Origin of the sequence: Traorella massiliensis (genome assembly GCF_900104665.1) — a bacterium.
Lineage (GTDB): Bacteria > Bacillota_I > Bacilli_A > Erysipelotrichales > Erysipelotrichaceae > Traorella > Traorella massiliensis.
Window position 1 is genome coordinate 1 of sequence record NZ_LT629968.1, and the last position, 230,686, is coordinate 230,686.

Annotated in this window: 233 protein-coding genes, 4 tRNA genes and 1 pseudogene; 156 read left to right on the forward strand and 82 right to left on the reverse strand. The window is 34.2% G+C overall.

Annotated elements, in window-relative coordinates:
• The 16 genes from BQ5367_RS13795 to BQ5367_RS13800 all read left to right on the forward strand — a co-directional run.
• Positions 1-208 (forward strand): hypothetical protein (locus BQ5367_RS13795; RefSeq protein ID WP_235858734.1); only part of this gene is annotated, 208 nt, incomplete at its 5' end.
• The gene (locus BQ5367_RS04440; protein WP_143052346.1) at positions 141-362 is read left to right on the forward strand and encodes a hypothetical protein; all 222 of its coding nucleotides are present in this window, start codon (positions 141-143) and stop codon (positions 360-362) included. The genes BQ5367_RS13795 and BQ5367_RS04440, both read left to right, overlap by 68 nt.
• A 67-nt stretch (positions 363-429) precedes the next feature.
• Complete coding sequence (locus BQ5367_RS04445; protein ID WP_071441355.1) at positions 430-879, forward strand: DUF3284 domain-containing protein; 450 nt, start codon at positions 430-432, stop codon at positions 877-879.
• Positions 876-1,973 (forward strand): DUF871 domain-containing protein, encoded by a 1,098-nt coding sequence (locus BQ5367_RS04450; RefSeq protein ID WP_071441356.1) that lies wholly within the window; start codon positions 876-878, stop codon positions 1,971-1,973. Before BQ5367_RS04445 ends, BQ5367_RS04450 begins: the two co-directional genes overlap by 4 nt.
• Position 1,974: 1 nt before the next feature.
• The gene (locus BQ5367_RS04455; RefSeq protein ID WP_071441357.1) at positions 1,975-2,277 is read left to right on the forward strand and encodes a PTS sugar transporter subunit IIB; all 303 of its coding nucleotides are present in this window, start codon (positions 1,975-1,977) and stop codon (positions 2,275-2,277) included.
• Between the two features lies 1 nt (position 2,278).
• On the forward strand, positions 2,279-2,596 hold the full coding sequence (locus BQ5367_RS04460; RefSeq protein ID WP_071441358.1) for a PTS lactose/cellobiose transporter subunit IIA: 318 nt from the start codon (positions 2,279-2,281) through the stop codon (positions 2,594-2,596).
• 57 nt (positions 2,597-2,653) lie between these two features.
• Positions 2,654-3,214, forward strand: coding sequence for a TetR/AcrR family transcriptional regulator C-terminal domain-containing protein (locus BQ5367_RS04465; RefSeq protein WP_071441843.1), 561 nt, complete (start codon positions 2,654-2,656; stop codon positions 3,212-3,214).
• 137 nt (positions 3,215-3,351) lie between these two features.
• Complete coding sequence (locus tag BQ5367_RS04470) at positions 3,352-4,842, forward strand: Y-family DNA polymerase (protein ID WP_071441359.1); 1,491 nt, start codon at positions 3,352-3,354, stop codon at positions 4,840-4,842.
• An 8-nt stretch (positions 4,843-4,850) separates the two neighbouring features.
• On the forward strand, positions 4,851-5,270 hold the full coding sequence (locus BQ5367_RS04475) for a YolD-like family protein (protein ID WP_071441360.1): 420 nt from the start codon (positions 4,851-4,853) through the stop codon (positions 5,268-5,270).
• 218 nt (positions 5,271-5,488) lie between these two features.
• Complete coding sequence (locus BQ5367_RS04480; protein WP_071441361.1) at positions 5,489-5,698, forward strand: hypothetical protein; 210 nt, start codon at positions 5,489-5,491, stop codon at positions 5,696-5,698.
• 30 nt (positions 5,699-5,728) lie between these two features.
• On the forward strand, positions 5,729-5,950 hold the full coding sequence (locus BQ5367_RS04485) for a hypothetical protein (protein WP_071441362.1): 222 nt from the start codon (positions 5,729-5,731) through the stop codon (positions 5,948-5,950).
• Positions 5,951-6,067: 117 nt separating this feature from the next.
• Positions 6,068-6,751, forward strand: coding sequence for a LytR/AlgR family response regulator transcription factor (locus BQ5367_RS04490; protein WP_071441363.1), 684 nt, complete (start codon positions 6,068-6,070; stop codon positions 6,749-6,751).
• Positions 6,748-7,746, forward strand: coding sequence for a sensor histidine kinase (locus BQ5367_RS04495; RefSeq protein ID WP_235858735.1), 999 nt, complete (start codon positions 6,748-6,750; stop codon positions 7,744-7,746). The genes BQ5367_RS04490 and BQ5367_RS04495 overlap by 4 nt, the downstream gene beginning before the upstream one ends.
• A gap of 65 nt (positions 7,747-7,811) precedes the next feature.
• Positions 7,812-9,620, forward strand: coding sequence for an ABC transporter ATP-binding protein (locus BQ5367_RS04500; RefSeq protein ID WP_071441364.1), 1,809 nt, complete (start codon positions 7,812-7,814; stop codon positions 9,618-9,620).
• Positions 9,610-11,418 (forward strand): ABC transporter ATP-binding protein, encoded by a 1,809-nt coding sequence (locus BQ5367_RS04505; protein WP_071441365.1) that lies wholly within the window; start codon positions 9,610-9,612, stop codon positions 11,416-11,418. Before BQ5367_RS04500 ends, BQ5367_RS04505 begins: the two co-directional genes overlap by 11 nt.
• Positions 11,419-11,628: 210 nt before the next feature.
• A complete protein-coding gene (locus BQ5367_RS13800) occupies positions 11,629-12,096 on the forward strand; it encodes a hypothetical protein (RefSeq protein ID WP_071441366.1) in 468 nt (155 codons plus the stop codon).
• Positions 12,097-12,424: 328 nt separating this feature from the next.
• Here BQ5367_RS13800 and BQ5367_RS04515 read toward each other — a convergent pair.
• Positions 12,425-12,498: transfer RNA gene (locus tag BQ5367_RS04515), tRNA-Trp, on the reverse strand.
• A gap of 138 nt (positions 12,499-12,636) precedes the next feature.
• Between BQ5367_RS04515 and BQ5367_RS04520 the strand changes: the two genes are divergently transcribed.
• The gene (locus BQ5367_RS04520; protein ID WP_071441367.1) at positions 12,637-13,890 is read left to right on the forward strand and encodes a DDE-type integrase/transposase/recombinase; all 1,254 of its coding nucleotides are present in this window, start codon (positions 12,637-12,639) and stop codon (positions 13,888-13,890) included.
• Positions 13,891-13,987: 97 nt separating this feature from the next.
• On the opposite strand, the gene BQ5367_RS04525 is transcribed toward BQ5367_RS04520, so the two are convergent.
• Positions 13,988-15,442 carry a TrkH family potassium uptake protein gene (locus tag BQ5367_RS04525; RefSeq protein ID WP_071441368.1) on the reverse strand — a complete coding sequence of 485 codons (1,455 nt, stop codon included), beginning with the start codon at positions 15,440-15,442 and terminating at the stop codon, positions 13,988-13,990.
• A gap of 2 nt (positions 15,443-15,444) precedes the next feature.
• Positions 15,445-16,803: a Trk system potassium transporter TrkA gene (trkA, locus tag BQ5367_RS04530; protein WP_071441369.1), complete on the reverse strand. Its 1,359-nt coding sequence runs from the start codon at positions 16,801-16,803 to the stop codon at positions 15,445-15,447.
• Between the two features lie 141 nt (positions 16,804-16,944).
• Here trkA and BQ5367_RS04535 point away from each other — a divergent pair, with 141 nt between their 5' ends.
• From BQ5367_RS04535 to BQ5367_RS04545, 3 genes are all read left to right on the forward strand, one after another.
• Complete coding sequence (locus BQ5367_RS04535) at positions 16,945-17,355, forward strand: hypothetical protein (RefSeq protein WP_071441370.1); 411 nt, start codon at positions 16,945-16,947, stop codon at positions 17,353-17,355.
• Between the two features lie 90 nt (positions 17,356-17,445).
• A complete protein-coding gene (locus BQ5367_RS04540) occupies positions 17,446-17,988 on the forward strand; it encodes a hypothetical protein (RefSeq protein ID WP_071441371.1) in 543 nt (180 codons plus the stop codon).
• Positions 17,985-18,575, forward strand: a complete 591-nt coding sequence (locus BQ5367_RS04545) for a hypothetical protein (protein WP_071441372.1) — start codon at positions 17,985-17,987, stop codon at positions 18,573-18,575. Before BQ5367_RS04540 ends, BQ5367_RS04545 begins: the two co-directional genes overlap by 4 nt.
• Positions 18,576-18,594: 19 nt before the next feature.
• Here the strand turns inward: BQ5367_RS04545 and BQ5367_RS04550 are convergent, their stop codons facing one another.
• Positions 18,595-19,425: an undecaprenyl-diphosphate phosphatase gene (locus BQ5367_RS04550; RefSeq protein WP_071441373.1), complete on the reverse strand. Its 831-nt coding sequence runs from the start codon at positions 19,423-19,425 to the stop codon at positions 18,595-18,597.
• A 128-nt stretch (positions 19,426-19,553) separates the two neighbouring features.
• Here BQ5367_RS04550 and BQ5367_RS04555 point away from each other — a divergent pair, with 128 nt between their 5' ends.
• Positions 19,554-20,708, forward strand: a complete 1,155-nt coding sequence (locus BQ5367_RS04555; RefSeq protein ID WP_083383163.1) for a S1C family serine protease — start codon at positions 19,554-19,556, stop codon at positions 20,706-20,708.
• A gap of 27 nt (positions 20,709-20,735) precedes the next feature.
• Here the strand turns inward: BQ5367_RS04555 and BQ5367_RS04560 are convergent, their stop codons facing one another.
• The gene (locus BQ5367_RS04560) at positions 20,736-21,686 is read right to left on the reverse strand and encodes a tRNA modification radical SAM protein MnmL/YtqA (RefSeq protein WP_071441845.1); all 951 of its coding nucleotides are present in this window, start codon (positions 21,684-21,686) and stop codon (positions 20,736-20,738) included.
• 53 nt (positions 21,687-21,739) lie between these two features.
• Here BQ5367_RS04560 and BQ5367_RS04565 point away from each other — a divergent pair, with 53 nt between their 5' ends.
• From BQ5367_RS04565 to gltA, 3 genes are read left to right on the forward strand one after another with little or no spacing between them, the layout of a single operon-like run.
• Entirely contained in the window at positions 21,740-22,435 is a 696-nt protein-coding gene (locus BQ5367_RS04565; protein WP_071441374.1) for a M48 family metallopeptidase, read from the forward strand.
• Between the two features lie 40 nt (positions 22,436-22,475).
• Complete coding sequence (locus tag BQ5367_RS04570) at positions 22,476-23,315, forward strand: sulfide/dihydroorotate dehydrogenase-like FAD/NAD-binding protein (protein WP_071441375.1); 840 nt, start codon at positions 22,476-22,478, stop codon at positions 23,313-23,315.
• On the forward strand, positions 23,315-24,697 hold the full coding sequence (gene gltA, locus BQ5367_RS04575; protein ID WP_071441376.1) for an NADPH-dependent glutamate synthase: 1,383 nt from the start codon (positions 23,315-23,317) through the stop codon (positions 24,695-24,697). The genes BQ5367_RS04570 and gltA overlap by 1 nt, the downstream gene beginning before the upstream one ends.
• Before the next feature lie 28 nt (positions 24,698-24,725).
• Here the strand turns inward: gltA and BQ5367_RS04580 are convergent, their stop codons facing one another.
• Positions 24,726-29,342, reverse strand: a complete 4,617-nt coding sequence (locus BQ5367_RS04580) for a SpaA isopeptide-forming pilin-related protein (RefSeq protein ID WP_071441377.1) — start codon at positions 29,340-29,342, stop codon at positions 24,726-24,728.
• 127 nt (positions 29,343-29,469) lie between these two features.
• Between BQ5367_RS04580 and BQ5367_RS04585 the strand changes: the two genes are divergently transcribed.
• The 3 genes from BQ5367_RS04585 to BQ5367_RS04595 are packed head-to-tail and all read left to right on the forward strand — an operon-like array spanning position 29,470 to position 31,482.
• Entirely contained in the window at positions 29,470-30,054 is a 585-nt protein-coding gene (locus BQ5367_RS04585) for an ABC transporter transmembrane domain-containing protein (RefSeq protein WP_071441378.1), read from the forward strand.
• The gene (locus BQ5367_RS04590) at positions 30,051-31,115 is read left to right on the forward strand and encodes an ATP-binding cassette domain-containing protein (protein ID WP_071441379.1); all 1,065 of its coding nucleotides are present in this window, start codon (positions 30,051-30,053) and stop codon (positions 31,113-31,115) included. The genes BQ5367_RS04585 and BQ5367_RS04590 overlap by 4 nt, the downstream gene beginning before the upstream one ends.
• Before the next feature lie 37 nt (positions 31,116-31,152).
• The gene (locus BQ5367_RS04595) at positions 31,153-31,482 is read left to right on the forward strand and encodes a hypothetical protein (protein WP_071441380.1); all 330 of its coding nucleotides are present in this window, start codon (positions 31,153-31,155) and stop codon (positions 31,480-31,482) included.
• Positions 31,483-31,684: 202 nt separating this feature from the next.
• Here the strand turns inward: BQ5367_RS04595 and BQ5367_RS04600 are convergent, their stop codons facing one another.
• Positions 31,685-33,571: a BglG family transcription antiterminator gene (locus BQ5367_RS04600; RefSeq protein ID WP_071441381.1), complete on the reverse strand. Its 1,887-nt coding sequence runs from the start codon at positions 33,569-33,571 to the stop codon at positions 31,685-31,687.
• A gap of 132 nt (positions 33,572-33,703) precedes the next feature.
• Between BQ5367_RS04600 and BQ5367_RS04605 the strand changes: the two genes are divergently transcribed.
• The 3 genes from BQ5367_RS04605 to BQ5367_RS04615 are packed head-to-tail and all read left to right on the forward strand — an operon-like array spanning position 33,704 to position 35,727.
• On the forward strand, positions 33,704-34,030 hold the full coding sequence (locus BQ5367_RS04605; protein ID WP_071441382.1) for a PTS lactose/cellobiose transporter subunit IIA: 327 nt from the start codon (positions 33,704-33,706) through the stop codon (positions 34,028-34,030).
• Between the two features lie 11 nt (positions 34,031-34,041).
• Positions 34,042-35,355, forward strand: coding sequence for a PTS sugar transporter subunit IIC (locus BQ5367_RS04610; protein ID WP_071441383.1), 1,314 nt, complete (start codon positions 34,042-34,044; stop codon positions 35,353-35,355).
• A gap of 51 nt (positions 35,356-35,406) precedes the next feature.
• Positions 35,407-35,727: a PTS sugar transporter subunit IIB gene (locus BQ5367_RS04615; protein ID WP_071441384.1), complete on the forward strand. Its 321-nt coding sequence runs from the start codon at positions 35,407-35,409 to the stop codon at positions 35,725-35,727.
• A 154-nt stretch (positions 35,728-35,881) separates the two neighbouring features.
• Here BQ5367_RS04615 and BQ5367_RS04620 read toward each other — a convergent pair whose 3' ends face one another.
• A complete protein-coding gene (locus BQ5367_RS04620) occupies positions 35,882-37,333 on the reverse strand; it encodes a transposase (RefSeq protein ID WP_071441052.1) in 1,452 nt (483 codons plus the stop codon).
• 179 nt (positions 37,334-37,512) lie between these two features.
• Here BQ5367_RS04620 and BQ5367_RS04625 point away from each other — a divergent pair, with 179 nt between their 5' ends.
• Complete coding sequence (locus tag BQ5367_RS04625) at positions 37,513-38,919, forward strand: glycoside hydrolase family 1 protein (RefSeq protein ID WP_071441385.1); 1,407 nt, start codon at positions 37,513-37,515, stop codon at positions 38,917-38,919.
• A 142-nt stretch (positions 38,920-39,061) separates the two neighbouring features.
• Positions 39,062-40,483, forward strand: a complete 1,422-nt coding sequence (locus BQ5367_RS04630; RefSeq protein WP_071441847.1) for a pyridoxal phosphate-dependent decarboxylase family protein — start codon at positions 39,062-39,064, stop codon at positions 40,481-40,483.
• A 341-nt stretch (positions 40,484-40,824) separates the two neighbouring features.
• Here the strand turns inward: BQ5367_RS04630 and BQ5367_RS04635 are convergent.
• A tRNA-Glu gene (locus BQ5367_RS04635) sits at positions 40,825-40,900 on the reverse strand.
• Positions 40,901-40,905: 5 nt separating this feature from the next.
• Positions 40,906-40,981, reverse strand: a tRNA-Asn gene (locus BQ5367_RS04640).
• A 111-nt stretch (positions 40,982-41,092) separates the two neighbouring features.
• Between BQ5367_RS04640 and BQ5367_RS04645 the strand changes: the two genes are divergently transcribed.
• Genes BQ5367_RS04645 through cysK form a run of 3 tightly spaced genes read left to right on the forward strand, consistent with a single transcriptional unit; the run spans position 41,093 to position 45,489 of the window.
• Positions 41,093-42,805, forward strand: coding sequence for an ABC transporter ATP-binding protein (locus BQ5367_RS04645; protein ID WP_071441386.1), 1,713 nt, complete (start codon positions 41,093-41,095; stop codon positions 42,803-42,805).
• A complete protein-coding gene (locus tag BQ5367_RS04650; RefSeq protein WP_071441387.1) occupies positions 42,802-44,544 on the forward strand; it encodes an ABC transporter ATP-binding protein in 1,743 nt (580 codons plus the stop codon). The genes BQ5367_RS04645 and BQ5367_RS04650 overlap by 4 nt, the downstream gene beginning before the upstream one ends.
• A 45-nt stretch (positions 44,545-44,589) precedes the next feature.
• On the forward strand, positions 44,590-45,489 hold the full coding sequence (gene cysK, locus BQ5367_RS04655) for a cysteine synthase A (protein ID WP_071441388.1): 900 nt from the start codon (positions 44,590-44,592) through the stop codon (positions 45,487-45,489).
• A 23-nt stretch (positions 45,490-45,512) separates the two neighbouring features.
• Here cysK and BQ5367_RS04660 read toward each other — a convergent pair whose 3' ends face one another.
• Positions 45,513-45,716: a hypothetical protein gene (locus tag BQ5367_RS04660; protein WP_071441389.1), complete on the reverse strand. Its 204-nt coding sequence runs from the start codon at positions 45,714-45,716 to the stop codon at positions 45,513-45,515.
• Between the two features lie 323 nt (positions 45,717-46,039).
• On the opposite strand from BQ5367_RS04660, the gene BQ5367_RS04665 reads away from it, so the two are divergent.
• Genes BQ5367_RS04665 through BQ5367_RS04680 form a run of 4 tightly spaced genes read left to right on the forward strand, consistent with a single transcriptional unit; the run spans position 46,040 to position 50,026 of the window.
• Entirely contained in the window at positions 46,040-46,822 is a 783-nt protein-coding gene (locus tag BQ5367_RS04665; RefSeq protein ID WP_071441390.1) for a 5-deoxy-glucuronate isomerase, read from the forward strand.
• 8 nt (positions 46,823-46,830) lie between these two features.
• Positions 46,831-47,787: a bifunctional 4-hydroxy-2-oxoglutarate aldolase/2-dehydro-3-deoxy-phosphogluconate aldolase gene (locus BQ5367_RS04670; protein WP_071441391.1), complete on the forward strand. Its 957-nt coding sequence runs from the start codon at positions 46,831-46,833 to the stop codon at positions 47,785-47,787.
• Between the two features lie 8 nt (positions 47,788-47,795).
• The gene (locus BQ5367_RS04675; protein ID WP_071441392.1) at positions 47,796-48,818 is read left to right on the forward strand and encodes a sugar kinase; all 1,023 of its coding nucleotides are present in this window, start codon (positions 47,796-47,798) and stop codon (positions 48,816-48,818) included.
• Positions 48,819-48,853: 35 nt separating this feature from the next.
• Entirely contained in the window at positions 48,854-50,026 is a 1,173-nt protein-coding gene (locus tag BQ5367_RS04680; RefSeq protein ID WP_071441393.1) for an iron-containing alcohol dehydrogenase, read from the forward strand.
• A gap of 20 nt (positions 50,027-50,046) precedes the next feature.
• Here the strand turns inward: BQ5367_RS04680 and BQ5367_RS04685 are convergent, their stop codons facing one another.
• From BQ5367_RS04685 to BQ5367_RS04705, 5 genes are all read right to left on the reverse strand, one after another.
• Positions 50,047-50,655: a hypothetical protein gene (locus BQ5367_RS04685; RefSeq protein ID WP_071441394.1), complete on the reverse strand. Its 609-nt coding sequence runs from the start codon at positions 50,653-50,655 to the stop codon at positions 50,047-50,049.
• On the reverse strand, positions 50,656-52,128 hold the full coding sequence (locus BQ5367_RS04690) for a UxaA family hydrolase (RefSeq protein WP_071441848.1): 1,473 nt from the start codon (positions 52,126-52,128) through the stop codon (positions 50,656-50,658).
• Position 52,129: 1 nt separating this feature from the next.
• On the reverse strand, positions 52,130-53,566 hold the full coding sequence (locus tag BQ5367_RS04695) for a tagaturonate reductase (protein ID WP_071441395.1): 1,437 nt from the start codon (positions 53,564-53,566) through the stop codon (positions 52,130-52,132).
• 102 nt (positions 53,567-53,668) lie between these two features.
• Positions 53,669-54,877: a hypothetical protein gene (locus tag BQ5367_RS04700; protein WP_071441396.1), complete on the reverse strand. Its 1,209-nt coding sequence runs from the start codon at positions 54,875-54,877 to the stop codon at positions 53,669-53,671.
• A gap of 2 nt (positions 54,878-54,879) precedes the next feature.
• Positions 54,880-55,272, reverse strand: a complete 393-nt coding sequence (locus BQ5367_RS04705) for a helix-turn-helix domain-containing protein (RefSeq protein ID WP_071441397.1) — start codon at positions 55,270-55,272, stop codon at positions 54,880-54,882.
• Between the two features lie 205 nt (positions 55,273-55,477).
• Here BQ5367_RS04705 and BQ5367_RS04710 point away from each other — a divergent pair, with 205 nt between their 5' ends.
• Entirely contained in the window at positions 55,478-55,681 is a 204-nt protein-coding gene (locus tag BQ5367_RS04710) for a hypothetical protein (RefSeq protein WP_071441398.1), read from the forward strand.
• A gap of 161 nt (positions 55,682-55,842) precedes the next feature.
• On the opposite strand, the gene BQ5367_RS04715 is transcribed toward BQ5367_RS04710, so the two are convergent.
• A complete protein-coding gene (locus BQ5367_RS04715) occupies positions 55,843-57,105 on the reverse strand; it encodes a tetratricopeptide repeat protein (RefSeq protein ID WP_071441399.1) in 1,263 nt (420 codons plus the stop codon).
• 179 nt (positions 57,106-57,284) lie between these two features.
• Here BQ5367_RS04715 and BQ5367_RS04720 point away from each other — a divergent pair, with 179 nt between their 5' ends.
• The 8 genes from BQ5367_RS04720 to BQ5367_RS04750 all read left to right on the forward strand — a co-directional run bounded on the left by BQ5367_RS04720 (position 57,285) and on the right by BQ5367_RS04750 (position 62,513).
• Positions 57,285-58,526 carry a hypothetical protein gene (locus BQ5367_RS04720; protein WP_071441400.1) on the forward strand — a complete coding sequence of 414 codons (1,242 nt, stop codon included), beginning with the start codon at positions 57,285-57,287 and terminating at the stop codon, positions 58,524-58,526.
• Between the two features lie 88 nt (positions 58,527-58,614).
• Positions 58,615-58,740 carry a hypothetical protein gene (locus BQ5367_RS13905; RefSeq protein ID WP_268874436.1) on the forward strand — a complete coding sequence of 42 codons (126 nt, stop codon included), beginning with the start codon at positions 58,615-58,617 and terminating at the stop codon, positions 58,738-58,740.
• A 92-nt stretch (positions 58,741-58,832) separates the two neighbouring features.
• Positions 58,833-59,219: a hypothetical protein gene (locus BQ5367_RS04725; protein WP_071441401.1), complete on the forward strand. Its 387-nt coding sequence runs from the start codon at positions 58,833-58,835 to the stop codon at positions 59,217-59,219.
• 22 nt (positions 59,220-59,241) lie between these two features.
• On the forward strand, positions 59,242-59,643 hold the full coding sequence (locus tag BQ5367_RS04730; RefSeq protein ID WP_071441402.1) for a hypothetical protein: 402 nt from the start codon (positions 59,242-59,244) through the stop codon (positions 59,641-59,643).
• Positions 59,640-60,470, forward strand: coding sequence for a hypothetical protein (locus BQ5367_RS04735; protein ID WP_071441403.1), 831 nt, complete (start codon positions 59,640-59,642; stop codon positions 60,468-60,470). The genes BQ5367_RS04730 and BQ5367_RS04735 overlap by 4 nt, the downstream gene beginning before the upstream one ends.
• Before the next feature lie 74 nt (positions 60,471-60,544).
• On the forward strand, positions 60,545-61,183 hold the full coding sequence (locus tag BQ5367_RS04740; RefSeq protein WP_071441404.1) for a hypothetical protein: 639 nt from the start codon (positions 60,545-60,547) through the stop codon (positions 61,181-61,183).
• Entirely contained in the window at positions 61,167-61,865 is a 699-nt protein-coding gene (locus BQ5367_RS04745) for a hypothetical protein (protein ID WP_071441405.1), read from the forward strand. The genes BQ5367_RS04740 and BQ5367_RS04745 overlap by 17 nt, the downstream gene beginning before the upstream one ends.
• A gap of 9 nt (positions 61,866-61,874) precedes the next feature.
• Entirely contained in the window at positions 61,875-62,513 is a 639-nt protein-coding gene (locus BQ5367_RS04750; protein WP_071441406.1) for an ATP-binding cassette domain-containing protein, read from the forward strand.
• A 110-nt stretch (positions 62,514-62,623) separates the two neighbouring features.
• Here the strand turns inward: BQ5367_RS04750 and BQ5367_RS04755 are convergent, their stop codons facing one another.
• Together BQ5367_RS04755 and BQ5367_RS04760 are read right to left on the reverse strand one after the other, a co-directional pair.
• A complete protein-coding gene (locus tag BQ5367_RS04755; protein WP_071441407.1) occupies positions 62,624-63,775 on the reverse strand; it encodes an iron-containing alcohol dehydrogenase in 1,152 nt (383 codons plus the stop codon).
• A 2-nt stretch (positions 63,776-63,777) separates the two neighbouring features.
• Complete coding sequence (locus BQ5367_RS04760) at positions 63,778-64,833, reverse strand: transaldolase family protein (RefSeq protein ID WP_071441408.1); 1,056 nt, start codon at positions 64,831-64,833, stop codon at positions 63,778-63,780.
• A 78-nt stretch (positions 64,834-64,911) separates the two neighbouring features.
• On the opposite strand from BQ5367_RS04760, the gene BQ5367_RS04765 reads away from it, so the two are divergent.
• The 15 genes from BQ5367_RS04765 to BQ5367_RS04835 all read left to right on the forward strand — a co-directional run bounded on the left by BQ5367_RS04765 (position 64,912) and on the right by BQ5367_RS04835 (position 81,031).
• A complete protein-coding gene (locus BQ5367_RS04765; RefSeq protein WP_071441409.1) occupies positions 64,912-65,676 on the forward strand; it encodes a DeoR/GlpR family DNA-binding transcription regulator in 765 nt (254 codons plus the stop codon).
• 269 nt (positions 65,677-65,945) lie between these two features.
• On the forward strand, positions 65,946-67,916 hold the full coding sequence (locus BQ5367_RS04770) for a BglG family transcription antiterminator (protein WP_071441410.1): 1,971 nt from the start codon (positions 65,946-65,948) through the stop codon (positions 67,914-67,916).
• A 23-nt stretch (positions 67,917-67,939) separates the two neighbouring features.
• Positions 67,940-68,473 carry a PTS sugar transporter subunit IIA gene (locus tag BQ5367_RS04775; protein WP_083383165.1) on the forward strand — a complete coding sequence of 178 codons (534 nt, stop codon included), beginning with the start codon at positions 67,940-67,942 and terminating at the stop codon, positions 68,471-68,473.
• 157 nt (positions 68,474-68,630) lie between these two features.
• Positions 68,631-68,948, forward strand: coding sequence for a PTS fructose transporter subunit IIB (locus tag BQ5367_RS04780; RefSeq protein ID WP_071441411.1), 318 nt, complete (start codon positions 68,631-68,633; stop codon positions 68,946-68,948).
• A 23-nt stretch (positions 68,949-68,971) separates the two neighbouring features.
• A complete protein-coding gene (locus BQ5367_RS04785; protein WP_071441412.1) occupies positions 68,972-70,072 on the forward strand; it encodes a PTS fructose transporter subunit IIC in 1,101 nt (366 codons plus the stop codon).
• Positions 70,073-70,114: 42 nt separating this feature from the next.
• The gene (locus BQ5367_RS04790; protein ID WP_071441413.1) at positions 70,115-70,999 is read left to right on the forward strand and encodes a class II fructose-bisphosphate aldolase; all 885 of its coding nucleotides are present in this window, start codon (positions 70,115-70,117) and stop codon (positions 70,997-70,999) included.
• A gap of 63 nt (positions 71,000-71,062) precedes the next feature.
• Entirely contained in the window at positions 71,063-71,818 is a 756-nt protein-coding gene (locus BQ5367_RS04795) for an SDR family NAD(P)-dependent oxidoreductase (protein WP_071441414.1), read from the forward strand.
• Between the two features lie 30 nt (positions 71,819-71,848).
• Entirely contained in the window at positions 71,849-72,493 is a 645-nt protein-coding gene (locus BQ5367_RS04800; protein ID WP_071441415.1) for an RpiB/LacA/LacB family sugar-phosphate isomerase, read from the forward strand.
• Positions 72,494-72,536: 43 nt separating this feature from the next.
• A complete protein-coding gene (locus BQ5367_RS04805) occupies positions 72,537-73,607 on the forward strand; it encodes an iron-containing alcohol dehydrogenase family protein (RefSeq protein ID WP_071441416.1) in 1,071 nt (356 codons plus the stop codon).
• A 1-nt stretch (position 73,608) separates the two neighbouring features.
• Positions 73,609-74,268, forward strand: a complete 660-nt coding sequence (locus tag BQ5367_RS04810) for an aspartate/glutamate racemase family protein (RefSeq protein ID WP_071441417.1) — start codon at positions 73,609-73,611, stop codon at positions 74,266-74,268.
• Positions 74,258-75,568: a four-carbon acid sugar kinase family protein gene (locus BQ5367_RS04815; RefSeq protein ID WP_074021995.1), complete on the forward strand. Its 1,311-nt coding sequence runs from the start codon at positions 74,258-74,260 to the stop codon at positions 75,566-75,568. The genes BQ5367_RS04810 and BQ5367_RS04815 overlap by 11 nt, the downstream gene beginning before the upstream one ends.
• 316 nt (positions 75,569-75,884) lie before the next feature.
• The gene (locus BQ5367_RS04820) at positions 75,885-77,963 is read left to right on the forward strand and encodes a PTS sugar transporter subunit IIABC (RefSeq protein WP_071441419.1); all 2,079 of its coding nucleotides are present in this window, start codon (positions 75,885-75,887) and stop codon (positions 77,961-77,963) included.
• Positions 77,964-77,978: 15 nt separating this feature from the next.
• Positions 77,979-78,803 (forward strand): PRD domain-containing protein, encoded by an 825-nt coding sequence (locus BQ5367_RS04825; RefSeq protein WP_071441420.1) that lies wholly within the window; start codon positions 77,979-77,981, stop codon positions 78,801-78,803.
• 121 nt (positions 78,804-78,924) lie between these two features.
• Complete coding sequence (locus BQ5367_RS04830) at positions 78,925-79,371, forward strand: flavodoxin family protein (RefSeq protein ID WP_071441421.1); 447 nt, start codon at positions 78,925-78,927, stop codon at positions 79,369-79,371.
• A 217-nt stretch (positions 79,372-79,588) separates the two neighbouring features.
• Positions 79,589-81,031, forward strand: coding sequence for an IS200/IS605 family accessory protein TnpB-related protein (locus BQ5367_RS04835; protein WP_071440661.1), 1,443 nt, complete (start codon positions 79,589-79,591; stop codon positions 81,029-81,031).
• A 395-nt stretch (positions 81,032-81,426) separates the two neighbouring features.
• Here BQ5367_RS04835 and BQ5367_RS04840 read toward each other — a convergent pair whose 3' ends face one another.
• A complete protein-coding gene (locus BQ5367_RS04840) occupies positions 81,427-82,353 on the reverse strand; it encodes an alpha/beta hydrolase (RefSeq protein ID WP_071441422.1) in 927 nt (308 codons plus the stop codon).
• A 153-nt stretch (positions 82,354-82,506) separates the two neighbouring features.
• Here BQ5367_RS04840 and BQ5367_RS04845 point away from each other — a divergent pair, with 153 nt between their 5' ends.
• Together BQ5367_RS04845 and BQ5367_RS04850 are read left to right on the forward strand one after the other, a co-directional pair.
• A complete protein-coding gene (locus BQ5367_RS04845; RefSeq protein WP_071441423.1) occupies positions 82,507-83,340 on the forward strand; it encodes a tRNA 2-thiocytidine biosynthesis TtcA family protein in 834 nt (277 codons plus the stop codon).
• Positions 83,333-83,821, forward strand: a complete 489-nt coding sequence (locus BQ5367_RS04850; protein WP_071441424.1) for a DUF3783 domain-containing protein — start codon at positions 83,333-83,335, stop codon at positions 83,819-83,821. The genes BQ5367_RS04845 and BQ5367_RS04850 overlap by 8 nt, the downstream gene beginning before the upstream one ends.
• 903 nt (positions 83,822-84,724) lie before the next feature.
• Here BQ5367_RS04850 and BQ5367_RS04860 read toward each other — a convergent pair.
• Positions 84,725-85,555: a hypothetical protein gene (locus BQ5367_RS04860; RefSeq protein ID WP_071441426.1), complete on the reverse strand. Its 831-nt coding sequence runs from the start codon at positions 85,553-85,555 to the stop codon at positions 84,725-84,727.
• Positions 85,556-85,882: 327 nt separating this feature from the next.
• Between BQ5367_RS04860 and BQ5367_RS04865 the strand changes: the two genes are divergently transcribed.
• Together BQ5367_RS04865 and tnpA are read left to right on the forward strand one after the other, a co-directional pair.
• Positions 85,883-87,049 carry an IS110 family RNA-guided transposase gene (locus BQ5367_RS04865; protein WP_071441427.1) on the forward strand — a complete coding sequence of 389 codons (1,167 nt, stop codon included), beginning with the start codon at positions 85,883-85,885 and terminating at the stop codon, positions 87,047-87,049.
• Positions 87,050-87,725: 676 nt separating this feature from the next.
• On the forward strand, positions 87,726-88,187 hold the full coding sequence (gene tnpA / locus BQ5367_RS04870) for an IS200/IS605 family transposase (RefSeq protein ID WP_074021996.1): 462 nt from the start codon (positions 87,726-87,728) through the stop codon (positions 88,185-88,187).
• A gap of 262 nt (positions 88,188-88,449) precedes the next feature.
• Here tnpA and ytvI read toward each other — a convergent pair.
• Together ytvI and BQ5367_RS04880 are read right to left on the reverse strand one after the other, a co-directional pair.
• A pseudogene (gene ytvI, locus BQ5367_RS13805) lies at positions 88,450-89,538 on the reverse strand (sporulation integral membrane protein YtvI).
• Positions 89,539-89,606: 68 nt separating this feature from the next.
• Positions 89,607-90,992, reverse strand: a complete 1,386-nt coding sequence (locus BQ5367_RS04880; protein WP_161940469.1) for an MATE family efflux transporter — start codon at positions 90,990-90,992, stop codon at positions 89,607-89,609.
• 42 nt (positions 90,993-91,034) lie between these two features.
• On the opposite strand from BQ5367_RS04880, the gene BQ5367_RS04885 reads away from it, so the two are divergent.
• A complete protein-coding gene (locus tag BQ5367_RS04885; protein ID WP_071441429.1) occupies positions 91,035-91,688 on the forward strand; it encodes a tRNA1(Val) (adenine(37)-N6)-methyltransferase in 654 nt (217 codons plus the stop codon).
• Between the two features lie 27 nt (positions 91,689-91,715).
• On the opposite strand, the gene BQ5367_RS04890 is transcribed toward BQ5367_RS04885, so the two are convergent.
• Entirely contained in the window at positions 91,716-92,189 is a 474-nt protein-coding gene (locus BQ5367_RS04890; protein ID WP_071441430.1) for a hypothetical protein, read from the reverse strand.
• 92 nt (positions 92,190-92,281) lie between these two features.
• On the opposite strand from BQ5367_RS04890, the gene BQ5367_RS13040 reads away from it, so the two are divergent.
• Complete coding sequence (locus BQ5367_RS13040) at positions 92,282-92,458, forward strand: FeoB-associated Cys-rich membrane protein (protein ID WP_083383171.1); 177 nt, start codon at positions 92,282-92,284, stop codon at positions 92,456-92,458.
• A 1-nt stretch (position 92,459) separates the two neighbouring features.
• Here the strand turns inward: BQ5367_RS13040 and BQ5367_RS04895 are convergent, their stop codons facing one another.
• Positions 92,460-93,554, reverse strand: coding sequence for a toxic anion resistance protein (locus tag BQ5367_RS04895; protein ID WP_071441431.1), 1,095 nt, complete (start codon positions 93,552-93,554; stop codon positions 92,460-92,462).
• A 129-nt stretch (positions 93,555-93,683) separates the two neighbouring features.
• Between BQ5367_RS04895 and BQ5367_RS04900 the strand changes: the two genes are divergently transcribed.
• From BQ5367_RS04900 to BQ5367_RS04945, 10 genes are all read left to right on the forward strand, one after another.
• The gene (locus tag BQ5367_RS04900) at positions 93,684-94,025 is read left to right on the forward strand and encodes a NusG domain II-containing protein (RefSeq protein WP_071441432.1); all 342 of its coding nucleotides are present in this window, start codon (positions 93,684-93,686) and stop codon (positions 94,023-94,025) included.
• 94 nt (positions 94,026-94,119) lie between these two features.
• A complete protein-coding gene (locus tag BQ5367_RS04905; protein ID WP_071441433.1) occupies positions 94,120-95,604 on the forward strand; it encodes an IS1096 element passenger TnpR family protein in 1,485 nt (494 codons plus the stop codon).
• 11 nt (positions 95,605-95,615) lie between these two features.
• Positions 95,616-96,488 (forward strand): YitT family protein, encoded by an 873-nt coding sequence (locus tag BQ5367_RS04910; RefSeq protein ID WP_071441434.1) that lies wholly within the window; start codon positions 95,616-95,618, stop codon positions 96,486-96,488.
• A 2-nt stretch (positions 96,489-96,490) separates the two neighbouring features.
• Positions 96,491-97,663, forward strand: a complete 1,173-nt coding sequence (locus BQ5367_RS04915; RefSeq protein WP_071441435.1) for a MalY/PatB family protein — start codon at positions 96,491-96,493, stop codon at positions 97,661-97,663.
• 432 nt (positions 97,664-98,095) lie between these two features.
• Complete coding sequence (locus BQ5367_RS04920; protein ID WP_071440651.1) at positions 98,096-99,373, forward strand: helix-turn-helix domain-containing protein; 1,278 nt, start codon at positions 98,096-98,098, stop codon at positions 99,371-99,373.
• 575 nt (positions 99,374-99,948) lie between these two features.
• Positions 99,949-100,434 carry a hypothetical protein gene (locus tag BQ5367_RS04925; protein ID WP_071441436.1) on the forward strand — a complete coding sequence of 162 codons (486 nt, stop codon included), beginning with the start codon at positions 99,949-99,951 and terminating at the stop codon, positions 100,432-100,434.
• Positions 100,412-101,071 carry a hypothetical protein gene (locus BQ5367_RS04930; RefSeq protein WP_071441437.1) on the forward strand — a complete coding sequence of 220 codons (660 nt, stop codon included), beginning with the start codon at positions 100,412-100,414 and terminating at the stop codon, positions 101,069-101,071. Before BQ5367_RS04925 ends, BQ5367_RS04930 begins: the two co-directional genes overlap by 23 nt.
• A gap of 251 nt (positions 101,072-101,322) precedes the next feature.
• Positions 101,323-102,468, forward strand: coding sequence for an MFS transporter (locus BQ5367_RS04935; RefSeq protein ID WP_071441438.1), 1,146 nt, complete (start codon positions 101,323-101,325; stop codon positions 102,466-102,468).
• Positions 102,449-103,201 carry an HAD-IIA family hydrolase gene (locus BQ5367_RS04940; RefSeq protein ID WP_071441439.1) on the forward strand — a complete coding sequence of 251 codons (753 nt, stop codon included), beginning with the start codon at positions 102,449-102,451 and terminating at the stop codon, positions 103,199-103,201. Before BQ5367_RS04935 ends, BQ5367_RS04940 begins: the two co-directional genes overlap by 20 nt.
• Positions 103,202-103,229: 28 nt before the next feature.
• Positions 103,230-103,745, forward strand: coding sequence for a YqaA family protein (locus BQ5367_RS04945; protein ID WP_071441440.1), 516 nt, complete (start codon positions 103,230-103,232; stop codon positions 103,743-103,745).
• Here BQ5367_RS04945 and BQ5367_RS04950 read toward each other — a convergent pair.
• On the reverse strand, positions 103,686-104,303 hold the full coding sequence (locus BQ5367_RS04950) for a gamma-glutamyl-gamma-aminobutyrate hydrolase family protein (protein ID WP_071441441.1): 618 nt from the start codon (positions 104,301-104,303) through the stop codon (positions 103,686-103,688). The two genes, BQ5367_RS04945 and BQ5367_RS04950, sit on opposite strands and share 60 nt — an antisense overlap.
• 61 nt (positions 104,304-104,364) lie before the next feature.
• Here BQ5367_RS04950 and BQ5367_RS04955 point away from each other — a divergent pair, with 61 nt between their 5' ends.
• The 4 genes from BQ5367_RS04955 (at position 104,365) to BQ5367_RS04970 (ending at position 109,422) form a co-directional block, all read left to right on the forward strand.
• Entirely contained in the window at positions 104,365-104,880 is a 516-nt protein-coding gene (locus BQ5367_RS04955; protein ID WP_161940470.1) for a GNAT family N-acetyltransferase, read from the forward strand.
• The gene (locus BQ5367_RS04960; protein ID WP_071441443.1) at positions 104,873-105,775 is read left to right on the forward strand and encodes a CPBP family intramembrane glutamic endopeptidase; all 903 of its coding nucleotides are present in this window, start codon (positions 104,873-104,875) and stop codon (positions 105,773-105,775) included. Before BQ5367_RS04955 ends, BQ5367_RS04960 begins: the two co-directional genes overlap by 8 nt.
• Before the next feature lie 74 nt (positions 105,776-105,849).
• The gene (locus tag BQ5367_RS04965; protein ID WP_071441444.1) at positions 105,850-108,372 is read left to right on the forward strand and encodes a ribonucleoside-diphosphate reductase subunit alpha; all 2,523 of its coding nucleotides are present in this window, start codon (positions 105,850-105,852) and stop codon (positions 108,370-108,372) included.
• Positions 108,373-108,381: 9 nt separating this feature from the next.
• Positions 108,382-109,422, forward strand: a complete 1,041-nt coding sequence (locus BQ5367_RS04970) for a ribonucleotide-diphosphate reductase subunit beta (protein WP_202615268.1) — start codon at positions 108,382-108,384, stop codon at positions 109,420-109,422.
• A gap of 22 nt (positions 109,423-109,444) precedes the next feature.
• Here BQ5367_RS04970 and BQ5367_RS04975 read toward each other — a convergent pair whose 3' ends face one another.
• On the reverse strand, positions 109,445-109,840 hold the full coding sequence (locus BQ5367_RS04975; protein WP_071441446.1) for an HIT family protein: 396 nt from the start codon (positions 109,838-109,840) through the stop codon (positions 109,445-109,447).
• Positions 109,841-109,924: 84 nt separating this feature from the next.
• Between BQ5367_RS04975 and hflX the strand changes: the two genes are divergently transcribed.
• On the forward strand, positions 109,925-111,148 hold the full coding sequence (hflX, locus tag BQ5367_RS04980) for a GTPase HflX (RefSeq protein ID WP_071441447.1): 1,224 nt from the start codon (positions 109,925-109,927) through the stop codon (positions 111,146-111,148).
• Between the two features lie 311 nt (positions 111,149-111,459).
• Positions 111,460-114,099: a bifunctional acetaldehyde-CoA/alcohol dehydrogenase gene (adhE, locus tag BQ5367_RS04985; protein ID WP_071441448.1), complete on the forward strand. Its 2,640-nt coding sequence runs from the start codon at positions 111,460-111,462 to the stop codon at positions 114,097-114,099.
• An 829-nt stretch (positions 114,100-114,928) separates the two neighbouring features.
• Here the strand turns inward: adhE and BQ5367_RS04995 are convergent.
• Positions 114,929-115,846, reverse strand: coding sequence for a hypothetical protein (locus tag BQ5367_RS04995; RefSeq protein ID WP_071441450.1), 918 nt, complete (start codon positions 115,844-115,846; stop codon positions 114,929-114,931).
• A gap of 609 nt (positions 115,847-116,455) precedes the next feature.
• Between BQ5367_RS04995 and BQ5367_RS05000 the strand changes: the two genes are divergently transcribed.
• From BQ5367_RS05000 to BQ5367_RS05015, 4 genes are read left to right on the forward strand one after another with little or no spacing between them, the layout of a single operon-like run.
• Complete coding sequence (locus BQ5367_RS05000) at positions 116,456-116,773, forward strand: PadR family transcriptional regulator (protein WP_071441451.1); 318 nt, start codon at positions 116,456-116,458, stop codon at positions 116,771-116,773.
• An 11-nt stretch (positions 116,774-116,784) separates the two neighbouring features.
• Positions 116,785-117,153, forward strand: a complete 369-nt coding sequence (locus tag BQ5367_RS05005; RefSeq protein WP_071441452.1) for a DUF6120 family protein — start codon at positions 116,785-116,787, stop codon at positions 117,151-117,153.
• A 2-nt stretch (positions 117,154-117,155) separates the two neighbouring features.
• The gene (locus BQ5367_RS05010; RefSeq protein WP_071441453.1) at positions 117,156-117,542 is read left to right on the forward strand and encodes a DUF6120 family protein; all 387 of its coding nucleotides are present in this window, start codon (positions 117,156-117,158) and stop codon (positions 117,540-117,542) included.
• 23 nt (positions 117,543-117,565) lie between these two features.
• Entirely contained in the window at positions 117,566-118,027 is a 462-nt protein-coding gene (locus BQ5367_RS05015; protein ID WP_071441454.1) for a hypothetical protein, read from the forward strand.
• Positions 118,028-118,296: 269 nt separating this feature from the next.
• On the opposite strand, the gene BQ5367_RS05020 is transcribed toward BQ5367_RS05015, so the two are convergent.
• Positions 118,297-119,382: a hypothetical protein gene (locus BQ5367_RS05020; RefSeq protein WP_071441455.1), complete on the reverse strand. Its 1,086-nt coding sequence runs from the start codon at positions 119,380-119,382 to the stop codon at positions 118,297-118,299.
• A 146-nt stretch (positions 119,383-119,528) separates the two neighbouring features.
• Here BQ5367_RS05020 and BQ5367_RS05025 point away from each other — a divergent pair, with 146 nt between their 5' ends.
• Positions 119,529-120,302: an HAD family hydrolase gene (locus tag BQ5367_RS05025; protein ID WP_071441456.1), complete on the forward strand. Its 774-nt coding sequence runs from the start codon at positions 119,529-119,531 to the stop codon at positions 120,300-120,302.
• 36 nt (positions 120,303-120,338) lie between these two features.
• Here BQ5367_RS05025 and BQ5367_RS05030 read toward each other — a convergent pair whose 3' ends face one another.
• Entirely contained in the window at positions 120,339-122,429 is a 2,091-nt protein-coding gene (locus BQ5367_RS05030) for a glutamine synthetase III family protein (RefSeq protein ID WP_071441457.1), read from the reverse strand.
• A gap of 128 nt (positions 122,430-122,557) precedes the next feature.
• Positions 122,558-123,154 carry a LexA family protein gene (locus tag BQ5367_RS05035; RefSeq protein WP_071441458.1) on the reverse strand — a complete coding sequence of 199 codons (597 nt, stop codon included), beginning with the start codon at positions 123,152-123,154 and terminating at the stop codon, positions 122,558-122,560.
• A gap of 143 nt (positions 123,155-123,297) precedes the next feature.
• Between BQ5367_RS05035 and BQ5367_RS05040 the strand changes: the two genes are divergently transcribed.
• From BQ5367_RS05040 to BQ5367_RS05050, 3 genes are all read left to right on the forward strand, one after another.
• Positions 123,298-124,542: a Y-family DNA polymerase gene (locus BQ5367_RS05040; protein ID WP_071441459.1), complete on the forward strand. Its 1,245-nt coding sequence runs from the start codon at positions 123,298-123,300 to the stop codon at positions 124,540-124,542.
• Positions 124,542-124,781, forward strand: a complete 240-nt coding sequence (locus BQ5367_RS05045) for a hypothetical protein (protein ID WP_071441460.1) — start codon at positions 124,542-124,544, stop codon at positions 124,779-124,781. Before BQ5367_RS05040 ends, BQ5367_RS05045 begins: the two co-directional genes overlap by 1 nt.
• Positions 124,782-124,874: 93 nt before the next feature.
• Positions 124,875-125,390 (forward strand): ferritin, encoded by a 516-nt coding sequence (locus BQ5367_RS05050; protein ID WP_071441461.1) that lies wholly within the window; start codon positions 124,875-124,877, stop codon positions 125,388-125,390.
• 51 nt (positions 125,391-125,441) lie between these two features.
• On the opposite strand, the gene BQ5367_RS05055 is transcribed toward BQ5367_RS05050, so the two are convergent.
• The 4 genes from BQ5367_RS05055 to nrdD form a co-directional block, all read right to left on the reverse strand.
• A complete protein-coding gene (locus BQ5367_RS05055) occupies positions 125,442-127,130 on the reverse strand; it encodes an FAD-dependent oxidoreductase (RefSeq protein WP_071441462.1) in 1,689 nt (562 codons plus the stop codon).
• A 123-nt stretch (positions 127,131-127,253) separates the two neighbouring features.
• A complete protein-coding gene (locus BQ5367_RS05060; protein ID WP_161940471.1) occupies positions 127,254-127,964 on the reverse strand; it encodes an HAD family hydrolase in 711 nt (236 codons plus the stop codon).
• A gap of 95 nt (positions 127,965-128,059) precedes the next feature.
• A complete protein-coding gene (nrdG, locus tag BQ5367_RS05065) occupies positions 128,060-128,551 on the reverse strand; it encodes an anaerobic ribonucleoside-triphosphate reductase activating protein (protein WP_071441464.1) in 492 nt (163 codons plus the stop codon).
• 1 nt (position 128,552) lies between these two features.
• Entirely contained in the window at positions 128,553-130,706 is a 2,154-nt protein-coding gene (nrdD, locus tag BQ5367_RS05070; RefSeq protein WP_071441465.1) for an anaerobic ribonucleoside-triphosphate reductase, read from the reverse strand.
• 118 nt (positions 130,707-130,824) lie between these two features.
• Between nrdD and BQ5367_RS05075 the strand changes: the two genes are divergently transcribed.
• From BQ5367_RS05075 to BQ5367_RS05130, 12 genes are all read left to right on the forward strand, one after another.
• Positions 130,825-131,454, forward strand: a complete 630-nt coding sequence (locus BQ5367_RS05075) for a Crp/Fnr family transcriptional regulator (RefSeq protein ID WP_071441466.1) — start codon at positions 130,825-130,827, stop codon at positions 131,452-131,454.
• 154 nt (positions 131,455-131,608) lie between these two features.
• Positions 131,609-132,166 carry a hypothetical protein gene (locus tag BQ5367_RS05080; RefSeq protein ID WP_071441467.1) on the forward strand — a complete coding sequence of 186 codons (558 nt, stop codon included), beginning with the start codon at positions 131,609-131,611 and terminating at the stop codon, positions 132,164-132,166.
• 59 nt (positions 132,167-132,225) lie between these two features.
• On the forward strand, positions 132,226-132,525 hold the full coding sequence (locus tag BQ5367_RS05085) for a hypothetical protein (protein WP_143052348.1): 300 nt from the start codon (positions 132,226-132,228) through the stop codon (positions 132,523-132,525).
• A gap of 128 nt (positions 132,526-132,653) precedes the next feature.
• Positions 132,654-133,538, forward strand: a complete 885-nt coding sequence (locus BQ5367_RS05090; protein ID WP_071441469.1) for a MerR family transcriptional regulator — start codon at positions 132,654-132,656, stop codon at positions 133,536-133,538.
• Between the two features lie 61 nt (positions 133,539-133,599).
• Complete coding sequence (locus BQ5367_RS05095; RefSeq protein ID WP_071441470.1) at positions 133,600-134,625, forward strand: NAD(P)H-dependent amine dehydrogenase family protein; 1,026 nt, start codon at positions 133,600-133,602, stop codon at positions 134,623-134,625.
• A gap of 168 nt (positions 134,626-134,793) precedes the next feature.
• Entirely contained in the window at positions 134,794-135,471 is a 678-nt protein-coding gene (locus BQ5367_RS05100; RefSeq protein WP_235858737.1) for a response regulator transcription factor, read from the forward strand.
• Positions 135,468-136,451, forward strand: coding sequence for a sensor histidine kinase (locus BQ5367_RS05105; RefSeq protein WP_071441471.1), 984 nt, complete (start codon positions 135,468-135,470; stop codon positions 136,449-136,451). The genes BQ5367_RS05100 and BQ5367_RS05105 overlap by 4 nt, the downstream gene beginning before the upstream one ends.
• 98 nt (positions 136,452-136,549) lie before the next feature.
• Positions 136,550-137,305 (forward strand): ABC transporter ATP-binding protein, encoded by a 756-nt coding sequence (locus BQ5367_RS05110; protein ID WP_071441472.1) that lies wholly within the window; start codon positions 136,550-136,552, stop codon positions 137,303-137,305.
• On the forward strand, positions 137,302-139,185 hold the full coding sequence (locus BQ5367_RS05115; protein WP_071441473.1) for an FtsX-like permease family protein: 1,884 nt from the start codon (positions 137,302-137,304) through the stop codon (positions 139,183-139,185). The genes BQ5367_RS05110 and BQ5367_RS05115 overlap by 4 nt, the downstream gene beginning before the upstream one ends.
• A gap of 322 nt (positions 139,186-139,507) precedes the next feature.
• Positions 139,508-142,336: a cation-translocating P-type ATPase gene (locus tag BQ5367_RS05120; RefSeq protein WP_235858738.1), complete on the forward strand. Its 2,829-nt coding sequence runs from the start codon at positions 139,508-139,510 to the stop codon at positions 142,334-142,336.
• A complete protein-coding gene (locus BQ5367_RS05125; RefSeq protein WP_071441474.1) occupies positions 142,333-142,983 on the forward strand; it encodes a potassium channel family protein in 651 nt (216 codons plus the stop codon). Before BQ5367_RS05120 ends, BQ5367_RS05125 begins: the two co-directional genes overlap by 4 nt.
• 17 nt (positions 142,984-143,000) lie before the next feature.
• On the forward strand, positions 143,001-143,678 hold the full coding sequence (locus BQ5367_RS05130; protein ID WP_071441475.1) for a potassium channel family protein: 678 nt from the start codon (positions 143,001-143,003) through the stop codon (positions 143,676-143,678).
• A 51-nt stretch (positions 143,679-143,729) separates the two neighbouring features.
• Here BQ5367_RS05130 and BQ5367_RS05135 read toward each other — a convergent pair whose 3' ends face one another.
• From BQ5367_RS05135 to BQ5367_RS05225, 18 genes are all read right to left on the reverse strand, one after another.
• The gene (locus BQ5367_RS05135) at positions 143,730-144,122 is read right to left on the reverse strand and encodes a hypothetical protein (protein ID WP_071441476.1); all 393 of its coding nucleotides are present in this window, start codon (positions 144,120-144,122) and stop codon (positions 143,730-143,732) included.
• Between the two features lie 42 nt (positions 144,123-144,164).
• Entirely contained in the window at positions 144,165-144,992 is an 828-nt protein-coding gene (locus BQ5367_RS05140) for a hypothetical protein (protein ID WP_161940472.1), read from the reverse strand.
• A gap of 7 nt (positions 144,993-144,999) precedes the next feature.
• Complete coding sequence (locus BQ5367_RS05145) at positions 145,000-145,491, reverse strand: YcxB family protein (protein ID WP_071441478.1); 492 nt, start codon at positions 145,489-145,491, stop codon at positions 145,000-145,002.
• Between the two features lie 317 nt (positions 145,492-145,808).
• A complete protein-coding gene (locus BQ5367_RS05150; protein WP_071441479.1) occupies positions 145,809-146,348 on the reverse strand; it encodes a hypothetical protein in 540 nt (179 codons plus the stop codon).
• A 12-nt stretch (positions 146,349-146,360) separates the two neighbouring features.
• Entirely contained in the window at positions 146,361-146,645 is a 285-nt protein-coding gene (locus BQ5367_RS05155; protein ID WP_143052350.1) for a hypothetical protein, read from the reverse strand.
• Positions 146,646-146,685: 40 nt separating this feature from the next.
• Positions 146,686-147,141, reverse strand: a complete 456-nt coding sequence (locus BQ5367_RS05160; RefSeq protein ID WP_071441481.1) for a YcxB family protein — start codon at positions 147,139-147,141, stop codon at positions 146,686-146,688.
• 45 nt (positions 147,142-147,186) lie between these two features.
• Positions 147,187-148,155 (reverse strand): hypothetical protein, encoded by a 969-nt coding sequence (locus tag BQ5367_RS05165; protein ID WP_143052351.1) that lies wholly within the window; start codon positions 148,153-148,155, stop codon positions 147,187-147,189.
• Positions 148,156-148,442: 287 nt separating this feature from the next.
• Entirely contained in the window at positions 148,443-149,153 is a 711-nt protein-coding gene (locus tag BQ5367_RS05170; RefSeq protein WP_071441483.1) for a LytR/AlgR family response regulator transcription factor, read from the reverse strand.
• A 95-nt stretch (positions 149,154-149,248) separates the two neighbouring features.
• Positions 149,249-150,478 (reverse strand): hypothetical protein, encoded by a 1,230-nt coding sequence (locus tag BQ5367_RS05175; protein WP_071441484.1) that lies wholly within the window; start codon positions 150,476-150,478, stop codon positions 149,249-149,251.
• Positions 150,479-150,507: 29 nt separating this feature from the next.
• Positions 150,508-151,071, reverse strand: coding sequence for a hypothetical protein (locus BQ5367_RS05180; RefSeq protein ID WP_071441485.1), 564 nt, complete (start codon positions 151,069-151,071; stop codon positions 150,508-150,510).
• 106 nt (positions 151,072-151,177) lie between these two features.
• Positions 151,178-152,233 (reverse strand): hypothetical protein, encoded by a 1,056-nt coding sequence (locus BQ5367_RS05185; protein ID WP_071441486.1) that lies wholly within the window; start codon positions 152,231-152,233, stop codon positions 151,178-151,180.
• The gene (locus BQ5367_RS05190) at positions 152,230-152,913 is read right to left on the reverse strand and encodes an ABC transporter ATP-binding protein (protein ID WP_071441487.1); all 684 of its coding nucleotides are present in this window, start codon (positions 152,911-152,913) and stop codon (positions 152,230-152,232) included. Before BQ5367_RS05190 ends, BQ5367_RS05185 begins: the two co-directional genes overlap by 4 nt.
• Positions 152,913-154,289 (reverse strand): ABC transporter permease, encoded by a 1,377-nt coding sequence (locus tag BQ5367_RS05195; protein ID WP_071441488.1) that lies wholly within the window; start codon positions 154,287-154,289, stop codon positions 152,913-152,915. The genes BQ5367_RS05190 and BQ5367_RS05195 overlap by 1 nt, the downstream gene beginning before the upstream one ends.
• Before the next feature lies 1 nt (position 154,290).
• On the reverse strand, positions 154,291-155,769 hold the full coding sequence (locus tag BQ5367_RS05200; RefSeq protein ID WP_071441489.1) for an ABC transporter permease: 1,479 nt from the start codon (positions 155,767-155,769) through the stop codon (positions 154,291-154,293).
• 42 nt (positions 155,770-155,811) lie between these two features.
• Positions 155,812-156,243, reverse strand: coding sequence for a hypothetical protein (locus BQ5367_RS05205; protein ID WP_071441490.1), 432 nt, complete (start codon positions 156,241-156,243; stop codon positions 155,812-155,814).
• 431 nt (positions 156,244-156,674) lie between these two features.
• On the reverse strand, positions 156,675-157,169 hold the full coding sequence (gene dfrF / locus BQ5367_RS05210) for a trimethoprim-resistant dihydrofolate reductase DfrF (protein ID WP_002322211.1): 495 nt from the start codon (positions 157,167-157,169) through the stop codon (positions 156,675-156,677).
• Positions 157,170-157,476: 307 nt separating this feature from the next.
• A complete protein-coding gene (locus BQ5367_RS05215) occupies positions 157,477-157,956 on the reverse strand; it encodes an MGMT family protein (RefSeq protein ID WP_002322212.1) in 480 nt (159 codons plus the stop codon).
• A gap of 310 nt (positions 157,957-158,266) precedes the next feature.
• Positions 158,267-158,938, reverse strand: a complete 672-nt coding sequence (locus tag BQ5367_RS05225; RefSeq protein WP_002322214.1) for a helix-turn-helix domain-containing protein — start codon at positions 158,936-158,938, stop codon at positions 158,267-158,269.
• Positions 158,939-159,434: 496 nt separating this feature from the next.
• On the opposite strand from BQ5367_RS05225, the gene BQ5367_RS05230 reads away from it, so the two are divergent.
• From BQ5367_RS05230 to BQ5367_RS05250, 4 genes are all read left to right on the forward strand, one after another.
• Positions 159,435-160,496 (forward strand): replication initiation factor domain-containing protein, encoded by a 1,062-nt coding sequence (locus BQ5367_RS05230; protein ID WP_256756141.1) that lies wholly within the window; start codon positions 159,435-159,437, stop codon positions 160,494-160,496.
• A complete protein-coding gene (locus BQ5367_RS05235; protein WP_002610247.1) occupies positions 160,496-160,699 on the forward strand; it encodes an excisionase in 204 nt (67 codons plus the stop codon). The genes BQ5367_RS05230 and BQ5367_RS05235 overlap by 1 nt, the downstream gene beginning before the upstream one ends.
• A 78-nt stretch (positions 160,700-160,777) precedes the next feature.
• Positions 160,778-161,971 carry a site-specific integrase gene (locus tag BQ5367_RS05240; RefSeq protein ID WP_070421219.1) on the forward strand — a complete coding sequence of 398 codons (1,194 nt, stop codon included), beginning with the start codon at positions 160,778-160,780 and terminating at the stop codon, positions 161,969-161,971.
• Between the two features lie 1,030 nt (positions 161,972-163,001).
• On the forward strand, positions 163,002-163,601 hold the full coding sequence (locus tag BQ5367_RS05250; protein ID WP_071441492.1) for a hypothetical protein: 600 nt from the start codon (positions 163,002-163,004) through the stop codon (positions 163,599-163,601).
• Between the two features lie 398 nt (positions 163,602-163,999).
• Here the strand turns inward: BQ5367_RS05250 and BQ5367_RS05260 are convergent, their stop codons facing one another.
• The 4 genes from BQ5367_RS05260 to BQ5367_RS05275 all read right to left on the reverse strand — a co-directional run bounded on the left by BQ5367_RS05260 (position 164,000) and on the right by BQ5367_RS05275 (position 166,877).
• Positions 164,000-165,232, reverse strand: a complete 1,233-nt coding sequence (locus BQ5367_RS05260) for an ATP-binding protein (RefSeq protein WP_071441494.1) — start codon at positions 165,230-165,232, stop codon at positions 164,000-164,002.
• 14 nt (positions 165,233-165,246) lie between these two features.
• Entirely contained in the window at positions 165,247-165,948 is a 702-nt protein-coding gene (locus BQ5367_RS05265) for a LytR/AlgR family response regulator transcription factor (RefSeq protein WP_071441495.1), read from the reverse strand.
• A gap of 64 nt (positions 165,949-166,012) precedes the next feature.
• Complete coding sequence (locus BQ5367_RS05270; protein WP_071441496.1) at positions 166,013-166,579, reverse strand: accessory gene regulator B family protein; 567 nt, start codon at positions 166,577-166,579, stop codon at positions 166,013-166,015.
• Complete coding sequence (locus BQ5367_RS05275) at positions 166,566-166,877, reverse strand: helix-turn-helix domain-containing protein (RefSeq protein ID WP_071441497.1); 312 nt, start codon at positions 166,875-166,877, stop codon at positions 166,566-166,568. The genes BQ5367_RS05270 and BQ5367_RS05275 overlap by 14 nt, the downstream gene beginning before the upstream one ends.
• A 308-nt stretch (positions 166,878-167,185) precedes the next feature.
• Between BQ5367_RS05275 and BQ5367_RS05280 the strand changes: the two genes are divergently transcribed.
• Positions 167,186-168,370, forward strand: a complete 1,185-nt coding sequence (locus BQ5367_RS05280) for an IS110 family RNA-guided transposase (protein WP_071440703.1) — start codon at positions 167,186-167,188, stop codon at positions 168,368-168,370.
• Between the two features lie 163 nt (positions 168,371-168,533).
• Here the strand turns inward: BQ5367_RS05280 and BQ5367_RS05285 are convergent, their stop codons facing one another.
• Positions 168,534-168,830, reverse strand: coding sequence for a helix-turn-helix domain-containing protein (locus BQ5367_RS05285; protein WP_071441498.1), 297 nt, complete (start codon positions 168,828-168,830; stop codon positions 168,534-168,536).
• A gap of 228 nt (positions 168,831-169,058) precedes the next feature.
• Between BQ5367_RS05285 and BQ5367_RS13255 the strand changes: the two genes are divergently transcribed.
• The 6 genes from BQ5367_RS13255 to BQ5367_RS05310 all read left to right on the forward strand — a co-directional run bounded on the left by BQ5367_RS13255 (position 169,059) and on the right by BQ5367_RS05310 (position 172,916).
• Positions 169,059-169,208 (forward strand): AgrD family cyclic lactone autoinducer peptide, encoded by a 150-nt coding sequence (locus tag BQ5367_RS13255; RefSeq protein ID WP_161940473.1) that lies wholly within the window; start codon positions 169,059-169,061, stop codon positions 169,206-169,208.
• A 74-nt stretch (positions 169,209-169,282) separates the two neighbouring features.
• Complete coding sequence (locus BQ5367_RS05290; RefSeq protein WP_071441499.1) at positions 169,283-169,795, forward strand: hypothetical protein; 513 nt, start codon at positions 169,283-169,285, stop codon at positions 169,793-169,795.
• Positions 169,796-170,072: 277 nt separating this feature from the next.
• Positions 170,073-170,552, forward strand: a complete 480-nt coding sequence (locus BQ5367_RS05295; protein ID WP_071441500.1) for a helix-turn-helix transcriptional regulator — start codon at positions 170,073-170,075, stop codon at positions 170,550-170,552.
• Between the two features lie 301 nt (positions 170,553-170,853).
• A complete protein-coding gene (locus tag BQ5367_RS05300; protein WP_071441501.1) occupies positions 170,854-171,195 on the forward strand; it encodes a type II toxin-antitoxin system PemK/MazF family toxin in 342 nt (113 codons plus the stop codon).
• A gap of 96 nt (positions 171,196-171,291) precedes the next feature.
• Positions 171,292-171,528, forward strand: a complete 237-nt coding sequence (locus tag BQ5367_RS05305; protein ID WP_071441502.1) for a helix-turn-helix domain-containing protein — start codon at positions 171,292-171,294, stop codon at positions 171,526-171,528.
• A 74-nt stretch (positions 171,529-171,602) separates the two neighbouring features.
• Positions 171,603-172,916, forward strand: a complete 1,314-nt coding sequence (locus BQ5367_RS05310) for a site-specific integrase (protein WP_071441503.1) — start codon at positions 171,603-171,605, stop codon at positions 172,914-172,916.
• A gap of 165 nt (positions 172,917-173,081) precedes the next feature.
• Here BQ5367_RS05310 and BQ5367_RS05315 read toward each other — a convergent pair.
• Positions 173,082-173,165: transfer RNA gene (locus BQ5367_RS05315), tRNA-Leu, on the reverse strand.
• Between the two features lie 214 nt (positions 173,166-173,379).
• Here BQ5367_RS05315 and BQ5367_RS05320 point away from each other — a divergent pair.
• The gene (locus BQ5367_RS05320) at positions 173,380-174,657 is read left to right on the forward strand and encodes a helix-turn-helix domain-containing protein (RefSeq protein ID WP_071441504.1); all 1,278 of its coding nucleotides are present in this window, start codon (positions 173,380-173,382) and stop codon (positions 174,655-174,657) included.
• A 296-nt stretch (positions 174,658-174,953) separates the two neighbouring features.
• Here the strand turns inward: BQ5367_RS05320 and BQ5367_RS05325 are convergent, their stop codons facing one another.
• Positions 174,954-175,442 carry an inorganic diphosphatase gene (locus BQ5367_RS05325; RefSeq protein ID WP_071441505.1) on the reverse strand — a complete coding sequence of 163 codons (489 nt, stop codon included), beginning with the start codon at positions 175,440-175,442 and terminating at the stop codon, positions 174,954-174,956.
• Positions 175,443-175,565: 123 nt separating this feature from the next.
• Here BQ5367_RS05325 and BQ5367_RS05330 point away from each other — a divergent pair, with 123 nt between their 5' ends.
• From BQ5367_RS05330 to BQ5367_RS13475, 4 genes are all read left to right on the forward strand, one after another.
• Positions 175,566-175,919: a phage holin family protein gene (locus BQ5367_RS05330; RefSeq protein ID WP_071441506.1), complete on the forward strand. Its 354-nt coding sequence runs from the start codon at positions 175,566-175,568 to the stop codon at positions 175,917-175,919.
• Positions 175,920-176,046: 127 nt separating this feature from the next.
• A complete protein-coding gene (locus BQ5367_RS05335; RefSeq protein ID WP_071441507.1) occupies positions 176,047-176,865 on the forward strand; it encodes a transketolase in 819 nt (272 codons plus the stop codon).
• A gap of 1 nt (position 176,866) precedes the next feature.
• The gene (locus tag BQ5367_RS05340) at positions 176,867-177,814 is read left to right on the forward strand and encodes a transketolase family protein (RefSeq protein ID WP_071441508.1); all 948 of its coding nucleotides are present in this window, start codon (positions 176,867-176,869) and stop codon (positions 177,812-177,814) included.
• Positions 177,792-177,947, forward strand: a complete 156-nt coding sequence (locus BQ5367_RS13475; protein ID WP_154667079.1) for a hypothetical protein — start codon at positions 177,792-177,794, stop codon at positions 177,945-177,947. Before BQ5367_RS05340 ends, BQ5367_RS13475 begins: the two co-directional genes overlap by 23 nt.
• A gap of 16 nt (positions 177,948-177,963) precedes the next feature.
• On the opposite strand, the gene BQ5367_RS05345 is transcribed toward BQ5367_RS13475, so the two are convergent.
• Entirely contained in the window at positions 177,964-178,347 is a 384-nt protein-coding gene (locus BQ5367_RS05345; RefSeq protein ID WP_071441509.1) for a desulfoferrodoxin family protein, read from the reverse strand.
• 132 nt (positions 178,348-178,479) lie between these two features.
• Here BQ5367_RS05345 and BQ5367_RS05350 point away from each other — a divergent pair, with 132 nt between their 5' ends.
• The 3 genes from BQ5367_RS05350 to BQ5367_RS05360 all read left to right on the forward strand — a co-directional run bounded on the left by BQ5367_RS05350 (position 178,480) and on the right by BQ5367_RS05360 (position 181,808).
• Entirely contained in the window at positions 178,480-179,187 is a 708-nt protein-coding gene (locus BQ5367_RS05350) for an ABC transporter ATP-binding protein (RefSeq protein WP_071441510.1), read from the forward strand.
• Positions 179,180-180,739, forward strand: a complete 1,560-nt coding sequence (locus BQ5367_RS05355; protein WP_083383174.1) for a hypothetical protein — start codon at positions 179,180-179,182, stop codon at positions 180,737-180,739. Before BQ5367_RS05350 ends, BQ5367_RS05355 begins: the two co-directional genes overlap by 8 nt.
• 142 nt (positions 180,740-180,881) lie before the next feature.
• On the forward strand, positions 180,882-181,808 hold the full coding sequence (locus BQ5367_RS05360) for a 1-phosphofructokinase family hexose kinase (protein ID WP_071441512.1): 927 nt from the start codon (positions 180,882-180,884) through the stop codon (positions 181,806-181,808).
• A gap of 52 nt (positions 181,809-181,860) precedes the next feature.
• Here the strand turns inward: BQ5367_RS05360 and BQ5367_RS05365 are convergent, their stop codons facing one another.
• From BQ5367_RS05365 to BQ5367_RS05385, 5 genes are all read right to left on the reverse strand, one after another.
• Positions 181,861-182,412 carry a hypothetical protein gene (locus BQ5367_RS05365; RefSeq protein WP_071441513.1) on the reverse strand — a complete coding sequence of 184 codons (552 nt, stop codon included), beginning with the start codon at positions 182,410-182,412 and terminating at the stop codon, positions 181,861-181,863.
• A complete protein-coding gene (locus tag BQ5367_RS05370; protein ID WP_071441514.1) occupies positions 182,409-183,260 on the reverse strand; it encodes a hypothetical protein in 852 nt (283 codons plus the stop codon). Before BQ5367_RS05370 ends, BQ5367_RS05365 begins: the two co-directional genes overlap by 4 nt.
• 10 nt (positions 183,261-183,270) lie before the next feature.
• Complete coding sequence (locus BQ5367_RS05375; RefSeq protein ID WP_071441515.1) at positions 183,271-184,161, reverse strand: hypothetical protein; 891 nt, start codon at positions 184,159-184,161, stop codon at positions 183,271-183,273.
• A 63-nt stretch (positions 184,162-184,224) separates the two neighbouring features.
• Positions 184,225-184,938 carry an SDR family oxidoreductase gene (locus BQ5367_RS05380; RefSeq protein WP_071441516.1) on the reverse strand — a complete coding sequence of 238 codons (714 nt, stop codon included), beginning with the start codon at positions 184,936-184,938 and terminating at the stop codon, positions 184,225-184,227.
• Positions 184,907-185,686 carry a DUF975 family protein gene (locus BQ5367_RS05385; RefSeq protein ID WP_071441517.1) on the reverse strand — a complete coding sequence of 260 codons (780 nt, stop codon included), beginning with the start codon at positions 185,684-185,686 and terminating at the stop codon, positions 184,907-184,909. The genes BQ5367_RS05380 and BQ5367_RS05385 overlap by 32 nt, the downstream gene beginning before the upstream one ends.
• A gap of 231 nt (positions 185,687-185,917) precedes the next feature.
• On the opposite strand from BQ5367_RS05385, the gene nifJ reads away from it, so the two are divergent.
• The 6 genes from nifJ to BQ5367_RS05420 all read left to right on the forward strand — a co-directional run bounded on the left by nifJ (position 185,918) and on the right by BQ5367_RS05420 (position 193,251).
• Positions 185,918-189,427: a pyruvate:ferredoxin (flavodoxin) oxidoreductase gene (nifJ, locus tag BQ5367_RS05390; RefSeq protein ID WP_071441518.1), complete on the forward strand. Its 3,510-nt coding sequence runs from the start codon at positions 185,918-185,920 to the stop codon at positions 189,425-189,427.
• 72 nt (positions 189,428-189,499) lie between these two features.
• Positions 189,500-190,279: a hypothetical protein gene (locus BQ5367_RS05395; RefSeq protein ID WP_071441519.1), complete on the forward strand. Its 780-nt coding sequence runs from the start codon at positions 189,500-189,502 to the stop codon at positions 190,277-190,279.
• An 88-nt stretch (positions 190,280-190,367) separates the two neighbouring features.
• Positions 190,368-190,754 carry a Fur family transcriptional regulator gene (locus tag BQ5367_RS05400; RefSeq protein WP_071441520.1) on the forward strand — a complete coding sequence of 129 codons (387 nt, stop codon included), beginning with the start codon at positions 190,368-190,370 and terminating at the stop codon, positions 190,752-190,754.
• A gap of 366 nt (positions 190,755-191,120) precedes the next feature.
• Positions 191,121-191,396, forward strand: coding sequence for a hypothetical protein (locus BQ5367_RS13580; protein WP_071441522.1), 276 nt, complete (start codon positions 191,121-191,123; stop codon positions 191,394-191,396).
• Positions 191,381-192,109, forward strand: a complete 729-nt coding sequence (locus tag BQ5367_RS05415) for an LTA synthase family protein (protein ID WP_071441523.1) — start codon at positions 191,381-191,383, stop codon at positions 192,107-192,109. Before BQ5367_RS13580 ends, BQ5367_RS05415 begins: the two co-directional genes overlap by 16 nt.
• 50 nt (positions 192,110-192,159) lie before the next feature.
• A complete protein-coding gene (locus BQ5367_RS05420; RefSeq protein ID WP_071441524.1) occupies positions 192,160-193,251 on the forward strand; it encodes a hypothetical protein in 1,092 nt (363 codons plus the stop codon).
• A 54-nt stretch (positions 193,252-193,305) separates the two neighbouring features.
• Here the strand turns inward: BQ5367_RS05420 and BQ5367_RS05425 are convergent, their stop codons facing one another.
• From BQ5367_RS05425 to BQ5367_RS05440, 4 genes are all read right to left on the reverse strand, one after another.
• Positions 193,306-193,707, reverse strand: a complete 402-nt coding sequence (locus tag BQ5367_RS05425; RefSeq protein WP_071441525.1) for a GntR family transcriptional regulator — start codon at positions 193,705-193,707, stop codon at positions 193,306-193,308.
• Entirely contained in the window at positions 193,708-195,069 is a 1,362-nt protein-coding gene (locus BQ5367_RS05430; RefSeq protein WP_071441526.1) for a PH domain-containing protein, read from the reverse strand.
• A 290-nt stretch (positions 195,070-195,359) separates the two neighbouring features.
• Positions 195,360-196,238: a peptidylprolyl isomerase PrsA family protein gene (locus BQ5367_RS05435; RefSeq protein WP_071441527.1), complete on the reverse strand. Its 879-nt coding sequence runs from the start codon at positions 196,236-196,238 to the stop codon at positions 195,360-195,362.
• 11 nt (positions 196,239-196,249) lie between these two features.
• Complete coding sequence (locus BQ5367_RS05440) at positions 196,250-197,236, reverse strand: foldase protein PrsA (RefSeq protein ID WP_071441528.1); 987 nt, start codon at positions 197,234-197,236, stop codon at positions 196,250-196,252.
• Between the two features lie 265 nt (positions 197,237-197,501).
• Between BQ5367_RS05440 and sufC the strand changes: the two genes are divergently transcribed.
• The 8 genes from sufC (at position 197,502) to BQ5367_RS05480 (ending at position 203,706) form a co-directional block, all read left to right on the forward strand.
• A complete protein-coding gene (sufC, locus tag BQ5367_RS05445; RefSeq protein ID WP_071441529.1) occupies positions 197,502-198,332 on the forward strand; it encodes a Fe-S cluster assembly ATPase SufC in 831 nt (276 codons plus the stop codon).
• A 1-nt stretch (position 198,333) separates the two neighbouring features.
• Positions 198,334-199,113 (forward strand): SufD family Fe-S cluster assembly protein, encoded by a 780-nt coding sequence (locus BQ5367_RS05450; protein WP_071441530.1) that lies wholly within the window; start codon positions 198,334-198,336, stop codon positions 199,111-199,113.
• The gene (locus tag BQ5367_RS05455) at positions 199,110-200,336 is read left to right on the forward strand and encodes an aminotransferase class V-fold PLP-dependent enzyme (protein ID WP_071441531.1); all 1,227 of its coding nucleotides are present in this window, start codon (positions 199,110-199,112) and stop codon (positions 200,334-200,336) included. Before BQ5367_RS05450 ends, BQ5367_RS05455 begins: the two co-directional genes overlap by 4 nt.
• Before the next feature lie 12 nt (positions 200,337-200,348).
• The gene (gene sufU, locus BQ5367_RS05460) at positions 200,349-200,786 is read left to right on the forward strand and encodes a Fe-S cluster assembly sulfur transfer protein SufU (RefSeq protein ID WP_071441532.1); all 438 of its coding nucleotides are present in this window, start codon (positions 200,349-200,351) and stop codon (positions 200,784-200,786) included.
• A gap of 3 nt (positions 200,787-200,789) precedes the next feature.
• The gene (gene sufB / locus BQ5367_RS05465) at positions 200,790-202,184 is read left to right on the forward strand and encodes a Fe-S cluster assembly protein SufB (protein WP_071441533.1); all 1,395 of its coding nucleotides are present in this window, start codon (positions 200,790-200,792) and stop codon (positions 202,182-202,184) included.
• 99 nt (positions 202,185-202,283) lie between these two features.
• On the forward strand, positions 202,284-202,706 hold the full coding sequence (locus BQ5367_RS05470) for a GNAT family N-acetyltransferase (protein ID WP_071441534.1): 423 nt from the start codon (positions 202,284-202,286) through the stop codon (positions 202,704-202,706).
• A gap of 147 nt (positions 202,707-202,853) precedes the next feature.
• Positions 202,854-203,150 (forward strand): DUF1805 domain-containing protein, encoded by a 297-nt coding sequence (locus BQ5367_RS05475; RefSeq protein WP_071441535.1) that lies wholly within the window; start codon positions 202,854-202,856, stop codon positions 203,148-203,150.
• A complete protein-coding gene (locus BQ5367_RS05480) occupies positions 203,140-203,706 on the forward strand; it encodes a sporulation protein YunB (protein ID WP_071441536.1) in 567 nt (188 codons plus the stop codon). Before BQ5367_RS05475 ends, BQ5367_RS05480 begins: the two co-directional genes overlap by 11 nt.
• A gap of 67 nt (positions 203,707-203,773) precedes the next feature.
• On the opposite strand, the gene BQ5367_RS05485 is transcribed toward BQ5367_RS05480, so the two are convergent.
• The 3 genes from BQ5367_RS05485 to BQ5367_RS05495 form a co-directional block, all read right to left on the reverse strand.
• Positions 203,774-204,010 carry a NifU family protein gene (locus BQ5367_RS05485; protein WP_071441537.1) on the reverse strand — a complete coding sequence of 79 codons (237 nt, stop codon included), beginning with the start codon at positions 204,008-204,010 and terminating at the stop codon, positions 203,774-203,776.
• Between the two features lie 12 nt (positions 204,011-204,022).
• The gene (locus tag BQ5367_RS05490; RefSeq protein ID WP_071441538.1) at positions 204,023-204,487 is read right to left on the reverse strand and encodes a divergent PAP2 family protein; all 465 of its coding nucleotides are present in this window, start codon (positions 204,485-204,487) and stop codon (positions 204,023-204,025) included.
• 84 nt (positions 204,488-204,571) lie between these two features.
• On the reverse strand, positions 204,572-205,414 hold the full coding sequence (locus tag BQ5367_RS05495; protein ID WP_071441539.1) for a hypothetical protein: 843 nt from the start codon (positions 205,412-205,414) through the stop codon (positions 204,572-204,574).
• 62 nt (positions 205,415-205,476) lie between these two features.
• On the opposite strand from BQ5367_RS05495, the gene BQ5367_RS05500 reads away from it, so the two are divergent.
• From BQ5367_RS05500 to BQ5367_RS05515, 4 genes are read left to right on the forward strand one after another with little or no spacing between them, the layout of a single operon-like run.
• A complete protein-coding gene (locus BQ5367_RS05500; protein ID WP_071441540.1) occupies positions 205,477-206,703 on the forward strand; it encodes a hypothetical protein in 1,227 nt (408 codons plus the stop codon).
• The gene (locus BQ5367_RS05505; RefSeq protein ID WP_071441541.1) at positions 206,690-207,805 is read left to right on the forward strand and encodes an Mbeg1-like protein; all 1,116 of its coding nucleotides are present in this window, start codon (positions 206,690-206,692) and stop codon (positions 207,803-207,805) included. The genes BQ5367_RS05500 and BQ5367_RS05505 overlap by 14 nt, the downstream gene beginning before the upstream one ends.
• A complete protein-coding gene (locus tag BQ5367_RS05510; RefSeq protein ID WP_071441542.1) occupies positions 207,789-208,517 on the forward strand; it encodes a TIGR01906 family membrane protein in 729 nt (242 codons plus the stop codon). Before BQ5367_RS05505 ends, BQ5367_RS05510 begins: the two co-directional genes overlap by 17 nt.
• 35 nt (positions 208,518-208,552) lie before the next feature.
• A complete protein-coding gene (locus BQ5367_RS05515; protein ID WP_071441543.1) occupies positions 208,553-209,116 on the forward strand; it encodes a Maf family protein in 564 nt (187 codons plus the stop codon).
• Positions 209,117-209,237: 121 nt separating this feature from the next.
• Here BQ5367_RS05515 and BQ5367_RS05520 read toward each other — a convergent pair whose 3' ends face one another.
• Positions 209,238-210,689 (reverse strand): transposase, encoded by a 1,452-nt coding sequence (locus BQ5367_RS05520; protein WP_071441052.1) that lies wholly within the window; start codon positions 210,687-210,689, stop codon positions 209,238-209,240.
• Between the two features lie 257 nt (positions 210,690-210,946).
• On the opposite strand from BQ5367_RS05520, the gene BQ5367_RS05525 reads away from it, so the two are divergent.
• Both BQ5367_RS05525 and BQ5367_RS05530 read left to right on the forward strand, forming a co-directional pair.
• A complete protein-coding gene (locus tag BQ5367_RS05525; protein WP_071441544.1) occupies positions 210,947-211,384 on the forward strand; it encodes a DUF1307 domain-containing protein in 438 nt (145 codons plus the stop codon).
• A 44-nt stretch (positions 211,385-211,428) separates the two neighbouring features.
• Positions 211,429-212,607, forward strand: coding sequence for a M1 aminopeptidase family protein (locus BQ5367_RS05530; RefSeq protein WP_071441545.1), 1,179 nt, complete (start codon positions 211,429-211,431; stop codon positions 212,605-212,607).
• A gap of 4 nt (positions 212,608-212,611) precedes the next feature.
• Here the strand turns inward: BQ5367_RS05530 and BQ5367_RS05535 are convergent, their stop codons facing one another.
• Together BQ5367_RS05535 and BQ5367_RS05540 are read right to left on the reverse strand one after the other, a co-directional pair.
• Positions 212,612-213,595: an asparaginase gene (locus BQ5367_RS05535; protein ID WP_071441852.1), complete on the reverse strand. Its 984-nt coding sequence runs from the start codon at positions 213,593-213,595 to the stop codon at positions 212,612-212,614.
• A complete protein-coding gene (locus BQ5367_RS05540; protein ID WP_235858740.1) occupies positions 213,595-214,182 on the reverse strand; it encodes an NUDIX hydrolase in 588 nt (195 codons plus the stop codon). Before BQ5367_RS05540 ends, BQ5367_RS05535 begins: the two co-directional genes overlap by 1 nt.
• A gap of 249 nt (positions 214,183-214,431) precedes the next feature.
• Between BQ5367_RS05540 and glmS the strand changes: the two genes are divergently transcribed.
• The 6 genes from glmS to BQ5367_RS13480 all read left to right on the forward strand — a co-directional run bounded on the left by glmS (position 214,432) and on the right by BQ5367_RS13480 (position 219,170).
• Positions 214,432-216,237 (forward strand): glutamine--fructose-6-phosphate transaminase (isomerizing), encoded by a 1,806-nt coding sequence (glmS, locus tag BQ5367_RS05545; RefSeq protein WP_071441546.1) that lies wholly within the window; start codon positions 214,432-214,434, stop codon positions 216,235-216,237.
• Between the two features lie 827 nt (positions 216,238-217,064).
• Positions 217,065-217,601, forward strand: a complete 537-nt coding sequence (rbr, locus tag BQ5367_RS05550) for a rubrerythrin (RefSeq protein WP_071441547.1) — start codon at positions 217,065-217,067, stop codon at positions 217,599-217,601.
• A 61-nt stretch (positions 217,602-217,662) separates the two neighbouring features.
• A complete protein-coding gene (gene yaaA / locus BQ5367_RS05555; protein WP_071441548.1) occupies positions 217,663-218,403 on the forward strand; it encodes a peroxide stress protein YaaA in 741 nt (246 codons plus the stop codon).
• 109 nt (positions 218,404-218,512) lie between these two features.
• Positions 218,513-218,806 carry a DUF2089 family protein gene (locus BQ5367_RS05560; protein ID WP_071441549.1) on the forward strand — a complete coding sequence of 98 codons (294 nt, stop codon included), beginning with the start codon at positions 218,513-218,515 and terminating at the stop codon, positions 218,804-218,806.
• Between the two features lies 1 nt (position 218,807).
• On the forward strand, positions 218,808-218,936 hold the full coding sequence (locus tag BQ5367_RS13910; protein ID WP_268874437.1) for a hypothetical protein: 129 nt from the start codon (positions 218,808-218,810) through the stop codon (positions 218,934-218,936).
• A 57-nt stretch (positions 218,937-218,993) separates the two neighbouring features.
• A complete protein-coding gene (locus tag BQ5367_RS13480) occupies positions 218,994-219,170 on the forward strand; it encodes a hypothetical protein (protein WP_154667080.1) in 177 nt (58 codons plus the stop codon).
• Between the two features lie 82 nt (positions 219,171-219,252).
• On the opposite strand, the gene BQ5367_RS05565 is transcribed toward BQ5367_RS13480, so the two are convergent.
• Entirely contained in the window at positions 219,253-219,792 is a 540-nt protein-coding gene (locus BQ5367_RS05565; protein WP_071441550.1) for a hypothetical protein, read from the reverse strand.
• A complete protein-coding gene (nagA, locus tag BQ5367_RS05570) occupies positions 219,792-220,931 on the reverse strand; it encodes an N-acetylglucosamine-6-phosphate deacetylase (protein WP_071441551.1) in 1,140 nt (379 codons plus the stop codon). The genes BQ5367_RS05565 and nagA overlap by 1 nt, the downstream gene beginning before the upstream one ends.
• 153 nt (positions 220,932-221,084) lie before the next feature.
• Here nagA and BQ5367_RS05575 point away from each other — a divergent pair, with 153 nt between their 5' ends.
• The 6 genes from BQ5367_RS05575 (at position 221,085) to BQ5367_RS05600 (ending at position 226,735) form a co-directional block, all read left to right on the forward strand.
• Positions 221,085-222,254: an SIS domain-containing protein gene (locus tag BQ5367_RS05575; RefSeq protein ID WP_071441552.1), complete on the forward strand. Its 1,170-nt coding sequence runs from the start codon at positions 221,085-221,087 to the stop codon at positions 222,252-222,254.
• Positions 222,255-222,275: 21 nt separating this feature from the next.
• A complete protein-coding gene (gene agaF, locus BQ5367_RS05580; RefSeq protein WP_071441553.1) occupies positions 222,276-222,707 on the forward strand; it encodes a PTS galactosamine/N-acetylgalactosamine transporter subunit IIA in 432 nt (143 codons plus the stop codon).
• Between the two features lie 352 nt (positions 222,708-223,059).
• Positions 223,060-223,536, forward strand: a complete 477-nt coding sequence (gene agaV, locus BQ5367_RS05585) for a PTS N-acetylgalactosamine transporter subunit IIB (protein WP_071441554.1) — start codon at positions 223,060-223,062, stop codon at positions 223,534-223,536.
• Positions 223,537-223,568: 32 nt separating this feature from the next.
• Positions 223,569-224,360: a PTS mannose/fructose/sorbose/N-acetylgalactosamine transporter subunit IIC gene (locus tag BQ5367_RS05590; RefSeq protein ID WP_071441555.1), complete on the forward strand. Its 792-nt coding sequence runs from the start codon at positions 223,569-223,571 to the stop codon at positions 224,358-224,360.
• Positions 224,350-225,252 carry a PTS system mannose/fructose/sorbose family transporter subunit IID gene (locus BQ5367_RS05595; RefSeq protein ID WP_071441556.1) on the forward strand — a complete coding sequence of 301 codons (903 nt, stop codon included), beginning with the start codon at positions 224,350-224,352 and terminating at the stop codon, positions 225,250-225,252. The genes BQ5367_RS05590 and BQ5367_RS05595 overlap by 11 nt, the downstream gene beginning before the upstream one ends.
• A 157-nt stretch (positions 225,253-225,409) precedes the next feature.
• A complete protein-coding gene (locus BQ5367_RS05600) occupies positions 225,410-226,735 on the forward strand; it encodes a class II D-tagatose-bisphosphate aldolase, non-catalytic subunit (RefSeq protein ID WP_071441557.1) in 1,326 nt (441 codons plus the stop codon).
• A gap of 40 nt (positions 226,736-226,775) precedes the next feature.
• Here BQ5367_RS05600 and BQ5367_RS05605 read toward each other — a convergent pair whose 3' ends face one another.
• From BQ5367_RS05605 to BQ5367_RS05620, 4 genes are all read right to left on the reverse strand, one after another.
• Entirely contained in the window at positions 226,776-227,942 is a 1,167-nt protein-coding gene (locus BQ5367_RS05605) for an AraC family transcriptional regulator (protein WP_071441558.1), read from the reverse strand.
• 92 nt (positions 227,943-228,034) lie between these two features.
• Positions 228,035-228,805 carry a type III pantothenate kinase gene (locus BQ5367_RS05610; RefSeq protein WP_071441559.1) on the reverse strand — a complete coding sequence of 257 codons (771 nt, stop codon included), beginning with the start codon at positions 228,803-228,805 and terminating at the stop codon, positions 228,035-228,037.
• Entirely contained in the window at positions 228,789-229,982 is a 1,194-nt protein-coding gene (coaBC, locus tag BQ5367_RS05615; protein ID WP_071441560.1) for a bifunctional phosphopantothenoylcysteine decarboxylase/phosphopantothenate--cysteine ligase CoaBC, read from the reverse strand. Before coaBC ends, BQ5367_RS05610 begins: the two co-directional genes overlap by 17 nt.
• A complete protein-coding gene (locus tag BQ5367_RS05620) occupies positions 229,979-230,596 on the reverse strand; it encodes an ECF transporter S component (RefSeq protein ID WP_071441561.1) in 618 nt (205 codons plus the stop codon). The genes coaBC and BQ5367_RS05620 overlap by 4 nt, the downstream gene beginning before the upstream one ends.
• Positions 230,597-230,686 lie beyond the last annotated feature (90 nt).

Below are 230,686 nucleotides of genomic sequence, written 5' to 3' on the forward strand. Positions count from 1 at the left end.
TTCAGAGAGGAGCAAAAGAAGGAGATGTGAAGGTGTCGGTGGAACCACGCCGCTAGAAAGGCAGGTGGGTATGCAGATAGGGAGTTGCTTATTTGCATATGATTTTGGTTACAAAATCATTTTCTTGGAAAGGAAAAATGATGATTATAATACAGATGCCATTAAAAAGAGAAGAAATAATTTGCCTTTTAAATGGAATTACTTATGAAGGACATACTTTTTGTTATCTAAAACAAGAAAGGATGAAGCTTTATTTTGAAGTTAATGGAAATCAGCAACATGCAACAGAGATTGCAGATAAAGTAATTAAAAATAGTCAATGGGGTAAGGCTTTATTTTATCATATTGATTATGAAGAATGAATATAAGTATTTAATTACCCAGGAAATAATTACAATATAAGTAAGTCGTAATGACTATGGAGAAGATATGAAAGTAAATGTAGAAATGAATCTCTCTCAGAAGGATTTCTTTGATTATCTAACACAATCATTAATAATCGATATTTTCAAAAATACAGATAAGTTCAAAAATACAAATGAAATTAAAAAAGGGCTTCAGTATAAAAAGAAATTCAAACAGGCAGGTAATAAAGAATTAGAAGGCAATGTAGAAATTATCGAATATGTAAGTCCTGAAAGTTATATAAGTAAGATACAGCTAAACTCTAATATTAGTCATATTGGCTATGAAATAGAAAAGATAGATGATGACCATATCCGAGTTACGTATACTGAAACTTTTGATTCAACAAAAAAACTTCATGTATGGAATTATAAGATAATAAGTTTTATTCTTTTCTATTTCAATGCTAAAAAAATGAAAAAAATGTTAATAGCGATGGAACATCATATTCTAAATAAGGAAGAAAGCATATGAAAAGACTTGGTATTTCTTTATATCCAGAGATTTCTAATAACCTTCAAAAGGATAAAGAGTATCTTGATTTAGCAGCAAAATATGGTTTTACAAGACTTTTTGTATGTTTGTTAAGTACCTCAAAACGATCACGTTCTGAAGTAGTTTCGATGTTTTATGATTTGAATACTTATGCGAAAGAAAAAGGCTTTGAAATTATTTTTGATGTATCACCACAAAAGTTTAAAGAACTACAAATCAATTATCAGGATCTTACTTTTTTTAAAGAGCTGATGGCTGATGGTATTCGAATGGATGAAAGCTTTAGTGGAAGAGAAGAAGCTGAAATGACATATAATCCATTAAATTTGAAAATTGAATTAAATGCCTCTGTCTTTGATCATTTGATCAATCGTATTTTATGTTTTCAGCCAGATAGAGAAAAACTCATTACTTGTCATAATTATTATCCATTGAAATACACCGGTTTAGGAATAAAATCTTTTAAAGAGGCAACACAGGAAATGAAAACATTTCAGTTATCAACAGCAGTTTTTGTAACATCACAGAATATAGGATGTTTTGGTCCTTGTTTCAATGAAGGATTATGTACACTTGAAAAACATCGTGATTTACCATTAGAATTACAAGTCAGGCATTTAAAAGCAATGGATATCGTGGATGATATTATTATTGGCAATGCTTATGCTTCAGAGGATGAATTGAGAGCTATGAAAGAAGCGGCTGATCAGCCTTTGACATTAAATGTAGAGGCAGGCACAAGTACAGTTTTAGAGGAAATGATCCTTTATGATTTTAATCATACTGCAAGAGGCGATATCAGTGAATATATGATTCGCTCAACAATGCCTAGGGTAATCTATCGGGATGTTTCAATACCGCCTCATAATACTAAAAAACAAGTATATCGGGGAGATGTCATTATCATGAATGATAGGATTTCTCGTTATAAAGGTGAGGTCCATCTAGTTCTTCAGACGATGGAAAATGATGGCAGGATGAATGTAGTAGGATCAATTCCTAAAAAAGAATGGATCCTTTTAGATGAGATAAGATCATGGAGTCACTTTATGCTTAGAAAAGAGGGAAAATAAGATGCGTAAAATACTATTAGTGTGTTCAGCAGGTATGTCAACTAGTATGCTGGTGAAGAAAATATTGAGTGCAGCGGAAAAAGAACATTATGAAATTCAAGTAGAAGCCCGTTCTATTTCTGAAGCTAGAGGGATTGGCAGTTTATGGGATGTGATTTTATTAGGCCCACAGGTAAAATTTCAATTGAAAGAAATAAAAAATGCTTTTCCTGATAAACCGGTGGAAGCAATCGATATGAAAAGCTATGGAAGAATGGATGGAGAAGCGATCGTGAAACAGGTTCGTTTTCTTTTAAAAGATTAGTATGGAAAGAATGGAACATATTTGTTTTACACTTATTGCAAGTGCAGGCTGTGCACGTTCTCTATATATTGAAGCGATTCGTCAGGCAAAAGATCAGGAATTTGAGAAAGCATATTTATTAATGGATGAAGGTGAGAAATTGTTTGTTGAGGGACATGCTGCTCATGCTGGATTGATCCAGCAGGAAGCCAATGGTCAAAACAGTGTGTTATCTTTACTGCTGCTCCATGCTGAGGATCAGTTAATGAGTGCAGAAACATTTGGTATACTGGCATATGAACTTATCGAGATTCATAAAAAAATTGCTGAAAAGAGATAAGAGACATCTCTTTTTCTTTTGGTAAAGATATGGTAGAATACAATGGGAGCTGATGACATGTCACATACAAAAAAAGCTTTAGGGAACGCCCTTAAACAATTGACGCATGAAAAACCCTTTGATAGAATTTCAGTTTCTGATATTACCTCAAAATGTAATTTAAATCGTCAAACATTCTACTATCATTTTCAAGATAAATATGAATGCTTAGAATGGGTTTATCTGCATGATTGTCTGGATCCGTTAACGCATGGTATTGGTATTGATAACTGGGAAAAGAGAATTGAAAAAATGCTTATGATCATGTCAAATGATCAAGAGTTTTATATGCGTACGATCCATGCCACGCCTAAATCATTTATTGATCCTTGTTTTGCAATTTTTAAGAATCTTTTTCTTCATGCGATCCATGTTATCGATGAAAATGATTATGTAGATGATCAGGAAGAGGAATTTATCAGTGAATTTTTAGCTCAGGGCTGCGTAGGCTGTATTATTTCCTGGGTGGATAAAGGAATGAAGATGACACCTATTGATCTTTCTTCGAAGCTAAAAAAGATCGAGGCGGATATGGAACAGCTTAAAAAGCAGAAAAGAAAATTAAAAGCATTAAGATAAAGTTTGAATAAAATTCAAACTTTTTTTATGAAAAAAAATAATATAAATATATCATTTCATTATTTAAAATGATATAATATATATGTACCGGTATAAAAAATAATCAAATATTAAAAGATATGAAAGAAGGTCGTTTTATGAAGAAGCATGTTTATATTGCTATCGATTTAAAATCATTTTATGCTTCTGTAGAATGTGTTGAAAGAGGATTGGATCCTGTTTTGGTGAATCTTGTTGTAGCGGATGTTGAGCGTAGTGAAAAAACTATCTGTCTGGCAGTGTCGCCTGCCTTGAAGGCATATGGAATTTCGGGACGTTCACGCTTGTTTGAAGTCGTGCAAAAGATTAAAGAAGTGAATGAGAATAGAAAGCGTTTGGCTTGGAATCATACATTTTTAGGAGAATCTTTTTATGATGATGAACTAAAAAAAAATCCAAATCTGGCGCTTTCTTATATTACTGCAGTACCTAGGATGGCCTTATATATTCAATATAGCGCTAGAATCTATCAAATATATTTAAAGTATGTCGCAGAGGAAGATATTCATGTTTATTCAATAGATGAGGTTTTTATTGATGTGACAAATTACTTAAAAATGTATGGAATGAGTGGAAGAAAATTGAGTGCTTTGATCATTCAGGATATTTATAGGGAAACAGGGATTCCCGCTGCTGGAGGAGTTGGAAGCAATTTGTATTTATGTAAAGTGGCTATGGATATCGTTGCGAAACATATTGATCCTGATGAAAATGGAGTAAGAATTGCGGAATTAGACGAGATAAGTTATCGCAGGCTTTTGTGGGATCATCGTCCATTAACTGATTTTTGGCGTATAGGAAGAGGTTATACGAAAAAACTGGAGGAGAATGGATTGTTTACAATGGGAGATATTGCGAGATGTTCATTGGTCAATGAAGAACTTTTGTATCAATTATTTGGGATCAATGCAGAGCTTTTGATTGATCATGCATGGGGGAAAGAACCTTGTACGATGGAATACATAAAAGCTTATAAGCCACGCTCTAATAGCATGGGAACAGGACAGGTCTTGACAAGTCCATATTCTTTTGAAAAAGCAAGGATCATCATAAAAGAAATGTGTGATTCACTGGTTTTAGGTTTGGTAGATAAAGGATTAAATACTGATCAGGTATGTCTTAGCATTGGCTATGATATTGATAATTTAAAAAGTAAATATAAAGGTGAAGTTAAAAAAGATCATTATGGACGCTGGGTTCCTAAACCGGCACATAGCAGTATTCGTTTAAAAGAGTTTACTTCTTCCACCAAAATAATAAGAACAGCTGTTTTAGAACTTTATGATAAGATTACTGATAAAAATTTAAAAATACGACGATTAAATATCTCTTTCAATCATTTACAGACAAAAGAAGAGATAGGACATTTAAAAAAAACAGAACAATTAGATCTTTTTGTTGATTATGATGTATTAGAAAAAAAGAAAGAAGCCTATCAAAAACAACTTGATCGTGAAAAAAGAGTCCAAGAAACGATGCTCGCCATTAAGAAAAAATACGGGAAGAATGCCGTTTTAATGTTAACAAGTCTTGAAGAGGGAGCAACCGCTAAAGAGCGGAATCAGCAGATTGGCGGTCATAAAGCTTAGGAGGTCTTATGAATCTAAATTTATATAAACAGTGTTATGAGGATATTCTGTATTTTGATTATCAGGGTTCGGTAAAGCATGCTCATATGTCATTATATGATCGTGCTGCCCAGTTTTCACCTTTTGCAGCTTTAAACGGGCACGAAGCAGCTATTTTAGAAACTGCGAGGATGACAGAAGAAAAAATAATGCTTACAGAAGATAGAAAAGCATATATAAATGAAAAGCTTCATTTTTTAAAAGAACATATTCATATGAAACCATTCGTTGATATTACTTACTTTCAAAAAGATGAGCGAAAAGAGGGTGGCTCATATATAAGAAAAAATGTAAGGATCATAAAAATAGATCATGATTCTCATATATTGACTTTTGATGATAAAACAAAGCTTTTTTTTGAGGATATTATTGATATTGAGTTTCTCTAAGCTTTTAATTAAATAGAGGAATAAAAGAGGAATAGTATGGAATGCGATAAATTACAAAAATTACTTTTTCATTATGGTATTGAGTCATATAAACACATTGAAAAAAAATAGATTCGTCTCATGGTGAGGATGATATACGATATAATTATTGATAAAAATATGTTTTACGAATGAATTGTGCAAAGGTAATGGATCATCAGCGAATAGAAGAATTAAACATGTTAGTTCAAAGATATCGTGATTTTGGAATGAAAGCTCCTTGTTTTATATTGAATGATGAAGGAAATTATCTTATGAAATTTAGTGGATACCACTGTTATGTATCAGAGTACCTAGATTATAGAATAGCTGAAAATATTACGGACCCAGCACTAGTAAAACTGATGCAAGAACGTTTGGTTCTTGTTTCTCAGTTTGCGCAAAAATAGAAGAATGTCCTTTTGACAGAGATTATGTCGATGTACTCCTTATTTGATTTATCACCTTATGATCAAAGGGTAGGAATCGATGAAAAACAACAAAATCTGAATGATTTGATTCTTGTTTCAGATAAACATGGAGAATACGATCTCATTGAGATAGAAGATGTGTATGAAGCTTTGCTTGCATATGAGAGTAAAGGTGAATTTCAAGTATTGCGTTATTTGGAAGCAGATGAAAAAAAGGCAAAGCGAACTTGATGAGATGATGGCGTATTTTTTATAAAAAATCACATTTTGAATAACATAACGTCTTTGGTGAATAATAGGATTTAGAATTTCATTGTACTTTAAAATAAAATTCATTATAATATTTTTATGAAAATATGTATTTGTGATGATGATATCAGTCAATGTGAAAGCCTAAAAGCGATGATCTTAATTCATGATGAAAATCATAAAATCATATCTTTTCATAGTGCAGAGGAAATGTTGTTTGAATGTGAAGAACAGTTTCCTTTTGATTGTATCTTTTTAGATATTCAAATGAAAAAAATGAATGGGATCGAATGTGCTAGGAAAATTAGAAGCATTGATAAGAATGTCGTGATTGTATTTTTATCTGCTATTCGTGATTATGTTTTTGAGGGTTATGAAGTAAATGCTATGCGTTACTTGTTGAAGCCTTTAGATCAAAAGAAATGTCATGAGTTGTTAGATTTGATTGAATCATCGATTCAGAAAGAAAAGACGTATCTGTATGTCAATAAAATGAAAATTTGCTGCGATGATATTTTATATATTGAATCTTGTGGTCATTACTGCAGTATCTATGCTTCTGAAGTTATAGAAGTTAAAATGTCTTTAAATGAACTATATTCTAATCTTCCAAAGTCGTTTATTCAAACACATCGTTCTTATATTGTGAATTTAAACCATGTCGATGCAGTGATTGCAGATCATTGTCTTTTAGAAAATCAGGCTATGATTCCTATTAGTAGAAGTTCTCAAAAAAAAGTAAATGAAGCTTTTATGGAATATATTAAGGGAGGTCTTTTATGATCGGTCTCTTGATTTTGATTTTATATTCACTGCTTTCTCAATGGAAGACACAACATTTTAAAAGAATATTTTTTCTTTCTATTATAACGTTAGTCAGTGGATGGCTTGCTTATATTTATTTTAAGGAAGCATTACTTTTGATTTTATTTATAAATATTATCCTTCAGCTTTTTTATTATTCTTACTGTCAAAAAACATTCAAAGTACCTGTTATCATACAAGCAGCAGTTATGGCTATGATTATCTTTTTAGGATATCAAGTCAGTGCTTATGAATTTACTTCTTTACTTTTGACATTATTATTTATTTCTTTAAGAATTTATGACATGTCTTTGCATAGTACTTTTGAAAGTTATAGTACAAGTTATCAAAACAAGCTTTTAAAAAATCAGGTAGAAGAGGTCCAAAATATTTATATGACCATGAGAGGCTGGCGTCATGATTATCATAATCATCTTCAGTCTTTAAAAGCTAAACTGAATCAGAATCAGGTTGAAGAATCAATACGTTATCTCAATGATCTTGAAAAGGATCTGGATGATATTAAACAGATTGTGGAAAGTGGAAATATTGAAGTGGATGCTATTTTAAACTCAAAGCTTTCACTGGCAATGGCTCAAAATATTGAGGTTTCAGTGAAGGTATCGATTCCTCAAAATTTGTCAATAACAAGTATCGATTGTTGCGTATTATTAGGAAATTTAATAGATAATGCTATAGAGGCATGTGAAAAAGTCAATGATAGAAAATATATTCGTTTATATATTGGGTTATATAAGAAACAGCTTTATATTAGTATTACAAATGCGACTAATGAAGTTGTAAGAAAGTTTGATGAGGAATATATTACGACAAAAAGAGGGAATCATGGTCATGGTTTAAAAAGGATCAACAAAGTAGTTGAAAAATATCATGGTTATATTAATCGAAAAAATGAACCGGGAGTTTTTGTGACAGAAATTATGCTGCCAATGAACCAAACGTGTACGAAATAATACCATTCGTGCACTTTTTTATAAGTAATCATGATTTTTATTTATAATAAGTCTGGGGTGATAAAATGAAGAAATATTCGATATGGAGCAATTATAAATATCTTTATGCATATATGTGGAAGTACAGTCCTAGGCTTGTTGTTGATAATATCCTAGAAGTTATTACCAATGCTCTTCAACCTCTTATAGGAGTTATTTTTCCTTCGATGATCGTGGGTTTGCTTGAAAGAGGAAGTGATGTTCAGCGTTTGATTTTTACTTGTCTTTTTGCGTTTGCGTTAGCGGGTGTCTTAAGTGGTTTAGCGAATTATTTTAAAAATAGAAACTGGTTTTATTATATTTTTATTCGCTGTGAAATCTTTTGGCCTTTATTGATGAATAAATCAATGGATATGGATTATGCTTTATATGAAATGGAAGATGTACAGAATAGTATGAGTAAGGCCCAAAGTGCAATTAATTTCAATCAACGTGGAATTGAAGGCTTTTATCATCAAAATATTCTTTTATTAACGAGTATATTGGGCTTAGGACTCTATATTCTTATCATTTCAAACATTCATCTTTTATTAGTAGTATTTCTTGTAATTCTATCTTTGATTCAATATCTTTTCTATGTTATTGCGAAAAGATATGATGATGCACATCGTAATGAACAGGCAAAAAGAGAGCGTCATCAGCGTTATTTTTTCAATAGTAGCAGCGAAGTAAAAAATGGTAAAGATATTCGTATCTATCAGCTTCAAAACTGGCTGACTTCGATTTTTGAGCGTTATAATCGGGATTATCAGCATCAGGAAGCCAAAACAAAGAGTTTATATTATTTATATGATTTTGTAGGTTTAGTTCTACAACTAATAAGAGATGGCGTATGTTATGGATATTTAATATATTTATTAACACAGGGATTGAATATCAGTGAATTTGTCTTATATTTGGGAGTGGTCAGTGGTTTTGGCAGCTGGTTTAGTCAGATCAGTGAGAGTATTGCATCTCTTTCAAGATGCCTTATGGAAATAAGATATTATCGTGAATATTTGGATATGAAAAATATCTATTTACATGATAATGGAAAAGTTGTTTTACCAGATCAGAATCAAACTTTTGAAATTGAGTTTGATGATGTATGCTTTTCATATCCTGACAGTGATCGTTTGATATTGAATCACGTTTCATTCAAAATTGATTCTTCTGAAAAAATAGCTTTAGTAGGGGTGAATGGAGCAGGAAAAACAACACTTGTGAAAATGCTATGTGGTTTTTATAAACCGACATCCGGGCGTATTCTTATCAATGGCATTGATCTTAATGAGCTGGATATCAATCAATATTTTGATCAAGTTGCTGTATTATTTCAGGATTCTGTTTTATTTTCTTATACAATTGCTCAGAATGTTACAGGATTAAAAGATGATCAAATTGATCGAAATAAACTTATCGAAGTATTAAAGAAAAGTGGTTTATATGAGAAAGTTGCTTCTTTGTCTAAAAAAGAAAACACATATATTGGCAAGGATATAGAAAAAGAGGGGATTCAATTATCAGGGGGACAGATACAAAAATTATTTTTAGCACGTGCTCTTTATAAAAATGCCCATCTTTTGATTTTAGATGAACCAACAGCAGCCTTAGATGCGATTGCGGAAAGTGAAATGTATGATCAGTATGCTTCTTTAGTTAAGAATAAAACTTCACTGTTCATTTCTCATCGTTTATCATCGACACGTTTTTGTGATCGTATCTTCTTTTTAGAAAAAGGAAAGATAGCTGAATGTGGGACTCATGATGAATTGATGGAAAAGAATGGTTTATATGCCAATATGTTTTATATACAGAGTCAGTATTATAAGGAGATGAGCGAAGATGAAGCTTAAAGAAACATGGGATTATGTAAGAAAATTTTACCGTATGATCCGAAAAGATCATCCGACAGTTTTGTTTTATGTGATACTTGGGGGAATTTTAAAAGGATTTATTCCCTACATATCTTTATATTATTCCAGTAAAATTTTAGATGCCTTATTAGCGTCTGATGTAGAATTAGCAAAGATGCAGATCATGATCCTTCTTGCTTCAACCTTTCTTTTAAGCTGTATCGAAAGAGCTTGTTATCAAAGCATGAGCGTTATTGCTGAATCTAGTTATTATGCAGTATGGAAACAGACGGCACATAAGGCTTATGTTATGGAATATGAAGAATTTGAAAAAACGGAAACGATGGATAAGATACGAAGAGCTAAAAACGGTTCTAATGGCAGTGGTGGTGTTGAAAGTCAGATTTCGTCTTCTTATATCTTAGTTAGTAATTATACTTCGATTTTTTGTTCGCTCGTTTTTACGATACAGCTTTTGATTCAAAGTAGGAATTCTTCAAATTTTATTATTTATACTATAATTTTATTACTTGTTTTTATTGCTTTTATGACAATGGAAAATTATATGCAGAAAAGACTGGCGAAAATTGAAGTAACGATGCAGCGTGACAATGAGCATATGAATTCTTTATCTGCTTATATCATTTCAAGTGCTTTGGATGTTCAAAACGGTAAAGATATTCGTTTATATCGTATGAAGGATTTGATCAATTACTGGTACCATGTTTTTAATAAAAAAATTAATCAAGTGTTTAAAAAATATGCGGATACTGCGGGTACTTATTATGGAATCATTGCCTTTTTCATGCAGATATTTACTGCCTTTGTATATATTTATGTAGGGTTGAGTGTATTAGATGGAAATATCAGTATTGGTGATGTATTGCTTTATACGGGAAGTATTACCCGTTTAAGTACGACTTTTAATGAAGCGATCAGCGGGTATAATCAATTAGTTTATCGGTTTGAATATTTGGGTAATTTTGAAGAATTCATTAATTCTAAAAATATGCATTATGAAGGTACTCTACCAATTGAAAAAAGAGATGATTATCAGTATGAGTTTGAATTTAAGAATGTTTCTTTTAAATATCCAAATACTGATAACTATGTATTGAAGAACATAGATTTAAAACTGAAAGTGAATCAACGATTAGCGATCGTAGGACAGAATGGTGCTGGTAAGACAACTTTGATTAAATTATTATGCCGTTTATATGAACCTAGTGAGGGTGAAATCTTATTGAATGGTATCAATATAGAAAAATACGATTATAAGGAATATACAGATATTTTTTCAGTTGTATTCCAGGATTTTAAATTATTTCCATTACCTTTAGATGAAAATATAGCCGGTAGCAGTGATGTAGACGAAGATAAGTGTCTTGAGGCACTTGATAAAGTATCACTGAAGGAAAAGGTATTGAGTTGGCCAGAGAAGCAGCATACACGTCTTTACAAGGATCTGGGCGATGGTGTGAATATCAGTGGTGGTGAAGCTCAAAAGATTGCGATTGCCCGTGCTTTATATAAGGATGCTCCTTTTGTGATCATGGATGAACCGACAGCAGCCCTTGATCCGTTAGCTGAAGCTGAAATCTATGAGAATTTAAATCAGTTAGTTAATGATAAAACAGCCATCTTTATTTCTCATCGTATGAGTTCATGTAAATTCTGTGATGAAATCATCGTATTTGAAAATGGTGAGATCACTCAAAGAGGAACCCATGAATCATTGTTAGAAGAAGAGGGCTTGTATCAGCAGTTATGGAATGCTCAGGCTCAGTATTATGTATAAAAAGTTCACTTCATTATGAAGTGAGCTTTTTTTATATATTAGGAAATTTCATTTTTGATTAATAGAAAGATGATAAAAGAAAATAAAAAAAGTTAAGTGTGATTTATGTTATGATAATATATATCATTAATTTGAAATTATAGTATCATTATAGTTATTAATATGATATAATATCTGTACAAAACATCTCATTTCTGTCAAGGAGGCATCATGAAAGTCTTTTCTCTTTCCAACCGTTTCTATTACCGCGAATTCCCTGATCTGAAGAACACCGTTCTTCATGATCTTGATGTCTACAACCGTGTCCTTCATAAGGCCTATAAATGTCTTTACGATCGTGCCTATAAGGGAGCCGCATTTAAGGACAGCGAGCTTCACCAGCTCCTTAAAAAGCAGTTTCATCTCAATGACTATATCCCTCTGTCTGCTGTCCATGAAGCCAAGGGCCTGCTAAAGGCTAATGCTGCCTTGAATAAAAAACTGATCCAGAAAACAGATAAAAGAATGAATAGGATCAGAATGAAGATCAGAGAAAAGGAAACGGAACTGGAAAAGGTCATCTGTGAAAAGGAAAAGATGATCCGGAAAACGAAACTGCATGGAACTACAGAAAAGGACTATCTGTATGAAGCAACTGTGATCGATCCTAGCACTAAGGAGCAAAAGAAGGAGATGTGAAGGTGCCGGTGGAACCACGCCGCTAGAAAGGCAGGTGGGTATGCAGATAGGGAGTCGCTTATTTGCATATGATTTTGGTTACAAAATCATTTTCTTGTACATTAACAATTACTTCGATGCTCTTTGTAATTCAAATATGCTTATTTATTTAATATATCAACAAAAAGTATTATATTACAGATAAAGTCTCACATTAATTAAATGAAAATTGAAAAAATGCTTGGGTATCGTTATCTTATGATTTTTAAGATTCACTATTATCTATATTAATAAAAAAGGTTCATGAAGCTTTATTTTAAGAGCTTTAATGAACCTTGCTGTGTTTCTATGGCAGGGGTAGCAAGAATTGAACTCGCATCAGCGGTTTTGGAGACCGTTATACTACCATTGTACTATACCCCTAACTGCCATATAATATTATCATAATCACAAACTTTACGCAAGTATAAATTAAAAAGTGTCGCCATTAAGGGAAAATGTCACCATCTCATATATTAAAAACTTGACTTCCTGTATTGTAATATACAGGAGGTATTTTTTATGAAAGACAAGCTTCTTGCTTTAAAACTCTTACAGCAGAAAATGCATGATTCATCCTTGACCTATCCAATTATCTCTGAGAAAACCGGCTACTCCAAAAGACAGCTCATCCGTTTATCCGAATCTCTTTGCAGCAGTGCGGATATGGAGACTCTTTGCCGCCATGCCAATGCAGGAAAAGAGCCTGTCAATAAAGCTCTTCATGATGAAATCCAATTCCTTATTGACCTTAAAAAGCCATATCCTTCTATTACAATATCACAGTTTCGTGATATTTTCTTTGAAGATATATTAAATAATCCTGCTATGTCCGATATCATTCATCAGTATCACCTAAAGCCCCGCAGCTTTAGCTGGTTCAGAAATCTTTTTATCCAGCAGGGATGGAAATCTCCCGAAAGCAGAAAGCCTCTGAGAAGGGACGGCAGAGCCGTACATCCTTTGAGAGACCCTGCTCCGCAAAGAGGCATGCTCATCCAGATTGACGGTACGCCTTTCGACTGGATGGGAAACGGCGAAAACTGGACTTTACATCTGGCTGTGGACGATGCCACCACCGAACCTCTGGCAGGCTGTTTCATGCCCACCGAACGTCAGCTTGGCTACTGCTATGTCATGCATAATATTTTGACAAAATACGGAATTCCCATGTCGCTCTACTCTGACAAGCATACCATCTTCCGATCTTCCAAAGAAGGATGCCTTACCCAATTTGGACTGATGATGGATGATCTTGGAATAGAGATGATATTCGCCAGCACACCACAGGCAAAAGGACGCATCGAAAGATATAACGGCACCGTACAAAGAAGACTTCCAAATGATATCATACGGTTCGGCATCAAAGATTATGATACGCTCAACAGATGGTTTGACACATTCTATCTGCCATATATCCGTCAGAAGTTTGCCTTTCTTCCCAAAGATCCCCATGATGCCTTTGTACCTCTGGATGGACATGACATAGATTCCGTTTTCACTCTTCGCTATGAACGTATCATCAGGAACGATTCATTCAGTCTGAATGGTATCTATTACAGTCTGATCGATGAAAAGGGAGAGATCATCCATATTCTCAATGATACTCCCGTCAATATCCGTATCAATGTATTCAACAATCAAATGTATGTTTTACGCTATGGGAAAAAGTATCCTGTGAAGATAGTCAGGGATAGAAGAAAAAGGATATCGGATATCGCTGAAAATCAAAAAGATTTACATGAAATACTCAACCATCTACATTCTCATAAGTAGAACCCGCTTCTATCAATGCTTGTTTATCTTTTCACAATAGGTGACATTTTCCCTTAACATTAACAGTATAAATTAAAAAGAGAATCAGAATGATTCTCTATAAATGTGTATTTCTTCGATATGTTTGTGGAAGCATTGTGATCAGCAAAGGGAATATCTCCAATCTTCCTAAAAGCATACATAAGGAAAGAATAATTTTTGAAAGATTTGAAAAAGATGCAAAGTTACCTAAAGGACCGGCAATACCCAATCCTGGTCCAACATTTCCAAGGCAGGTAGCTACTGCTGAGAAGGTACTTTCAAAGTCAAATCCGTCAAGAGATACAATGATCAATCCAAGAAAGAAAATTGAAATATAAGCCATAAAAAAGACAAATATTTGACTGATAACCTCATCACTGACAGCCTTTCCTTCAAAAGTAACGACATTGACACTTCTATCATGAAGCGTTTTTTTGATCGTATTCTTAAACTTTTTGAACATGATGACCCAGCGACTGACTTTCACTCCGCCTCCTGTAGAACCGGCACAGGCACCAATAAACATCAGTACTAAAAGCAATGTTTTAGAAAACTGTGGCCATAAATTGAAATCATAGCTTGAGAAACCAGTAGTAGTAATGATACTAGATACCTGGAAAGAAGAATGTCGCAAAGCTGTTAAGATATTTCCATAGAAAGGCCATAAATTTAATGTAATCAAAATAATAAAGGTAAGTGTGATACCTACATATGCTTTTACCTCTTCGCTAGCAAAAAGGGCTTTTTTATCCCATATAAGAATGTAGAAATAGAAGTTAAAATTAACGCCAAAAAGGAACATAAAGATAGTAATGATAACCTCATAAACGACATTATTATATTGACCAATGCTCTGATTTAAGATCGCAAAGCCACCAGTTCCTGCTGTACCAAAAGCATTACACATCGCATCAAACAAAGGCATTCCTGCTAAACATAAAAGAGCAATTAATAAAATGGTTAAAAAAGTATAAATAATGTATAAAAGTGAAGCACTCTGACGTATTTTCGGAACAAGTTTGCCAACCATAGGACCAGGTGATTCAGCACGCATAATATGCATGTTATGATCATTTCCCTGCATTTTCACAATAGAAAGAATGAAAACAAGGACTCCCATCCCGCCAATCCAGTGTGAGAAGCAACGCCAGAATGTAGCACAACGAGCAATAGATTCCACATCAGCAATAACGCTTGAGCCAGTTGTGGTAAAACCAGAAACAATTTCAAAGAAGGCATCGATATAAGTAGGAGTTGCATTTGTCAATAAAAGTGGAATGGCACCTATTAAAGACATAAAAACCCATGCCAGTGAGACAATGACCAATCCTTCTTTCGCATAAATTGTTTTATTTTTAATTGGAACTTTTAAAGATAATAAATACAGGGCAAGACAAAAAATTGATGTATAGGCGAAATATACCGTACAAGATTCCTGATAAATCAGTCCTACAACAAAAGGAAAAAGCAAAAGAGCTGCTTCCACTCCCATTACAATACCTAAAACACGTAATATCATTCGTTTATTCATACTTATCCCTCAAGAATATCATTCAGATCGTTTAAACCTGAACGAGTTGTTACCAAAACAATATTGTCCTTAGGAAGAATAACTTCATTACCATCTGGTAAGAGAACATGACGATTTCTTACAATGCAGGCAATCAATACCTGTGATTTGATTTTCAAATCCTTCAATGGAACATTAGGTTTTTTAAATGTATCGGCAACTTTAAATTCTAATGCCTCAACTTCATCATTAATGATCTTTGTTAAAGTTTCAACATTACTTCCCATAGAATTATGCATAGCACGTACATAACGGGTAATCTGATTTGCTACTACTTTCTTTGGAGAAACAATAGTATCAAGTCCAACATCACTTAGGAGTTCTCCAAAATCAATACGATTTACTTTCGCAATCGTTTTCTTTACATTGGCACGATTTGCATATAAAGCCAAAAGAATATTTTCTTCATCCATACCTGTCAGTGTTATGAAGGCATCAGTTTCATTTAAACCTTCTTCTAATAAAATATCCGGTTCTGTCGCATCAGCATTAATAATTGTTGCTTTTGGAAGCTTATATGCCAATTCTTTAGCCTTTTCTTCATTCATTTCCACAATAGTAACATTATAGTTCATTTCAAGTAGCATCTTACTCAGATAATAAGCAATTCTGCCACCGCCAATGATCATGATATTTTTAATTTTTGGACGAGGGACGCCGATTGCTTTAAAGAACAATAAGATTTCAGTTGGCTTAGCTGTAATAGAAACTTTGTCACCTTCCTGGAATATAAAATTTCCATCAGGTATAATTGCCTGGCTATTACGTAAGACAGCACATACCAAGACTTTGACACCACTGATATTTTCTAATTTTTTTAAAGGTGTACCAATGAGAACTGAATCAGCTTTAACTTTAAACTCGACAAGATCCACAAGTCCTTTCGCAAAAGAATCATTTTTTATAGCACTTGGAAACCGCAAAGAACGAGCAATTTCAACAGCCGTTTGAAATTCTGGATTGACAGACATTGATAATCCTAAATCAGTCTGTATGTAATGAATGTCATTGGCATATTCAGGATTACGAACACGTGCAATCGTATGCTTAACTCCAAGTTTTTTCGCTAAAAGACAGCAAAGCAGATTCACTTCATCTGAACTGGTAACTGCAATTAATAAGTCTGCTTCTTTTACTCCTGCTTCAATCAAAACATCTCTTGAGGCAGCATTTCCTTGAATACACAGACAATCCATCGTATTTGTAGTATGGCTGACAACTCTTTCATTTTTATCGATAATAACGACATCATGTCCTTCTTTAGATAACTGGAGTGAAACGGTTTGACCAACTTTCCCATCCCCGCATACAACTATTTTCATAATTACCTCACTTATATATCCTAGATAAATCAGAACCATTATAGCACGTTAAAATAACTTGTAAATATGCATAAGTGACAGTTTTGACATTTTTGTTTGATTGAAGTGTGTTATAATGAAAAAACCAAAGGAGAGATTGTCATGAAGGATAAATTTAGGAAGTTTATGACGGGAAGGTACGGTGTAGACCAATTAAGTAATGGTCTAAATGTGCTGTTTTTTATTTTAGTGATTCTTGGTATTTTGACACGAAACAACATTATCCTATTCTTATCTTTAGTACCAATGATCTATAACTATTTCCGTATGTTCTCTAAAAATTTCAGTAAACGTTATAATGAAAATAGAATCTATACAAATATGATGTCACCTGTCTATAATTTTGTAGATAAAATTAAATATAAATTTCAGAAAAATAAAAAACGTGATAAAAAGAAATATAAATATTATCACTGTAAGAATTGCGGCCAGGAATTAAGAATTCCAAGAGGCAAGGGTAAAGTAACGATTACTTGTCCGATATGTAAGCATTCATTTGATGGAAGAAGCTAAGGCTTCTTTTTTCAATTAAAAAGAAAAGCATGATCATATTAAAATGGTTTTCTTATACGCTTATATAACGGAATATGTTAAAATAGAAACATGAAAATATGCTTATTTTTATATCTGTATATTCTTTATCCATTCTATACATTGTGGTTTGCTTCACATGCATCACTGATTCATGAGAATCTTTCCTATGTAGGAAATTTGAAGGGAATGCATACCTATTTTATTATTTGGGCAGTGATGTGTGAAATAGCTTTGGTAATTGGATTTTATAAATGTCTTCCTAAGTGCATTCATGCAAAGATGTTATTTCCTTTGATCGTGATTAGTGCCTTCTTGTTTTTGGGATCCTCAATATTGCCATATTTGCCGCAAAGCTATCCGCTATCGGCTCAATTTCATATTCTATTGTCGTTTATAGGCTTATTGATGATCTTGGCAGTAATTGCAATGATGGTATTTTCATTGCATTTATCTTATTCCATCTTTCCCTATGATTATATACTTATGTTAATCTATGGGATGGCTTTAGGAATATATGGAGCTCATTATATGAGCGTAAATTCGCTTGTGGAAGTATTTTTGGGAATTACACTTCCTATTTATTTATTTCATTTGGGAGGCAGGTTACAATGAAAAAGGGTTTTCTTTGTTTATTACTATTATGTTTAAGTGGATGTGTCAATGGGTATACACTGATACGTGAATCTGACAGTGATGCCGTTAAGATCATTATTCTGGCAGATGAAAATAAACGTGAACTGGTAAACTTACAAATTGAAAATACGGAAGTTGTTTTCTGTCAAAATGATTGTACACAAGAAATCGAGGAAGCTGAAAATGAATATGCAGATGGTCTTGTAGCTATTGGCAATACAGCTTTACAGGCAGTGGATGACTATGAAAATACTAATGAGATACCTGTTATTAAAGTCATGATGAATGATCCATTGGAGTCATTGAAAAAGCTATTTCCTCAATATCAGAATTGGGTAGCAGCTAGTGATAGTGAAAATGTTGAAGAAGCGGATGCTCTTTATTATGCAGAAGGAGCAGAAGTAACAACAGATAAACCATTTTATCAGGAAGATAATCCGCAAAGTATTTGTACGCTGATACCGGATAGGGAACAGCTTGTAAGTGAACTTGAAACAAAAATAAGCCTGCTTTTAGAAAACAGGCTTAGAGAATATAATATATATCTTGAATGGATTGTCAAATAAGAGGGCGTTTAAGCTTTTTTTACACGAAAAATGGAATGACTACAAAATAAATGAATACAATTGCTCCTAAAATAATACGATAGTAACCAAATACTTCAAAAGAATGTTTACGGATGTAAGAAAGTAACATTTTAATAGCAACGATACTAACAATAAAAGCTGTAATCATACCAGCCATTAAAACGGCAATATTTTGTATCGTTAATATACCGTCGTAACGTATCAGATCTAAAAGACTTGCACCGAGCATGACCGGAATTGCCAGGAAGAAAGAGAATTCACTGGCTGTTTTACGGTTGAGTCCTAAAAGGGTACTTCCCATAATTGTAGCTCCTGAACGGCTTGTTCCTGGAATCAGTGCTAACATCTGGAAGACACCAATCTGGGCAGCTTTGACAGAAGTGATCTCATTTAGACGGTTAACAGTAGGACGTCTTTTACGCCTTTCAATAACGATAAAGCCAACGCCATAAACAATTAATGTAATTGAAATAACGGGCGGGTTGAAAAACCATGCTTTAATCTGATCGTTAAACAGAACTCCAATAATCCCGGCTGGAACACAGGCAATTAGAATTTTGACCCACAAGTTAATCGTTTCCTTTTTTTCGCTGATAGATTTTCTTTTTGAAAAAGGATTTAAACGATTAAAGTACATAAGTACAACTGCCAGGATAGAGCCGAATTGTACGACAACTAGAAATAGTTCAACAAATGTTTCGCCGCCTGCGAGCTGTAGGAACTCATCTACGAGTATCATATGACCCGTACTGCTGATTGGAAGCCATTCAGTAATTCCTTGAATAATGCCCAGGATAATGGCTTTTAGTATTTCTATCAAAAAATCCATATAAAAATCTCCTTTATGATATTTCTATTGTAACACAAAAAAAACAATCTTCACAAATATTTCACAAAGTTATCATTTTTATGACACATCATAAGTGTATAGTATAATACTGCAAGGGAGGTATTAGTATGGATGATGAAAACATTGTAGAAACAGAAGTTCATGAAACCGAAATAAAAGAAGAAAAAAAAGAAAAAAAGAATAAATCGAAAGTAATTTGGATATTCATTTGTGCTTTAGTAGGCTTTGTAAGTGGTATTGGCGGTACTTTCCTTACGCTTCAGTTAAGCGGAGGTATCAGCAGCAACACAGATGTGATATACCAGTCTGTTGTTCAAACAAATGAAGATGGTGAAGCTGTTGATGAAATGTCAACTGTGGATGTTGTTGAGAATGTAAAAGATAGTATTGTTGAAATTACGACATCTAAAACAGAAACGACCGTATTCTTGCAGCAGTATGTAACAAGCGGTGCCGGCAGTGGAGTTGTTTTTAGCGATGCAGGCTTGATCGTTACAAATCATCATGTTATTGACGGTGCTGATGAGATTAAAGTCAGATTAACAAATGGTGATGAATATGATGCTGAATTAATTGCGAGCGATGCTCAGAGTGATCTGGCTGTGTTGAGAATCGATGCAGAGAATCTGACACCTGTGGTTTTAGGTGATTCGGATACGCTGAATGTTGGTGAAAGTGTTATTGCTATAGGTAATCCGCTAGGGTCATTAGGCGGCACAGTAACAGAAGGGATTCTTTCTGCTAAGGATCGTGAGATCACAATTGATGGGCAAAGCATGACGCTGCTTCAGACAAGCGCTGCTATCAATCCAGGTAATTCAGGTGGCGGTTTGTTTAATTCTAAAGGTGAATTAATTGGTGTCGTTAATGCGAAATCAAGTGGTAGTGATATTGAAGGATTAGGATTTGCTATTCCTATTAATATTGCGAAAAGTGTCGTAAATGATCTTGTGGAAAATGGCAAGGTTAGTGGAAGAATTACATTAGGAATTACTTATTATGAAATTAGTAGCATTACTCAAGCGATGGAACATGGTGTAAATGTATTAGGACTTTTAGTAAGTGAAGTTACACCAAACAGTAATGCTGCAGCTGCAGGTATTCAGGCAAATGATGTTATTGTTGAAGCAGATGGCGAACAAGTAACGACTAGCGATGATTTGCGAAGTGCTCTAAGCTCACATAAAATTGGAGATACGATGACTTTCACTGTTGTCCGTGATAAAGAATATGTTGAATTAAGCTGTACGCTGGCGGAATAGCGAAATTAAAAATCTGTGACTGATGATCTAGTCACAGATTTTTTTTGAATTATTCATTCCTTGATATATGTTATTGCGTGCCATATATTTATCAATTTCATTTAAGACACAAACTTTTTTTATGGTCCATAAGGGAGCAATTAATTCACTGGCAATGCCATCCCCTGTTAAACGTTCAATGATGATCTCTTTGGGAAGATAAGTTAACTGTTCACAAACGATTTCCACATATTCTTCTAAAGTTAAGATATGGAATGGCTTTTTCTCATATTCGTTAGCCATAACTGTATTTTTCAAAAGATGAAGCATATGGATCTTAACAGCGTGAATGGGTAGTGAAGCAATTGTCTGAATCGTTTCGATCATCATGTCTTTTGTTTCATAAGGAAGACCATTGATAATATGAACACAGATCTTACAGTTTGTTTTAGAAAGTTTATCAATGGCTTTTAAAAAACAGGCAAAGTCATGAGCACGATTGATTCTTTGGGCAGTTTCATCATGAATGGTCTGTAAACCGACTTCAACCCAAATATCTTTATAGGAAGTTAAAGAATCAAGGTAGGCAATATTTTCATCATTAAGACAGTCCGCCCTTGTTGCAATACAGACAGCGACAACATCTTCTCTTTGAACAAAAGGTTCAAAAAGTTCTTTCAGCTTTTCAAGAGGACCATAGGTGTTCGTATAGGCTTGAAAATAAGCCATTCCTTTCCCATGAGGCCATTTCTTTCGTAAAAGCTTTACTCCTTCCTCGTATTGGGTCATGATATCTTCATGATGGATAATACTATCGCCACTGCCTAATGCACTACAGAAAGTACAGCCACCCGTTGCTTTGCTGCCATCTCGATTCGGACAGGTAAAACCACCATCGAGTGGAACTTTAAAAACTTTTTCATGGTAAGTATTTTTTAGATAATAATTAAATGTATGGTATCTTTTGTTGTCATTTGAATAGATAAATGGATTTTTCATGATAATAGTATAACATATTTGCATCTGCTTCTTAAATTCATTATAATAAATTCATGTTAAGAAAAATCAAAGTGAACAATCTTGAAATTCCATATACACTGATTATCAAGAATGTGAAAAATATAAATTTGCATATTACCCGGAATGGCGAAATTGTCGTATCCTGCAATGCTTATGTACCACTTAAGAAGGTGGATGAGTTTGTGGGCATGAAATGTCAGTGGATTTTTGAAAAGATAGCGATGATCCAAAGACAACAGAAAATTCTTCAGGATGACCAGCGTTTTTTATTTCTAGGTAAAAGCTATCCAATCAAAACAGTTTTATCTAGAACTAGTGGCGTTCGGCTGAGTGAAGGAATTTGTATGATATATAAAAAAGAAAATGAAGATGAATTAAAGATATTGGCTAAATATGAAAAGGAAATGACGCAAAAAATATTGAGTCAGAAAATGAAGTCGGTATATGAAATAATGAATCTTGATTATGGTATCAGTGAGCCAACGCTTAAAATTCGTAAAATGACGAGTCGATGGGGAAGCTGTACACCTAAAAAGAATCAGATTACTTTGAATTCACAGCTGATTCATTATAATGAGCGTTTTATTGATTATGTTGTAATTCATGAATATGCTCATTTGATTCAGCCAAATCATTCAAAAGCATTTTATGCAATTATTGAGAAATATATGCCTGATTATAAAGAAGTAAGTAAAAATGGACCAAAATTATTCGATTTAAATGATTGATTTTATGGTATGATTATCAAGAAAAAAGGAGGAGAGCAACATGGTAAGAATCGTTGAAAAGAAGCGTCTAAATCCAACCGTGACGCAGATAGTCGTAGAGCATGAAAGAATTGCGAAAAAGGCGAAAGCAGGACAGTTTATTATTCTGCGTGTTGATGAAAAAGGAGAGCGGATTCCTTTGACAATTGCAGATACGGATCCAGAAAAACATACCGTTACGATTATTTTTCAAATCGTTGGTGCAACAACGAAAAAGCTAAATGAATTGAATGAGAATGATTATATTCATGATTTTGTGGGTCCTTTAGGAAAACCAAGTGAAATTGAAGGACTGAAAAAAGTATGCGTTATTGGTGGCGGTGTAGGCTGTGCTATTGCTTATCCAACTGCAAAGGCCCTTCATCAGCAGGGAAGTGATGTTACAACGATTGTTGGCTTTAGAAATAAGGATCTATTGATATTAGAGGATGAATTTAAGCAGGTAAGCGATCGTTTTTATATTATGAGCGATGATGGCAGCGTAGGTGAAAAAGGTGTCGTTACTAATGCTTTGGAACGACTTTTGGAAAAGGAAACTTTTGATTGTGTGATTGCTATCGGACCGCTTGTGATGATGAAATTTGTATCGTTGATGACAAAGAAATACAACGTTAAGACGGTCGTATCAATGAATCCGATCATGATCGATGGAACAGGCATGTGTGGCGGATGCCGGTTGAGCGTAGGCGGTAAGACGAAGTTTGCCTGTGTAGATGGACCGGATTTTGATGGTCATGAGGTAGATTTTGATGAAGCGATAAGCCGTAATACATCCTATCGGGAATTTGAAAAGCATGCCTATGAAAAGACATGTGCTCTTCTAAATAAGGAGGTGCAGTGATGCCGAACATGAGTTTGAAACGGGTTGAGATGCCTGTGCAGGATGGAAAAGTACGTAGTGGAAATATTGATGAAGTAGCTTTAGGATATACTGAAGAGATGGCCGTAGAAGAAGCAAACAGATGTTTGGACTGCAAGCATAAGCCTTGTATGCAGGGATGTCCTGTGTCGATTCATATTCCTGATTTTATCCGTGAGGTAAGGGAAAAGAATTTTGAAAAGGCTTATGGGATTCTTAAATCAACGAGTTCTTTACCAGCTGTCTGTGGTCGTGTGTGTCCTCAGGAAAATCAGTGTGAAAAATATTGTGTACGAGCTATTAAAGGTGAAAGTGTCGGTATCGGAAGATTAGAACGCTTTGTAGCGGATTGGGCTAGAGAGAATCTAAAGGAAGAAATGACAAAACCTGTTACAAATGGACATAAAGTAGCTATTGTAGGGGCAGGACCAAGTGGTCTGACTTGTGCAGGTGATCTGGCTAAGCTGGGATATGAGGTTACTGTGTTTGAAGCCTTACATGTAGCAGGAGGCGTTCTGGTTTATGGTATTCCGGAATTTAGATTACCAAAGGCGATTGTTCAGCATGAAATCGATGCTTTGGGAAAAATGGGTGTTCATATTGAATGTGATAGTGTCATTGGAAGAAGTGAAACTGTTGATGAATTATTTGATGAAGGCTTTGAAGCAGTCTTTATTGGCAGCGGAGCAGGACTTCCTAATTTCATGGGATTAGAGGGTGAAAACTTAAAAGGTGTTTTCTCAGCAAATGAATATCTGACACGCTTTAATCTAATGAAGGCCTATCAGGAAGATAGTGATACACCGATTTATAAAGCTCATAAATGTGTTGTTGTCGGCGGCGGCAATGTTGCGATGGATGCTGCCAGAAGTGCCAGACGTTTGGGAGCTGAGGTAACGATCGTTTATCGAAGAAGCATGGAAGAACTTCCGGCACGTCATGAAGAAGTAGAACATGCCATGGAAGAAGGAATTGAATTCAAACTATTAACAAACCCAGTGAAGGTTATTGGAGAAGAGGGCTGGATCAGTGGTGTTGAATGTGTGGAAATGGAATTGGGTGAAGAGGATGCTTCCGGAAGAAGAAGACCGATTGTGAAAGAGGGAAGCAATTTTATCATTGACTGTGATTGCATGATCATGGCCATCGGTACAAGTCCGAATCCATTGCTTCGCTCAACGACCAAAGGCTTAGAAACAAATCCTAAAGGATGCCTTTTGGTGGATGAACAGGGAATGACAACAAGAGAAGGTGTATTTGCCGGAGGAGATGCTGTCAGTGGTGCAGCAACGGTCATTCAGGCAATGGGAGCTGGAAAGAAGTGTGCGGCTTCTATTCATGAATATATTCAAAACAAGCTGTAAAAGGCTTGTTTTTTCAAAAGAGGATGCATCAATAAGCATCCTCATATTTTTTCTTTAAAAGAATGAACAGGAAACAGGAAATGATGCATAGAAGAACATAAGAGAATCGTGAAATATCTCCGGTTTCAGATGATTTTGATGGTATAGGCATATTGGCAAAAGAAATTGCATAAGAATCATCTTGTTTCAAAAGAGTATCATCAACAAAGACCCCTTCTTCACCAATTACTATTTTAACGATCTTATCACTAAGAAGATAACCTTCAGGTGCCTGGCTTTCTTTAAGATACCATGTTCCATAAGGAAGATTCATTTCTATACGTCCTTCCTCATCCGGCAATATATCCATAACTTTATTTTTACATTCTACATCATCATAAAGTGTAAATTTAATTGTATCAGACAAAATTTTCTGAAAAGTTTGTGCATGAATCTTAGTGATTTGAAAATGAAACTGTTTCAATTCATTGACAATGTGTTCTCCTTGATTGATGAGCACCTTGACTGTTTCTTCACTTGACGGATCAATAGAAAAATCATATTCTTTCTCATCTAAGATATATGCAGGATGTGTATTGATTTCTTTTAAGTAGTAATTTCCAAAAGGAAGACGTGGAATATGAAGAAATTGTCCTTTTTCATCGATACCTAACGTAGTAATTAATGTATCAGGTTCAATTACAGCATTGCCTTTGTGATCATAAATGTAGTCACGAGTATAAATTGCATATAAAACATCTTCATACGCTTTTTCATCTAAAGCATTATTTTCTTCTAGAAGCTTTGTAAATACAATGTCATAATCTGGAAGATCATTTTTTAAAACAGAGTGAATTTCATAAGGAATTGTTGTATGTGTCGTTTTGATTTCAAACTCATGCTTTTCAGTGTTACTTATATATCCTAAAGGTGATTTTGTTTCTATGTAGTAATATTTTCCTACAGGAAGTTCTTTTGAACAGACACTTTCCCAAGAACTTTTTAAGACCTGTATTGCTTCATCTTTTTCATAATAGACATGTCCACCTAAAATAATGTCTTCAGCTGCATAGATAGTTATCTGGGCATCTGAGAGAAACTCTTCATTAAATTGTGGCATTTGCCCAGTGCCGGCACTACTTTGCCATGGAAGAGTATGAGTAAAAACTTCACCAATCTTTGAAAATTTTAAATGACCTGTATCTAATGTGTTGAACGCTTCAAAAGAATTGCTGATAACAGCATGGATCTGTTCTTTAAAGTGGGTATCAATATTAAAAACTTCATCCGATAAAAGAAAACCATAAGGAGCTTCAATTTCCTTTACATAATAGTGAATTTCATCATCTAAGGAAATTGGAAGATCTGCGTTGAATGTAAGCCTGCCATTCTCATCTGTAACAGCTTTTTCGATCAATGTATCAGCCGGCAATAAAATAATGCCATCAAGAACCAGATCCGTTTTAGTGTATAAGCCATAGATGGCACCGGATAATAAATTTCCTTCGTCATCTTTCTTTGTTAGTTCGATTGATACTTTCTGACGGTCATTTTTAAAACTGATCTTTTCTGAAACGACTTCTACGCTCTGTTTTTCATATTCAAGTTTTACTCTTTGAATTTCAGTGTTCAGTACCATGCCATTCTGTACCTTGATTTCTTCAATTCTATATTCACCTAATGGAAGCTTGCTGGATGTTGCATAGCCGTTAGTTCCGGTCGTAATCGTTTCTGCGATTTCATCTTTTTCGTATAGAATGGTGCCATCATTGGATGGATCCATGATATTTGCATCTGCAATGATCTGGAATTCTGTATCGGACTGTCCTTTTGATTCATAATCAAAGGAATAGTTTCCATCATCGTTCTGATGGATGCCTGTGAAGACTTCGCCTTCTTTATATACCGTGATCTGTCCTTTAACAGAAATATCTTCCATTTCAACCGTGATCACAGGTGTCCGACCATCTTCACCAGCTTCATATACACCATCCTCTGAAACCGTAAATTTTACTGGCTCAGTGTTCAATACATAGCCATTTGGAGCCGTAATCTCTTCCAGCTGATAGTTACCGTACATGATAACATCATTTAAATAAACGATGCCCTGATCTGTCGTTGACCATGTGTCTACGGTGTGGGGAATAGGGAACCAGACAAACTGAGTCAAATATTCATTCGTATCAAGATTCTTAATTTTGAAAGTCGTATTTGGCAGTAAAACAGTCTTGCCGGTTTCAGCATCTTTCTTCACAAGTTTCAGCATACCTTCAAATGGCGCATCATTCATGATGATCCAAGGCTGAGGTTCATCGCTGTCTTCAGTGATCGTAACAATGAAATCATCAACTTTGTAATGCTCATCCGGTACTTTTGTTTCTTTTACGATGTAAACTCCATAAGGAAGTCTTTGTGATTCAAGGTATCCTTTGGAATCAGTCGTTGAAACATCATAGGCTGGTGCATGATCCCATCCCATTTCATCCACATCTGATTTCAATTTAGCTGTAAATTCTGCCCCTTCCAGTGCAGGGGTTTCGCCTGTAGAGCCATCAGTACCGATCTTGATCAGACTATATGCCTGTTCATTCGGTTTATCCTTGTGCGTTACAGAAACACTTACATTTGGAGTATTATGGTCTTTATATTCCAGATCAGCCGTTACATCTACAGTGTTGACTACGACAGTTCCATTAGACAAGACTTCATGAACATTATAAGATCCCAGATGCAGATCTGTCCAAGTAATTTGTCCATTGACATCAGTCTTTTTCGTTGTGTTAGGAATCAGGCTATCTTTCGCATACAATACACTGCCATCAGCTGGATCAAGAATATCCTCATGGGCATGAAGCTCATAAGTAACACCTTCCAGTGTAGCATCACCCGTCATTCCAGTTTCAGTTTCATCAAACTCTTTAGTCAAAGTAATACTTCCTTTAACAGGCCGATTGGAGATGGTTCCTTCTTCTACCTCTCCATTTTCATTGATGAAAAACTCTAAAACAGTATCGTCATTCAGTATGTATTTTTCAGGTGTACGTTTTTCTCTTACTGAATAATGTCCGTAAGGAAGATTTGAGAAAGTAACTGAACCATCAGTTCCAGTTGTAGCTGTCTGAATCACTTCATCATTCCAGTTCAATAGTTCAAATGTTGCGGGAGCATCTGTCACTGTCTTGCCGCTATCGGCATCTTTCTTAAAGACCTTGATGCTTCCTTTGATTACTTGATCGGTTACCGTCTGTCTGACAATCACATTTGCCTGATGACCGGTGGTAACCGTTACCTCATATCTTGCAGTATCCTTTTGATAGCCAGTCGGCTCTTTTGTTTCATAGAGCATATATTTTCCTGCATAAAGATTTTCCCATGGATTCATGGAGCCATTAGATACAGTGGTTCGTTGCCCTATTATCGTACCAGATTTTAGAACAACTTCACCAGTTGATGGATGAATGATATCCTCTGCAACTGCCAGTTCATAGATGGCTCCTTGCAAAGTTGCCTCACCTTGTGGCGCACTTCCCGTTTCAGCATCCTGTTTTATTGCGATAATACTTCCTTTACCAATCGTATTGGTTTGAGTATAAGTAACCGTTTCATTCGACTGTATCATAACTGATTTGATTGATGGATCTAATACTAAGCCTTCTGGTACAGAAATTTCTTGGATATATACTGTTTGAGGTAATAAATCTTGAATCGCTACAGAGCCATCATTACCTGTTGTATATGTACCAATTGGATTGCTCATATCAGCATTATAACTAATTCTAAAGCTAGTGTTTGATACATGATTACCTTCATTATCCTGCTTAACTATATTTAATGAACCATAATGTTTTACATTGATATGTAATGAGGCACTTGCATAATTAGTTAACTTCAATGTACTAACTGCTTGCGAATCTGTTCCTATATTTTTTACGGCAAATAAAACCCCCATACTTGATGACATGATATTCTGTTTCAGATGAATAGTAGCATTTTCATCAGCCTCAGAGCCTGCTGTTATAGTAAGCTGATCATTTGTTTTTGATAGGGTTAGACCTTTCGATGCTGATACTGTGTATTGATCCAATATATGATTGGTGTCAGTTAATGTAATACTCTCATTTTGGTTCAAAGAAATAGTTTGTCCATCAAAAGAAGGCTTTACTTCCATTTGATTGACTTTATCTAGGACATTCTTTTTCCAGGCCTCCATACTTTTTGGAGTTGGATATTTAGTTGGATGAAGATAATGACCTCCATCTTCTCTGCCACCTAATTCATCCCAAATTAGATTCTGTGTCAATACATAATTATCTTCGGTTGGATTAATGTCATAACCAAAATATTTAATATAAGTTAAACGTTTCTGCATTTCTAATGAAATAGGCTGATTGTTCACGATGATGTTTGAAAAAGAAATTTCGTTATTTGACCCAACATGGACAATATGCCCAGGCTCAATACAAAATGCTGTTTCACCATCAATCGTAATCAAAGCTGGCTTTCCAGTCTGATTTCCCCAGCTCGCATACCATCCGTCAAAAGGAAAGCTTATCTCAACATGATGCGAGGTAGCTTTTACAGCAATGCCATTTGAAAGAGTTCCAATAGCACATAATAAAGCTAATAAAACGTTAAAAATAGAAGAATTCTTTTTAGATACTTTCATACTTCTGCTCCTCCTACTATTCTTATATGCACCAAAACTCAAAAAAGGAAAAAATTTTCAAAAAATTATAGAATTTAATAAGTTGCTGTAAAAAATAAGACATTATATAATATTAAGGGGGGGATCAATGAGGCTGATATATCGATATTTTATAGACGCTATTCAATCTTATAAACGTTTATTTATAATTTCGCTTATAATTGTTTTTCTCATGACCATAATGAATATGGTGCTTCCTTATGGAATTCGCTTATATTTAGATGTTCTAATAGAGAATGGAAATTGGCAGTATTTTATAATGGGACTTATATTGTTTGAGGGATATTTGTTGATATGTACACTAGTTAAAATAATCTGGTATGCTTCTTTGGATAATTTTGGTGGTCAATATATTAAGGATCTAGAACTTGAAATGGAAACAGCCATTTCTCAAACATCATTAAAGAAAATTGATGAATTGAGTCTTAATAGAATCAAGCATATCATGTATGCCGATTTATTAGATGTTTTTAGAGTGATTGGACACCATATGCCATCTGTGTTTGGTTCGCTTTTGGTAATTGTAGCTATATTGATATTAGCTGTCGTATATGATCCACTCGTTACATTATTTCTCTTTTTTTCTTTGATCATAGGTCTTTGTATTTCTTTCTTTTCAAGAAAAACTATCGCAAAGATGGCGAGCAATACAAATAGTGCATTAAAAAAATGAACACAGATACGAATGAATTTATTGATTTAATGATGTTGCATCAAACAAATCATATTTTAGATTATTTTTTGAACAAAACTTCTTCTACTATCCATAGCTTTATTCAAACAGCTAAAAGAGAAGATAAGATTATATACTTTTTTACAGGTCTGGTGAATAATTATAATACATTATTTAGAATAGCTTTATCGGCTTTTTTATCATTACCTGTAATAAATGGTTCCATTGTAAATTTAGTATTTTTTACATTATTATCAAATATAGTCATGGAAGAGGGCCAAAAGCTAGAGCAACTTATCCAACAAATCATGAAATCATACATTAGTTTTGAAAATGTAGAGAAGCTCAAAAGTCTGCAGCCTCGTCAATTAGAAAATACAACGTTAAATGATATTGAAAGCATTAAATTTCATAATGTTTCGTTTTCGTATCAAGAAAATTCAAAGCATATTTTTGAAAATATAAACTGTGAATTTAAAAAGAATGACTGTATACGCCTTATAGGAGAAAATGGTAGTGGGAAATCAACGCTAGTGAAAATGATTTTAGGTTTATACTCACCTGATAGTGGGTCGGTTACAATCAACGATAGAAACATAGCTGATTATACTCAAGAAAGTCTGAATAGTGAAATTCTTTATTTAAGTCAGGAAGAGAAATTTCTCAATACTACAATTGAAGAATATTTAAGAATCATTTCGAATGATAATATTGATAATAATAAAATTGATAAATGTTCTCAGTTTGCACATTTTGACGTCAGAATGGATACTGTAATTGAAAATAATGGGCAGTCTTTATCAGCTGGGCAACAAAAGAAGCTATTGCTGATGAAACTTTTGCTCAGAATTGAAACATCTTCGGTTATTATTTTAGATGAGGTAGAGGCAGGACTGGATCAGCCAACAAAACAACGATATTATGATTTTATAAATCAAAGCTGTCGAGATTTAAATAAGATATTCATAGTTATCAGTCATGAAAAAAATGCTGATTTTATCTCTTTCAATAAAGAGGTCCAAATTATAAATGGTAAAATGTTTATCAGTAGTTTAAAGTAATAGAAATAGTTATTATAAAAAAGAAAGAAGGATTTTAATGGAAGTATTTCAAATAATCAAAAAAATGGAGTTTTATGAACATGAGTTTACTTTCAAAAATAATGTATATACGTTAGAAATTGAAGGTTCTTTATATAAATTATTATGGAATCTTGATTTAATCATGTATTTTTTCTTTGCGGCTGATCTGTTTCTTTCTATAGATAGTCTTTATCAAAGAACAGAATCTTTTTGGATGACTTTTTTGATATTGATAGCAGCCCTTGTTGTTTTTACTTATGTTATACGTTATATTTTTAGATTTGAGATACGAAAATATATCTGTCGTAAGAAAAAAGTTAAGATAAGTAAAAAAGAACACATATAAAAACATTACCGATAAATATGATTTCGGTAATGTTTTTTTAATAACATAAATGAATTATTAGGGAGAAATGTAACTTCTCATATCAGCAATTCTTTCCAAAACTATATATCAGTGGATATTCACGAGGCAAATAAATTCGTCCAAAATTAATACTGATTATATAATATATGAACTTCGCATGAAGAAATACTGTAAGAGTGATTTACAATTGTGAGATAAACTCACTTAAATCTTTAGAATGAATCAACTTAGGAATTTTTGAAGTGTCGGATAAAGAGCGTATGATAGAGTCATAAACTGTTTTAAAGATTTTCTTATCCTGTTTGGAAATGGTAATTAACAAGACGATATGAATAAGAGAATCATCCCATTGAATACCTTTTTCTGATATCAAAACCGTAAACATCGTTTTCGTATTAGAAAAATCCATCGAATGCGGAATAGCAAATGTATGAAAGAAACAGGTTGTTGATAGGCTTTCCCGGTAGAGTACTTTTTCAGTATATCCTTGTTTTTCTAAACCAAAACCAATAATTTTTTCACAAAGAAAGCGAATAGCACTTTCCTTAGTAGAATATGCATCTGTCTTAAAAAACAGATGTTCATGGAAATAAGAAGATAATACTTTATTTTTGTTTGCAATATCTTTTTCAATCAGTTTTTCATTGATTGCATGATAGATCTTCAACTCATCAGCAACCGTATATAACGGAGAAATGATGATGACTTTTTTGCCAATAATGTTGATTGGCTTGATTGAAATAATTAAATCTACATTGTAGTCAATATTAATATCATCTTCATCGGGAGTAACAACTGTCAGATCGATATAATCCTTATGGTACTTTAATATTTGAGCAGAAACAGTATCTATCAAATTCAGATAATCGCTGCAGATCAATAGAATTTTCACTTTTATCAGGTCAACTTCAGAGGCATTCATCAAAAGGCCGATATGAACAGCAATGAAGCCAATTTCCGAATCAGATATCTCTATATGGAACTCATCAGCTATCTTTTTTGAAATATGGATGGAAACTTCAAAAACAAATGGACAATTTTTCTTTAAGGTATCTAAGATATCATTTGAAATTAATTGATTATTTCTAATTCTTTTGATCATTCCATCAATATGCATGGCAAAGTTTTGCAGGGATTTGAAATAATCAATTGAAAACATATAATAGTTAAAGGTTTCTGAAAGAATCTGATCAATTCTACGAATAAAATCTGGAGCTAAAACAGGGTTTGTTTTCTCATTTGAATGTAAATATTCCTGATTTTTTATTTGTCCAGACAGTAGCAAGGCAATATAAATGATATCTTCTTCATGTGGTTGAATATTCCAGTGTAAGGAATAACTTTTACAAATATCTTTGGAAATCTGATATTCTACAGACTGCTGATCTACATAGTTTTTCGGCAGATCTTTAATATAGATGGCAGATTTCATTCTAAATAGTGCAATTGTAATATTCAGATATAAATTAAATGAGTAGTTTTTATCAACATAATAGCCATGTCTGTTGATTGACTCATTTACAATTGTTTGTATTCTGGTGAAATTCAGTTGATCGAAATATTTTGAAATATTGTTTATGGAATTGAAAGTAGAACTTGTTTCTTCTTTGATCAGCTCCATGATCAGCTTTCTTTTGTAATATTCACTACCTTCGATAGAGATGGATCCTCGTTCACGTTTCAGCTCAAGGTTATGATCCGCTAGTATTTTACTGATTTTTTTGATCTCTTTTTCAAGAGTGCTTACTGAAATATATAACTTGTCTGCAAGCTGATTGATATTGTATGTTTTATTTTTCTTGATCAGCCGCCGAAGAATGATATGTGTATTGTTGGTATTTTCGACAAATAGTGAAGGATCGATCTGTGATAACACAGTTGGATCGATCTTATAGCCATACGGTGTATTTATGATTAAATTTGTTTTTTTATTAATATATGCAATATCGTTCTGAATGGTCCTTTTTGAATAATTTAAAAGCTGCGATAGTCTTTCGCAGGTAATAGTATCATTCTGATTTGTAATCAAATGGATGATTTTCAGTTGCCTATCTGTAAATTGATTCATATTCTTCACCACTTATATTATAATCTATCCTTTTTTCATTTCAATTTTTTATTTACCAGGGGGTACGCAAAAACAAAAATGCACAACATGAGTGTTTGTTATAGAATGATGCCAAGGAGGAAAGCGATAGATATGGAAAAATCACAAGTACAGTTATTAGCGTTTCAATTGATTGCACATTCTGGAGATGCGCTAAATCACTTTAACCTTGCTTTAGACAATGCAGAGGAGGGAAAGTTTCAAGAAGCTCAAAAAGAGATTCATGAAGGAGATAAAGCGCTTGTGGCAGCACATAAAGCACAGACGGGCATGCTTACTTTCGAAGCGAGAAATGAAGTCATAGAATATAGTGTTATCATGATGCATGCCCAGGATCATCTTATGACAACGCTGAATTATGAACGGTTTGCAAAAAGGCTGATCAAGTTGTATGAAAAGATGCTTAACGAAAAAGAATAAAGGAGGAAAAAATGAATAAACTACAAAATTTACTAGAAAAGAAGCTTCTCCCATTAGCTGGTATGATGCAGAGCAATAAGATATTAAGCTCCATATCCAATGGTCTGATGGCTGGAGTTCCATTTATGATTATTGGATCGTTGACGCTGGTAATCAGTACACCACCGGTCGATTACACTACTTTAGATCCGGGAATTATCTATACGTTTATCAAGGGATGGACAGATTTAGCTAACTCGCTTGGTAATATTCTGACAATGGTCAGCTTTGCCAGCATGAATTGCTTTGCTCTGATTTCAAGTGCAGCTATTGGTTATTATTTGGGACAGAAGCTTGGTATCAAGGGATTGTCAGCAATGGTAAACGCATTGGTTGCATTTCTGGTTACTGCTACATTTACATATGACGGTGAATTAATTCAGGGCTTTACAAACTATGGAGGACAAGGTCTTCTGAGTTGTATCATCGTATCAGTATTATCTACTTTGGCATTGTCTTGGCTTATCAATCATAATGTCGGAAAGATCAAAATTGGTGGTGCAGGAGTGCCTCCCGCTATTACCCAAAACTTTGTTACATTAGTACCATGTGCCATTATTGTATTTTCTTGGGCAATCATAAATACGCTATGCATCCAGATTGCCGGGGTAGCATTTCCAAATGTCATTGATTTAGTCATGTCACCTTTAGTATCCATTCTGCTATCTCCTGCTGGAACGATTATTTATTGTCTTCTTTGCAGCTTAGGATGGTGGTTCGGTATTCATGACAACGCCTTCTCAGGTTTCTCACCATTCCTTTGGACAGCATTTTATGCCAATCAGGCAGCTTATGCAGCAGGAACGAACATTTATGAGCTGCCATACATCGTAAATTATGGTATGTATTATACATTTGTAAATATTGGTGGTTGTGGAGCAACCTTTGGTCTTGCGGTGTTATTATTTTTATTCTCTAAATCCAAACAGTGTAAGACAGTTGGTAAATTAGGAATCCTTCCAGCATTTTTCAATATCAATGAACCAATTATCTTTGGTGTTCCGCTGATGATGAATCCGGTATTTATCATTCCTATGGCGATTACAACAAGTGTTAACTTCATTATCACATATGTTGCAACTGCATTGAAGCTGGTGCCGCATGTCGTTTCCTTTGCCGGATGGAATTTGTGGACACCAATTGGTGGCTTTTTAGCAACATTGAGCTGGACAGGGTCGGTTTTGGCAATCGTTCTTATTATAGTAGATATGCTCATCTACTATCCATTCTTTAAAACTTATGATAATCAGAAGTTGAAAGAAGAAGCGAACGATCCAAATCAATAAGGTGTTTTGATGATTTTTCCATAAATATATTATTAATCGCGTATAAAATTTATGAAACTTAATTTATTATTGATCTGCAGTTTAGGAATGTCCAGTAGCATATTGGAGATGAAAATCCGTGAAGAGGCGGAAAAGCGAGGCTATGATTGTAAAGTTCATGCAATCTCTGTTCAAGAAACATCAGAATATGCAGGAGAGCAATATGATGCAGTACTTATTGCTCCACAAATTGTTTATTTGACAAAAGAAATCCAAAAAGATATTCACCAAGATACAGTCTTAGTGAATATGGCTGTTACTGACTATGGCATGATCAAGGCAGACAATATTTTGGATGCGACAATTCAGGCAATTGAAGAACATAAACGATAGAAAAACAAAGGTGTAGTTAGAGAGAAGGAGTAAGGACGAAAAGTAGTACTTAATCGAAAAGAAAAAGAAGAGATTTTAAATAAAAAAGTTAAATAAAAAAAATGAGCGCACTAAAAACAAGTGCACAAATGAAATAAAATAAATTTAGCGAAAATCAGGTTTCATTTTTAATCCAAGCATCAAGATGAATATTGATGGCGGCAAAGATTGAAAAGAAAGCTGCTTTGGAGTCTTCACGAATTCTCATCTGATGAAGATGATAGTCATTGAGAATTCTATTATTGATTCTCTCAGTACAAGTTCTATTTTTGTATAGTTCTTTCCATTTATCTGTTTTGTAAGGAACAGGGCCAAAAAGACGCATATCAAGCGAATCGTTAATGTAAACAGTTCTACCATATGGAGAAGGAGAACATGTATCTGCATGTGGACAAGAATCAATCAATCCCATTTTTAGAGGACAACGGAATTTTCTTCTTTGCCTTTGATAGTCGTAGCCACAGTGATACATTTCAACACCACAATCACAAATTGGTTTGCCGTTTTCACTAATAGAATCAAAGTGTTTATAAATATTTTTACCCAATTTACGTTGATTGAAATCAATGATTGGGATAATATTATGGTGACGCAGAAATTGGTAAACGGCAGAAGAATCGCTTGCGGAATCGAAACACATGAATTTTGGAGAGAGTTCAGGGTTAATATCAAGGAAACGAGCGGTAGAGGAAATGGAAGACAGAGCATCATGACGAGAAGCTTTCTCTAAATCGATAAAGACGGGAAGGTCAGTATGGATTAGAGGGTTATGATAAGAAATGTTATAGAGAGTATAACCGAAGTAATACATTCCAAGATCACTGTCCCAACCAAAATCTGCGTTTTTAGCGCTATAACGATGAGTGTTTAAAATATTGTCATCTTTAATGATTTGATGACCAAAAGGAGAAGCATGAATATGAAAAGCAGAACCATCACCAGAAAAGACAAGATTGTAGGAATCAATAAAGCCCATGTCATGAGAAGGAATGACAGCAATAGCGTTAAAAAGTAATTGAAGAGTATAAATCATACGATCACGGTCAAAAACAGAACCATCATGAGTGTAATTATCGAAAAGAGAATAAGTATCATCATTAGAGAAGTTCATTAATTTTTCACCTTTCTTAGGTTTAGAAGAATTAGATTTATTCGTAAAAAGGCCTTTAGGAAGAAGATCGTTATGGTGAGAAAAAGAATGAGTGATACGGTTAATGAAATCGTAATGAGAAGAATGGTTAGGAACATTCCAAGAACCGATAAGATATTGAAGAAGCCTATCGTGATGAACTTCATAACACCAATTTTTAAGAGAAGTAAAACCAAGATGAAGCATCAAAACGACAGAACGCAAATAGATAGCAGGATCGTTAGCGGGACGACCCAAAGGAGAATATAAAGGAAAGATGATATCGGCGACAAGGTCGACATCAAGTTTAGACAACTTATGAATAGCAGACTTAAAATTAGGAGAAGAAAGTCTGAAAAGATCAGAAGTTGAAAGAGAAGACTTTTCTGTCTTAAGAAATTCTTTGTAATCTTGAGACGAAGAGAAATAAATTAACATTGAAGATCACCACCTACTTACTACAGAAAGGCGAGCAAAGCGAGCCCGCAACGAGGGCGATTTGTCAAGCAAAAAGTGAAAAAAGTTGGGGGGATTTCAAAAAAACGGCAATTAAAAAAGAGCGTAAACAAGCCGTTAAAATGTTTTCGACCACGCTCTAAATAATAAAGGAGAAATACATGAAAAAATTTAAAGATGGTTTTTTATGGGGAGGTGCATGTGCCGCAAATCAGTGTGAAGGTGCATGGGATAAGGATGGAAAAGGCCTGTCAATCATTGATGTGTTGTCAATCGAAGAACACAATAGAGATCACGTCACCTTAGAACTAAGAGAAGGTGTAAATTACCCGTCACATAAAGGTAATCAATTTTATGAACGTTATAAAGAGGATATTGCCTTGTTGGCTGAAATGGGAGTTACATGTTTCCGATTATCTATCAGCTGGTCAAGAATTTTTCCCAATGGTGATGATGAACAGCCTAATGAGCTCGGTTTACAGTTTTACGAGAATGTTTTTAAAGAATGTCGTAAATATGGTATAGAGCCTTTGGTTACTTTGTCACATTGTGAGATGCCATTAAATCTAACGAAAAAATATAAAGGCTGGGCAAATAGAAAATGTATTGATTTCTTCGTACGATATGCTGTGACTTGCTTTGAAAGATATAAAGATTTGGTAAAATACTGGATTACTTTCAATGAAATTAACTTTATATTTAATACTGGATATTTGTATCAGAACGGTGGTGTAAATCTGGAGGATGGAGATAACAAAAAAGAATTGATTTATCAAGTTGCACATAATCAATTGCTCGCAAACGCCAGATGCGTCATTGAATCACAGCGGATCATTCCAGGTAGTTATTGTAATGCATCCCTTTCCGCAACTATATGCTATCCAAGAACTTGTGATCCGCTAGATTACTATGAAAGTATCGTCGATATGAATGAATATCAGTATGGATTCTTAGATGTGATGTGTGATGGCGAATATAATTATCAATGGTTAAACACGATTGAAAAAGAGCAATTACATATTGAAACAGAGCCGGAGGATTTTGTTATCTTAAGAAAGGGAATAGGTAATTATATACCTTTCTCTTACTACTTCTCGGGTATTTCGAGAGATAGATCAAACAGCAGTCGGGGAGATCGTACAAAAAATAACGATAATCCTTATTTAACCAAAAATGATTGGGGATTTATCATTGATCCAGATGGTTTAAGAAATACCTGTGAAGTGTTTTATAGCAGATACAGAAAACCACTCTTTATCGTTGAAAATGGAATGGCAAAGCAGGAAGAATTGATTGATGGTACTGTTCATGATGATTATAGAATCGAATATTTACGAAATCATATCCGATCTTTGCATGAGGCGGTGGATGACGGATGTGATGTTATGGGTTATACCACTTGGGCTCCAATTGATTTGATTTCACAAGGTGGTGGCATCATGAGCAAACGATATGGTTTTATCTATGTTGATCTTAATGACGATGGATCAGGTACAGGAAAAAGATATAAAAAGGACAGCTTTTATTGGTATAAAAAAGTAATCGAAACAAATGGGGAAGAGTTGTAGTTAAACTTATATATTAGTTATCGGCATTATGGTATTGTAGATAGTGGAGAAGTATAAGCTTAATGTACTTATATGGATTTGTATCATTTTCGATTCCATCAGGAAGGATAATTTGATTGAGCTTGAAGGAGGAGGCTTTGAAATGGAAGGCATAACAAAAGAAGAGCTGTATCGTTCTGTACAGACAATAGTAAAGACGTACATAGATTTTTACGATACTTTACGTGAAAAGAAGGCGGTGACTATTGCTAGTGATGACGTCATTCAAAAATTGAGAAATATCGGTTTTTCAAAAGAAGGGCGCGAGTTGGATCAAGTGATTCACGAGATGATTGAAACTATTTATGCGAATCAGGCAATTATGCAGCACCCGCGGTTTTTTGCCTTTGTACCAAGTCCGGCTTCTCCGTTATCATGGATTGGTGATGTCTTGACAGATTCTTACAATCCACATGCAGGGACATGGTTAGAAAGTTCTAGTGCAAGCTGCATTGAACAGGAAACAATCAAATGGTTATGTCAAAAAGCAGGATATCCGAAAACGGCAGGAGGATTATTTGTTTCGGGTGGCTCAATTGCAAATCTGACAGCTCTTGTTGTTGCACGTCATGCAAAACTTTCAGAAGATATGTACTTCAATGGGGTTGCATACCTTTCTCAGCAGACACATTTTTCCGCCGCTAAGGCACTGCGTATTATGGGACTGACTACAGAACAGATTCGCATCATTCCTTGTGACGATCAGTTACGAATGGACACTCGTAGTCTGGAAAAGGCAATCTTGCAGGATCTTGAAGCAGGAAAAAAACCATTTGTAGTAGTTGCAACGGCAGGAACGACGAATACAGGATGCATCGACCCGCTTCATCCGATTGCAGATATTTGTGATAGGTATGATTTATGGTTCCATGTTGATGGAGCCTATGGTGCCTCTGTCTTAGTTTCAAATGAGTATCATCATCTGTTAGATGGGATTTCTCGTGCAGATAGTATTACATGGGATGCACACAAATGGTTATTTCAAACGTACGCATGCAGTATGATCCTTTTTAAAAATTCACATGATCTTGCCAATTGTTTCAGCTCTAATCCTGAATATCTGAAGGATGCCGTGGCAGAAAATGATGAAGTGAATTATTGGGAGTGGGGAATTGAACTCACTCGGCCAGCTCGCAGTTTAAAGTTGTGGCTGACCTTACAAACGTTAGGAACGGATAAGCTTAGTGAAATGGTTACCCATGGTATCCAATATGCTCAGCGTTTAGAAGAAATAATTAAAGAGAAACCAAATTGGGAAATTGTAACTTCGGCACAACTGGCTATCATTAATTTTCGTTACGCACCTAAATCATTAAGTGAACATTCTTGTGATCAGATCAATGAGGCAATTTCACATAAAATGACAGAAAATGGGTTTGCTTGTGTATTGACTACCCAATTAAAGGGAAAAACGGTTTTAAGGATTTGTTCAATTCACCCAGAAACAACAGAAAAAGATTTAAAGGAAACGGTTGAACTTTTAAATAAGTATGCAATTGAAGCGAGTGAGGAAATACTGTCATAATCAAAAGAGTACTTCTATAAATAATTATAATCAGATAGTTGACTTTATTTATATGATTGGTATATTTGTTGTTAAAGCTTCTATACTTACGTAATACGTCATATTTTCAGATATGAAATACGTAAATATATCTGTCGTAAGAAAAAAATTAAAATAAGTAAAAAAGAACACATATAAAAACATTACCGATAAATATGATTTCGGTAATGTTTTTTTAATAACATAAATGAATTATTAGGGAGAAATGTAACTTCTCATATCAGCAGTTCTTCTCAAAATCTTCTCAACGGACCTCTTGAAAATGCAAAAAAAGCCCTAAATATAGGGCTTTCTGAGTAATTTGGTGACTCGTACGGGATTCGAACCCGTGAATGCATGCGTGAAAGGCATGTGAGTTAACCGTTTCTCCAACGAGCCATCAATGGCGCCTAAAACAGGACTCGAACCTGTGACCTGCCGGTTAACAGCCGGATGCTCTACCTACTGAGCTATTTAGGCAAGTGCTTAATTATAATAGCATGACACTTAAGATAATGCAAGTACTTTTTTTAAAAAATATTGAATTGATTGAAATGGGATATTATAATAACACTACTGGAAGGAAAAAATATGAAATTATTGCTGCGATATTTAAGAAACTATATAAAAGAAACGATACTTGGGCCCTTTTTTAAATTACTGGAAGCAGGTCTTGAGCTTTTTATACCTTTAATCATTGCGAAAATGATTGATGAAGGTATTGTTCAGCAAAATCAGACATTGATCTGGTTATGTGCATTCTGTCTTGCACTATTAGCTTTAATTGGCTGTATCAGTGCTATCAGCGCTCAATATTTTAGTGCTAAGGCTGCTGTTGGAATGAGCGAGGAAATGCGACGTGATTTATTTGCTCATATTGAAAGCTTTGGCTATACAGAAATTGATCAAGTAGGTACAAGTACTTTGATTACACGTTTGACCAATGATATCAACCAGGTACAAAACGGTGTTAATTTATTCTTACGTCTATTTTTACGTTCGCCGTTTATTGTATTTGGTTCTATGCTGATGGCTTTTACGATAAGTCCCCGATTAGCAATCATATTTGTATTGACAATTCTAATATTATTTCTAGTTGTGATTTTTATTATGGTTGTGAGTATTCCATTAGTAAAGAAAACAGCTGCTCTTATTGAAAAAATGACCCAGCTGGTTTCAGAGAATTTAAGTGGTGTTCGTGTTATTCGTGCTTTTCATATCGAAAAAGAACAGGCAATGGAATTTGAAACACAAAATAAGAATTATTTTGATGCGAGTATATTGGTAGGAAAAATCAATGCTTTTTTAAATCCAGGTACTACATTGATATTAAATTTAGCTATTTTGATATTGATATATAAAGGAAGCTTTCAGGTATTTGAAGGCGGAATTACACAAGGACAGCTTGTAGCTTTAGTTTCTTATATGTCGAGTATTTTGATTGAACTGATTAAATTAGTAAATCTTGTTTTAAATTTAACTAAAGCAATTGCCAGTGCTTCACGTATCGAATCAATATTTGAAATGCAGACAAGCTATTTAAATCATCCTCAAAAAATATCTTATATCGATGATTGTATTTATTACTTTGATCATGTTTCTTTCAGATATCAAAATGATCAAATGGATACGATAGAAAATGTATCTTTCCGTATTCCTAAGCATGTCCGTATAGGTATTATCGGGGGAACAGGAAGTGGGAAAAGCACACTGGTTCATCTCATGGGCCGCTTTTATGATGTGAGCGATGGCAGGATCTTATATAAGGGAGCAGATATTAAAGATGTTGATTTAGAAAAACTTCATCAGGAAGTTGTGCTGGTTCCCCAACAAGCTGTTTTGTTTAAGGGAACGATTGCGCAAAATTTAAAATGGGGAAAGAAGGATGCCAGTGAAGAAGAAATGATGGAAGCCTGTCGGAATGCTCAAATTGCAGATTTTGTAGAAGAAAAGGGATTGGATTATGAGATTGCTCAAAACGGATTGAATTTAAGCGGTGGTCAGCGTCAGCGTCTTACGATTGCCCGTGCGTTGATTGCTAAGGCAGAGGTATTGATTTTAGATGCGAGCAGCAGTGCTTTAGATTACGCAACAGAGGCAGCCTTAAGAAAGGCGATTGCTCAAAATTATGATTGCACATTAATTACGATTTCTCAGCGTATATCCTCATTAGCAGATTGCGACATGATCTTGGTAATGGATGAAGGAAGACTGGCTGGTATGGGAACGCATGATGAGTTGATGAAAAATTGTGCTATTTATCAAGAAATTAATGCCTCACAGATACGGGAGGTGAAAGCATGAATCGAAAAACTGTCATGAAAAGAGTACTTTTCTATATTCAACAGGATAAAAAATTAGTAGTTGCATCTTTTGTTTGTGCTTTTATCAGTGTTGTTACAACGTTATATTTACCAATTTGTATTGGTGAAGCGATAGATGATGCAATTGGAGTGGTAAATGTTGATTTTGATGCAGTTATTCAAGTCTTGATACGCATGGGAATCGTCCTTCTTGTAAATGTTTGTGTGACATGGCTGATGAATCGGATCAATAATAAATTGACATATCATGTTTCCTATAGAATTCGTAAGGATGCGGTTGAACATATCAGCAAATGTCCGATTTCTTATCTTGACAATCATGATCAAGGGGATCTTCTCAGTCGTATTTTAAATGATGTGGAAATTCTCTGTGATGGTCTTTTAATGGGTTTTACGCAGTTTTTCACAGGTATTTTAAGTATTTTTATTACTTTGTTCATCATGCTTCAGATTGATCTGCGAATGGGTATCTTAGTTTTATTGATTACTCCATTATCCCTTGTGATGGCGACTTTTATTTCCAAAAAGACACATCGGCTTTTTTTGATACAATCAAAAAACCGTGGGAAAATGAGTGCATTTATCAATGAAAGAATTTCTCATCATAAAGTAAGTATTGCTTATGAACACCAGCAGGAAAATATAGATGAGTTTCATGCGATGAGCGAAGAATTAAAAGAGAGCTCGATGAAAGCTATTTTCTATTCATCATTGACAAATCCATGTACTCGTTTTGTTAATTCAATCGTCTATGCTTCTGTTGCACTGATGGGATCGCTGATCGTTATTGGCGGTACTATGAGCGTAGGGCAGTTAACGATTTATCTAAATTATGCCAATCAGTATACAAAGCCGTTTAATGAAATTACAAGCGTTATCAGTGAGTTGCAGAATGCTTTGGCATGTGCACAGCGGGTATTTGAATTTATTGATTCTCCTGTGGAAAAATTAGATGGCCCAACAGCGAATGAACTTGAAAAGGTTAAGGGGAAGGTTGAGTTACGTCATGTGTCTTTTTCTTATAACAAATCAAAACCTTTAATTAGTGATTTTAATCTATGTGTACAACCTGGACAACGTATTGCAATCGTAGGGCCTACAGGGTGTGGGAAGACAACCTTGATCAATCTTTTGATGCGTTTCTATGAAATTGATCAGGGAGATATTTTGTTAGATGATGTGAACTATCGGGATATTACCGTAAAATCATTACGTAGTCATTTTGGCATGGTCTTACAGGATACATGGATCAAGAATGCAACGATTCGGGAGAATATTACTTTGCATAAAAATATTAGTGATGAAAAACTGATAGAAGCCAGTCGTAAGACCAAGGCCCATACATTTATTCAGCGTTTGCCTAAAGGATATGACACGATGTTGAAAGATGTTAGCTCAAGTCTTTCAATTGGACAAAAACAGTTATTATGTATTACTCGAGTCATGGTACAAGATCCTAAGATTCTCATACTGGATGAAGCTACTTCGAATATTGACACTTTAACCGAATTGCAGGTTCAAAATGCGTTTCAGGAATTGATGAAAGATAAAACAAGTTTTATTGTTGCTCATCGCTTGAGTACGATTCAAAATGCGGATCGTATCCTTGTCATGAAAGAAGGAAAAGTGATCGAACAGGGAACCCATGAAGGACTATTGAAGAAAAATGGCTTTTATGCGACATTGTATCAGTCGCAGTTTTCAAATCAAATGAGTTGACTTAGAAGAAAAAAATGCATATCCTAACATTAGGGAGGAAATAAGATGAACATAAAAAAAAGTATCCTTGAAACGATTGGGCATACTCCTTTGATAGCGTTAAATGAGCACCTGTTTGCCAAGGTAGAATCATTTAATCCTGGAGGCAGTGTAAAGGATCGTATTGCATATAAGATGATCCAGCAGGCTCTTGATGAAGGAAGAATTGATCAAAACACCGTAATTATTGAACCAACAAGTGGAAATACAGGCGTAGGGTTAGCAATGGTATGTGCAGCCTTGCATATGAAGTGTGTCATCGTTTTACCGGATTCCATGTCTTTAGAAAGAAGAAAGCTGATTCAGGCATATGGTGCTGAACTGGTATTAACGGAAGGTGCCTTGGGAATGAAGGGGGCCATTGCGGAAGCTATGCATCTTCATGATGAAATTAGTAATTCATTTATTCCTCAGCAGTTTGAAAATAGTGATAATCCTTTGGCACATTATGAATCAACAGCCATTGAAATATTTGAAGATACAGAAGGTCAGATCGATATATTTGTAGCCGGTATTGGTACAGGCGGCACGATTAGCGGGGTTGGACGATATTTGAAGGAACATAAAAAAGATGTTGAAATAGTAGGCGTAGAACCATCAGAAAGTGCTGTAATCACAACAGGTGAAGCCGGTAAGCATAAGATTCAAGGAATTGGGGCTGGCTTTATTCCAAAAAATCTAGATCAGAATGTGGTTGATCGAGTGGATACTATCAGTAGTGAAGAAGCTTATAGCGGTGCGAATGAGTTAGCGCAGGAATATGGTATTTTATGTGGTATTTCTGCTGGAGCAGCTTATTGTGAAGCTAAAAAACTTCAAGCAAAAGAAGAAAATAAAAATAAAAACATCGTCGTTTTGCTTCCAGATACGGGAGAGCGTTATTTATCGACAGATCTATATAAATAAAAAAACTACATTATGTAGTTTTTTTAATAGATTGGTATGCAGGCAAGTATAAGCGCAATGGCTAATATAATATATCCTGTATATAAAAGCTTTTTTTCATCGTGTGTATAAGCATTGTCAGGAGTTTTTAGTTGTCTTTTTGAAAAACGTACCCTGACGATGCATACGATAGCGATACCGGCAAAAGCGGCAATATAAGTAATGATTTCTTTGATTGAGATTGGCATAAATACTTCCTTTCATATTATGTAATAACATAAGTATTATAACTTGAATGGTTATGTTCAGCAAGTAAAAAAACGGCTGAATATGTGATGGGGAGGAAGAATCAGCCGTTTTTATAAAACGAGGTTTTTACACCTAATTGTTTCATGTTTATTATAGAGATAAGAAGATGATTTGAGAAAAAATTAAAAGAAAAATAATTGTGGTAAAAATTCAAATATTCAAAGGTGAATACACAAAAAATTACCACATTACATATCCTTATTTTATTAGTACAAAACTAAAAAAAAAGATATAATGAATATGAAAGGAAGGACAATGAATTATGATGAATTACATAAAAGATAAAACAACTGTTGAATTAACAAATCGTAGTGATCTGTATCCAGGTATGATGCTTTATTCTTATCTGGTAAGACAGAAAAAAGGCGAAACGAAAACGTATGATGATAGTGAGAAGGAAACACTGATCGTTTTGCAGGAAGGAAAGCTTACATTGAGCTATGAAGGAAAGAGTGCAACGATCGAACGTGTCAATGTATTTGATGATGCGCCAGTGGGACTTCATGTGTGCAAAGGTGTACATGTAGAGGTAAGTGCTGATACTGATAGTGAATATCTGTTGTTTATGACAGAAAATGAAAAAGAATTTGCGACTACTTTATTTACAAAAGAAAACGTGGTGGTTGTTGACCGTGGTGCTGGACAGTGGAATGAATGTGCTACTCGTAATGTAAGAACGATGGTAGACTATAAGATCAACCCACTGAGCAATATGGCTTTTGGGGAAACTGTCAACTATCCAGGTAAATGGTCTACTTTTATTCCTCATTTACATGATCAGCCAGAATTATATTATTATCGTTTTAACCGTCCTGAGGGATTTGGTGCAAGCTTCTATGGAGATAATGTTTATCAGGTAAAAGATTATAGCTATATCTGTGTAACTGAAAAATTGCCTCATCCACAGGTAACGGCACCGGGATATGCTATGTATTATTTCTGGATCATCCGTCACTTTGATGATAATCCTTGGACAGGTGCTGAAAATGTGAAGGAGCACGAATGGCTGTTAGATCCTAACTGCAAGATCTGGCCAGAAAAGTAGGAGGAAACATGAACGAGATATTAGATAAAATCAGTAGAATTGGGATCGTGCCGGTCATTAAAATTGATCGTGTTGAAGATGCTCTTCCATTAGGAAAAGCACTTTGTGAAGGCGGACTCCCAGTAGCTGAGGTAACATTCAGAACAGAGCATGCGAAAAAGGCAATGCAGATCATGAATAAAGAATTGCCACAGATGCTTCTTGGTGCTGGAACTGTGCTAACGAAAGAACAGGTAGATGATGCGTTAGAAGCAGGTGCAAAATTTATCGTTTCTCCGGGATTGAACCCTGAAATCGTTCGTTATTGTATTGAGAAAAAGGTGCCTGTCGTACCTGGATGTGCGAATGCGAGCGACATTGAAGCTGCTTTATCTTGTGGCTTGACGACTGTAAAATTCTTCCCTGCAGAACCGCTAGGGGGATTAAAAATGATCAAAGCATTGGCAGCACCATATGTCAACGTAAACTTTATGCCGACAGGCGGCATTAAGGAAAGCAACATCGTAGAATATTTAGATTATGATCGTATCGTTGCTTGTGGTGGTACCTGGATGGTGGATGCGAAGGCTATCAAAGAGGGTAATTTTGATCGTATCAAAGAATTAACACAGAATGCTGTTAAGACCATGTTAGGACTTGAATTGGCACATGTGGGTGTTAATGCTGATGAAACGAGTGCTGAAGATGTTGCAGGTGAATTTGCATCTTTGCTTCAGTGTGAAACAGAACCTCATTCTAAATCTTGCTTTGCAGGTAAAACCATTGAAGTGATGAAGAATAAGTTAGGTACACATGGTCATATTGCCTATAAGGTCAACAGTGTTGAAAGAGCTGTTCGTTATTATGAAAGCTTAGGTTATACATTTGATGAAAGCTCTAAGGCATATAATGATGATCATTCATTAAAAGCTATTTATTTTGAAAAAGAAATTGGTGGATTTAAGATTCATTTATTGAAGAAATAGGAGAGAATATGAAGATTATTACTTTAGGTGAAATTATGCTGCGTCTTTCTTCACCAGAGCGTACACGCTTTGTGCAGTGTGATTCTTTTGATGTTTGTTATGGTGGAGGAGAGGCCAATGTTGCTGTCTCATTAGCAAACTATGGTCATGATGCTTATTTTGTGACAAAGCTGCCAACTCATGAAATTGGGCAGTCGGCAGTAAATGCATTACGCAAATATGGTGTCCATACGGACTATATCGTTCGTGGTGGTGAAAGAGTAGGTATTTATTATTTAGAGAGTGGTGCTTCTATGCGCCCTAGCAAGGTTATTTATGACCGTGCAGATAGTGCCATTGCTAAGGCAGAGGTTGAAGAATTCGACTTTGATGCGATCATGGAAGGGGCTGACTGGTTCCATTTTTCAGGAATTACCCCGGCAATTAGTGCGAAGGCTGCAGAATTGACAAAAGAAGCTTGCAAGGCAGCGAAGCGTCATCATGTAAAGGTTTCTTGTGATTTGAATTATCGTAAAAAATTATGGACACCTGAACAGGCTCAAAAGATCATGAAAGATTTGATGCAATATGTTGATGTCTGCATTGGTAATGAAGAAGATGCAGAGCTGTGTTTAGGCTTTAAACCAGAAGGAACTGATGTTTCTAGCGGTAAATTAGATTTAGATGGATATAAGAAGATCTTTGCGCAGATGAAGGAAGAATTTGGTTTTGAAAAAGTTTGTACGACACTGCGTGAAAGTCATAGTGCTTCTCATAATGGCTGGAGTGCTTTGATCTATGATGGAAATGAATTCTATCAGTCAAAACACTATGATGTAAATCCTATTGTTGACCGTGTTGGTGGAGGAGATAGCTTCTCTGGTGGTCTGATTCATGGTTTGTTAACGATGAAAACACAGGGTGAAGCTTTAGAGTTTGCGGTAGCTGCAAGTGCTTTGAAACATACAATTCCAGGTGATTTCAACCTTGTAAGCGAAAGTGAAGTATTGACACTGGCAAATGGAGATGCCAGTGGAAGAGTACAAAGATAACAGCCTATAGGGCTGTTTTTCTAAAGGGAGGAACTATGGAAAATTTTGAATTAAAGTTGCCCACAGAAATATATTTTGGGAAAGGACAGATCGTTCATTTGCCGGAATTAGTGAAACGTTCAGGTAGAAGAGTCTTACTGACATATGGTGGCGGAAGCATCAAAAAAAGTGGTTTGTATGATCAGGTGACCACCTTATTTAAAGAAAATGATATTGAATGGGTAGAATTAAGCGGTATTGATCCGAATCCACGAAAAGAGAGTGTTGATGCAGGGGCTCAGCTTGTCCGTGAACATGATTTGGATTGTATCGTTGCTGTTGGCGGTGGCAGTGTTATTGATTGCTCTAAGGCCATCAGTGTTACTTGTAAGAGTGAATATGATTGCTGGACATTAGTTACCCATCCTGAATTGATTGGTGAAGCACTGCCAATTTATACAGTTCTTACAATGTCAGCAACAGGAAGTGAAATGAATTGGGGCGCAGTTATCACAAATTTAGATACAAATGAAAAACTGGGATTTAGAAATGATGTCATGCGTCCTAAGGCAAGCATCTGTGATCCAACTTATACTTATACAGTACCAGCTTATCAGACAGCTTGCGGCTGTGCTGACATTATGAGTCATGTTTTTGAATCTTATTTTGATCAGGTAAAAGATGCAGATATTCAGGATGGTCTTGCGGAAAGTATATTAAAAGCATGTGTTAAATATGTACCCATTGCGTTAAAAGAACCTGATAATTATTCTGCCAGAGCCAATATCATGTGGGCTTCTACTAATGGCTTAAATGGTCTGACAGGGGTTGGAAAAGTTAAGATCTGGGTTTGCCATCCAATGGAACATGTGCTTTCTGCCCACTATGATATTACTCACGGTGCAGGACTCGCAATCTTGACCCCTCGCTGGATGAAACATATTCTTAATGAGAAAACGGCCCCACAGTTAAAACGTTTTGCTTGTGAAATCTTCCATGTCAATTCTTCACTCTCTGATATTGAAGCCGCTAAAGAAGGAATTAAAAAACTTTACGATTTCTTTGTTTCTATCGGATTACCTATGACCTTAGAAAAGGTTGGTATTGATGATAAGAAATTAAAAGAAATGGCACATCAGGCATATAAAGACGACTTCCAAAAGACATGGGCGCCATTAACAGAACAAGATATCTATGAAATTTACTGTGATTGTTTGGTAGAAATGTAAATAAAAATGCATAGCTTGAGCTATGCATTTTTATTAGCGTTATTAAAAGTTTCAATTATTTTTTCATCCTCAACATAAGGAGTAGAAGCTTCTAAAAGATGACGGATCATCTCATTGTTATGACAAACGATAAAATCACATTTTACTTTAGAAATATCACTATCATTTCCTACCGCAACATACTGTGTTAAAGGAAGATCCGGATATTTTTTCTTTACCAGAATAGCATATTTATCACTTTCAATCTTAGGATTTGCAATTTTAACTGTCTGATTTTCACGACGAATAAACCAATGTTTATCATTTGTTTGACCGGAAACAGTTCCTTTAGGATCAAGACAGCTGATCAAGGCAATCCCTTTATTGTAAAGAAGAATGACAAAACGGCTTGTAATCTTGTGATCATTATTCTGCAATGTAGTAAAAGTCATTCGATGTGTACCTATTTTACTTTTTAGAAAGCTGCTTGTCGATGCGTCTTTACGAATCGTAACCCGATAAAAATATTCTAAAAAGCTTGGTATAAGATCAGGAAAAATACTATGCTTATAAGAAGGATAGAGACGATAAGCCTTAAATCCATAAACAACGAGCAAAGCAGTGATAATACTTAACAAAAAAACTTCCATTTATAAAGTCACCCCTTGTTTGAAAATCGCTATTTCACGACAGTTATGAATTTCATTCTGACACTTATCACCATTGATGATATCAATGATCTTGTCTACTAAATCATCGCTTACTTCATCCAATGTATGATTTTCTAAAAGAACACCGGCATTAAAATCGATCCACTGTGGTTTTTTATTAAATAATGCAGTATTCGTAGAAATCTTAACAGTAGGAACAAATCCCCCAAAAGGTGTGCCTCTTCCTGTAGTAAATAAAACTAACTGTGCACCTGAAGCAGCCATGGCAGTTACACTGACCATATCATTACCAGGTCCATATAAAAGGGATACTCCGGCTTTTTTACGTGCTTCACCATAATTCAATACATCAGCAATGGGACTGGTACCTGCTTTTTGAATGCACCCCAATGATTTCTCTTCAAGCGTCGTAATACCACCGGCTTTATTTCCAGGTGATGGATTTTCATAAACCACTTGATTATAACTCATGAAGTATTCTTTATAACCGTTGATCAAATGAACAATTTTCTCAAAAGTCTCTTCAGAATCAGCACGGTTCATCAAAATATGTTCCGCTCCAAACATTTCAGGTACTTCACTTAGAATAGAATTAGCCCCCAATGTTAACATCTTGTCTGAAAAACGTCCTACAAGCGGATTTGCTGTAATTCCTGAAAAACCATCGCTTCCACCACATTTCAGACCAAATGTAATATCCTTGAAATCAACCTTTTCACGCACATCATGACGCATCTCTTCATAGATTTCATCTAAGATGATATTTGCTTCCTTGACTTCATCTTCAACATCCTGACAATTCATATAACGGATACGTTTTGAATCAATATCCACAAGTGAATCATAGAAAGGCTTTAACTGATTGTTTTCACAGCCAAGACCTAAGACAAGGACACCACCGGCATTAGGGTGCATTACGATATTGCGTAAGATCTTGATCGTATTTTCCTGGTCATTTCCCATCTGAGAACATCCATAAGGATGATCAAAGGTATAAATTCCATCAATGTCACTTAAATCATGACGGCTTTTAAAATTCTCTAAAATATTTCTGGCAATCGAATTAACACAGCCCACGGTTACGATAACCCATAACTCATTACGGATCCCCACTTTACCATTGCTTCTGCGATATGCCATCAGTTCACGATTTGTCTTAACTGTATGTTTATCAAAGGTAACAGGTGTATAAACATATTCTTTAAGACCGGAAAGATTCGTTTTCATATTATGAGAATGAACCTTTTCTCCCTGATGAATCAGACGAGTTGCATGACCAATCGATTCACCATATTTAATGATATCTTCATTTTCCTGAATATCACGCATGGCAATCTTATGTCCGGCATCGATATCATCCAGAAGTTCAAAACCATTTACGACATCATGCTTCAACCCCTTTTCAAGGGCAATCAGCACATTGTCTTTATCATTGATATGTAATGTTTTCATATTATCCAAAATGCTTGACAAGGGCTTTTTTCATACCCAAAGCTAATATGTCATTCACACACTGGCTTACATAGTCAAGGCTTCCTTTCATCTGTGTAAAATCATATTCCCAATGATCCTTCATTGACATCACTTCCTGAACCAAAGCAGCAACATCATTTTGCTTCCATAAACGTGCCCACATTTCAATAAATGCCGGATCATCCATTACTAAAGATGTACCATCTTCTTTCTTCAAAGAATACATCACAAATAAAGAAGCAAGTGAGAATAAAGAATGCTTAGGTAATTCATTTGTTTTTTCATAATAACCAATAGCACTTGGCAATACACGTGTTTTATATTTGGTCATTGAATTCAAAGAAATAGTCAATAATTCATGATAGATCGTCGGATTCATGAAACGTTCCATCACATCGTTTGTAAATTGTTCCTTTTCACTCTGAGGAAGATCAATCGTTGGCCAGACTTCTTCTTTTAAGAAAGCAAATAGCCAATTTTTCAAATATTCATCATTCATCATTTCATTGACTGCACGGACACCATACTGATAAGCAATAGGAACCATACAAGTATGTGAACCATTCAGAATTTTAACTTTTCTTTCCTTATAAGGTTTCACATTATCCGTAACAAGGATATTTAAATCAGTTTTTTCAATTGGTAATACTGTTTTAATAGCAGGATCACCTTCAATGACCCATAAATGAAATATTTCCCCTTTTACGACATTGTTATCAATATAGCCATCCTCTTTCTGCAGACGCTCGATCTGATCTTTTGGATAACCTGGAACGATACGATCAACAAGCGTATTATAGAAAAGATTAGCCTCATTCAGCCATGTAATAAATTCTTCACTATAATGACGATCTAAAGAAAGCTTATTAAGATATTCTTTCAATGTTGAGCCATTGTGATCAATCAGTTCACATGGCAAGATATATAGACCGGCTTCCTTTGATCCCTGGAAGAAATCAAATCTCTTCTTTAAGAAAGTTAAAAGCTTGCCCGGATATGTTGGTGATGTTACCGTTTCATCTGTATCGCTTGGATCATAAGCTATACCAGCTTCTGTTGTATTTGAAAGAATGATCTTCAAATCTTCACTCTTAGCATAATCCAAATAACGCTCATATTCCTGATAAGGATTGATAAAGTCACTTAAAACATCAATGACTTGTTTATGATGGATTACTTCACCATTACTAACACCTTCTAAAAGCAGTGTATATAAACCATCCTGTTTTCTTAATTCTTCTACTCGGCCAAAATCTAATGGCTGTACCACACATACATCTCCATTAAATTCAGCTTTATCATTCATTTCCTGAATAAACCAGTCAATAAAGGCACGCAAAAAGTTACCTTCTCCAAATTGCAGCACTTTCACTGGCCGGCTTTTCTTTTCATGTATTTTTGTACTTAATATTTCCATAATTACCTCCATATCCATTATTTCAAATTCATTCTATCAAAAAAGCCTTACTCTTACACAAGAAGAACATCGTTTTAATGTGGTAATTTTTGGTTTATTATATCAAATCATAAAACGGTATAAACATTTATAATGACCGGTAACAGAAATAATATCTAACAATTCTTCTAATAAAATATCTTTATACAGCAATTGCTGACTTAAATGTTTTAAATCATTACAGATCATCTGTTCTCTTTGAACATAACTAGCTTTTTCTTTATATTTCATGGAATAATAAGCAAAGATTTTTTTTGTTGTTTCATCTTCAAATTGAGAAAAATCTGTTTTGAAAAGATATTTTTTTAATAAATCCTGACGATGGGTCCTTTCTAATACATGGAAAAACAGAAGCGAAGATTCTTTAATGAATATCATATTTAAAGAGATGACTGATAAAAAGTATTGGATACATTCTTCATATAAATTTAAATCATACGCCAAAACAGCACTTTGAATAAAAACATGTGCTTTTAGAGAATCACATAAATCATGATAAAGATAATTGAGACAGTTTTTCATCGTTCCATAAGCTGAAACTGCATCATTGCCTTTTTCTTCAAGCAAAGCCATAGCGCTAAGAAGCAGAATGTTTTCTAAAATTGTAAGAGAGTGATGCAGCTGAATGTCTTGCAACAGACAATAAGCATCAAGAAGTGAATGGGAAGATATGATTGATTCAAGATAATAACCGAAAAACAGTGGTTTATTCTGATATATAGACCACTGCTCATAAATATCTTTGAAAGCTTTTTTTCTAATGGCAGGATACATAAAAAGAAAAAATATAAGTTCTTTATCCTCTTTACAAAGCAAATGATTTAAAAAATAGAAAATATCCAGAACCTCTTTTGCAGGAAGTTTTTCATATAATGATAACTCTAAAACAGCCTTATAAAGTAATAATCTTTCATAGATATAAATCACATGGTCATAATGATCTATTTTTTCATTAACAGTCTTTAAAAGAAGTTCTAAATGATAATTAGAACCAAAAGGAAGTATTTTTAAAAGTCTCTTACCATAATGACAAAGCTCGCTTAAAAGCTTATCATTTAGCACATATGTCATATGAAGCTGATAACATAAGGAGCAATAAAATATTTCATTTTTAGAAACGATTCCTTTTTCAATTCTCACAAGCGTTTTAGGAGAACATGAGAAACAGGTATTCTGAGCCTGTTCTAATAAATCTTTGCGAGAAATATGATTCTTTTGCCGATAATAACCAATTAAAAAACCGATGGCCTGTTTTTCATGATGATAAGGCATGATTATTTATATTTATAAGAAACCATACGAATATTATCATAGATATAGTTTGCTAATTCAATTTTTTGAGATGCATTCATCTTTTTCACATTCACCCAAGGGGATATAAAATCAGAAATTGATTCAATGAATTTATCTGCTTCCGAATTACTTAATAAATGCTTATCAAAAGAATCTATGATACCCGCTTCCTGTAAGAATTGTCTTAAAGTCATACCAAGGCCGACAGCCAATATATTGAGCGTATCAATACTTACTGTTTTTGGTACTTTATTTTTGATCTTTCCGATATAATCGGCACTAATTTGATTATTACAACGCTCAGCCAAAGCCTGATTTGTAAGATTCTGTCTGCGGCATTCTCTCATTAAAAATTCACTTAATTGTTGAATCATACTATCACCTATTTTTATTATAAATTTTATTATGCCCTTTTATAGAATAACATATTCCTAAAAACAGTATCATAGTATTGGAAATCGTCAAAAAATGACCAAATTTGCCACTTTTCCAACACTTAAGCAACTTTTTTACGAAAAATGGAAAAATCGCTTTTTAAAAAATTATTTCGTGTAAAATATAAGGGAAGGAGGAAATGATATGAAAAAATTACTAATTGTTTTAGGAGCTTTATCATTATTGACATCTTTCAATACAAAGATTCAAGCTACAGAAGATCCGGATAAAGATGATATTGTCTGTTTCTATGTAGAAGATGAAGAGGGGAATTTGGAATATGTCTGTGAAGAAGAACCTATAGTGCAGCCATATGTCGTATGTTCACCTGAATGCTGGGGCGTATAGGTAAGAAGCGGTGCTAATAGGCACCGCTTTGTAAAAGGGGGTAAGGTGGATGAAATATCGCCACTATTTAATAAATGAAAAATATGAATTTAGTGCGCAGTGTTTTATATTTATGTATAAAAAATTAACTAATCCAGCGTTATCTCAATTTATATTAATAATTATGAATGAAAATGATTAAATTTATTTGATTGAAGAAAATGATAAAAACTTTTATAATCTCTGGTTATGGCAACATGGGCTAACATTTCTTCAGTTAAGATATTTTGATAAAGTTCGCTATATTTACATAACGGTATCAATTGATTTAAGATCAGATCTGTTAACAAACGATGTTTCTGAATGAGGGTTAAAGGCCATAAATGTTTAATTTGATAATATTTAAATATTTTAGATACCACCTCATTGTGAAATGAAAGTGTCTGAGAGTCTTTTAATAAATTTATTAAAAGTGAAATCTGATTTGTTTTTTCAAGAGCATCAAATAAAAGCAGATGATTATAATTTAGCTGTTTATATGAAGCATGATAGCATATTAAAGCATTTTGAATCGCCTGCTCATATTGTTTCATCGCATAACAAACAATCGTAGCACGCATATGAAGGCTTAATAGAAGCTGATCTGGATAATCAGGATTTGATTTAATCAAAGCGAGGATCTTACAAATCGTCTTGTATGCAGACTTTACATCATTCATATTTAACTGAATCATGGCCATGATACTATATATAGTAATTTTTTGATAATCACTTATCTGGTTCTTTATTTGGATATAAAAATTTTTAATTCTATGATAAGCATCAAAAGGTATAAAATTTTGACTTATATGAAGCAGGTGATTTTGAATAAACAAAGGATCTGTATAAAAAGGAAGACATTCTTGTTGGATCTGGCTACGGTCTAAATATGTAACTACATTACATATCTGATATAAAAAATAAAGAATTAGTTTCTTATCTTCATGATTGACCATCTCTTTTAAAGCCAAATATAAATCAATTGTTGAACGGGATGGCAGGTTTTCATTTAAATGATAATCTAGAATATCATGAAAGAGATTTAACATTTCTTCAAAATAAATGACATTATTCATAAGATAGAGACTTTGTTCGATATCATAAAGAAGTTCTGTCATTAATGATTTTGAGAAAACATGTAAAGAGGAGATTAATTGATCATGGTATTGCTGAAGCAGTTTCACATCATTTTCTTCAAGAGAAAAATGCATATTCAAACTGACAGCAAGATAATCATAATAATGATCGCTTACTACGGTTCCTTCTTCTATTTTTTTAAGTGTCTTTAAAGAACAGATCTTTTTACCATTAGAAATTTGAATGATCTCTAATTTATCAATATTCATTCTTTGCCTATAAAACCCTAAAAGCTTACCAATAACTTTCTTTTCATAATTTCCATTCATAATATCATTATAAAAAGAATTGATTTAAAAATATAAATATTATATTCATCGTTTTATGAATATCTTATTTAAGAGGGAAGATAGAGCATATCGTATAAGATGACTTTTATAGAAGGGGTAGAAGTTGTCTGAGAAAATTCATTATTGTATAATTATTGTATATGGGAAGTAGGGATAGAATGTTGTTAACTGAAACAGAAAAGAAAAGATTAGGGAAACTTTTTGATTATTATCGCATTAGTAGAGGAATCAACATTAAACAAATAGAGGGTGAAGGATTATCTGCTTATTCTACGTTTCATTATGCGACCAAAGGGAAAGTAATCAAAAACGATGAATTTTATCTCAATTATCTTGATTACTTTGGTTTAAGTTTTAAGTGCAAAGATAACTTTGAAGAATGGCTCAGTGATTATTTGATACGTTTAGTACATGTCTTTGAATATTATGAAGAAGATCGTTTTGATGAGTTGTATCATGAAATGATTCAAGAACTTACACCCTATAAAGATTCTGCTATCTATCATGAATATATATGCGTATTTGAATATCTGTTTGGTTATTATCGAGAGAATAAGTATATGCGTTTAGAGGAAGTGAATGATTGTCTAGTTATGATCAAAACAGATATCATAGAAGATGAATTAAAGATATTGCTTTTAGATTTAATGTTTCGTTCAAATAATGATTTTATAGGAAGTTATAAGCTGGCAGATAAGATTATTTTATATATTCAGAAATTTGAAAATCATCCGATGATGAAATATCAATTGGCTTTTTATAATAAATATGAATGCCACTTCCTAAAAGCATTAGAATTATTTAAAGAAAGTTTAAATATTTTTGAAGAGCAACAAAACAAATACTGGCAGATCAAATGTAGATTAAGCATCTATGGTATTTATCGAAATACTGATGATTCTTTAGCACAGAAAGAAGCTAAAAAGCTTTTAGAAATGAAAAGAACACAGGATATACCGAATGTTTTAAAGAAAAATATGAATTATAGTCTTGGTATGGATAATTACTTGAATAAAAGATATGATACTGCTTATCAATTATTTATGGAAAATATTAAAAACCATCAGTCTTTAAATGAATTGTTATTTGTATGTAGTATCTGTTCGCATAAACAAATGGATTATCCAAAAGAATTATGTGAGGAAAATATAAAAACAAGATATGATGTCGATTATTTAAGATATTTTTTAATGGTAAAAGAAGGGGCTAGCGATGATGAATTAGTGGAATATATCATGAAGCGTATAATTCCTGATCAGCTAAAATATCAGAAATATTATCACCCCTTTTGGTCGCTGATGGAATATGAGATGGAGAAGATTGCTTTAAGAAATACAAAGCATAAAAAAAGCTATTTGAATTTTCATCAAAAAATGAATGAATTTATAAGAAATGCCTAAAATTGGGCATTTTTACTTTTTTATTCTATTTCTTGCAATCGTTTACATCGTTATTTACAATATAAGTAGAAATAAGGGGGGATTTCAAATGATTCCAAAATTGATAATATTACTTTCACTTCTGTTTAGTGGAAGTGGCTGTAAAGCTGTCAGTCCCGACAAAACAGTTATTGAAATGGTTATTTGCCCGGGACCAGGGTGCGATCCAAGTTAGATGATTTTAAAAGAAGAGAGGAGTGAAAAGGGAAACTGAAAAAGAATAGAATATTTTATAGAAAGAGTCTTAAAGTGAAAAGAGGTGTCAATATGAAGAAAGTAAGGAAAGTTTTATTATCTATATTTTTATTAACTGGATTATTTGCTGTTATAGGGCAAAATGTAAATGCTAATTATGGAAGTTTTAAGAATGTAACTGTTTCAGAAACTCAGCTAACAACGCTTGCAAAAGAAATTAAAAAAACAGATACTGGGAAAACTACCATTACTGATTTTGAAGCAGAAGGTAGAGTCATTATTTGCTTTTATGTATATAATAGCAATACAAATAATTTAATCTATCAGTGGACACAATGGTCAGATGTTACTTCTAAATCAGTAACTGCTGGCGCAATAGATGGACAGTATTATACTTTAAAGGCGAAACTTTTAGATAGTGCTGGTTCAATTAGAGTTACTGGAAAATTCAAACCATAGAAAAAAACGAGGAGGTATAAGTGTGAAAAAGGTTAAAATTTTATTAACAGCCATATTGATTTCTGGTATATTTCTTACAAATGTAGAAGCTAATACTAGAAGTTGGACTGGTAAAACAATAACTTATTCAGGTACAACAGTTGTTACAGGTTTAACAAAACCATCCATATCTACAAGTAGTGGAACGATCACTTATTGTTTGGAAACTACAGCAGATTGGATAAATATTTACTTTGATTTTTACAATGAAGAAGGTAATCATGTAGGAAATCAAATATCTACTGCATATAAAGGTAAAGGAGCATATAGCAGTTATTCTTTTACACCATCGTTTATAATGACTACTGGAAGTTATACTGTAAAAGCAAAACGTCAAAATATATGGGATTCAGGTTTAATTTCTAATGGATCCATAAAACTATGAAAAAGATTTGGATTCGACATTTTCTGAAAACACTTGTATTGTTTCTTATTTTGTCTGCGATCATGTTTTACACACAGACTAAAGATTATTTGATTGCCAGATTTGGCGAGCCAACTCCTGAACAGCTGTATTTTGTGAACGAATTAAATAATACGAATGAAATATATTATGCAATGTGTACACCTTTAGAAACAACCTTTATGTGGGGGATGAGTTTATGGCAGATTCTGATTCCTCTTATATCAACGTATTCAGTATTTTCATTTCTTGTTTATAAAGATAAAGTGATGCATTTTACAGCAATAAGAAAAAATAAATATTCAAGAGAATTGATAAAAAATATAATATTGACCGCCTTGATTGGCGCTTTGGCTGTTTACATAGGATATGTCATCGTATTTGAATGGGCAGCTGCCTATTTTCCGTCAAGAAGTTTGCTTGGTGAAGAAATCATTGGCAGTTATACAATGTTTGCGGATATATTTGGCAGGGAAACACTGATTGAACACTATCATTTGTATTATTTGGCCGAAGGATTTGTGTCATATTTTTTGATTGCTTTGGAGTTTGGCTTGCTGACGATATATGTATCATTAAGAACAGATAAGAAGTATTTGGTCGTATTGATCCCGTTTATCTTTTATGTCATCAGTGCATTGATGGGATCAGGGGAGCTGGATTATTATTCAGTATTAGCTTATACAGCCCCGTCTACTTATCAGTATATAATGACAACGTATATGGTATGTTATCATGTAATAGTTTTGGGAGTATTAGGTGGAATATTATACAATTATATTAAAAAAAGTAAGGAAAGAATTGTATAAATAATCTGATTTATAAGCAATCCCATATAAAGTATTTGCTTTATATGGGATTTAACTAGAGGAGTGAGATCAAGATGATGAAAGAGAAAATTTCATTTTATTTTAACTATATTACCATTGGGCTCATGATTCTTTTTTCATTTTTTCTAGCTTTCGATATTACAAAAGTTTTGGGATATTTTAACGGAGAAATGCATTACAGCATAGGAAGTAATTTTCAGCCTCTTTTAATCATTTATGTGGGTGAGTTAATGTTATTATTTTTCAATCAGGAGCCTATGGAAATGATGGTAACAAGATATACTTTTTGGTTAGAATATATTATTGATCGAATTTGTCGTAATATGGTTCTGATCCTAGTGTATTTGATTTCTGTTTGTTTAATACTTTTTGTGACTGGTATGTGTAATATATTAGAAGTTATTCAAGTTTATTGCTATCAATGTTTCACTGCAATGTTATTTGTGATGATAATGATATTTTTTGAAAAGATTGGTAAAAAAGATTGGTCCTATATTTTCTTTCCAGTGGTATTATGTTCATCAATTATCACAAATAATGATTTTCTTCAATCAATAAATATATTATATGGTTTATATCCTAATGGACCTAATATGCAGATATCACATTTTATTATTTATCTGTTTCTATATGCAGTAATTTATTGGCTGATTACAAAAGGGAAAGAGATTGCTTATGATGAAAGTAATTAGATTTATTTTGATTCAGATTCTATATATTTCTATATTTTTGTTTATTTTGTTTGAGGCACAATCACAAAGTTTATATTTTAAAGGGAATGAATTTTCAGAAATATTAAAGTCTGCATCTTTTTATTTCACAAGAAGTCCTATGGCACAAATTCGTTTATTTATTTTCTATTCATTATTTTTTACAATCGTAAGTATTGGTATGCTTATGGAGTTGTCAGATGAAGCTGGATTAGATAACTTTATTATATATCGTTATCAAAGTAAGAAAAGATATATTGAATATAAATTTAAAAGGATAGCTAGAAAAAGTATTGAACAATTCATAATAATATTCATATCTGTTTTTCTAGCGAGTTTATTTTTTATGATTTTGACTGGAGATTATAAATTCTCAATTATAAGTTTTATCATGATTATTATATTTAGTATAAAATTTATGTTTGTATATAGTTTTATGTCAATTTTGGCTAAAATGCTTCTAATTCGTTTGAATGTTAATATAATTACAGTGGTTATTTTAACCCTTTATATCATTATAATGATGCTGGATATTAATTTTGGTGTTTTAGATTTGTTGTTCTTTTCAGATTCAATGATTGGTATGATACAAGGTATTATTAGTTTGATTGTTTGCAGCACGATTTATTATCAGGTCTTAAATTATAGAAAGGAAATAATATAGGTAAATATTATGGGTATTGAGTTAGTTGAAATTACAAAGGGATTCAAAAAAAGACCTCTATTTCATAGCTTTAGTTATGTGTTTGAAAAAGGGAAAACTTATGTTATCTTAGGAGATAACGGAGTAGGTAAGAGTGTTTTGTTAAGAATAATTTGTGGTTTTTCGGTGTGTGATTCTGGGAAAGTGGTGATTGATGGAAAACAGTTAGGAAAAGAATATGATTTTATTCAAAATGCAGGTGTTTGTATCAATAGTCCAGATTTTGTTCCATATTTAAGTGGAATTAAAAATTTAGAAATGGTTGCAGCTATAAAGAAGATATGTAATAAGGATGATCTATATAAATGGGCGGATATCTTTGAAATGAAAGATGAAATTGATCGTACTTATCGGAAATATTCGATGGGAACGAAACAAAAGCTACGTCTAATACAGGCGTTTATGGAAGACCCTGAGTATATAATTTTAGATGAACCATTTAATGGTTTGGATCAGAGTGTCAAGAAAAAATTAATTGTGCTTATTCAAGAGGAACAGAAAAAAGGGAAAACGATAATTCTTACCAGTCATTATTTAGAGGAAGTTTCGCAAATTAATTGTGAGATCTTAGAAATGACCAAAAATCATTTAGAGAAAAAGATTGTATAAAGTTTAACATTTTATTATGATTTATATCGTATTATTTATATAGATCGAAACTTATCGAATTTATCTGTTGTAAAAAAGCCTCCTGTTTGTAAGTAAACAGGAGGCCTCTATTATTTATAAATTTCTTTATATAAGCGAATCATATCGTTGACTTTAATTTCTTTTCTTGTGTTGCTTGGTGATCCGCTGGCATAGGCATCATTTGCCATCTTATCGATACATCCATCAAATGTTTCCTTATCAATGCCATATTCACTCATCGTAGGAATATTCATCTTGGCAAGGAAATCTGTTAGATAGCTGATAAAGTCATTGGCAGCTTTTTTATCTGAAGTGCTGGTTGATACACCTGTATAGCGAGCAATGTCAGCAAAACGTTCATAAGCACCATCAACTACATATTTCATGCAGCCTTCTAATAACATGGCGTTGCTTAATCCGTGAGGTACATGGAAAAGGGCACCAATTGGACGGCTCATGCCATGAACGATCGTTACAGATGAATTGTTGAAAGCAATACCTGCTTCCAGGGCAGCAAGTGACATCTGAATACGTGCTTCTTCGTTAGAAGGTTCGTTGTATGCAATCAGAAGGTTGTTGAAGATTCTTTTGATCGCACTCAGTGCAAATGTGTCGGAAAGTGGCTGTGCCTTTTTTGAAGTATAAGCTTCAACGGCGTGGCAGAGAGCATCGATACCTGTAAAACTTGTTACTGATTTTGGGGCGCTCATTGAGAATGCTGGATCGATGAGAGCAATATCTGGAATGAGACATGCACCTTTTAGAAGCATTTTTACTTCTGATGCAGTATCGGTAATGATCGTAAACATCGTTGCTTCACTACCTGTACCAGCTGTTGTTGGAATTGCAACCATCTTTGGCAGATCCATTTCAATATTTTTACCCATGTAAGAGGCAATTGGTTCTTTTGATTGATTCATCATAGCAATTGCTTTCATGGAATCGATTGGAGAACCACCGCCAATGGCAATGAGGAAATCACATTCATTTTCCTGATAGACTTTAACGCCCTCTGATATCATAATATCATTCGGTTCACCGCTAATACCGGCATAGATAACAAATTTTTGATCATTAGCACTTAAAATATCAATGACTTTCTGAGCATTTCCCAGTTTGATCATCGTTTCATCTGTTACGATCAGCGCTTTTGTACCGCATGATGCAATCGTGGCTTGGGCATCATTTAATGCGTTGGAACCGCTGATGATCTTAGATGGAGTTAAAAATGTATGGGCCATAATTATTTCACCATATAGCCACGAATTAATTTACAGAGGTCATCATAGCCTCCTAAGAATGAAGTGATCGTTGCTTTAAAGGCTCCATAATGTTCGAAGTCTTCTGGCTTTAATCCATCTTCATCATAAGCTTTACGGAATTCTTCAAGTTTCATCAGTTTAGAAAGATAATCTGGATTGACAGGCTGACTCATATAGTCTTTGATTTCATAATTTGATTCATTGTATTTTAGCTGCCATGCATAAGGTATTGTCAATACAATGTCACCGCCGACAAATGAAAGCCAGTGATAAGGATTTCTATAAGCTGCAACTAATAACTGTGTACGATAACCTCTTTCCTGATAGATCTGATAAGCGTGTTTTACAACCGCAACACCAGCCCATTCCAAAATTTCAGGTTCTACGAGCATACCTTTGGCTTTGATATCATTTTTCAGATAATCATCCACACGTCCAGCCATGATCGTACATACCGGGTGCATCGTATCAGTTGGCAGTCCTTCTGCTTCACGGCGTTTCAATCCTCTCTCTACTGCTTCCGCTACGGCAATGGCCTGAGAAACAGTGAAGGAAACAGTGGCATTGATGCTGACACCACGATAGGTCATCTCTTCATAAGCTTCAATACCTGCCTTTGATGCTGGCGCTTTTACCTGTGAATTTTCAACAGTAGCGGCCAGATCACAAGCATGTTCAACCATCTTGGCAGCATTATTATAGAATTTTGCGTTCGTTTGGAAAGAAATACGTCCTTTTTGTCCATTTGTTTCCTTAAATATAGGATATAGAAGCTTGCTTGCTTTGGCTCCCATTGATTTGATCACTTCCCAAGCTACTTCGTCTTCACTAAAAGTCGGGTTATCAGCAATGATTTTTTCAATTGTTGGTTCCCATTCTTTTAATTCTTTTTTTAATACGTTTAGTACGATCACTGGATTTGTCGTTGCGCCTACGGCACCATTTTCGATTGCATAGCTTAGTTCGTTGCAGCTGCATGAATCATTCCAAACTTGCGTTTGTGGAAATTTTGTGACAGTCTCTAATAATTTTTTCATTTGCCTTTTACCTCTTTCCTTATTCTTTATTGAAAAAATTAAAGTGAATCGCTATAATGTTGAGGGGATGGTGATGAGATGAAATATAATCGAATCAATGAAATAGAAGCTTATCTTCGTAAAGTAAAGTCATCAACAAATGAAGAACTGCTGGATATTTTTAAAGTTTCCATGCAGACGCTTCGCCGTGATTTAAAAGAGTTGGAAGATCGCAAGGTTGTCAGCAAGGTATATGGCGGTGTCGTTATCAATGAAGATGATTCCATGAAAGGGAAGACCCTTATTGATATAAAGCTACGTATGAGTTCTCATCTTGAAGAGAAAAAACGCATTGGCGAAGTAGCTGCAAAAGTTATCGAAGAAAACGATGTTGTTTTTATCGATTCAGGTACGACAGCTTGTCATATCATTCCTTATCTAGATAAGACAAAGAATATTACCGTGGTGACAAATAGTATCCTAGCAATGGAAGCTTTAAAAGATTGTGAGGATATGAAAGTGATTCTGCTCGGTGGTGAATACTGTCCTCGTATCCGTGGATTTAACTTTGATATAACCCATGCACATTACTATTATTCAAAGGCTTTTCTGGCAACGGTTGGGCTTTCACTGACAAGAGGATTGACGAATATGGATCCACAAGATGGAATTTTAAAACGTCAGGTGATAGAACGTTCGGATCAGGTCTATCTGATGTGTGACTCTAGTAAAGTTGGCTGTGTAGCTTTCAATCGCTTTGCAGAACTAGAAATGATTGACGCATTGGTTACGGACAAGCTTCCGGAAACTAAATACATGAACTATTTCAAAAAACATCAAATCAAAGTCATTACACCTCAATAATCTTTGATTACAAGTACATTTTAGGTCAAGTTACTCATAATGTCAACAAGATATTATCAAAAGTTACTCATAAAAAAGTAAAAAACCAAATAATTTTAATGAAGTGGAGTATTTCTCCACTTTTCTTGTAAGGTGAGAAAATTGAAAAAAATCAATATAATCGTTATAATAGGATCAATAAATAAAAAATTACCACATTTGTTTCCATGTTTCTTTTAGTGAAAAAAGGAAATCTTGTGATAAATTACACATGAAAGGAGTGAAAGAGCTTGAACGATAACAAATCGAATTACTACACTCAGCAAATATTGAAAGCCTTTTTAGAAAATGATATGGTGACAAACAATCAGTTGGCAAGTGAGATAGGTTTGTCAGAAAAAACGATTCGCACGAAGATCGATGCCATCAATACGATGCTGATGGAAAATGGTTTAGGCGAAATTTGCAAGAAGCCTCGAATCGGCATGTGGCTGAATGCTGATGAATATCAGCGCAGTAAGATTCTGATGAATATTACGAGTTCAAACAGAGATGTCATTCAGAATGATCAGACACGAATGATTGCGGCTTTGCGCAGAATTCTTAAAATGAATAGGACGACGAGTTTAACTACAAGACAGCTGGCAGATTCTCTCTATCTTAGTGTGCCGACCGCATTGAAAGTGATCAATGACTGTAAAGACTGGTTAAAGATTTTTTCTATTGATCTAAATATTATTCGTAATAAAGGCTTAGAACTTGAGTGCAGTGAGGTTAGCTATCGCCTGGCTTTAAAGAATTTTATTATGAAAATGGAGAATACTTCGGATATTGATGCCAGTATTCTGTATTTTATGCCGGGATTAAATTTGAATCTGATTCGAAAAAGTATCATTTCTACAGAAAAGGAATGGGGCTTTAATCTGGCAGATGAATCATTTAATGAAATTCTGATTTACTCTTGTATGAGCGTTTTTGAATGTATGCAGGATAAGCGCAAGTCACTGCAGATTTCAAAAAGCGAACTAAAAACGCTGTCACAGTACAGCGAATATCGTCTTGCGGAAATGGTATTCAAAAAGATTACTGAAACGATGGACCTGGAGATTCCGGTAGAAGATATTGCATTCTTATCTATTCAGATCTTATGTGCCAGGATGATCGATCAAGGTTATAACGGTACCGGTCTGCATTCGATTCTGGAAGAATATGACTCTAAGCTGGAAGCTTTTGTCAAAAAGGTCATTGATGTGGTCAGCAATGTTACAAATGTTGATCTAACCAATGATGAAGAACTTTATCGTGGCTTATTGCTGCATTTGCGGCCAATGATTTTCAGAATGAAGTATGAGCGTACCTATACGAATGAACTTACAGGTTACATTAAAAGTGAATTAAAACAGACACTGCGTATTTCCTGGCTGATTTCTGTACTTTTTGAAGAAGATTTTGGCTTAAAGATCACGGAAGACGAATTAAGTTATATTGCGCTTTATATTCAGTCAGCACTGGATCGTAATTCAGCGCCAATTACTGCAGTTCTCGTATCAAATGCGAGCATGGGTATAAACCAAATGATCTGTGATAAGCTAAAGCGTTCCTGTGATGAGCTGAAAACGATTCGTGTCAGCAGCATGCATGATTTTAATATCCGTGACTGTGAAGATGTGAATCTGATCATTACGACCAAACATTTATATCTGGAAGATCCTCGTATCGTGGAAATCAGTGATTGGCTCAATGATACAGGTGTTAACAAGGTGAAGGAAAAAATTCGTCAGATTAATTATCAAAGTAATGAAAAAAAGGTACATTTTGATGCTGCCTGTCACCAGCTTTTTGAACCGGATCTGATATTTGTTCACCAGAAAGTCAAGGATAAGGCAGAACTTTTGAATTTGATTGGCAAAAAACTAGTGAAAAAGGGATACGTTACAAATAAATATATTCAAACGGTTTTTGATCGTGAAAATATTACACCGACCTCAATTGGTAATGGAGTAGCCATTCCTCATGGAGACCAGAATGAGATCAATGAGGCAAAAGTAGCTATTGCAACATTGCAGGAACCTATTTTATGGGATAGTGAAAAGGTGGATGTGGTCTTCCTGTTAGTTGTGAAAATGTCAAATGAATTTGAGGCTAATCGAACGCAGATGTTTTATAAGCAATATATCAAGCTTGTAGATAGCGATGAGAAGGTCAACATTTTAAGAAGTATTGAATCAAATGTTGATTTCTATACATATTTGGTTCAATAAGCAAGCATTAGGAGGTAAAAAATATGGCACTTATAGATATTTTAGATGAGAAGATTATTGATCTTGAAGTTGAAGGAACAACAAAAGATGAGGTATTGAGAAATTTAAGTCAAAGACTATTAGAAAATGATTACATTACAAATGTGAATGATTTTGTATCAGACATTTACGTGCGTGAAGCAGAAGGGCCTACAGGTATGGGTAATCACATTTCAATTCCTCATGGAAAAAGTGATGCTGTGAAGAAGATCGGTATTGCCATTGGACGTACAAAAAATATGATCAAATGGGAAAGCAGCATGTCAAGTGATGGATTCCAGGATACAAATATCATTTTCTTGTTCTGCGTAAGTAATGATAATGATTTTGCAGCTAATCATATGATGCTGTTGGCTGAATTGGCTGGAAAACTTGGAAATGATGCTCGTGTTGCGAAATTACAGGACGTTACAACTAAGAAAGAGCTGATCGATGTGATCTTGAATGAGCCGGAAACTGGTAATTCAGGGGATAATCAGGAAGATGAAAATTTTGATGTTGATATCAATTTCTCTTAATAAAATATTCAAAAAATGCTCATAAACTAGACACAAAATAAAAATAAAGCAAAAATTACCACATTAAAATTACCACTTAACTTTTACTGAAAGGGTTTACGAGTGATAAATTATGAGTGTAGTTAAGCAAGTCATTTAGAAAGTTGAGGTGAAAATAATGAGAATCGTAGGTGTTACATGCTGTACTGCAGGTATTGCACACACTTACATCGTAGCTGAGAAGATCCAGGCTGCTGCAACTGAAGCAGGTCATCAGTGCAAGATCGAAACTCAGGGAACGATTGGTGCTCAAAGCCAGTTAACAGCTGAAGACATTGCTGCTGCTGATGTTGTTATTTTAGCTCATGACATCGCAGTAGGAGGAGTTGAAAGATTTGCTGGAAAACCAGTAGTCGACATTCCTATTACTGTTGCAATGAAAAATCCAAAGAGTTTGATTGCAACTATTGAAAAAAAGTTAGCTAATAAAAAATAAAAATTTTAAAGAGGGGTAAAATTATGTCAATAAGTACTGTTAAAAAACACGTTATGACCGGTATTTCCTACATGATCCCAATGGTAGTTGCCGGAGGTATTCTTGGCGCACTAGCTAAAGGTCTTGGTGGATGGCAGGTAGGAGATCTGGCACCTAATGCTGATGGAGCTGCAACAATTTTCTCTAACTTAAATATGTTAAATTGGGGACAGTTCTGGTGGTCAATTTCTAAATTATCTGATTATGCAATGAGCTTTGCTTGTGGTGTATTAGCTGCTGGTATCGCTTATTCAATGTCTGAACGTCCAGGTATCGTTCCAGGTTTCATCATTGGTTATACTGCTAACCAGGCTAAAGCTGGATTCTTAGGTGCTATGGTCATGGCATTCTTCATTGGATGGTTAGTAAATGTATTTAAGAAGATCAAACTTCCTAAAGCTATGATGGGCTTGATGCCAGTATTGATCATTCCAGTTTGTGTAACATTTATTTCAGGTGTTGTTTTCTTCGGTGTAGCAATGGCTCCAATGACTTGGATTATGAATTTATTGTTAGACTGGATTACTTCACTGAACAGTGGATCTCAGTTTATTGTTGGTGCTGTTATCGGTGCTTGCATGGGCTTCGATATGGGTGGTCCTATCAACAAGACTGCATCTATGGCTGCTAACGCATTGATGACTGATGGAATCTATGCACCAGAAACTGCAAAGATCATCGGTGGTATGACTCCACCTCTGGGAGTTGCTATCTCTACATTCTTACAACCAAAGAAATTTACTCAGGCTGAAAGAGACACAGGTATTTCTTGTATCTTTATGGGACTTTGCTTCATCACTGAAGGTGTTCTTCCATTCGCAGCTAATGACCCAGTTCGCTTCATTCCTTGCTCAATGATCGGTAGTGGTATTGCTGGCGGTTTAGCAATGATGTTAGCTATTGAGACACCTGCTGCTCATGGTGGTATCTTCGTTATGCCATTATCTTCTAATCCATTAATGTGGGTTGTATGCTTGCTGGTTGGTTCTGTTGTAACTGGTGTATTATATGCCATCGTTAAGAAACCATTGGCTGAAGAAGATGTAGTCGAAGAAGAAATCGTAGACTTAGACATTAACCTATAAAATATTTAAATTAAAAGGAAGGAAAAGAGGTAGAAATTAGTTATGTATGTATCAATGAAAGATATCTTAATGCATGCTCATAAACACAATTATGCAGTTATGGCAGTAAATAGTGTAAACATGGAAATGGCTCGTGCAGTCATTGAAGCTGCTGAAGAAGAACATTCACCTATTATTATCAATATTGGAGTTGGCCAAATGGCAAAGCTGGCTCATCCAACTGAAATGGTTCCTATGATTAAAGCAATGGCAGAACGTGCAAACGTTCCAGTAGCGTTGAATCTTGATCATGGACAGAAATTCAGTGATATGGTAGATGCAATTCATTGGGGATTCTCAAGTGTAATGATTGATGCCTCTTCCTATCCTTATGAAGAAAACGTTAAGAGAACTTCAACTATCGTATCTTTAGCTCATCCTAAAAACATCTGTGTTGAAGGTGAGTTAGGACACGTAGGACAGGCTGCTGATGGCGATAACTCTAGAGATGATCTATATACAAATGTTGAACAAGCTGTTCAGTTTGTAAAAGATACAGGTGTGGATGCTTTAGCAGTTGCTATCGGAACAGCTCATGGAAATTATCCGAAAGGTTATGTTCCAGTTCTTGATTTCGAAAGACTTGCTGAACTAAAGAAAGCTCTTGATATGCCGCTTGTATTACACGGTGGTTCAGGTTCAGGTGAAGAAAATATCCGTAAGGCTGTTGCTGGCGGTATTAACAAGATCAATGTTTGTACTGATGCTTTCCATGCTGCAGAAGATGCTATGAAGGCTGCTTGGGAAGAAAAACCAGGACTGAACTATCTTGAAATCATGATGGTTGCAGAAGCTGCTATTAAAAAGTTTGTTAAAGATTATATTCGTGTTATTGGTTCAAATGACCAGTACATCTATGGTGAAACAGTTACTGTAGGTAACGAATAGTTTTAATAAAGGTGGCTGTTATAGCCACCTTCATTTTTGAGAAAATAGGAAAGAGGTAGAAGGATGTTTGAATTAAATGGAAAGGTTGCATTAGTAACCGGAGCCAACAGAGGACTTGGTTTTGCTATGTGTATGGCATTAGCAGAAGCGGGTGCGGATATATTTAATGTTGGTAATGATAATGATGATGAAATTAAAGCAGCTGTTGAAAAAACAGGACGCCAATATCGTTATTATTTCGCTGATCTGTCAAAACCTTCAAAGGCTTTATCTGATAAAATTGTAGAAGAAGTGGTTAAGGAATATGGCCACTTGGATATTCTATTAAATAATGCTGGTGCAAATCGTCGTACACCATTCTTAGATTATCCGGAAGAAGATTGGGACTTTTTGATCAATCTAAATTTGAAGAATGTATTCCACATGTCACAAAGTGCTGCTAACCAAATGGTGAAGCAGCAGACAAAAGGCAAGATCATCAACATTGCCAGTATGCTTTCATTTACTGGTGGTATTTATGCACCGGCCTATGCTGCAAGTAAAAGCGGAGTCATGGGTTTAACAAAATCGATGGCCAATGAATTATCTAAACTTGGAATCAATTGTAATGCTATCGCACCGGGGTATATGGATACACCGATGACAAAACCAATGCAGGAAGATCCTGTACGTAATAAAGAAGTATTGGACCGTATCCCTATTGGATATTGGGGAAAACCAGAAGTTCTTAAAGGACCTGTTGTTTTCTTAGCTTCTAGTGCTTCTGATTATGTATGTGGAGCTACATTGCCTGTAGATGGCGGATGGCTGTCACGTTAATATAAATAAATGGGAAAAGGAGAAAAAAGTATGAAAATTGCGTTAATGAATGAATTTAGTCAGGCTTCTAAAAATGCTCTTGTTTTAGAACAGTTAAAAGATGTCGTAGAACCAATGGGACATACTGTATATAATACAGGAATGTGTAAGGATGGCGATGATCCTTATTTGACATATTTGAACTTAGGTGTTCAGGCTGCGTTATTATTAAACTCTAAGGCTGTTGACTTTGTAGTAACAGGATGTGGAACAGGTCAGGGTGCTTTGATGGCTTTAAATGCATTCCCTGGTGTTGTTTGTGGTTACTGCATTGAACCAAGTGATGCTTATTTGTTCTTACAGATCAACAATGGTAATGCTCTTTCTATTCCTTATGCAAAAGGATTTGGCTGGGGTGCTGAATTAAATATTCATACAATATTTGAAAAAGCCTTTGGTTCTCCAAAAGGAATGGGTTATCCAAATGAACCAGGTAGAAAAGAATCTCAGAATAGAAACGCAGCTAATCTGTTTAAGATGAAGGAAGCTATTGGCAAAGATTTAATCTCTGCATTAAAAGCTATCGATCAGGATATTGTAAAACAGGCATTATCTCCAAGATTTTTGGAATGCTTCAATGAAGGCTGCCAGGTTCCTGAATTAAAAGCTTACGTTGATGAATTACTAGCAAAATAGGAACCATGCTTTCGCATGGTTTCTTTTATAGAAAGGGAATTTTATGAATAGTGTTTTTTTACCACGATTTACGATGGGCATTGGTGCCTGCAAATCAATCAGTGAATTTTTAAAAGAAAATACAAAGGTTGCAGTACTATACGGCAATAAAGCTTATCAGGCTGCAAAACCATATTTAGATGAAGCTTTTTCAGAAGCAAAGCTAGATATCGTTGTTTTAAAAAACTATGGTCATGAAGCAACTTATGAAAATGTAGAAATGATTCAAAATTTTGAAGGCATGGATCAGGTAGAAGCTTTAATTGGTGTCGGTGGCGGAAAATGTCTGGATACGATCAAATATGTCGGTGATAAGATGAATTTACCGGTTTATACGATTCCAACCATTGCTTCAACATGTGCAGCAGTAACTAAGATCAGTATCATGTATAATGCTGATGGTTCATTCAAAGATATTCCAAAGTTAAAACAGCCTCCGGTTCATTGCTTTATTGAACCACGTATCATCTGTGATGCCCCAATCCAATATTTATGGGCAGGTATTGGTGATACGATGGCAAAGCATGTTGAGTCGGTATTTAGTGCTAGAAATGATGAATTGGATTATGCCAGTGAATTAGGTATTAAGATCGGTGAAAACTGCTACTATCCAATGCTACGTGATGGAGCACAGGCTTTAGAAGATGCAAAGAATCATGCTGTAACACCGGCTCTTGAAAGAGTTATTCAAAATATTTTAATTACAACAGGAAGTGTTTCTTTATCTGTTGATGCAGCTTATAACTCAGCACTTGCTCATGCACTTTTCTATGGATTAACAGTACGTAAGCATATCGAAAAGAATCATTTGCATGGTGAGGTCGTTTCTTATGGAACACTGGTTCAGTTAATGATGGATAAGCAGACAGACATGCTTGAAAAGACATATCAGTTTAATAAGCAGATTGGTTTGCCAACTTGTCTAAAAGATTTAGAATTAAATATTCATGATGATTTAGAAGATATATTGGAAAAGGCTGAAAGTAATTCAGAACTTGAACATGTGCCATATCCGGTAACAAAAGATTTGATTTATCAGGCAATGAAAGATTTAGAAGAATATGGAGGTAAATAAGATGAAAAAAATAGTAATGATTCACACAAGTCCTGTTTCTTTAAATGATTTAAAAGAATTAGTAAAAGAAAAAATGCCAGATGTTGAATTGGTGAATATCATCGATGATTCACTGTTGGAAGAAGTAAAGGGCAATGGTGGTTTAACACCAGCGATTATTTCACGTATGATGACTTATGTTCAGACAGCTGCTTCTTTAAAACCTGATTTGATTTTCAATCAATGTTCAAGTGTTGGAGAAGCCTTTGATATCGCAAAGAAATGTACAGATATCCCAACGCTTAAGATTGATGAAGCAATGGCAGAAAGGGCTGTTTCTTTAGGTAAGAAAATTGCTGTGATCGCAACGGTTGCATCTACGATGAAACCTAGCTGTAATTTAGTGAGAACGAAAGCTAAAGAAGCTGGAAAAGAAGTTGAAGTAAAAGAATATCTTGTTAATGGCGCTTTAGATATCTTGATGAAAGAGAAAAATGTTGAAAAGCATAATCAGCTTGTTTTAAATGAAATCAACAAGGCATGTGAAGAATGTGATGTTGTTGTCTTAGCTCAAGGTTCTATGACAGCGATCCTTCCTTATTTGAAAGAAACTTCTAAGCCAGTGCTTACAAGTCCTGAAATGGCGATTGATCGTGCTAAGGAGATGCTTTATGGAAAATAGAAAGATGATCGTACTTGATGATGATCCAACAGGTATTCAAAGTGTTCATGATGTATTGGTCATTACTCAGCCAACACTTGATAATCTAAAGGAAGCTATGACATCATCAGGATCTCTTTTCTATATTCTGACAAATTCTCGCTCTTTTAGTGAAGAAAAAACAGCGGAATACCATAGAGAATTAACGCAATTGATTGTTGAAGCTGCTAATCAAAGCAAGACAGACTTTATGATCTTATCAAGAGGTGATTCTACGCTTCGTGGTCACTATCCGTTAGAAACAGAAATTATTCGTCAGGTATTAGAAGAAAATGGACAACAAATTGACGGTGAAATCATCTGTCCTTATTTAGATGGTATTCGCAAAACAGAAAATGATATCCATTATGTGAAGACGGATGATGGCTGGCTGCCATGTGGTGAAAGTGAATTTGCAAAGGATAAATCTTTCGCATATCATGCTTCAGATTTGAAGGAATATGTGGAAGAAAAGACAAAAGGTGCTTATAAGGCAGCTGATTGTATCAGTATTTCATTAGAAGATTTAAATGATGAACATACAGTTATAGAAAAACTGAACAGTGTTTCAGATTTCAATAAAGTAATCATTAACTGTACATGTATGAATGATCTAAAAAAGTTTGTATGTGCTTTTGAGAAGTGTAGGAAACGCTATATGTTCCGTTGTGCTGCTAGTATTGTGAAAGAGCTGGCTCATATCGAAGATCGACCTTATCTAACCAAAGAAGATTGTGTTCAGGAAGGTACTGGAGGTCTGATCCTTGTGGGCAGTCATGTAAAGAAAACCGCTTCACAATTAGCTTATTTAAAAGAACATGCGAAAGATTTAGTATGGATCGAATTTAATCAGCATAAGGTATTAGACAATACCTTGCATGAAGAAAGCCTGCGTGTCAGTGGTGAACTTGAAAAAGTACTGAAAGAAGATAAGGTTGCGGTAGTTGCGACACGAAGAGAAAGGGTCGATTTCCCAGGTGATGATCCAGAAAAACAACTTGAAATGGCAACAGCGATTTCTAGTGAACTCATTGGTGTTCTTTCTCGTTTAACGATTCGTCCACGCTTTTTGATTACCAAAGGGGGTATTACTTCCAGTGATGCCTTAACAATAGGTTTAAAAGTATCAAAAGAATGGGTATTAGGCCAGATTCAGCAGAATGTTGGTGTAGTTCGCTGCTTAGAAGGCAGTAAATTTGAAAATTTGCCAGTTGTTGTTTTCCCAGGAAATGTTGGTGATGAAACAACGCTGTATAAGGTTGTTGAAACACTTCATAGTTAAAAATCATAAAGGCTCCAAAGACATTTTGTCTAAGGAGCTTTTTTTATATATTAGGAAATTTCATTTTTTGATTGATAGAAAGATGATGAAAGAAAATAAAAAAAGTTAAGTGTGATTTATGTTATGATAATATATATCATCAATGGTAACTATAATTTTTATATTTTTGTTGGCAGAAAGCGCTTTCTGGGTTAATATAATGGGCGTAGAGTGTTACTGGTGATGCAGGCATTAACTATGAAATTGTCTTATAAGGATAGTTTTCTTTAGTTAATGCCTTTTTATTTTCTAAAGAAAGCGGAAAGAGAGGAAAAATATGAAAGACAAGATTTTTGAAGTCCTGCAGCGTGTAGGACGTAGCTTTATGCTGCCGATAGCGATTCTTCCGGTAGCTGGATTATTTTTGGGAATTGGTGGATCATTTACGAATCCAACAATGGTGGAAGCCTATGGATTGACATCTATATTAGGTGAAGGAACTTTCATGTATGCGATTTTGACGGTTTTAAATAAGTGTGGCGATATTATCTTCGCCAATCTTCCAATTCTATTTGCGATGGGAGTAGCGATTGGAATGGCAAAGAAAGAGAAAGAAGTTGCGGCATTGGCAGGTGCTATTGCTTTCTTTGTCATGCATACAGCAATCAGTGCAATGCTAAGTGTCACAGGCATTGCAGAAAGTCTTCCAGCCGGTTCGATTACAAATGTCGTAGGTATTCAGTCATTACAGATGGGTGTCTTTGGCGGTATCATCGTTGGCCTTGGAGTTGCTTATTTACATAATAAATTTTATAAAATTGAATTGCCACAGGTTCTTTCCTTTTTTGGAGGAACACGTTTTGTACCAATTATTTGTTCGATTGCTTATCTTATTGTAGGTATCATCATGTTTTATATTTGGCCTTCAATTCAAAATGGTATCTATGCAGTAGGTGAGCTGGTACGTAATTCAGGCTATGGCGGTACATTCTTATACGGGCTTATGGAAAGAGCCTTGATACCGTTTGGTTTACACCATGTATTCTATATGCCATTCTGGCAGACTGCTGTAGGAGGCAGTGCTAATGTTTGTGGTACGATCGTAGAAGGTGCTCAGAATATTTTCTTTGCGGAATTGGGATGTCCAGCAACTACAGTTTTCAATACAGAAGCAACACGTTTTATGGCTGGAAAATTTCCACTGATGATCTTTGGTCTTCCAGGTGCTGCTTTAGCAATGTATCGTTGTGCAAAACCTGAGAAAAGGAAAATTGCAGGAGGTCTCTTGATTTCAGCTGCCTTAACATCTATGCTGACAGGCATTACTGAACCTCTTGAGTTTACTTTCTTATTCGTAGCGCCGCTTCTATATGTCATTCATAGTATCTTTGCTGGGTTGGCTTACATGCTGATGCACATTTTTAAAGTGGGTGTCGGAATGACTTTCTCTGGAGGACTGATCGATCTTTCACTTTTTGGTATCCTGCAGGGAAATGCGAAAACCAATTGGTATTGGATCGTCATCATTGGTATCATTTACTTTATTGTCTATTATTTCGTGTTTACTTTCTTTATAAAGAAAATGAATTTGAAAACACCGGGACGTGAAGATGATAGTGAAGAAACAAAGCTCTATACTCGTGCTGATGTGAATGCGAAAAAGCAAGGGAATAGTGATACATCAGTGAGTGCCTTGATTGTAAAAGGTCTTGGTGGTGCTGATAATATTTCAGATGTAGACTGCTGTGCAACTCGTCTAAGAATAACTGTTTTTGATTCTTCTAAAGTGAGTGAAGATATCTTAAAACAAAGCGGTGCTGCAGGTGTGATCTTTAAAGGAAAAGGTGTTCAGATTATTTATGGTCCAAAGGTAACGGTCATCAAATCAAATCTTGAAGATTATCTTCATAACCCAACAGCACATGAAAAGTTTGAGGTGATTGAAGAAACAAAGGTGAGTGATGTGAAAGATGTCTTTGTTTCTCCGCTTAGTGGTGAATTAAAGCTGATTACAGAAGCGCCTGATGAAACCTTTGCGACAAAAATGATGGGAGATGGTGTAGTGATTTTCCCAAATGATGGAAATGTTTATGCTCCTTGTGATGGTAAGATCAAGATGATTTTCCCAACGAAACATGCATTAGGCATTGAAAGCAAAGAAGGAGTAGAATTATTACTGCATATAGGAATTGATACTGTTCAGTTAAATGGAGAAGGCTTTGAATTACATTGTGAAGCTGAACAAGAAATCAAAAAGGGTGACAAACTGCTTTCTTTTGATTTAAAATATATACAGGAACATGCGAAAAGTAGCGCAACTGTTATTGTATTTACAAATCTCTCAGATCAGCAGCATCTTGAACTTTTAAAACTTGGAGATGTACAAGCAAAAGAAGAGATCATTCGCTTATCCTAGTTTAGGAGGAATAGAATGTTTGAAATTACTAAAATCTTAAATCATAATGCAATTCTTGTCATAAAAGATCAAAGGGAATATCTGATATTAGATAAAGGAATTGGTTTTGGAAAAAAAGTAAAAGATCAAATTAAAAATGCTTCCTTTGAAGCTGTATATCAGCTTCAAAGTGAAACTAAAAGAGGTAATAAAGAAATCATTGAAAAAATCGATCCTATCTTTTTAGAAATTGCCCATCAGATTCTTAAACATGCCAGTGAAAAGCTAGGAAATCTTGATCATAACATTCTATTGCCTTTAAGTGATCATATTGCTTTTGCCATTGAAAGAATAAAAAATGGACTTATAATTTCTAATCCATTTACCAATGAAATAAGGATGCTGAACCCAGATGAATATAAGATAGCCAGTATCGCTAAATCAATTATTCAAAATAGATTAGGTTATGAAATCAATGAAGATGAAATTGGCTATATTACTTTACATCTGCATAGTGCAGCGACCCATGAGAAAGTAGATGAAAGCATGAAAATTGCTATGATCGTACAAGAAAGTATTAAAACGATTGAAGAAAAGTTAAATACTTCAATTAATATTCATTCATTGGCATATAGTCGGTTATTAACACATATGAAATATATGCTGGCACGAATAAAAACGAATGAAAAATTAAATTTGGATATGGATGAATATGTGCGAACTCACTTTCCATTAGCTTATGAAGCAGCTGAAGCAATCATAATTCAAATTGGTAAAGAATTGCATCGTACGATACCTAGGATTGAGATTGGTTATCTAGGGTTGCATATCCAGCGTATTTGTGACATAACGAAAGAATAAGACGGGAAAACCTGTCTTTTCTTTTATAGTTAATACTTTAAGGTAAATAATGAAAAACCAAATGGAACTTCTTCTATGATCAAAAAGGATTATAATATGATTAAAAGAAAGAAGGAGTATCATGAAAATATTATTTATAAATGGAAGTCCAAATCAAAATGGCAATACTTCGCATTTAGCTCAAACATTATTGAAAGATCACGAATATGAAACACTGAATTTAGTGACATACAAAATTTATAGCTATGGGCATTCTTTTAATGATGACCAGCTTCAGGAAGTGTTATCTAAGATGGAAGAAGCAGATGTGATTGTTATTGGTTCACCATTATACTGGCACAATCTTTGTGGTTCTGTACGGAATTTGTTAGATCGTTTTTATGGGCTGGTAAGAGATGAGCTTCAAGGGAAAACATTATATTTTCTTTTTCAAGGGGCAGCACCTGAAAAATGGATGCTGGAGGCTGGCGAATATACGATAAAACGTTTTGCAGGGTTGTATGGTATGAAATATGCCGGTATGGCTACAAATCTAAAAGAGGCCAGTAAACTATCCTCTACATTATAAGATATGTACGAAAAACGGGTCTTGACTACCCGCTTTTTTCATATATTAGGAAATTTCATTTTTGATTGATAGAAAGATGATAAAAGAAAATAAAAAAAGTTAAGTGTGATTTATGTTATGATAATATATATCATTATTATAAAATTATAGTATCATTATAGTTATTAATATGATATAATATCTGTACAAAACATCTCATTTCTGTCAAGGAGGCATCATGAAAGTCTTTTCTCTTTCCAACCGTTTCTATTACCGCGAATTCCCTGATCTGAAGAACACCGTTCTTCATGATCTTGATGTCTACAACCGTGTCCTTCATAAGGCCTATAAATGTCTTTACGATCGTGCCTATAAGGGAGCCGCGTTTAAGGACAGCGAGCTTCATCAGCTTCTTAAAAAGCAGTTTCATCTTAATGACTATATCCCTCTGTCTGCTGTCCATGAAGCCAAGGCCCTGCTAAAGGCTAATGCTGCCTTGAATAAAAAACTGATCCGGAAAACAGATAAAAGAATGAATAGGATCAGAATGAAGATCAGAGAAAAGGAAACGGAACTGGAAAAGGTCATCTGTGAAAAGGAAAAGATGATCCGGAAAACGAAACTGCATGGAACTACAGAAAAGGACTATCTGTATGAAGCAACTGTGATCGATCCTAAAATAAAGAATCTGAAGAATCAGATCAAACTATTAAAGTACCGGTTAACAGGAGAAAAGCAGAAAAAGGAAAGATTCATGGAAAAGCCGAAAAGCGTATGCTTCGGAGGAAGAAAGAATCTGAAGCATGATATGGATACCTACCGCTATAACCGCAGAAAAAGGATGCTGATCTGCGGAAGAAGGCAGGGAAAGTACGGCAATAATCTTTTCAAATATCATATCGATGAAGGGATTCTTGTCTACCGGGGAATCAGACAGGAAATAAGGATGCCGGTTGTTTTTCATCAGCACAGGGAGCATATAGAAAGAGCAGTAAGAATGAAGCACAATACTCCCGGGAAGGCCATTGCGTATGAGCTGTATGATCATGGAGAATATTTTATCATCAAAGCAATTGCTGAATATCCTGGCGAGCCGGTATTACCATCCGGCAGAGGAAGTATCGGAATGGATATCAACAGGGATCATATAGCGCTGGCAGAAACCGACAGAAAAGGGAATCTGGTAAAGGCATGGAGGATTCCGTTGAAAGAAAGAGGAACAAGGAACCAGAGGGAATATGAAAGGTATGTGGCAGTGAAACGGATCGTAGAGGAATGTGCGGGCAAGAAAAAGAATCTGATCATGGAAGATTTAGAATTCGAGAGGAAGAAAGAAGAGAGCCTGTACAGGGACAGGAACTATAACCGGATGCTGGGAACATTTGCATATAAGAGGCTGGAGGAGAAGATCGAAAGGAAATGCATGGAAAAAGGAGTATATTTAAGGAAGGTGGATCCAAGGCACACAACGCAGATCGGGAAGCTGAAATATGCGAAGCGGCTAGGGCTAAGCATCCACCACAGTGCAGCGTATGTGATTGCAAGGAGGGGAGAAGGGTACCGGGAAAGGATACCGAACGAATATCATGAATACAGGGAATGGAAAGAAGTGATCAGGGATCTGGGGAAAGCGACATTGGAGGAATGTCAGAGAACTCCCTATTTATGCCTGTTCAGATAGAAAAGAAGCAGGACCCGGCAGTCATGCGATTCACTGGAAGATGGAAGCATGGCAAAGGGATGGAATCCTGCCAGAAAAAAATAATAAGCTGACACTGGAACATTTCGCCAATGCCTTACGCTTCAGAGAGGAGCAAAAGAAGGAGATGTGAAGGTGCCGGTGGAACCACGCCGCTAGAAAGGCAGGTGGGTATGCAGATAGGGAGTCGCTTATTTGCATATGATTTTGATTACAAAATCATTTTCTTGTTCTTTAACAATGTGTAAAATAATAATTCTTTTTTTCAGCAGGTATCTGTAAAGTATCCATTGTTATATAAAGATACATCTCCCACTATTTTATATACATTCATTCTTCATTTTCACCAATAAAGAATGTAAAAATTAATTTTCATTTCAAAATCTACATAAACCATTATAAATATATTGGCTGGCATAGTCACCATTGTGTGTGCCACCTTCTTGTACTTGGAAAAGAAGATTACCATTTTCACTATTGGCATCTATAAAATAACTATTCTCATGATTTAACATGTTTTCTATTTGGCTAGCAAATGAAGAATAGGCAAAATCATCACTCCCTGACATAGCATAAATAAAGAAATCGTTTGAATTATATCCAGACTGTTCTACAATTTGATTCATAAATGTTCCATCATTGGTTAGACTTCCACTCATCGGCATAAAATAGTAAAAATAGTCAAGACAGTATTGAAAAGTACGCCATGTCGCAACAGATTCCATGGAAAAGCCACTAAAACCTCGATGATTGCGTGATAAACGCAATTCTTCAGAACTGGTGTTTTTCGCATAAGTACGATACTTTCCTTCTACAGCAGGTATTAAATCATTGATCAGTTCATTATGATAATTCTCAGTGAGACGTAATGCCAGGGAATAATCACTGCTGTCTTCAGAAGAAGTATTATTATAAGTTGGGCAGACGATGATCATAGGCTGCATTTCATTATTAGCAATCGCATGATCAATAATATTTTTCAAGATGCTTGGCTGGGTATCAGTGCCTAACATTGTCGTTTCATTGCTCCAGCCGCCATGCATAAGATAAAAAACATTATATTGCTGATCTTGGGAATAACCATAAGGAAGATAGACATAAGCAGTTTTTATTAATTCCTGTGTTTTTTCATTATAATTCATCGATTCATAGGTCGTATAATTCAGACGTTCGATCGTACCTGCTTGCTGAGTAGGCTGGGTATATGCTGATGGAATTTGTTTAAGGGTAGAATCATTGTTTTGTGAGGCTTGACATCCTGATAATAAGGACAAAGACATCCATAAGGCTACTATTTTCTTCATACTTTCTTCACACTTTCCTCCTATTGATCTAATGTTATTTTAATCTCTAAGATAAATTTGTAGAAGTTTCCTTTTGTTGATGAGTTATAACTAGAAAGTATTTACTTATTTTTATAGTGGTAATTACTTGCAAAGTCTGATAAAATAACTTGCATGAGAGCATGGAACGAAGCAGAAAGAAGTATTGTTAAAACATATCGTAAGGAGTTATGGGCACGTTTTGTACGGGCTATTAGTGAATATGATATGATTCAGGAGAATGATGTTATTGCCTGTTGTATTAGCGGGGGTAAAGACAGCATGCTGATGGCCAAGCTGTTTCAGGAATTAAAACGTCACGGGAAAATTAAGTTTGATGTGAAATATATCGTGATGGATCCTGGATATAATGAAACAAATCGCAATAAAATCATTGAAAATGCAGAAAAACTAGATATACCTATAGAAATCTTCCCAGTAAAAATATTTAGTTATGTAACAACTTTAGAAAAAAATCCTTGTTTTATCTGTGCTAGGATGAGAAGAGGGCATCTTTACCGCATTGCTCAAGAAAATGGATGTAATAAAATTGCTCTTGGACATCATTTTGATGATGTGATAGAAACGATTTTAATGGGCATGTTTTATGCAGGACAGTATCAGACGATGATGCCGAAGCTGCATTCAGATAATTATGAAGGAATGGAACTTATACGTCCGCTTTATTTAATACGTGAAGCAGATGTATTACGATGGTGCAGGCATAATGACCTTTCATTTATCCGCTGTGCTTGTAAATTTACGGAAGATGATGAAGTAGAACATTTTTCTAAACGAAAGGAAATCAAAGATCTGATTGCTCAGTTACATCAAGTGAATCCTTATGTTGAAAAAAATATTTTTAAAAGTTCATCGAATGTAAATCTTGGGCAGATCATAGCTTATTTTGATAAAGAAAAGACTTATCATTTTTTAGATACGTATGATGAGGAGAAAAAACATGAGTAAATGTCTTATCGCAAATATTTCCAAGGAAATGATGAATGATTTAGAAATTGATTATTCTTACCTTTCAGATCAAGATTTACAGACAAAAATGAACGATTTGGTGATTCAAAGTAATCAAGAAGAAACAAAAATGTCTCTTTCACTTTCTTTTGTATATATGTATGATTATGAAGAAGAGAAGATGAGCAAGATTACAAAACAATTGAAATCTAAAGGTATAAATGCAATTTTTGTAGCATCTACTCCATATAATCTATCATGGTCATTAAAAGATCTACTTGATGAAGTTATGCAGGAGCATGAGCTGTTTCAAACAAAAGCTCGCTTAAAAGAAGTGATGATGCAGTTCTCTTTAGGTGAAAATAAAATGCAGGCAGAGATGGTTCTAATGGAAGCTTTTATAATTTTTCAAGGAAATGATGTAAAAGCAATGAATCAGATGATTGAAAAATTAGAAAGCTTACAAAAGGATTTGGGTTAAAAAATATCTAATATGATAAAGATGCAGAGATAAAAATAAGTAAAGAAAAAAATACTGCATTTCGCTACATAAAAAAACCTTAAGTATTGCCTTAAATCTTGGCATTTTCTTGAGGTTTCTTATTTTTTTGCTGTCAAAGATAGGATAATAGCAATTTTGTTTTATATTTTCAATAAAGCAAGTAATTGTAATATTATTCTATATAGTTTTTCCCATGATCATGAAGATAACAAAATATAGATAATTGATTCTATATTTCTTTGTAGCTAAAGCTATCATTAAGGTATCCTCTAATCCACATATATGATACTTTCTCTGTATGATAGGATATAGTGTGTGCGTAAATTATTCTGAATCTTTAAATAAATTCAGTCTTATCTTATCCTGTTTTTGATAAAAGCCCCAGCTAAACATATGTATTGTCCAGTATATTAGTAACATGTAATAAGATGTATAACCATAAAAGCTTTCTTGATCATTAGGAAGTATGCGTATTGTATTGATAATTATAGCGCTGAATAGAGCCATATTTAGTATAATTAAGCCGATAAGAATTTTTTTATACTTCCTTTTATAATATTTATATAAACTGAAAATAAGAATAAAGGAAAGAAGCAAAAAAATCAATTCTACAGCAATTAATTGATTTCTGTAGGAATATTCATGTTTTATGTCAAAAACAATATCAGTAAATGTTGAATATAATAAATAAGATGGAATCATATTTATGCCATAAATTAAATGTATGCGATATTTTTTTAAAAAATTTTTAATATTCATATTATTACCTGTATATATTATAAAGAACTCATTTAATAGCGATTCATTATAATATATTTCCTTTCTTTTTACCTATTTAAATTTACAATAAGAGAAAGGCAATACCTTTCTCTTATTTCCTGATTAGGATAAAAAATTAACAGCAGATTTAAATATAGAACCGTTTAATGAACCATTTCTTGCATAGAACTTATTATCTGTCCATTCAACGATACTCTTATAAGAACCTGATATTGTTATTTTTCCTTTTTTTCCTGCATCACACATATTAGATACTTGGCTCATAAAGTATAATTCACAAAAATCTTCATAAAGAGACAGGTATGTAAAAATACTGTTTAGAACTGTAGGAAGATATCCTAAAAGTTTTGATACAATTTGATCTAATGCATATCCTATGACCATGTCTTTAAGATTGATTAAATCATCTCTATATACCTTCAGGTCACTATTGTTTAAATAAAACACTACTTCTGCCATATTTGATCCGTCTGAAAATTGATATGTACTTGAAACAATTACTCCATTTGCCCAAGATGGCAAATTGCAATAACCATCATATCCACCAGTGCCAACTATATTTGGAAGCATTGCGTTTGGAGAAATAGTTGGATTCATATCTACTGGACCATTTATTTCAAAAGATGGTAATAATCCATTAGTAGCAAAATCATTAACTGTAATTTTATCGATATCTAATTCTAAATTTTCATTAAGTAATTTTTTGGTTACTTTCACACCCTCAAATACAGCTATTACTTCGTCATCTCCTAAGTTTAAAAGCTCTTCTTCAGTTTGTGGAGTATAGATAAAATAAGCAGTTTCACCGATTTTTTCTTTCCATTCTTCCAAATACTCTTCTGTTACAGGAACTTCTTCAGCTTTAATATGTGTAGGAAGCCCACATATTATAAAACTAAAACAGATTGCAGATAATAATAATTTTTTAAACATAATAACTGTTGCTTTCAACCCCTAAAATTAAGCATCTCCTGGTATATATAAATTAGCTCATTCAACTGAGTAATCTGCATATACCTTTTCCTTTCTACCTGATCTAGTATTCATCAGGATTTTGTTTATCTGTTAGAATTGAAATTGTGGATGTGTACTTGAGTGATCTCCTAGAGGCTTTGACTTCATAAGAAAGAATCTTGCCACTTCCTAATATTCAGAACTGCGATCAGTTGGATGAGCCTTTGAGTTCGTATTACCAGGATCAGTCGAATACTTTGCAAGTGGTTCATCCATTCACGCATATATAGAAAGGACGGTGCTTCTATGCGCTATTTTATCGGTATCGATATCAGTAAATTCAAACATACGGCTGCTGTAATTGATCAGGATGGTGTCGTTCATATCGAACCTTTTGACTTTGACAATGACATCATCGGGTTCAATTCTTTTTTTACTTCTGTTTCTTCCTTTATTCAGGATGATTTCATCATCGGCATGGAAGATACTGGGCACTATGCCGACAATCTTCAAAAGTTTCTCTTATCCAAGAATCTTAAGGTTGCCATGTTCAATCCATTGGCTACCAATCACATCCGTTTAGCCTTCAATCTGGCTAAGAATGATAGGCTGGATTCTCTTACAATTGCTTCGGCTTTAGCTATGCCTAGACTTTATAGAATCATCGAAGATGAGCATTTTACCTATCATGAGATCCGTGAACTGTCGCGTTATCATCAAAGCCTTTCGAAAACAATGAATCGCTATAAGAATCGTCTTCAGAAGTTTATTGATATCGCTTTCCCTGAATTCAATAAACTTTTTGATACAAAATACTCAAAAACTTATTTAAAGATTCTTAAAGATTTCCAAAGTGCTCAGAATATTGCCAATACAGATATACGGACACTTAGAAAAGCTCTTTTATCAAAAGGAAGATGCGTTTCCATTACGGCTGAGGAACTGAAATCTGCTGCCAGGGATTCTATTGGTCATTCCCATATAGCACTTGATCTGGAGATACAGCAGACAGTTGAAATGATCGAAAAGATTGATTCCAATCTGAATATAGTGGATAAAAAAATAGAAGAATTCAGTCTGCAGCTAAACTCTCCTATCCTTGCCATCCCTGGTATCTCACACATATCAGCGATGTCCATCCTGTCCGAACTTGGTGACTTCACCCAGTATGAAAGTGCTAAGAAGATCATCAAGCTGTCAGGAACCAATCCATATATCTATGAATCTGGTACCTATAGTATGCCACGAACAAGGCTAGAAAAAAAGGGATCAAAATACTTAAGATGCACTTTATACAACATCATCCAGACCGTCATCAACAACAATCCAGTATTCAAGGATTATTATGACAGAAAGATATCTCAGGGAAAATCGCATCGATGTGCACAGGGGCATTGCGTGAGAAAACTACTCAGAGTCATCTATCATATCCTGACAACTGGATGTGAATTTGATCCGTCTCTTTTACGATAACCCGTCTATACAATCAATCGTATAAAAAGGCTATTTTCCGATAGTTCTTTTTAGTGTACACATATTTACAATTTCAAAGATCAATACAACCTTTAAAGTCTAGTTTTATATTTCATACTTTTTCATCGCTTAGTACTTGACTTTAAATATAGTTGTCTTTCTTTAAAATAATTTTAGGTTACATAAGTGTATTGTTCAATAATTCAGATTTTATATATTTAATAATTATAATATATCCATTGGCCCTTCCTCTACTAGACTATCTTCCTTAAGATTTGTACTTCTATCGTACATTTGCTTTTAGTTTCCTCGTAATGGTGGTCGTCCTATACAGGAAACGACTTAAATAAATTTTAACACCTCTTTCATAAGAATCCTCCTTTTCATTACTATCTTCACTTATATAATAACTTAAATATACCTAAAATAAAGTCTTTCAATGATATTGTTTATATGATAAAATCGAGTTATAAGGTGACATTTTGATTCTATTGTATTTACTGTGGAAAAACATTATTATTTTTTAGAAAAAGAATGATTTAGTTCATTCTTTTTATTCTCTATAAAACCACTTGCTATGCAAGTGGAGACAAAGAAGCGATAGCGATAAACAAAACAAAAAGCTCCTTTGCTATAATGGAGTGGGTCTGACAGCCACGACATTAAGCAAAGGAGGATGTCCATGGACGAAAGTAGTTTATCACACACAAAATGGATTTGTAAATATCATATAATATTTATACCAAAATGCAGAAGGAAAGAAGTATATGGCAGATTGAGAAAAGACATAGGAGAAATATTACGACAGCTATGCCAGTATCAAAATGTTGAAATCATAGAAGCTCATGCAATGAAAGATCATATACATATGCTTGTAAGCATACCGCCAAAATTGGCTGTTTCCAAATTTGTGGGATATCTAAAAGGGAAAAGCACGCTCATGATATATGAAAGACATGCAAATTTGAAATATAAGCATGGGAACAGACATTTTTGGGCCAGAGGATATTATGTATCTACAGTAGGCTTGAATCAAAAAGCAGTAGAGGAATATATAAGAAATCAGGAAAAAGAAGATATGATGTATGATCAAATAAGCTTCAAAGAATTCGATGAACCATTTAAAAAAGTAAAATAGGGATTGCGACTGTCAGAACCTTTCATGCGTCTTAAGACGCCGCAAAGCAAGAGGCCCTTATAGGGCAACGAAAAGCCACCAGCTTTGCTGATGGTAATTTACTATGTACTTCATTTTTATAATTTATAAGATCCTGGTTCCAGTATTTAGATTCTGAAAAATTGAAAGTATACCTTTTAATTTGAGTAAAAAAGGTTAATATTTTTTTACGGAAAGATAAGGTAAAAAAATGAGCTATAAGCATCTTTTGCTTATAACTCGTTTATTCAATCGATTTTGTTTTTTCATTTTTATTTTTTTCAGTTTTAAATAAAATAAATGAAAGCAGAATAGGGAAACCAAATAATCCAATAATGCCAAACAGTTGTCCGCCTACAAGCATAGCCATTAAAGTAGCTACTGGATGAATACCTAATTCAGCACCTACGATTTTCGGTTCAACAATATTTCGGATTACTGTTATGATGACATAAACAAGAATAAGTTCAATCCCTAAGATAAAATTTCCTTGAATAAGACAAATCAGGCTCCAAGGTATCATGATACCACCAGTACCTAAAACCGGCAATATATCAAAGATACTAATAGCGAGTGCAATTAATACTGAATGATCAATCCCTATTAAACTTAAACCAATCGAAAGCTCTACAAATGTTAAGGTCATGATCTTAGCATAAGCTTTGATAATGACTCAAAGCTTATTTTTCAGGAAATACTGTGTATCAGATAGAAATGATCGAGCAGACTGATTCATATGTGAAAGTAAATATTGAATGATTTTGTCATAATCAATAATGAAGAAAAAAGATGAGATGATCGTCATGACAAAAGAGATAAAAAGTCCGGGAATTCCTTTTACGATATTCGCAACATAAGAAACAGCATAATTAGATATGCTTCCTAATAATTGTTTTGAACTATCTAGCATCATACTTGTAAATTCATCAAGAGCAGCTTTAAATTCAGGTTTCATATTTTCAGTTAAAGATAATATTTCACTGATCAGATTACTTACTGTTGGCTGAATAACTTCCTGATAAAATTTAGGTGCTTCATTTGTTATGCCCATGATCCATGAGTAACCATTGATACATAACAGAAAAAGCAATAAACTGATCAATACATAGAAAAGCAGCAAAAGAGTCATTGAAAGTATTTTTTTATTGATCTGAAATTTCCGATTTAGATAACGTACAGGACGCTGGATCAGATATGAAATAATAAAACCAATCATAAAGGGAATCAAAATCGGAGCTATGTATTTAAAGCCAATATATAATAATCCCAAAAGGATGCCGTAAAATACAAAATTAATAATAAAATCTTTCTTTTTAGACATATTCATTTTCATTTCCTCTTAATAATATTATTTTACACTAATCTTGTCATTATGAATAGTTTCTTTTTAAAATATATCTATTATTCGATATTCGTCAGATCTTTCGCCCATATACCACTGTGAATTCTTTTGATTCCCAAGATAAACCGTACAACTTGTTCACTTTGGGTAATCAGATATACAAGAGCTACATTTTCAATATGAAAAAGATATACGCTTGTAAAAGATAACGGGATAGCAATTAGATACATGATACCTGCATCTAGAAAAGAAATGATTCTGGAATCACCGCCACTGCGTAAAATAGAAAAAATCGTAAAATTGAATAAACGAAAAGCGATTTTTAAACAAAATACGAGAAGAATGGCTTTTGTAGAAGCATAAATGATTTCATCTTGAATGTTATAGAAGGACATGATGAATGGGGAACATATCGCTAATAAAGAAGCGAGCACAATCGCAAGCATTAAAGCTAATCCCATAAAATGACGACTTTTTTCGATTGCCTGTTCTCGGTTTCCTTTTCCAAGATCATAAGAAAGCATCAGTTGAACACTACCGCCAAAACCCCAGATGATGAAAGAAAAGAAGGCGGCAATTTGATCACCGATATAATAAGCTTCCAGACTTTCTCGGCTAAGACCGCCTAAAGCTTTAATGATCAATGAACTTCCAAATCCAAATAGAGCTTCATTGATGATCAATGGATAGACACGGCGGAGAACATGCCGAATAAAGTCAAAATGGAAAGAAAACATTTCATGAAAGCTGCCAAAAAAAGGCTGCTTTGTTTTGATTCCATAGATAAGATAAATTAGAATTGAAAAGAAATGTGAAAGCAGGGTAGCCAATGCAGCACCTGAAACATTCATTGATGGGATAGGGCCCCATCCGAAAATAAAAATATAGTTTAAAACAACATTGCAAAGCATGGAAAAAATACTGACATATAAAGTAAGCGCAGCCTTATCTACACAGCGATAATGATAACTGAAAGTAAAGGAAACAGCTTCAAGAAGAATCGTAAAGCGTGCAATATTTAAATACTCTATAGAATGGATGATGATTTCATTATCATTGATATAAAATCGAACGACAGCTTCCGGAAATAAAGAAATTAATGATATCCAAAATAAGGCATTGATAGATGTCAGGCACAGTGACAGACCAAATACTTTTTTTAAATAGAGATGGTCTTTTTTACCATAAAACTGAGAAGCAAAAATATTGGTCCCGCTTAAAATTCCCCATGTAATGGTAGAAGCAATGATAATGATTTGTGAAGCACTGCCGACAGCACTGATCATACCAATCCAGCTTACCATTAAAGAATCAATCATCTCCATAGCACTTCCTAATAACTGTTGAAGTGATAGAGGAATGGCCAATGAAGCTACCTGTTTATAAAAAAATTTATCACCAATATAACTTTTAAGATTCATGGTCAATATTATATCGAAAATCATCTTTATTTTCCATCTGAATTTTGATAATATGATGCTATGAATATGACCTATGATTATCTTCCAGGAACCGATATTTATCTGCATCAGCGTAAAGATATGTTTCGTATGAATACAGATACTGCTCTATTAGGATATTTTATGAAAGTAAAGGAAAATGAGTGTGTGATGGATATTGGAACAAATAATGGCGCTCTTTTGCTTTATGCTTCAATGTATACTCAAGGGAAATTAATTGGTGTAGATGTTCAAAAAGAAGCTTGTGAACTGGCACAAATGAATTTGAATGAACATCATATTCGTGATTTTGAAATTATTCATGCAGATATTAAAGATGTTATTCATGACCCTGTAGATGTGATCGTCTGTAATCCGCCTTATTTTAGAGTTACAAATGACAAGCAATTAAATGTGAGCGATTATAAAAGAATTGCCCGTCATGAATGTTATCTTACATTAGATATTTTATGTACGAGCGTAAATCGTTTATTAAAAGAAAAAGGGCGGTTCTATTTAGTTCATCGTGCCGATCGTTTGGTAGATATCTGTGTTGAAATGCGAAAAAATGAGCTGGAAATCAAAACTTTACAGTTTATTCGTGACTGTGAAAATGATAGGGCTCATGGAGTATTGATTGAAGCTGTTAAACAAGGAAATAGCCATTGTAAAGTGATGGAAGAAAAAATTGTTCAAAGATAATAAAAAAGCACGTTATGTGCTTTTTAACTAGCGTTTAAGGTTTAAAATAAATCTGGTAATTTGGGCAATGACAGGAACATTGATATCTCGATATTCATAAGCTCTGATAATGGAAAATATTTTGCTTACTCCTAGATAGATCTCAACGATTGCGAAGATAATTCCTAATATGATAAAAATGATTCCCCGTACTCCCATATAGAAAATGCCCAATATAAACATATTATCTAGCCAGGAAGTTAAAATAGCAGTAATGCCAAAGATAACTGTAATATAATAAATAATAGCAGCGATAACAAAAAAAGCGAGGGCATTTGCAGCATGAAAATTAACAAAATCGCTCTTCTTTTCTAAAATGAGTGCAAGCAAAGGAATCAGCCACGCAATACCGCTCAAAGAAGAAGAGATAATGCTGACTATCCATGGAAGAAGATAAACTAGAATTGCCACTACATTAGCATCTAAATCAAATAAAGATGATTTATGCGGATCATATTTCATAGAAAATGCCTCCTTGTATGTATAGTTTAATCGATATTCATAAGATTTGCAAGTGTCTTTGAATCGTGCTATGCTTTCTACAGAGGTGGATTATGGCAACTGTAATTGTATTAGTAATCTTGTTGATATGTGTATATTTCGCAATAAGGTCAATCAGAAAACAAAAGGGATGTGGCAGCGGCTGTAGCAGTTGTGCCCATGCTGAGGGATGTCCGGCCAAAGCTATCCAGCAATTAGTAGATGAAAGTAAAAGGCGTAAGATCCAGTGATCTACGCCTTTACTGTCTGTGTCAGTTTTTCTTTTAATTCGTTTTCGATTCTTCTTAACTCTGCTTCTGCCTGCTGACGTTTTTGTTGTCCCTCGCTTTGAATCTTTAAGACTTCATCCAATGTTTCAATCAAGTCTTTATTTGTAGACTGCAATGTTTCAATATCAACAATACCTCTTTCACTTTCTTTGGCCGTTTCGATCGTACCTTGTTTCAGCATTGCTGAATTACGTTTTAAAAGTTCATTTGTCATATCTGTAACCGTTCGTTGAGCTTCCATGGCCTGACGGGAATTTTCGATTCCTAATGCTAACACCATCTGACTTTTCCAAAGAGGGATCGTATTGATCAGTGAAGACTGAATTTTTTCAGCCATCAAAGTATCATTATTTTGTACTAAACGAATCTGTGGTGCCATTTGAATGCTGATCGTTCGTGTCAATTCTAAATCATGCAGCTTTTTTTCAAAACGATTACAGAATTCAGCATAGTCGTTGGCTGCCTGCGCATCCTGAGGTAAACGTGATTGACTGGCTTTTGCTACGAGTCTTGGCAATTCCTGCTGACGGGCAGTTTCCAGTTTACGTTTACCAGCTAAAATATATAGTGTCAGCTCTTTATAATTTTCAAGATTCATTTCATAGAGATGATCAAGCATTGTAATATCTTTCATCAATGCAATTTGATGTTTCTCTAAAACAGCTACCACTTTATCAATGTTTGTCTGTGTAGAAGCATAATTTGCTTTTAATTGTTCGATACGTGATTTATTGAATAATCCAAACAATCCTTTTTTTGCAGGCTTTTCGTTTGTTTTTAATTGAGCGACCAGCTCACTTAGAGAATCACCGATTTCACCTAAATCTTTAGTACGGACTTTTTCAAGAGTGCTTTCTGAAAATGAACTTATTTTTGATTGAGCACTGGCACCGTACTGAAGTACCATATTGGCATCACTGATATCGATCTTTTCAGAAAATTCTTGAACCAACTTTTCCTCTTCACTAGATAAAACAATTTCATCAGGCTGACTGACTGTTTCTTGAGTTTCTTCAATTTCTGGTTCTAATGTTAATACGGGTAATTTATCTTTCATAGCATATCTCCTAATTATCTTTATTTTATCACGTTATTTTTTGTGTGGATAGCTTTATTGAAAAAAAATAAGAGAAACATTTGTATAATTTATAAGAATCAACTATAATCTTATTGCTGGAGAAAAATGATGAATAAAAAAGATTTAAAACTGATTGTATGTTTATTTGTGGTGGCTGTTGCAGGTTTGATTGTTTATCAGCTGATCAGCAGTACCCACCATGGCAATATAGGAGTTGTAGAATATCAAGATGAAATTATCTTGGAGTTTGATTTAGATATTGATCGGACTTATGAGTTTTCAGGATCTTATGGTGTGATGCATTTGGAGGTCAAGGATTCTAAATTCCGGGTCGTTGATGTTGAATGTCCAAACCATAATTGTGAACAGATGGGATGGCATGATAGCGACTCGCTCTCTCCAATTGTATGTATGCCAAATGAAGTTATGATCTATACCCAAAGCAGATAATTCTGCTTCTTTTTATATTGATGAGATGAATTTGAAAAAAAGTAAGTATTTTAATAAAAATATAGTATAATGTATTCGAGATAAAGGAGGATTCATGAAAGCAATTCAACTAAAAATATCTTTAACAGGAATGAAAAAAACAGTAATGCGTCGTATATTAGTTTCTAAGAAAACAACTTTTGAAGAATTACATTCCATGATTCAGCTTCTTTTTAATTTGGATGGTGTAGAAGCCTATACATTTCATATTGAAGATAAATGGATACAAAAAAATGCTCATAACGATGTTGATAAAACATTGATTCGCATAAAAGAGAAGGATCGCTTTGATTACTATTATGATAAGATAGATCAGCTTCATTTCAAAATTACTGCTGAAAAGGACATGCAGGCAGATGTCGTCCCATTATGTTTAAAGGCAATTGGCAAAAATCTTTATGAAGGAGCAGGCAGTGAAATTGAAGAAGAGCTGCAAAGTGAGGCTGATTTAGAATGGATCAATAAAATGTTAGCTGCATTTCGTGAAGAACATAAAAACAGTTTTGTTACAGATATTCAAAAAGAAATCAGTAAACTGATAAAAATACGTTATTTTCAGGATTATATGCATAATCAAATCGTTAAGCTTCATCTGCCATGTAATAGAATCGTATATATGGGATGTGATGCAAGTGAAGATGTCGTATTGAATTTTCATATTAGTGCTGACAAGCTTGCTCAATATATGAGCATTAATCAGCAGGCACCCTCACAAAGCATCATTAAATATCATGATTGCATAGAGTTAGCCCTGCTGAAGCGAATGAGCGGTGATCAGCCGGATGACTTTGATTTGAATGTAGGCATTTATGGCGGATTTTTATGCTATGCTAACGTAAATAGTAATCAGGAAATACCTTACGAATATCGAACGATTTATCTGGAAGCGTTACGTCGTTATGTGAAAGTCATTACTTACTGTGCTGAAAATCAGATCAAATATCAAAGTGGCAGGATGATTGAATATAAATCGGATGAATGTATTCAGGTTTGTGAAGGTAAGATGAATATATTGCGTATTGATTATTTGAATGAACCAAAAATCAGTCAAATTAAAAAACAGTATACCAAAGGTCAGGGCGAGGCAATGATAGAAGTCATTACTTTACCTCAGAAAGATGAACTGCAGACATTATGCATTGTTGGTAATGCAGAAGACGGTTTTAGAGATACCAGGATCTACTGTACTTCTTTAAAAACAATGATATATGAAATATATCACTTATTGCTTGAAAGATGGCAAAAATATGGTATAGACCGGAAGCTTTTTCTGCGTGATCCTTTGCTTAAGAAAGAATTAGATGACTTTGCGGAAGCATTAGATATAGAATGTATCTTAAGTAATGATATGGAAGATTTAGATCAGGCTTATTATACAGAAAATGATGCTCTGTATAGAGATATAGATCCTCGTGAAGTTATTGAAATGTTATTAAAGGAACTTGGCTTTGATATCCACAGTTTAGATCAGGCAGATGTATCAAAAGAAAATATTTTAGAAAAGCTGAAGCGTGCTAAGGATCATAAGAAATATAGTTAGAGGGTGAAAAAATGAATTGGAAGCAGCTTAAGCCCTATGGAATAGTTATTTTAGGGTCAAGTTTGTTTGCTTTAGGGGTCAATTTATTAGTTGTTCCGCTAAATCTTTACAGCAGTGGTTTGTTAGGAGTATCGCAGGTATTGCGATCTATCGTTAATTTGATCATTCCTAGCCAGTCTCAGTATGACTGGTCGGGATATGTTTATTTTGCATTGAATATACCTTTATATATCATGGCTTATCGCAGTTTATCACATCGTTTCTTTTATCTTTCGATTCTTTCAACGATCGTTCAGTCTGTTGTATTGGTATTAGTTCCGATACCTCAGACACCGCTTTTAGAAGATGCATTGACAAGTGTTTTGGTAGGCGGGCTGATTGGCGGTATCGGTATTGGATTATGCTTACGAGAAGGAGGCAGCGGTGGCGGCTTTGATATTTTAGGTATGTATTATGCCTTAAAGACAAAAGGTGGTTCTGTTGGACGCCTTTCGCTGATCTTAAATGCAATCGTTTATCTGATATGTGCTGTTTTATTTGATGTTGAAACAGCGATTTATTCAATTCTTTATGTGGCTGTTTTTACATTGGCGCTTGATCGCTTTCATACACAAAATATTGCGACCCATGTCATGATTTTTTCACAGAACAAGGAAATCAAGAAAAAGATCATTTCTCAGCTTCGTAGAGGGGTAACTTATTGGCACGGATATGGAGCATATACAGATCATGATATGGATATCATTGTGACGATCATTTCAAAATATGAAATATCAGCTTTGAAAAAGCTTGTCTTAGATTTGGATGAACATGCTTTTATAGTTATTTCTGAAGGTCTGCATGTTATTGGAAATTATGAAAAACGTTTATTGAATGAGGAGTAGATATGTACGATTTTGAATCTAAATTAAACCGCAAGAAAACATATGCATCAAAATGGATGGTACGCAACACTAAAAATGAAGAATACTCTGAAGATATTATTCCTCTTAGTGTTGCTGATATGGAATTCAAAGTCATGGATGAAATTAAAGATGCATTGCATAAAGCAGTAGATGAAATGAATCCCTATGGCTATCAGGCTATGAGTGACTCATATCTGCAGAGCATCATTTCATGGATGCAGCGGCATCATCATGTCAAAGTAGATAAAGACTGGATCGTGCTTAGCCATGGAGTTGTAGAAGCACTTGTACGCAGTGTAAAAGCCTATACGAAAGAAAATGACGGAGTCATTATCTTTACTCCTGTTTATCCGCCTTTTTTTAAGGCAGCACGATCGAATAAAACAAGAATCGTAGAATGTCCTCTTATTTTAAAAGGTCAGCGTTATGAAATTGATTTTACGTTATTTGAAAAGCAAGCAAAACAAAGTGATAATAAAATACTTATCTTATGCTCTCCACATAATCCCATTGGAAAAGTATTTACCAGAGAGGAACTAGCAAGAATTGTTTCAATATGTAAAGAAAATGATTTGATTTTAGTAGTAGATGAAATTCATCATGACTGCATCATGGAAGGTTATGTACATACAAATATTTTAAGCTTTTTAAATGTTTATGATCAAATCATTTTATGTACAGCAGCTAGCAAATCATTCAATTTAGCAGGACTTCAGACAAGCAATATCATCATTCCTGATGAAAAACTTCGAACTTCTTATATTGGTGAAGATCATGTTTCAATCAACCCTCTTTCCATGGCAGCAACTGAATGTGCATATCGATGTGGAGACCAATGGATCAGAGAAATGATGCATGTCGTAGGTATCAATTATAAAACAGCAGCAGATTTCTTTGCTTCGTATTTTCCTAAAGCATGGCATAGTGAATTACAAGGAACTTATTTAATGTGGGTAGATATGAATGCTTATTTTGAAAATGAAGATGATATGTTTGCTTTTCTATATGATGAGGCCTGTTTTATCGTAAATAAAGGCAGTACTTTTGGAAAGAATGGCGAAGGCTTTATGCGTATTAATTTGGCTTTACCTACAGATCAATTAAAGATTGCTTTAAAACGTCTTTATGATGCCTATGAAAAAAGATCAAAATAAATATGTTTAATTACTAAAAAAATATCAGATATCATACAATCTATGCTTTCTGATATTGAAGAAATGTTAGGATAAATGCTGTAGAAATGATAAAAAGCATTAAGTAATGCTTGAATTGACTAGACAATAATAGACGATCCTATCTTGAACAAACATTTAATGATATGCACATGATGGATGTAAAGTTTGATGGATAAATATTTTTTAGAAAGTTAAATGCTCTCTCATAATCTAATTTTATCATATCAATATTAGTAATAATAGACTTTAGTTAAATAAAATTTAAGGTAGTAAAGTGAAAAGTTAAATTCTACTTTAATATAGGAAGAGATGAATTTAATCTTTCACAAAATTCATGTTGAATTTACTCTTTCAATATGTCATATTGAAAATGACCGGAAGCAGCCAGAATCACAAAGAAAGGAGGCCCTTATGGCTGCCACAAATAAAAATAAACATATGACCGAAAATGAAAGAAAAATTATTGAATCAAGTATTCGTAATGGTGCCACCCATACGGCCATTGCACAAGTCATCGGTAAAGACAAGTCTACCATAGGAAAGGAAATCAGGCTTCATCGGGTCCTGACTTATAAATGCAATCTTCCTCTGGAATGTGTGAACCGATCCAAATGCTCTCATAATCACAGCTGTAAATTGGAATGCCCTGATTATATCCGGTTTAAATGCTCACGAAGAGACAGAAGTCCCGGGGCCTGCAATGGCTGTTCAAAATTTCATTCCTGCAGATTCAATAAATATGTCTATCAGCCCGAAACAGCTCACAGAGAGTACAGGAATACGCTTGTCGATTCAAGAGTGGGCGTGAACCTGACAACAGAGGAGGCAAAAAAGATGGGCGGAATTGTCAAACCGCTTCTTGATCAGGGCCAGTCCCCTTATCAAATCATTCAGGCTCATCCGGAATTAGGAATTACTGAAAGAACCCTCTATACTTATATCGAAACAGGCGTATTCAGTATTGTCGGAATCAGTGTTATGGACCTAAGACGCCAGGTATCCAGAAAAAAATTCAAGTCTAAGAAAGCCGCTTTAAAAAAGCGTGAAGACAGAAGATTCCTGAAAGGGAGAACCTATAAGGATTACTGTAACTATCTCTCCGAGAATGAGGACGCCAGAATCGTACAGATGGATACGGTATACAACGATATATCAAATGGTCCATTTATTCAGACATTCAAATTTGTGAAATACGGCTTCCTGTTCGGCATCCTTCACGAAGAGAAAACAGAGGAAGCGATGGTTTCAGGCGTGAATGCTTTAGAAAATCTTTTAGGCAGCGAACTTTTCCATGAAGAAGTTGAAATTCTTCTGACAGACCGCGGAAGCGAAATGGCCGATGCAGAAGGAATTGAAAAAAAAGAAAACGGAGCAAGAAGAACCCGTGTCTATTACTGTGATCCGATGCAGTCCACACAAAAGGCAACCCTGGAAAACAATCATATTGAACTGCGCTACATTTTTCCAAAAGAAACAGATTTAAGAGCTCTGGGGCTAACATCTCAGAAAGCCTTGAATACTGCACTGTCGCATATTAACTCGATGTCAAAAGAAAAGCTCAACGGAAAGTCACCCATTGAGCTGATGGAATTTCTTCATCCTGAACTCATGAAGAAATTCAACGATTTTGGAATTACCAGAATCGAAAAAGATAACATTATTCTAAAGCCCTACTTATTGAAAAAATAATGAATTAAAAACCAGCTGCTTCACGGTCTTTCAAACAAAACATAGTAGAATTTAGTCTTTCCAGCCAAAAAAATTTCTAAATTCTCCTATCCTTTATTGCGGCCTTTTTATGTTATCGTCAATAATATTATATACCTGAAACAGTAATTCCTACAATAACAAAAAGCAAATAACTATCCGTCTGTCCTGATAACTATTTCATTTTAGAAATGATGAACGACTAATTTCCACATTTTTTTGTCGCTTTTTAAAGTAGAATTTAACTTTTCACTTCACGTAAAATTTAAGGTATTATTAAAGTGAAGATAAAAAGGGAGAGGGTCTTATGAAAAAGGTATTAAAATTTATCAAAATCGTTTCCTGTAGTGGATGACTACCATTATGAGGAAACTAAAAGCAGATGTACAGAAATAAGTACAAATTTAAAAGGAAGATCGTCTAGTAGAGGTAAAACCAATGGGTAATTAAAATAATTATATAAATATTCTAATAGATTACGATACAAATATGAAACCTAAAATTGTTTTAAAGAAAGGAGTGGCTTAATTTTAGGGGCTGGTTAGCAAAAAAATATTATGTTGAAAAAAATTTTTAAAATATTTTTAAGTATATCAATGGTTTTATTAATTGTTCCGATGAAGGTTTCTGCGGAAGAGTCCGAGAGAAGGGTACAGGTAGTTCCATGTAGTGGATCTGATGTAGACTTAACATATACTGGCAGTCATTTAGAAATCGTTAGATTATTTAGTATTGGATGCTTCCCTGGAAGTTCTTACACAGTTTCAGCGGAAATGATTCAAACTATAAGTACTAATGCAGGTGTTTCTATATTAGAGGGACTAATAGATTTAGGAGTTGAAACCTCAATTTCAACATCATCTAGTGTAGGACTTACTGTAACAAATACCAGTAATGTACATAGTCAAGCTGCATTATGGGTATCCTATGATGATTATAGTGCAGTAGAGTTAGATTACTTAGGAAATGGAACCTGTGCTGTTTACAGAAGTACTGTAGAAGTGCCAGATTATTATCTTTATGGATTTGAAAACAGTCATTAAGAAATGCAGTATTGTATTGATATGTTCCATTTTCCTTTGTTCCTGTATGACAAATACGGATATGAAAAGTCCTGATGATTTTATTGTTATTGATAATGGCGATGAAAATTATCAATTAATTATGTATAAGGAGTATAGCAGATCAGATGCCGCATTTACAGTTGAAAATGATAAAGTTATTTTCACTGATGCAGATGTCAGTATAAATAAAAATGACTGTTATAGTTATAAAGATATTGATCTCATAGATTTTTGGGAATATTATACATCTTCGAAAGAGCTTGATTTAGAGGATAATGATTTGCTTTTGATCGGTTATCAGTATCATACTTATAGTGAAAATCCATCTGGAACTTTGCCGGGTGCTGATCTTATTTATGTACTGGATAATGGTGATTCCTCATGGCTGGTTTATTCTTTTAGAGGGGTTTTGAAAAATAATGATGAATATTATTGTTTTGAACTTCTGGATGCTGTATATCCTTATGGTGTTTATGATTATGCTATCAATCAGGAATTTAATCCATTCCATCCAGCCTTTGCATCAAGAACCGGTTATGAATATCCTCAATGGTACTATGATAAATTTATCGAATGGTTTGAGTTAAATAATTTTGAGTATCAAAAAATTCAATAAGACATATAAAACTATGAAATAGATGTTTAAAATATGTTTTAAAAAAATAGATGAGTAAGGAAAAAAATGAAAAATTTTAGTTAATTTTTAACCATTCTGTAGATTTTATGGTATAATACTTGTGATAGAGTTATTAAATAAAGGTTGGTACTAAATTTCCCTTTTCATTCATTTCTCATACCAGCTGGTAGCTCTATCTTCCCTTATTCATAGAACTACATTGTAGTCATATACTAAAAGCAGGTGAAAACATGAAAAATGTTCGACTTGCTTTTTTTCTTTATTTTTCATATGTATCAGTAGGGTGTATTGTTTCTCAGTTAATTCCTTTGATCAATGATGTAGGATATTCTGCTTTTGAGAAAAGTTTGATTCTTGGGAGTGGAGCTTTATTTTCATTTTTAATGTCTTTGTGGCTAGGAAAAATGAGTGATACCCAAGGAAGAATCAAACCTTCTTTTTATATCAGTACGTTTCTTTATATCATTTTTATGCTTCTTTTTTATTTTCTGAATTCAATGTTTTTTAAAGCAGTGGCATTAGCAGGATTGATTGGTGTTTCACGAACATTGATGAGTAGCTGTGAAACGATTGTTTTATTGGCAAAGCCAGAAACATTTGGAAAATATCAGAGCATGGGAGCCTTAGGTCTTATCAGCGGATCTTTGCTCTCAGCACAGCTGATGCCGATAGGTAAGGGAAGTTTATGTCTTTTTTCAACATTGGCTAGCATTTGTTTGATTTATAAGTGGCCGGAAGAGCAAAAAGAGAAGAAAGAAATTAAGATGCAGGATTTTTTACTTTTATTGAAAAACAAAGAATATGTGGGTTATTTAATGATTTTTTTCTTTTTGATGCTGATGGGGTTTGCTGATCAGTATATTGTTGTTGATAAGATGGTGAAGCTGAAAGCTTCTGCAGGAATGATTTCTTTGAAATATGCTTTACAGGCTTTGATGGAAATACCGGTGTATTTAAGTATAAAAAAGATCTTTCAGAAATTTTCGGTTTCAACATTGTTAATTTTTTGTACATTGATGAGTGCCATAAAATTTACTCTTTATGGTTTTGTATCTGTCAGTTATATGATCGTTGCTGTATCCCTGCTTCAGATCTTTACGCATCCGATCATCGTAGTGCTTTCTAAAAAGCTGATTGCTAGCTGTACGCCCTCTCATCTGATTGCTTCTTCACAGATTATCGGGTTTGCGGTGTATTTTGGTATGAGCGGATTTATTGCTTCTCTATTGGGACAAGGACTTATAACGTGGTTTTCATTTGATATTGCCTTGTATATTTTCGCATCACTAGCGCTTTTTCCTTTTCTTATTTGGTATTTTATGAGAAAATATGGTAAAGTAGGTGCGGTGATGAAAAATGAAAACATATCTGATTGATTTAGATGGTACGATGTATCGTGGAAACAGCAATATTGCTGGTGCAAAAGAGTTTATCGATAACTGTTTAGAAAAAAAAGTTCCTTTCTTTTTTTTGACAAATAATGCTACACGAACACTACGTCAAAATGTGGAACATATGGAGAAGCTAGGTTTTAAAGGAATTGAGGAGAAACATTTTTTTACCAGTTCGATGGCGGCAGCACGAATCATGCGTAAAAAAGGTTATGATAAGGCACAGATGATTGGCATGGATGGTCTGGCAGAAGCTTTACAAAACAGTGGTTTTAAAATCAGTGAAGAACCACAATGTTTATTTGTAGGGCTTGATCGCCAAGGAAACTATGAAAAATATTCCCAGGCATTACAGTATTTATTAAAAGGAGCTATTTTAGTTGGTACGAATGATGATCGTCTTTTAGCTCATGGAGATACGTTTCATATTGGAAATGGTTCTATTGTAAGGATGTTTGAATATGCCAGTGGACAGACATCGATGAAAATTGGAAAACCACATAGTGCTTTTCTTCATGAAGCTTTAGATTATTATCATCTTTCTAAAGAAGAATGTATCATCATTGGTGATAATCTGGAAACAGATATTGCTTTGGGAGCGAATGAACAGGTGGAAACGATTTTAGTCCTAAGCGGTGTTCATCATGAAGAAGACATTGAACGTTTAAAGATCTATCCGGATCGTATCATTTCACGACTCGATGAATTAAATCAATAAAAGACACATAAAATGAAACAGGTGAGATATGAAATCGGGCTTGTTTCTTTTTATTTATTCAATTTTGAAAGCTTTTTTACCGCTGCCTTCATTAGAAGCACTCTTATTGCCTCTTTGTCTTTTATATCCGGATAAAGCTTTTTTTTATTCTATGCTTAGCGGACTAGGAACTTGTATTGGTGGACATATCGGTTATGAGATCAGTGATCATTATGGAAGGAAGGCTGCTTTAAAATTTGTTAGTGAGGAAATGATGGCATCTGCTGTTGAGAAATTTAAGAAAATGGGTTATTTATATATCATTATCGGTTCCCTTTCTCCTTTTCCTGATTTTATACTTTCTTATGCAGCAGGCATTTTGAAAATGAATCGCTGGATTTTTATGCTTTTAGATGGTGGCTGCCGGTGGATACGTTCTTTACTTCTCATTTATTTTTCGGCTGCTTTGAATGAATATTTTCAATTTGATCGTTATATAAGCATTTTATCGATTTTGATGCTTTGTTACTTTATGGGCCGCTACTTCTTGAAAAAAAGAAGTTAATAATGATGATTCTGTTTCTACTTCAGGATGCCACTGTACACCTAGTATTTGTTTATTTCGAATAGCTTCAATGATCTGATCATGATCAAAAGCTTGAACTTCAAAACCTGAAGCAAGCTTATCAATACACTGATGATGATCACTATAAACAAGTACTTCTCTTCCATCAGATAAGATGACAGGATGAGTGATATTCTGATGGTGAGAAATATGTTGATGGAGAGTCCCGCCAAAATACACATTGATGACTTGCATTCCTTTACAGATGCCAAGGAGTGGAAGCTGATGTTTTTGGGCATAGTTCACTACTGCAAATTCCATCTTTTCAAGTTTGAAATCATCGAGTTTTGTTTTAGGATGTTTTTCTTGATGATATCGCTGAGGATCGATGTCACCGCCTCCAGCAAGAATAAAACCATCGCATTCAGGAAATTGGCTTTCATCAAATAAAAATAAGGGTAAGATCGTGTAAGTTCTCATCTTATCGATCAAATAAGAGGAAAAGACATAGCGGTGCAATTCTTCGTTGAGACGGGGAAGGATACCAATTTTTATCATACTCTAGCTTATGCGCAATTTTTGTTTTGACAACAGCTTTCTATTGGTCTATCATAGAAATATGGAAACGAAAAGATTATTATTAAGAAAATTGAGTAAAAGTAATGCTTATGATGTTTATCAGAATATCTTTCATGATGAAAAGGTCTTCGAGACCTTTTTAGGGCGTTATGCGGCAACATTTGATGATTTTGATTTTGATGGGTTATTAACTTTTTTTGAGAAAAAGTTGTTTAGTTATGGAATCGAATTGAAAGGAAATCATGAATGTATCGGTATTATTTTTGAAAATCAGCGTCATGAGGATAATATTGAGATCGGATATGCATTATCTTCTAAATATTGGAATCTAGGGTATATGAGTGAAGCTTTAAAAGCTGTTTTATACGAGCTGATGGAAAGAAATGAGGGGAATGTTTTTTCAGCTGCTGCTTTTAAAGAAAATATTGGATCATGGCGAGTAATGGAAAAATGTGGCATGAAATATTCCCATACAATAAAAAATGAAATTGAATGGAAAGGCAAATCACATGATGTTGTATATTATGAAATGAAAAAGGAGATAAGCAATGTTTGAACTGTTTAAAAAAGAAAGTAAATATAAGGATGGGATTACAAAAATAAAAACACCTGCTACTTACTGTCTGATCGTAGCGGCTGTAATGTTAATTGGCAGTGTTGTACAGTCGATTCTTGTTCTTCCATTAGTAATTGGGGATCTTGATTCAGTGGAGGCGATTGATACAGTATTGGCTTCACAGACCATGACACTTTATAATCTGTATTTGACGATCGTTATTTCACTGATGATTCTTTATGTCGGTATTAAGATGCATGGACGTAGTTTTGAATCGATGGGTTTGAGTGCTCATCATGCTTTGAAGCATTATTTAATTGGATTAGCAGTAGGCTTTTTGACGCTTTCAGGAGCCATGCTGATTACGTATGTATTTGGTGGAGCACGTTTTGCAGGTATTGATTTAAGTAATATCGGTTTACTTCTTTTATATTTTGTTGGCTTTTTGTTTCAAGGATTTGAAGAAGAATTGCTGTGTCGTGGCTTTATGATGTTTGGGTTAAGTAAAAATCATTCAGTATTTTTTAGTATGATGTTTAACTCATTGCTTTTTGCGGCTCTTCATATAGGCAATCCAGGAGTTTCGCCATTAGCTCTTGCTAATTTGTTTCTGGCAGGTCTTTCTTTTAGCTGTATGGCTGTTTATTTTGATAATATATGGGCGGCTAGCGGTGCTCATTCAATGTGGAATTTTGCACAGGGAAATTTCTATGGTATTCTGGTTTCTGGCATGAGCATGGGACCCTCAGTATTTAAGTTTGAGCTAGTGGGAAATGCTTTGATCAGTGGTGGCAGTTTTGGACTTGAGGGTGGTATCGGTGTCTTTTTAGTTGAGATCATAACGATTCTGATCTTCTGTCTTTTATACAAATATAAAAAAGAAAAAGTAATGTAGGTGTCCGAAGGATTTCGGGCATTTTACTTTATACTAGGGCCAATTTCAATATAATAGGAGTACGAGGTGCTAGTATGAAAATTATAAAACGTGATCAGCGACTTGAAGAATTTGATGCATCAAAAATCAGAAATGCCGTTCAAAAAGCCTTTCATAGTACGCAAAACAATATATTAGAAGAACATATGGAAGAGATTTGTCATGCTGTAAGAAAAAGAGTTGAAGAGGAAGAAAAAGCTGGCAGATCATGCAGTGTTGAAGATATTCAAGATCAGGTAGAAGAAATACTGATGAAACTTCAATATTTTAAAGATGCGAAAAGTTATATTCTTTATCGCCAAAAACGTCAAAAGATTCGAGAAGAGAAGAAATTGATTCAAACTCTTATACAAGATAAACGATTATATGAGTTATTAGAAAAAATTGAAAAAGAATTTGAAGAGATATCCCTACAGCCATTGTTTTTAAAATATCAGTCATATTATGATGAAGGTATGGGAATCATCAAATGCCTGGATATTTTAATGCGTTCAAGTGTTGAGCTGATCAGTGTCGAACAGCCACAGTGGGAAATGATCGCTGCTCGTTTTTTAAATATGAAGCTTCATCTTTTAGTAGATGAACAGTGTAAGCTACATCATCTTGATAGCTTTTATGATAAGCTTTGTTATTTGGAAAAGGAAGGTTATTACGGAAGCTATATTTTAGAAAATTATTCAAAAGCGGATGTGGATGAACTACAAACCTGTCTGAAAGAAGAAAATGATGATTTATTTACCTATAGTGGCTTAGATCTGCTTTATAAACGTTATCTGATCAGTTCACATCAGCATGAACTTTTAGAAACGCCTCAGGAAATGTTTATGGGAATTGCGATGCATTTAGCCATTCCTGAAAAAAATAACCGTCTTTTTTGGGTAAAAAAGTTTTATGAATTATTAAGTAGTTTGAAGGTAACGGTTGCGACACCGACGATGGCTAATGCACGCAAGCCTTATCATCAGCTTTCAAGCTGTTTTATTGATACGGTGGATGATTCATTAGATGGTATTTATAAGAGCCTGGATAATTTTGCGAAGGTATCGAAGCATGGTGGCGGTATGGGACTTTATTTTGGAAAGGTGCGTGCTAATGGTTCAGATATTCGTGGTTTTAAAGGAGCAGCCGGAGGGGTGATTCGCTGGATCAAATTAGTGAATGATACAGCTACGGCTGTCGATCAGTTAGGTGTACGTTCAGGAGCGGTGGCCGTTTATTTGGATGCCTGGCATAAAGATTTACCGGAGTTTTTAGCTTTACGTACCAATAATGGTGATGATCGTCAAAAGGCGCATGATGTTTTTCCGGCTGTCTGCTATCCGGATCTATTTTGGAAAAGGGTCGAAGAGGATATCACACAGACATGGTATTTGATGGATCCTCATGAAATTGAAAAAGTTAAAGGATACTGTCTGGAAGATTTTTATGGAGCTGAATGGGAAAAACGTTATGAAAGCTGTGTTTCTGACAGCCGTATTTCAAAAAGAGAAATTATCTTAAAAGATCTTGTACGGCTGATCATCAAGTCAGCAGTTGAAACGGGAACTCCTTTTGCTTTTAATCGTGATATCGTTAATGAGGCGAATCCAAATGCTCATAAAGGTATGATCTATTGCAGCAATCTTTGTACAGAGATTGCTCAGAATATGAGTGCACTCACCCATCGTTCACAAAAAATTGTAGAAGTGAATGGTGAAAAAGTGATCGTTGATGAATATGTCCCTGGTGATTTTGTAGTCTGCAATCTTGCATCCCTAACACTTGGGAAAATTAATGTAAATGATGAGAAAGAACTGAAAGAGATCATTCATGTCGTGATACGTGCCTTAGATAATGTCATTGATCTTAATTATTATCCATTGCCTTTTGCCCAGATTACGAATCAGCGATACCGTTCTATCGGACTTGGAACGAGCGGTTATCATCATATGCTAGCCCTTCAGGGAATTGCTTTTGAAAGTGAAGCCCATCTTCAATTTGTTGATCAGTTGTATGAAAGAATCAATTATTATGCGATTGAAGCCAGCTGTGAATTAGCAAAAGAAAAAGGAAGTTATGAGTTTTTTAAAGGCAGTGATTGGGATACGGGCCTCTATTTTGAAAAAAGAGGTTATGAAGATGAAAAATGGCAAAGATTAAAAGAAAAAGTACATCAGAATGGATTGCGTAATGCCTATCTTTTAGCGATTGCACCTACTTCTTCAACTTCGATCATTTCCGCAACGACAGCAGCCGTCGATCCAATCATGAATCGCTATTTCTTAGAAGAGAAAAAGGGAAGCATCATTACACGTATTGCTCCGGATCTAAGTCCAAAAACCTTTTGGTTATATAAACAGGCACATCAGATCGAGCAATCCTGGATCATAAAAGCTGCAGGTATCCGTCAGCGTCATATCGATCAGGCACAATCTGTGAATCTGTATATTACAAATGAATTTACGATGCGGCAGGTATTAAATCTGTATCTGTCGGCTTATCATGAAAAAGTAAAAACACTGTATTATGTTCGCTCCCGCTCACTGGAAGTGGAAGAATGTGAATCATGTGCATCTTAGGAGGAAATCATGGAACTAAAGAAAAAAGCCTTGTTTAATGAAAATGGTGATATAGAAGTAAATAAAAGAAGAATGATCAATGGAAATACGACCAATCTTAATGATTTCAATAATATGAAATATAAGTGGGTAAGTGACTGGTATCGTCAGGCGATGAATAATTTTTGGATTCCAGAAGAAATCAATATGAATCAGGATATCAAAGATTATCGTCTTTTAAGTAAAGCTGAAAGGACAGCTTATGATAAAATCCTCTCTTTTCTTATTTTTCTTGACTCCCTGCAGACAGCAAATCTTCCTAATGTTGGTGAATATATTACTGCCAATGAAGTCAATCTTTGTTTAACGATTCAGGCTTTTCAGGAAGCTCTACATTCACAAAGTTACAGCTATATGTTAGATACGATCTGTGCTCCACAGGAAAGAGAAGACATTCTCTATCAATGGAAAAATGATGAGAAACTATTGAATCGTAATAAATTTATTGGTGATCTTTATAATGATTTTCAAGAACATAAAGATGCGGCAACACTTGTCAGGATGATGATTGCTAACTATATATTAGAAGGAATTTACTTTTATTCGGGATTTATGTTTTTCTACAATCTTGGAAGGAATGGAAAAATGCCAGGTTCGGTACAAGAGATCCGATATATCAATCGTGATGAAAATACTCATCTTTGGCTGTTTAGAAATATTCTTTTGGAATTACAGAAAGAAGAACCTGAGCTTTTTGATGAAGAGAAAAAGGAAATATATCGGGATATGATCCGTCAGGGTGTTGAAGAAGAAATCAAATGGGGCGAATATGCCATTGGAAATGAAATCGAAGGATTAACACCAAAGATGATTCATGATTATGTCAAGTATTTAGGTAATTTAAGAAGTCAGGGTATTGGTTTAGGTATTTTATATGAGGGTTATGAGGAAGAACCTAAATCTATGGAATGGGTTTTGCGTTATGCCAATGCCAATATGATCAAAACAGATTTCTTTGAAGCACGTTCGAGTGCTTATGCGAAATCAAGCGCCTTGGTGGATGATCTATAATAAAAAGGAGCATAAGCTCCTTTTACTTTAATAATGCACAAAGTTCTTCAAGGTTTTGTTTTTCAGATTCATGAAATTCAATTTGAATTGCATCCTTTTCATCATAACGTGGAATGATATGAAAATGTAAATGCATGACAGTCTGTCCAGCAGCTTCATGGGTGTTATTTAAAATATTAACACCGTTTGCATGTGTACGTTCCATGATTCTTTTCGCAAGCATTTGGGTTACTTGAATCAGATGAGCTAGGGTATCTGGATCACATTCCAGAATATTGGCAAAATGTTTTTTAGGAACAACTAAGGTATGACCTTTTGTTACTTGAGATAAGTCTAAAAAAGCAATGACACTTTCATCTTCATAAATAACAGATGAAGGAATTTCATGATCAATGATCTTACAGAATATACATGACATAGTTTTTCTCTCCTTTTTTTATTATCATAATCCAACTTGCGAGAAGTTTCAAGAATCTATGGTATAATAATCATAGGTGATGCTATGAATTTAAAAATTGTATGTGCAGGATTGTATTTAGAAAATGATAAAGATGTAAAGAGCCAGTTTGAAGAAACGAAAGGTCTGGCAAGAGCCTGTGACTATGAGATCGTGGGTGAGATCATTCAAAAAAGAAGGACACCTCATCCTGCCACATATTTTGGTGAGGGGAAAGTTAGCGAAATCAAGGCGTTGATTGAGGAAACCAAGGCGAGTGCCTGCATGATTGCAGCTCCGATTACACCGAGTCAGATGCGTACGCTTAAAGAGATGTTAGGTGTGCGGGTATTTGATCGTAATGACTGTATTTTAGAAATTTTTGGCAAACGGGCACATACAAAGCAGGCTAAGCTGCAAGTTGAATTAGCTACGTTGAAACATGAACTTCCTTTTGTTATCCATACACAGCAGAATTTCTCTAGAATGCGTGGTGGCAGCAAGAATAAAGGTGAGGGAGAAAAACAGTATCAGTTGGATCGAAGAAAATATGAAATTCGTATTCAAAAAGTAGAAAAAGAACTGAAGGAAGTAAAAAAATCTTTGGCATCTATGAAAAGAAAGCGTCATCGCTCAGATTTGAAGATGGTGTCTTTGGTGGGTTATACGAATGCTGGGAAAAGCAGCTGCATGAATGAAATATTGCGTTATTGTGATAAAGACGAAGATAAGCAGGTTTTTGTAAAGGATATGTTGTTTGCAACCCTGGATGCTTCTATTCGTCATGTTTCTTATAAAGGAGTTGAATTCTTATTGTCAGATACGGTGGGTTTTGTTTCCCATCTTCCTCATGAATTGATGGATGCTTTTCATTCAACATTAGAAAGTGTCAGTGATGCCGATCTCATTTTACAGGTAGTGGATGAAAGTAATGAAAATGTACTTGAACATATGGAAGTGACTCAGAAAACCTTAAAGAAGCTATCCGTAGAAAATACGCCGATGTGGGTCCTTCATAACAAATGTGATTTATGTGAATACAAGAAAAATGAGAAAGGACATTTTTATATTAGCGCTGAAAAGGGTGTAGGAATCAGTGAAGTTTTAGAGGCCGTTGTAGAGATGATACGTAAAGAGAGAATGACTCTGGAAGTCTGTGTTGACTATGAAAATATTGATTTGAATGCCAAGATCCATCGCTTTGCGAATATTCTTTCTTGTGTAGAAAAACAGGATCATTGGGAGTATCAGATTGAAGTAGATCGACGTTATGCTTCATTATTTCAATAGGTTGTGAATTAACTTTGAAATTCACAAAAAAATCATAAAGAAAATAATACTTGTGAAATCATAATCAAAAGAAAAAGCCTTTAAATAGGGCTTTTTTAAATGCTTGTGAACTGAAAGTGTTTTCATTTCACAAGTGCTAAAAAAATAAAGATGTAAATTTTCACAAGTAATAAAAAAGAGGGTTCATCTAGTGATGAAAAAAGAGGGGTAAACGGTTTCATTTTGGGTTATGTGAAAAAAATAACAAATAATACTTTACAAGTTCATTCACAAATGGTATCTTTTGTGTGTGAAAAAAAAGGAGAAGAAAAATGACTGAAAAAACTGAAAAGAAAGAAGAATTAAAAGAAGAAGTGAGTCCTGCTGTTCAAGAAGTGAATCGGCTTGTTGCTAACGCAGTGGAAGCTTTAGATGAATTCATGAAGCTTGATCAGGAACAGGTAGATTATATCGTTGCGAAAGCCTCTGTTGCGGCATTGGATCAGCACGGAACATTGGCAATGGCAGCTGTTGAAGAAACAGGACGTGGTGTCTTTGAAGATAAGGCAACTAAGAACCTGTTTGCGTGTGAACATGTTGTAAACAATATGCGTCATACACGTACGGTAGGTGTTATCAAAGAAGATGATGTTGAAGGTATCGTTGAAATTGCAGAACCAGTAGGTGTTGTCTGTGGTATCGTACCAACAACAAATCCAACATCAACAGCTATTTTTAAATCACTGATTTGTTTGAAGACAAGAAATCCAATTGTTTTCTCATTCCATCCAAGTGCAGTTGAATGTTCAATCATGGCAGCTCAGATCGTTTATAAGGCTGCAGTTGCTGCTGGTGCACCTAAGAACTGTATCCAGTGGATCGAGCATCCAACGATGGAAGGAACCAATGCATTGATGAACCACCCGGATGTATCAACCATTCTGGCTACTGGTGGAAATGCCATGGTACGTGCCGCTTATTCATGTGGTAAACCAGCTTTAGGTGTAGGTGCCGGAAACGTTCCTGCATATGTTGAAAAGACTTGTAATTTAAGACAGGCTGTAAATGATATCGTTTTATCAAAGGCATTTGATAATGGTATGATTTGTGCCAGTGAGCAGGCAGCTATCGTAGATAAAGAAATTTATAACGATTTCGTTAAGGAAATCAAAACATATGGCGTTTACTTTGTTAATAAAAAAGAAAAGGAAATGCTTGAAAAATATATGTTTGGAGTTACTGCCTATTCAAAAGATGTTGACAGTGCTAAGCTGAACAGTGTCATGGTAGGTAAGGATGCTACATGGATTGCTAAACAGGCTGGATTCGAAGTACCGGAAAATACAGTTATTCTATGTGCAGAATGTAAAGAAGTTGGACCAAAAGAACCTCTGACACGTGAAAAATTATCTCCGGTATTGGCTGTATTAAAAGCAAATACAACAGAAGAAGGTATGACATTAGCTGAACAGATGGTTGAATTTAACGGTTTAGGTCACTCAGCTGCTATTCATACAAAAGATGAAGCACTTGCGAAAGAATTTGGATTACGTGTAAAAGCGATCCGTGTTATCTGGAATTCACCATCAACTTTTGGTGGAATTGGAAACGTATATAATGCCTTCCTTCCTTCATTAACATTGGGATGTGGTTCTTATGGACACAACTCTGTAGGCAACAATGTTAGTGCTATTAACTTGCTGAATATCAAACGACTAGGGAGAAGAAATAACAATATGCAATGGTTCAAGGTTCCGTCAAAGATTTATTTTGAAAGAGATTCAATCAAATACTTACAGGATATGCGTGAAATGAACCGTGTATTCATCGTAACAGACCGTTCAATGGTTGATTTAGGATTCGTAAATAAAGTTACAGATCAGCTTAACCTGAGAAGAAACAAAGTTCAGTATCAGCTTTTCTGTGATGTAGAACCAGATCCTTCAATTGCAACTGTACAGCGTGGTGTAGAAGTTATGAGAAGCTTCCAGCCAGATACGATCATCGCTTTAGGTGGTGGATCAAGCATGGATGCTGCTAAGGGAATGTGGCTATTCTATGAACATCCAGAAGTTAACTTCGATGATTTGAAACAGAAATTTATCGATATCCGTAAACGTGCTTTCCGTTATCCGGAATTAGGAAAGAAAGCCAATCTGGTATGTATCCCAACAACAAGCGGTACAGGTTCAGAAGTAACACCATTCGCTGTTATTTCAGATAAGATTGCTAATAAGAAATATCCATTGGCTGACTATTCTTTAACACCAACGATTGCAATCGTAGACCCTGCATTTACAACAAACCTTCCAGCTTCTATTACAGCTGATACAGGTATGGACGTATTGACACATGCTACTGAGGCTTATGTTGCAACATTGGCAAACGACTTCACTGATGGATTATGCTTACAGGCTATTAAGATGGTATTTGAATACTTGCCAAGAGCTGTGAAGAATGGTAAGAATGATCCAGAAGCTAGAGAAAAGATGCACAATGCAAGCTGTATTGCCGGTATGGCATTCGCTAATGCATTCTTGGGTGTTAACCACTCATTAGCTCATAAGATTGGTGCTGAATTCCATGTTCCTCATGGACGTGCAAATGCAATTCTATTACCACACGTAATTCGTTATAATGGTGTAAAACCTCAGAAGAACTCTGTATGGCCAAAATATAACTACTACAAAGCTGATGAAAAATATCAGGATATTGCGAAGTTATTAGGTCTTCCAGCATCAACTCCTGCTGAAGCAGTTGAATCTTATGCTAAGGCATGTGCTGATTTAGGTGCTGAAGTAGGTATTAAGATGAACTTTGCTGATCAGAATATTGATGAAGCTACATGGAAAGCTGCTGAAAGAAAAATTGCTCTTCTGGCTTATGAAGATCAGTGTTCACCAGCTAACCCTAAACTTCCAATGATCGATGATATGATCGATATTCTTGAAAAAGCATATAAGGGTAACTAATCAAATAAAACCATCCGTTCACTATGAACAGATGGTTTTTTTATGTTTTTCTTCCTCGTATTTTGATTATTAAAATCAGAAAATATAATTAAATCGTTGTATCATGTTGTTACTATGATATATTTGAAATATTAGGTTAATCTAATTTTTTGTGTTTTTAATTAGATATATACAAATGGCGATCATATTAATTATAATTCCAGAATAAATGGTCAGAAGAGCAAATATAAAAAAGTTTTCAGTTGTAATAAATCTTTGGAATATAAATATGATGAATCCTACTGTTAGTATATAAAATGCAGTAGTTTTAAAGATAATATTGAATAAAGCGGTTTTCATAATAACTCCTTCTCTTGCATAACAGTTTCACTTGTGTAGCAGCATGATCGGAAAAGATTAAACAGTTTCATAATGAGTCATGCCGTATTTAATTTGATAATAGGATTGAACATAGGTGTATCCTGTATACCACGATCTAAAACTATTCTCTTATGATCTGAATCCTGATGCTGTATTTATCTGTGATATCATTGGTATAAAATCAAGAAATAATATAACATATATATTCATCGACATCTGTACTGTTGATTCTAGATTCTACTTTCCATAGCAATATTTATTGAATCGCCATACAAATTCAGCTAGATAGACAATCATAGAGCTGATAAAGTGCTAGTTATCTTTTTCTGGTCATAAGTCTGCACAAATCGTTTTATAAAGCTTTTATTTTTATCTATTATATAGGAACAAGGATTCATCAAATTGCACAGGAATGAACCCTTTTTGCTTTATATCATATGAGAAATGTTCCAATGTTTTCTTCTCTAAACTATCTAGTTTTTCTGATCCAATCAGAATCCCATATTGGATCATATTCTAGATCGATTGTTAAAGATAATCCAGTACCACCAGCACCAATTGAAATTCCAATAGAATCATCTAGCTGAAAAGTTTGACGCAAATATAATCCTCTTCCAGTCATTACTCGAATATTTCCAGATACTTCAGCAGAATAATATAATTCCGCTTTTGATAAAGTACCGGTTTTTTGCTGAGCACTGCTATATCTTTCAGAAGGCAAATCACAAACTAATAAAGAGGTGTTATCCATTCTTGTTGGTAATGTAATAGAGAACTCATTTCCACTACTTGGCTGATATTTTCCATAACATATTTTTGACAATGGAATATTATTTCCATCTCCAAAGACTATAGCTACTGCGATTTTATCTTTTAAATTAAACATGGGTCTTCCTATCCAAGTTGCAGTAGCCTTAGCATGTATGGACGTAGTATTTCGACTGCTATTATAATTAAAACTGGTAAGACTTAAATTGCCAATTACATAAGATGCGGCTTGAATTGTCATCTCTTCTGAACCATCATAGTTCTTAATTGCATATATTTGTGAATCTGTATAATTATAGGCTTTGAAAAAACTATCATCTTTTAGTTTTAAATCATATATTTTTTCTTTATACTTAGCGATAGAAGCAGTTAAATCATGATATTTTTCTAAAGTTTCTACATTCAAAACAGAATGTGTTTGAACAAGATCTTGTTCTAGTTCGAAATGTGCTTTTTTAAGTGCTAAATATTCGTTTTGCATATAATCATAGTAAATCACTGAATTATCAGAATTATTTGATTTATAAGTCGCATTTATGTTTAAATTTGGGAAAAAACATGATGAAAACGTAATAAAAGATACTAATGATAGATTAAATAATTTATTCTTAATAGACATTTTAATTTCCTCCAGATTAAAAATAATAGAATAAAATTCAAATTATAATAAGTAAAATTAAGTCCTGTTTTAATTGGCTTTTATTTGATTAGCCATCATTAAATGAATTTAAATGTGCTTTTCCGTATACAATTTTTAGTTTTTTATCGTTTATTACAAATTGATAACAGTCAAATATTATACTTTATCTGACCGATAAGCAAACATTGTTTTTCAAATCCATTATATTTTGACTCCTGATCTGATTACAGGTAAATAATTATTTTAGTGTATGATTTTATATGTCCATGAGTCGTCCCTCTACTAAGCTCTCTTTCTTTAGATTTGTACTATGAATGTACATTTATTTTTAGTTTCCTCATAACAGTAGCTGTCTGTTATAGGAAACGTTCTAAATAAATTTCAATACCTCTTTCATAAGTTTATCCCCTTTCTTGAAATCTGCTCTACCTTCCCATATAGTAATATTATCAGATATTACTCTTTTTGGTGTAAAGATCTTTTACAATTACATAATAATTTATAAAGTTTTATATGTCAATAGTACATATAAAAAATATGTATTGAATATAATAAAATATTATTGTATTATTCTTGTAGAGGTGGAATATGTCCAAAAGAAATAATCTATTTAAAATTGAAATGCTTCTTTTAGGTGTTTTAAAACATAGAGATTATTATGGTTATGAGCTTGCTTCTACGATAAGAGAGGTAACTGATGACGTTTTTGATGTAAAAGAAGGAGTCATGTATCCAATACTTTATCGTATGTTAGAAGAAGGATATGTATCTACCAGAGAAGAAGTTGTAAATCGCAAGGTCAGAGTTTATTATCATCTTGAAGAAAAGGGCATTCAGTATTTTGATGAGATGGTTGAAGATTATCGAAAGATGTGTGAACAGATTGAAAAGATCATTAAGTTTTAGAGGTGTATAGGATGAGTGGCAAAGAGCAATATATTCATGATATCAAGTACATTTTTCCTTTGAGGGATAAAAAGGTAAAAAAATTCATTCGTCAATTTTCAGAAAGCATCGAAGAATCAGCAAACGAAACAATGAGTTATGAAGATTATGTAGAACAGTTTGGTTCGCCTAACGAAGTAGTCGCTTCCTTTTACCATGAAAGTGATAGTGATTATTTATATCATCAGATGAATCGAAAAATAGTAGTATACTTATTATTAGGTGTGCTGGCTATATCCTTGATTTTAATAGGTGCTCAATTTCAGAATATGAAATGGGATTATCAGGTATATTATAACGATAATATCATACCTCATATTTATGTTGATCGAGAGGATTAATTATGACATACGGAAAAAAAGACTATATTAGGAAGATTAGAAAACTCTTTCCGGTATATGGAAAGAAAGAGAGACAGTTCTTAAGACAGCTGATTGATGCGATGAACAATGAAATGGATGAAACAGCTTCATATTATGATTGTAGAGATCGTTTTGGCGAACCACAGGAAATTATTGCCAATTATTATGAATCGGTGAGCTTTGATTACATAAAACAGCAGATTTGTAAACGTAATATTGTACGTAATACTTTTATTGGCATCATATCTGTAGCGGTTATTAGTTTTACAGCATGGAGAGCTTATGACTATATGGAGTTTGTGAAGAATTATCAGCCACCATGCCCAGACTGTTACTATGAAATTGAAACTTATGAAATTATCGAGTAAATAGAGATGAGAAAGGATTAAGAATGAAAAAAATAGTTTTAGGTATTTTATGTTGTTTGATGTTTGGTTTACAGATTGATACAGTTTTGGCAAACGAAGATGAAAAAATCATAATCGATTATGAAACAATCGAAGAAGGTGAATATACCATTGAAATTGAAACTTATGAGATAGAAATTGTACAAACAAGGAGTTCATCTATAAAAAAAGGTGGAAGGGATTATCATTATAAAGATAAAAATGGCAAAATTGTATGGACAGCAACACTTACAGGAACATTTGAGTATAATGGCACTACATCAAAATGTATTTCTGCTTCTGTATCAGTATCCAATGTTTCCAGTGGCTGGCAGTTATTCACAAAAAAAGCATCTACAAGCGGTAATCAAGCAAAAGCGTCTATTATAATGAGAGAAACATCTACAATGGCATTGCATCCAGTTAATTTTACTTTATCATGTTCCCCAACGGGTTCACTATATTGATAATAATAAAGGCATCTTGAACAAACAAGATGCCTTTTGTAGTATTCTAACATATAAACTCATATGGAACATGAAAAAGCAAGTATGATAGCCTGAGTTTTATATCGTTACAACGCATAGCATTATATGTATTTTCTCTATCTTCCCCTGTGAATAACTGCCTATGTTAGTATTTTCACAAAAATATAGTATCAGAAGGATATATCATTGTCAATAATACATAGAAAAAATATGTATATATTTTAATCATTAAAAAGGAAATATAGAATTTATTCTAAAGTAATTAGATAATACTCAGCAGTATTAATATCATCTGTGATACAAGCAATTAACTGATGATCATTGATTTTAAAGAAATATGCGAATTCCTGAAAAGGAAGAAGGGTCTTAGTGATAAGAAAATCATTGATTTCAATGATGCTATAAGAATATTCATCATAAGTGATAGCTTCTTTGTTTAAAAAAGTATTATCACCAAGAAAAATTTCAGCGTAAATTCTTTCACTGATATCAATATCATATTCTTTTTCATCATCGATTGTAATGATTTTAGTCAACATACGTTCACTTGTTTGCTTCTGAGTGATGATGTAGTCTTGAAGTGGTTGAAAAAAGAGTGTTGGTTCGATATAAAATGTAGAATGATTGCTTGTAAGTACCTCAAAGCCATCTTTACCTAGTATCATTTCATAAGTAGCAAAGAATGGCTGGTTTAAATGAAATTCTTTTAGATAAGAGAGAACTTCACTTTCTTTTATGTCATTGTCAATTGTATTTAATTGTATTTGATTACCTTGAGTAACCTCTGATAAGGTATAAGAGCTTTGATTATACTTCTGATATTCTAGATAAATATGACCATCCTGATGGTAAAAATCATGATATGAAAAAAAATCTATCACTTTTTTTACTTCATTTCCTGTCTCATAGTATAGAATATAACGTTCATCTTCCTTAATGATATAATAAAGACCATTTTCTGTTTTGATATATTCAATGAGCTGTGGATGGGTTATTAGAAGATTTTCAGCTTCTGTAAGTGAAAAAGAAGATAAATTAAATTCATAAAAATTTTTGAAATTCGTATAGGCAATATCTGAAGTATAATGCACATGATTTGCTTGAGCTGCTGTCAATGGAAGATGGACATAGGAGTGATTGATATAATCAATATTTAAGGTATTTTCTGATTGCACAGAAAAAAGCAGATGATTGACCGTATCGTTGTTTAGCTTATTTAAAGCATCTAAAGAAGTAATCGTGTAACCTGTTTCTTTTGTTTCGATTTCCCATGAATCTTGATGACAGCTAGTAAGTAATAAGGTTATCAGAATAATAATTATTGTTTTTTTCATATATGTTCCCTTTCCTAAATAGCTTCTACAAGTACTATATATCATATTATGCTATGATTTTCAATAGAATGGTGATTTATGTATTTGTGATAAACTGCATAGAAATCTTTACTTATATTTAGTATAATAGAGGTCGAGGTGGTTTTATGGAAAAGTTTTGTTTTTGTTTTGATATTGATGGTACTTTATATCCAAGTAACCATGTTATTTCAAAAAGAACGCTGGAAACAATTGAAAAATTGAGAGAAAAGGGTCATAAAATCGTGGTAGCTACTGGCCGTAATTTAAGTTCAGTAGAAAAGAGCGGATTGCTGGAGCAGGTTCAATTTGATGCTTTGGTACTAAATAATGGGCAGTGTGTATTAAATGATAAAGGTGAAGTAATTTATGCAAAATATATGCCTACAGATTTAGTTTGGGAAATTATTGATGTTTGTGGTACAAATGGAATCGTGTGCTCATTAGAAACGGTTAATGACTGGTTTTGTGTACAGCAGCCAAATGAGTATGTGAAAATTACTCATGATTTTTTTCGTGAAACAGCCCCTCATCAAGGAGAATATAATCCGTCTATGAAAATTATAATGGCGATGGCTTATGCTCCTAAGGGTTATGATTATACACCTTTAAAGGAAATAGAAGGTTTAAATGTTGATATTGGTAATAGCTGTTATGCTGATTTAGGACTTAAAGGATTTCATAAATATAAAGGGATTGAAAAATGTCTGGAATACTTTGATCTTACTAAGACAGTTTGTTTTGGTGATGGCAGCAATGATGTAGAGATGATTCGTCATGCGACGATTGGGATAGCGATGGGACAAAGCATAGAACAGGTGAAAGAAGTCAGTGATTTTGTGACTAAAAACTGTGATGATGATGGCATTGTTTATGCGTGTGAACATTATAAATTTATATAAAAAATGGTTTGAGTTAAATCAAACCATTTTTTAAGATTACTCTGTAAATAATAAATCAGTGTAATTTGGCATAGGCCAATTTTCTTTTGGTGTCAATGTTTCGAGTGTATCAGCGGCTTTTCTTAGATCAGCCATGCATTCTAAGATCAGTGTTGCATAAACTTTTCCTTGAGCTTCGTGTGTTGGTAATGCATCTACTTTCACATTTTCTTCTTCTAGACGTGTCATAGCTGCTACCATTTCTTTTGTTAAAGCATCCATCTTCTTTAATGTTTCAATTTCAATTGAACAATCGAAGCAGTCACATACAGCTTTTTTATTTAATATAAGATCTGTCATTTCTTTTTGTGTCTTTAAGACAGCAGGAAGAATTTGTTTTTTAGCCATATCTATCATCGTTAATGCTTCGATATGAATGATCTTGCAGTAGTTTTCAAGAAGGATTTCTTTTCTTGAGTACATTTCATCGACTGTAAAGATCTTGTGTTTTGTGAAAAGACGGATATTCTTTTCACTTGTATAATAAGGAAGAGCATCAATGGTAGTTTTTAAGTTTAATAAACCACGTTTTTCAGCTTCTTTTACCCATTCATCGGTATAACCGTTTCCAGAGAAGATGATACGTTTATGCTCTTTGATCGTTTTACGAATCAATTCATTCAGTGTTTTATTAAAGTCAGGAGCTGTTTCCAGGATATCAGCGAACTGTTGAAGTTCTTCTGCAACGATCGTATTCAACATTAAATTCGGACAGGCAATCGATAATGCCGATCCCAACATTCTAAATTCAAACTTATTACCTGTAAAAGCAAATGGTGAAGTACGGTTACGATCGGTGGTATCCTTTGGGAAGGAAGGAAGAATATCTACACCGATTTCCATGACTTTATTGAAAGTCTTGTTGTATGGAACTCCTTTTTCAATGGCTTCTAATATCGCATTGAGCTCATCTCCTAGATGGATAGAAAGGATAGCTGGCGGAGCTTCATTGGCTCCAAGACGATGATCGTTGCTTGCTGTTGCAACAGAGATCCTTAACAGATCCTGGTACTCATCAACACCTTTGATAAGGGCCGTAAGGATGAGTAAAAACTGAGCGTTTTCAGCAGGTGAATCACCGGGTTCAAGCAGATTGACACCGGTATTTGTTGACATTGACCAGTTGTTGTGCTTTCCGCTGCCATTGATACCATCAAATGGTTTTTCATGGAGCAGACAAGTAAAGTTATGCTTTTTCGCAATCTTTTTCATAAATTCCATGGTCAGCTGATTGTGATCCGTAGCAATATTGCTGGAAGTGAAAACAGGTGCTAATTCAAATTGTCTTGGTGCAACTTCTTTATGTTCTGTTTTAGCTAAAACTCCTAATTTCCATAATTCTTCATCCAGATCACGCATATAATCACTGGCTTTTTTATCCAGCATACCAAAATAATGATCATCTAATTCTTGACCTTTAGGAGGCAGGGCACCATATAATGTACGACCACAGAGCTTAAGATCTTCTCTTTGTTCATATAAGTCTTTATCTATTAAAAAGTATTCCTGTTCACAACCGACAGTTGTTGTAACACGGGTAACATCATTATGACCAAACAGTTTTAAGATACGTAATGCCTGATCATTCAATGCCTGCATAGAACGTAAGAGTGGTGTCTTCTTATCCAATGAACTTCCATCAAAAGAACAGAAAGCTGTTGGAATACAGAGTGTGTTGTCTTTGATAAAAGCATAAGAAGAAGGATCCCAGGTTGTATATCCTCTTGCTTCAAAAGTAGCTCTTAATCCGCCATTAGGAAAACTAGAAGCATCCGGTTCACCTTTGATCAGTTCTTTACCACTGAACTCGAGAATGATACCGCCATTACTATCAGGGGTAATGAAACTATCATGTTTTTCAGCAGTGATGCCCGTCATTGGCTGAAACCAGTGAGTATAATGAGTAGCTCCCTTTTCAATAGCCCAGTCTTTCATAGCATTAGCTACTGTGTTTGCGACATTTACATCTAATGTCTTACCTTCATTGATCGTAGCTTTCAGCTTTTTGTAGACATCCTTAGGCAGCTTTGAACGCATTACAGTATCGTTGAATACTAAACTGCCAAACGTTTCTTGAATTTTGGTCATAATTACCCTCCCTCTTAAATGAAAAAGGCGCTAAAATACTCCATCATATTTAGCGTCTTTGCATTTCATATGCGTATTATAGAACTATGAAAAAACATTGTCAACTATTTTTTTACTAAAATTTCCTATTAAAAGCGAACCTTATTATATAGAACTCGACCAATGATACGAACAGGCAGTTCTTCAATATCCTTTTCATTGAAATAACGATTTTCAACATTCGGATTTGCAGCTTCTAAAATAAGTAAATGATCTTTTTTAATCACTCGTTTGACAGTAGCTTCATTATCACCAATCAAAACAATGGCAATCTGACCGCTATCAACATCGCTACATGATTTTACATATAACAGATCGCCATCGCAGATACGGGCATTAACCATTGAATCTCCGCTTACTCGCAAATAAAAGTCACCTTGTCTGCTTTCATCATCACTGACTTCTTCATATCCCATGATGTTTTCTTCAGCATACATATCATACCCTGCTTTAACAATACCTAGAATAGGCTTCATCGTACTTATATTGTCTTTCCCTAAAAGATGATCAGGAGTTGTTTGCAGGATATCGGCTAGTTTTTGCAGTTTTTCAGGTGAAATTCTTTTGGTATCCCCAGCTAGCCAGCGGCATACGCTAGGACGGGAAGCTCCTGTGGCTTCCATGATATCATCTATTTTTAATTTTAACTGTTTTTTTCTTTGTTTGATAATTTGATTTTGCAGCATTTTATCACCTCTATTATATAATATCAAAAAAAAATCAAAGATGCAATACAATAATTATGAAGTAAAAAATTACCAGATAAAACATATCAAAATATATTGTAAAATGATATTGAAGATGAAATAATGAAAGCGGAGGCGGAAAGATGAAAGAGAGAGTAATTCTGCATTGTGACATTAATCATTGCTATGCCCAGATTGAAGAAATGATGGTACCAGAGCTGCGTCATGTACCAATGGCTGTAGGCGGCAGATCTGAATCCCGCCATGGAATCATCTTGGCGAAAAATGACCATGCAAAAAAATATCAGATTCAGACAGGAGAATCTTTATATGAGGCCTATCAGAAATGTAAAGATCTAGTAGTCATTCATCCTCATTATGAAGAATATCTTTATTATACTCAAAAAGTAAAAGATATTTATCATGAATATAGTGATCGAGTGGAAAGCTTTGGGTTAGATGAGGCATGGATTGATGTGAGTGAGAGCATGGCTTTATTTGGTAATGGTTTAGAAATTGCCCGTGAAATTCAACAACGGGTATGGGAAGAAATAGGTTTAAGTGTATCGATTGGTGTCAGTTTCAACAAGATTTTCGCAAAATTAGGAAGTGACATGATCAAACCTATGGGATTAGTAGAAATCAGCAGGGATGATTTTAAAGAGAAAGCATGGCAGTTGCCGGTAGGGGATCTTTTATATGTAGGCAGAGCTACTTTAAAAAAATTATCTCTTTTCGGTATTTATACGATTGGTGATTTAGCCAGGTTTGATTTAGATATATTAAAACGTCATTTAGGAAAAATGGGTGAAATTATTTATTGGTTTGCAAATGGCTATGATCAAAGTGAAGTGGCCTATATAGATACTTGTGAAGAGGTGAAATCAGTTGGCAATGGAATTACTACACCAAAAGATATGAACCATTTGCGAGAAGCTCAGAGCGTGTTTTATGTTCTTTGTGAATCAATAGCTTCACGTGCTAAAGAAATCGGTATGGCCGGCAGATGTATCAGCATTCAGCTTAGAGATACTGATTTAAAAAGCTTTACCCGTCAGAAAACATTATCTAGGGCAACGAATTTAAGTGATGAAATGATGATTGTAGTGATGGAACTATTGAGAAAAAATTATGATTTCTCTAAACCGTTAAGAAGTGTCAGTGTTTCTCTTTCCCATTTACAGCCAGAAAATGAAAAAGTACAGCTATCTTTATTTGAGGATGAAATACATCTTCAAAAACAATATCATCTTGAAAAAACGATCGATCAGATTCGTTTGCGATATGGTTTTAAAAGTATAAAGCGCTGCAGTATGCTTTTAGATAAAGAATTGAGTGATTTTGATCCAAAAAATGATCATATTATTTTTCCTGTAGGGTATTTTTAATGTTGTATAAAAGATATGTCGATGTAGTTGCGTTGATAGATAAACAGGGTAAGTTAACCCCTTTGATTTTAAGATGGGATAATGGGGTTCAATATCCGATCGATCGGATATTAGAAGTTCGTAAAGCTGTAAGTGAAGTAGGAGGTAGTGGTATATTATACCGCTGTCGTATTCAAAATCAGGAAAGAAAACTGTTTTATGAAAAAAATCGCTGGTTTATTGAGAGTACAAAACCTTAGATATGTAAATAAAACAAGGACAAATCTTTAGTAGCGTTTACATTGACAATATTTGGAAACGAGTTATACTAAAGGTAATAAGGAGGTAAAACGATGTTAAATGAAAAAGTAAGTTCTTTATTGAATGATCAGATCAATAAAGAAATGTATTCTGCCTATCTGTATCTTGATTTTGCCAACTATTATAAGAATAAAGGATTAGATGGCTATGCGAACTGGTATGAAATTCAGGCAAAAGAGGAAATGGATCATGCCATGTTATTTATGAAGTATCTACAAAATAATGACTATGAAGTGACTTTAGAAGCAATTGCTAAACCGGATAAGGTGTTAAATGATTTTGGAGATGCTTTACATGCAAGTCTTGAACATGAACGTTATGTAACTTCATTGATTTATCGTATTTATGAAGCAGCCTCTGAGGCGAAAGATTATCGGACGATGCAGTTTCTAGACTGGTTCATTGATGAGCAAGGTGAAGAAGAAAAGAATGCTACAGATATGATTACGAAATATGAATTGTTTGGAAAAGATCCAAAAAGCCTGTATATGCTTGATAATGAATACAAGTCACGTACTTATTCAGCACCTTCTTTAACGCTGGATTAATAAAAAAAAGAAAGTGAATGATTCGAAAATGATCATTCACATTTTTTTATTTTAATTGAAGTTATAGCTTGTTACAATGGGGATTCTATTTAATGTCTTATCGTTAAAATATTCATAGAGACAAACACCTAGAAAACTACCTGAAATATTATAAACATTTGTATAGCCAGCGCCTTGTAATGCCATTACTGCATTATAGCTTCTTTGACCGCTTCGACAATGCAGATAGACAGGACGATCTTTTGGAATTTCATTCATACGTTTTCTTAACTGACTAAGAGGGATATTGATAGCTGTGATAAGATGGCCATTGGCAAATTCCTGTTCTTCACGAACATCGATAATATATGCTTTAGATTCTACCAGTTCTCTTACTTTGTCCACATGTACCTGATGAAAAGCTTTTTCTAATAGATTGCCTGCGACAAGTCCTGCATAATTGACAGGATCTTTGGCTGTTGAGAAAGGTGGTGCATAACAAAGCTCAAGGTCTTTTAAATCATCGATGGTTCCATTGAATTTGATAAGTGTTGCGATCACATCAATTCTTTTTACAGCCTCACCTTTAGATATTGCTTGAGCTCCCAGCACTCTTCCGGTAGGTATTTCAAAAAGCAGTTTTAGATGCAATGGATAGCTTTGAGGCATGATCCCCACTTTATCTTGGGGAATGATATAGACAGAATCATAGCTGAATCCTAAAGCCTCACATTGGGCAGCATTTAATCCTGTACAGGCAGCCTGATAGTCAAATACCTGAATGCAGCTAGAACCGATATAACCATGATTTCTTACAGAGCGGCCATAGATATGATCGGCAGCCGCACGTGCCTGTTTCTGAGCAGGACCGGCAAGTGAGAGCATCATTGGCTGATGAGTTAAAGCGTTGAATACCTCAATGGCATCACCTACAGCATAGATATCTGGATCACTTGTACAGTAATTAGCATCTACTTGAATCGCACCTCTCTCATTGAGTGAAAGTCCGGCATTTTTCGCAAGCAAAGTATCAGGACGTACCCCAAGAGCTAAGATAACCGCTTCACTTTCAACAGTTTTTCCTGATTCCAGAAGTACATTGGATCCTTCAAAACCAATGGCTCTATCGTTTAGTATCAGATTGACTCCCTTATCCATCATTTCCTTATGAAGGATCTGAACCATGTCATCATCATATGTACGTAATATCTGAGGCATTGCTTCAATGAGTGATACTTCATATCCGGCATGAATTAAGTTCTCACATACTTCAACACCAATAAACCCACCGCCAAGAACAGCGGTTTTTCTTATCTTATGTTCTTTTAGAAAAGCATATAATTTTGATACATCCGCAACATTTTTAACGATAAAAGTGTGAGCCTGATCAATTCCTTTTATATTCGGAATGATAGCGCTGGCTCCAGGTGCAAGAATCAGCTTATCATAATCTTCTTCAAACTCTTCATTATTAATTAGATTTTTTACTTTGACTTTTTTTTCATCTTTTTCGATTGAAATCACTTCATGATTCAAACGTGCCTGAATATTATATTGATGAGCAAATTTTTCAGGTGTCATCATGATTAGTTTTTGATCACTATTGACGCAATCACTTAAACGATAGGGAAGTGCACAATTTGAAAAAGAGACATGAGGTCCTTTCTCAAACATGATGATCTGTGCCTGTTCATCAAGACGTCTTATACGGGCAGCAGTACTAGCACCGCCTGCAACACCGCCAACAACTACAATTTTCACTTCATTTCCTCCTTAAAATCTTAAGCTTTTTTGTATTTTAATTATATTCTAAAGAAAAATAACGTGTCAACGGAAATACCCATTAAGAAAAAAACAGTGATGAACACTGTTTTAGAAAATATCTTATTTTACTTCAGGAAGTTCTTCTACAAATTTAAGGAAATCAAGACTGCTTCCTTTCCATTTGCAATTAATTTCAAGGTTATCATGATTCAACATATAATCTTCTACAAGAAATAATGGTACACCTAACGTTTGAATAGCACCATCTTCTTTGACATCGTTGCCAACCATCATACATTGATGAACGTCAAGGTGCTGACCTTCGATAACTTCTTTATAATAATCAACAGAAGGTTTACTGAAAGAAGAATTCTCATAAGTAGTGATCCATTCAAAATCATTCGGATCAAGCCCTGCCCATTGTGTTCTTTTTAAAGTTGCGATACGTGGGAATAAAGGATTTGTAGTTAGATATAAACGATAACCTTTTTCTTTTAAAATTTTTACGGCTTGAATCATATTTTCACTTTGAATACCACTATTGATCTTATCAAAAACATTCTCATAGAATTCATAGAATTCAGGCTCAATTTCATCTTGATCAATCTTTGTGATCTCAACAAATGTTTTCCAAAAAACTTCTTCATTTGTATGACTGCCATCATTTTTCACCATTGCCATCGTGCCTTTTAATATTGCATCAAGAATCATCTTTCCATCACGGTTCTTTTCACTCATTGTCTGGGCAAGCAGACCAAAATATTTTTTAGTAAATTCTTCTATATCCATAGGAAGCAGAGTACCATCTAAATCAAATAAAATCGTATTCATTACTATCATCTCCTTATTCTTACTTGTCTTATTATAATGGTTTTAAATCTATTTGTATAGAAAAAATGACAGGAAAGACGTATCATCTTTCGCTGTCATTCTGTAAATAAAACAATCTTATTTTCTTTTAGTGATGCTGCTACATCAATAACTCGCTGGTTTGAAGAGCCTCGCCATTTTAAGCGAAAATCATGAAGCTCATCTTTATATAATCCGTCAACAAGTACATCAATATACTGGAGAACTTCTTTATCTTTTAAGTCTTCATACTGATATCCAGTCCATGACCAAATGGATTTAGCTGGATATTTTTCTTTAAAGGCTTTAGAAAGGGCACAGGTTCCTTCAATATTGGCGGGATGCATCGGTTCGCCACCTAAGATAGATAAACCAACGATATTGTCAGATTCAGCTAAAAAGAGCACTTTTTGAATCGTTTGTTCATTAAATTCATTTCCACCTTGGAAATCATGGGTTTCAGGATTAAAACAGTTAGGGCAGTGGAAAGCACAGCCTTGCATGAATATGGAAACCCTGACACCTGGACCGTTGGAAATGTCCATTTTTCTTATTTTCGCATATCTCATATTATGCGTCCTTATTGTCTATATGAAGTACTCTTTCTTTGATTTCCTGGGTTCTTCCTTTGTTCCAGAAATTGCTGCCGATATAACCGCAAGTTCTTCTAGCGACATTAAGTTTATCGTGATCACGGTTACCGCAGTTTGGACAATACCATTCCATATTGTCGTCGATCAAAATCTCACCATCATAACCGCATACCTGACAATAATCAGATTTCGTATTTAATTCCGCATACATGATATTGTCATAGATAAACTGAATAATTTGAAGAACAGCATCGATATTGTTTGTTAGGTTTGGTGTTTCCACGTAAGAAACAGCACCTCCTGGGCTCAGTTTCTGGAATTCGCTTTCTAATTTTAGCTTAGTGAAAGCATCGATTTCTTCAAATACCGGTACATGATAAGAATTCGTAATATAATCACGATCTGTAATACCACGGATCTTACCGAAGCGATCTCTTAAACATTTCGCAAATTTATAAGTTGTTGATTCAATTGGTGTACCATAGACACTATAATCAATATTTTCAGCTTCTTTCCATTCTTTGCACTTGTCATTCATCTTCTGCATGACTTCTAGACCAAATTCTTTTCCTTTACCATTGTCAGTATGACTGTGACCGGTCATATATTTGACACATTCGTAAAGTCCGGCATAGCCTAGAGAAATCGTTGAATAACCATTATGCAGTAAATCATGAATGCTAGCACCTTTTGGCAGTCGAGCTAAAGCTCCGTGCTGCCAAAGAATTGGCGCAGCATCAGAAGTGATGTTACTTAAACGCTTATGACGGATCTGTAAAGCACGGTGGCATAATTCCAGACGTTCCTCAAAGATTTTCCAGAAAAGTTCTGGATCTTTTCCGCTAGATAATGCGACATCGACTAAATTGATCGTAACGACACCCTGGTTGAAACGTCCATAGTATTTTGGCTTGCCATTTTCATCAGCATATGGTGTTAAGAAAGAACGGCATCCCATGCAAGGATAGCAGGCAGCATTACCATTTTTGTCAATTTTTAATTCTTTCATGACTTTTTCAGAGATGTAATCAGGAACCATTCGTTTTGCCGTACACTTAGCAGCAAGCTCGGTCAGATACCAATATTTGCTTCCTTCTGTGATATTGTCTTCTTCAAGAACATATAAAAGTTTTGGGAAAGCAGGTGTAATGTAGACATTCTTTTCATTTTTCATACCTTGCATACGCTGCTTGAGCACTTCCTCAATGATCAAAGCTAATTCTTCTTTATATTCTTCTGTTTCACCTAAATAAAGACAAACACTTAAGAATGGTGCCTGACCATTGGTCGTTGTCATAGAGTTGATCTGATACTGGAAGGTTTGTACACCATCAGTAATTTCTTTTGCCAGATCCTCTTTCGCAAACTTAACTGACATTTCTTCATCAAAACCACGATTACGATATTTTTCTAAATAACGTTTATAACTTTCTCTGACAAAAGGCGCTAAATGTGTCATCGTGATCGTAGCTCCACCATACTGGCTGGAAGAAACAGCAGTGATCAGCTGGGTTGCGATCGTCATCGCTGTAAGGAAGCGATGTGGTTTTTCAATCATGACACCGTTGATGTTTGTGCCATTTTGAAGCATATCTTCTAAGTTGATCAAATCACAGTTATGTAACGCATTCTGTGCAAAGTAATCAGCATCATGGAAGTGAATGATCCCTTCATCATGGGCTTGAACGATATCTTCAGGCAATAAAAAACGACGTGTGATATCCGTGCTGGTAATTCCTGCAAGATAATCTCTTTGAGTTGTAACAACCTTCGCATTTTTATTGGAATTTTCACTGTTCCAATATTCACTTTCTCCTTCTATTAATTCTTTGATCGCTAAATCAGTTGTATTTGCTTTTCTAACTAATTCACGAGTATAACGATAAGTGATATATTTTTTTGCCAAAGCATATTTTCCTAAAGCCATTAATTTAACTTCAATGATATCTTGAATATCTTCTACTAAAATTCTTTTCTTATTTAAACTTTCAATATATTTGATGATTGCATTGATCTGTTCTTCGCTAACACGATCATCCTCTCTTACTTCCGCATTGGCTTTACCAATAGCAATCGCAATTTTTTCAGGAAAATAATCGACAACATGTCCATCTCTTTTAATAATTTTCATAATATGTACCTCTTTTTTTATGTGTAAATATAGTTTAGCACAATAGAAAAAGATATACTGTTGCATTTGCAACAATATTGAATTCGTGCTAATATTTTTATAAAGGTGAGTGAAAACGATGGCTATTAATGTATTTAAAAAAATAAATTCAGAAGATAAATCAATGCTGTTAAAAAATTTAGAGGCCAACCGAGTTTGTTTAAAAAAAAATGAAAGTCTTTCTACGACAAGGTTAAATCAGGTAATAGGGATTATTAATGAAGGTTATATACAGATTGTCAAGACAGATTATTACGGTAATAATATCATCATAGAGGAATTGTATAAAGATTCTGTATTTGGCAGCAGTATCTCTTTTTCAATTAATGAGGGATGTGAGATTCTGGCAAAAGATGACAGTGAAATTCTTCTTTTTGATGTAGCAGCCGTTCGTAATCTTTCAAATGATAAAGAGTATCACTATCAGTTTTTATTGAATCTCTCAGAAATATATATGGGAATCATTACTCAGCGTAATGAAAGAATACGTATTTTAACGAATAAAACAATACGAAATAAGCTTTTAGAATATTTTGATATTCTTTCTAAAAAAACAGGTTCAAGAATCATTCATCTTCCCTTTTCATATACCGATATGGCTGATTATCTCGCAGTAGATCGCAGCGCGATGAGCCGTGAATTAAAAAAGTTAAAGGAAGAAAAAATCATTGAAGTAAAATCACGGAGGATAACGTTGTTGAATAGATAGATGGAATCTCATGGGTGAGCGTAGAACGTAAGCCTCATTTACAAAATCGAATGCAAAGTGTTAAAAGAAATGATTTATAATTTTCTAATAATTTTTACAAAAAGTGGGAAAAATGAAGATTGAATGCATATAGAAGAGTAGGAGGTACTCTTTTATGAAGCAGAAAATCTTACTTGATCAGCATTTTAAGAATATCTTAAGGAACAAGCTGATCCTTGCTTATATCATGAAGGACAATCTTGATGAATATGCAAATTCCTCTATCAGTGAAATCATGAAATGCATCGAGCCTCAAGGAGATGTCCCTTTGCATACGCATCTTATTTCTGGACATCGCAATGAGAACAATGAAGATGATGTCAGTGTTGTCTTCGATTCGCTTGTCTATGCATCCCTGCCCCATGATGATAAAAGAAAAATCGCCATGATCATCAATCTGGAAGCACAGGGTGAACTGAAAGGAAGAAGCCATGTCTTAAGCAGGGCCAACTACTACAATTCCCGCAATGTATCGATGCAGGTGAATGAGTTCTTCGACCATGCACAGTATGACGATATCGTAAAGGTCGTATCGATCTGGATCGTGTTCAATGCCCCCAAGCATAAGCAAAACTGCATCAACCGTTACCGGTGGTGGAGGAGCATATTATCGGGAATGCGTGCGAGGAGGAAAAATATTTTGATAAGCAGCAGATCCTTGTGCTATACTTAGGGTATAAGGAAAGCGAATATATTTCGATGAACATCCTAAGGATATTGGCAGATAATGGGATGGACTATGAAACAAAGAATGAGGCATTAGAGAAGTACGATATAAGGCTTAAGGGAGGACTGGCAAAGGAGGTAAGAAGCATGTGTGATTATGGAGATTATGTAGAGAAGATGGGCACAGAGAAAGGAATTGCTCAGGGATTACAGAGAGGAATATTACAAGGCAAGGAAGAAGAAAGACTTGTGTCACTTAGTTCACTGATGAAGAATATGAAAATTGATTTGCATGAAGCCATGAAGTTATTGAATATTCCTGAAAGTGAATATCATAAGTATATGAAATTAATGAATCATTCGTAAATGTTTCTGGTTTTTAAGATATCGTGAAACAAATTCTCATAAGGAGGGTTTGTTTTTTTTGCGTTGCTGGCAATGATTTTTATTTCATGTTAAACTCTATATATACTTTAGAGTTTTTTGGAGGATTTATGAAAGAAGAGTTATTATCGATTGGCAAAATGGCAAAATTGAATCGTGTGTCGATTCCAACATTACGTTTATATGATGAAATAGGATTATTGAAACCACGTTATGTTGATCCGGATAGTGGTTATAGATACTATGATATTCATCAAAATGCACGATTGGATATGATTGCATATATGAAAGAATTAGGTATGAGTCTTTCGGAAATTGCAGAGGCCTTTCAAAAGGAAGATTTAGATATGATTGAATCTTTACTAGTGCAGAAGAGTGAGCAGATACATGAACAAATGCGTCAGCTAAAAGCTCGTCATGATGCAGTTGATCGAGCAATTATGTCAATAGAGCGCTATCGCAAATCGCCATCTACCGGTACGATATCACTTGAATTTATCGATCAGCGTTATATTTGGGGAATTCCTTGTTCTTCTAATTTCTACAACAGTGATATTAGTGGTTATGAAAAAGTATTGTTAGAATTGCGCTCTGCTTTAGAAAAAAATGAATTTCGACAGATTCATTCTTATAATGTCGGTACTTCAATTACCAAAGAGGATTTTATTCATGAGCGCTTTGTTGCTAACCAAATATTTATTTTCACCAATCGTCATGAACAAAATTCTTATGTACATTTACAAGTAGTAGAGAGTGGTATGTATGCCTGTATATATTTAGATCGTTATGATGATGAAATGGCTTATGCGAAAAAGTTAAAACAGTTTTGTGAAGAGCATCATTATCAGATTGCCGGAGATTATATCTGTGAGATCATGACTGAGTTTAATGTGTTTGACAGCGAACAGCGAAGCATGTTTATGAGGCTTCAAATTCCGATTAGTTTCACAAAAGATAAAAAATTCACAAATTCTATTGACTCTCACCTTGGATGATAGTTTACACTAAAGTCATAAGGAAAACTCCTGGTTGTGATCAGGAAAAGGAGGTTAATTTATGGAAAAAATTAAAGTAGTTCAGTATGGTTGTGGAAAGATGGCGAAATATACGCTTCGTTATCTCTATGAGCATGGTGCTCAGATCGTTGGAGCCATCGATGTAAATCCTGCAATTGTTGGTCAGGATGTCGGTGACTTTGCAGGTCTTGGTGTTAAGACGGGTATCCTTATTTCTGATGATGCTGATAAGGTGCTTGATGAATGTGATGCAGATGTGGCAATCGTTACCCTGTTTAGCTTTATTAATGATATTTATGATCATGTTGAAAAATGTGTATCACGTGGTATTAATGTGATCACAACTTGCGAAGAAGCCATCTATCCCTGGACGACAGCAGCAGCTCAAATCAATCGCTTAGATGCTTTGGCAAAAGCAAATAACTGCACGATTACGGGATCAGGAATGCAGGATATTTTCTGGATCAATAGCGTAGCAATGATTGCAAGCGGCTGTCATAAGCTTACCAAGATCAAAGGAGCTTATAGCTATAATGTTGAAGATTATGGCTTGGCTTTAGCAAAGGCTCATGGATGTAATCTGACAAAAGAAGAATTTGAAGAAAAGATTGCTCATCCAACAGAATTTGAACCTTCATATGCATGGAATGCCAGTGAAGCTCTTTGCAGCAAGCTTGGATTAACGATCAAATCAATCACTCAGAAGCATGTACCATATACAAGTGATCATGATGTATATAGTGAAACTTTGGGTGAAACAATTAAAGCTGGTAAATGTATTGGTATGTCAGCAGTCGTAACGATCGACACAATGCAGGGCATTACGATTGAAGAAGAAACGATTGGCAAGGTATATGGACCAGAAGATGGTGATATGTGTGACTGGTGGCTGACAGGCGAACCTGATACAGAATTCCATGTTGTTAAACCGGCAACGGTTGAACATACTTGTGCAACAATCGTCAACCGTATTCCATCATTATTAAAAGCACCTAGCGGATATGTAACTTGTGATCAGCTTGAACCGCATTCATATTTGACTTATCCGATGGAATTCTATAAATAATAGATAAATAAAAGGTAAAGGCGTTGACTTAAGAAGAATAAGTTGACGCTTTTTATTTTATTTGAAAAGATTATTGATTTTTCTTAGTTATGTTTCATTTTTGTAATGTTAGCTCTCACATGTTGAAAAATAGTTTGTAAATTATATAATTAAATGTGAGGTGGAAGCATGGATAAAATGAAGATCATGATTGTTGAAGACGATGCTTTTTTAGCTACAGAATTAAAGGAATATTTATCAAAATGGGGATATGATGCTATTTGTGCAGATAAATTTGAAGATATTTTGGGAAACTTTGTTTCTATAGGTGCACAACTAATATTAATGGATATCAATCTTCCTTTTTATGATGGCTTTTACTGGTGCTTTAAGATAAGAGAATTTTCTAAGGTGCCAATTTTATTTATCAGCAGTCGCAATGACGATAGAGATAAGATCATGGCTATTGCACAAGGTGGGGATGATTATATTGAAAAGCCATTTAATCTTCCTTTATTGAGAGCTAAGATCGAAGCTATCTTAAGAAGAACGTATCAATATAAGATAAAACAGAAAATCTATTTAAAAGAAGATTTGCTTTTTGATGAAGAAGCAGGTTGTTTGTATTATAAAAAACAAAAAATTGAAGTAACGAAATCAGAAAATATCGTTCTGCATGAGTTAATTGAAAACCGTGGTTCTATTGTAACTCGTGATGCCTTGATGGATGCTTTATGGAATACGAATGAATTTGTCAGTGATAATACATTGAATGTTTTGATGTCCAGGCTTAGAGCTAAATTAAAAGAGATAACAGATGTTGATGTTATCCTGACAAAGAAAGGACAGGGTTATTACATAGAATGAAATATATAAGAAAGGTGAGTAAATATCTATTATTGTTATTATTTTTAGTGGTATCCTATAATCTATACTATATCTTTTTGATTCCTCAAAGTGATCTGCAATCCTTGATCTATATTGATATCGTGCTTGCTGTATGTGTACTTCTCATCCTTTTTATAGATGCTTATGAATTTTATAAAAAGGAAAGAAAAAAACAAGAATTGCTTTTATCTGAAGAAATTATTTCCTCGGAAATGGAAGAGTATGAGAATGTAGATATTGCTTATCATGATGAAAGGATTTATCAACAGTTGCTTGATGAGCAGATTGAAATGAATCATAATCTTGAAGATTATATTGCGAAATGGTGTCATGAAGTAAAGCTTCCTTTAAGTGCTTTAATGATGATGAATGAGAAAAATACTTCTGAATTAAAAGATCAATATAAAGAACAGTTAGAAAAGATCAATATGTATTTGAATAATGCATTAGTAGGCTGTAAAGTTCAAAGCAATCTTTATGATATTCAAATAAATAAGCTTTGTTTACAGAATTGTATTCATACAGCCATTAAAAATAGTCGATATTTTCTCATAAAAAATCATTTTGATATACAGATTGAAAATGTAGATGAGGAAGTATATTCAGATAGTGAATGGCTGACTTATATTTTAGATCAGCTTATTAGTAATGCGATTAAATATGCTTCTGATGAACCAAAACTTCATATCTGGTGTGAAAAACAGCAGGAATGTATACATTTGTATTTTGAAGATAATGGTGAAGGTATTCGTGATACTGATTTACCACGTATTTTTGAAAGAGGATATACAGGCAGCAATCACCATAATGGTCTTTATAAATCGACAGGGATGGGACTTTATATGGTGAAACTGATGATTGATAAACTAGGACATGAAATTGAGGTTGATAGTGAATTTCATCACTATACTCGTTTTCATATTACCTTTAGAAGCAATGCGAAATTTTTCAATCTCTGAGTTACAAAAAAGTAATGTTAGAGATTGTTTTTGTAATGAGAGCGTAAGTATTTTTTCTTTTCACTCATTTATAATAAGTGTGTAAGGAGGAATGACAAATGAAAAAAGTGCTAGAAATTAAAAATCTGGTGAAAAACTATGGAACAAGAGGTTTTCAGAGTCGGGTCTTAAAAGGTATTGATCTTATGATTTATCAGCATGATTTTATTGCTGTTATGGGACCGAGCGGTTCTGGTAAAACAACATTATTAAATCTTTTATCAACGATTGATAAACCAACACAGGGTTCTATATTTCTAGATGGAGCAGATATTACCCGTTGCAGCAATACCCAGCTTTCACAGATTCGTAAAGATAAGATAGGATTCATTTTTCAGGACTACAACTTATTAGATACGATGACTTTACAAGATAACATTGCTTTACCACTATCTTTAAATGGCGTATCGTCCAAAGAATGTATTCAAAAAACCAAAAAGCTGGCAGAAATGTTTGGGCTTAAGGAGCATTTGAATAAATATCCTTATCAGCTTTCAGGTGGGCAGAAACAGCGAGGAGCGACCTGTCGGGCACTTATCAGTGAACCAGAAATTATTTTTGCGGATGAACCAACAGGAGCCTTGGATTCCAAATCAAGTCGTGATCTTTTAGAATGTCTAAAGATGGTGAATGATAATGGACAGGCAACAATTGTGATGGTAACCCATGACGCCTTTAGTGCCTCTTATGCGAAAGATGTTTATATCTTAAGTGATGGGATGATCAAATGTAAGCTGACAAAGGGAAATGATCGCAAGGAATTTTATGATCGTATTATTGATATGCAGGCTTCCATGGGGAGTGATTTTTCATGAGCATGTTGAAACTGGCTTTTCAAAATTTTAAGTCAAGCTTTAAAAGTTATCTTTCTTTGATCATATCGCTTTCCTTTACCATCATGATTCTTTGTAATTTTATGAATCTGGTAGATTCAGGTATCTTGAATCAATTAGGTGAAAGCAATGCGAGAAATGTTGAAATCATCATTCAGGTACTCTCTTTTGTGATTGGCTGTTTCATGCTTTTCTTTGTATGGTATTCAACCAATGTGTTCTTAACCAAGAGAAAAAGAGAAATTGGTGTTTACGTGTTTATGGGATTATCCAATCAGAGAATTGGTAAGCTTTATGCAATCGAAACGATTTTTATTGGTTTGACTTCACTGATATTAGGAATTGGTTTTGGGGCTTTGACATCACAATTGTTTATGATGATCCTGATGCGTATTTCAGAAATTACTGTTGAAATTCATTTTCAGTTTTCTTTGCAGGCAGGATTAACGACGACATTGATTTTTGGTTTGATCTACTTGCTGTTTGTTATTAAAGGTTATGTAAACATTGTTAGAAGCAGTGTCTTGGAGATGGTATCAGCCAATCGTCAAAATGAATATGTGAAACAGAAAAAAGTAATTTTAGTATTCAAGGCGATTGCAGGTGTTGTGATTCTTGCATTAGGATATTATTTGGCTATCAAGGAAGCAGGTATGGAGGTCATGGGAAATGTCTTTATTGCTGTTGTACTCGTTGCAGCCGGAACTTATTTGCTTTTTGGAGGTCTGATTCCAGTTATTTTTCAAGGCCTTGCTACTCATAAACGATTTTTATATAAACATGAACGAAACCTCTGGATCAATAATGTGATCTTTCGGATTCGTAAAAATTATCGTACTTATGCGATGGTTTGTGTTTTGATGGTTTGCTCAGTGACAGCTTTGGCTTTTGGATTTGCGATGAAAAACAGATATGATGGTATCGTTCATTTTGAAAATACTTATACGTATCAGGTGTTAAGTGATGACTCAGGTTATCGTCAGGAGTTTGCGACATTGATTGAGAAAAACAATGATATTGATGTTTCTTCAGATATTGAGATTTTGGCGATTGATTCTACTTATACAGATAATCCTTATTCACAGCCTTATGCTCTTTTAGCTTATTCTCAAATAAAAAAAGTGGCTGAAGAAACAGGAATGGACTTTGATTTACAAGAGCCTAGCGATGATGAATTTATTTCTTTGAATCATTTATATCTGATGTCATTAACCAATGATATGGTCGCAGATATCAATACGATCAATGGTCAAGAGTATCGATCGATTGCTGCTATAGATACGCCTTATTTAGGCTATATGCAAGAAAATATGGATTATATGATCGTTAATGATCATGTATATGATGAATTGCAGGTTTATGGGCAGAAGATGCATCTGTATAATTATAAGATCGCTGATGCAAGTAATTTTGAAGCTTCTGTAGAAGATATCCAGTCAAGTGAGCATTGTTTAGGATTAGTGAAGATCGATCCTGAAAGAGAAGAGATTGCCTGGATCAAAATCTTATATAGTGTATCGATCTTTATGTTTATGGTTTTTGTATTTGCAGGAGGCTGTATCTTATTTATGAAACTATATAATGACGCCTTTGAGGAAAAAGAGCGTTATGCAATCTTATTAAAGCTTGGTATCAGCAGAAAGTCATTGAAAAAATCAATTGCGGATGAATTGCTTTTTGCTTATGTTGCTCCATTATTAGTTATGAGTATTTCTTCATATTTCTCAGTAAGAGCTTTAGGTAATCTGATGCAAACCTCTTTATTTTCAGTGTATCTTGTAAGTGTTCTTGTCATTATTATTTTCTTTATCTTCTGTTATTTGCTTTCACTTTTGATTTATCGTAAAAATGCAGGAATATGAATAAATAAGCGTTGGTGAAAACTGACGCTTTTTATGACGATTTTGTCATGTAAAATCAATGGTTGATACCATTGACATCTTAGATAGAAGTGTTATAATCACCGTTGATTGAATAAGTGGTGGAGGCTGTCATAAAGCAAGAAATTGCTTTATTTATTCAATTAGATATAAATAGTGATTTTATATATCCTTTTATTTATCTACAGACAGCCCTAGCATGTCTGTTTTTTTATATGCAGATGTTGGGCGGTGAGGTATATTGAGTGTTGATATTTGATATGTGAATGAATCATGATAAATATTTTTGATAGGAGAAATGAATATGGAGAAACAAAAAAATGCCAATACAGTGAGTATGGATGTCAAAATGAAGATCTTGTATGTTGATCCCGTCGAGGCTTGTAAACTGATGGACTCCGATATGAGGGGTCTTTCTTCACAAGAAGCTTTAAAACGATTGAAAGAGTATGGAAAAAATGAAATTATTCAAAAGAAACCAGAAAGCATGGTGAAAAAGTTTTTTGCTAATTTTACTAGTTTAATGGCACTGCTTTTATGGGGTGGCGGTATCATGGCAATCATATCAGGATCGCTTGAATTAGGAATTTCTATTTTTTGTGTAAATTTGATTAATGGACTTTTTTCATTTGTTCAAGAATTTAAAGCAGAAAAAGCAACGAATGCTTTACAAAAGATGCTGCCTGCTAATGTGCGAGTAGTTCGTGATGGAAAAGAACAGAAGATAGAGGCAGGAGATGTAGTGCCCGGAGATATCATGATATTGGAAGAGGGCGATAAGATTAGTGCGGATGCTAGAATTTTGAGAAGCAGTGATTTTAAAACAGATCAGTCGACTCTTACTGGAGAGAGTGATCCAATTCAAAAGAGCAGTGATGCTATGAGACAGGAATGTAGTTATCTTGAAGCAGATAATATGATCTTTTCAGGTACTTCGGCAGCTGCCGGAACATGTAGAGCACTTGTTGTATCGACGGGAATGAATAGTGAATTTGGTAAGATTGCAAATCTTACTTCGAATACAGAGAAAACCTTGTCGCCTCTGCAGAAGGAATTAAACATATTGACAAAGCAGATTGCCCTCATTGCTTTCAGCATCGGGCTTGTCTTTTTCATCGTGGCTGTTTTCTTTGTGAATGATCCGGTAATGGAAGCCTTCTTGTTTGCTTTAGGAATGATTGTTGCTTTTATTCCGGAAGGACTGCTGCCGGCAGTTACCCTTTCGTTAGCTTTGGCAGTACAAAAAATGGCGAAAGAAAATGCACTGGTAAAAAAGTTATCAGCTGTTGAAACTTTGGGTTGTACGAATGTGATATGTTCAGACAAAACCGGAACATTGACACAAAATGAAATGACGGTCAATCACTTGTGGATGATGCGTTCAGAATTAAAGGTCACGGGTGAAGGATATGTGCCAAAGGGTGAAATACTTGATGGTGATATTGTCGTGAGCGTTAAAAATAGTTATGATCTGGAACTTTTGCTGTGTGGAGGTGCTTTATGTACAAATGCTAAATTAATAGCCCCTAGTGAAGGCAATGATCGTTATACGGTATTAGGAGATCCGACAGAGGCCTGTTTGAGCGTAGTAGCTCAAAAAGGCGGTGTCAAACTTGATGAAATGGCAAGACATTATCCACGTATCATGGAATTGCCGTTTGATTCAAGAAGAAAGCGTATGACAACGATCCATCAGCTTAAAGATTCTTTTGAAGGTGGACATCGTATTGCTTTTGTCAAAGGGTCACCTAAAGAAGTTATGGAATTGTGCGAACGTTGTTTCGATGGATCAAGATCACGTGCTATGAATGATGCTGATAGAGAGAGAATCATGGAAGCAAATGATCGATATGCAAGAGAGGGTTTAAGAGTATTGGCAGTTGCCTATCGTCCTTTGCGTAAAGAGGATGATACCTTGCCTGATTCAATTCGTGAATATAACAATGAGAATATTGAAAGAAGTCTTACTTTTATAGGTTTAGTAGCCATGCAAGATCCGCCAAGAAGTGAGGTAAAAGATGCTGTTGAATTATGTCATCATGCAGGAATCAAGATTATTATGATTACTGGTGATTATGGCTTGACGGCAGAAAGTATTGCCCGTAAAATTGGTATTATAAAGAGCAAGGATGCTCAGGTGATTTCAGGAAGTGAACTGGCAGAAATGGAGGATGCTCAGTTAAAGAAAGCACTTGAGGGTGAAGTTGTCTTTGCCCGTATGGCTCCCGAGCAGAAATATCGTATCGTCTGTACATTGCAGGAAATGGGAAATATTGTTGCTGTTACAGGTGATGGTGTAAATGATTCTCCGGCGCTTAAAAAGGCAGATATAGGTATTGCCATGGGTATTACTGGTACGGATGTAGCGAAAGAAGCAGCAGATATGATCTTAAGTGATGATAACTTTGCAACCATTGTACGTGCTATTGAAGAAGGAAGAACTGTTTATAATAATATTCGTAAGTTTCTTCGTTATATTTTTGATAGCAATACACCGGAAGCAGCAGCTTCAGTGGTTTATTTGTTATCAGGAGGATTCATACCTTTGCCATTAACGATCATGCAGATCTTAACGATCGATATTGGGACAGATATGGTACCGGCATTAGGATTAGGTGCAGAAGCTTCAGAGGCTAGTGTGATGTATCAGCCGCCACGTTCTTCTAGTGAACGTCTTTTGAATCGAAATGTGATGTTTGTAGGGTTTATATGGTATGGTCTTATAGGTACGTTGTTTGCACTTGGAGGTTATTTTCTGGCAAATTATCTACACGGATGGCCTGTGCTGGAATTGGCAGGAGAAGGAAGCAGAGTTTATGCAGAGGCTACTACAATGATGCTGGCAGGAGTGGTATTCTCGCAGATTGGTATGGTTTTAAATGATCGTACGGATGTAGAATCAGTATTTAAAAGAGGTTTATTTTCAAACCGCTATATCAATATTGGAATTGTAGTTGAAGTGATTCTTTTATTAGCACTCATTTATATTCCATTCTTTAATGGTATTTTTAATACAGCTCCAATTTCATTGATTGAATGGCTGTATCTGATTTGTATTCCATTTATTGTTTTTGGAATAGAAGAGTTAAGAAAAGCATTTTTGCGTAAGAAAAGAAAGGAGCAATCAAAATGAAGGTTATTGTAATTGGATGTGGTAAGTTTGGTGTTAGAGTAACAGAATATCTGGTTCGTCAAAATCATGATGTAACGGTTGTAGACAACAATAAAGAAACTTTTCATTCATTAAGTGAGGAGTTTACAGGGAAACTTGTCACGGGTTTTGCATATGATCGAAGTGTTTTAGAAGAAGCAGGTATTGCAACGGCTGATGTATTGATCAGCTGCGCAAGTAGTGACTCAATCAATGCAGTAGTTGCCAGTCTTGCGAAAAATATTTATCATGTACCGAGTGTTATTGCTCGAATGTATGATCCTATTCGTGCCAAGATGTTTGAATCTATGGGTATATATACAATATCGATTACTCGTTTAGGAGTAGAAAATATTATGGAATATCTAGAAGATAATAGAAGCTGGAGAATCATTCGTAAGCTGAGTGATGGTGATATCCAGCTGGTAAAAGCAAGAGTATCTGCCGGATTAGAGGGAAAAAAATTTACGGATATAAATGTTGATGGAAAAATGAATCTTATAGCATTAGAAAGGAAAGGTCATTCTTTGTTTCCTAAAGAAGATATGATTTGCGAATATAACGATATGCTTTATTTAGCGATCCATAGAGACTATGTGTTGAAAGCCAGGGAAATCCTGCAACTGTAGGGAAAGGAGAAAGTCTGATGAAAATTATTATTGTTGGCGGTGGACAAGTAGGCGGATATATTGCTAGTTTACTTTTAAAAAATAATCATCAAGTAACAGTCATTGAAAATAAAGATCGTTCATTAGAAACGCTTAAAAAGAATGGATTGAATAAAGACTGTATTTTGGTAGGTGATGGAACAGATGCTTTGGTATTAGAAAAAGCTGGTATCATGCAATGCAACGCTTTAGTATGTGCGACAGGTACAGATGAGGCTAATCTTACAGCAGCCATGATGGGCAAGTTTGAATATGATGTACCTAAGGTTATCGCAAGAGTAAATAACCCTAGAAACTCATGGCTATTTAATGAAGGTATGGGTGTTGATGTGAAAATCAATCAGGCAGATATTATTGGTCATATGATTGCTGATGAGATGAACTATCGTTCTATCATGACACTTATGAGACTATCAAAGGGTGATTATTCTATAGTTAGGGTACGTGTAGATTATCATTCACCGAATGCCAATAAAACAATCGCTCAACTTCAATTGCCTGCACAGGCAGTATTGATTGCTATTTATGAAGAAGATTCACTTATTATTCCTCATGGTGAGACCATGATCCGTCCAGGTCAATCTATTTTGGCCTTTGCGAATGAAGAAGCGATGAAAGAATTAAATAGAATTTTTGGTTCTGATGCTTCCGCTTAGAATATAAATAAAGGGTCTGTTTGACAGACCTTTTTTGTATTTTTTGATTTATTACTGAATCCTTACTATTTTACCATCACTTTGTTCGAAGATGATATTGACATCATTAATTTGGTAGAGATGGTGTAATAAATAGGCAATATAATAATCATTTTCCTTTGTATCAATCAAATGGAGAAGTGTTGTACTAAAATCAGGTATCGTATCTAAGTCGACTGCTAGGTATAATAAACGAAAATTTTCTAAAGAAATATCAACATCAGGATCAATATTAAAAAATTCTTTAAATTCTTCATCCGTATGCCCTTTTGGTTTATAAATATAGGCATAGAAGTTTTCAGTGTAGATATTACGTACAGGTTCATCTAATTCCTGCATGACATATTTAGAAAAGGAGCAAGCAGTTAAGCTAATGATGAATATAATGGATAATATCTTTTTCATAGTAATTCCTCCAATCATTAAATAAGTTATGAAATCACAGTGTTATCTTTCTTCAGCAACCTCTTGAAAAGCTTCCAAAGCAATATCTTCCCAATATGTTTTGCCACTACTTACTACACTGTCATTTTCATATACATAAGCATAAATATCTATGATTAGCGCATTGGCATCCGACCAAGTTCCATTATTATCTTTTTTATTTTGATAACGGACATATAACCCACATTTTTCATTTTTAGATTTACCATTATAAACCAAGTATTCTGTAGTATCATCATTTTCAGATAAGATACATTTTGTGGAAGTGAACTTAGCACCATAATATATTTTAAAATTTTCAAGAGGATAGTCAGAATAGATTTCATATATTGCTTTATAGCCGTCAACTATCTGCTTTTCTTCCTGAGAAGATTCAACCTGCAAATCAGATGTTATATCATCTGATACATTTTCTCTGTAGATATCATGATGTGTTGTAAGCTGGCTGTGTTCAACTTGACCATCATAATAGAGTGTTACTAGTTCATCATATTGCTCTTCACCCACCAAGATGATTTCTACACGATCATCATACCATGAAACGATCCAATTCTTTTCACTCATTGACTTCCCATCATTTGCAATTTCAAAATCTGTCTTTGAAATAATTGTCTCATCTTTTTTTAGTATCAGCTTTCCTGTCTGAGATCCAAATGACCATGCAGGAGTGCTTGTTGCTTGGAGAAGGGCTTCATATGTTCCGTTAACTGATTGAGCTATATCAACATTGGCTGATTTAAAACACTTTATGTATAAAAGACCTCCAAGTGATACAATAGCTATCATGACAAATATTCTGAATATAATTTTGCTGACATTATAATGTTTCATCATCATTTTACCTTTTACATTTATTTTTTAGAAATCCCTGTAGATTTTTTTCATTTGCATCATTTCTGTCGATTATAAAATAATTATTGCTTTTGGTAACTATAAGCAAGAAATGTTCACTTTCTTTCCAATTTTTAATATTATCATAACTTATATCCAAAGTTACAGATGTAGAGCAATTCATGATACTCACGCTGTTTTCTTTGAATTCATAGATATATTCGATTAATCCTTTACTTTGAGACAATTCATCGATTCTTCTCATTTGCAGGTTGATAATATACTTAAATATGAAAAATATACCTATTGGGAAAGCAATAGCATAAAATGTCTGAAAGAATGCTCTTATATAATCATTATCAGTAATTATTGAAGAAAAAGCCTGTAAAACAAGAAAAAAGACTAATATAATTGTACCAAATTTAATAAAATTAAGTTTTAATGCTGCTCTCACTAGTTCTTTAAGATCTTCTTTTTTTACAATCGTTTTAAATTTCATTACTATCCACCTCACTTTTATATTATAACTATCAATTTATATAATTTGTTTTTTGATTGTCTGAAATGCCATATTATTGTCTAAAAATTAAATGATACGATTCATATTTTAATTTTAGTGAGAATGGGAAATAAAAAAATAATTTATGTAGAAACATTTATTTATAAATTTGATGATAAAGAAAATCAAAAAGATTTAATATAAAATTCAAATATAAGAAATGCTATATATAATTGAAAAGAATGCAATAAATAGTTAAGAAAATAGTTAGTTTCTATTTTTATACTTCATATTAAATATTTTTCTTAATGAATACCTTAATTAGCTGATGCAGGATGATGAATGACTTCCATGAGTTGCCACTCTGAATCATTCTTTAAACAAAAGAAAAAATCGATTCTGTCAAGAGTGTCAGAATTATCATAGGTATAGAAAATTGTAGGAACCAGCTGATCCGTATAAAGACCCTCATAATAAGTGATATAAGGATAATTAACTTTTTCAAAGCGAATAATGACCACGTCTTCATTCGTGGTATTTGTTTGCTGGTTTAAAGTGCTATAATCAGAAAGATTTAATTCAAATTCTTCACCGATAACAAAACCACTTAAGATTGAAAGAGAATATTCATTCATATTGTCTGTAAGAATTTGAAGATTATTATCTTTCACAAACTCGCTATCATTTAAGTATGTAGTTAAATCAGTATAAGATTTTTCTAATATTTCATCAGAATAGAAATCTTCTAAATTAGCATAATATAGATCTTCTTCAATAATCTGATGAGCAGGTTCATTGTGACATCCTGTTAATAAGAAAGTCATAAATATACAAATAATAGTAGTAATCTTTTTCATGTTTTCATTTTCCTACTTATTGTTAATTTTAATGTTGTTTCCATCGCTATCTATGATTAAAGTAGGATCATACTTCATCATTTCTTCATAGATTTCATGATATTTCTTATTCTGATAATCATCTAAATATTCTTCCTTAAACTCATCCGTAATATTTTGCTGATTTTCATCTGTGAGCCATACTTCATCAGCATACAGAGCTTCCACTAAATCGATTTCTTCCTGGGTAGCACTGTTAGTGCAGCCACACAACATCGTACTGATAATAAATATAAATGGTAATAGTCTTTTTTTCATCATTATTTCCCCCTTTTGCATTTATCTCTTAGAAATTCTTTTAAAAATCATATTCATTTGCTTCATCTTTATTGATTGTAATCGTTTGTCTTGCTTTTGTGATTAAAATAAAGAAATGTTCACTTTCTATCCAATTTTTAATATTATCATAACTTATATCATAATTAGCAGATATGGTTTGGTTTATGATATTGATGCTATTTTCTTTGAATTCATAGCAATATGTGATGATACCCTTGTTTTGTGTTATCTCATTTATTTTATTCATAGTTCTTTTAAAGATAATATGTTTTAAGAGTGATGGATAAAAAACGATAAGTATATCTAATATCAGGTATATTAGAGCATTCACATAACTATCTAATAAAAAACATGCAGAGGTAACAAGAATAGTTAGTATTAATAATATACGGCATATAACAAGTACAAATTTAGGAAGTGACATGTTAGATATTTCTTTTATATTCTCACTTTTTAATGTTATTTCAAATTTCATTTCGATTCACCGCACTTAAATATTATAACAATTATTCTATATTATTTACTTTTTTATTGTCTGAAATGCCTTTTTATTGTCTGAAATATCTTTTTCAAAGAATAAGAAGTTGATGGTACATTTCAATTGTGAAGGATCATTTTCTATAAGATGATAAATTCCATAATGATCCAGCATATCTTTTAAGTCTGTGGATAATTGAAACTCATCATTGTTAGCTGAAGTGAAAGAAAAAGATAGAATGGTTTGTTTCTCAATTTTTTTACTTATAATGTTTAATGAAGGCTGATCAGCACTTGATTGGATACATGCTTGTATTCCTGTATCAATGGCATATTTAAATATTATTTCCATTTCCATATCGTTGCATGGAGGAAATACAGTACATTCTAATTGTATTCTTAACTGGATATTATTATTTTTTATAATATAAAGTCTATCGTTGATGATGACATCTAGAATTTTATAATTAGAATTGATCATATTGTATATATTGATAGAATCACTATAAATATCATTGATATAGTTTTCTAGTTCTGTATACTTTCCTTTCTTTAAAAGTTTCATCATATCTATAGATTGATTGCGAATATCATGAAGGAATACATTGTGTTGAGATAGTAATTGAGTCGCGGATTCATTTTCCATTTCTGTCTTCTTTAATTTTAGTTCTAACTCCGTTTCGTTTGCGATTGTAATAACAGTTTTGTAATAGATATAAATACAGACTAAATTTGAAATAAGTAATCCAATAACAATGAAAATAAAAAAGGTCTGGTTGACAACTGCCTGGTAATAATCATCAATATTGATAATTAAAAGAACTGTTGTTAATGGAAGGCATAGTAATATCCATGAATACTTTGGAATAGCTTTTAATGAAAAAGTTTTCCAATAGATCGATATGATATACATAAAAAATAAAAGAAATAGATTAGTGACGATGATTCCCAAGATATATGCAAGATCGTTTGAAACGACATTCTCTAGAAAAAATAAAGAAAAGAATCTCATGGTAAATAAGTCACAAAGGGATGAACAAATGAGATAAAACAAAAAGAAAAATGCTTTATATGCAAGAGTATTCTTAAAGAAATATAGAATGATGATATATGTACCAAACGAAAGTATAAAATTTATATGAAGACTTTCTCTTATTGGTGCTAAAGTTTTGATAAGTATCAGTAATAAAAGAGTAACTAGAAAAAGAAGATGATTTTGTTTTTCTTTGAAATGGAAAAACAATCTGCAACATAATGTGTATATTACGATACAAACGATACTTGAAACTAGATTTCCAATCATGCTGTTAGTCCCCTATTCATATAGTGAATGTAGTCTTTTCTAAATTGTTCGATATAGATATCGGTGATGGGTAAATGTTCGCCATTTGTCATAATGATTTCGTGTTTATTGAAAGTCTGAATGTGTTCCAAATTCACTAAAAAAGCACGATGAGGCTGTGAAAAAGGATAGTCTTTAAGATGATTTGACCATTTTAATAAAGTATCATTATTAATAAATTCCTTCTTATCTACAAAATGAATATGCAGTTTTCTTGCAATCATTTCTATGTATGTGATTTCGTGATAATAGATTTTATCTTGTGAATATCTGCCATCATAAAAACCGGCATTTTGATAGAAATAATCTTTTGCTAGTGAATCTATAGATACATTAAAAGTATCCTGGGAAACTGGTTTTAAAAGATAAAGGTTTGCACTTGCTTTATATCCATCAATCAGATATTTAGTAAAAGCGGAAATAAAAATAATTCTAATATCTTTGTTTTGTTGTCTGATCTTGCAAGCTAAATCAACACCATTGGTATTATTGTTGAGCTCAATATCCATGAGTATAAAATCATAATGATCAATAGAATCAAGAATTCTTGAATAATCTTGTTCGATATCATAAGATATTTCAATTTCTGATTTTTTATTATAGTTGTCGATTAGATCAATTAGTTCTAATAAATCATTTTGGTTATCTTCAATAATTAAAAATTTCATATTCTTCTCCCCACTATTACATAAAAAGTAGCATAAAATCGGCAATAAATCAATTTTATAGTTATTGCGATTTATTCAAATATGCTATTTTAATTTTATGATTGATTAAAAATAAAACTTATAGAAATCATATTTGGAGAAATTTCAGAAGAAACGAGATAGTTTAATTGCTGTTTAGAAATAAAATCATGTAAATCCTTTTCAATCTTATTTTTTATTTCTTCTGTATTTTTTGAATACGACTGAAAAGATAATGTTAAAAGTGTCATCTGATCAAATGGTTTACTGACTATTTGTATTTTTCTTGAATCAGCTTCATTTTTTAATGATTCATGAATGGCTAAATCTATTAGATAGCAAAAAAATGATTCCAATTCAAAAGAATCATAACCAAAAAAATGAGTTGTTTGTAATATAGATTTAATTTCAATTTGATTATTTTTTAAGATAAAGAGGCGATCGTTAATAATCATATCAAGAAGATCATAATTTGTATTTATCATATTGTAGGTGTTTGCAGTATCTTGATAAATGTTTTGAATATACTCTTTTAATTCTGTAAGTTTTTGATGATCTAAAAGCTCGATCATATCTATCGATTGTTTGCGTATATTATGAAAAAACAAATCTTGCTGATTAAGTATTTTTTCGGCTGTTTCTAGTTTTATTTTTGTTTTATGTATTTTTTTATCTAATTCATTTTCGTTGATGATTTTGATCGTTGCAAGATAAAAAACATAAATACATATTAAATTAGAAAGAAGGAGGCCTAGCAAAATAAATACGAAATAATTTGATCTCCCAGTTACTTCATAATAATCACTGATACCTAAAATCATGAGTATGGTTGTTGTTGGTAAAATAAAGATAGCTCCAAAATATTTAGGAAGCGAAGGAAGTTTAAATGTCTTTATATAGATTGAAAGGATTTTAATGAGGAGGATTAAAAAGAAATTACTTAACAAAATACCACTAAAATATGCAATAGATTGGGTGTTAAGAACTTCTTCTTTAGAGAAAAAGAGCGTATTTATCTTAAGTGATAATAATTCACAGATGACATTAATTAATGCATAGAAAATTAAAAGTAAAGATTTGTGAATAAAAGTCCCTTTGAAAAAAAATAAAAGAATAATACTTGTTATCAGTGATGAAACAAAATTAAGTTGAGGGTTTCCTTGTATGCTTATGATTGATTTAAAAGAAACGATGATAAGTTGAATCAAAATGTATTTTTTCTTTGATATATTCATTTCAAAGAAACTTTGGCAGGTTACAGAAAATATAAAGAAATTTAAAATACTAGATAATAAGTTAGCGAACATGAGATTGTATTCTCCTATTTAGATAGCTTTTATTGAATTTCATATACATGAGATTCAATGACCAGTTGATCTTGCTTACCTTGTTCAACTAAAATAAATGGGTCTGAATATATGTTAGCTTCTTTATTTTCACTTATAGTAACTTCAATAAAACCATCATAGCCCTCAAATTCTCGACGTTTAAGAATAAAGTCTTCATCTAGTTCATAAAAAGCACTAAAATAGTTTAATGTTTCATTTAAAAAATTATCTTCTTGTAATTGGAATACCTCATATAACAAATATTCTAAACAATCTTTATCATTACACTTTGAATTAATTAAATGATTCTCTGTCCAGCTTATAAAAACTTCATTATGCCAGTCCTTGCCTTGTACATAAATAACGATTCTTCCTGTTTCATCTTCTGTTTCTGTATCATAAAGTTTAGAAGCGACTACAACACCAATTCTATCCTCATCTAATCCATATTTTTCACTGGTATATGGAGTATTTGCTAATTCGAGATTTATTGTAGGATCATTTTTCTCATTGCTGTGACAAGCTGTTAAAACAAGTGTAGAAAGTAAGATAACTATTATTGACTTTTTCATTTTATGCCTCCTTTTATTAGGAAATCTATAGGTTTATCATATTTGCTCATCGTTGAATAGCATGTTAAATGATAAGCTTACTTTCATTTTATTCTGTTTTTTCTTCTTATGTCAAAGATAATAAGGAAATTGTCATAGTTTCACTGATATAATCCTGTTCAAATATATAGATACCATTATTCATTGCTAAAGTATTTAAATTATCTACAGAATTATAATTTATCGATGTAGTTATGATGTCAATGGAATCATAATATCTTAAGATTACTAATTCGCCTGCTTCATTATATGAATAGTAATAGTCATCATATTGAAACCAAAATAATGTTTTGATGGGAGTGTCAAGTTGAATCTTATCTTTTGTGTTACGATCAATAACATATGTATTAAGTAAATCCTGCATATTGCCGCCATCAGGTTCTGTGTAGTTTGAAACTAAAAGAATATCATCAAAAATAAGATAATGTGAATAGTGTTCTAAATAATATTCTTCATCATTGATAATTACTAGATTATCTTGGTCTGATGAATATTCCAAGACAAGGGCATCATCATAGTAATAATTTGTTAAAGTATAGTCATCTATTTGAAGAGGCTTGCGCTCTATTTCTTTATATCCGGCTGAAGTAATCTCATTGATGATAAGATCATTATCTTCATCATAAACCAGATATGCCTTATCGTTTTCTTCATAAACAGATAAATGCCGATAGTTACTGGTTAAATCTACGGATTGAGTGTTCTCACGAAGAAAGGAGTAATGACCGTTTTTCTCAACATAATAGGAAGTTGTATTCATCTGATTTTCATAATCAATGATTACTTTGGTATATACATTATATTCGCTGGTGGAAATAGAAACATGTCCATATGTTTCATCCTCTTGAATAGGATTGGTGTCTGATTCCCTATATTCCTTTGTTTCAAAATCGTAAATACCATACCCATGTAAAATATTATATTGATCATATTTTTCAATGCAAGCACTTACTTTGCCATCAATCGTACATCCCCAAGCTGCCGTATTTACAGGTATGTTTTCAATCGTCGAAACAGGTTCGATCGTATATCCTGTATCAAGCATATTCACTTCAATTGTTCTTTCTTTTTGACATCCTACAAGCGTAAATAAAGCGAGTAAGCTAACTGCTATTTTTTTCATTTTCTTTCCTCCTTGCTGATCATTTTCTTCTGATCGATCATAAGCTGAACATCTGCCATTTCCGCAAGCTTTTGATTGTGTGTCACCATGATCACACATTTCTTTTCCTCATGTGCTAATTGTAGAAATGCATCCATGATTGACTGACTGGCAGTCTGATCTAAATTTCCTGTCGGTTCATCTGCAATGATGACTTTAGATTCTGTAAGGATCGTCCGTACGATAGCTACACGCTGCTGTTCACCACCGCTTAAACTATTCACTTTACGTTTCGCTTTCTTTTCATCAATGCCATATTTAGCTAATAATTCAACAACTTTTTTCTTATCAAGAAATGATACATTGCTTGAAATATCCATTGCTATCAAACAGTTTTCAATTGCATTCAAATGGGGAATCAAATTATAGCTTTGAAAGACCATTGATACACCACTTCGGCGATATTTATCCAGTCCGATCTCTTTGATTTCTTTTCCTTCATAAATTACTTCACCTTCATAACGCTTATCAAGACCTGCAATCACAGAAAGAAAGGTCGTTTTTCCAGATCCGCTATCACCTAAAATAGCGTAGAATCGTCCACACGAAAAGCTGATATTACAGTCTTCAAAAATAATTCTTTTTCCATCACCATCTGGATAAAAATAATTGAGATGTTTTACTTCCAGCACGTGCTCCATTAGTTCCAGCCTCCATTTCTTGATAAAATACGATCATTTAAAATCAGCATCATTGAACCTAGTACACTGATAAATACAACGGCTAATGTTTCAATCGCTGCATACAATGCCTTTACTCCATTAAAGGACAAGGTTTGAATATTGTCATTGATATTGCTGCTGTCCAAAGTTGTACTAGTAAATTTAAGTAATTCACTTTGCAGCTCAACATTATCTTTCAGCATCATGATACTTAATTGATTGGATATGAAATACCCGATAGCGATTCCGATTAAAACAGCAACTACACCAATCAGCATATAAGCCAGTGCATAATGAAGAGTGATCTTAAGTTTTGATTGGCCTAGAGAATAATAAACGCTCATCTCGGCACTCTTTTTCTTTAATAAATAATAAATACTAGAAATTAGTATCAAAGCAGTAATGATAAAAACAATGGAAAATATGACCTGATATACATTTTTTATTCTCATAACAGACTGGATGATACTTCCGGTATTCGTTTCGGTAATCGTGAGATTGGAAGGAATATATTCTAAAGCTTCTATTTCTCGATTAAACTTTCTGATTAAGGAATCTAATTTGTCCTGAAAGCCTACATAATCCTGATAATCTTTTAGATAAAAGCAGATATGGTTAAGCGAGTAGTGATAGCTGTCGATGGTTTCATTTTGAACTTTTGTCAATAAAAGATCATGGAGTATTTTATTTGATAGAAGAACACCTTGGGAATTCACAAATGAATCATTCTTTTCATAATAGATACTTTGTTTCTTGTGTTTATAAATACCAATGACTTCTACAGTGATATCTTTGTGGATACCGCCATTTTCATCATCAGCTTCACCTAAGGAAATATGATCACCAATTTTTAGGGATGTTTCATTACTAACTATAATATAAGGAACGCCTGAATCGATTTCTTCCTGTGAAAGAAATCTACCCTCGACAAGCTCGATATGATTATCCAGCAAATAATTTTCATTTGAAACACCAAACAGTCTGTATCCTGTCAAAAACCCCATTTCTTTATCATAGCCACTGTATAGATCCATTTGGATATTATAATCTGCATAATCGATTTCTTCCTCTTTCTCGACTTCTTCGATCCAAGTAATGATTCTTTCAAAGTAATCATGATGATAATCATACAGAGTGATCTCTGAACCTTCAGGTCCTACTACATGGGTATTGCCGATCTCATATCTCAAGGATAATGTATTAGCAATATTTGCTTCCATTGAATCGTCATATCCAAAGAAATGTATCAGAGATAAGAACAAAGACATGATCAAAAGAATAGAAAATATGATCATGGTTTCTACTTTTTTCTTTATGATTTGATTAAGTACATTTCTTAGATAATAGCTTTTCATATTAACTGTCCTTCAATAATTCTTTTGGATCAATTCTTTTGATCAGGAAAATCAAAAGAATACTTTCAAATAAACATATACCTATGATATAAACAGATGTGATCTTTATATTATCAGTAATTGATAATGGCTGCAGGATTTCTTCATAGTGCTCAACTTCAATTTTATAGCTGCTATCATTGAACTGAACAGATTCTTCCTGAATGATCTGATCCTGAACCAAGCGGTTTGCTACACGGACGCCGATAGTTTGAGTGACAGCGAAAGATACTGTGATTGCAATCAACGATACGATTAACATTTCAAGAATATATTGGATGACAACAGCTTTAAATGATTCACCCAATGATAATAATATTCCAATTTCTTTCTTGCTTGTTTCAATGTCGAACAAAAGCAGGATAAATGTGATGCAGATGCAGGCAATGAAGCATAAGGCTGAAATGTAGAATATTGATTTTGAAATAGAGAGAATATTACTGATTGAAGAAAACTGTGTTTCCATGGTCGTGCTGTATGTATATCCTTCATCAAATTTATCAGCATAGTTTTCTAAATAGTTGATAAACCCTTTAAAGTCATCAATTGTAGAGAATTTGAAGATCGTTGGATGAACGACAAATGCACTGTGTTCTTCAAGATAATTATCATATGTTTCATTTGCGATTTTCAGCGGAGATTCGATCATTTCACCAAAAGCAAGTTCAGGAATATAGATAGGTGATTCCAAAAAATTTGACATAGTTTCCATTGAAACACCATTTTCAGCATTGTAAACACCAATGACCGTATATGTGTGTTCCTTATAATGTACGATATTTCCATTTTCATCCTGAACAAATTCTGAAAGTACGATCTCATCACCTAGCCAGACAGATAAAACTTTTCCATCTCTATATTCTCTAAAGCCATTTGGAATGATACAGACATGTTCACCATTGATTAGCTCATTTTCATTAAATGTTCTTCCAGCAACCAAAGTTGCAGCTTTCATTTCAATATCTTTGGGTACGCTACTACGTACACTTTTTACATCTGATGAAATTAGCCAGAAAGTGTTGATTTGTTCCCATATTTCTTCATTGCTGATAGGTGAGGAACCTCCACTGTCATATAGTGTTACATTATCGCCCTCAATTTTTATGGATCTGATCAAAGACCTGAAAGCTTTATTCGTTAAATTGAAATCATAGTAACTAGGAGATGTATGAGTGGCAATATCACGGATCGTTTCTTCATATTCAGCTGTTTCCTGTAAAAAAGTTTCTAATTCCATGCCTTCTTCTTGGATATTTGGATTGATCTCAGCATAGATGTCAAATTCTCCAATAATACTGTTTTCTAATTGTTTGGAGATATTCTGGATATACAGTGAAGAAAATAACATTGAAAATAAGACAATAAAAACTACGCATTTCAAAAAAGTCTTACTTAACTTCTTTGTGAGATCTAATTTTACTCTGCGTAGTATTCGTTTCATGATAACTCCTCTAAGAATAATTCATTTTAGATAATTATGTATTTAATCAGCTCTCACTGTATATGTAGCTGTTCTATCTTTAAATACATACATTCCGCTACTGTTAAGTATATCATATCTAAAGGAAACTGTAATATTTAAATAAGTACCTTTAATATCTGCTGTTATTGAATTTTTAACAATACCACTAGCTGAAATGTTTTGACTATCTTCTTGAGTAACATTCGCATATACAGCATTATATTCTTTAATTAAAAAGTTATTTTCTCTGGTTACGTTAGCACCTACATGCACATTAAATATTATGAAACTTGAACTATTTATAGAAGTAATAAACCTTTCGTCGCCAGAAACAAAATTGGTTGCTAAAGTTTCGATATTTTGTGTTGAATCATTTGCATTGACCATTGTTGTAGGAACACATAGACAAAAAGCAGTAAGAATAGAACATAGTATCGAACTAATTTTTTTCATATTTGCACCTCCTCAATATATTATCGATATATTTTTCTCAATATCTTAAATAAAGGTATCAATAGAAATGTTTTGCAGCGTGATTACTAACAATAGCAAACAACTTGTATATAATTGATTAATAACAAATAAAAGAATTTTACTAAATTTTATATCTAATTTTCGATTATCCGCATAAACACTATACTTTCAAGTATTTTGAAGTATAGAAAAAACTCATTTTACCACGAATTTACCACGATTGAATGAGCCTTGATATGACCTATAAAATAACACCCAAAAGACATCATTACACCTAAATGGTGTCTTTTTAAAAAGCAGTCAATCCTAAGACTAACTGCTTTGTGTGTATGGATATGAAATTGTCAAACTGGGATTTGTCTTACAACAATTTATATATGCATAAAAAGCAATATATTTATGAAAACACCCTAAATCCAAAATCTACTCAATTCATTTTTCCTTACATAAAATGTTCTCGTATATTTCACTTCCTCACCAAGTGTTTCCCCTATCAAAACTTCAAAATCATTGATATCAAATTCTGGAAAGAATGTATCTCCATCTTCAATATTTAAATCTACTTCTGTGATATACATTTTATCTACTATTTGCAAAGCTTCCTTAAATAGTCCATATCCACCAGATATGTATACATCTCGTCCTTTAGCCAATAATAATGCATCTTCTAATGATTTAACTGAAACTAAATTATCTCCTTGATACTCTGTTGTGGTGGAAACAACAATATTCATTCTATTAGGCAACGGATGACCGATTTCTTCATAAGACTTTCGCCCCATAATAACCACATTACCCGTTGTTAACTCTCTAAATTGCTTTTGTTCTCCCTTTATTTTCCATGGTATATTACCATTCTTGCCTATAACATTATTCTTTGACCTCGCAACAATCAAACCTATCATCTATTTCATCCTCCATAATATGATGTCGTACCTGTGATTCCATCAAGTGCACCACATCTTAACAAACTCAAAATTATCTCGAACTAACCAGCTCGACAAATTCTAGTTTGTCCGTTTCTTCATATCCACATTATATCATTTTCATATCTGCACCACAATAAAATTTTATGCACCGATAATCTTAGTGAACAGCTCTAACAAACACCATTTCATCACTCCAATCTGAAATTTAGGTATGAAAAAAGCAGTCAATCCTAAGACTAACTGCTTTGTGTATAGAGATATGAAATTGTGAAATAGAATTTGCCTATTTCAAATCAAAAAGAGAATTTTCATAGTCCTTTACATAGTATCGTATATTTTTACGCCCCTTTTGAATAATGGTATGTCCCTCTGCTTCTAATTTTTCTTTCTGTGCTTCAATACCATTTGGATATTTAGCATTTAATTCTCCGTTTGCTTTTAATGTTCTCCAATAGGGTGTTTCATCTTCGGAACGCTGATAACTCGCCCACGCTACAATAGAAACAAATATACCCGCTGTAATCGGCTCTGTAAAATCTGCACCACTCAATTTTGCAAAGTGTTCTCGTATTTTTCCAACCGTAATCACTTTACCATACGGAACTTTTTTCATTACTTTGTCATAGTCAATCGGGGGAGCAAAATACATTTTGTTTCCACCATATTTCTCAATACTTTTCTGGTCTATGATAATTTGAAATTTTGGCATATCCTTACTATCATGCAACATAGCATTAAAATCTTTTTTATCTTCATTTGCCATTTGTGCCACCTCCTACTTTAAGGATAGTCTGTTTCTTATTTCCATGCAATGAGGCTGTTTGAAAATTATTAACACTTTCAAATTTGTCGCTTTCTTCATATCCATATTATAACAGTTCCATATATCCGCCACAATAAAAATCAGCATACCCTTAGCATTTATGGAACAAAAATGCACACTTTTTCTTTCTTCCTCTTGATTACCCCACAACAGAAAAGAAAAAGCCCTGTCAAGAGCCTTGCCACCATTGGTGGTGCTTTGCACTCTTTACTGGGCTTTTTGTTTGCTGTATCTTCCATGCAAGAGGAAATTAAAGACCTCTGTTCCATTTCGCCTTTAGATAATCTTCATAGTCTGCTTCATTGAAGTCTACTTGTGGAGAAGTGTCGGGAATGTTGTTTCTGTTGTCTATATCCGCAAGCTGACGAAATATCCAATCATCATAAGGGTCATGGTATTTATACTCTTTGGGCTGTTCTCTGTATCGGTCTAACCCTCGCATTTCCTTATGCACTTTTATCATGCGTTCCAGTTTTTGACGCTGTATCAACTGCTTGATTTCCATAAGTTCTTCCAACTCCGTAACCTCATTGGTAATGTAGTTATGGATATACTGTATGAGTTTATATGCCTTGTAAAATGTGCATTCTTTTTCATCATCGAAAAATTCATTTTCAGACAGGTAATCTAAGGAAACATTGAAGTCTTGTTCCCGTTTGATAATATCCATGATATAGGGCTCGGTGTGGTCAATATACTTCCATTCTCCCGACAATAATTCATTGGGCGTTACACCCAGCACGTCCATTATCTTCTCTAACGTATCAAAGGTAGGATAATTCACGCCACGTTCAATCTTGGAAAGGCTCTGCATATTGATACCGATTTTGTCCGCAAGTTCCTGTTGTTTCATTCCTCTGTGTTTTCTTATGGTCTGTATGTTTTCTCCTAAGAAACTGATTTTCTTTTCATAATGCTCCATAACTTAGTATAACCGCTCCTTTCGTTGCTTTTCTTGGTATTTATAAGCATATCATACTTAATCTATATCTAAAAGTCAACAAAAACTTCTTGACAAGTAATTCTAATGGAGTTATTATCGTATTAGACAGAGTGATTAAGCACGCTAGGGTCAATCACACGCTTGAGTAAGCATATAAAATATATATTTTCACTTTGATAGCATGAATAAGCATGGACTATCAGACCGAAAATAAGGTTTCTGACTGGGGCTGTTCCGTTTAGCCACGAGCCTTACAAGGCTCGTGAGCGTTAAGAACGGGGCAGACACAGGAAGAAAGGGAACGCCTTTAGGCGTTCGTAAAGGGCGTATATGTAACACCGCCCTGCGCATACATGTCATAGTACCTAGAAACTGTGATAAATAAAGGAAAAAACACGATTTTTACCCCGCAAAAAAACGGGAAGTACGAAAGGAGTAATGCACTATAACTACACACAAAAATTTATCCGTTAAGATTGATTACATCAGCATTGTATTTGAAACCGCAACCGCAGAAGATGTCATCATGCACATTTTAGGTTTACCGACTGACATTTTCAATGTCTATCCGGCAAGCGTTAAATTCAAGACTTATCAAGCACGCTGGCAGATTGGAGATATTTATGTATCAGGGGACGCAAGAAAGACAGAGGACAACCCACAAGGGCTAGGCTGTTATCTTGTTATGACTGGCAGAGGGTGTGATGATATTTTCCGTATTCTCGACAGTAGGAATTATACCTTTGGGGATATGTTCAAACATTGTGAGCGAAGATACGGACTGGATAATTTCCATTTCACAAGGCTTGATATTGCCATTGATGATAAGAACGAAAAGCCATTCTTTACCATAGAGCAGATAAAGAAGAAATGCGAAAAAGAGGAATTTATCTCGAATAGTGAGGGCTACCACTTTGATGAAAGCAAGTTTGATGATTTCGACACCGCAAAGACTGTTTATATCGGTGCTGGTAAATCGGGATTGTCTTACCGCTTTTATGACAAGGATAAGGAAGTATGTTCAAAACATAATAAGACACTTAATGAAGTCGGCAGTTGGAAACGGACAGAAATGCAACTGCGTGATGATAAGGCTCATGTCTTTGCCATGACATTCAAAGACAGACCGCTGGAACTTGGGAAACTGGCTTTCGGGTTATTGGCAAACAACCTACGCTTTGTTGTGCCAAACAGAAACGAAAGTAATAAAAGCAGATGGAAAACGTGTCGGTTTTGGGAACGCTTTTTAGGGGCTGTGGAAGTCTTGAAACTGCAAGTACCAAAACAGCAAAATTCCCTTGAGGAAACACAGCAATGGCTCACAGAGGGTGGCGTGATTTCTGCTGTCAAAAGTTTTTATTTCTTGGAAGAACATGACGCATTAGGTGGACTGGAACGGGTGGGAACTATGCTTGATAAGGCAAGATACAGCACTTCCCTTTCCAGTAAACTGACCGCCCATTTACAGAGGATAAACCGCACCGACCTTATCCCCTATATCCAGTATGACACGAAACATGGGAAAGGGGGTATCTGATGAATAACAACGATATTCCCGTATGGGAAAAATACACCCTTACCATTGAAGAAGCGTCAAAATATTTCCGTATCGGAGAAAACAAGCTAAGACGCTTGGCAGAGGAAAACAAGGACGCTGGCTGGCTCATTATGAATGGCAACCGCATACAGATTAAACGCCGACAGTTTGAAAAGGTCATTGATAAATTGGACGCAATCTAATGCAAATGAGCCTTGTATGTGTTATGATGAACACAAGTCATATCAAGGCTCTTTCCAACAAGGAAAGGAGCAGACACCATGAAAGAAAAAAGACGGGATAGCAAAGGACGTATCCTGCATACTGGAGAGAGCCAACGAACAGACGGGAAATACTTATATAAATATGTGGACGCATTTGGAAACACAAAATATGTGTATGCCTGGAGATTGACACCCACAGACCCGACACCAAAGGGAAAACGGGAAAAACCCTCACTTCGAGAACTGGAACAGCAGATAAGACGGGATATTGAGGACGGTATCGACAGCACAGGCAAGAAAATGACGCTTTGCCAACTTTACGCCAAACAGAACGCACAGAGGGCAAACGTGAAGAAAAGCACACAGAAACAACGGGAACAACTCATGCGGTTATTAAAAGAGGACAAGTTAGGTGCTAGGAGCATTGACACAATCAAGCTCTCTGACGCTAAGGAATGGGCGTTACGCATGAAAGACAAAGGCTTTTCCTACAATACCATTAACAATTATAAACGCTCATTAAAAGCGTCATTCTATATCGCTATACAAGACGATTGTGTAAGGAAAAATCCCTTTGATTTCAAGTTGAGTGAAGTCCTAGAAAATGATACCAAAGAGAAAGTCGCATTGACAGAAGAACAGGAACAAGTCCTACTGTCATTCATCAAGACGGACAATGTGTATCACAAGTATTATGATGATGTGCTGATACTGTTAAAGACTGGACTTCGTATCTCGGAACTGTGCGGACTGACAATCATGGACGTTGATTTTATCCATGAGGTTGTAGTTATCGACCACCAGTTACTAAAGAGCAAGGAACAAGGCTATTATATTGAAACGCCTAAGACAAAAAGCGGAACAAGGCAAGTGCCATTAAGCAAAGAAACGATACAAGCATTTCAACGAGTGATGAAGAAACGCCCAAAGGCAGAACCATTTGTGATAGACGGACGGGGCAACTTCCTATTTGTCAATCAGAAAGGCAAGCCGAAAGTTGCCATTGATTACAACGCCTTATTTGTCCGTATGGTAAAGAAATACAACAAGCACCATAAGGATAACCCCTTGCCACATATCACACCACATACGCTACGCCATACGTTCTGCACAAGACTGGCAAGCAAGAACATGAACCCGAAAGATTTACAGTATATCATGGGACATTCAAATATCAGTATCACAATGAACTGGTACGCTCATGCGTCCATAGATACCGCAAAATCAGAGGTTCAGCGTCTAATCGCATAAGAAGTATTTACCACGATTTTAACCACGTTTGATAGCGAAAATATAAGAAGATAGACCTAGATATGTGAGGTTTACCACAAAAGCAAAATGCCCGTAGAGCCTATAAAATAAGGCTTTGCGGACATTTAAGAAGATATAAAAAGATAGTCAAAAAGACATATATAATTTATAATAAAAATACTATTTATTTGTTTGATTTTATTTCTAAGATTATTCTATTGTTCGCAATGAAATATGATATCATAATTTCATGTCCTTTCTTGCAATTGTTAATAATTTCTACTGTAATTACTATATATCATGTAAATAAAACATAAACAATATGTTCTGCTTATCATGCACTTTTTTTGATTAAGATGCAGAAAAAAATTAACTAAATGTATAGTTGTTTTATGTTTATCTATTAATATTATAATTAATTTAGTTCTTATCAAATAAAATGGTAATACTTATAAGACCTTTATTAAAATCTTTCTTTCTGAAAAATATTCCATCATATGACAGTACTATATCATATAATTCACTTTCAAGGCTATTAGCATTAAAATCTTCCTTAAATGGAAACAACATTTGAATTAATACATGCTTATCTTTTTCTATTGATTTAATAAATAACCTTTCGTTTTTGTGGCTCAAACATTTTGTAGAAGAAATACCAAAAGATAATGGAATAGAGAATAAATCCATTAGATCATAAAGTGACATAAAATTAAAATCAGTGTACTTCATAACTGTTTTGATATTTGTTCTATTATTATTTATTTTATTTAACTGGCTATTTAATATTGTATTTAAAACATTAGCGTCTGAATTCAATTATTCGATTAAAGTTTTGTATATTATATTAAAATTGCGACTTATACAATATAATTGTCACTTATGCAATTAAAATAGAATTATTGGGAAAAAGAATGTATTATATATTTAGTAAAAGATCTTTTATTATTTTCTAATTAGAGATAATTGCTCATGTGTTTTTATCTTTAAAGCTTTCTCACTATTGATTAACGTATGGAAAAAGGAGGACTATATGAAAAAATTATTTTACATACCGATATTGGTTTTCTGTTTATTTTTTAGTTGTGGAAATTCAATAAAAGCTAATGATGAATTTGAATTTATACCATATAAACCACAAACATTATACGAAGACGAAGAGTATTCAACTGTTGTTACTTTTATGCCTGTGCTTCAATCTTTTGATGTTAATGAAGAATCTCTATCTCCTTATGCTATGCCGGGTTATTCAATTAGAAATTTAAAACATACTAAAACTTCTATTGATGGTTATTTAGTACATCAGTCAGGCTTTAGCGCAGGTACAACTAAGCATTTAACTTTAAAATATTCTTATACAACATCAATCAGTGGGGTGTTGGCTATTGGAGGTGCTGATGTAAATATGCAGTTGGGTCTTAGTACAACTGAAACAGTGTCATTTTCTGATACATATGAGGTCCCATGTGAGTATACACATAATGGAAAGAGTGTTTCAAGATGTGTTATTCAGTATCATCCAGTAATTGCTACTTATACATTTGATGAATACTTTTTAGGAATAAAAAGTGGACAAGGAACCGCTTTGGTTCTTGTAGGATTGGAAGAAGTAAAAAATTTTATATATGCTTAAATTATGAAATTCATAAAAAGGTTATCTAACAATATTTCGAAAAGTAAATTAGATTATATTTTTATAATCATTGGTATTCTCATCATTGTAATAATAAATGTTGCATATTCTATTATATCTAATACTAATCAAAATTTTTTGACATGGCAAGGATACATGAATGATCATATGGATATAATTTATGTTATGAGTTGGTTGATGTTTATTGGAGGAATAATAAATATTCTTTATCAGTATGATAAGAAATAGATTGACTGGCTTTTATATAAATTATAATGTTAGATTTACTATTTAAGATTGGTAGGAGAAAATTGCCCTACCAATTTTTAATAATAAATTTGCATAATTTGTATATATGTAGTATATAGTAGAAATTTAATATTAGCAATATAAGTTTATTATTTCATAGTAATATTGGGTTTATTGAAAGAGATGATCACTTTTAAATAATTATCTGAATCTTTAAAAGTATTCATAATACCATTATTCGTTTCTAATATTTGACCGACTATTGACAGTTGGTTAAAGTTAATATCTTTATAGCTGTCTGAATATGAATAAATACATTTTATAAGAATTTGTTGATTGATTTTATTTGAAGATATTAACACCATTTTTTTTATTTTTTTTGTTGCTAAACATGAATCAATAGCATTATTAATTAGAGTAGCAAATAACTCGATTTCATTTTTTTTATTTAAAAAAGAAAAATTATTATAAGTAATATCACACTTGACTAGGATATTATTCTCAATAATTTCGTTTAATCTGTAATTCAGTATTGAGCTAATGATAGATGAGTTTGTATTAATTATATTATATTTTTTTAATAAGTCATTACTTAACTCATCAATTTCTTTTGATAATTCTAGATCATTAATATTTTCTGCTTTCTTATATATTTGATTTAATTTCCATATTGTATTATGAAGAAAATCAAAGTTATTTTGATAAAGAGTGTTAATTGTATCATATTTAGACTGTATCTCTCTTACTTCACTTTCTAACTGAATGCTTTTAATTGACTGAAAGAAAACATAGATTGTTATCAAATTAGCTATTAGTAGACCTAAAATAATCGGCACAAGTAAAGCATTGGTTCGGAAGGTAGAAAAATACTCATTTAAATTGATAAGAAGTAGTATCGTGGTTAGAGGCAATATAAAAATTAACCATATTTTTTTTGGCAACTGATATTTAATATATATATTGATAAATTTACTTAAAAGATTTAGTAAGGTATAAGTGACAATAGAAGAAAGTAATAAAGCAATGGTGTATAAGTGAGTATTTATACTATTTTCATTTAAGCCAAAAACTAGATTCATAATATTAGCAGAAAGGACTTCGGAAAGTGTTGCAATAGAAAGAAATAAAACTAAAGTAAGGATTTTCTTTAAAGGACTACCAGTAAATATCAGAAAAACAAAAATAATATAATAAGTAATCATTGAAAAAGTCCCCATCAGTTTTAAACTAGGATAGCTTCTAGAAGATAGAATGATAATACCTATGAAGATAAAAACAGGTAATAAATATTTATTTATATTTTTTATACTAAGTACCTTCATCGAAAAAATAGTTAAATTAATTAGTAGTAAAAGATTTCCAATTAGCATGTTAATAATCATTGTACTAACCTCATTTAAATCATAGTCTTCAAACTTTCTAGAAATGCTTCTTCTAGATTTTTTTTGTAAGTTCGAGATAGAGGGACTTTTTCTCCATTAAGTAGAATAATATCAATATCTGTTAAACTACTGATATACCTTAAATTAATCAAAAATGATTTATAAGATTGTGCAAAATAATACGATTGTAACTTATCAATCCAATATTTTAGCGAATATGGTGTTTCTAATACTTCTCCAGAAAAAAGATGTAGATATGTTTTTCTACCCCTATATTCTACATAAAGAATATTTTTTACATATATTTTTTTAGGATATATTTTATAGTCAGTGAACTGTACATTATTTAATAAATAATCGTTTATTACATCTTTTAGTTCTATGTTAAAAATATCTTGATTTATAGGCTTTAAAAAATAACGATTTGCATTTGCTTTATATCCGTCTATTAGATATTTAGAATAATTAGTAATAAAAATAAGTTTAATATCTGGATTTATTTTTCTAATATTTCTACCTATATCAATGCCGTTTTCAGTATTACCTTCAATGTCAAGAAATACTAAATCAAAATCTATAGAATATTTATAAATTTGCTCAGAATCAGTACATATTTTTATTTCATATTGTATATTTTCTATGGCAAAAAAATTTTTAATACATTCTAATAAATTATTCAAATCTGATACATTGTCTTCAAATATTAATATCTTCACTATTTGAAATCCCCCTACAATACTGCTTATTTGTATTTTACATCAATGAATTTTATTTGACAAGTTACTGGATTTTGTTCTTATTTTGCTTTTTCGACAATATAAAACTTATGATAAAAAAAATAAATAGTAATGTAATTATGTTTCCAATATAGTTGTATTTTGTGTTATATAGTATTAAATACAGAAAAATATATATTATTTCAATTAATTCCGCTCTTTTTCCATATACCTTTTTTTCTATTGCTAAAACTCGTTTATTTGGATGATCAAGTACTCCTATTCTATTAGTCATAGTTAAACATATAATAAAAATGAAACAGCTTAATATAAATGGTATTCTTCCTATTTTGATTGCTATCATCGGTATTGATAAAGCTAGGATAAGACTTCCGATAAAACATTTTTTCATTGTTGACATATGATATCCTCCAATATATCTTCTTAGAGGAATAAAAAGAAGAAGAAAAATAACAACATATTCACATATATCCAAAAACAATGAAATAGGAATAATAATCAATATATATTCCATATATGTTAAAAAAATCATAAATCCGTAGTCAAAAACTTCTTTTTCCATGTTTATGCCATTCATTAATAGATATTCATAAATTCTATCTTTTTTCATTATTTGATCCTCTATTTTTTATTTTAAATCGATTAATTACAGCTTCAATAGTTGTATAGTCATCGTCTGTTAGCTTATTAGCCGTTATTTCTTCTGGATAATTGTCAAAAACTAAATATTGTAAAGAAACGCTTGATATTAAAGATATCATTAGTAGGTGATCTACAGTTGGTGTTGAGATGCTTCCTTCCCAATTTTTAATACTTGCAGGTGATACGCCAAGTTTAGCAGCAAATTTTTCTTGAGATAAGCCAAGTAAATTCTTTCTTACATATTTTATTTTTTCTGCTATATTCATGATATTAATATTATTCCTGGTATATTATAAATGACTCATTTAATAGTCATTTACAGTATACTTTTCCTTTCTATCAACCCTTTAAACCGTGGTTGATTACGGTTTTGTTAATCTGTAAAATTGAATAATGTGAATGTGGATTTGTATTATTCCTTGTGGCTTGACTACTTTAAGGAGGTTCTTACCACACCTTATTCCTAAATAATGATGAGTTAGATGAGTCTTTGAATTCGTATTTTGAACCAGGTTTTGTGGTTTAAGTGTTGTGGATACCATTTTCACGTATTTTAAAGAAAGGATTTTATATCATGAAATTAGTTGGAATCGACATTGGAAAGAATAAACACTTCTTTTGTATCATGGATAAAGATACCGGAGAACTTATCGTTCACCCTGCTTCTTTCTCTAATGATAAACATGGCTTTGATCTGCTTATTCAAAATCTTAAACCTTACTCTAAAAAATCTATCTTAATTGGTATGGAAGATACCGGACACTATCATTTTGCTTTGTTGAGATTTCTTCTGGATAGAAACTTCTCCGTTGCTCTTATCAATCCTACAACCACTGATTTTTCCCGTAAAATGCAAGGTGGTATTACCAAAAATGATAAGCTCGACACTTTGACTATTTGTGATGTCCTGGATACTCCAGAACGTAAAAAGCAGTATCGTATCACGAAAGTTAACAGCTTCGATCTTTATGAACAGAAACAGTTAACCAGACATCATCATAATCTGAAGGAAGAGCTCAATGTCTACTCAAACCGCCTGCAAAGGTGTATTGATATTGTATTCCCTGAATTCAACAGTCTGTTTGATTCCAAATATAGCCGTGTATATATGGCGGTGCTTAAAACTTTTGGCAGTGCTGAAGCTATCGCTAATGCTGATATAAGAAGGATTCGTCGATGCTTTGAATACAAAGGCAGAGGAAGACGTATTTCTTTAACCCCTGAAATGCTTAAGGATCGTGCAAAATCCTCTGTTGGAATTCCTTCATCAGCAGACGTTATTCAGATCAGACATCTGGTCGATCAAATAGAATTGATCCATGAGCAAATTACTGAAATAGATAAAAAAATAGAAGAGTTCTCGCTCAAGACAAACTCTCCTATCCTCTCCATACCAGGAATTTCTCATTTCTCTGGTACTTCTATTTTAGCGGAATTAGGAGATATAAGCAACTATTCTAATGCAAGAAAAATCATAAAGGCTGCAGGGGTGGCCCCTTACCATTACGAATCAAGTCAGTTTGCTGCACAGCATACAGCTATTGCCAAGAAAGGATCAAAGTATCTTCGAAAGACCTTGTATCAGATCATACTGACAGTTATTCGATGCAATCCTGTATTCAAGGAATACTATCAGCTTAAGATCTCTCAAGGCAAGGGACATCGCTGTGCTCAAGGACACTGTGTAAGAAAGCTGCTTAGAGTTATCTATCATTTAGTCACTACGAATCAGCCATTTAATCCTGATTTGTTAAGATAAATAATTAACTTCAAACAAATTTTAGAAATTCCCTTCATCAAGGTTGTTTTCATCATGCCCAAAAAGTACAAATCACTATTCACTTTTCAAAGAACAGCTCCAGCTAACATACAAAACTAGAAATTTTATATTTTCAAACTTTTTCATCTAATTCTCTTGATTTTTATATAGTTAGCTCCTTTGTTAGCTCTTTATAAAGGGACCAGATAATTTTTACTTGTTCATCTGTCAATCCATTTAAACTTAAAGGCTTCTTCTCCTCAATAGTTAATAATTCATCACATCTTTTGTCTAATATGATGCTCATCCGTTTTAATGTTTCGATAGTAGGAAACTTTACTCCAGATTCCATACCGATTATTATAGATTTTTCTAATTTTATTTTTTTAGCTAATTCTTCTTCAGTTAGTCCCTTTGATTGTATAGCTTTGTAAATTCCATTTGTTGAATTAGTAACCATTATGTCCTCCAAATATCTATAATTAGATTTTATAAGCAAAATATAGATATGTAATTGATAAAAAGATTAAAAATAGTATATCAATATACTAAAATTATAAAAAAAGTATAGTTATATATTATAATTAAAAGTATTATTGCTTGTTATGCTAAATTATTGTTACTTAATCATTATCAGTTTATTTTTTAGTTTAGAAGTTTAAAATAAAAGCATAAGGAGGATATGATTATGAAAAATATCATTACTAAAACACTATGTAATTCATTTGCCTTTGTTCTTTCTTTTTTGACTATTTATACAGTAAATAGCACCTGTTTACTTGGACTAGGGCAAGTAAAAGAACCAGAAAGTTTAAACAAGTTTAAGAAATTATCCTAATTTACTAATTCTAGTAAGTTCGTAGAAAGCACTATAGATAATTTCAAATAAATTTTGTTAAATTGAATAGTTTGATGAAGATCAAACTATTTTTTAAAATAGTAGAGGAAACAAATATTTATAATAATTTAAAAAAATCAAATTTTAAAGTTTTCTATGATGATTGTAAAAAAAGAAAGAGGTTTTTCATAAAAATAGGTAATGATTTTATAGAAGTTTCGGAAGAAGTATATAAATTGTTTAAAAGTAGTTACGATAAGATTAGATATGAAATTAAAATTAAAGTAGAAAGATCGATTATCAGTTATAAGGATATTGATCAGTCTACTTTTTTTATTATGGATAATAAAACACAGAATAATCCTATTGATAAAATATATCTTCATGATCTTGCAGAATTGGCTAAAAAAGAAATCTATAATTTGAATGATAAATATAGAGATATCGCAATTTGCATATTTTTAAAGGAGATGACGATAAAGGAAACATCTGAGTATCTTGGAATACCAAATACTACTGTTTTTGATCGAAAGAAAAAGATTCAAAAAATACTACAAAAAAAATTAAAAGAATCCGAATTTTTTTAATATTGTTTTCATTCTTACTGGTGAAGATACGTCATCAGGAGGAAAACAAACATGAAAAATAAAAATCATTATTTATTTTACTGTACTTTATATTGGAACATCTTCAATATTTGCAGTCTTCAATGCTTCAGCAGTATAAAGAACTATATTATTGCGTACATAAATGAAATCAGTATAGTCTTTAAAGAAAATTTAAGAAAACCCTGCTGATAATATTTGGTGCAGAATACGTGCACCACCTTCTTTCATTTCTTTAGTGGAAAGAAAGGAGGCTTATATGTCCTATAATAAAAGTTCTGAAGAAAAGAAATGGAGAAAATGGAAAAATAATGAAGAAAAGTTATTAAAAAAATATGGGTTGTCTGAAGAAGAGATTCATGAGTTGCGTGATTATGACTGGAAACAGTTCAACGAAGAAAGACGATATAGGGAAAGACAGGTAACTGGATTTGATTATATGAATCAGATAGAATCGCCAGTAGCTTCTCTGCCTGTTCGTGATTTTCATGATATTCTGGATCAGCTTCAGGATGAAGAACTGTATGATTTCCTAAAAAAACTCAATCAGCAGACGATGGATATTCTTTATCTTAAGGTAATCGGATATACAGTGAAGGAAATTGCTGAAATGATGGGCTTAAAGGAAGATACTGTTCGCTACCGTATAAGGGTTATTAGAAAAAAAATAAAAAATAATCAGCAGTTTCAATATTTTGGCAGTTTTCGTCGGCTAATAAGTGAAGGGCAACCTTTATGATCTTTGAAAACTGAATACCAGTGCAATTACGTTGTTGATGTCCCAGCCCTTAGATGAGTACGCTTGCGAGAAATACTTGATCTTAAAACGGTAGCTGCCAGTAGGCCGTGAAAGGCATCAGATATAATGATACTCATATTCGTCCATTTTCAGTGACAATATCTGGGTGAGAATCCCGGAGGTGAAATTCCTGTGGACTGCTCTAGCCAGGCAGTCGGTTGCACTGCAGAAAACATATTATAAAAGGAAAGTCAGATTTATCTGGCTTTCCATACATAGATGTGAAAGGAGGATTCTATTTATGAGGCGTGGTGAAATCTATTATGCGGATTTGAGAACCACACGTGGATGCGAGCAGGGAGGAATTCGACCCGTATTGATTGTTCAGAATGATGTAGGAAACTATTTCAGTCATACTACGGTTATTGCTGTATTGACGAAAAGATCACATCATAAGCCTTCACTTCCTACTCATGTATACATTGTAAGCAGAGATGGACTATACAGTGATTCAATCGTAATGGCAGAACAGATAAGGACGATTGATAAAAGAAGAATATTATCGAAGATTACTTCTTTAAATGAATTAGAGATGAAAGAAGTAGATAAGGCACTATTAAATAGCTTAGGCATATATCATTAGTTAAATTTGAATTAGAAATCAGATTGTAAAAGTTACTGACCTGATATTTATTTAGATTTATTTAATTATAAATATGTAATTTAAAGGAGTTTGACTATGGAAATCAACGTAGAAAATTATAACAGTGTGTTTAAGGAATATCCTGATGTAGTTGATGTAAAGACATTATGTAGAATGTTGGGTGGCATAAGTAAAAAAAGTGCTTATAAGTTGCTTAATGAAAATAAAATTGATCATATTAAAATTGGTCGTAAATTTTATATTCCAAAGTATCATGTCTTGAGATACCTGGAAATCATCAATTTAGTCGAAAATGTACAAAATCAAAAATAGTAAACTCGCTTTTGTTACTGGTTGATACTAAAATAATACTGCCAGTGAACGATCAAATGTTAGGAGGGATATGAATGAATAAAAAAACTGGCAAAAAGGAAGTATCTGGATATATAAAGGAAATAAATGGTATCTGGCATATCGTTATCGTTTATTATGATGTCCAAGGAAAACGTAAATTTTCTTCAGTATCTACCAAACTAAAAGTGAAAGGAAATAAACGTAATGCTGCAAAACTGATGGAAAACTTAATTGATCTTTTTGAAACTCCGAATGAAGGAGAAAAGTTAAATCTAAAAAAGTATCTGAATAGCGATTTAGGCAAAAACAAAGTTAAACTAGAAAAAGCAAAAACAGGAAAGAAAGTAAAACATAAAAAAGATGAACAAAATAAATTTATACCAATTACATCAGATATGCTATTTGCTGACTTTTTGTTTATTTGGCTAAGAGCAGTAAAAAACAGCATAGCATTAAATACTTATGGTACTTATTATATGACAGTAAATTCTAAGATTGCTCCCTATTTCAGAGAAAGGAATATTAAACTGAATGAGCTGTCTACGATAGATTTACAAAACTATTACGCATATGAAGAAGAAGTTGAAAGGTTATCACCAAATACTATTTTGAAAAGACACAACAATATTAATCAGGCATTGAAATATGCAATCGATTTAGAGCTGATTGAAAAAAAACCTGCAGATCGGGTCATCAAACCAAAAAAAGTAAAATTTACGGGAGGTTCTTCATATTCACAGGAAGAACTAACAGAATTATTTAAGATATTCAAAGGTGATCCGTTAGAGATAGCAGTGTATTTTGCAGCATATTATGGGCTACGCAGAGAGGAAATTGTAGGAATCAAATGGAAGAATATTGATTTTGAAAACCATACGCTGACGATACGCAGTGTTGTAACGAATGGTCTGATTAACGGAAAAGTAATAGAAATAGAAAGAGATAATCCTAAGAACATATCAAGTGAACGAACATTTCCATTGGTGAAATTATTTGAAGACTTACTTATAAAAATGAAAGCAGATCAGGAAAAAAATAAAAGGATTGCCGGTCGAAGCTACAATCCTCGATATTTGGATTATATCTACGTTGATAAATTAGGTAATCGAATCAAACCAGGGTATATCACTCAGCATTTTAATCAACATCTTAAGAAACATGGTGCAAGACATATTCGCTTTCATGATCTCCGCCACACATGTGCAACACTAATGCTGGCGAAGGGAGAGAATCTGGTTAAAGTTCAAAAGTGGCTAGGACACTCGAACATTTCGACAACCGCCAATATTTATTCACATTTAGATTTTCAGTCCAAAGTAGATTCTGCAAATAATCTGTTGAATATCATGCCAGACAGCCTAATTTAATGAAAATTGTGGTAATTTTTTTGGGGCGTAATTTTTAGATTTTTTTGCAAATTGTGGTAATTTTTAGGAAAAACCTGAAAAATGCCAAAATTGTGGTAAAAAAATAAAATAAAAAAAATCCTTAAAATCTTTCAGGAAGTCCGATTTTAAGGAATATTTTCAATATGGTGCGCGTGAAGGGACTCGAACCCCCACGGATGAACCGCCAGATCCTAAGTCTGGTGCGTCTGCCAGTTTCGCCACACGCGCATTTGAATTGCTTTAATATTATAGCAATCCTTTGCATAAAAATCAAGATAAATTTTATGTAGCTTTTGTAAAGTAAAGTGAAAAGTTAAATTCTACTTTAATATAGGAAGAGATGAATTTAATCTTTCACAAAATTCATGTTGAATTTACTCTTTCAATATGTCATATTGAAAATGACCGGAAGCAGCCAGAATCACAAAGAAAGGAGGCCCTTATGGCTGCCACAAATAAAAATAAACATATGACCGAAAATGAAAGAAAAATTATTGAATCAAGTATTCGTAATGGTGCCACCCATACGGCCATTGCACAAGTCATCGGTAAAGACAAGTCTACCATAGGAAAGGAAATCAGGCTTCATCGGGTCCTGACTTATAAATGCAATCTTCCTCTGGAATGTGTGAACCGATCCAAATGCTCTCATAATCACAGCTGTAAATTGGAATGCCCTGATTATATCCGGTTTAAATGCTCACGAAGAGACAGAAGTCCCGGGGCCTGCAATGGCTGTTCAAAATTTCATTCCTGCAGATTCAATAAATATGTCTATCAGCCCGAAACAGCTCACAGAGAGTACAGGAATACGCTTGTCGATTCAAGAGTGGGCGTGAACCTGACAACAGAGGAGGCAAAAAAGATGGGCGGAATTGTCAAACCGCTTCTTGATCAGGGCCAGTCCCCTTATCAAATCATTCAGGCTCATCCGGAATTAGGAATTACTGAAAGAACCCTCTATACTTATATCGAAACAGGCGTATTCAGTATTGTCGGAATCAGTGTTATGGACCTAAGACGCCAGGTATCCAGAAAAAAATTCAAGTCTAAGAAAGCCGCTTTAAAAAAGCGTGAAGACAGAAGATTCCTGAAAGGGAGAACCTATAAGGATTACTGTAACTATCTCTCCGAGAATGAGGACGCCAGAATCGTACAGATGGATACGGTATACAACGATATATCAAATGGTCCATTTATTCAGACATTCAAATTTGTGAAATACGGCTTCCTGTTCGGCATCCTTCACGAAGAGAAAACAGAGGAAGCGATGGTTTCAGGCGTGAATGCTTTAGAAAATCTTTTAGGCAGCGAACTTTTCCATGAAGAAGTTGAAATTCTTCTGACAGACCACGGAAGCGAAATGGCCGATGCAGAAGGAATTGAAAAAAAAGAAAACGGAGCAAGAAGAACCCGTGTCTATTACTGTGATCCGATGCAGTCCACACAAAAGGCAACCCTGGAAAACAATCATATTGAACTGCGCTACATTTTTCCAAAAGAAACAGATTTAAGAGCTCTGGGGCTAACATCTCAGAAAGCCTTGAATACTGCACTGTCGCATATTAACTCGATGTCAAAAGAAAAGCTCAACGGAAAGTCACCCATTGAGCTGATGGAATTTCTTCATCCTGAACTCATGAAGAAATTCAACGATTTTGGAATTACCAGAATCGAAAAAGATAACATTATTCTAAAGCCCTACTTATTGAAAAAATAATGAATTAAAAACCAGCTGCTTCACGGTCTTTCAAACAAAACATAGTAGAATTTAGTCTTTCCAGCCAAAAAAATTTCTAAATTCTCCTATCCTTTATTGCGGCCTTTTTATGTTATCGTCAATAATATTATATACCTGAAACAGTAATTCCTACAATAACAAAAAGCAAATAACTATCCGTCTGTCCTGATAACTATTTCATTTTAGAAATGATGAACGACTAATTTCCACATTTTTTTGTCGCTTTTTAAAGTAGAATTTAACTTTTCACTTCACGGTAGCTTTTGTAAATCGAATTATTTATCTAAATAAGCCTTTCTGCAATCCTCAATTAGTTGAAGAGCCTCTTCTTTTCCGTGATATTCGCCTACCGTTACTTCGATATCTTCTAATGTTTTATAGTTTTCAAAAAAGTTATGAATTTCTTTTAAAGTAAAAGAGGAAACATCTTTTAATTCCTGGACTTCATCGTAACGTGGATCACAATCGATAACTGAAATCAGTTTATAGTCCTCCTTACCATTATCGATCATCGTTAGATAGCCTACAACACGGCAAGGAACGATACAGCCAGGATATGTTGGTTCTGTGCCAATAATGAGAATATCCAGTGGATCGCCATCAGGTGCGAGGGTATTCTCAATGATTCCATATTCAGTAGGATAACCCATAGCTGAATAAAGCACACGATCTAATCTGATTTTACCGGTTTTCTTATCAATTTCATATTTGTTTCTTGAACGGAATGGAATTTCCACAACCGCTTCTACAACATCATATTTCATAATTTCACACTCCTTGAATTATTATAACATATTCATCTGAATTTTTATAATATCAAAATTGTTATAAACTTTGCATTCATCAGATTTTATGGTACAATACTGCTCAAAAGTGAGGGTGATATTATGAGCAAAGGTATTGTTCGTTTTGTTTTAGAACTTATTTTAGGAGCAGGTGTGATCATGCTGATGAGCTATCTTTTTGATGGCGTATATGTTCGTGATTTTTCGATAGCCTTTTTAGTAGCTATTGTATTATCGTTATTAAATAAGTTTGTGAAACCTATTTTATCGGTATTGGCTTTACCAATCACGATCATGAGTTTAGGACTGTTTCAGCTGGTCATCAATGGAGTGATTTTATATTTAGCTGTGATGGTGTTAGAACCTGATTTTCAAATTGCATCATTTGGTTTAACCATTTTGACAGCAATATGTATATCTATATTATATAGTATCTTAGGAATTGGAAAAAATTAAAGCATCCTTTAGAGATGCTTTTTTTAATAAAGATAGAAAAAAGTATTGAATATCTGAAAAATACTTTCATATGACTACCATTTATCCTCAGAATCAAGTATAATGTACTAAGCTAGAGGAGGAACCTATGTTAACAACACAAGAGTTGAAACAGCATTCTGTAAATATTCGAAAGAATATTATTAAGATGGTAACAAGTGCGCAGAGCGGACATCCGGGAGGAAGCCTGTCAAGTGCAGATATGATCACCTATTTATACTTTAATGTCATGGACATTAATCAAGATAATGTAAAAGGAATCGATCGTGACCGTTTTGTCTTAAGCAAGGGACATGCGTCACCACTATTATATGCGGTATTAAGTGAAAAAGGATTTATCGATGAAGAGGAATTGATGACTTTTAGAAAAATCAATTCAAACTTACAAGGGCACCCGAATATGCTTTCCGTAGATGGTGTTGACATGTCGACAGGTTCTTTGGGACAGGGAATTAGTGCAGCTGTAGGGATGGCAATGGCGAACAAACTGGATCAGAATGATCACCGTATTTATGCCTTATTGGGAGATGGTGAAAGTCAGGAAGGTCAGGTATGGGAAGCCGCTATGGCAGCTGCTCATTATAAACTGGATAATTTGTGTGTGATCTTAGATTACAATGGTTTGCAAATTGATGGCAGTATACATGACGTCATGGATCCATCACCATTAGATGAGAAGTTTAAAGCATTTGGATGGCATGTCATTGAGATTGACGGGCATAACTATGAAGAAATAGGAAAAGCCTTTGCACAGGCAAAGACGATTAAAGGACAGCCGACTTTGATCTTTGCCCATACGATCAAAGGAAAAGGTGTATCATTTATGGAAAACCAATCTGCATGGCATGGAGTGGCACCAAATGCAGAACAATGTGCATTGGCATTGAAAGAACTGGATGGTGAGTAGGATGTCAAAAATAGCGACTAGAGAAGCTTATGGAAAAGCTTTAATGAAATTAGCACAGCAAAGAGATGATATTGTTGTGTTAGATGCGGATCTGTCAGGATCGACAAAATCAGGAAGTGTTAAAAAAGTAAAACCGGAAGTTTTCTTCAATATGGGAATAGCGGAAGGAAATATGATGAGTGTAGCAGCAGGGTTAGCAGCAAGCGGCAAAACCGTATTTGCCTCCAGCTTTGCAATGTTTGCATCAGGAAGAGCTTTTGAACAGATTCGTAATAGCATCGGCTATCCTTCATTAAATGTGAAAATATGTGCAACACATGCAGGTTTGAGCGTAGGGGAAGATGGTGCCAGTCACCAATGTATAGAAGATATGGCATTGATGCGTGTAATTCCGGGTATGAAGGTTTTTCAGCCAGCGGATGCGATTGAATGTGAACAGCTGATTGAAACGATAGCGGATATCAAGGGACCATGTTATGTAAGAATGAGTCGCTTGGCTACAGAACAAGTACATGATGAAAGTTATCAATATGAATACGGAAAAGCCGATGTGATCCAAGAAGGCAAAGATGTTTTAATCATTGCTAGCGGTTTGGAAGTGCTGGAAGCTGTAAAAGCCAGTGAATTATTAAAAGAAGAAGGGATCATACCAACAATTTTAAACATTCATACGATCAAGCCATTAGATGAAAAAACGATCATTGAAATGGCACAGAAGCATTCGATTATCCTTACAGCTGAAGAACATTCTGTTATTGGCGGCTTAGGAAGTGCGGTAGCTGATTGTTTATGCCGTAACTATCCTGCTAAGCTGACGATGATCGGAGTTCAGGATACTTTTGGAGAAAGTGGTAAGCCAGCTGAGTTATTTGACAAATATGAAATAGATGCACGACATATCGCAAAGAAGGTAAGGGAAGCATATTATGGAAACAATCAAACTAGATGATGAAGATTTTGGTGAATTTAATGATTTGATGGAAGAATATGAAAATCTGATTGAAGAATTTAAAGAAAAAAATCAGGATATTGCCATTCAAATCGATGAAACATTGAACGAAAAAAAAGCGAGTCAGGATTGATTCGCTTTTTTTATGCTTATAGAGTTGTTTTCCAAAGACCGTGTAAATTGCAGTATTCATAAACGGCTACAACACTTTCACCTTCTGCTAATTTGAATGAAGCCGTTGGTCCTTCATTAGGATTTAGATATTTTTTCATACCACCTAAATTAGTTTGTACATAAATCCACTGAATATAATGTTCTGGAAGCATTGGATGATCTACACTGCCAACACGAACAACGACATTATCTTTTTCAACATTTACAACAGGCACGTGCTTTTCTCCTGCTCCATCACTTGTATTAGGTACTAGCTCATGCATGTTTTCACCACAGCAAACAATAGGAACACCTGATTCATTGATCATTTCTACAATATTGCCGCAGTGATTACATCTAAAAAATTTTACATCTTTCATAATTCTTGTTCCTCTCTTTCAACTTCATTATAGTCTCTTTCATTCGCATATGCAAGCAGATGACACTTTAGAAATATAACTTGATGAGAATAAGCATAAAGATATAATAAAAGATGACTACAGGAGGACTTTATGAAACTAAAATTAGAGGGAATTCAAAAAAGTTTTGAATCAAAAGAAGTTTTAAAAAATATTACCTTTGAATTTGAAGAAGGAAAGATATATGGACTTCTTGGAAGAAACGGTGCAGGAAAAACGACACTTTTCAATTGTATAAGTGAAGATATTCCTTATGATAAAGGAGAAATGAAAATCATTGAAGATGATCAGGAAAGAAAACTTATGGCGGATGATATAGGATATGTATATTCAACACCACAGGTTCCGGATTTTCTAACAGGAAGAGAATTTTTAAATTTTTTTATCGACATCAATCGTTCTAAAATAACGAATTTAAAAAGCATTGATGAATATTTTGATTTAGTAGGTATTGAACCGGAAGATCGGGATCGTTTATTAAAAGACTATTCTCATGGTATGAAAAATAAAGTAATGATGCTTGTGCATATTATCTTTAATCCAAAGATCCTTCTTCTTGATGAACCGCTGACAAGCTTTGATGTTGTTGCAGCTGCACAGATGAAACAGCTTTTAAAAGATATATCAAAAGAACATATCTTAATTTTTTCTACACATATCATGGAATTGGCTTTAGATCTTTGTGATGAGATCATACTTCTGACACATGGCGAATTAGAGAAAATCGATCGTCAGGGAGAAAATCGGGATATGTTTGAGGATATGATCATTTCTAAATTAAAGGGTGAAGATGATGAATGAGTTTGTTTATTCATTTCAGTTAAAAAATGTTTATCGCACAAATTCTTTTCTATATTATTTAAAACGTTTTCCATTGATCAAACGTTTGATACCAAACGATATTTATGCGAAAAAAGGGTTAAAGACCTTTGCGAAATGTTTAGCTTTTCTTTATGAATTTGCGACATTATTTATCTGGAAGTTGCTTTATTTGTTTTTAATATTTACAATTCCATCGATGATGATGGAAACATCTGTTGATTTGGCTGCTTCTTTTCATCTTTTCTTCTTCATGACATTGATTGGAGGCTTGTTGAATACATCACTCTTGAATCCTACCAAGGATAAATATTATGCAATCTGTCTGATGAGAATGGACGCTAAAAAAATAGCTTTGAGTGAATTTCTTTATTTCCAGTTAAAAAATTTAGCTGGAATGGGGATTGCGGCGTTTTTAATCCAAATGTTTATTCCGCTTGATTTTATTTCTTGTCTCAGTTTGTCTTTACTGGTCGTTGCATGTAAATTCATTATAGCTGGCTTGCTCTTAAAAAAGAGTCAAAAGAAAGTTTATAATGAAAATAAAGGAGATATCTTAAAACTTGTTTTATGTCTGATCTTTCTTGGGGCAGCCTTTGTACCATTTTTCTTTTCAATGTATATGTCGATGCAGATATACTATATTTTATGTGGAATCATGCTGGTTGTATCTTTAGCAGCAGTAGCTTATTTATATAAGTTTGAAGGATATGCGTCTATTTATAAAGAATTATTAAAACCGGATAATATTGTTTTTGATCTGGCACAGGTCCAAAAACAAGGAAATAAGGTTTTCACAGAGAAAATTGAATATGAGCATATTACTACTTCTAAGAAAGGATATGCTTATCTTAACCAGATTTTTGTACAGCGTCATAAACGATTACTGACAAAAACTGCGAATCGAATCGCTCTTGGTTCATTAGCAGTAATCGTTTTTCTTTTGCTGGCGGTTATTTTAGTAGAGCCTGTAAGAATCGGCATCAATACTTATCTAATTAGTTTTTTACCTTATTCATTATTCCTTATGTATTTGATCAATCGTGGAGAATCGACTACTAAGGCGATGTTTATCAATTGTGACAATGCGATGCTTCATTATCGTTTTTATCGTCAGCCTTCCGCAATACTTGGAATGTTTAAAGAACGTTTGCAGAGCCTGATTCTTATCAATCTGCGTCCGGCGGCTGTTATTGCATTGGGATTGACTTTATTATTAGTAGTAAGCGGTGGCAGTACAAATGTTTTTGATTATGTTATATTACCGGTAACGATTATTTGCTTATCCATTTTCTTTTCAGTTCATTATCTGGCTCTTTATTACTTGCTTCAGCCGTATAATAGTGAAGTAGAAATGAAAAATCCATTGTATACAGTAATAACAGCCTTTACTTATTTTGTTTGTTATGCTTTTATGCAACGAATTGATTCACATTATTTTGGTATATGGGTCATTGGTCTGACCATTGCTTATATCATTATTGCCTTAATCCTGACTTATCGTTTAGCTTCGAAAAGCTTTCGACTTAAGTAAAGGTGTACGCATGCAGGTGCATGCGTTTTTTTTCATGAACTATTGAAATTTAATTCATGATTTCTCATATTTTCAGAAAGAGTTGAAAACGTCTGATAGAACGTGATAAAATAGGGAATAATCGGGGGAGGGGTAAAAGTCTATGATTTATACATGTACATTAAATCCTGCTCTTGACAAAATGGGATATGTTGAAAAAATTCAGCTGAATCAGATGAATCGTCTGACACATATCGAAAATGATGCAGGAGGCAAAGGAATCAATGTTTCAAGAGATATCAAGGCTTTAAATCACAAATCAGTTGCTGTTGGTTTTTTAGGTGGTTCTGCAGGAACCTTTATTGAAATGCTTCTGCGAAGAGAAGACATTGATCATCATATGATAGAAATACTTGGTAATACACGAACAAATTTAAAAGTATTTGATGAAAATGGTGTCAGTGAATTTAATGAGGAAGGACCTTTTGTGTTGAATGATGAGCTGGAAGCGCTGTTAGACTTTTTTAGAAGTCATCTTGATGAAAGATGTATTCTTGTGATCAGTGGTTCAATGCCAAAGGGCTGTGGTTTAGATACATATAAAAGGATCATTGAAATTGCAAAAGAAAATGAGGCTTTAGTTTTTTTAGATACCAGTATGAAATATCTATTACCATCTTTAGAAGCACATCCGGATATCGTAAAGATCACGAGCGCTGATCTAGCAAAATTAAATCATATTGATGCTCGTTTAAGTGAAGAAGAAATTGCTTCAATGGGACGTAATTTTATCCGTCAGAATTGTGAAATGTTATGTGTGTCTCATGAAAACCAGGGGATTTATTTAATTACGAAAAATAAGATCTTGCATTGTACACCAATGGATTTAGAAATTAAATCAAAGGTAGGTGTTGGTGATGCTTTTGTAGCCGGTTTTGTTGTAGGACTTGAAAACGGGTTAAGAGATGAAGAGGTATTGCGTCTGGCAGGGGCTAGCTATGCAGCGGCTTCTCAGCGTTCCAATGCCCACCCTAAAAATTATGAGGAAGTGCATGCATATTTAGATCAGATCATCATTGAAAGAGTATAATTAAAGAAATGTTGCATAAAAAAAAGGCTGGATATCGTAACCGGCCTTTTGTTTATAAAACCTCATTTAAAATCTTATCCATCATGAAACGTTTGCTTCGGTGAATGGCTTTTTGTACATATTCACAGCCATTAATATAGCCGTTAACGTACGCTTTTTTATAATGGGAACTGCGTAGTTTGATTTCTTTGATTTGTGCTTTGATACGCTTTTCTAAGTCATCTAAATTATTTGTATAGCTATCTAAAAGCAATTGAATATCATGTAATGCTTCCTGATGACCTTCTTTAAAATAGCCACGATATTTGATTTCATATTCAACGCTAGAAATAGCTTCTCTGACATATTCAAGACGAGAAGAATATTCTTTTAAAAATTTAGAAAAGTGAGGCTTGCTGCCTTTTTTATCACGAAACTCACCATCAACAAACTCAGAAAAATTATTGTAGCCATTGTTTTTTAAAGAATCCTCAATGGTTTCAGAGATATTTTTAGAAATGTTATTAACACTGCTTGAAACTTTTTGAGCGATTTCTTCTCCATTGATCTGTGAGAAGTAATTATCAATAGTATCAAAAAGGTCCTTATTGTTATTCTTGCTCATGCTACTCCTCCATAAACGCTTTTTACCTGGTCTTTGTTCATTTCATCAACAACCAGACCATCTTTCTTTAAAAGATTCTCTAAAACACTCATATCGACATTTAAATTCAATTTTTCTTCATCAAATAATGAACGGGTAATATTTTTTATAGCTTCATTGACTAAAACCAATGTTTGATTTAATTTCTTCTTTAAGGCAGCAGCTTCATCAGTTTTGCTTACTTTGCAGTAATTGTGAAGAATATCTAAAAGGATAGGTAAATAATATTGATCCAGCTTATGGATTTTTTCGTTTTCCAAAGGGTATTCTAGTAATAGTTTTTGAAGATATTTAAGCTGATTGGAACAATTATAAAGCCCTAATGAGATTTCTTCATCGGTAATATCGATGTTATAAGAATCAATGGCTTCAATCGTATTTTCAAAAGGTAGTGCCTGTTTTTCTTTTGATATTTCTCTTTCAGGCATTTTGACTTCTGTATTTATGATATTTGTTAATAATGCTTTATATCTATCATCATATTTTTCTTTAAAGTCAGATAAAGCACATATTCTTTCAGAATTATAATACACATCAATATCTGAAAATTCATGTCCATTTTTAACAAGCTGTATATGACCATTCAAATCTAAAGGATTGCTGATTTCTAATTTTTTTAATACATTTTTTTCTAACTTCCGATATTTATTAAATTGCAGTGATCTTGGATAAAAATCAAAGATCAGGCAGATCGTAATCACAACAGGAATCAAAGAGATCAGATCATGATCTAAAATGCTTAAATAGTCATTGAGTGTCCCATATATGACCCACATTATGATAATAATAGGAATTTTATATTTTCTCATGCTTCCACCCCTACTTTATTTTCTTATATAATTCTTCCATGGATAAAGTCAGCTGATCGTCAATCAAGCCATCTTTTTTTAATAAGTCTTCTAAAACATTCATATTGACATTCATATCAAGCTCATCTTTCTCAAACAAGCTGGAAGTAATATTTTGAATAGCTGTATTTACTAGATCGATCGTTTTTATCAGATTTTCTTTGGATTGCTTAGTATCACCATTTACTTGGGAAATCTTGCAGTATTGTTCAAGAATATCTAATAAGATCGGCAAATAATGCTGATGGAGCTTTTTGATCTTATCGTTTTCTTGAGGGTAATCAGCGAGCAACTGCTGAAGTTTTTTTAAATGGAAACTGCACTCATCCAAAGCCTTTGAAATAACTTCATCAGGAATATCTTCATTAAGATTATCAATTTTCAAAATTGTATCATTGAATAATTGAGTATTTTTATCTTCCTGTTTTATCAGTTCCTGATTTACATTTTGAACAGAAGCATCATTGAATATCTGATATACTTTTTCTAATAGGATCTGATACTGGTGCTCGTAATTTTTCTTATATTCGTTAAGAGAACATAATTCTTTATCTTTATAGACAATAAAAACATCTTTTAAGTTTTTGCCATTTCCCAGAAGCTTGATATATTTGCTGACTTTAACCATATCGCTACTTTTCACAAGCAATAATAAGGCTTTTTCCATTTCTTTATTTTTGAGACGTTGATTGTATTCATCAGGATGTATTTTCTTTTCTATAAAATTTATGATGATTTTCATAATAAAAAGAATGAGCAAAGCAATGAAAAGATTCATAAAAAGATCTATATTATCGTTGACCATTTCTAAGACGGTTACGACAATAATGAAAAGAAAATAATAATTCGTTAATTTTTTCATACAATCACCTCCTCTATTATAAACGAAAACGATTTAAAAAGAAATCGGCGAAATTGCCGATTTTTAAAAATTACTTTCTGCCATAGGACGTAAAATCAGGTCATGAACGACACCGTCATCAATTTCCATCGTATCAACAAGTACCTTTGCAAGTTTTTGGGCATTGAGATAATCAGGGCGATCAAGTTCTCTGAAATTCGTATTGATGCCGCCTGGATAGATAGCGCTGACTTTGATGTTATCTTCACGAACCTCTTTCACAAGAGCTTTATGAATGGCTTTCATGGCTTGTTTAGTTGCGGTATAAGCGGCCATGTTGACATTATCATAAAGACAGGCGCTAGAAAGGATGTTCATGATCAGTCCCTCTTTCTTTTCTTTCATTTTAGGAAGAAAAGTCTGTATAAAGGCAAGATGAGATACACAGTTTAAATCAAACATATAACGTAATTCATCCAGATCGATTTTTTCAACGGGAGCCTTTCTTACATTGGCCCCGGCATTATTGACCAGAATATTGATTTCCTGAAAGGTATCTAATACATGATTTGCAAACTGGATACATGCCTGTGAATCGCTGGCATCGAAGCAGGCAGCAAGTACTTTGATTTCAGGATTGATATCGTTGATTTCCCGTATGACGCTGCGTAATTTTTTCTCATTTCTGCCACATAGGGCCAGCTGTGCAGGAGTGCGATGAGCAATCTCTAAAGCAATAGCTTTTCCAAGACCATCGCTGGCTCCGCTAATGAAGATCTTCGATTGTTGGTTCAACATACTCTGTTTCTACCTCGCTTTCATCATCGATCGGTGCTAAATATCCATCATCGATCGCTTTATCTCTTAAGAAAATATAAGCTTCACATAAAGTTGCTTCCTGATAAGGAGTGACATAGAAGAGGGCAAGACCACAGGTAACGATGCCTAATAGATACCATGGCAAGAAGGATATTTCAAGAATAAATATATCTAGTTTGACACCTTTTGTCAGCATCTTTGTCATCTCAAAGACTTCTGATGAATCCATGTTTGGATTTTCAGCTAAGATATACGGAATCATATAATACTGATAGGCTTTATAGATACCTGGGATGACAAAGAGCAATGTCCATAGGAAAGTATAAATATCTCTCAGTAACATGATCTTGACGACATTAAGATAGGTCTTACTGGTAAACATGGAAAACAGCACTTCAAAACGTCTAGGTTCCTGACGATTTTCCACAAAGAAGCGGTTCATACCAACTTTAAGAGGATTGGAAATGAAGATGGAATAGGCCAGTGTTAATAGAGATATAATCACGGCTAAGGAAGTAGAGATAGCTACTGTGATGAAATCTAAAGAAATCACATAATAATCTCCCAGCCCCATTCTAAAATAGTACTGTCCTGTTTCTAGATTGACTACTGTTCCAAAGTTGGAAGAAGTCAAAAGGGAAAAAACAAGAAAGGTGCCGATGACGATCCATATATTGCGATGAATGCTGTCTTTAGCACGCTGTTTTAATTCAGCTCGTATAAACATGGTATTCCTCCTTGGGTTACTATATTATGTATTATAACTGATTCTAGAAGAAAAGAAATCAAAAATAGCTTTTTTGTAAGAAATATTATATTTTTTTTCGAATCAGACATAAAAAATGATTATTTTAAAAGGAATATAGAGAAGATTTAAAAAACATAAAAAAACTAAAAAATTTCTTTTAAAATAAACTCTTTAGGTCTATAATAGAATAGGAAATTAAGGAGGATTAGCATGACAAAGAAATTTATGTCAATGGATGGTAATAACGCTGCGGCGCATTGTGCGTATGCGTTTACAGAAGTTGCAGCGATTTACCCTATTACACCATCATCAACTATGGCAGAAGTTGTTGATGCATGGGCCACTCAAGGCCGCAAAAATATTTTTGACAGCGTCGTAAAAGTTGTAGAAATGCAGTCAGAAGGCGGAGCTGCCGGAGCTGTTCACGGTGCTTTACAAGGAGGGGCGTTGTCTACTACCTTTACCGCAAGTCAGGGCTTGTTATTAATGATTCCAAATATCTACAAGATGGTAGGTGAATGTCTGCCAGGCGTAATTCATGTGGCTGCCAGAGCCATTGCCGGACGTGCTCTTAACATCTTTGGAGATCATGAAGATATTTATGCATGCCGTCAGACAGGTATCTGTATGCTTGCCAGTCATTCCGTGCAGGAAGCAATGGATTTAGGAGGCGTTGCTCACTTATCTGCTATTAAGGCGCATGCACCTTTTATTCACTTCTTTGATGGATTCCGTACTTCTCATGAAATTCAGAAAGTAGAAGTAATGGATTATGAAGTGTTTGATCGTTTATTAGACAGAGAGGCATTAGCTTCTTATAAAGCAAATGCTTTGAACCCGCATTCAAATCCGGTAACTCGTGGTGGTGCTGAAAATGATGATATTTTCTTCCAGGGAAGAGAAGCTCAGAATGAGCATTACGCAAAAGTTCCTGATATCGTAGCTGAATACATGAAAGAGATTTCTAAGGTTACAGGACGTGAATACGCACCATTTACTTATTATGGAGCAGAAGATGCTGACCGTATCATCGTTGCAATGGGGTCAGTAACAGAAACGATTAAAGAAACAATTGATACTTTAGTTGCTAACGGTGAAAAAGTTGGTTTGATCAAAGTTCACTTATATCGTCCATTCTCTACGAAGTATCTGAGTGCTGTTTTACCTTCTACAGTTAAGAAGATTGCCGTATTGGATCGTACAAAGGAAATGGGTGGCCGTGAACCTCTATATCTAGATGTTCTAAATGCATTGAAAGATCGTAAAGAACTTACGATTACCGGTGGACGTTATGGCTTAGGTTCTAAAGATACAGCTCCAAATCAGATCAAAGCTGTTTATGATGAACTGGCTAAGGATGCACCAAAAGATGAATTCACGATTGGCATCAATGATGATGTTACACATTTATCATTACCAGTAGATAAGGATTTTGAAGTAAAGACTGATTATACTTCCTGCTTGTTCTATGGCTTAGGATCTGATGGTACGGTAAGTGCTAATAAGAACTCAATCAAGATCATTGGTGACCATACAGATCAGTATGTTCAGGCTTACTTTGCTTATGACTCTAAAAAAGCGGGCGGGGTAACTCGTTCTCACCTGCGTTTTGGAAAGTCACCAATCAGATCTACTTATTACATTAATAATGCAGATTTCATTTCTTGCTCATTGGATGCTTATGTATTCAAATATGACATGGTTAGCAACCTGAAAAAAGGCGGTACATTCTTATTGAATACAACATTCCCAAAAGAAGAACTGGAAAGCCATTTACCAAATCGTTTATTAGCTACTTTAGCGAAGAAACAGGCAAAATTCTATATCATTGATGCGACTAAGATCGCTCAGGAAATTGGTATGGGCAGAAGAACAAATACAATTCTGCAATCTGCTTTCTTTGCTTTGAATACGCAGATCATGCCTTATGATGAAGCAGTAACCTTGATGAAGGAAGCTGCTAAGAAATCTTACTCTAAGAAGGGTGAAGATATCGTATTAGCAAACTATAAGGCAATTGATTCTGGTAAAGATGGACTTGTTGAAATTCCTGTTAAGCCTGAATGGGCAGATTTGAAATATGATTCTGGAAGAAAGCCAATCGGTGATGAATATTTCGATAATCATGTAGCACCAATCAATCATTTGGAAGGCTATGATCTGCCAGTAAGTGCCTTTACAAAATATAACTTGTTAGATGGTTCTATCCGTAACAATGTTGCTTATGAAGAAAGAAGAACGATTGCGGTACAGGTACCTACTTGGGAACCTGATAACTGTATCCAGTGTGGTTTCTGTTCATATGTATGTCCTCATGGAACCATTCGTCCATTCTTATTGACAGAAGATGAAGTGAAGAATGCCCCAATGGAATTTAAGACAATTAAAGCAATGGGCAAGGGTGTTGAAAATTTACAGTATCGTATTCAGGTATCTCCAGATAACTGTGTAGGATGCGGACTTTGCGTAACTGAATGTCCAGGTAAAGCTGGCAATAAGGCATTGAAGATGGTTGATGTCAATGCGAAGTTAGATCAGGTACCTTTGGCTGATTACCTTTATAAACATACTCCTTACAAGACTCAGTACTTCTCAACAGATACAGTTAAGGGAAGTCAGTTCATGATGCCTTACTTTGAAGTATCAGGAGCTTGTCCAGGATGTGGTGAAACTCCTTACTATAAACTGGTATCTCAGTTGTTTGGTAAAGACATGATGGTTGCTAACGCTACAGGATGCTCAATGATCTATTCTTCTAGTACACCTTCTACACCATTTGTTAATGATGAAAATGGTAATGGTGTTGCCTGGGCTAACTCATTGTTCGAAGATAATGCTGAATATGGTTATGGTATGGCATTGGCTCAGAACTTTAAAGAAGCTAGAATCTTGAAGATCATGGAAGACAACATGGAAAGTGTTGAACCTGAATTAAAAGATGCTTTCACAAAATATATCGAAGCTGGCAACAACCGTGATGCTCAAAGAGAATTGGTAGAACCAATCATGAGTGGTGTAAAAGCAAGTGCTAATGAAGCTGTAAAAGAACTTGTTGACTATGAAAGAGACTTGGTTGGTAAGTCAATCTGGATCGTTGGTGGTGACGGATGGGCTTATGATATCGGATACGGCGGATTGGATCACGTATTAGCCAATAACTTAAATGTTAACATTTTAGTATTGGATACAGAAGTTTATTCTAATACAGGTGGACAGTCTTCTAAATCAAGTCAGGCTTCATCAATTGCGAAGTTTGCAGCTGGTGGTAAAGCAACAGCTAAGAAAGATTTAGGACAGATCGCTATGGCTTATGGTCATGTATATGTAGCTTCAATTTCTATGGGTGCTAACAAGGCTCAGACGTTGAAAGCATTGAAGGAAGCTGAAAGCTATGATGGACCATCATTGATCATTGCATACTCTCCATGTGCTGAACACGGTATCAAGGGTGGTTTAAGCAATCATCAGAAATCACAGGCTAAAGCAGTTGAATGTGGTTATGTAACACTTTATCGTTATGACCCACGTAAAGAACAGCCATTGACAATTGATTCTAAGGCTCCTAACTTTGATGAATTCAATAACTTCCTGATGAGTGAAACACGTTATTCACAGTTACCAAAGGTTAAAGGCGAAACAACAGCATATGAAATGTTTGAAAAGACAAAGAAAGATGCAATGAAACGCTATGACCGTTTAGTAAAACTGTCACAGGAATAATCTTATAAAAGCGAGGAAACCCTCGCTTTTTGATTGTTTTATAGTATAATAATGTAAAAAAAAGGAGGACTTATGAAGATTTGGATGCCGCCACAGATAAAAGAAAAAAATCATTATTCAATAGAGATAATAGGAGGTATAGCTGGTATTGTCCTTCTAGCATTGCTCTTAGTCATAGGAAGTTCCTTTCTTATGATTTATTTATCTGAAAGCAAAGAAATCGTTGCATTATTACTATGCTTATTTATTACGATATTTATGATCTGGTTAGCCATAAAACTGGGAAGACGCTCTAAGAGGAATACGACCCTTTTCTGTATGGAACAGGAACATCTTTATATTATTGATGTTTCTAAGTACATAAGCTATCATAAAGGGCTTTTCGGTCATGCTGAAATGGTGAGTGAAACGGCAAAAAGGCTTGAAGAAGTTAAAAAAGAATTGGAAAGGGATAAACAGCTTCCTGCTGAAGCCGCTGAAATCATACAAGTAGATAATCTTCGTGAGCATCCAAACTATTATTCACTTGTATGTAAGATCAAAAATAAGGAAGATCAGATTTATCGCTGGACATATTTGATGATGAAGGGATATGAGAATGAAGAAGAATTACGTATGATCTTAGAGAGAAAGCGATCGGCATACAGAAGTGTTGAAATAAAAGAAGAGCGAAAACCGTTTTATATATTTATAGCTGCTTTATTATTGATTATCTTTGTTTTGTTATGTGTTGTAAGTCATCCATCTATTCATCTTCTTTCTGATAATTTATATTTTCCTTTTTTGGGTTTATCATTCCTTATTTTCTGCATTACCTTGTATCTTTTCATAAAATGGCGGCGTGGAGAATAATTATAAAAAATAATCTAAGAAGCATAAATATAAGTTCATTTTAGGTATTATTCTTGACTTCATTAGTACTTGCAAGTAGAATATACATATGAAACAGACAAGACAGAAAACAATGATACTCAATGCTGTTATGAATCGTGATGATCATCCAACAGCTGAAATGGTTCATCAGGCACTTCTTTCTATAGATCCGCATATCTCACTGGCAACGGTTTATCGGAACCTGAATACTTTCGCAGCGAAAGGCAAGATTCGTAAAATAGAGATGTCGAATATGAAAGATCGTTATGATTTCCGAACGTCTTCTCACGATCATGCTTACTGTGTAAGATGTGGTAAACTGATTGATGTAGAATCCCGTTATTCTAAAAAACGTCACACTTTGCTTGAGGATGATTTTAAGGTTAATGAGGTTGAAGTCTTGTATAAAGGTATCTGTAAAGAATGTCGTAATCAAAATAATTGTGATGGCTGATCAGCCATCTTTTATTATGAAAATTCTAGCAGTGAATGTAAAAGAGTTGTATAATAGGAAAACAAAGGTGATATGATAGGATCTTTTTTAATGATATTCATTGGATTAACTCTAGCGGTTTCTGCTGGCTGGGCATTTAGTTATTTTGGATTATCCTGTTTTGAACAGATTATATTTCATTTAAAAGTTCCTTTAGAAGGAACAAATACGCAGTTTATCACTGATTGGTTTAAAAAATGTTTCTTAAAGCATTTTTGATCTCATTGTTATTTTTAATACCCAATATTTTTGAATTCTATGCAAATATTTTTCCTTTGATATCTATTTGTGTTTTTGTCATCTGTATTTTATATGGAGCAGCTAAAGTTGGAATCTTTGGAAACGACCTATGCCTCTAAAGAAAAAGGTGGTAATTATAAAGAAGATCTTATTGAAGAAATCACTCAGCTTGCAGAAGAACATCTCAATTTCTCTCATCAAAGCCGTTTAGGAGGCTATCATGTAGTAGCTGGTAGCGGATGGACAACCGGAGGAATCGTTGCTTCTACAAGTGGTCTTCCATTAATCATTCCTCTGACAACACAACGTTTTTCAGAGGGCGGCCTTTTCTTCCAGGGGCATATGCTTTGGGGGATATCTTAAAGAAAGAAGGTTATCAGCAGGAATATCTGATAGGTTCTGATGCATTATTTGACGGTAGAAAGTTTTATTTTGATACGCATGGCAATTATCATATTTTTGATTTAAAAGAAGCCTATAATGAACATAAGCTGCCTGAAGATTATCATGTCTTCTGGGGATATGAAGATGAAAAGCTCTTTAGTTTTGCGAAAGAAGAAATATTACGTTTGTCACAAAATGATCAGCCTTTTAATTTTACGATGCTGACCGTTGATACGCATCATCCTTATGGCTATAAAGATGCTCAATATAAAGAAAAATATCCAGAACAGTTATCAAACATCATTCGAGGCAATTCAGAAAAAATCGGTGAATTTATCGACTGGTTAAAGAAACAGCCTTTTTATGAAAATACAACCATTGTTATCATGGGGGATCATACGAGCATGGCAGCTGAATATATTCATAAAACATATGATTCAGATTATGAACGTACGGTAATGAATGTGATTATCAATTCGCAGGAAAAAACAGCTTTTAATCATCAACGTCTTTTTACGGCATTTGATCTTTATCCTACGATACTGAGTGCCATGGGTGTGGAAATTGAAAATGATCAGCTAGGATTAGGGGTCAGCCTATTTAGTGAAAAGAAAACTCTTGCGGAAGAAATGGGATTGCCTAAATTAGATCAGCAATTGAGACAACAGTCTAAAAATAAGATTTTAAAATAATAATATAATCCTTCTTTTAAATGTGTTAGAATATTAAAAAAGAGGGAATTATGAGAAATAATAAATCAACAGGAAAATATCATACAAACGAATCACTGGATACAACCATAAGATACTATAATACAGAACAGTATGCTTGTTTCAAACGTCTTCATCCTGGAGATGTAATTTTCGCAAAGATGCCGTTGTCCAATGAAATGCTCTTAGAAATTGAAGAGAGTCACCGCTCTAGGCCTTTTTTAGTGGCTAGAAAAGATAGGACATATGTATATGGCTATCAATGTTCTTCTTCATTAATGCCATGGCTAAAATCATATGAATATCATCCTTATCGTCAAAGCATTTATCATGATAACAAGGATTCATATTTTCAATTTAACTGCTATTATAAAATTCCTATTGATCATATTGAACGTTATTTAACTACCCTTTATTATGATGACTGCTATGAAATTCAGCGGAAATTGCTCATGTGTGAAAACCATCGTCAATCAAAAGTTCATTTTAAGATTGATGTATCTTTGCGCTTAGGTGACATATTTATTAAAAATGGAAAGTTATACTTGATTTATCAGAGCGATCATTCTAATCATTATGCATTTCGAACCTATGAAATCATAAGAAACCATGCTCAAAGTGTTGAAGCAGATGGATTTTATTTTGGGTTTAATTTTAATGACCGGCTGATTTTAAAGAAAAATGAATATTATTCTCTCTATTATCACTTCAATTATGATCAGCTATATCAGGCTGAAGCAATCAGAAAAAAGGTAAAAAGAAGTACTTCAAAAGAGGCTTTATTTAAACTTGAAAGAGGCATGAAGCTTTTAGATAGTCATGATATGGAATATATATATTTATTTACAAATGAAAAAATAAACTATGCATTGGATCTTAAACAGAAACAAATCGTAAAAATGAAGCATTTAAATGAATTACAGCCAATAGAAATGTTGAATCAGAAATTACTCTATCATTATTGCATATCTCTTTATTCAAGTAATAAGAAATGGAAGAAAGAATTAAATCAGCTTCTTGATGAAACATCGGAAAAAGGAAAACTTTACTTATATGTCAATAGATATTTTTACTCATTGTATTATTTTTTAAGAAAATATATGTATAAGCAAAATCATGAGTAAATAAGCAGTCTGACAATCAATCACAAATGTAGAAAAGATATATCTTATTTTTAACTAAGACTGATTTTTAAGTCTTGGACTTGTAAAGGAAATAGTTTGAAGCATATTTTGGCATAGTGTCATAAAATCCTCTTTATCCATTCCTTTTACAATCGCTTCGCTGGCAATTAAAGAAATTTCTTGTTCTAATTTTTGACGATATTCATCACTTTCATCTCTGTTTGGACAAACTTTAGCACCATGACGTCGGTCAGTTACGATATAACCCTCTTGTTTTAAAAGATTATAAGCTTTACTAACTGTCATCGTATTAACTTGCAGATCTTTTGCCAGAGTCCTAACTGCTGGTAAAGTTTCACCATATTTAAATTGACCACTGCCAATTCCACGAACGATCTCATTTCTTAACTGCAAATAAATCGGCGTTTCACTTTCATAATCAAGTTCAATAATCATTTATTCCACCTTCTTTACTAGCTGTTCATAAACAGCTTTTGTTTTTTCCTGTTCATCATCGTTGACAATATATACTCCATCCTGAGTATACAATATGATATAGGACGGATGTAAGGAAGCTAAATAAACTTCACAGTCGCCATATCGATCAAAACGATAATGACCTTTTCCATAAACTCCGGTATCTGTTCCATTGACACGGAAACCTTCTCCTAAGTCATCACTAAACTCTATTTTTTCAATAGATGTTAATGTCCATTCATGTTCATAAAAAGGGCTATCAACATGTAATGTTGTTTCTGTTAATGTTAATTCAGCAAGTTCATGATGTTGATCTAAATAATAAGGATAACCAAAAATATATCCAAAAAACACGAATATCACAACAAATACAGTTAGCATAAAATAACGATAACCTGGTTTTGCGGCATTAAAGATCATTTGCATGCCATTTGGACTCGGTATAAGTGTTCTGGGATCTGCCGGATTGTCATAAACGGCTCCGATCAAACCAATACGCCATGCTTCATCAACATTCTGATAGTAAAATTTATCCTCATGAAGACGAATCATTCGTTCTTTTAAGCGATAAAAAGACAGTAAACCTGACACCATTAAGATCATAAAACATACCGCAATTCCTAAACATAATAAACCAGCTATAAACTGTTTATCCAGTATTAATAAACCCAGATTAAAACAAGCATCACCACACCCGACATAAAACAATGCCATGAAATAACTATTCTTACGGGCCAAATTTAACTGGATATTTAAATCTGTGTCAGTTGTATACGTTTGATTGGCTATGCGAGAAATGAAATAACTGCCAACACATAAAATCATGATCATGATTAGTACGGTTGCGACTAAGATTGTTTGCTTATAGTAAATTCCAAATCCGAACAGAGCTAAATCCATACTTAATGGGATAGCTAAAAGATACCAGCAGGTCTTTGCTTTTTCCATATAAGCCGATAATTTTAAATCAACATGCATTTTTTTATCTTCTATGACGATCCATTGTTTTTCTCTTTTGAGTTCTTTTAATAATCTACGATACTTTCTAAAAGCAAAATTTGCCCCAATGACTAAAAGTACAAACCATGCCATCAGATAAACAAGATATATCATTCCTGATATAAAGAGCGTTGGTAGAGCTAAAAGTGTGATTAAAAAATAATTTCTTTGGCTTTCTTTTTTAAATCCAAGACAAAGCTCTTTTACTTCTTGACTATCATAAGCATATTCAGGAACTGATATCAAAAATAATCGTTTTTCACGATACGCTGCATCACTTTTTGACTGATAATAAATCACTGCCTCTATAAATAACATGACCCCTAAAACAAACCATTTCATTTATACCACCTCTTTGTATTATATATTATAATACAAATAATACAAAAATAATAGATATTTTTATCTAAAACTTACATAGCAAAAGACATGGCTCTGCATCAGTTTGCTCATCCAGCCTAAACCATGTCTATAAGAGGAGAATATCATTAAGTCTGTGTCATGTTACGAATGCCTAAATTCTATTTAATGGCATAGGTGTATTTATCTAGTACTTAAAAAATCTAAAAGGATGAAGTTATCACCTAAGCAGCAACAATCATAAAAAAGCGTCAGCTTTATGCCGACGCTTATTAGTTATCCTGGACGATATAGCTTGCTTTCTGAGACTGGATACCGTTATATAAATCTATATCATATACTGTAAAGTTATATTTATCTAGATAGTATGCAAAGGCATCATCAGCAATTGTAGAAAGACCTTCAATCGTACTTTGTGCTTCTTCTAAAGGAACATCAACACTGACAACTTCAATAACATAGAAGTTAGATAAATCCGAGCTATACTGATAAAGATCCAAAAGAGTATTATCTTCAGTAACAGCCATAATATTTTCCCAGATATCACTGCCTAAGCCAGAAGCATTTGTTAAGATCTGCTCACTGCCATCATAAGTCGTAGTTACTGAATCATACTGATTTACAGCTTCTTCAATCGTCAATTCACCATTTTTAACTTTTTCCTGAACTTCAGCAGCAATACTTGAATCTGTTGTCTGGAAAATTCTCAGCTTTCTAATCTGATAATTTTCTTTGATCTCATCATAATTATCAGTAATATATTTACTAGTTAACTGAGAAGCACGAACAGAAAGCAAGGCTCTTTCTTCAAGATACTGCTGTTCATTCTCATAGCCCATACTGGAAAGGAAAGTAGACCAGTTTTCTTCGCCAACAGTATCTTTAAAGCTCTGCATTGTTGACTGTGCCTCACTCATCATTTCATCTGTTACAGGAACTTCCTGATCAACGATATAAGCCGTAAGTTTTGAAATGATGGCGGTAACACCATTTTCTGATTTCAACCCTGTATAAACATCATTTTTAGTAATGGTCGTATTTCCGACAGTAATCAGAGCATCATTACCATCACTTAAACTTGTTGTAGCATCTTTACATCCGCTTAATGTTACAAGTAAGGCAAATGCACACACTGTTAATAATTTTTTCATGATGATCCTCCTTACTTTTCATCTTCAATGCCAAGATATGACTTAATGGCATTTTCAACATTTTCATTGGCAAATTCAACACCTAATTCCTGACCTGTTTCCCAGATGATCTGAGCATTTAAATCCGGATTAGCTTTTTCAATTGCAGCATAGATATCATTTCGAATGTCTTCATTTTCCATCAGAGCTTCTTTATCTGTTTCAGTTACTAAGATTTTATGATAACCATACTCTGTCTGTACCCAGTCTGTAACAACACCTTTTTCAGCAGCTAAGGCAGCTTCTTTAAATTCTGTTACAAGGCTTGAGTCTGAATCTACATAGCCAAGATTTCCACCATCGCTTGCACTGCCATCATCGGAATATTCTTTGGCAACTTCCGCAAAATCTTCACCATCTGCCAGCGCCTGATCAATGGCATCCATCTTTGCCTGTTCTTCTTCAGTGATATTGTTGAAATCACTGATCGTAACTAAGATGTGTGAAACAACTCGTGAATTCTTTTCTTCATATATTGGTGTGAACAGATTATCAAGATCTTTTGCATAAGCATCACCAATCAGTTTCTGCATTTTAAAAGAATGGGTAAAATAAAGTTCTAAATCATCTAAACTAGAATATCCGGCAGCTTGCAGCTGACTAAGCAGCGTTGACTCCTGGCCTTCATAATTCTGCTTGACGCTTGTAACGGCTGTCGCAATGTTTGTTTTCATTTCATCATCTACACTCACAGCAGCATCAACGACCGCTCTTTCAAAATAGCTGAATAAAACTTGTGTACCAGCTGAACTTGAGCTGCTTTCATCTCCGTAAAGCTCAAGATATAAATCATCAGCGAAAAAGTCCGTATCGCCGATAGATGCGACGACATCTTTGCCATCTACTTTTTTACCCGGGAGTTTTCCTTTGTTGGTGTCGTATGTATAATATCCGACAGCTGCAATCAGAATGACCGCAACTAATACGACAAACCAATTTTCTTTTAGCTTTTCAATCATAATGTCCTCCTCGTATTTAGACTTGTTTATTATAGAATAAAAAGGGTTAAAAATCAATTTAATCTCAACTGTTCAAGATAAATTCACGTTTTCTTCAAGATTTCTTCACACAAATGTTCTTATATAATATGAAGTTTATAGTTTTAAAATGAAAATATCGGTCAAAATTACTTATATGAGACAGATGAAAAAATAAATAGAACATATTACGTGAAGAATTATAAGAATTGTATTATAATATACAAGCAAGAAAAGAGAGGTAGTTATGGCATTATTAGAAATCAAAGATCTACATGTATCAATTGAAGATAAAGAAATATTAAAAGGGTTATCATTGTCAATCGAAGAAAATGAGATCCATGCATTAATGGGACCTAATGGTAACGGCAAAAGTACTTTGCTGGCAGCTATTATGGGACATCCAAAATATACGGTAACACAAGGAAGCATTACTTTTAAAGGAAAAGATGTATTAAGTATGAGTCCGGATGAAAGAAGCCGTGCCGGGTTATTTTTAGGTATGCAGTATCCGCAGGAAATTGCCGGAGTTACCAATTCTGATTTTATAAGAGCAGCGATCAATGCCCGTTTAGACAAACCTATTCCGTTATTCAAGTTTATCAAAGAAATGGAATCAACGATCGCCAAACTGCAAATGAAACCGGATCTGGCTCACCGTTTTTTAAATGAGGGCTTTTCCGGTGGAGAAAAGAAAAGAAATGAAATCGTACAGATGAGCATGTTGAAGCCGTCATTCAGCATGTTAGATGAAATTGATTCCGGTCTGGATGTAGATGCCTTGAAAATTGTGGCTGATGCCATTGTGGATCTCCAGAAGGAAAACAATATGGCCCTTTTGGTCGTATCGCACTATGCCCGTTTCTATCAGCTGTTGAAACCGACACATGCTCATGTTTTGGTAGATGGCAAGATCGTAGTCAGCGGGGATGCTTCTTTAGTGGAAAGAATCGATACTGAAGGTTACGACTGGATCGAGAAAGAATATGGCATTCATGTTAATGAGGAAACACCTGTTATCAAAACAGGGGTTACATCTATAGGCAGCTGTGCCGCTAAAGTAAGAAAAGGGGCATAGTATGGAGAAAGTAACTCTGACAAACCATTCTTTTGAAAAAATGGATATCCAGGAATCAAAAGAATTGGAAATTTATGTAGAAAAAAATGCAGAGGCTTCTCTATATATAGCTACATCCGCAAAAGTAGATTTAAAATGTTCCATCACTTTAGAAGAAAATGCCCATCTCAAAGCACTGTTTTGGAATGAATGTGAAAGCTTGAACAGTGAATGTGTGATCATGGCGAAAAAAGATGCAAAGATGGAACTTAATCTTGGGGAAGTCAATAGTGGAGAAGTTCAAAGCACGCAAAAGATTTACTTACAGGGAGAAGGAAGCGAGCTTCAATTAAGAAGTGCTCTGGCTGTCAGTGAAAAAAAGCATTTTGAAATTGAATGTGTTCATGAAGCACCTTATACTCAAAGCAACATGGAAAATTATGCAGTTGTTTATGAAAAAGGAAATTTTAAGATGAACGATACGGGTAGAATCCTTAAAGATGCTTATGGCAGCAATTCTCATCAGTCAAGCAGAGCTTTAGTTTTAAGTGAAGATCAGACGTGCGAGATCACGCCGATCCTTTTGATCGATGAAAATGATGTGCAGGCTTCTCATGCAACAACGATCGGACAGATCGATGAAAATCAGCTTTATTATTTACAGACAAGAGGACTGACGAAGAAACAGGCATTGGGATTGATCACAGTAGGTTATCTGATGCCGATTGCTTCTGTTTTAGATGATGAAATATTAAAAGAGGAATTGACCTCTAAAATAGAAAAGAAGGTGGGTCTTTCATGATCGATGTACAAAAAATTAGGGAAGACTTTCCTATCCTGAAAAGAAAGATGCAAGGTCATGATCTCATTTATTTTGATAATGCTGCGACAACATTCAAACCACAGTGCGTGATTGATGCAGTCGTGCGTTATTATACTGAATTAGGTGCAAATGCACATCGTGGAGATTATGAACTAAGTTTTCAGGTAGATAGTGAATATGAGGGATGCCGTAAGGCTGTAGCCCGGTTTATCGGTGCTGATGAAAAAGAAATCGTATTTACTTCCGGGGCAAGTGCTTCCTTAAATCAGATTGCTTATGGCTATAGCCGCTTTTTAAAACAAGGTGATGTGATCTTAAGCTGTGAAGCGGAACATGCTTCCAGTATTCTTCCATGGATGCGGGTAGCTGAAGAAAAAGGCTGTATCATCAAATATATTGAATTAGATGAAGAAGGACGTTTATCGATTGAAAGCTTAAAAGATTTGTTAGATGAGAAAGTCAAAGTTGTGGCATTAGCTCATGTTACCAATGTTTTAGGTTATGAAGCACCGATGAAAGAAATTTGTGCTTTGGCACATCAGATAGGAGCTGTCGTAGTGATGGACATGGCTCAGAGTGCTCCGCATATGAAAGTAGATGTCAAAGATATTGACTGTGATTTTGCGGCTTTTAGTGCTCATAAGATGTGTGGTCCAACAGGTTTAGGTGTCATGTATGGAAAGTATGAACTGTTATCTAAAATGGATCCATATATGCTTGGAGGCGGCAGCAATGCCCGCTTTGATATGTGTGGGAATTTGCTTTTGAAAGAAGCCCCTTATAAATATGAAACAGGTACTCCGCCCATTGAAGCAGTCATCGGATTTCATGCTGCTCTCAATTATCTAAGTCAGATCGGTATGGATGAGATTCAGGCTTATGAGAAAGAATTGCATGACTATGCGATTGAAAAATTGTCTAAACTAGAAAATATACTCTTATACAATCCGCATGCAGATGCAAGTATCATTACTTTTAATGTCAAAGATGTGTTTGCCCAGGATGCCGCAACCTTCTTTAATTCACAAGGTGTGGCAGTACGGGCAGGTCATCACTGTGCGAAGCTTTTGACAAAAAAACTAGAGACAAGCGCAACGCTTCGGGCGAGCTGTACATTCTATAATACAAAAGAAGAAGTAGATCGCTTTGTGGAGGTTTGTTCACAGGCAACGATTGAAAACTGTTTAGGTGTCTTCTTTTAGAAAGGAGTCGTTATGAATGATTTAATGCAGGATCCAATGATCTTACGTCAGATCATTATGGATCATTATGAATATCCACGTAATCATGAATTAACTCATGATGAAGCTTATATGAGCCGTCATATGGCTTCTGATTCATGTATTGATGACATTTATGTAGAAGCGAAAATCAAGGATCATGTCATTGAAGATATTCGCTTTGATGGGGTTGCCTGTACGATCGCAACAGCAAGCACTTCTATTATGAGTGAGCTTTTAAAAGGAAAGACGATCGATGAAGCGAATAAAATCATTGAAAACTATCATGCGATGATCGATGGTAAAGAATATGATGAAGATCTGCTGGAAGAAGCAGTGTGCATGCATACGGTAGGAAAGCAGGCAAATCGCATTAAATGTGCGACGATTGGCTGGAAGGCCATTGAAGAAATGATTAAGGAAAGTGAGTAAGACATGGAAAATAAATTCCCAAGTGAAGAATATAAGTATGGTTTTCATGATGAAGATGTAAGTGTCTATAATACTGGAAAAGGTTTAAATGAACATATCGTTGAACTGATTTCTAAAAAGAAAAACGAACCGGAATGGATGCTGGAATATCGTCTGAAAAGCTATCGTCAGTTTAAAAACATGAAATTACAGGAATGGGGACCTGATCTGAGTCATATTGATTTTGATGATTATACCTACTATATCAAACCAAGTGAAAAACAGGAAAGAAATTGGGAAGATGTTCCGGAAACGATCAAAAATACCTTTGATAAGCTGGGTATTCCAGAAGCTGAACAAAAGTTTCTGGCAGGGGTATCTACACAGTATGAATCAGAAGTTGTCTACCATAACATGTTGAAAGAAGTAGAAGAAAAAGGTGTTATCTTTTTAGATACGGATAGTGCTCTTCGTGAATATCCGGAATTATTTAAGAAGTATTTTGGGACTTTGGTAAGTTATGCTGATAATAAATTTGCAGCACTAAATAGTGCTGTATGGTCAGGAGGCAGCTTTATTTATGTACCAAAAGGGGTCAAGCTTGAAAAACCATTACAATCGTATTTTAGAATTAATTCAGAAAGAATGGGACAGTTTGAAAGAACGCTGATCATCGTTGATGAAGGAGCAGATGTTCACTATGTGGAAGGATGTACGGCTCCTACATATTCCAATGATTCCCTGCATGCAGCCGTAGTTGAGATCTTTGTTCATAAAGATGCGAAATGTCGTTATTCTACAGTCCAGAACTGGTCAAGCAATATCTTAAACCTGGTAACAAAAAGAGCTATCTGTTATGAAAATGCGACCATGGAATGGATCGATGGAAACATTGGATCACAAATTAATATGAAATATCCTGCCTGTGTATTAGCAGGTGAATATGCTAAGGGCATTACGGTATCTATTGCAGTTGCCGGTAAAAATCAGTTACAGGATGCGGGTGCGAAGATGATTCATCTAGCTCCTCATACTTCTAGTAATATCATTTCTAAATCAGTTTCTAGAAATGGCGGTAAAGTCAATTATCGTGGTCTTGTCAGTCATGGACCAAAGGCTCAGTTTTCAAAGAGCAAGGTAGAATGTGATACGTTGATCCTTGATAAACAGTCAACGAGTGATACGATACCAACCAATATCATGAAAAATGAAACAAGTCAGATCGAACATGAAGCAACGGTATCTAAGATCAGTGAAGAACAGCTTTTCTATCTGATGAGTCGTGGTCTGACCAAAGAAAGTGCTACGCAGATGATCGTAATGGGCTTTTTGGAACCATTTACTCGTGAACTTCCAATGGAATATGCCGTAGAGCTTAACCAGCTTCTAAAGCTTGATATGAGCGATTCAATTGGTTAAAAAGACTGTCAGAGGACAGTCTTTATTTTGAAACTTGATAATAAAGAGAGTTTGTAAGATAAATATGATAATCTGTATTTAACTGGGAAGGATAATGATATGATACGAAAAGCAGAGATAAAAGATGAAACAGCAATACTTCAATTATTAGATGAATTAGAAGAAACGAAGTTTTCAGAAGAAAGATTTCATGAGCTATATCTTAGAGATTTACAAGATAAAAGGCATCATTGCTTTGTGTATGAAGAAAATGATCAAATATTAGGCATGATTCATCTTCAACAACTACATCCCTGGCATCATCATAAAGAGGTCATGGAAATCATGGAATTAATCGTAGATCCTCATTTTCGCTCAAAAAGAGTCGGTGCCCAATTATTCGACTATGCTCAAAAATTTGCATTAAAAGAAAACTGTGAACAGATAGAACTGGCAACAAATCAAAAAAGAAAAAAAGCTCATGCCTTTTATGAAAAACACGGAATGGTTCAAAGCCATTATTCCTATACCAAAAAGCTTTAGAGATGGCAAAGACCATCTTTTTCTTTGGGCAAATGCCTAAATATAAAACATCTAGGTACATAACATGGAGTAGAGAGTTGACTCTAAACTTCTGAAATGAGACTTATTTTCATATAGTAGAACAGAGATCAAAAAGAGGGATATGATATGATTGATCTAAAAAGTATTGTTATTGAAACAGAAAGAGTGATCGGTTTACAAATCAAGCTTCCGTTTACTCTTTTAATATTTGTTTTTAATACAAAAGGTTTTCTATGCGGTAATCAGCTTAGTATAGAAGCATTTAAACATAATCGTGCAAGTATCTGTATCATGTCGAAATCATCAACCTATGAAGAATGTTTAAACAGTGAAGTTAAAGCTATGAACCAGTCAGCCATTGATAAAGGAATTGAAATTGGCATGAAAGGTAAAAAAGCTTTAATGCTGATGTATGAAAATTAAAAAAAAGAATCTATGGCTGATGATTCTTTGCATCTTTATCTTTTTATTAGGAGCCTTCTATATACAGCTGCAGCCAGTTTTTCAGATACAGGCGCAAGCTTACTTCCACCAACAGGTTGTCAGTGAGATCATGAATAGTATCAAAGAAATTACTGTCCCTGATGAATTTGTAGTCAAAAGTGACAATCAGGTCAGTATCAATGCAAATGTACTGAATAAATGGATCGTCGAAGTGAATGAAAAACTCAATGAGTCGATCCCTGATGTTTATGAAGCTTCAATACCGCTTGGTTATTTTACAGGAGTTGTCTTTTTTCAAAATCAGGGGCCTGATATTTCAGCAACGTTTTTAATATCTAATCGTATTATCGCCCGTTATAATATCAAAACGACTGCTTTAGGTATCAATAATGCTTTTATTGAACTCATTTTAAATGTAGAATGTAAAGGGATTGTTTTATTTGGCTTTGAAAAAAATGAACTATCTATTACTGAAAAAATTCCTTTAGCATTAGAATATATCCAAGGAGAAGTACCGCAAATATTTCCGTATTGATAATAACGGTAAAAAAACACTGAATTCTAAACATTAGAAAACAGTGCTTTTACATAATAAAGATTTTTTAGTAAGCCTGTGCTACCTGAACACCGACAACTCCTTCTACCTCTTCCAATAATAATGCTTCTACACCCATTGAAATCGTATCATCTAAGGCTAAACAGTCACTGCAGGCTCCTAACATTTTAATGGTGACGATACCATCTTTAAAGCTGACAAATTCTAAATCTCCACCGTCTCGCTGAATATAAGGGCGGATTTTTTCTAAAACCGCAATAATTTCTTTTTCTTTCTCGCTCATATCCTATTCCTCCTAAAATATACCTAATATATAGGCAACACCCACTGTTAATACAGCACCTAATACAAAACCGCCAACAGCTTCGATCATTCGATGTCCCAAAACCTGTTTCATTTTTTCATGATAGATAGGATCATCTAAAGGAAGTTTGATCATTTCCGCAAGATCTGATACTAGCTGCTGTGTCAATTGAATATTTTTTCCCGCATAATAGCGTACATTAACAGCATCATAGATTACGATAACGCTGAAAACAGATGTTATCGCAAACAGTGTAGAATTGAATCCTTCTACAAGACCAACGGCAATGCTTAACGCTGTTACGGTCGACGTATGGCTGCTTGGAAAGCCTCCGCAGGCAATGGTATAGTGGATATCAAATTTACCGCTTCGGTAATAATAAATAAATGGTTTTATAACCTGTGCTAAAGCATTGGCACATAATGCGATCCATAATGGAAAAAGATCATGAAGCATTTCATCACCCCGTAGTCCTTATTATATCACGCTTAGGGGCATTTTGTGAAATATGACATAAAAAAATCAAATAAATTGTTAACTTTAAATTAAAAACAGACGAAAAATAGAATATAAGGCAAGATTTAAGAAGATATGCAAGAAACGGAATTTTAAATAATCAGGATATCGCAGTTCGCTTTCCTTGCAGCCGCTCATGATTTGAAGATGTGAACAAAAGCCTCCAAAACCAATACAGATAAGAATATAGAAAATGTGATATTGATGATGGGCATAATAAGCACATCCGCTAGAAAATTCCATAAAAAGCTGAATCATATCTTCAAGAGGTCTTAAATAAATCAAAAGAAGTGTTTTTAGTGAAGCTGTGATTAAAAGATAGGCTAAGATCAGTGCCATGGTATGGAGTGAAAATGAAATAGCCTGATAGAGGGAAACCGGCTCATGAGTGTTATTCAAAGAGATAGCTGTTTTTCTTGTCATAAAAAGTAAGATGAAAATACTTATGATATGAATCATAAAAACGATAAGGGCCGTATTTTGTGAAGTCATAAAGGCTAAGCTCATCATCATGAAGCTGAAAGAGGGAATAGCTGTGCAAATAATGAATCGATGGGCCTGATTTTTTGTAAGCTTATGTTCTTTTAAAAGGGAATTGATCATATAGCTTTGAGCAGGACTTCCCAGCAGGATTGCTTTTATGATGATAAAAAATGAAGCTGTATCCATATGAAAAAACTTTTGAATGAAAGAATTTTTATTTGTTTTTTGGGGAAGAGAGATCATCTGGACAAGGATGCATAAAAGAAAAAGACTGGGGAGAAGCTGTTCTATAAAGAAGGTCAGTGTTTGCTGATTTTCAAGAATAATAGCCTGATAGTGAAAAACAGAAAAGAAGATGAAACAGAGAAGAAGTAAAGTTTTCATGGCACACCCCTAGTATTTTATGGCTGAAACGAGTAAAATAGAAAAGAATGTGAGGAATATTTATGATACATATAAGTTTAGAAGGAATCGTAAAAACAAAAGAAGATGAAAATGCACTCATTGATCAGATAGAAAAAGTATGTCATGAATATAAAGTCCTTTTTGAAATAGATCATGGCATTGGTTCTATCTATGTATGTCCATGTGGTGTCATCGAAGTGAATATTTCAAATTATTATGCCATTTTAAAAACAAATACTGCACTTGTAGGACCTGGATATCATGCTTTTGTATGTGAACTGTTTGATAAGATCCAAAAAGGAAGTCATATTTATTTGTCTTTGGATGATGAGTGTGATTATCTGGAAGATCATGATCTAAATAGAATCAAAGATCTGGCTTTCTATCCTTATATGCATCGATTGATGGATAGTTTTTCGAAGATGAAAGAAGAGGATGAAGCGACTTATGCCTGGGATGATAAGAGCTATTTGCCGGTTGCTAAACCAAAAAGTGTGATTACACCATTTGGTTATATATATGCAAATGAATGTCAATCTGTTTCATTGCAGGAAGCCTGCAGTCGTTTCTATATTTGGAATGAAGTTGAAAAAGATGCTCTTTTCTATCGTAATTCTGCTTTGGTAAGCTTATGGTGCGACTGTTTGTTTGAAAATTCATTGTATGATGAAGCGGCATTAAATTTAGCGAAATCAATTTGTATTGCATTGGAAAAAGCTCATGAGTTAGATAAAGAATTACCATTGCCAATAGATGAATATCAAATGTTATGTCGCCTTTTAAATCGTGAAAATCAAATCTTTGATGTGGATCAGTATCCAAAAGGTGATGTGGGTTATCGTAAGAATGAAGTGTTTTATGTTTATGGCAACTGGTTTATATATTTCCAGGGAAATGCGATTCAAAGCTTTGACGGACATACGATGATCTTAAAAATCGTAAATGAAGAAGAAACGCTTTTGAATATGAAAATTACAGGTTATAAGAGCAATGAGAAAATGGACTTTGCTTATCGCTATTTAAATACCGTTGACTCAATGGATAGCCTTGATTTTGAAGATGGTGCGATGCGGGTAAAAAGTGTTCTTCATGAACTTCATGATGGAACGAATACACTTTATTTGCAGGCGCAATGTATTAAGGAGAATGAAATGCTGATGATCAATGCCGAATGCAGTGATATGTCTTTTTATCAGCAAGCCATTCATACGCTTGAAAATATGCAGATGATCCGTCAGGAAAGAAGTGAAGTAGATGTTAAAGTATAGAGCAGAGGATTACGCATCTTTGTGTGCTTTGACCTATCTTGATATTCCTGAATACCGGAAGGGAATGCTTTTTTCTACTTATGTGGAACAGTGTTTTCTTAAAGGGTGCAAAGAAAATGAGTTTTATCAGCGTTTGCATGAATATGTCATGAAACAGAATTTTTATGAATTTATGGATCTGGAAATTGTCAACTATGTCAATGAGAACAATCATAGCGGGCTTGTTTTTTATCAGCTGGAGGATAAGAATGACTGCTATCTGATCTATCGTGGCAGTGAGCTCTATGATGCCGTAAATCATGAAAATGGATGGGAAGACTGGCTGGATAATCTAGAAATCTGGCTAGGGATCACAAATCAGCAGCTTCGAGCGATGAAATATTTTAATGAGTTAAATACGCAGAAAAGATTGCATTTAATTGGTCATTCGAAGGGCGGTAATATCGCTTTGTTTCTTGGCGTTGCCTGTAGTGATGAAAAGATGTCACAGATTGATGAGATCGTGACGTTTAATGCCCCTGGTATCAATGATGATATGATGATGCAGTATAAGAAAAGGATTCAGGATATTCATTTTAAAAATAAGATATTATGTATTGAAAATGAAAATGATCCTATTAGTTCAATGTTTTCACATGTGAAAGAGCCTGTATTGGTATCTTCGATATATAAAGGAGCAAGTGTGGAAGAAGCTTATCATTCTCATCAGATATGGGCTTATGAAAAAAAAGATGGTTATTTTGTCAGTGCAGCTAAAAAATCAATTCTTCCAAGACTGGCCGATCTTGTCAGCAATCATTTTGTAAATCTTTTAGATGAAGAAAATAAGAAAAAGTTTGTTCATAAATTCATGGAATATTGTCAGAATGATTGTTCATTGGAAGAAATGTATCATGTTGTGTTATATAACATTGGTATTCATCAAAATCTTTTAAGTGAAGATGAGGATTTCAGATCGGTGGAAATTCAGACATTGCTTTCTTTATTTCAAAAAGAAATGAAGGAAAAAGTCATTTCAATTCCAGAGAGTGTAAAGGCTTCATTTGACGAAGTAAAAAGTAAAGTAGAAGGCTGGGTGAATCAGGTTGGAAAGAAGCAGTAGGATAGCAGGCATCGTTGCTGTTGTAGGAATATTGGCAGCTTGTCTTTTTGGTAATATTGATTTTCATGCGTTTAATCTAAGTTATTATGAAAGTGAATATACAAAGCTGAATACGGCTGAAAGTATTGGAATGAGCAATGAAGCACTTTTTGAAGCTACGGATGCGCTTTTGAGCTATATCAAAGGGAATAGAGAAGATATCAGCTGTGTACAAGAGATCAATGGTGTTGAAAGGGAAGTTTTTGATGAACGGGAAACGGCTCATATGGTTGATGTAAAGGCCCTTTATCAGAATGCCGGAAATGTTTGTTTTCTTTTGACAGCTTTGGGAATAGCATCTTTGTTATTTATCTTTTTTATTTATAAAAAGGGATATGTTTCATTAGAGAAGGCTTTACTGTCATTAAAAGATGGCTTTCGGCAGGTAACGCTGGCTTTTGTGATCGTCGTATCGTTTTTGGTTTTTTATGCTTTAGTAGATTTTAATCGTTTTTGGACCGTTTTCCATGAAGTTTTCTTTACAAATGATCTTTGGCTTTTAGATCCAAGAGTATCTGTGATGATCAATATGTTTCCAGAGGAATTCTTTTTTGGCATGGTCATGAGAATTGCACTTGGCTTTATCATCTGTTATGCTGCGATTACTTTTATTTCTTGTTATGGGATACGAAGATATTTTAAAAAAGCGAATTTGATTGAAAAAGATAACTAATAGGGTTATAATTTTTATCAGAAAGAAGTGAAAATATGAGAAGTGTAATATTAGCAAGTGAATCACCAAGAAGAAGAGAACTGATGAATATAAGCGGTATACCTTTTAGCTGTGCCAGCCCAAAGATCGAGGAACACCTTGACCTTTCAAACGGTATAGAAGAAGGAGTCATGAAACTTGCGAAAGAAAAGGCAGAAGCGGTTTATGAAAGCCATGGAGGCTATCTCGTGATTGGCGCAGATACGATCGTGGTTATCGGAGATGAAATTCTGGGAAAACCAAAAGACAGTGAAGATGCCCGAAGAATGCTGAGACTTTTATCTGGTAAAACACATAAGGTCATTACGGGTGTTGCACTTGTCAATCAGGAAGTTCATGAAACTTTCTATGAAGTAACTGATGTTACTTTCTGTGAATTAAGTGATCAGGAAATTGATGATTACATCAAAAGCCGGGAACATTATGATAAAGCAGGAAGCTATGCCATTCAGGGTAAAGGTATGATGTTTGTGAAAAGAATTGAAGGGGACTATGCGAATGTCGTAGGACTGCCAATGTGCCATTTGGTTCATGAATTAAAAAAATATGTAGAAGAGTAAGGACGAAAAGTAGTACTTAATCGAAAAGAAAAAGAAGAGATTTTAAATAAAAAAGTTAAATAAAAAAAATGAGCGCACTAAAAACAAGTGCACAAATGAAATAAAATAAATTTAGCGAAAATCAGGTTTCATTTTTAATCCAAGCATCAAGATGAATATTGATGGCGGCAAAGATTGAAAAGAAAGCTGCTTTGGAGTCTTCACGAATTCTCATCTGATGAAGATGATAGTCATTGAGAATTCTATTATTGATTCTCTCAGTACAAGTTCTATTTTTGTATAGTTCTTTCCATTTATCTGTTTTGTAAGGAACAGGGCCAAAAAGACGCATATCAAGCGAATCGTTAATGTAAACAGTTCTACCATATGGAGAAGGAGAACATGTATCTGCATGTGGACAAGAATCAATCAATCCCATTTTTAGAGGACAACGGAATTTTCTTCTTTGCCTTTGATAGTCGTAGCCACAGTGATACATTTCAACACCACAATCACAAATTGGTTTGCCGTTTTCACTAATAGAATCAAAGTGTTTATAAATATTTTTACCCAATTTACGTTGATTGAAATCAATGATTGGGATAATATTATGGTGACGCAGAAATTGGTAAACGGCAGAAGAATCGCTTGCGGAATCGAAACACATGAATTTTGGAGAGAGTTCAGGGTTAATATCAAGGAAACGAGCGGTAGAGGAAATGGAAGACAGAGCATCATGACGAGAAGCTTTCTCTAAATCGATAAAGACGGGAAGGTCAGTATGGATTAGAGGGTTATGATAAGAAATGTTATAGAGAGTATAACCGAAGTAATACATTCCAAGATCACTGTCCCAACCAAAATCTGCGTTTTTAGCGCTATAACGATGAGTGTTTAAAATATTGTCATCTTTAATGATTTGATGACCAAAAGGAGAAGCATGAATATGAAAAGCAGAACCATCACCAGAAAAGACAAGATTGTAGGAATCAATAAAGCCCATGTCATGAGAAGGAATGACAGCAATAGCGTTAAAAAGTAATTGAAGAGTATAAATCATACGATCACGGTCAAAAACAGAACCATCATGAGTGTAATTATCGAAAAGAGAATAAGTATCATCATTAGAGAAGTTCATTAATTTTTCACCTTTCTTAGGTTTAGAAGAATTAGATTTATTCGTAAAAAGGCCTTTAGGAAGAAGATCGTTATGGTGAGAAAAAGAATGAGTGATACGGTTAATGAAATCGTAATGAGAAGAATGGTTAGGAACATTCCAAGAACCGATAAGATATTGAAGAAGCCTATCGTGATGAACTTCATAACACCAATTTTTAAGAGAAGTAAAACCAAGATGAAGCATCAAAACGACAGAACGCAAATAGATAGCAGGATCGTTAGCGGGACGACCCAAAGGAGAATATAAAGGAAAGATGATATCGGCGACAAGGTCGACATCAAGTTTAGACAACTTATGAATAGCAGACTTAAAATTAGGAGAAGAAAGTCTGAAAAGATCAGAAGTTGAAAGAGAAGACTTTTCTGTCTTAAGAAATTCTTTGTAATCTTGAGACGAAGAGAAATAAATTAACATTGAAGATCACCACCTACTTACTACAGAAAGGCGAGCAAAGCGAGCCCGCAACGAGGGCGATTTGTCAAGCAAAAAGTGAAAAAAGTTGGGGGGATTTCAAAAAAACGGCAATTAAAAAAGAGCGTAAACAAGCCGTTAAAATGTTTTCGACCACGCTCTAGAAATATAAGGGGAATTCCCTTTTTTTCTTTACAATTTTGTGTATAATAAAGATTAAGGATACAAATATTCTAAGAAAGAGAAAAAAGGAGAAAAATATGAAAAAGTTAACAGCATTATTATGTGTTTTATGTCTGGTTGGATGTTCATCAGAGGAAGACACAAAAACAACGGTTTGTACAGCAGAAATTAATGGGGTCAACATCACGAATTCATTTAAATCAAATGGTGATGAGATCACAAGTCAGTCAATTCAAAACGAGTTAGATTATAGCTCATCTGAGATATCTGCAGAAGAAATAACGGCAACAGCAGAAGCTTATAAAGCAGCTTATGACATAACTGGTGTGGAATATAGTTATGAAAATGATGGAAGTACGCTTTTTGAAAATATAACGATTGATTTTACAAAAACAGATTTCAGTGAGCTGATGGATGCTGGACTGATTACAAGTGACAGTGGCGAAGAAGTAACTTATATTTCATTGGAACAAACATTAGAAGCATTAGAAAATAGTGGTTTTGAGTGTAAGTAAGGATGAGCATTGACTCATCCTTTTTGCATAAGAGGTGATAATCATTGAATCGGTTAAACTTATATTTAAGTGATAAGATCAAGGCAACATTTACTAGAAAAGTAGAAGATACGGATTTTTTTGTTATTAATAAAGATTTTTATATTCATCGTCTGTTATGTGATAAAAAAGAAATGATATTTAAGGAAGAAACTACTTCTTCAAATTTTAAAGTCATTTTATTTGAAAAGATCAGTGGAATGCTTGAAATAGAATATGAAGGGATTCTTGATGGTACAACAGGCAAGTATCCTTATGTAAAAGAAAAGACAAGTGATGATTTTTATATCCTGCGGCATGAAACGGTTTATTATCCTTGCTTTATAAGAGTGGATAGTGAGGATTATATACAGCATTTGATCGAGCCAAGGGAAGAGGATATGTTTGAAGTAAGTGTTCATGTAGAAGACCAACGCTGTGCTGTAAGCAATCTAAAAGAAGTGAATGGCTGGTTAAGAGGATTTAATCCAACGATCGTAATTGGAAATTATCATGAATATAAGAGTTTTTTTGGTGCTGTTTATTATGAAATGATAGAAAAAGAAAAGCTTCAAAGACTTGAAAAAATCATTTATGATACGAATCAGTTTATGAATCGTTATAAAAAAGCAAAGATCCAGGATTATAAAATCATTATCATTCCAGAAGGATATGGCAGTTTTGTATTAGAAGATACGATGTTTGTAACTAAAGAAGGCTGTGAGGATGCTCAACAATTGATTCATGAACTGATTCATACACATTGGAATCCTAAGTGTGATAAAAAGATCCAGCGAGCACGTTTCTTTGATGAAGCTTTGACACAGTATTTTACTTATCGAGCATGTGATGCGTTAAATATCAGATCTAAAAAGGAGATCGAAGAGGCATATTTACATGATTATCAGAATATCATGACTACTTATGAAGTTTCGCCCATGCCGATTCATACCTTTGCAGATGAAGAATTAGGTGACTTGTCTTATTCTTTTGGTGCATTGGCACTTATTGCTTTAGAAAAACAAATCGGTGAAAAAGAAATGGATGACGGTCTTACTAAATGTTTGTTTTTATATGAGAAGGAAGCCATTGATTTTAATAAGTTTGAAGCTTTGTTTTCAAGTGAATCTAAAAAAGTATTTGATGAATATTTTAGAAATGAAACAGCTGCAAGAAGACTTTTAGATAATAAAAAAAGCTGCTGAGCAGCTAATAATTTTCAAAGATTTCTCTAATTTGCTGTTTATCATGTGTGATCGATAAAGCGAAGGATAGCAAGATCCTTGCTTTTTGAGCACTTAATGTATTGGAAGCAATACATTGTTCATGAGGATCAAAAACATGATCGCTGAATACGATGCCCAATGGAACACGGCTGGCTCTTACAAAGATGATCTGTTTGCTTTCTGAGAGCTCATTGATCCTGTTAAGCCATTTCTGAGAATAGTTACCATTTCCGCTTCCAGCGATAACGATACCTTCATGGTTTTGCGCAAGATAATCTAAGATGTATGGATCAGCTCCGGCATAAAAGTAAGCAATCCCCACTTTTGGAAGAGCATCGGGTAAGTTTTTAGAGAAAATAGACTGATATGTATGATATTTAAAAGTCTTAGAGAAAAAATAGACATGTTCATCCTGCATATAGCCAAGACAGCCAAAGGCTTTTTGATCAAAGGCATCGATTTTATAGTTATTGACTTTTTGAATATCTCTTCCAGAATAAATCGTATTGGAAAAGAGGACCATGACTCCTTGTCCTTTTGACTGTTCATTGCCGGCTAATGCGATTGCCTGATATAGGTTATAAGGACCATCAGCACTTGTAGCAGTAGCAGGACGCATGGCTCCGGTAATAACAACAGGTTTATCAGAATGAACGGCTAAACTTAAAAAATAGGCGGTTTCTTCAATCGTATCTGTCCCATGAGTAACAACGATGCCATCTATCTTCTCGCTTTGAATCAGTTCATTGATCTTTTTCGCAAGCACAAGCCATTTCGTTTCATCGATTTCATTAGAATCAACATTAAATAATTGAATTTCTTGGATATGAGCAATTTTCTCAACGCTGGGAATTGATTTTAATATGTCTTCAACACTGATTTCACCGGCATGATAGGCAACCGTCTTACCTTTTTCACCAATTCCGGCAATCGTACCACCGGTTGCGACAACCATAATATTTTTCATCATTTTGCTCCCTTCATTTTATTAACTAACTTTTGATAGATATTTTCCATCATCCAGACTTCTCTTACTTCTTGTTTCAGTAGGTCGACAGGTATCCATTTGACACCCTTTGTTTCTTCTTTGTTGAGAATCAAAGGGGTTTTTTCATCAGCCTCAATAAGATAGGTTAGATTGAGATGTAAATGAGAAGAAACATATTTATTTCTTTTCACATGTCCATCAACAGTTAGAACTTCTAAAGAGAAAGGTTTATCAGATAAGAGAAGATATTGACCGACACCAGTTTCTTCCTTCATTTCCTTAAGAGCCACCGCACATAAGTCCTCTTCACCATCAGCGTGACCACCACACCAAGCCCATGAATCATAGATTTTATGATAGATCATCAGCACCTTTGTTCGCTCCTGATTAGTGATCCAGCAGGAAGAAGAAAAATGCATGAATGGATTGCTTCTATGAAGCAAATCTTCATGAACTTCCATTGCCTGTAAGATAAAGCCTTTGTCTTTTACTTCCTGTTCATTAAAAGGGATGTAATTTTGAATCATTTCTTTGAGTTTCATAGAATCATGGTAGCATTCAATCATAAAAAACTCAATGATTTTTATTTTAAATTATACATTCATTATGATATAATAACCACTAGATTAATATAAATGAGGAGGATCGTGATTTATATTAGTTGAGCGCCAGGACTAGTTTAGTTGACGAGGACAGCAGATTATCGAAAGATTCGGCGGGTACTGCTGCGGTATACCAATATCGTTAGAAATCATACAAAAATCAAAATCAACATTGAAACAAAAGTGATTTCATTTGATAGGAGGAAAATGATAATGTGTGGAATAATTGGCTATGCCGGCAGTAAGCCTTGTGCGCATGGTGTTTTATTGAGTGGGCTAAAGGCTTTAGAATACCGTGGATATGATTCTAGTGGTATTGCATCTTTTCAAGGCGATCAAATTAAGATTGTTAAAGCAAAGGGAAAAATAAAAGAACTTGAAGAGAAAATCAAAGATGTTCCTGAGTCCACTTGCGGCATTGCTCATACAAGATGGGCAACTCATGGAGAACCCAATGAAATCAATGCTCACCCTCATAAAGTAGGACAGATTACCCTTGTACATAATGGTATCATCGAAAATGCTGCCGCCTTAAAAAAGGCTTATGAGAAAAGAGGTATTGTTTTTAAAAGTGATACGGATAGTGAAGTTGCTTGTGCTTGTCTAGCAATATTATATCGAACTGAAAAAAATAAGTTAAATGTACTTAGAGAAGCTGCAAAGATATTAAAGGGAAGCTATGCTTTTGGAATCATGTTCGAAGATGAAGAAGGTGTTCTATATGGAATGCGTAAAGATTCACCTTTGGTTTTGGGAATCGGTGAAGATGGTAATTTTTTAGCGAGTGATCTAAGTGCCTTTGTTCGTTTTACTCGCAAATATGCGGTTATTGATGAAAATCAGATCGTAAGAATCACCAATAAAGAAATTGAATGTTACGATAAAGATTTAAAGCATATAGAACTTAAAACACAAATCAGTGAGATGGATATCTCAACGATAGAAAAAAATGGATATGATTCTTTCTTATTAAAAGAAATTCATGAAGAAGGAAAAGTGGTCATGGATACGATTCATCATTATATGACCCAAAGTCTACATGAACTTTCTAAGACAATGATCGATTTAAAAAAATATGACCATCTTTATTTTGTTGCCTGTGGTAGTGCTTATCATGTAGGTTTGTTAGCGAAAAATCTAATAGAGAAGTATGCTCGTATTCCTTGTAATTGTGAGGTGGCAAGTGAATTTCGTTATAATTCGCCAATCTTAGATGAAAAGACACTGGTCGTTTGTATTTCTCAATCGGGAGAAACGGCAGATACCTTAGCGGCCTTACGAATGGTGAATAAGATGGGAATTGATAGCTGTGCGATCGTGAATGTAAAAGGGAGTTCGCTTGAAAAAGAAGCAAAATATGTATTACCGACACTTGCCGGGGTTGAAATATCTGTAGCAACGACAAAAGCATATTGCGCACAGGTAGCGGTTTGTGCTTTATTAGCTTTACATGCCAGTATCGATCATCTGTCATCTTTACAGATACATATGATTGAAAAACAGCTTTTAAAGTTAGATACTTATATTCATAAGCTCATCAGTGATACAAAATTAGATGGTTTTGTATCATCGATCATCAATAAGAAAAATGTCTTTTTTATAGGACGAGGTATGGATTATGCATTATCGATGGAAGGGGCTTTAAAACTCAAAGAAATTACTTATATTCAGGCTGTGGCTTATCCGGCAGGAGAACTGAAACATGGAACGATTTCGTTGATTGAAAAGGATACTCCAGTGATGGTATTGATCAGTGATGAACATTTGGTGGATAAAAGTATTTCTAATATGAAAGAGGTTAAAGCAAGAGGTGCTAAGATACTTTTAGTCATTCGTGAGGATCTGTATCACGAGAACATCGAAGCTGATGAAGTGATTTTCTTGCCAAAGGTAAGTGAATTTCTTCAGGGAATCGTTTCAATCGTACCATATCAGCTTTTAGCTCATCATATAGCTGCCCAGATGGGCTGTGACATCGATCAGCCGAAAAATCTCGCTAAATCAGTAACAGTTGAATAGTAATTTATAAGTTATCAATAAAATGAAATGTTATCGACAAAGTGGAAAAGGTATGTTAGAATAATAACGGATGAACTCCATACAAATAGGAAACCCCAGTGGTGCTAGCACTGGGGTTTCATTTAGGAGGGAGGATTGCGGATTATCGTTGAATCAGACTGATGTACAGTATGATCAAACGCAAACATTCTTTCACAGCTACTACATTTTCATATAATAACTGGAGAAGAATGATGAGTTCAAAACCCAACTGCACCCCCTCCATACAAATAATATAGGTGTCATGGATCCTCACTCCCTCCTTTGTAGGACACCTACTATTCTATATCCATGAAATGGTTATTTTTCCCAAAAAAGAATAAAAAAATTTTGGGAAATAGTAACCTCAACAATGTGATAAAAAGTCATTGTGATGACAATTCTGCAGACATCAAAAATCAGAAAAGAAAGCAGCCTGGCTAATTTAGAAAAGATCTTTAGCTAGGTTTTTTTCACTCACTTTCTCGCTGAATTGTAACGATTCATCAGTTTGTTTTTTAAATAAACATAAATAATGTCGTATTAATGGGTATACTGGACATATAAGGAGGACCTGATTATGTTCAATCTTATTGCAATCGTGGCAGCATTTTTCATCGGCTTCTTCTCTAGTGTCATTTTAGAAGCCTAAAAGCATTCTCATTACAGAGATGCTTTTTTTCTTGTTGGATACTTTTCATGTATCATATTAAAAGCATAGCGTATCTTGAAAGATACATCATTCTGTTGCATAAAGCTTAACATTTGATTGAATTGTGTGTATAATGATGACAAAGGAGATGAAAACAATGGAACTTAAAGGATCAAAAACAGAAAAAAATTTAATGACAGCTTTTGCTGGTGAGGCCCAGGCTTCTATTAAGTATACGTACTATGCGTCAAAAGCTAAAAAAGATGGTTATGTACAGATTGCTAACTATTTTGAAAAAACTGCTGCCAATGAAAAAGAACATGCGAAATTATGGTTTAAGAAACTGCATGGCGGTATGCCTGGTACAGTAGAAAATTTAAAGGATGCTGCTGCGGGCGAAAACTATGAATGGACAGATATGTATAAGGAATTTGCAGCTGTTGCTCATGAAGAAGGCTTTGAAGACATTGCCAAGATGATGGAAGGCGTTGCTGCTATTGAAAAGCATCATGAAGAAAGATATCGCAAGCTTCTTGGAAATATTGAAGGTAAAGTTGTTTTTGCGAAAGATGATGTAGTTGTTTGGGAATGTTTGAATTGCGGTCACTTACATATTGGTAAAGAAGCTCCTGCTGTTTGCCCGGTATGTGATCATCCTCAGTCTTATTTCGCTCTTGAAGTAGAAAATTACTAAAATTTAAATTCTTAACGATTATGGGCTCTTATTGAGTCCATTTTTATGTTATGATTAGTATATGAAAATAATTATATCACCCGCTAAAAAAATGATCGATCATGATGATTTCGAATGGCATGAGCTTCCCTTGTTTTTGAATAAGACTGAAATCTTAAAAGAGAAGCTTCAGAAAATGGATGCTGATGAGCTGGCTGCTTGTATGAAGTGTAATCAAAAGATTGCAGCTTTAAATTATGATCGTTTTCAGAGAATGAATCTTCATGAAGGTTTGATACCTGCTCTTTTTGCCTATGAAGGATTACAGTATCAGCATATGGCTCCTTCTGTCTTTACAAAGGATGAACTGGAATATGTTGAAAGACACTTATTGATTTTATCGGGCTTTTATGGCTTGCTTCGTCCTTTTGATGGTATCCGCTGCTATCGTTTAGAGATGCAGACAAAGTTAGATATCAATGAAACGAAAAGCTTATATGATTTTTGGAAGGATGATTTGGCGAATGAACTGTTTCATGATAATGATCTGGTTTTAAACCTGGCTTCTAAGGAATATTCACTATGTATTGAGCCTTATCTGGGTGAAAATAGAAAAATGATTACCTGCATCTTTGCTTCTTTGGATAAAGGAAAATTGAAGGTGAAAGGAACAGAGGCAAAGATGGCTCGTGGTGAAATGGTACGGTATATGGCTTCGCATCAAATTGAAGATTTAGAAGAAATCAAAAATTTTGACTATTTAGGATATACATATGATGCTTCTTATTCAAATGATAAAGAATGGGTATATTTAAAAAAATAATCATGTATACAATGCATGATTTTTTTAATTTATTTAAAAAATATATAATAATAATTTTAAAAATATTAAAGTATGCTATAATATTATTGAAGAAAGAGAGGACTTCTATATGAAAGAGAGGGAGTGGATCGAAACGCTGGAAGATGAAGATTTGGCTTTTATCAAGAATTTTGTTCTTGCCAGTGGTTCTTTAAAAGAAATAGCAGAAATTTATGGTGTAACATATCCAACGGTTCGACTTCGTTTAGATAGACTGATTCAAAAAATTAAGATCAGTAGTGAAAATAAGGAAGAGCCTTATATTACATTAATCAAGAAAATGGCGTTAGACGATCGTATTGGAGATGAGGAAGCAAAAATTTTGATTCAGGAATATAGAAAAGAGAAGAAAGGGGAGAAATAGAATGTTACAAACTACATTGGCTACATTGACAGTATGGATTATAATGGCAATTACTTTTTTAGGAAAAATGCTGATTCCATTGGCTTCGCTAGGCTTGTTGCAATATTGGATTTGTAAGAAGAAATATTGATGGCATAATGTATTGCCAATCTTATGTTTAGTATTTTTAATAGGCATGGAGATATTAATGTTAAGTATCGTGTCTACAAATGGAGCTTCTTATGGACTATGGACGCTTATATTTGTTTTATTCATGTTAATCCCATTTGGCAGTCCGCTTCTTGTAACATTTATAGTTTCTGCCTTTATGAAAAGAAATAATAAAAAAGATGATTTAGAGAAAATGAAGATCAATGATCTATAAAATGGAAGAACATAATAAAAAGGAGCTGTGCTCAGTTTTGTAATTTTTGAAAAATTACTTCACTGACATAGCTCCTTTTTATTTATTTTTTTCTTTTCGCTAATGCAACCAGATAGATAATACCATAAATACAAATTACCAATGAGATGATGAGCATAGTGATAAATTCAATATCATTTAGTTCTTTCTGATAAGAATATATTGCTAGCAATACGCCAAAAAGTATATAAAGAATCGCTTTAAGGAACAGAGAGCTTTTTTCATTTTTCTCGTTGATTTGTTCAAGGTAACTTGTTTTTCTTTCAGGTTTAAAATTTGGAATTACTGTCAATGATTTTAAAAAACGAAAGCGAAAGAAAAACTCGAATGCAAGTAAGACGATGATAGCTACAGCAGTAGCCATATATATATCTATATAAAAGCTGCCAATTCGATAATTTAGAAGAAGCGCAAAAGCAATTAAAGGAATAATGAGTCGTTTTTGATAGAAATTAAACTGACTAACGTTACTCTCTAGAATTAAATAGCCATTTTTAGTGATAAAGTCATAATAGACATCTCGACCATGTCTATCTTTATAGATAGAAAAGCCAGAGACATTCGGCTGATTCTTTTGGGCCATTATAACTGAGCTTCTCCTTTGCAGTAAGTTTGTGCTACAGAATAATCATCTTCTAATACTACGATATCAGCGTCATAACCGACACATAATTTACCTTTGTGATCGTCAATGCGTAAAAGTCTTGCTGGATTGATCGTACAAGAATTTAAAGCAGCATCAAATGGAACTTTTGCTTCTTCAACTAGAATTCTTAATCCTTCATTAACTTTTAAAGTACTTCCTGCAAGTGAATTGATTTCTGTTAAGTGAGCACTTCCATCTGGATAGATTTCAATTTCATGTCCACCAAACATAAAGCGGCTTCCAACAGGATTTCCTTTAGCCATCAAAGAATCCGTAACCATGATTGCATAATCACGTCCCTTTGTTTCAAAATAGATATTTAGAGCTGCTAATGTAGAGTGATTTCCATCACAGATAACTTCACCAAAAACATCTCTGAATCTGAAAGCTGCACCTACTAACCCATTGTTGCGGTGATTGAATGGAGACATACCGTTATAAACGTGTGTCATGCTTCTAGCACCATTTGCAACGGCCATAGCAGCTTCTTCATAAGTTGCGTTAGAGTGTCCCATACTAACAACGACACCATGTTGTGAACAGTATTTTGTCAAGGCAAAATCTTCATCATGCTCAGGTGCTAAAGTAATGATTTTAATTAAACCATCAGCAGCTTCCTGATAACGTTTGAACTGTTCGATAGAAGCTGGAACGATATGTTCAGGTGGCTGAGCTCCTTTATATTTCATATCCAGATAAGGTCCTTCGAAATGAATACCAAGAATTTCAGCACCTTTTGGGTTTGTCTTATAAACTTCCGCTACATGGCTGACAGCTTTGGTCAATACCTCTTCGCTTTGCGTAATCGTTGTTGGACATAAGCCGGTAACACCTTCGTGTGTGATATTGGCTAACCAAGTTTCTAATCCGTTTTCAGTAGCATCGTTGGTATCCCAGCTGTAAGCTCCATGTGTGTGAATGTCCAAAAAGCCCGGTACGATTCTTTTTTCGCCGTAATCCTGGTCGACTTTTTTACTTTCATAAGGGTAGATACTTTCGATCTTGCCATTAATGATTTCAATTTGCGCAGGGATAAACTGATTGGCAATCCATACTTTTTTACTTTGAATAATCATAAATTTTCCTCCCTTTTTATACCTATACTTATTTTAAACCAAGTTTAGGAAAAATCATTTGTATATTTTGATATTCCTATTATCTATTTTAACTAATTTGTTGAAATCTTACAACTCAAACACTATAATTAAAGTGAAAATAGGAGGGATACCATGATATTCAATTTTACAAAAGAACAATTAGATGAATTAAGCGCTGTTTTCACAGCAACTGAAATTCATCAGCAGCCTGCTACATGGGTAAAAACGATTCAACAGATCAAAGATCACAAAGATGAGTTGAAGGCGTTTATCTCACAGGTGACTTCACAGGAAGATTATGATATTGTGCTGGCTGGAGCTGGAACGAGTGAATTTGTAGGCAACAGCCTGTATTCTTATCTTAATAAGAAAACAAATTTCAAGTGTAAGTCATATGGAACGACAGATATCGTTGCCACACCTGAAAATTATCTTTCACGTACAAAACCAACGCTTTTGATTTCATTTGGACGCAGTGGAAATTCACCAGAATCAGTAGGGGCTGTCGATGCAGCTGAGGTAGTATGTGAAAACCTGTATCACTTATTTATTACTTGTAATAAAGAAGGTGCATTGTCAAAACGTGCGAATGAAGAAGAACATTGCTATGCGATCAATTTGACAGATGAAACACATGATCAGTCTTTTGCGATGACAAGTTCATTTACAAACATGTATCTAGCATGTCTATTATGCTTTGAATTGGATCGTCTGGATGAAATTGCCAGCGAATTAGAAAGTGTTGTAGCTTGCGGTAGTCAGTTTGTGGAGAAAGACTTTACATTAGCTGATGAAATCGTAAAAGATTATGACTTTAACCGTATTGTTTATTTAGGAGCTAATGCTTTAAAAGGTGTCGCACAGGAGAGTGCGTTGAAGATGCTGGAGCTGACAGCTGGTAAAGTAGCTACGATGTATGATACACCATTGGGATTCAGACATGGGCCTAAGTCAATTATTGATGATAATACATTGACTGTTATTTATTTAAGCGATGATGCTTATTCTTATCAGTATGAGCTTGATTTGATCAAAGAGATGAGTGGCCAGAGAAAGGGCAATAAGATCTTTGCTGTTACAAATACAGATCGTCCTGAAGTTAAAGAACTTGTTGATTACTATTATTCATTTAATGGTGAAAAACATAATAATGTTCTTTTAGGATTAGACTATATTACTGTGGCTCAGTGCGTTGCTTTATATAAATCACTCTCTTATGGTATTACTCCAGATAATCCATGCCCAAGTGGAGAAGTGAATCGTGTTGTAAAGGGTGTTATTTTATACCCGTATTCAAAATAAAAAATTAGAAGGAGAAAAAAGATGATTGGAATTTTAGTTACAGGACATGGTAATTTTGCTACTGGAATCAGTTCAAGTGTAAAATTGATTGCCGGTATGCCAGAAAAATACGAAATGGTTGATTTTTTAGAGAGTTATTCTGTAGATGATCTGACAAGAGAGCTGAATGCTGCAATGGATCGTTTGAGCGATTGTGATGGTATTTTAGTTTTTTCTGATCTTGCTGGCGGTTCACCTTTTAAGACAGCTGTAGAAGTAGGTGTTGGCAGAAAAGAAAGAGTTGAAGTTCTTGGTGGTACCAACTTAGGTATGATCATTGAGATTTCAATGGCTCGTGGTTTTGTCAGTGATATGGATGCCTTGGTAGAGATGGCTGTGAATACAGGAAAAGATCAGGTCGTACATTTTGTGCTTACAAAGCATGAAGATACTGCTGACGAAGAAGGTATTTAATAAATTAAGCAGATAAATAATGAAAGACGGTATGCAGCCGTCTTTTTCATTTTTAATATTTACAATTATGGAATACTGACTGTAAAAAAGAATAAAGATCTTGCATCTGGGAAAAGATATTTATTGAAAAAAATAGAACATAATTAGGAAAATTGCGTTTTTTTTCACATATTTTAAGACATTTTTTATAAAATGTTTAAAAATGAAAAATCATAAATATTAAAAAGTGCAAATAAAAAAACAAAAAAAGTAAAGAAATATAAGTGAAAACGCTTTACAATATCTATGTAATTGTTAAAGATTGTGAGGTCTTAATATAATTACAAAATGATATGAAGGGGAGGAGAACTTTATGCCAAATATCGTATTAACACGTATTGACAACCGCCTGATTCATGGACAGGTAGCTACACAGTGGTGTGGTGTTATCGGGGCTAACCTGATTCTTGTCGCTAATGATGAGGTAGCTGGCAATACACTTCGTCAAGGTTTGATGGATATGGCTGCTCCAAGTTACGCTCAGACGCGTTACTGGACAATTGAAAAAACGATCAACACTATCCATAAAGCCTCAGATGCACAAAAGATTTTCATCGTATGTGACAATCCTACTGATGTACTTGCTTTGGTAGAAGGTGGCGTACCTATTAAAAAAGTAAACATCGGTAATATGCACATGGCTGATGGAAAACGTCAGGTTGCTACTTCTGTTGCTGTTGACGACAAGGATGTTGCAGCTTTCAAGAAACTGCAGGAACTTGGAGTTGAACTAGAAATTAGACGTGTTCCTGATATTGCTGCAGAAGACGTAAACAAATTATTTAAATAGAATTAAATTATTAAAAAAGGAGAAAAGACAATATGCAAGCTATTTTATTAGCAATCGCTACATTTATTTTTGCTATTGACCAATTCTCATTAACTGAAATTTTATATCGTCCAATTGTTGCTTGTCCTATCATTGGTCTTATTTTAGGAGATCCTCAGACTGGACTTGTAGTTGGTGGTACTTATGAATTAATGATGGTTGGTAATATGCCTGTTGGTGGAGCTCAGCCTCCTAACGCCGTACTTGGTGGTATTGTTGGTGTTGTTTTGGCTGTAAACGTTGGTTTACCAACAGAACAAGCTTTAGGTGCTGCTGTAATCTTCTCACTGTTTGGACAGTATGCTGTTACTTTGACATTTACATTCATGTCAGGTATGATGGCAAAAGCAGACAAAGCTGCTGCTGAAGCTAATCCTAGTGGAATTACAATGGTTAACAACATCGCAATGTGTATCTTAGGTGCATTGTTCGCTGCTATGGCTGTTGCTGCTTATTTTGGTGGACAGGCATTAGGTGAAACATTGACTAAATTCTCAGAAGATTTCTCATGGCTAATGGCTGGTTTAGGTGCTGCTGGTGGTATGATGCGTAATGTCGGATTTGCCGTATTATTGAAAATCATGCTTTCAAACGACCTTTGGGGTATCTTCCTTGCCGGATTTGCTGCTGCTGCAGTATTAGGTAATGTTGATGCTACTTCTGGAGCTGCTTTGATCTTAACAGCATTCATTGGTGTTGCTATTGCTATCAATGACTTCACATTAAACTTAAAAATTAAGGAAAATGCCGGAAGCGGAAACGGAGGTGTAAGTGATGGCATCTAATGCTACGACTTATAAAGATTTAACTCCTGCTGCTCCTCTTGATAAGAAAACTTTAAACAAGATGGTTTGGAGATCTTGTCAGTTACAGGCATCTTTCAACTATGAAAGAATGCAAGCTGCAGGATGGTTATGGGGTATTTTACCAGGATTACAGAAAATCCATACAAATAAAGAAGATTTAGCTGCTTCAATGGAACACAACCTTGAGTTCTTTAATACTCACCCATTCTTAGTAACATTTGTTATGGGTATCGTTCTTTCATTAGAACAGCAGAAAGCTGATATCAACACAATTCGTTCAGTACGTGTTGCAGCTATGGGACCTCTGGGAGGAATTGGTGACGCATTGTTCTGGTTCGCTTTAGTTCCTATCACAGCTGGTATTACTTGTAATATGGCTATCGAAGGTAGCTGGCTTGGACCAATTCTTTACTTCATCATCTGCTTCGGTGTTGAAATGGCACTTCGTTATGGATTGATGTATTGGTCTTATAACTTAGGTACAAGTGCTATTGCTACTTTGACTAAGAACGCTAAAGAATTCACTCGTGCTGCTTCTATGCTGGGTGTATTCGTAGTAGGTGCATTAACATGTAACTATGCTAACGTAAGCTTAGGAATGATGATTCCTAATGGTACTGCTATTAATGAAGCTGGAGAAACAGTTGCTAACTATATCGATGTTCAGGGACTGTTGAATGGTGTATTACCTGCAGCATTGTCATTAGCTATCACATTGTTATGCTACTGGCTGATCAAGAAGAAAAATTGGTCTGCTACAAAATGTATCTTATTGCTATTGGTAATTGGTATCGTAGGATGCGTATTCGGTATCTTCGGTGGAGCTGCCGGCGAATATACTACTCCTATTTCAGTTCCTTGGCACGCATAAGAATTTTAAAAAATTAACTCTAAACCTTCATAAAGAGAAGTCGCAAGGCTTCTCTTTTCCTTTGTATAAATTATGATTTTGTTTGTAAAATATAACTAATATATATAAAAATACTTTGTTTCGTGGTAAAATAAGTTTGTTAATAAGGGAGGATATTATGAATACAAATCCATTAAAACAAATTGTTACGAAGCAGAAAGCAGGCGAACATGTAGGTATTTATTCTTGCTGCAGTGCCAATAATTATGTTATCGAGGCAGCAATAGAACGTGCAAAGAAAGATCATGCCGTTGTTTTGATTGAATCTACGGCTAATCAGGTTGATCAGTTTGGCGGTTATACAGGTATGAAACCTGCTGATTTCACAAAATTCGTAAAAGAGATCTGTGATAAGTGCGAGTATGATTTTTCACGTATTTTCTTAGGAGGAGATCATTTAGGACCATTGACATGGACACATTTGCCTGAAAAAGAGGCTATGAAGAACGCTGAAGATCTGATTCGCAGCTATGTACTTGCTGGTTTTACTAAAATTCATATTGATACATCTATGAAGGTAGCTGATGATGATCCAAACACTCGTTTGAGCGATGAAATCATTTCTCGTCGTGGAGCCCATCTGGCAAGAGTTGCTGAAGATGCTTATCAGGAATTGTTAAAAACGAATCCTGATGCAGTACGACCTGTTTATGTTGTGGGTAGTGAAGTACCGATTCCAGGTGGGGCACAGGGAGCTAGTGAAGACACAGGTATCCAAGTAACAAAGGTAGAGGACTTCAAGGCAACAGTAAGTGCATTTGAAGAGGCTTTCAAAAAAGAAGGTCTTGAAAAAACATGGAAAGATGTTATCGCAGTTGTTGTACAGCCAGGAGTTGAGGAAAAGGATGCTGGATGTACGGAATATGATCGTGAAAAGGCAAAAGATTTGATGGCTGCTATTAAAGAATATCCAAATTTAGTATTTGAAGGACATTCAACAGATTATCAGACAAAGATTAAGCTTAAAGAATTAATTGAAGATGGCGTCGGTATTTTAAAGGTTGGTCCAGGTTTAACTTTCGCAATGCGTGAAGGATTGTTTGCTTTGGCATATATTGAAGAGGAAGCCTTTAAAGGAACAGATGTTGAAACAAGTCATTTGATTGATGTATTAGAAGAAGTAATGCTTGAAAAGCCAGATAAGTGGGCGAAGTATTATACAGGTAATGAAAATGAATTAAGAATCAAACGTAAATTTTCTTTCTCTGACCGCTGCCGTTACTATTTACCAAACGAAAGAGTTCAACAGGCAATTGCTAAGCTTATGAGCAATTTAAGAAGTCTTCCAGAAGTGCCTTTGAATCTAATGAGTCAGTTCATGCCAATTCAGTATACAAAGGTAAGAGAAGGACAGCTTGTAAATGATCCGGAAGCTTTAGTAAAAGATCGTGTTATCAATACGATTGATGAATATTTATACGCCACTCATCAGGAAAAGCTTTAATATGAAAAAACGCTATTGCATTGCAATAGCGTTTTTGATTTTATTTATATATTGTTTTCGCATAATCACTTGGTGCTAAATTAAATTCCTGTTTAAATTTCCTGGAGAAATAATGAATACTTGTAAACCCCAGTTTTTCAGATATCTCTGAAATCGTATATTTATTTTCTTTAATAAGATATTTAGCTTTCTTAAGTTTTAAATGACTAATGTACTGTTTTGGAGCTGTATTTAGATTCTTATTAAATAGCTGCTGGAGTGATGAACGTGAAGTTGAAAATTCATGACATAACTGTTCAACGGTAATCGGTGAATAAATATTATCATTGATATAGATAATTATTTCATTTAACAGTTCGTCTTCAATTTTCTGCTGCATTGGTGAATAAGCAGGTTTTACAGTTTTTGTAGATTGTAACTGTAAAAACTGAATGATAACCTGATTGAGATAGCAGATGCAAAGATCTTTATAAAAAGGTTCTTCACGTTCAGTTGCGTTTATAAATTCCTGTAATGTGTTAATGATTCCTCGTGAGGCATGGAAAACTTTATTGTTTAATAACTCTACGGGGAAGTCTGAGGTTTCAAAGATTACTGTTAAGTAAGAACAGGCATCTTTGTCATTTGTTTTTTGTGAATGAAACTGGCCCGGTGAATATAATATACAGTCATACTGATTTAATTTATATTCTTTTCCTTCTACCTCTGTAATTAAATGTCCGCTATCTATGAATGTTAATTCCCAGTATTGGTGAATTTCACCAGGGAAAACATAGTTTGTGTTTTTTACTTGATAATAATAAACAAGGATCTCTTTGACGGCAATGCTTGGAAGAATTCTTTTACAAAAGATATGTTCACCATTGATACGTTTAATTGTGACAACATTTTCATGACGCTTATAGATTGAAACGATGGCTGTTTCGCTGATTGCGAAAAAATTAAAATATGAATGCTTTTTTAAACGTATTGTATGATGAATAACAAATTGTTCATAAGTGTCAGCTTTGTTTTCCTTAGAAATACAGAGCATGACGATACCATCATCCACATAGATGTAAATATCATCATCATTATAAAAAGCAGTTGAAACTTTTTTGTTATCTATCTGGAGTGTTTCTTTAGGATATTCACTGGCATCTACTGGAAGAGTCGTATAAGTATCTCCGTATTTTTGAAAAAAATAGTTTGATGTTTTATTAAACATAATGATCACCTTGATTTCATTATAGCTAAAAGGATAAAAAAAGTAAATAAAAAATGCAAATGAGCTGGCAATAAGTGCAAAAAAAGGAACATTTAGTTCCTATTTTTATCATAGATAATTTTTAATCCTTTAAAAGTCAGATCACGATCATAGATATCAATCATAGAAGTACTTTGAGAAATTAACTTTCCAAGACCACCGGTAGCAATGACTAGCATATCAGGCTGATGCAGTTCATCTTTAAATTTTTGAATGATATATTCAACACTTCCAAGATATCCATAAAATAATCCAGCCTGCATTGAAGTAATCGTTTCTGTAGCTAAAATAGTCTGTGGCTTTTCAATTTCAATTTCCGGAAGCTTTGCACAATGTGTTGAGAGAGCTTCAGCACTTATACCAATACCTGGAGCAGTTACACCATATTTAAAGACACCATCTTCAGAAATATAGTCATAAGTCGTAGCTGTTCCAAAGTCAATGACTAAGGCATTACCTTGATAGTTATAGTAACAGCCCGCAAGGTCAACAATACGGTCAGCACCTACTTTCTTTGGATTTTCAGTTTTGATAGAAATGCCTGTTTTGATTCCAGGACCAACAAGAATAGGTTCTTTGTTGATGTATTTACGTATTGAATTGGTAAAGGAATGCATGATCTTAGGAACAACGCTTGAGATGATGACATCTTTGATTTGTGAAGCTTCTACTTTGCTATCCATTAGAAAATTCAAGATCATAAAACCATATTCATCTGAAGTTCGTTTGAACCATGTTGTGAGTCGATAATTACCAATAAGGGTATCATCTTTATAGATACCAAGGGTAATATTCGTATTTCCTATATCAATGACTAGCAGCATATAAAACCTCCAACTTACGAAGTATGTGGTAAGATAATTCATCTTTGCTCATGATATCATAATCGATCTGTTCCTCTTTTGTGAGTAAAGTAGCGATATTTGTATCATGTTTAAAACCGGCACCTTCTTTATTTAAAGAATTTACAACTAATAAATCACAATTTTTAGATAAAAGTTTTTGTTTCCCGTTTGCGATTTCATTTTCAGTTTCCATCGCAAAACCACATAAAATCTGATGTGTTTTGTTTTCTCCTAAATATTTAAGGATATCCGGTGTTCTTTTCAAAGATAAAGAAAGATCATTCTCTTGTTTTTTAATTTTTGAAGTACTGAAACTTTCTGGTGTGTAATCAGAAATAGCCGCTGCACAAATAATGATATCTGCTTCTTCATATCGTTTTGACATCTCTTGAAACATATCATTAGCACTTTCAATACTGATAAAAGATATGTTACGTGGTGTTTTTAATTGTGCAGGACCACTGACAAGGGTTACCTCAGCACCTAGGTTACGAGCAGCCTTTGCAAGTGCATACCCCATTTTACCACTAGAATGATTGGACAAGAAACGAACTGGATCTATTTTTTCACGAGTAGGTCCTGCATTTATTAATACTTTTTTACCTTTTAGAATCTTTTCTTTCACCAGACCTTCTTCAATCGCTTCCATTAATTGATCTAAATCTGCCAGCTTACCGATACCGGAATCACCACATGCCAAATGACCACTGACAGGTGAGATGATATCATAACCATATTTCTCACATAAGCAAAGATTATCCTGGGTAACTGGATTTAAATACATCTTGGTATTCATTGCAGGTGCTATCAGCTTTGGACAGTCGCATGCTAGAAAGGTTGTTGTCAGCATGTCATCACAGATGCCATGGACGACCTTTGCGATAAAATTAGCTGTTGCTGGAGCAACGATGAATAAATCAGCTTTCTGAGCAATGGAAATATGCTGTGTAGAATAAGAGTGCTGACGATCAAAAGTATCCACCATGACACGATGATGCGTAAGTGATTCAAATTGCAAGGGAGCAATGAATTGAGTAGCATTTTCTGTCATGATAACCTCAACATCAAAGCCTTTTTTTACTAGATCACTAACAAGCTGGACACTTTTAAAAGCACCAACACAACCGGTGACGCCAACAACGATACATTTTTTCATACTCGTGCTCCTTTTGCCTTTAGGGCTTTAATAACGGCTATAGAGATCAATGCCGCTAAAATGGCTTCTATGATACCATTTGTAAAGATGGTTGCTTTAATGACATTTAAAAAGGTTTCATAAGCAAATCCGGCAGTGGCAGCATATTCTCTTCCAAAGAACAGCCAGATACCAGACATGACTAAGATCGTATTGATAAGTGAACCTGCCGCAGCACTAATCGTAATGGCAAAAGATTCACTGATTTTTTTATTTAAAAATTTATAAAGATATCCACTGCCAAGACCAATACAGATACGTGGAATCATCGCAATTAAGATGGATGAAAAATTACCATGTATCTCACCAATCGAATAAAAAGGTGAAAAACAGAATGAAAAGGCAGTAGGACGGAAGGTAGATGTCAAAATAGAGAAAATTCCAAAAATAACTCCTAAGATAGCTCCTTCTTTTACACCTAATAAAATAGAAATAATAATGACAGGAATATGAAGAGTGGTTGCATTGATTGGTCCAATAGGTACGAAACCTAAAGGGGTAACCGTAAGCACGACCTCGATCCCGATAAACATGCTTAGTAAAACTAAACGTCTTACTTTTTTAGATTGTGACATAAATTTCTCCTTACTGTCGCTCTTTAAGATGCAACGTAACGGTATTATTATAGTCAACTTTACTTATTTTTTCAATTTATTCTATATATA

Excerpts from the sequence above, each read along its gene's own strand:
- BQ5367_RS04755 (WP_071441407.1), bottom strand. The coding sequence starts at position 63,775 with ATGGCCCATACATTTTTAACTCCATCTAAGATCATCAGCGGTTCCAAC.
- BQ5367_RS04620 (WP_071441052.1), bottom strand. The coding sequence starts at position 37,333 with ATGTTAATTTATTTCTCTTCGTCTCAAGATTACAAAGAATTTCTTAAG.
- BQ5367_RS04830 (WP_071441421.1), top strand. The coding sequence starts at position 78,925 with ATGAAAATATTATTTATAAATGGAAGTCCAAATCAAAATGGCAATACT.
- nrdD (WP_071441465.1), bottom strand. The coding sequence starts at position 130,706 with ATGAAAATTATTAAAAGAGATGGACATGTTGTCGATTATTTTCCTGAA.
- BQ5367_RS04580 (WP_071441377.1), bottom strand. The coding sequence starts at position 29,342 with ATGAAAGTATCTAAAAAGAATTCTTCTATTTTTAACGTTTTATTAGCT.
- BQ5367_RS05125 (WP_071441474.1), top strand. The coding sequence starts at position 142,333 with ATGAAGGTTATTGTAATTGGATGTGGTAAGTTTGGTGTTAGAGTAACA.
- trkA (WP_071441369.1), bottom strand. The coding sequence starts at position 16,803 with ATGAAAATAGTTGTATGCGGGGATGGGAAAGTTGGTCAAACCGTTTCA.
- cysK (WP_071441388.1), top strand. The coding sequence starts at position 44,590 with ATGAACATAAAAAAAAGTATCCTTGAAACGATTGGGCATACTCCTTTG.
- BQ5367_RS04605 (WP_071441382.1), top strand. The coding sequence starts at position 33,704 with ATGGAAAAATCACAAGTACAGTTATTAGCGTTTCAATTGATTGCACAT.
- BQ5367_RS04485 (WP_071441362.1), top strand. The coding sequence starts at position 5,729 with ATGTACTCCTTATTTGATTTATCACCTTATGATCAAAGGGTAGGAATC.
- BQ5367_RS04900 (WP_071441432.1), top strand. The coding sequence starts at position 93,684 with ATGAATAAAAAAGATTTAAAACTGATTGTATGTTTATTTGTGGTGGCT.
- BQ5367_RS05575 (WP_071441552.1), top strand. The coding sequence starts at position 221,085 with ATGATATTCAATTTTACAAAAGAACAATTAGATGAATTAAGCGCTGTT.
- BQ5367_RS04535 (WP_071441370.1), top strand. The coding sequence starts at position 16,945 with ATGAAGGATAAATTTAGGAAGTTTATGACGGGAAGGTACGGTGTAGAC.
- hflX (WP_071441447.1), top strand. The coding sequence starts at position 109,925 with ATGAATTTAAAAATTGTATGTGCAGGATTGTATTTAGAAAATGATAAA.
- BQ5367_RS05365 (WP_071441513.1), bottom strand. The coding sequence starts at position 182,412 with ATGAGCAAGAATAACAATAAGGACCTTTTTGATACTATTGATAATTAC.
- BQ5367_RS04850 (WP_071441424.1), top strand. The coding sequence starts at position 83,333 with ATGAGTAAATGTCTTATCGCAAATATTTCCAAGGAAATGATGAATGAT.
- dfrF (WP_002322211.1), bottom strand. The coding sequence starts at position 157,169 with ATGATAGGTTTGATTGTTGCGAGGTCAAAGAATAATGTTATAGGCAAG.
- BQ5367_RS05515 (WP_071441543.1), top strand. The coding sequence starts at position 208,553 with ATGAGAAGTGTAATATTAGCAAGTGAATCACCAAGAAGAAGAGAACTG.
- BQ5367_RS05350 (WP_071441510.1), top strand. The coding sequence starts at position 178,480 with ATGAAACTAAAATTAGAGGGAATTCAAAAAAGTTTTGAATCAAAAGAA.
- BQ5367_RS04765 (WP_071441409.1), top strand. The coding sequence starts at position 64,912 with ATGAAATATAATCGAATCAATGAAATAGAAGCTTATCTTCGTAAAGTA.
- BQ5367_RS13905 (WP_268874436.1), top strand. The coding sequence starts at position 58,615 with ATGATTCCAAAATTGATAATATTACTTTCACTTCTGTTTAGTGGAAGT.
- BQ5367_RS04745 (WP_071441405.1), top strand. The coding sequence starts at position 61,167 with ATGATGAAAGTAATTAGATTTATTTTGATTCAGATTCTATATATTTCT.
- BQ5367_RS04760 (WP_071441408.1), bottom strand. The coding sequence starts at position 64,833 with ATGAAAAAATTATTAGAGACTGTCACAAAATTTCCACAAACGCAAGTT.
- BQ5367_RS04720 (WP_071441400.1), top strand. The coding sequence starts at position 57,285 with ATGTTGTTAACTGAAACAGAAAAGAAAAGATTAGGGAAACTTTTTGAT.
- BQ5367_RS04905 (WP_071441433.1), top strand. The coding sequence starts at position 94,120 with ATGAAAGCAATTCAACTAAAAATATCTTTAACAGGAATGAAAAAAACA.
- BQ5367_RS04610 (WP_071441383.1), top strand. The coding sequence starts at position 34,042 with ATGAATAAACTACAAAATTTACTAGAAAAGAAGCTTCTCCCATTAGCT.
- sufB (WP_071441533.1), top strand. The coding sequence starts at position 200,790 with ATGGAAAATAAATTCCCAAGTGAAGAATATAAGTATGGTTTTCATGAT.
- BQ5367_RS04500 (WP_071441364.1), top strand. The coding sequence starts at position 7,812 with ATGAAGAAATATTCGATATGGAGCAATTATAAATATCTTTATGCATAT.
- BQ5367_RS05140 (WP_161940472.1), bottom strand. The coding sequence starts at position 144,992 with ATGAAACATTATAATGTCAGCAAAATTATATTCAGAATATTTGTCATG.
- BQ5367_RS05120 (WP_235858738.1), top strand. The coding sequence starts at position 139,508 with ATGGAGAAACAAAAAAATGCCAATACAGTGAGTATGGATGTCAAAATG.
- BQ5367_RS04950 (WP_071441441.1), bottom strand. The coding sequence starts at position 104,303 with ATGATAAAAATTGGTATCCTTCCCCGTCTCAACGAAGAATTGCACCGC.
- BQ5367_RS04480 (WP_071441361.1), top strand. The coding sequence starts at position 5,489 with ATGTTAGTTCAAAGATATCGTGATTTTGGAATGAAAGCTCCTTGTTTT.
- BQ5367_RS05590 (WP_071441555.1), top strand. The coding sequence starts at position 223,569 with ATGCAAGCTATTTTATTAGCAATCGCTACATTTATTTTTGCTATTGAC.
- BQ5367_RS04505 (WP_071441365.1), top strand. The coding sequence starts at position 9,610 with ATGAAGCTTAAAGAAACATGGGATTATGTAAGAAAATTTTACCGTATG.
- BQ5367_RS05480 (WP_071441536.1), top strand. The coding sequence starts at position 203,140 with ATGAAAATTAAAAAAAAGAATCTATGGCTGATGATTCTTTGCATCTTT.
- BQ5367_RS04860 (WP_071441426.1), bottom strand. The coding sequence starts at position 85,555 with ATGTTTAAAAAATTATTATTATCTGCAATCTGTTTTAGTTTTATAATA.
- BQ5367_RS13800 (WP_071441366.1), top strand. The coding sequence starts at position 11,629 with ATGAAAGTCTTTTCTCTTTCCAACCGTTTCTATTACCGCGAATTCCCT.
- BQ5367_RS05450 (WP_071441530.1), top strand. The coding sequence starts at position 198,334 with ATGGAGAAAGTAACTCTGACAAACCATTCTTTTGAAAAAATGGATATC.
- BQ5367_RS04465 (WP_071441843.1), top strand. The coding sequence starts at position 2,654 with ATGTCACATACAAAAAAAGCTTTAGGGAACGCCCTTAAACAATTGACG.
- BQ5367_RS05285 (WP_071441498.1), bottom strand. The coding sequence starts at position 168,830 with ATGGTTACTAATTCAACAAATGGAATTTACAAAGCTATACAATCAAAG.
- BQ5367_RS13480 (WP_154667080.1), top strand. The coding sequence starts at position 218,994 with ATGTTAAGTATCGTGTCTACAAATGGAGCTTCTTATGGACTATGGACG.
- BQ5367_RS04780 (WP_071441411.1), top strand. The coding sequence starts at position 68,631 with ATGAGAATCGTAGGTGTTACATGCTGTACTGCAGGTATTGCACACACT.
- BQ5367_RS04690 (WP_071441848.1), bottom strand. The coding sequence starts at position 52,128 with ATGAAAACATTACATATCAATGATAAAGACAATGTGCTGATTGCCCTT.
- BQ5367_RS05250 (WP_071441492.1), top strand. The coding sequence starts at position 163,002 with ATGAAAAAATTATTTTACATACCGATATTGGTTTTCTGTTTATTTTTT.
- BQ5367_RS04615 (WP_071441384.1), top strand. The coding sequence starts at position 35,407 with ATGAAACTTAATTTATTATTGATCTGCAGTTTAGGAATGTCCAGTAGC.
- BQ5367_RS04545 (WP_071441372.1), top strand. The coding sequence starts at position 17,985 with ATGAAAAAGGGTTTTCTTTGTTTATTACTATTATGTTTAAGTGGATGT.
- BQ5367_RS05110 (WP_071441472.1), top strand. The coding sequence starts at position 136,550 with ATGAAAAAAGTGCTAGAAATTAAAAATCTGGTGAAAAACTATGGAACA.
- BQ5367_RS05020 (WP_071441455.1), bottom strand. The coding sequence starts at position 119,382 with ATGAAAAAAACAATAATTATTATTCTGATAACCTTATTACTTACTAGC.
- BQ5367_RS05280 (WP_071440703.1), top strand. The coding sequence starts at position 167,186 with ATGAAATTAGTTGGAATCGACATTGGAAAGAATAAACACTTCTTTTGT.
- BQ5367_RS05085 (WP_143052348.1), top strand. The coding sequence starts at position 132,226 with ATGGACTATGAAACAAAGAATGAGGCATTAGAGAAGTACGATATAAGG.
- BQ5367_RS05505 (WP_071441541.1), top strand. The coding sequence starts at position 206,690 with ATGTTAAAGTATAGAGCAGAGGATTACGCATCTTTGTGTGCTTTGACC.
- BQ5367_RS04835 (WP_071440661.1), top strand. The coding sequence starts at position 79,589 with ATGAAAGTCTTTTCTCTTTCCAACCGTTTCTATTACCGCGAATTCCCT.
- agaV (WP_071441554.1), top strand. The coding sequence starts at position 223,060 with ATGCCAAATATCGTATTAACACGTATTGACAACCGCCTGATTCATGGA.
- BQ5367_RS04590 (WP_071441379.1), top strand. The coding sequence starts at position 30,051 with ATGAACACAGATACGAATGAATTTATTGATTTAATGATGTTGCATCAA.
- BQ5367_RS05160 (WP_071441481.1), bottom strand. The coding sequence starts at position 147,141 with ATGAAATTTGAAATAACATTAAAAAGTGAGAATATAAAAGAAATATCT.
- BQ5367_RS05370 (WP_071441514.1), bottom strand. The coding sequence starts at position 183,260 with ATGAGAAAATATAAAATTCCTATTATTATCATAATGTGGGTCATATAT.
- BQ5367_RS13475 (WP_154667079.1), top strand. The coding sequence starts at position 177,792 with ATGGAAACAATCAAACTAGATGATGAAGATTTTGGTGAATTTAATGAT.
- BQ5367_RS04945 (WP_071441440.1), top strand. The coding sequence starts at position 103,230 with ATGAAATCGGGCTTGTTTCTTTTTATTTATTCAATTTTGAAAGCTTTT.
- BQ5367_RS04440 (WP_143052346.1), top strand. The coding sequence starts at position 141 with ATGATTATAATACAGATGCCATTAAAAAGAGAAGAAATAATTTGCCTT.
- BQ5367_RS04710 (WP_071441398.1), top strand. The coding sequence starts at position 55,478 with ATGAAAAAATTACTAATTGTTTTAGGAGCTTTATCATTATTGACATCT.
- BQ5367_RS04550 (WP_071441373.1), bottom strand. The coding sequence starts at position 19,425 with ATGGATTTTTTGATAGAAATACTAAAAGCCATTATCCTGGGCATTATT.
- BQ5367_RS04520 (WP_071441367.1), top strand. The coding sequence starts at position 12,637 with ATGAAAGACAAGCTTCTTGCTTTAAAACTCTTACAGCAGAAAATGCAT.
- BQ5367_RS05340 (WP_071441508.1), top strand. The coding sequence starts at position 176,867 with ATGTCAAAAATAGCGACTAGAGAAGCTTATGGAAAAGCTTTAATGAAA.
- sufC (WP_071441529.1), top strand. The coding sequence starts at position 197,502 with ATGGCATTATTAGAAATCAAAGATCTACATGTATCAATTGAAGATAAA.
- BQ5367_RS05330 (WP_071441506.1), top strand. The coding sequence starts at position 175,566 with ATGAGCAAAGGTATTGTTCGTTTTGTTTTAGAACTTATTTTAGGAGCA.
- glmS (WP_071441546.1), top strand. The coding sequence starts at position 214,432 with ATGTGTGGAATAATTGGCTATGCCGGCAGTAAGCCTTGTGCGCATGGT.
- BQ5367_RS04750 (WP_071441406.1), top strand. The coding sequence starts at position 61,875 with ATGGGTATTGAGTTAGTTGAAATTACAAAGGGATTCAAAAAAAGACCT.
- BQ5367_RS04695 (WP_071441395.1), bottom strand. The coding sequence starts at position 53,566 with ATGGAAATATTAAGTACAAAAATACATGAAAAGAAAAGCCGGCCAGTG.
- BQ5367_RS04650 (WP_071441387.1), top strand. The coding sequence starts at position 42,802 with ATGAATCGAAAAACTGTCATGAAAAGAGTACTTTTCTATATTCAACAG.
- BQ5367_RS04840 (WP_071441422.1), bottom strand. The coding sequence starts at position 82,353 with ATGAAGAAAATAGTAGCCTTATGGATGTCTTTGTCCTTATTATCAGGA.
- BQ5367_RS05435 (WP_071441527.1), bottom strand. The coding sequence starts at position 196,238 with ATGAAAAAATTATTAACAGTGTGTGCATTTGCCTTACTTGTAACATTA.
- BQ5367_RS04970 (WP_202615268.1), top strand. The coding sequence starts at position 108,382 with ATGGAACTAAAGAAAAAAGCCTTGTTTAATGAAAATGGTGATATAGAA.
- BQ5367_RS05475 (WP_071441535.1), top strand. The coding sequence starts at position 202,854 with ATGATTGATCTAAAAAGTATTGTTATTGAAACAGAAAGAGTGATCGGT.
- BQ5367_RS05095 (WP_071441470.1), top strand. The coding sequence starts at position 133,600 with ATGGAAAAAATTAAAGTAGTTCAGTATGGTTGTGGAAAGATGGCGAAA.
- BQ5367_RS04775 (WP_083383165.1), top strand. The coding sequence starts at position 67,940 with ATGGCACTTATAGATATTTTAGATGAGAAGATTATTGATCTTGAAGTT.
- BQ5367_RS05595 (WP_071441556.1), top strand. The coding sequence starts at position 224,350 with ATGGCATCTAATGCTACGACTTATAAAGATTTAACTCCTGCTGCTCCT.
- BQ5367_RS04995 (WP_071441450.1), bottom strand. The coding sequence starts at position 115,846 with ATGTCTATTAAGAATAAATTATTTAATCTATCATTAGTATCTTTTATT.
- nifJ (WP_071441518.1), top strand. The coding sequence starts at position 185,918 with ATGACAAAGAAATTTATGTCAATGGATGGTAATAACGCTGCGGCGCAT.
- BQ5367_RS05290 (WP_071441499.1), top strand. The coding sequence starts at position 169,283 with ATGAAGATCAAACTATTTTTTAAAATAGTAGAGGAAACAAATATTTAT.
- BQ5367_RS05420 (WP_071441524.1), top strand. The coding sequence starts at position 192,160 with ATGAGAAATAATAAATCAACAGGAAAATATCATACAAACGAATCACTG.
- BQ5367_RS05010 (WP_071441453.1), top strand. The coding sequence starts at position 117,156 with ATGACATACGGAAAAAAAGACTATATTAGGAAGATTAGAAAACTCTTT.
- BQ5367_RS05035 (WP_071441458.1), bottom strand. The coding sequence starts at position 123,154 with ATGCTGCAAAATCAAATTATCAAACAAAGAAAAAAACAGTTAAAATTA.
- BQ5367_RS05385 (WP_071441517.1), bottom strand. The coding sequence starts at position 185,686 with ATGTTTATACGAGCTGAATTAAAACAGCGTGCTAAAGACAGCATTCAT.
- BQ5367_RS05440 (WP_071441528.1), bottom strand. The coding sequence starts at position 197,236 with ATGATTGAAAAGCTAAAAGAAAATTGGTTTGTCGTATTAGTTGCGGTC.
- BQ5367_RS04570 (WP_071441375.1), top strand. The coding sequence starts at position 22,476 with ATGGTAAGAATCGTTGAAAAGAAGCGTCTAAATCCAACCGTGACGCAG.
- BQ5367_RS04470 (WP_071441359.1), top strand. The coding sequence starts at position 3,352 with ATGAAGAAGCATGTTTATATTGCTATCGATTTAAAATCATTTTATGCT.
- BQ5367_RS05005 (WP_071441452.1), top strand. The coding sequence starts at position 116,785 with ATGAGTGGCAAAGAGCAATATATTCATGATATCAAGTACATTTTTCCT.
- BQ5367_RS05325 (WP_071441505.1), bottom strand. The coding sequence starts at position 175,442 with ATGAAATATGATGTTGTAGAAGCGGTTGTGGAAATTCCATTCCGTTCA.
- BQ5367_RS04680 (WP_071441393.1), top strand. The coding sequence starts at position 48,854 with ATGGAAAATTTTGAATTAAAGTTGCCCACAGAAATATATTTTGGGAAA.
- BQ5367_RS04475 (WP_071441360.1), top strand. The coding sequence starts at position 4,851 with ATGAATCTAAATTTATATAAACAGTGTTATGAGGATATTCTGTATTTT.
- BQ5367_RS05605 (WP_071441558.1), bottom strand. The coding sequence starts at position 227,942 with ATGTTTAATAAAACATCAAACTATTTTTTTCAAAAATACGGAGATACT.
- BQ5367_RS04595 (WP_071441380.1), top strand. The coding sequence starts at position 31,153 with ATGGAAGTATTTCAAATAATCAAAAAAATGGAGTTTTATGAACATGAG.
- BQ5367_RS05275 (WP_071441497.1), bottom strand. The coding sequence starts at position 166,877 with ATGAATATAGCAGAAAAAATAAAATATGTAAGAAAGAATTTACTTGGC.
- BQ5367_RS04565 (WP_071441374.1), top strand. The coding sequence starts at position 21,740 with ATGTTAAGAAAAATCAAAGTGAACAATCTTGAAATTCCATATACACTG.
- BQ5367_RS05235 (WP_002610247.1), top strand. The coding sequence starts at position 160,496 with ATGAATAACAACGATATTCCCGTATGGGAAAAATACACCCTTACCATT.
- BQ5367_RS05535 (WP_071441852.1), bottom strand. The coding sequence starts at position 213,595 with ATGAAAAATATTATGGTTGTCGCAACCGGTGGTACGATTGCCGGAATT.
- BQ5367_RS04935 (WP_071441438.1), top strand. The coding sequence starts at position 101,323 with ATGAAAAATGTTCGACTTGCTTTTTTTCTTTATTTTTCATATGTATCA.
- BQ5367_RS05025 (WP_071441456.1), top strand. The coding sequence starts at position 119,529 with ATGGAAAAGTTTTGTTTTTGTTTTGATATTGATGGTACTTTATATCCA.
- BQ5367_RS04805 (WP_071441416.1), top strand. The coding sequence starts at position 72,537 with ATGAATAGTGTTTTTTTACCACGATTTACGATGGGCATTGGTGCCTGC.
- BQ5367_RS05015 (WP_071441454.1), top strand. The coding sequence starts at position 117,566 with ATGAAAAAAATAGTTTTAGGTATTTTATGTTGTTTGATGTTTGGTTTA.
- BQ5367_RS05490 (WP_071441538.1), bottom strand. The coding sequence starts at position 204,487 with ATGCTTCATGATCTTTTTCCATTATGGATCGCATTATGTGCCAATGCT.
- BQ5367_RS04795 (WP_071441414.1), top strand. The coding sequence starts at position 71,063 with ATGTTTGAATTAAATGGAAAGGTTGCATTAGTAACCGGAGCCAACAGA.
- BQ5367_RS05400 (WP_071441520.1), top strand. The coding sequence starts at position 190,368 with ATGAAACAGACAAGACAGAAAACAATGATACTCAATGCTGTTATGAAT.
- BQ5367_RS05075 (WP_071441466.1), top strand. The coding sequence starts at position 130,825 with ATGGCTATTAATGTATTTAAAAAAATAAATTCAGAAGATAAATCAATG.
- gltA (WP_071441376.1), top strand. The coding sequence starts at position 23,315 with ATGCCGAACATGAGTTTGAAACGGGTTGAGATGCCTGTGCAGGATGGA.
- BQ5367_RS04890 (WP_071441430.1), bottom strand. The coding sequence starts at position 92,189 with ATGAAATATGATCCGCATAAATCATCTTTATTTGATTTAGATGCTAAT.
- BQ5367_RS05455 (WP_071441531.1), top strand. The coding sequence starts at position 199,110 with ATGATCGATGTACAAAAAATTAGGGAAGACTTTCCTATCCTGAAAAGA.
- coaBC (WP_071441560.1), bottom strand. The coding sequence starts at position 229,982 with ATGAAAAAATGTATCGTTGTTGGCGTCACCGGTTGTGTTGGTGCTTTT.
- BQ5367_RS04885 (WP_071441429.1), top strand. The coding sequence starts at position 91,035 with ATGACCTATGATTATCTTCCAGGAACCGATATTTATCTGCATCAGCGT.
- BQ5367_RS05180 (WP_071441485.1), bottom strand. The coding sequence starts at position 151,071 with ATGAAAAAGTCAATAATAGTTATCTTACTTTCTACACTTGTTTTAACA.
- BQ5367_RS04540 (WP_071441371.1), top strand. The coding sequence starts at position 17,446 with ATGAAAATATGCTTATTTTTATATCTGTATATTCTTTATCCATTCTAT.
- BQ5367_RS05000 (WP_071441451.1), top strand. The coding sequence starts at position 116,456 with ATGTCCAAAAGAAATAATCTATTTAAAATTGAAATGCTTCTTTTAGGT.
- BQ5367_RS05565 (WP_071441550.1), bottom strand. The coding sequence starts at position 219,792 with ATGGCCCAAAAGAATCAGCCGAATGTCTCTGGCTTTTCTATCTATAAA.
- BQ5367_RS05150 (WP_071441479.1), bottom strand. The coding sequence starts at position 146,348 with ATGAAAAAGATTACTACTATTATTTGTATATTTATGACTTTCTTATTA.
- BQ5367_RS05215 (WP_002322212.1), bottom strand. The coding sequence starts at position 157,956 with ATGGCAAATGAAGATAAAAAAGATTTTAATGCTATGTTGCATGATAGT.
- BQ5367_RS05030 (WP_071441457.1), bottom strand. The coding sequence starts at position 122,429 with ATGACCAAAATTCAAGAAACGTTTGGCAGTTTAGTATTCAACGATACT.
- adhE (WP_071441448.1), top strand. The coding sequence starts at position 111,460 with ATGACTGAAAAAACTGAAAAGAAAGAAGAATTAAAAGAAGAAGTGAGT.
- BQ5367_RS05040 (WP_071441459.1), top strand. The coding sequence starts at position 123,298 with ATGAAAGAGAGAGTAATTCTGCATTGTGACATTAATCATTGCTATGCC.
- BQ5367_RS05620 (WP_071441561.1), bottom strand. The coding sequence starts at position 230,596 with ATGTCACAATCTAAAAAAGTAAGACGTTTAGTTTTACTAAGCATGTTT.
- BQ5367_RS04685 (WP_071441394.1), bottom strand. The coding sequence starts at position 50,655 with ATGGAAGTTTTTTTGTTAAGTATTATCACTGCTTTGCTCGTTGTTTAT.
- BQ5367_RS04670 (WP_071441391.1), top strand. The coding sequence starts at position 46,831 with ATGAACGAGATATTAGATAAAATCAGTAGAATTGGGATCGTGCCGGTC.
- BQ5367_RS05135 (WP_071441476.1), bottom strand. The coding sequence starts at position 144,122 with ATGAAAAAGATATTATCCATTATATTCATCATTAGCTTAACTGCTTGC.
- BQ5367_RS04955 (WP_161940470.1), top strand. The coding sequence starts at position 104,365 with ATGGAAACGAAAAGATTATTATTAAGAAAATTGAGTAAAAGTAATGCT.
- BQ5367_RS04460 (WP_071441358.1), top strand. The coding sequence starts at position 2,279 with ATGGAAAGAATGGAACATATTTGTTTTACACTTATTGCAAGTGCAGGC.
- BQ5367_RS04625 (WP_071441385.1), top strand. The coding sequence starts at position 37,513 with ATGAAAAAATTTAAAGATGGTTTTTTATGGGGAGGTGCATGTGCCGCA.
- BQ5367_RS04490 (WP_071441363.1), top strand. The coding sequence starts at position 6,068 with ATGAAAATATGTATTTGTGATGATGATATCAGTCAATGTGAAAGCCTA.
- BQ5367_RS04495 (WP_235858735.1), top strand. The coding sequence starts at position 6,748 with ATGATCGGTCTCTTGATTTTGATTTTATATTCACTGCTTTCTCAATGG.
- BQ5367_RS05345 (WP_071441509.1), bottom strand. The coding sequence starts at position 178,347 with ATGAAAGATGTAAAATTTTTTAGATGTAATCACTGCGGCAATATTGTA.
- BQ5367_RS05050 (WP_071441461.1), top strand. The coding sequence starts at position 124,875 with ATGTTAAATGAAAAAGTAAGTTCTTTATTGAATGATCAGATCAATAAA.
- BQ5367_RS05470 (WP_071441534.1), top strand. The coding sequence starts at position 202,284 with ATGATACGAAAAGCAGAGATAAAAGATGAAACAGCAATACTTCAATTA.
- tnpA (WP_074021996.1), top strand. The coding sequence starts at position 87,726 with ATGTCCATGGACGAAAGTAGTTTATCACACACAAAATGGATTTGTAAA.
- BQ5367_RS05130 (WP_071441475.1), top strand. The coding sequence starts at position 143,001 with ATGAAAATTATTATTGTTGGCGGTGGACAAGTAGGCGGATATATTGCT.
- BQ5367_RS05560 (WP_071441549.1), top strand. The coding sequence starts at position 218,513 with ATGAAAGAGAGGGAGTGGATCGAAACGCTGGAAGATGAAGATTTGGCT.
- BQ5367_RS04845 (WP_071441423.1), top strand. The coding sequence starts at position 82,507 with ATGAGAGCATGGAACGAAGCAGAAAGAAGTATTGTTAAAACATATCGT.
- sufU (WP_071441532.1), top strand. The coding sequence starts at position 200,349 with ATGAATGATTTAATGCAGGATCCAATGATCTTACGTCAGATCATTATG.
- BQ5367_RS05205 (WP_071441490.1), bottom strand. The coding sequence starts at position 156,243 with ATGAAAAAAATTAGTTCGATACTATGTTCTATTCTTACTGCTTTTTGT.
- agaF (WP_071441553.1), top strand. The coding sequence starts at position 222,276 with ATGATTGGAATTTTAGTTACAGGACATGGTAATTTTGCTACTGGAATC.
- BQ5367_RS05520 (WP_071441052.1), bottom strand. The coding sequence starts at position 210,689 with ATGTTAATTTATTTCTCTTCGTCTCAAGATTACAAAGAATTTCTTAAG.
- BQ5367_RS05600 (WP_071441557.1), top strand. The coding sequence starts at position 225,410 with ATGAATACAAATCCATTAAAACAAATTGTTACGAAGCAGAAAGCAGGC.
- BQ5367_RS04815 (WP_074021995.1), top strand. The coding sequence starts at position 74,258 with ATGGAAAATAGAAAGATGATCGTACTTGATGATGATCCAACAGGTATT.
- BQ5367_RS04445 (WP_071441355.1), top strand. The coding sequence starts at position 430 with ATGAAAGTAAATGTAGAAATGAATCTCTCTCAGAAGGATTTCTTTGAT.
- BQ5367_RS05170 (WP_071441483.1), bottom strand. The coding sequence starts at position 149,153 with ATGAAATTTTTAATTATTGAAGATAACCAAAATGATTTATTAGAACTA.
- BQ5367_RS05175 (WP_071441484.1), bottom strand. The coding sequence starts at position 150,478 with ATGTTCGCTAACTTATTATCTAGTATTTTAAATTTCTTTATATTTTCT.
- BQ5367_RS05100 (WP_235858737.1), top strand. The coding sequence starts at position 134,794 with ATGGATAAAATGAAGATCATGATTGTTGAAGACGATGCTTTTTTAGCT.
- BQ5367_RS05240 (WP_070421219.1), top strand. The coding sequence starts at position 160,778 with ATGAAAGAAAAAAGACGGGATAGCAAAGGACGTATCCTGCATACTGGA.
- BQ5367_RS04740 (WP_071441404.1), top strand. The coding sequence starts at position 60,545 with ATGATGAAAGAGAAAATTTCATTTTATTTTAACTATATTACCATTGGG.
- BQ5367_RS04725 (WP_071441401.1), top strand. The coding sequence starts at position 58,833 with ATGAAGAAAGTAAGGAAAGTTTTATTATCTATATTTTTATTAACTGGA.
- BQ5367_RS05335 (WP_071441507.1), top strand. The coding sequence starts at position 176,047 with ATGTTAACAACACAAGAGTTGAAACAGCATTCTGTAAATATTCGAAAG.
- BQ5367_RS04450 (WP_071441356.1), top strand. The coding sequence starts at position 876 with ATGAAAAGACTTGGTATTTCTTTATATCCAGAGATTTCTAATAACCTT.
- BQ5367_RS04790 (WP_071441413.1), top strand. The coding sequence starts at position 70,115 with ATGTATGTATCAATGAAAGATATCTTAATGCATGCTCATAAACACAAT.
- BQ5367_RS04660 (WP_071441389.1), bottom strand. The coding sequence starts at position 45,716 with ATGCCAATCTCAATCAAAGAAATCATTACTTATATTGCCGCTTTTGCC.
- BQ5367_RS05360 (WP_071441512.1), top strand. The coding sequence starts at position 180,882 with ATGATTTATACATGTACATTAAATCCTGCTCTTGACAAAATGGGATAT.
- BQ5367_RS04960 (WP_071441443.1), top strand. The coding sequence starts at position 104,873 with ATGTTTGAACTGTTTAAAAAAGAAAGTAAATATAAGGATGGGATTACA.
- BQ5367_RS04630 (WP_071441847.1), top strand. The coding sequence starts at position 39,062 with ATGGAAGGCATAACAAAAGAAGAGCTGTATCGTTCTGTACAGACAATA.
- BQ5367_RS04600 (WP_071441381.1), bottom strand. The coding sequence starts at position 33,571 with ATGAATCAATTTACAGATAGGCAACTGAAAATCATCCATTTGATTACA.
- BQ5367_RS05200 (WP_071441489.1), bottom strand. The coding sequence starts at position 155,769 with ATGAAACGAATACTACGCAGAGTAAAATTAGATCTCACAAAGAAGTTA.
- nrdG (WP_071441464.1), bottom strand. The coding sequence starts at position 128,551 with ATGAGATATGCGAAAATAAGAAAAATGGACATTTCCAACGGTCCAGGT.
- BQ5367_RS04585 (WP_071441378.1), top strand. The coding sequence starts at position 29,470 with ATGAGGCTGATATATCGATATTTTATAGACGCTATTCAATCTTATAAA.
- BQ5367_RS04455 (WP_071441357.1), top strand. The coding sequence starts at position 1,975 with ATGCGTAAAATACTATTAGTGTGTTCAGCAGGTATGTCAACTAGTATG.
- BQ5367_RS05375 (WP_071441515.1), bottom strand. The coding sequence starts at position 184,161 with ATGAAAAAATTAACGAATTATTATTTTCTTTTCATTATTGTCGTAACC.
- BQ5367_RS05090 (WP_071441469.1), top strand. The coding sequence starts at position 132,654 with ATGAAAGAAGAGTTATTATCGATTGGCAAAATGGCAAAATTGAATCGT.
- BQ5367_RS05045 (WP_071441460.1), top strand. The coding sequence starts at position 124,542 with ATGTTGTATAAAAGATATGTCGATGTAGTTGCGTTGATAGATAAACAG.
- BQ5367_RS04865 (WP_071441427.1), top strand. The coding sequence starts at position 85,883 with ATGCGCTATTTTATCGGTATCGATATCAGTAAATTCAAACATACGGCT.
- BQ5367_RS04880 (WP_161940469.1), bottom strand. The coding sequence starts at position 90,992 with ATGATTTTCGATATAATATTGACCATGAATCTTAAAAGTTATATTGGT.
- BQ5367_RS04975 (WP_071441446.1), bottom strand. The coding sequence starts at position 109,840 with ATGTCATGTATATTCTGTAAGATCATTGATCATGAAATTCCTTCATCT.
- BQ5367_RS04920 (WP_071440651.1), top strand. The coding sequence starts at position 98,096 with ATGGCTGCCACAAATAAAAATAAACATATGACCGAAAATGAAAGAAAA.
- BQ5367_RS05165 (WP_143052351.1), bottom strand. The coding sequence starts at position 148,155 with ATGAGATTCTTTTCTTTATTTTTTCTAGAGAATGTCGTTTCAAACGAT.
- BQ5367_RS05105 (WP_071441471.1), top strand. The coding sequence starts at position 135,468 with ATGAAATATATAAGAAAGGTGAGTAAATATCTATTATTGTTATTATTT.
- BQ5367_RS04940 (WP_071441439.1), top strand. The coding sequence starts at position 102,449 with ATGAAAACATATCTGATTGATTTAGATGGTACGATGTATCGTGGAAAC.
- BQ5367_RS04705 (WP_071441397.1), bottom strand. The coding sequence starts at position 55,272 with ATGATTCAACAATTAAGTGAATTTTTAATGAGAGAATGCCGCAGACAG.
- BQ5367_RS05525 (WP_071441544.1), top strand. The coding sequence starts at position 210,947 with ATGAAAAAGTTAACAGCATTATTATGTGTTTTATGTCTGGTTGGATGT.
- BQ5367_RS05260 (WP_071441494.1), bottom strand. The coding sequence starts at position 165,232 with ATGATTATTAACATGCTAATTGGAAATCTTTTACTACTAATTAATTTA.
- BQ5367_RS05195 (WP_071441488.1), bottom strand. The coding sequence starts at position 154,289 with ATGAAAAGCTATTATCTAAGAAATGTACTTAATCAAATCATAAAGAAA.
- BQ5367_RS04915 (WP_071441435.1), top strand. The coding sequence starts at position 96,491 with ATGTACGATTTTGAATCTAAATTAAACCGCAAGAAAACATATGCATCA.
- BQ5367_RS05500 (WP_071441540.1), top strand. The coding sequence starts at position 205,477 with ATGATACATATAAGTTTAGAAGGAATCGTAAAAACAAAAGAAGATGAA.
- BQ5367_RS04895 (WP_071441431.1), bottom strand. The coding sequence starts at position 93,554 with ATGAAAGATAAATTACCCGTATTAACATTAGAACCAGAAATTGAAGAA.
- BQ5367_RS04965 (WP_071441444.1), top strand. The coding sequence starts at position 105,850 with ATGAAAATTATAAAACGTGATCAGCGACTTGAAGAATTTGATGCATCA.
- BQ5367_RS05395 (WP_071441519.1), top strand. The coding sequence starts at position 189,500 with ATGAAGATTTGGATGCCGCCACAGATAAAAGAAAAAAATCATTATTCA.
- BQ5367_RS05495 (WP_071441539.1), bottom strand. The coding sequence starts at position 205,414 with ATGAAAACTTTACTTCTTCTCTGTTTCATCTTCTTTTCTGTTTTTCAC.
- BQ5367_RS04925 (WP_071441436.1), top strand. The coding sequence starts at position 99,949 with ATGTTGAAAAAAATTTTTAAAATATTTTTAAGTATATCAATGGTTTTA.
- BQ5367_RS05305 (WP_071441502.1), top strand. The coding sequence starts at position 171,292 with ATGGAAATCAACGTAGAAAATTATAACAGTGTGTTTAAGGAATATCCT.
- BQ5367_RS05540 (WP_235858740.1), bottom strand. The coding sequence starts at position 214,182 with ATGATTGAATGCTACCATGATTCTATGAAACTCAAAGAAATGATTCAA.
- BQ5367_RS04800 (WP_071441415.1), top strand. The coding sequence starts at position 71,849 with ATGAAAATTGCGTTAATGAATGAATTTAGTCAGGCTTCTAAAAATGCT.
- BQ5367_RS05485 (WP_071441537.1), bottom strand. The coding sequence starts at position 204,010 with ATGAGCGAGAAAGAAAAAGAAATTATTGCGGTTTTAGAAAAAATCCGC.
- BQ5367_RS05185 (WP_071441486.1), bottom strand. The coding sequence starts at position 152,233 with ATGAAAAAAATAGCAGTTAGCTTACTCGCTTTATTTACGCTTGTAGGA.
- BQ5367_RS05115 (WP_071441473.1), top strand. The coding sequence starts at position 137,302 with ATGAGCATGTTGAAACTGGCTTTTCAAAATTTTAAGTCAAGCTTTAAA.
- BQ5367_RS05225 (WP_002322214.1), bottom strand. The coding sequence starts at position 158,938 with ATGGAGCATTATGAAAAGAAAATCAGTTTCTTAGGAGAAAACATACAG.
- BQ5367_RS04910 (WP_071441434.1), top strand. The coding sequence starts at position 95,616 with ATGAATTGGAAGCAGCTTAAGCCCTATGGAATAGTTATTTTAGGGTCA.
- BQ5367_RS05610 (WP_071441559.1), bottom strand. The coding sequence starts at position 228,805 with ATGCTGCTAGTCATTGATATAGGAAATACGAATATTACCCTTGGTATC.
- BQ5367_RS13255 (WP_161940473.1), top strand. The coding sequence starts at position 169,059 with ATGAAAAATATCATTACTAAAACACTATGTAATTCATTTGCCTTTGTT.
- BQ5367_RS05355 (WP_083383174.1), top strand. The coding sequence starts at position 179,180 with ATGAATGAGTTTGTTTATTCATTTCAGTTAAAAAATGTTTATCGCACA.
- BQ5367_RS04560 (WP_071441845.1), bottom strand. The coding sequence starts at position 21,686 with ATGAAAAATCCATTTATCTATTCAAATGACAACAAAAGATACCATACA.
- BQ5367_RS04700 (WP_071441396.1), bottom strand. The coding sequence starts at position 54,877 with ATGCCTTATCATCATGAAAAACAGGCCATCGGTTTTTTAATTGGTTAT.
- BQ5367_RS04665 (WP_071441390.1), top strand. The coding sequence starts at position 46,040 with ATGATGAATTACATAAAAGATAAAACAACTGTTGAATTAACAAATCGT.
- BQ5367_RS04820 (WP_071441419.1), top strand. The coding sequence starts at position 75,885 with ATGAAAGACAAGATTTTTGAAGTCCTGCAGCGTGTAGGACGTAGCTTT.
- BQ5367_RS04555 (WP_083383163.1), top strand. The coding sequence starts at position 19,554 with ATGGATGATGAAAACATTGTAGAAACAGAAGTTCATGAAACCGAAATA.
- BQ5367_RS13910 (WP_268874437.1), top strand. The coding sequence starts at position 218,808 with ATGTTACAAACTACATTGGCTACATTGACAGTATGGATTATAATGGCA.
- BQ5367_RS04810 (WP_071441417.1), top strand. The coding sequence starts at position 73,609 with ATGAAAAAAATAGTAATGATTCACACAAGTCCTGTTTCTTTAAATGAT.
- BQ5367_RS04825 (WP_071441420.1), top strand. The coding sequence starts at position 77,979 with ATGTTTGAAATTACTAAAATCTTAAATCATAATGCAATTCTTGTCATA.
- BQ5367_RS04715 (WP_071441399.1), bottom strand. The coding sequence starts at position 57,105 with ATGAATGGAAATTATGAAAAGAAAGTTATTGGTAAGCTTTTAGGGTTT.
- BQ5367_RS05270 (WP_071441496.1), bottom strand. The coding sequence starts at position 166,579 with ATGAAAAAAGATAGAATTTATGAATATCTATTAATGAATGGCATAAAC.
- BQ5367_RS04645 (WP_071441386.1), top strand. The coding sequence starts at position 41,093 with ATGAAATTATTGCTGCGATATTTAAGAAACTATATAAAAGAAACGATA.
- BQ5367_RS05320 (WP_071441504.1), top strand. The coding sequence starts at position 173,380 with ATGGCTGCCACAAATAAAAATAAACATATGACCGAAAATGAAAGAAAA.
- BQ5367_RS04785 (WP_071441412.1), top strand. The coding sequence starts at position 68,972 with ATGTCAATAAGTACTGTTAAAAAACACGTTATGACCGGTATTTCCTAC.
- BQ5367_RS05300 (WP_071441501.1), top strand. The coding sequence starts at position 170,854 with ATGAGGCGTGGTGAAATCTATTATGCGGATTTGAGAACCACACGTGGA.
- BQ5367_RS05310 (WP_071441503.1), top strand. The coding sequence starts at position 171,603 with ATGAATAAAAAAACTGGCAAAAAGGAAGTATCTGGATATATAAAGGAA.
- BQ5367_RS04735 (WP_071441403.1), top strand. The coding sequence starts at position 59,640 with ATGAAAAAGATTTGGATTCGACATTTTCTGAAAACACTTGTATTGTTT.
- rbr (WP_071441547.1), top strand. The coding sequence starts at position 217,065 with ATGGAACTTAAAGGATCAAAAACAGAAAAAAATTTAATGACAGCTTTT.
- BQ5367_RS05425 (WP_071441525.1), bottom strand. The coding sequence starts at position 193,707 with ATGATTATTGAACTTGATTATGAAAGTGAAACGCCGATTTATTTGCAG.
- BQ5367_RS04525 (WP_071441368.1), bottom strand. The coding sequence starts at position 15,442 with ATGAATAAACGAATGATATTACGTGTTTTAGGTATTGTAATGGGAGTG.
- yaaA (WP_071441548.1), top strand. The coding sequence starts at position 217,663 with ATGAAAATAATTATATCACCCGCTAAAAAAATGATCGATCATGATGAT.
- BQ5367_RS04930 (WP_071441437.1), top strand. The coding sequence starts at position 100,412 with ATGGATTTGAAAACAGTCATTAAGAAATGCAGTATTGTATTGATATGT.
- nagA (WP_071441551.1), bottom strand. The coding sequence starts at position 220,931 with ATGATTATTCAAAGTAAAAAAGTATGGATTGCCAATCAGTTTATCCCT.
- BQ5367_RS05155 (WP_143052350.1), bottom strand. The coding sequence starts at position 146,645 with ATGAAAAAAAGACTATTACCATTTATATTTATTATCAGTACGATGTTG.
- BQ5367_RS05380 (WP_071441516.1), bottom strand. The coding sequence starts at position 184,938 with ATGTTGAACCAACAATCGAAGATCTTCATTAGCGGAGCCAGCGATGGT.
- BQ5367_RS05080 (WP_071441467.1), top strand. The coding sequence starts at position 131,609 with ATGAAGCAGAAAATCTTACTTGATCAGCATTTTAAGAATATCTTAAGG.
- BQ5367_RS04675 (WP_071441392.1), top strand. The coding sequence starts at position 47,796 with ATGAAGATTATTACTTTAGGTGAAATTATGCTGCGTCTTTCTTCACCA.
- BQ5367_RS05145 (WP_071441478.1), bottom strand. The coding sequence starts at position 145,491 with ATGAAATTTAAAACGATTGTAAAAAAAGAAGATCTTAAAGAACTAGTG.
- BQ5367_RS05430 (WP_071441526.1), bottom strand. The coding sequence starts at position 195,069 with ATGAAATGGTTTGTTTTAGGGGTCATGTTATTTATAGAGGCAGTGATT.
- BQ5367_RS05190 (WP_071441487.1), bottom strand. The coding sequence starts at position 152,913 with ATGGAGCACGTGCTGGAAGTAAAACATCTCAATTATTTTTATCCAGAT.
- BQ5367_RS05060 (WP_161940471.1), bottom strand. The coding sequence starts at position 127,964 with ATGAATACGATTTTATTTGATTTAGATGGTACTCTGCTTCCTATGGAT.
- BQ5367_RS13040 (WP_083383171.1), top strand. The coding sequence starts at position 92,282 with ATGGCAACTGTAATTGTATTAGTAATCTTGTTGATATGTGTATATTTC.
- BQ5367_RS05295 (WP_071441500.1), top strand. The coding sequence starts at position 170,073 with ATGTCCTATAATAAAAGTTCTGAAGAAAAGAAATGGAGAAAATGGAAA.